This window comes from Phyllobacterium sp. MT110 (genome assembly GCF_058792715.1).
In genome coordinates, this window is record NZ_JBXAFE010000006.1 from 57,304 (window position 1) to 287,989 (window position 230,686).

217 protein-coding genes (2 of these 217 running past the window's edge) are annotated in these 230,686 nt (G+C 57.3%); 90 read left to right on the forward strand and 127 right to left on the reverse strand.

Features of this window, described 5'->3' with window-relative positions; all coding sequences use genetic code 11:
• On the reverse strand, positions 1-427 hold the beginning of the coding sequence (locus tag AC1Q5O_RS21970; RefSeq protein WP_463012448.1) for a DHA2 family efflux MFS transporter permease subunit. 1,151 nt of this gene lie to the left of the window's left edge; the window shows 427 of its 1,578 coding nt (coding positions 1-427); its start codon is at positions 425-427; its stop codon lies beyond the left edge, outside the window.
• Positions 428-450: 23 nt separating this feature from the next.
• Entirely contained in the window at positions 451-1,644 is a 1,194-nt protein-coding gene (locus AC1Q5O_RS21975) for an HlyD family secretion protein (protein ID WP_492565917.1), read from the reverse strand.
• Between the two features lie 166 nt (positions 1,645-1,810).
• Between AC1Q5O_RS21975 and AC1Q5O_RS21980 the strand changes: the two genes are divergently transcribed.
• Complete coding sequence (locus AC1Q5O_RS21980; RefSeq protein ID WP_492565919.1) at positions 1,811-2,539, forward strand: TetR/AcrR family transcriptional regulator; 729 nt, start codon at positions 1,811-1,813, stop codon at positions 2,537-2,539.
• A 1-nt stretch (position 2,540) separates the two neighbouring features.
• On the opposite strand, the gene AC1Q5O_RS21985 is transcribed toward AC1Q5O_RS21980, so the two are convergent.
• Both AC1Q5O_RS21985 and AC1Q5O_RS21990 read right to left on the reverse strand, forming a co-directional pair.
• The gene (locus AC1Q5O_RS21985) at positions 2,541-3,692 is read right to left on the reverse strand and encodes an NAD(P)-binding domain-containing protein (RefSeq protein ID WP_492565921.1); all 1,152 of its coding nucleotides are present in this window, start codon (positions 3,690-3,692) and stop codon (positions 2,541-2,543) included.
• Between the two features lie 50 nt (positions 3,693-3,742).
• Positions 3,743-4,675: a LysR family transcriptional regulator gene (locus AC1Q5O_RS21990; RefSeq protein WP_492565922.1), complete on the reverse strand. Its 933-nt coding sequence runs from the start codon at positions 4,673-4,675 to the stop codon at positions 3,743-3,745.
• A gap of 77 nt (positions 4,676-4,752) precedes the next feature.
• On the opposite strand from AC1Q5O_RS21990, the gene AC1Q5O_RS21995 reads away from it, so the two are divergent.
• On the forward strand, positions 4,753-5,502 hold the full coding sequence (locus tag AC1Q5O_RS21995) for a sulfite exporter TauE/SafE family protein (RefSeq protein WP_492565924.1): 750 nt from the start codon (positions 4,753-4,755) through the stop codon (positions 5,500-5,502).
• Between the two features lie 167 nt (positions 5,503-5,669).
• On the opposite strand, the gene AC1Q5O_RS22000 is transcribed toward AC1Q5O_RS21995, so the two are convergent.
• The 8 genes from AC1Q5O_RS22000 to AC1Q5O_RS22035 all read right to left on the reverse strand — a co-directional run bounded on the left by AC1Q5O_RS22000 (position 5,670) and on the right by AC1Q5O_RS22035 (position 12,764).
• Positions 5,670-6,389 carry a Bax inhibitor-1/YccA family protein gene (locus tag AC1Q5O_RS22000; RefSeq protein WP_223614215.1) on the reverse strand — a complete coding sequence of 240 codons (720 nt, stop codon included), beginning with the start codon at positions 6,387-6,389 and terminating at the stop codon, positions 5,670-5,672.
• Positions 6,390-6,416: 27 nt separating this feature from the next.
• Positions 6,417-7,190: an anti-sigma factor family protein gene (locus tag AC1Q5O_RS22005; protein ID WP_288191363.1), complete on the reverse strand. Its 774-nt coding sequence runs from the start codon at positions 7,188-7,190 to the stop codon at positions 6,417-6,419.
• Complete coding sequence (locus AC1Q5O_RS22010) at positions 7,183-7,719, reverse strand: sigma-70 family RNA polymerase sigma factor (protein WP_288191364.1); 537 nt, start codon at positions 7,717-7,719, stop codon at positions 7,183-7,185. The genes AC1Q5O_RS22005 and AC1Q5O_RS22010 overlap by 8 nt, the downstream gene beginning before the upstream one ends.
• 69 nt (positions 7,720-7,788) lie before the next feature.
• Positions 7,789-8,529 carry an aspartate/glutamate racemase family protein gene (locus AC1Q5O_RS22015; RefSeq protein ID WP_492565926.1) on the reverse strand — a complete coding sequence of 247 codons (741 nt, stop codon included), beginning with the start codon at positions 8,527-8,529 and terminating at the stop codon, positions 7,789-7,791.
• Positions 8,530-8,536: 7 nt separating this feature from the next.
• Positions 8,537-9,358, reverse strand: coding sequence for an ABC transporter permease (locus AC1Q5O_RS22020; RefSeq protein WP_492565928.1), 822 nt, complete (start codon positions 9,356-9,358; stop codon positions 8,537-8,539).
• A gap of 1 nt (position 9,359) precedes the next feature.
• Positions 9,360-10,289, reverse strand: a complete 930-nt coding sequence (locus AC1Q5O_RS22025; protein WP_492565930.1) for an ABC transporter permease — start codon at positions 10,287-10,289, stop codon at positions 9,360-9,362.
• Positions 10,290-10,353: 64 nt separating this feature from the next.
• Complete coding sequence (locus AC1Q5O_RS22030; protein WP_492565932.1) at positions 10,354-11,649, reverse strand: ABC transporter substrate-binding protein; 1,296 nt, start codon at positions 11,647-11,649, stop codon at positions 10,354-10,356.
• Between the two features lie 29 nt (positions 11,650-11,678).
• Positions 11,679-12,764, reverse strand: a complete 1,086-nt coding sequence (locus AC1Q5O_RS22035; RefSeq protein WP_492565933.1) for an ABC transporter ATP-binding protein — start codon at positions 12,762-12,764, stop codon at positions 11,679-11,681.
• 263 nt (positions 12,765-13,027) lie between these two features.
• Between AC1Q5O_RS22035 and AC1Q5O_RS22040 the strand changes: the two genes are divergently transcribed.
• The gene (locus AC1Q5O_RS22040) at positions 13,028-13,741 is read left to right on the forward strand and encodes a GntR family transcriptional regulator (protein ID WP_492566327.1); all 714 of its coding nucleotides are present in this window, start codon (positions 13,028-13,030) and stop codon (positions 13,739-13,741) included.
• 24 nt (positions 13,742-13,765) lie between these two features.
• On the opposite strand, the gene AC1Q5O_RS22045 is transcribed toward AC1Q5O_RS22040, so the two are convergent.
• The 6 genes from AC1Q5O_RS22045 to AC1Q5O_RS22070 all read right to left on the reverse strand — a co-directional run bounded on the left by AC1Q5O_RS22045 (position 13,766) and on the right by AC1Q5O_RS22070 (position 17,960).
• Positions 13,766-14,065, reverse strand: a complete 300-nt coding sequence (locus AC1Q5O_RS22045) for a hypothetical protein (RefSeq protein WP_346306784.1) — start codon at positions 14,063-14,065, stop codon at positions 13,766-13,768.
• Between the two features lie 147 nt (positions 14,066-14,212).
• Entirely contained in the window at positions 14,213-15,580 is a 1,368-nt protein-coding gene (locus tag AC1Q5O_RS22050) for a sensor histidine kinase (RefSeq protein WP_492565935.1), read from the reverse strand.
• Positions 15,577-16,251, reverse strand: coding sequence for a response regulator transcription factor (locus AC1Q5O_RS22055; protein ID WP_492565937.1), 675 nt, complete (start codon positions 16,249-16,251; stop codon positions 15,577-15,579). The genes AC1Q5O_RS22050 and AC1Q5O_RS22055 overlap by 4 nt, the downstream gene beginning before the upstream one ends.
• Positions 16,252-16,315: 64 nt before the next feature.
• The gene (locus AC1Q5O_RS22060; protein ID WP_464663898.1) at positions 16,316-16,906 is read right to left on the reverse strand and encodes a DedA family protein; all 591 of its coding nucleotides are present in this window, start codon (positions 16,904-16,906) and stop codon (positions 16,316-16,318) included.
• Positions 16,906-17,499 carry a class I SAM-dependent methyltransferase gene (locus AC1Q5O_RS22065; RefSeq protein WP_472460232.1) on the reverse strand — a complete coding sequence of 198 codons (594 nt, stop codon included), beginning with the start codon at positions 17,497-17,499 and terminating at the stop codon, positions 16,906-16,908. The genes AC1Q5O_RS22060 and AC1Q5O_RS22065 overlap by 1 nt, the downstream gene beginning before the upstream one ends.
• Before the next feature lie 125 nt (positions 17,500-17,624).
• Positions 17,625-17,960 carry a GIY-YIG nuclease family protein gene (locus tag AC1Q5O_RS22070; RefSeq protein ID WP_492565940.1) on the reverse strand — a complete coding sequence of 112 codons (336 nt, stop codon included), beginning with the start codon at positions 17,958-17,960 and terminating at the stop codon, positions 17,625-17,627.
• A 139-nt stretch (positions 17,961-18,099) separates the two neighbouring features.
• On the opposite strand from AC1Q5O_RS22070, the gene AC1Q5O_RS22075 reads away from it, so the two are divergent.
• Together AC1Q5O_RS22075 and AC1Q5O_RS22080 are read left to right on the forward strand one after the other, a co-directional pair.
• Entirely contained in the window at positions 18,100-18,732 is a 633-nt protein-coding gene (locus AC1Q5O_RS22075; RefSeq protein ID WP_492565942.1) for a DUF2239 family protein, read from the forward strand.
• Between the two features lie 188 nt (positions 18,733-18,920).
• Positions 18,921-20,219 (forward strand): MATE family efflux transporter, encoded by a 1,299-nt coding sequence (locus AC1Q5O_RS22080; protein ID WP_492565944.1) that lies wholly within the window; start codon positions 18,921-18,923, stop codon positions 20,217-20,219.
• A gap of 10 nt (positions 20,220-20,229) precedes the next feature.
• On the opposite strand, the gene pepT is transcribed toward AC1Q5O_RS22080, so the two are convergent.
• Positions 20,230-21,468, reverse strand: a complete 1,239-nt coding sequence (gene pepT, locus AC1Q5O_RS22085; RefSeq protein ID WP_492565946.1) for a peptidase T — start codon at positions 21,466-21,468, stop codon at positions 20,230-20,232.
• A gap of 159 nt (positions 21,469-21,627) precedes the next feature.
• Between pepT and AC1Q5O_RS22090 the strand changes: the two genes are divergently transcribed.
• Both AC1Q5O_RS22090 and AC1Q5O_RS22095 read left to right on the forward strand, forming a co-directional pair.
• A complete protein-coding gene (locus AC1Q5O_RS22090; protein WP_223614231.1) occupies positions 21,628-23,226 on the forward strand; it encodes an ABC transporter substrate-binding protein in 1,599 nt (532 codons plus the stop codon).
• Positions 23,227-23,553: 327 nt separating this feature from the next.
• Positions 23,554-25,266 (forward strand): sensor histidine kinase, encoded by a 1,713-nt coding sequence (locus tag AC1Q5O_RS22095; RefSeq protein ID WP_492565949.1) that lies wholly within the window; start codon positions 23,554-23,556, stop codon positions 25,264-25,266.
• Between the two features lie 20 nt (positions 25,267-25,286).
• Here the strand turns inward: AC1Q5O_RS22095 and AC1Q5O_RS22100 are convergent, their stop codons facing one another.
• Both AC1Q5O_RS22100 and AC1Q5O_RS22105 read right to left on the reverse strand, forming a co-directional pair.
• Complete coding sequence (locus AC1Q5O_RS22100) at positions 25,287-25,913, reverse strand: response regulator transcription factor (RefSeq protein ID WP_492565951.1); 627 nt, start codon at positions 25,911-25,913, stop codon at positions 25,287-25,289.
• Positions 25,914-26,018: 105 nt separating this feature from the next.
• Complete coding sequence (locus AC1Q5O_RS22105) at positions 26,019-26,204, reverse strand: hypothetical protein (RefSeq protein ID WP_464663883.1); 186 nt, start codon at positions 26,202-26,204, stop codon at positions 26,019-26,021.
• Between the two features lie 315 nt (positions 26,205-26,519).
• Between AC1Q5O_RS22105 and dapA the strand changes: the two genes are divergently transcribed.
• Positions 26,520-27,587, forward strand: a complete 1,068-nt coding sequence (gene dapA / locus AC1Q5O_RS22110; RefSeq protein WP_492565954.1) for a 4-hydroxy-tetrahydrodipicolinate synthase — start codon at positions 26,520-26,522, stop codon at positions 27,585-27,587.
• A 41-nt stretch (positions 27,588-27,628) separates the two neighbouring features.
• Positions 27,629-27,931 carry a hypothetical protein gene (locus tag AC1Q5O_RS22115; RefSeq protein ID WP_492565956.1) on the forward strand — a complete coding sequence of 101 codons (303 nt, stop codon included), beginning with the start codon at positions 27,629-27,631 and terminating at the stop codon, positions 27,929-27,931.
• A gap of 46 nt (positions 27,932-27,977) precedes the next feature.
• On the opposite strand, the gene AC1Q5O_RS22120 is transcribed toward AC1Q5O_RS22115, so the two are convergent.
• From AC1Q5O_RS22120 to AC1Q5O_RS22205, 18 genes are all read right to left on the reverse strand, one after another.
• The gene (locus tag AC1Q5O_RS22120; RefSeq protein WP_492565958.1) at positions 27,978-28,427 is read right to left on the reverse strand and encodes a PTS sugar transporter subunit IIA; all 450 of its coding nucleotides are present in this window, start codon (positions 28,425-28,427) and stop codon (positions 27,978-27,980) included.
• A 45-nt stretch (positions 28,428-28,472) separates the two neighbouring features.
• Entirely contained in the window at positions 28,473-29,165 is a 693-nt protein-coding gene (locus AC1Q5O_RS22125) for a response regulator transcription factor (RefSeq protein ID WP_492565960.1), read from the reverse strand.
• Entirely contained in the window at positions 29,162-31,867 is a 2,706-nt protein-coding gene (locus tag AC1Q5O_RS22130; RefSeq protein WP_492565962.1) for a DUF4118 domain-containing protein, read from the reverse strand. Before AC1Q5O_RS22130 ends, AC1Q5O_RS22125 begins: the two co-directional genes overlap by 4 nt.
• A gap of 68 nt (positions 31,868-31,935) precedes the next feature.
• Positions 31,936-32,499, reverse strand: a complete 564-nt coding sequence (gene kdpC / locus AC1Q5O_RS22135; protein WP_492565964.1) for a potassium-transporting ATPase subunit KdpC — start codon at positions 32,497-32,499, stop codon at positions 31,936-31,938.
• A 12-nt stretch (positions 32,500-32,511) separates the two neighbouring features.
• A complete protein-coding gene (gene kdpB, locus AC1Q5O_RS22140) occupies positions 32,512-34,584 on the reverse strand; it encodes a potassium-transporting ATPase subunit KdpB (RefSeq protein WP_492565966.1) in 2,073 nt (690 codons plus the stop codon).
• 43 nt (positions 34,585-34,627) lie between these two features.
• On the reverse strand, positions 34,628-34,795 hold the full coding sequence (locus AC1Q5O_RS22145; protein ID WP_223614240.1) for a hypothetical protein: 168 nt from the start codon (positions 34,793-34,795) through the stop codon (positions 34,628-34,630).
• An 11-nt stretch (positions 34,796-34,806) separates the two neighbouring features.
• Positions 34,807-36,510: a potassium-transporting ATPase subunit KdpA gene (kdpA, locus tag AC1Q5O_RS22150; protein ID WP_492565968.1), complete on the reverse strand. Its 1,704-nt coding sequence runs from the start codon at positions 36,508-36,510 to the stop codon at positions 34,807-34,809.
• Between the two features lie 34 nt (positions 36,511-36,544).
• Positions 36,545-36,634, reverse strand: a complete 90-nt coding sequence (locus AC1Q5O_RS22155; protein ID WP_163593559.1) for a K(+)-transporting ATPase subunit F — start codon at positions 36,632-36,634, stop codon at positions 36,545-36,547.
• Between the two features lie 828 nt (positions 36,635-37,462).
• A complete protein-coding gene (locus tag AC1Q5O_RS22160; protein ID WP_492565970.1) occupies positions 37,463-38,353 on the reverse strand; it encodes a class I SAM-dependent methyltransferase in 891 nt (296 codons plus the stop codon).
• Between the two features lie 262 nt (positions 38,354-38,615).
• Positions 38,616-41,603 carry a glycosyltransferase gene (locus tag AC1Q5O_RS22165; protein WP_492565972.1) on the reverse strand — a complete coding sequence of 996 codons (2,988 nt, stop codon included), beginning with the start codon at positions 41,601-41,603 and terminating at the stop codon, positions 38,616-38,618.
• Between the two features lie 404 nt (positions 41,604-42,007).
• Complete coding sequence (locus AC1Q5O_RS22170) at positions 42,008-43,843, reverse strand: hypothetical protein (protein WP_492565974.1); 1,836 nt, start codon at positions 43,841-43,843, stop codon at positions 42,008-42,010.
• A 30-nt stretch (positions 43,844-43,873) separates the two neighbouring features.
• The gene (locus AC1Q5O_RS22175; RefSeq protein ID WP_492565976.1) at positions 43,874-44,299 is read right to left on the reverse strand and encodes a GtrA family protein; all 426 of its coding nucleotides are present in this window, start codon (positions 44,297-44,299) and stop codon (positions 43,874-43,876) included.
• Positions 44,299-45,579: an NAD(P)/FAD-dependent oxidoreductase gene (locus AC1Q5O_RS22180; RefSeq protein WP_492565978.1), complete on the reverse strand. Its 1,281-nt coding sequence runs from the start codon at positions 45,577-45,579 to the stop codon at positions 44,299-44,301. Before AC1Q5O_RS22180 ends, AC1Q5O_RS22175 begins: the two co-directional genes overlap by 1 nt.
• Before the next feature lie 9 nt (positions 45,580-45,588).
• On the reverse strand, positions 45,589-46,524 hold the full coding sequence (locus tag AC1Q5O_RS22185) for an NAD-dependent epimerase/dehydratase family protein (RefSeq protein ID WP_492565980.1): 936 nt from the start codon (positions 46,522-46,524) through the stop codon (positions 45,589-45,591).
• Positions 46,521-47,258 (reverse strand): SDR family NAD(P)-dependent oxidoreductase, encoded by a 738-nt coding sequence (locus AC1Q5O_RS22190; RefSeq protein ID WP_472460253.1) that lies wholly within the window; start codon positions 47,256-47,258, stop codon positions 46,521-46,523. Before AC1Q5O_RS22190 ends, AC1Q5O_RS22185 begins: the two co-directional genes overlap by 4 nt.
• A gap of 17 nt (positions 47,259-47,275) precedes the next feature.
• Positions 47,276-48,610: an FAD-binding protein gene (locus tag AC1Q5O_RS22195; RefSeq protein WP_492565983.1), complete on the reverse strand. Its 1,335-nt coding sequence runs from the start codon at positions 48,608-48,610 to the stop codon at positions 47,276-47,278.
• The gene (locus tag AC1Q5O_RS22200) at positions 48,607-50,085 is read right to left on the reverse strand and encodes a UbiA family prenyltransferase (protein WP_492565985.1); all 1,479 of its coding nucleotides are present in this window, start codon (positions 50,083-50,085) and stop codon (positions 48,607-48,609) included. The genes AC1Q5O_RS22195 and AC1Q5O_RS22200 overlap by 4 nt, the downstream gene beginning before the upstream one ends.
• 224 nt (positions 50,086-50,309) lie before the next feature.
• Positions 50,310-50,762, reverse strand: a complete 453-nt coding sequence (locus AC1Q5O_RS22205) for an Rrf2 family transcriptional regulator (protein ID WP_492565987.1) — start codon at positions 50,760-50,762, stop codon at positions 50,310-50,312.
• Between the two features lie 167 nt (positions 50,763-50,929).
• Here AC1Q5O_RS22205 and AC1Q5O_RS22210 point away from each other — a divergent pair, with 167 nt between their 5' ends.
• On the forward strand, positions 50,930-51,829 hold the full coding sequence (locus AC1Q5O_RS22210; RefSeq protein WP_492565989.1) for an NAD(P)/FAD-dependent oxidoreductase: 900 nt from the start codon (positions 50,930-50,932) through the stop codon (positions 51,827-51,829).
• Between the two features lie 106 nt (positions 51,830-51,935).
• The gene (locus AC1Q5O_RS22215) at positions 51,936-52,139 is read left to right on the forward strand and encodes a hypothetical protein (protein ID WP_492565991.1); all 204 of its coding nucleotides are present in this window, start codon (positions 51,936-51,938) and stop codon (positions 52,137-52,139) included.
• Positions 52,140-52,183: 44 nt separating this feature from the next.
• On the opposite strand, the gene AC1Q5O_RS22220 is transcribed toward AC1Q5O_RS22215, so the two are convergent.
• A complete protein-coding gene (locus tag AC1Q5O_RS22220) occupies positions 52,184-53,383 on the reverse strand; it encodes a cytochrome-c peroxidase (protein WP_492565993.1) in 1,200 nt (399 codons plus the stop codon).
• 181 nt (positions 53,384-53,564) lie between these two features.
• Between AC1Q5O_RS22220 and AC1Q5O_RS22225 the strand changes: the two genes are divergently transcribed.
• A complete protein-coding gene (locus AC1Q5O_RS22225) occupies positions 53,565-55,121 on the forward strand; it encodes an acid phosphatase (RefSeq protein ID WP_492566329.1) in 1,557 nt (518 codons plus the stop codon).
• Between the two features lie 16 nt (positions 55,122-55,137).
• Here AC1Q5O_RS22225 and AC1Q5O_RS22230 read toward each other — a convergent pair whose 3' ends face one another.
• The 3 genes from AC1Q5O_RS22230 to mtnK are packed head-to-tail and all read right to left on the reverse strand — an operon-like array spanning position 55,138 to position 58,198.
• On the reverse strand, positions 55,138-55,800 hold the full coding sequence (locus AC1Q5O_RS22230; protein WP_464663855.1) for a class II aldolase/adducin family protein: 663 nt from the start codon (positions 55,798-55,800) through the stop codon (positions 55,138-55,140).
• A 41-nt stretch (positions 55,801-55,841) separates the two neighbouring features.
• Positions 55,842-56,939, reverse strand: coding sequence for an S-methyl-5-thioribose-1-phosphate isomerase (gene mtnA, locus AC1Q5O_RS22235; RefSeq protein ID WP_464663854.1), 1,098 nt, complete (start codon positions 56,937-56,939; stop codon positions 55,842-55,844).
• Positions 56,936-58,198: an S-methyl-5-thioribose kinase gene (gene mtnK / locus AC1Q5O_RS22240; protein WP_492565996.1), complete on the reverse strand. Its 1,263-nt coding sequence runs from the start codon at positions 58,196-58,198 to the stop codon at positions 56,936-56,938. The genes mtnA and mtnK overlap by 4 nt, the downstream gene beginning before the upstream one ends.
• A 146-nt stretch (positions 58,199-58,344) precedes the next feature.
• On the opposite strand from mtnK, the gene AC1Q5O_RS22245 reads away from it, so the two are divergent.
• The 3 genes from AC1Q5O_RS22245 to AC1Q5O_RS22255 all read left to right on the forward strand — a co-directional run bounded on the left by AC1Q5O_RS22245 (position 58,345) and on the right by AC1Q5O_RS22255 (position 62,032).
• On the forward strand, positions 58,345-59,853 hold the full coding sequence (locus AC1Q5O_RS22245; protein WP_492565998.1) for a sugar ABC transporter ATP-binding protein: 1,509 nt from the start codon (positions 58,345-58,347) through the stop codon (positions 59,851-59,853).
• 69 nt (positions 59,854-59,922) lie between these two features.
• The gene (locus AC1Q5O_RS22250; protein ID WP_165401922.1) at positions 59,923-60,918 is read left to right on the forward strand and encodes an ABC transporter permease; all 996 of its coding nucleotides are present in this window, start codon (positions 59,923-59,925) and stop codon (positions 60,916-60,918) included.
• A 61-nt stretch (positions 60,919-60,979) separates the two neighbouring features.
• Complete coding sequence (locus tag AC1Q5O_RS22255) at positions 60,980-62,032, forward strand: substrate-binding domain-containing protein (RefSeq protein WP_464663852.1); 1,053 nt, start codon at positions 60,980-60,982, stop codon at positions 62,030-62,032.
• A gap of 57 nt (positions 62,033-62,089) precedes the next feature.
• Here AC1Q5O_RS22255 and AC1Q5O_RS22260 read toward each other — a convergent pair whose 3' ends face one another.
• The 6 genes from AC1Q5O_RS22260 to AC1Q5O_RS22285 all read right to left on the reverse strand — a co-directional run bounded on the left by AC1Q5O_RS22260 (position 62,090) and on the right by AC1Q5O_RS22285 (position 69,685).
• The gene (locus AC1Q5O_RS22260) at positions 62,090-64,144 is read right to left on the reverse strand and encodes a bifunctional aldolase/short-chain dehydrogenase (RefSeq protein ID WP_492566000.1); all 2,055 of its coding nucleotides are present in this window, start codon (positions 64,142-64,144) and stop codon (positions 62,090-62,092) included.
• A 77-nt stretch (positions 64,145-64,221) separates the two neighbouring features.
• Positions 64,222-65,187, reverse strand: coding sequence for a sugar-binding transcriptional regulator (locus AC1Q5O_RS22265; RefSeq protein ID WP_492566002.1), 966 nt, complete (start codon positions 65,185-65,187; stop codon positions 64,222-64,224).
• A gap of 166 nt (positions 65,188-65,353) precedes the next feature.
• Positions 65,354-67,036, reverse strand: a complete 1,683-nt coding sequence (locus AC1Q5O_RS22270) for a dipeptide ABC transporter ATP-binding protein (RefSeq protein ID WP_492566004.1) — start codon at positions 67,034-67,036, stop codon at positions 65,354-65,356.
• Positions 67,033-67,923, reverse strand: coding sequence for an ABC transporter permease (locus tag AC1Q5O_RS22275; protein WP_472460266.1), 891 nt, complete (start codon positions 67,921-67,923; stop codon positions 67,033-67,035). The genes AC1Q5O_RS22270 and AC1Q5O_RS22275 overlap by 4 nt, the downstream gene beginning before the upstream one ends.
• Positions 67,920-68,894, reverse strand: coding sequence for an ABC transporter permease (locus AC1Q5O_RS22280; RefSeq protein ID WP_288191405.1), 975 nt, complete (start codon positions 68,892-68,894; stop codon positions 67,920-67,922). The genes AC1Q5O_RS22275 and AC1Q5O_RS22280 overlap by 4 nt, the downstream gene beginning before the upstream one ends.
• A gap of 83 nt (positions 68,895-68,977) precedes the next feature.
• Positions 68,978-69,685: a creatininase family protein gene (locus tag AC1Q5O_RS22285; protein WP_492566007.1), complete on the reverse strand. Its 708-nt coding sequence runs from the start codon at positions 69,683-69,685 to the stop codon at positions 68,978-68,980.
• 145 nt (positions 69,686-69,830) lie between these two features.
• Here AC1Q5O_RS22285 and AC1Q5O_RS22290 point away from each other — a divergent pair, with 145 nt between their 5' ends.
• From AC1Q5O_RS22290 to AC1Q5O_RS22310, 5 genes are all read left to right on the forward strand, one after another.
• The gene (locus AC1Q5O_RS22290) at positions 69,831-70,400 is read left to right on the forward strand and encodes a MarR family winged helix-turn-helix transcriptional regulator (protein ID WP_346308230.1); all 570 of its coding nucleotides are present in this window, start codon (positions 69,831-69,833) and stop codon (positions 70,398-70,400) included.
• 55 nt (positions 70,401-70,455) lie between these two features.
• Entirely contained in the window at positions 70,456-72,009 is a 1,554-nt protein-coding gene (locus AC1Q5O_RS22295) for an ABC transporter substrate-binding protein (protein WP_492566010.1), read from the forward strand.
• A 67-nt stretch (positions 72,010-72,076) separates the two neighbouring features.
• A complete protein-coding gene (locus tag AC1Q5O_RS22300; protein ID WP_492566012.1) occupies positions 72,077-73,036 on the forward strand; it encodes an isoaspartyl peptidase/L-asparaginase family protein in 960 nt (319 codons plus the stop codon).
• A 141-nt stretch (positions 73,037-73,177) separates the two neighbouring features.
• Positions 73,178-74,212: a glycoside hydrolase family 25 protein gene (locus tag AC1Q5O_RS22305; RefSeq protein ID WP_492566014.1), complete on the forward strand. Its 1,035-nt coding sequence runs from the start codon at positions 73,178-73,180 to the stop codon at positions 74,210-74,212.
• A gap of 107 nt (positions 74,213-74,319) precedes the next feature.
• Entirely contained in the window at positions 74,320-74,832 is a 513-nt protein-coding gene (locus AC1Q5O_RS22310; protein ID WP_492566016.1) for a cupin domain-containing protein, read from the forward strand.
• Between the two features lie 30 nt (positions 74,833-74,862).
• On the opposite strand, the gene AC1Q5O_RS22315 is transcribed toward AC1Q5O_RS22310, so the two are convergent.
• Complete coding sequence (locus AC1Q5O_RS22315) at positions 74,863-76,008, reverse strand: alpha-hydroxy acid oxidase (RefSeq protein ID WP_492566331.1); 1,146 nt, start codon at positions 76,006-76,008, stop codon at positions 74,863-74,865.
• Positions 76,009-76,735: 727 nt separating this feature from the next.
• Here AC1Q5O_RS22315 and AC1Q5O_RS22320 point away from each other — a divergent pair.
• The 3 genes from AC1Q5O_RS22320 to AC1Q5O_RS22330 all read left to right on the forward strand — a co-directional run bounded on the left by AC1Q5O_RS22320 (position 76,736) and on the right by AC1Q5O_RS22330 (position 82,114).
• Positions 76,736-80,869 carry a Pls/PosA family non-ribosomal peptide synthetase gene (locus AC1Q5O_RS22320; RefSeq protein WP_492566018.1) on the forward strand — a complete coding sequence of 1,378 codons (4,134 nt, stop codon included), beginning with the start codon at positions 76,736-76,738 and terminating at the stop codon, positions 80,867-80,869.
• Between the two features lie 85 nt (positions 80,870-80,954).
• Entirely contained in the window at positions 80,955-81,437 is a 483-nt protein-coding gene (locus tag AC1Q5O_RS22325; RefSeq protein WP_464663832.1) for a GNAT family N-acetyltransferase, read from the forward strand.
• Between the two features lie 56 nt (positions 81,438-81,493).
• Positions 81,494-82,114: a 4'-phosphopantetheinyl transferase superfamily protein gene (locus AC1Q5O_RS22330; protein WP_492566021.1), complete on the forward strand. Its 621-nt coding sequence runs from the start codon at positions 81,494-81,496 to the stop codon at positions 82,112-82,114.
• 75 nt (positions 82,115-82,189) lie between these two features.
• On the opposite strand, the gene AC1Q5O_RS22335 is transcribed toward AC1Q5O_RS22330, so the two are convergent.
• Positions 82,190-83,272, reverse strand: coding sequence for an acyltransferase family protein (locus AC1Q5O_RS22335; RefSeq protein WP_492566023.1), 1,083 nt, complete (start codon positions 83,270-83,272; stop codon positions 82,190-82,192).
• A gap of 469 nt (positions 83,273-83,741) precedes the next feature.
• Positions 83,742-84,551, reverse strand: a complete 810-nt coding sequence (locus AC1Q5O_RS22340) for an IclR family transcriptional regulator (RefSeq protein ID WP_492566024.1) — start codon at positions 84,549-84,551, stop codon at positions 83,742-83,744.
• A 173-nt stretch (positions 84,552-84,724) separates the two neighbouring features.
• Between AC1Q5O_RS22340 and AC1Q5O_RS22345 the strand changes: the two genes are divergently transcribed.
• From AC1Q5O_RS22345 to AC1Q5O_RS22375, 7 genes are read left to right on the forward strand one after another with little or no spacing between them, the layout of a single operon-like run.
• Positions 84,725-85,798 carry an ABC transporter ATP-binding protein gene (locus tag AC1Q5O_RS22345; RefSeq protein WP_492566026.1) on the forward strand — a complete coding sequence of 358 codons (1,074 nt, stop codon included), beginning with the start codon at positions 84,725-84,727 and terminating at the stop codon, positions 85,796-85,798.
• The gene (locus tag AC1Q5O_RS22350) at positions 85,795-86,667 is read left to right on the forward strand and encodes an ABC transporter permease (protein ID WP_492566028.1); all 873 of its coding nucleotides are present in this window, start codon (positions 85,795-85,797) and stop codon (positions 86,665-86,667) included. Before AC1Q5O_RS22345 ends, AC1Q5O_RS22350 begins: the two co-directional genes overlap by 4 nt.
• A gap of 4 nt (positions 86,668-86,671) precedes the next feature.
• On the forward strand, positions 86,672-87,466 hold the full coding sequence (locus AC1Q5O_RS22355) for an ABC transporter permease (protein WP_492566030.1): 795 nt from the start codon (positions 86,672-86,674) through the stop codon (positions 87,464-87,466).
• Entirely contained in the window at positions 87,466-87,774 is a 309-nt protein-coding gene (locus tag AC1Q5O_RS22360) for a (2Fe-2S)-binding protein (RefSeq protein WP_492566032.1), read from the forward strand. Before AC1Q5O_RS22355 ends, AC1Q5O_RS22360 begins: the two co-directional genes overlap by 1 nt.
• A complete protein-coding gene (locus tag AC1Q5O_RS22365) occupies positions 87,767-89,137 on the forward strand; it encodes an FAD/NAD(P)-dependent oxidoreductase (RefSeq protein WP_492566034.1) in 1,371 nt (456 codons plus the stop codon). Before AC1Q5O_RS22360 ends, AC1Q5O_RS22365 begins: the two co-directional genes overlap by 8 nt.
• The gene (locus AC1Q5O_RS22370; protein WP_492566036.1) at positions 89,134-90,300 is read left to right on the forward strand and encodes an NAD(P)/FAD-dependent oxidoreductase; all 1,167 of its coding nucleotides are present in this window, start codon (positions 89,134-89,136) and stop codon (positions 90,298-90,300) included. Before AC1Q5O_RS22365 ends, AC1Q5O_RS22370 begins: the two co-directional genes overlap by 4 nt.
• A complete protein-coding gene (locus AC1Q5O_RS22375) occupies positions 90,284-91,339 on the forward strand; it encodes an ABC transporter substrate-binding protein (RefSeq protein ID WP_492566037.1) in 1,056 nt (351 codons plus the stop codon). Before AC1Q5O_RS22370 ends, AC1Q5O_RS22375 begins: the two co-directional genes overlap by 17 nt.
• 70 nt (positions 91,340-91,409) lie before the next feature.
• Here AC1Q5O_RS22375 and AC1Q5O_RS22380 read toward each other — a convergent pair whose 3' ends face one another.
• Positions 91,410-92,333: a LysR family transcriptional regulator gene (locus AC1Q5O_RS22380; RefSeq protein ID WP_472460283.1), complete on the reverse strand. Its 924-nt coding sequence runs from the start codon at positions 92,331-92,333 to the stop codon at positions 91,410-91,412.
• 207 nt (positions 92,334-92,540) lie between these two features.
• On the opposite strand from AC1Q5O_RS22380, the gene AC1Q5O_RS22385 reads away from it, so the two are divergent.
• The 13 genes from AC1Q5O_RS22385 (at position 92,541) to AC1Q5O_RS22445 (ending at position 105,949) form a co-directional block, all read left to right on the forward strand.
• Positions 92,541-93,830, forward strand: a complete 1,290-nt coding sequence (locus AC1Q5O_RS22385) for an ABC transporter substrate-binding protein (RefSeq protein ID WP_492566039.1) — start codon at positions 92,541-92,543, stop codon at positions 93,828-93,830.
• Between the two features lie 2 nt (positions 93,831-93,832).
• Positions 93,833-94,777 carry a carbohydrate ABC transporter permease gene (locus tag AC1Q5O_RS22390; RefSeq protein WP_440966028.1) on the forward strand — a complete coding sequence of 315 codons (945 nt, stop codon included), beginning with the start codon at positions 93,833-93,835 and terminating at the stop codon, positions 94,775-94,777.
• Entirely contained in the window at positions 94,770-95,654 is an 885-nt protein-coding gene (locus tag AC1Q5O_RS22395; RefSeq protein ID WP_492566041.1) for a carbohydrate ABC transporter permease, read from the forward strand. Before AC1Q5O_RS22390 ends, AC1Q5O_RS22395 begins: the two co-directional genes overlap by 8 nt.
• 3 nt (positions 95,655-95,657) lie before the next feature.
• Positions 95,658-96,677 (forward strand): Gfo/Idh/MocA family protein, encoded by a 1,020-nt coding sequence (locus AC1Q5O_RS22400; protein WP_492566043.1) that lies wholly within the window; start codon positions 95,658-95,660, stop codon positions 96,675-96,677.
• Entirely contained in the window at positions 96,674-97,786 is a 1,113-nt protein-coding gene (locus AC1Q5O_RS22405) for a Gfo/Idh/MocA family protein (protein ID WP_492566045.1), read from the forward strand. The genes AC1Q5O_RS22400 and AC1Q5O_RS22405 overlap by 4 nt, the downstream gene beginning before the upstream one ends.
• Positions 97,770-98,852, forward strand: coding sequence for an ABC transporter ATP-binding protein (locus tag AC1Q5O_RS22410; protein ID WP_492566046.1), 1,083 nt, complete (start codon positions 97,770-97,772; stop codon positions 98,850-98,852). The genes AC1Q5O_RS22405 and AC1Q5O_RS22410 overlap by 17 nt, the downstream gene beginning before the upstream one ends.
• An 82-nt stretch (positions 98,853-98,934) precedes the next feature.
• Positions 98,935-99,843, forward strand: a complete 909-nt coding sequence (locus AC1Q5O_RS22415; RefSeq protein WP_223614295.1) for a LysR family transcriptional regulator — start codon at positions 98,935-98,937, stop codon at positions 99,841-99,843.
• A gap of 119 nt (positions 99,844-99,962) precedes the next feature.
• Positions 99,963-101,123 (forward strand): ABC transporter substrate-binding protein, encoded by a 1,161-nt coding sequence (locus AC1Q5O_RS22420; protein ID WP_346308254.1) that lies wholly within the window; start codon positions 99,963-99,965, stop codon positions 101,121-101,123.
• Positions 101,124-101,187: 64 nt separating this feature from the next.
• Positions 101,188-102,186 (forward strand): ABC transporter ATP-binding protein, encoded by a 999-nt coding sequence (locus AC1Q5O_RS22425; protein WP_223614297.1) that lies wholly within the window; start codon positions 101,188-101,190, stop codon positions 102,184-102,186.
• Entirely contained in the window at positions 102,186-103,139 is a 954-nt protein-coding gene (locus tag AC1Q5O_RS22430) for an ABC transporter permease (RefSeq protein WP_492566050.1), read from the forward strand. Before AC1Q5O_RS22425 ends, AC1Q5O_RS22430 begins: the two co-directional genes overlap by 1 nt.
• Positions 103,129-103,944: an ABC transporter permease gene (locus AC1Q5O_RS22435; RefSeq protein WP_492566052.1), complete on the forward strand. Its 816-nt coding sequence runs from the start codon at positions 103,129-103,131 to the stop codon at positions 103,942-103,944. Before AC1Q5O_RS22430 ends, AC1Q5O_RS22435 begins: the two co-directional genes overlap by 11 nt.
• A 25-nt stretch (positions 103,945-103,969) precedes the next feature.
• Complete coding sequence (locus AC1Q5O_RS22440; protein ID WP_492566054.1) at positions 103,970-105,397, forward strand: gamma-aminobutyraldehyde dehydrogenase; 1,428 nt, start codon at positions 103,970-103,972, stop codon at positions 105,395-105,397.
• Positions 105,398-105,529: 132 nt separating this feature from the next.
• Positions 105,530-105,949, forward strand: coding sequence for a GNAT family N-acetyltransferase (locus AC1Q5O_RS22445; RefSeq protein ID WP_464663793.1), 420 nt, complete (start codon positions 105,530-105,532; stop codon positions 105,947-105,949).
• Between the two features lie 70 nt (positions 105,950-106,019).
• On the opposite strand, the gene AC1Q5O_RS22450 is transcribed toward AC1Q5O_RS22445, so the two are convergent.
• The 9 genes from AC1Q5O_RS22450 to murA form a co-directional block, all read right to left on the reverse strand.
• Positions 106,020-107,135, reverse strand: coding sequence for an anhydro-N-acetylmuramic acid kinase (locus AC1Q5O_RS22450; protein WP_492566056.1), 1,116 nt, complete (start codon positions 107,133-107,135; stop codon positions 106,020-106,022).
• A gap of 10 nt (positions 107,136-107,145) precedes the next feature.
• A complete protein-coding gene (locus AC1Q5O_RS22455; RefSeq protein ID WP_492566058.1) occupies positions 107,146-108,183 on the reverse strand; it encodes a serine hydrolase domain-containing protein in 1,038 nt (345 codons plus the stop codon).
• Positions 108,184-108,186: 3 nt separating this feature from the next.
• Positions 108,187-109,959 carry an ABC transporter ATP-binding protein gene (locus AC1Q5O_RS22460; protein WP_492566060.1) on the reverse strand — a complete coding sequence of 591 codons (1,773 nt, stop codon included), beginning with the start codon at positions 109,957-109,959 and terminating at the stop codon, positions 108,187-108,189.
• A complete protein-coding gene (locus tag AC1Q5O_RS22465) occupies positions 109,956-110,795 on the reverse strand; it encodes an ABC transporter permease (protein ID WP_464663786.1) in 840 nt (279 codons plus the stop codon). Before AC1Q5O_RS22465 ends, AC1Q5O_RS22460 begins: the two co-directional genes overlap by 4 nt.
• Entirely contained in the window at positions 110,795-111,754 is a 960-nt protein-coding gene (locus AC1Q5O_RS22470; protein WP_346308264.1) for an ABC transporter permease, read from the reverse strand. The genes AC1Q5O_RS22465 and AC1Q5O_RS22470 overlap by 1 nt, the downstream gene beginning before the upstream one ends.
• A gap of 45 nt (positions 111,755-111,799) precedes the next feature.
• A complete protein-coding gene (locus AC1Q5O_RS22475) occupies positions 111,800-113,323 on the reverse strand; it encodes an ABC transporter substrate-binding protein (protein WP_492566062.1) in 1,524 nt (507 codons plus the stop codon).
• A gap of 81 nt (positions 113,324-113,404) precedes the next feature.
• Positions 113,405-114,328, reverse strand: a complete 924-nt coding sequence (gene murQ, locus AC1Q5O_RS22480) for an N-acetylmuramic acid 6-phosphate etherase (protein ID WP_492566064.1) — start codon at positions 114,326-114,328, stop codon at positions 113,405-113,407.
• Positions 114,329-114,666: 338 nt separating this feature from the next.
• Entirely contained in the window at positions 114,667-115,548 is an 882-nt protein-coding gene (locus AC1Q5O_RS22485) for a glucosamine kinase nucleotide-binding domain-containing protein (RefSeq protein ID WP_464663780.1), read from the reverse strand.
• A complete protein-coding gene (murA, locus tag AC1Q5O_RS22490; protein WP_464663778.1) occupies positions 115,545-116,801 on the reverse strand; it encodes a UDP-N-acetylglucosamine 1-carboxyvinyltransferase in 1,257 nt (418 codons plus the stop codon). Before murA ends, AC1Q5O_RS22485 begins: the two co-directional genes overlap by 4 nt.
• 346 nt (positions 116,802-117,147) lie before the next feature.
• On the opposite strand from murA, the gene AC1Q5O_RS22495 reads away from it, so the two are divergent.
• Positions 117,148-118,005, forward strand: a complete 858-nt coding sequence (locus AC1Q5O_RS22495) for a MurR/RpiR family transcriptional regulator (RefSeq protein ID WP_288191445.1) — start codon at positions 117,148-117,150, stop codon at positions 118,003-118,005.
• A gap of 46 nt (positions 118,006-118,051) precedes the next feature.
• On the opposite strand, the gene AC1Q5O_RS22500 is transcribed toward AC1Q5O_RS22495, so the two are convergent.
• Both AC1Q5O_RS22500 and AC1Q5O_RS22505 read right to left on the reverse strand, forming a co-directional pair.
• Positions 118,052-118,795, reverse strand: a complete 744-nt coding sequence (locus AC1Q5O_RS22500; protein WP_492566067.1) for an aspartate/glutamate racemase family protein — start codon at positions 118,793-118,795, stop codon at positions 118,052-118,054.
• 22 nt (positions 118,796-118,817) lie between these two features.
• A complete protein-coding gene (locus AC1Q5O_RS22505) occupies positions 118,818-119,447 on the reverse strand; it encodes a flavin reductase family protein (RefSeq protein WP_464663773.1) in 630 nt (209 codons plus the stop codon).
• 126 nt (positions 119,448-119,573) lie between these two features.
• On the opposite strand from AC1Q5O_RS22505, the gene AC1Q5O_RS22510 reads away from it, so the two are divergent.
• Positions 119,574-120,251: a GntR family transcriptional regulator gene (locus tag AC1Q5O_RS22510; RefSeq protein ID WP_223614320.1), complete on the forward strand. Its 678-nt coding sequence runs from the start codon at positions 119,574-119,576 to the stop codon at positions 120,249-120,251.
• An 11-nt stretch (positions 120,252-120,262) separates the two neighbouring features.
• Here AC1Q5O_RS22510 and AC1Q5O_RS22515 read toward each other — a convergent pair whose 3' ends face one another.
• The 13 genes from AC1Q5O_RS22515 to AC1Q5O_RS22575 form a co-directional block, all read right to left on the reverse strand.
• Positions 120,263-121,258: an ABC transporter ATP-binding protein gene (locus tag AC1Q5O_RS22515; protein WP_492566069.1), complete on the reverse strand. Its 996-nt coding sequence runs from the start codon at positions 121,256-121,258 to the stop codon at positions 120,263-120,265.
• Positions 121,255-122,229, reverse strand: a complete 975-nt coding sequence (locus AC1Q5O_RS22520; protein ID WP_492566071.1) for an ABC transporter ATP-binding protein — start codon at positions 122,227-122,229, stop codon at positions 121,255-121,257. The genes AC1Q5O_RS22515 and AC1Q5O_RS22520 overlap by 4 nt, the downstream gene beginning before the upstream one ends.
• A 4-nt stretch (positions 122,230-122,233) precedes the next feature.
• The gene (locus AC1Q5O_RS22525) at positions 122,234-123,730 is read right to left on the reverse strand and encodes an amidohydrolase family protein (protein WP_492566073.1); all 1,497 of its coding nucleotides are present in this window, start codon (positions 123,728-123,730) and stop codon (positions 122,234-122,236) included.
• Positions 123,727-124,920, reverse strand: a complete 1,194-nt coding sequence (locus AC1Q5O_RS22530; protein ID WP_492566075.1) for an amidohydrolase family protein — start codon at positions 124,918-124,920, stop codon at positions 123,727-123,729. The genes AC1Q5O_RS22525 and AC1Q5O_RS22530 overlap by 4 nt, the downstream gene beginning before the upstream one ends.
• 7 nt (positions 124,921-124,927) lie before the next feature.
• On the reverse strand, positions 124,928-125,887 hold the full coding sequence (locus tag AC1Q5O_RS22535) for an ABC transporter permease (RefSeq protein WP_464663764.1): 960 nt from the start codon (positions 125,885-125,887) through the stop codon (positions 124,928-124,930).
• 23 nt (positions 125,888-125,910) lie between these two features.
• Complete coding sequence (locus AC1Q5O_RS22540; protein ID WP_464663762.1) at positions 125,911-126,879, reverse strand: ABC transporter permease; 969 nt, start codon at positions 126,877-126,879, stop codon at positions 125,911-125,913.
• A gap of 55 nt (positions 126,880-126,934) precedes the next feature.
• Positions 126,935-128,494 carry an ABC transporter substrate-binding protein gene (locus AC1Q5O_RS22545; protein WP_492566078.1) on the reverse strand — a complete coding sequence of 520 codons (1,560 nt, stop codon included), beginning with the start codon at positions 128,492-128,494 and terminating at the stop codon, positions 126,935-126,937.
• Between the two features lie 87 nt (positions 128,495-128,581).
• The gene (locus AC1Q5O_RS22550; protein ID WP_472460308.1) at positions 128,582-130,150 is read right to left on the reverse strand and encodes an ABC transporter substrate-binding protein; all 1,569 of its coding nucleotides are present in this window, start codon (positions 130,148-130,150) and stop codon (positions 128,582-128,584) included.
• 174 nt (positions 130,151-130,324) lie between these two features.
• Positions 130,325-131,143, reverse strand: a complete 819-nt coding sequence (locus AC1Q5O_RS22555; protein ID WP_492566080.1) for a formylmethanofuran dehydrogenase subunit C — start codon at positions 131,141-131,143, stop codon at positions 130,325-130,327.
• Complete coding sequence (gene fhcD, locus AC1Q5O_RS22560) at positions 131,140-132,048, reverse strand: formylmethanofuran--tetrahydromethanopterin N-formyltransferase (RefSeq protein ID WP_492566081.1); 909 nt, start codon at positions 132,046-132,048, stop codon at positions 131,140-131,142. Before fhcD ends, AC1Q5O_RS22555 begins: the two co-directional genes overlap by 4 nt.
• Complete coding sequence (locus AC1Q5O_RS22565) at positions 132,036-133,670, reverse strand: formylmethanofuran dehydrogenase subunit A (protein WP_492566083.1); 1,635 nt, start codon at positions 133,668-133,670, stop codon at positions 132,036-132,038. The genes fhcD and AC1Q5O_RS22565 overlap by 13 nt, the downstream gene beginning before the upstream one ends.
• Positions 133,664-134,761 (reverse strand): tungsten formylmethanofuran dehydrogenase, encoded by a 1,098-nt coding sequence (locus tag AC1Q5O_RS22570; RefSeq protein ID WP_492566085.1) that lies wholly within the window; start codon positions 134,759-134,761, stop codon positions 133,664-133,666. The genes AC1Q5O_RS22565 and AC1Q5O_RS22570 overlap by 7 nt, the downstream gene beginning before the upstream one ends.
• An 83-nt stretch (positions 134,762-134,844) precedes the next feature.
• Positions 134,845-135,243, reverse strand: a complete 399-nt coding sequence (locus tag AC1Q5O_RS22575; protein ID WP_464663753.1) for a 4a-hydroxytetrahydrobiopterin dehydratase — start codon at positions 135,241-135,243, stop codon at positions 134,845-134,847.
• A gap of 101 nt (positions 135,244-135,344) precedes the next feature.
• On the opposite strand from AC1Q5O_RS22575, the gene AC1Q5O_RS22580 reads away from it, so the two are divergent.
• The 7 genes from AC1Q5O_RS22580 to fae all read left to right on the forward strand — a co-directional run bounded on the left by AC1Q5O_RS22580 (position 135,345) and on the right by fae (position 141,749).
• On the forward strand, positions 135,345-136,361 hold the full coding sequence (locus AC1Q5O_RS22580; protein WP_492566087.1) for a beta-ribofuranosylaminobenzene 5'-phosphate synthase family protein: 1,017 nt from the start codon (positions 135,345-135,347) through the stop codon (positions 136,359-136,361).
• A complete protein-coding gene (locus AC1Q5O_RS22585) occupies positions 136,358-137,254 on the forward strand; it encodes an NAD(P)-dependent methylenetetrahydromethanopterin dehydrogenase (protein WP_288191463.1) in 897 nt (298 codons plus the stop codon). Before AC1Q5O_RS22580 ends, AC1Q5O_RS22585 begins: the two co-directional genes overlap by 4 nt.
• Before the next feature lie 70 nt (positions 137,255-137,324).
• Entirely contained in the window at positions 137,325-138,356 is a 1,032-nt protein-coding gene (locus AC1Q5O_RS22590) for an ATP-grasp domain-containing protein (RefSeq protein WP_492566089.1), read from the forward strand.
• Positions 138,353-139,306 carry a methenyltetrahydromethanopterin cyclohydrolase gene (gene mch, locus AC1Q5O_RS22595; protein ID WP_464663747.1) on the forward strand — a complete coding sequence of 318 codons (954 nt, stop codon included), beginning with the start codon at positions 138,353-138,355 and terminating at the stop codon, positions 139,304-139,306. The genes AC1Q5O_RS22590 and mch overlap by 4 nt, the downstream gene beginning before the upstream one ends.
• A gap of 8 nt (positions 139,307-139,314) precedes the next feature.
• On the forward strand, positions 139,315-140,229 hold the full coding sequence (locus tag AC1Q5O_RS22600) for an ATP-grasp domain-containing protein (RefSeq protein ID WP_464663745.1): 915 nt from the start codon (positions 139,315-139,317) through the stop codon (positions 140,227-140,229).
• Positions 140,226-141,089: a triphosphoribosyl-dephospho-CoA synthase gene (locus AC1Q5O_RS22605; protein ID WP_492566092.1), complete on the forward strand. Its 864-nt coding sequence runs from the start codon at positions 140,226-140,228 to the stop codon at positions 141,087-141,089. The genes AC1Q5O_RS22600 and AC1Q5O_RS22605 overlap by 4 nt, the downstream gene beginning before the upstream one ends.
• Positions 141,090-141,242: 153 nt before the next feature.
• Positions 141,243-141,749, forward strand: coding sequence for a formaldehyde-activating enzyme (gene fae, locus AC1Q5O_RS22610; protein WP_105734854.1), 507 nt, complete (start codon positions 141,243-141,245; stop codon positions 141,747-141,749).
• Positions 141,750-141,868: 119 nt separating this feature from the next.
• Here the strand turns inward: fae and AC1Q5O_RS22615 are convergent, their stop codons facing one another.
• The gene (locus AC1Q5O_RS22615) at positions 141,869-142,585 is read right to left on the reverse strand and encodes a HisA/HisF-related TIM barrel protein (protein ID WP_492566094.1); all 717 of its coding nucleotides are present in this window, start codon (positions 142,583-142,585) and stop codon (positions 141,869-141,871) included.
• Positions 142,586-142,612: 27 nt separating this feature from the next.
• Between AC1Q5O_RS22615 and AC1Q5O_RS22620 the strand changes: the two genes are divergently transcribed.
• Positions 142,613-143,677, forward strand: a complete 1,065-nt coding sequence (locus AC1Q5O_RS22620) for a hydantoinase/oxoprolinase family protein (protein WP_492566096.1) — start codon at positions 142,613-142,615, stop codon at positions 143,675-143,677.
• A 1-nt stretch (position 143,678) separates the two neighbouring features.
• Here the strand turns inward: AC1Q5O_RS22620 and AC1Q5O_RS22625 are convergent, their stop codons facing one another.
• Genes AC1Q5O_RS22625 through AC1Q5O_RS22645 form a run of 5 tightly spaced genes read right to left on the reverse strand, consistent with a single transcriptional unit; the run spans position 143,679 to position 148,023 of the window.
• Positions 143,679-144,284, reverse strand: coding sequence for a DUF447 domain-containing protein (locus tag AC1Q5O_RS22625; protein ID WP_492566098.1), 606 nt, complete (start codon positions 144,282-144,284; stop codon positions 143,679-143,681).
• Complete coding sequence (locus AC1Q5O_RS22630; protein ID WP_492566100.1) at positions 144,281-145,681, reverse strand: DUF6513 domain-containing protein; 1,401 nt, start codon at positions 145,679-145,681, stop codon at positions 144,281-144,283. Before AC1Q5O_RS22630 ends, AC1Q5O_RS22625 begins: the two co-directional genes overlap by 4 nt.
• A gap of 1 nt (position 145,682) precedes the next feature.
• Entirely contained in the window at positions 145,683-146,225 is a 543-nt protein-coding gene (locus tag AC1Q5O_RS22635; protein ID WP_492566102.1) for a flavoprotein, read from the reverse strand.
• On the reverse strand, positions 146,222-146,857 hold the full coding sequence (locus AC1Q5O_RS22640) for an amino acid kinase family protein (RefSeq protein WP_492566104.1): 636 nt from the start codon (positions 146,855-146,857) through the stop codon (positions 146,222-146,224). The genes AC1Q5O_RS22635 and AC1Q5O_RS22640 overlap by 4 nt, the downstream gene beginning before the upstream one ends.
• The gene (locus tag AC1Q5O_RS22645; protein ID WP_492566106.1) at positions 146,854-148,023 is read right to left on the reverse strand and encodes a (5-formylfuran-3-yl)methyl phosphate synthase; all 1,170 of its coding nucleotides are present in this window, start codon (positions 148,021-148,023) and stop codon (positions 146,854-146,856) included. The genes AC1Q5O_RS22640 and AC1Q5O_RS22645 overlap by 4 nt, the downstream gene beginning before the upstream one ends.
• Before the next feature lie 160 nt (positions 148,024-148,183).
• Between AC1Q5O_RS22645 and AC1Q5O_RS22650 the strand changes: the two genes are divergently transcribed.
• Genes AC1Q5O_RS22650 through AC1Q5O_RS22675 form a run of 6 tightly spaced genes read left to right on the forward strand, consistent with a single transcriptional unit; the run spans position 148,184 to position 153,285 of the window.
• Positions 148,184-149,416: an ABC transporter substrate-binding protein gene (locus tag AC1Q5O_RS22650; RefSeq protein WP_492566108.1), complete on the forward strand. Its 1,233-nt coding sequence runs from the start codon at positions 148,184-148,186 to the stop codon at positions 149,414-149,416.
• Positions 149,417-149,452: 36 nt separating this feature from the next.
• A complete protein-coding gene (locus AC1Q5O_RS22655) occupies positions 149,453-150,415 on the forward strand; it encodes a YVTN family beta-propeller repeat protein (protein ID WP_464663730.1) in 963 nt (320 codons plus the stop codon).
• Positions 150,416-150,445: 30 nt separating this feature from the next.
• Positions 150,446-150,940: a cupredoxin domain-containing protein gene (locus AC1Q5O_RS22660; RefSeq protein WP_492566111.1), complete on the forward strand. Its 495-nt coding sequence runs from the start codon at positions 150,446-150,448 to the stop codon at positions 150,938-150,940.
• Positions 150,941-150,995: 55 nt separating this feature from the next.
• A complete protein-coding gene (locus AC1Q5O_RS22665; RefSeq protein ID WP_492566113.1) occupies positions 150,996-151,802 on the forward strand; it encodes an ATP-binding cassette domain-containing protein in 807 nt (268 codons plus the stop codon).
• A gap of 56 nt (positions 151,803-151,858) precedes the next feature.
• The gene (locus tag AC1Q5O_RS22670) at positions 151,859-152,662 is read left to right on the forward strand and encodes an ABC transporter permease (protein WP_223614585.1); all 804 of its coding nucleotides are present in this window, start codon (positions 151,859-151,861) and stop codon (positions 152,660-152,662) included.
• Positions 152,659-153,285, forward strand: a complete 627-nt coding sequence (locus AC1Q5O_RS22675) for a hypothetical protein (protein ID WP_492566115.1) — start codon at positions 152,659-152,661, stop codon at positions 153,283-153,285. Before AC1Q5O_RS22670 ends, AC1Q5O_RS22675 begins: the two co-directional genes overlap by 4 nt.
• 3 nt (positions 153,286-153,288) lie before the next feature.
• Here AC1Q5O_RS22675 and pqqE read toward each other — a convergent pair whose 3' ends face one another.
• The 9 genes from pqqE to xoxF5 form a co-directional block, all read right to left on the reverse strand.
• Positions 153,289-154,413 carry a pyrroloquinoline quinone biosynthesis protein PqqE gene (gene pqqE / locus AC1Q5O_RS22680; protein ID WP_464663724.1) on the reverse strand — a complete coding sequence of 375 codons (1,125 nt, stop codon included), beginning with the start codon at positions 154,411-154,413 and terminating at the stop codon, positions 153,289-153,291.
• Positions 154,410-154,709 (reverse strand): pyrroloquinoline quinone biosynthesis peptide chaperone PqqD, encoded by a 300-nt coding sequence (gene pqqD / locus AC1Q5O_RS22685; RefSeq protein WP_464663722.1) that lies wholly within the window; start codon positions 154,707-154,709, stop codon positions 154,410-154,412. The genes pqqE and pqqD overlap by 4 nt, the downstream gene beginning before the upstream one ends.
• Positions 154,706-155,461, reverse strand: coding sequence for a pyrroloquinoline-quinone synthase PqqC (gene pqqC / locus AC1Q5O_RS22690; RefSeq protein WP_492566118.1), 756 nt, complete (start codon positions 155,459-155,461; stop codon positions 154,706-154,708). The genes pqqD and pqqC overlap by 4 nt, the downstream gene beginning before the upstream one ends.
• Entirely contained in the window at positions 155,458-156,396 is a 939-nt protein-coding gene (gene pqqB, locus AC1Q5O_RS22695) for a pyrroloquinoline quinone biosynthesis protein PqqB (RefSeq protein WP_492566120.1), read from the reverse strand. The genes pqqC and pqqB overlap by 4 nt, the downstream gene beginning before the upstream one ends.
• 69 nt (positions 156,397-156,465) lie before the next feature.
• On the reverse strand, positions 156,466-156,561 hold the full coding sequence (locus AC1Q5O_RS22700; RefSeq protein WP_223614361.1) for a pyrroloquinoline quinone precursor peptide PqqA: 96 nt from the start codon (positions 156,559-156,561) through the stop codon (positions 156,466-156,468).
• Between the two features lie 79 nt (positions 156,562-156,640).
• On the reverse strand, positions 156,641-157,195 hold the full coding sequence (locus AC1Q5O_RS22705; protein WP_492566122.1) for a PQQ-dependent catabolism-associated CXXCW motif protein: 555 nt from the start codon (positions 157,193-157,195) through the stop codon (positions 156,641-156,643).
• A 4-nt stretch (positions 157,196-157,199) separates the two neighbouring features.
• Complete coding sequence (locus AC1Q5O_RS22710) at positions 157,200-158,060, reverse strand: substrate-binding domain-containing protein (RefSeq protein ID WP_492566124.1); 861 nt, start codon at positions 158,058-158,060, stop codon at positions 157,200-157,202.
• A gap of 1 nt (position 158,061) precedes the next feature.
• Complete coding sequence (locus tag AC1Q5O_RS22715; protein ID WP_464663717.1) at positions 158,062-158,586, reverse strand: c-type cytochrome, methanol metabolism-related; 525 nt, start codon at positions 158,584-158,586, stop codon at positions 158,062-158,064.
• A gap of 146 nt (positions 158,587-158,732) precedes the next feature.
• The gene (gene xoxF5, locus AC1Q5O_RS22720) at positions 158,733-160,538 is read right to left on the reverse strand and encodes a lanthanide-dependent methanol dehydrogenase XoxF5 (RefSeq protein WP_464664020.1); all 1,806 of its coding nucleotides are present in this window, start codon (positions 160,536-160,538) and stop codon (positions 158,733-158,735) included.
• A 473-nt stretch (positions 160,539-161,011) separates the two neighbouring features.
• On the opposite strand from xoxF5, the gene AC1Q5O_RS22725 reads away from it, so the two are divergent.
• Positions 161,012-161,362, forward strand: a complete 351-nt coding sequence (locus AC1Q5O_RS22725; RefSeq protein ID WP_464663715.1) for a hypothetical protein — start codon at positions 161,012-161,014, stop codon at positions 161,360-161,362.
• A 17-nt stretch (positions 161,363-161,379) separates the two neighbouring features.
• Here the strand turns inward: AC1Q5O_RS22725 and AC1Q5O_RS22730 are convergent, their stop codons facing one another.
• The 5 genes from AC1Q5O_RS22730 to AC1Q5O_RS22750 all read right to left on the reverse strand — a co-directional run bounded on the left by AC1Q5O_RS22730 (position 161,380) and on the right by AC1Q5O_RS22750 (position 165,771).
• Positions 161,380-162,231 (reverse strand): quinoprotein dehydrogenase-associated SoxYZ-like carrier, encoded by an 852-nt coding sequence (locus AC1Q5O_RS22730; RefSeq protein ID WP_464663713.1) that lies wholly within the window; start codon positions 162,229-162,231, stop codon positions 161,380-161,382.
• A 96-nt stretch (positions 162,232-162,327) separates the two neighbouring features.
• Positions 162,328-163,287, reverse strand: coding sequence for a quinoprotein relay system zinc metallohydrolase 2 (locus AC1Q5O_RS22735; protein ID WP_464663712.1), 960 nt, complete (start codon positions 163,285-163,287; stop codon positions 162,328-162,330).
• Complete coding sequence (locus AC1Q5O_RS22740) at positions 163,284-164,042, reverse strand: ABC transporter ATP-binding protein (protein ID WP_492566127.1); 759 nt, start codon at positions 164,040-164,042, stop codon at positions 163,284-163,286. Before AC1Q5O_RS22740 ends, AC1Q5O_RS22735 begins: the two co-directional genes overlap by 4 nt.
• The gene (locus AC1Q5O_RS22745) at positions 164,002-164,736 is read right to left on the reverse strand and encodes an ABC transporter permease (protein WP_492566129.1); all 735 of its coding nucleotides are present in this window, start codon (positions 164,734-164,736) and stop codon (positions 164,002-164,004) included. Before AC1Q5O_RS22745 ends, AC1Q5O_RS22740 begins: the two co-directional genes overlap by 41 nt.
• A gap of 81 nt (positions 164,737-164,817) precedes the next feature.
• Positions 164,818-165,771, reverse strand: coding sequence for an ABC transporter substrate-binding protein (locus AC1Q5O_RS22750; protein ID WP_492566130.1), 954 nt, complete (start codon positions 165,769-165,771; stop codon positions 164,818-164,820).
• Between the two features lie 635 nt (positions 165,772-166,406).
• Between AC1Q5O_RS22750 and AC1Q5O_RS22755 the strand changes: the two genes are divergently transcribed.
• Positions 166,407-166,796, forward strand: a complete 390-nt coding sequence (locus tag AC1Q5O_RS22755) for a c-type cytochrome (RefSeq protein WP_464663706.1) — start codon at positions 166,407-166,409, stop codon at positions 166,794-166,796.
• Between the two features lie 39 nt (positions 166,797-166,835).
• On the opposite strand, the gene AC1Q5O_RS22760 is transcribed toward AC1Q5O_RS22755, so the two are convergent.
• From AC1Q5O_RS22760 to AC1Q5O_RS22800, 9 genes are read right to left on the reverse strand one after another with little or no spacing between them, the layout of a single operon-like run.
• Positions 166,836-167,393, reverse strand: coding sequence for a thioredoxin family protein (locus tag AC1Q5O_RS22760; RefSeq protein ID WP_464663704.1), 558 nt, complete (start codon positions 167,391-167,393; stop codon positions 166,836-166,838).
• A 15-nt stretch (positions 167,394-167,408) separates the two neighbouring features.
• Entirely contained in the window at positions 167,409-168,098 is a 690-nt protein-coding gene (rpe, locus tag AC1Q5O_RS22765; protein ID WP_492566133.1) for a ribulose-phosphate 3-epimerase, read from the reverse strand.
• Positions 168,095-169,033 carry a CbbX protein gene (cbbX, locus tag AC1Q5O_RS22770; protein ID WP_492566135.1) on the reverse strand — a complete coding sequence of 313 codons (939 nt, stop codon included), beginning with the start codon at positions 169,031-169,033 and terminating at the stop codon, positions 168,095-168,097. Before cbbX ends, rpe begins: the two co-directional genes overlap by 4 nt.
• Positions 169,026-169,445, reverse strand: a complete 420-nt coding sequence (locus tag AC1Q5O_RS22775) for a ribulose bisphosphate carboxylase small subunit (RefSeq protein WP_492566137.1) — start codon at positions 169,443-169,445, stop codon at positions 169,026-169,028. The genes cbbX and AC1Q5O_RS22775 overlap by 8 nt, the downstream gene beginning before the upstream one ends.
• A gap of 10 nt (positions 169,446-169,455) precedes the next feature.
• On the reverse strand, positions 169,456-170,916 hold the full coding sequence (locus AC1Q5O_RS22780; RefSeq protein WP_223614375.1) for a form I ribulose bisphosphate carboxylase large subunit: 1,461 nt from the start codon (positions 170,914-170,916) through the stop codon (positions 169,456-169,458).
• A 29-nt stretch (positions 170,917-170,945) separates the two neighbouring features.
• The gene (gene fba, locus AC1Q5O_RS22785; protein ID WP_223614377.1) at positions 170,946-172,025 is read right to left on the reverse strand and encodes a class II fructose-bisphosphate aldolase; all 1,080 of its coding nucleotides are present in this window, start codon (positions 172,023-172,025) and stop codon (positions 170,946-170,948) included.
• 2 nt (positions 172,026-172,027) lie between these two features.
• Entirely contained in the window at positions 172,028-174,052 is a 2,025-nt protein-coding gene (gene tkt / locus AC1Q5O_RS22790) for a transketolase (protein ID WP_492566140.1), read from the reverse strand.
• 10 nt (positions 174,053-174,062) lie between these two features.
• Positions 174,063-174,935 carry a phosphoribulokinase gene (locus tag AC1Q5O_RS22795; RefSeq protein ID WP_492566142.1) on the reverse strand — a complete coding sequence of 291 codons (873 nt, stop codon included), beginning with the start codon at positions 174,933-174,935 and terminating at the stop codon, positions 174,063-174,065.
• Positions 174,936-174,952: 17 nt separating this feature from the next.
• Positions 174,953-176,002 carry a class 1 fructose-bisphosphatase gene (locus AC1Q5O_RS22800; protein ID WP_492566144.1) on the reverse strand — a complete coding sequence of 350 codons (1,050 nt, stop codon included), beginning with the start codon at positions 176,000-176,002 and terminating at the stop codon, positions 174,953-174,955.
• 122 nt (positions 176,003-176,124) lie between these two features.
• On the opposite strand from AC1Q5O_RS22800, the gene AC1Q5O_RS22805 reads away from it, so the two are divergent.
• From AC1Q5O_RS22805 to AC1Q5O_RS22845, 9 genes are all read left to right on the forward strand, one after another.
• Complete coding sequence (locus AC1Q5O_RS22805; RefSeq protein WP_464663691.1) at positions 176,125-177,072, forward strand: LysR family transcriptional regulator; 948 nt, start codon at positions 176,125-176,127, stop codon at positions 177,070-177,072.
• Positions 177,073-177,097: 25 nt separating this feature from the next.
• A complete protein-coding gene (locus AC1Q5O_RS22810) occupies positions 177,098-177,466 on the forward strand; it encodes a hypothetical protein (RefSeq protein WP_492566146.1) in 369 nt (122 codons plus the stop codon).
• Between the two features lie 106 nt (positions 177,467-177,572).
• Positions 177,573-178,451, forward strand: a complete 879-nt coding sequence (locus AC1Q5O_RS22815; protein WP_492566147.1) for a hypothetical protein — start codon at positions 177,573-177,575, stop codon at positions 178,449-178,451.
• Positions 178,452-178,603: 152 nt separating this feature from the next.
• Positions 178,604-178,990 carry a c-type cytochrome gene (locus AC1Q5O_RS22820; protein ID WP_464663687.1) on the forward strand — a complete coding sequence of 129 codons (387 nt, stop codon included), beginning with the start codon at positions 178,604-178,606 and terminating at the stop codon, positions 178,988-178,990.
• A 179-nt stretch (positions 178,991-179,169) separates the two neighbouring features.
• On the forward strand, positions 179,170-179,988 hold the full coding sequence (locus tag AC1Q5O_RS22825; protein ID WP_492566150.1) for a cytochrome c oxidase subunit II: 819 nt from the start codon (positions 179,170-179,172) through the stop codon (positions 179,986-179,988).
• A 50-nt stretch (positions 179,989-180,038) separates the two neighbouring features.
• Complete coding sequence (ctaD, locus tag AC1Q5O_RS22830; protein WP_464663683.1) at positions 180,039-181,817, forward strand: cytochrome c oxidase subunit I; 1,779 nt, start codon at positions 180,039-180,041, stop codon at positions 181,815-181,817.
• On the forward strand, positions 181,814-182,518 hold the full coding sequence (locus tag AC1Q5O_RS22835) for a cytochrome c oxidase subunit 3 (RefSeq protein WP_492566152.1): 705 nt from the start codon (positions 181,814-181,816) through the stop codon (positions 182,516-182,518). Before ctaD ends, AC1Q5O_RS22835 begins: the two co-directional genes overlap by 4 nt.
• 11 nt (positions 182,519-182,529) lie before the next feature.
• Complete coding sequence (locus AC1Q5O_RS22840; RefSeq protein WP_464663679.1) at positions 182,530-183,252, forward strand: heme-copper oxidase subunit III family protein; 723 nt, start codon at positions 182,530-182,532, stop codon at positions 183,250-183,252.
• Positions 183,253-183,257: 5 nt separating this feature from the next.
• Positions 183,258-183,617, forward strand: a complete 360-nt coding sequence (locus tag AC1Q5O_RS22845) for a cytochrome C oxidase subunit IV family protein (protein ID WP_492566153.1) — start codon at positions 183,258-183,260, stop codon at positions 183,615-183,617.
• 48 nt (positions 183,618-183,665) lie between these two features.
• On the opposite strand, the gene AC1Q5O_RS22850 is transcribed toward AC1Q5O_RS22845, so the two are convergent.
• Positions 183,666-184,502 (reverse strand): DUF2189 domain-containing protein, encoded by an 837-nt coding sequence (locus AC1Q5O_RS22850; protein ID WP_492566154.1) that lies wholly within the window; start codon positions 184,500-184,502, stop codon positions 183,666-183,668.
• Positions 184,503-184,717: 215 nt separating this feature from the next.
• Positions 184,718-185,476: an alpha/beta fold hydrolase gene (locus AC1Q5O_RS22855; RefSeq protein ID WP_492566156.1), complete on the reverse strand. Its 759-nt coding sequence runs from the start codon at positions 185,474-185,476 to the stop codon at positions 184,718-184,720.
• 149 nt (positions 185,477-185,625) lie between these two features.
• Between AC1Q5O_RS22855 and AC1Q5O_RS22860 the strand changes: the two genes are divergently transcribed.
• Entirely contained in the window at positions 185,626-186,069 is a 444-nt protein-coding gene (locus AC1Q5O_RS22860; RefSeq protein ID WP_492566157.1) for a MarR family winged helix-turn-helix transcriptional regulator, read from the forward strand.
• Between the two features lie 107 nt (positions 186,070-186,176).
• Here the strand turns inward: AC1Q5O_RS22860 and AC1Q5O_RS22865 are convergent, their stop codons facing one another.
• From AC1Q5O_RS22865 to AC1Q5O_RS22895, 7 genes are read right to left on the reverse strand one after another with little or no spacing between them, the layout of a single operon-like run.
• On the reverse strand, positions 186,177-187,172 hold the full coding sequence (locus AC1Q5O_RS22865; protein ID WP_492566159.1) for a Gfo/Idh/MocA family protein: 996 nt from the start codon (positions 187,170-187,172) through the stop codon (positions 186,177-186,179).
• Positions 187,169-188,050 carry a sugar phosphate isomerase/epimerase family protein gene (locus tag AC1Q5O_RS22870; RefSeq protein ID WP_308526335.1) on the reverse strand — a complete coding sequence of 294 codons (882 nt, stop codon included), beginning with the start codon at positions 188,048-188,050 and terminating at the stop codon, positions 187,169-187,171. The genes AC1Q5O_RS22865 and AC1Q5O_RS22870 overlap by 4 nt, the downstream gene beginning before the upstream one ends.
• A 26-nt stretch (positions 188,051-188,076) precedes the next feature.
• Positions 188,077-188,910 carry a carbohydrate ABC transporter permease gene (locus tag AC1Q5O_RS22875; protein WP_223614397.1) on the reverse strand — a complete coding sequence of 278 codons (834 nt, stop codon included), beginning with the start codon at positions 188,908-188,910 and terminating at the stop codon, positions 188,077-188,079.
• A complete protein-coding gene (locus AC1Q5O_RS22880; RefSeq protein WP_472460354.1) occupies positions 188,907-189,830 on the reverse strand; it encodes a carbohydrate ABC transporter permease in 924 nt (307 codons plus the stop codon). Before AC1Q5O_RS22880 ends, AC1Q5O_RS22875 begins: the two co-directional genes overlap by 4 nt.
• Before the next feature lie 43 nt (positions 189,831-189,873).
• Entirely contained in the window at positions 189,874-191,076 is a 1,203-nt protein-coding gene (locus AC1Q5O_RS22885) for an ABC transporter substrate-binding protein (protein WP_492566162.1), read from the reverse strand.
• Positions 191,077-191,101: 25 nt separating this feature from the next.
• The gene (locus AC1Q5O_RS22890; RefSeq protein ID WP_492566164.1) at positions 191,102-192,088 is read right to left on the reverse strand and encodes an alpha/beta hydrolase; all 987 of its coding nucleotides are present in this window, start codon (positions 192,086-192,088) and stop codon (positions 191,102-191,104) included.
• Positions 192,085-192,777 carry a GntR family transcriptional regulator gene (locus tag AC1Q5O_RS22895; protein WP_492566166.1) on the reverse strand — a complete coding sequence of 231 codons (693 nt, stop codon included), beginning with the start codon at positions 192,775-192,777 and terminating at the stop codon, positions 192,085-192,087. Before AC1Q5O_RS22895 ends, AC1Q5O_RS22890 begins: the two co-directional genes overlap by 4 nt.
• 101 nt (positions 192,778-192,878) lie before the next feature.
• Between AC1Q5O_RS22895 and AC1Q5O_RS22900 the strand changes: the two genes are divergently transcribed.
• The 3 genes from AC1Q5O_RS22900 to AC1Q5O_RS22910 all read left to right on the forward strand — a co-directional run bounded on the left by AC1Q5O_RS22900 (position 192,879) and on the right by AC1Q5O_RS22910 (position 197,898).
• Positions 192,879-193,961: an ABC transporter ATP-binding protein gene (locus tag AC1Q5O_RS22900; RefSeq protein ID WP_492566168.1), complete on the forward strand. Its 1,083-nt coding sequence runs from the start codon at positions 192,879-192,881 to the stop codon at positions 193,959-193,961.
• Between the two features lie 167 nt (positions 193,962-194,128).
• On the forward strand, positions 194,129-196,003 hold the full coding sequence (locus tag AC1Q5O_RS22905) for an ABC transporter ATP-binding protein (protein WP_492566169.1): 1,875 nt from the start codon (positions 194,129-194,131) through the stop codon (positions 196,001-196,003).
• Positions 196,000-197,898 (forward strand): ABC transporter ATP-binding protein, encoded by a 1,899-nt coding sequence (locus AC1Q5O_RS22910; RefSeq protein WP_492566171.1) that lies wholly within the window; start codon positions 196,000-196,002, stop codon positions 197,896-197,898. The genes AC1Q5O_RS22905 and AC1Q5O_RS22910 overlap by 4 nt, the downstream gene beginning before the upstream one ends.
• A 38-nt stretch (positions 197,899-197,936) precedes the next feature.
• Here AC1Q5O_RS22910 and AC1Q5O_RS22915 read toward each other — a convergent pair whose 3' ends face one another.
• The 5 genes from AC1Q5O_RS22915 to AC1Q5O_RS22935 all read right to left on the reverse strand — a co-directional run bounded on the left by AC1Q5O_RS22915 (position 197,937) and on the right by AC1Q5O_RS22935 (position 203,795).
• A complete protein-coding gene (locus AC1Q5O_RS22915) occupies positions 197,937-200,792 on the reverse strand; it encodes a S10 family serine carboxypeptidase-like protein (protein ID WP_492566173.1) in 2,856 nt (951 codons plus the stop codon).
• A 201-nt stretch (positions 200,793-200,993) separates the two neighbouring features.
• A complete protein-coding gene (locus tag AC1Q5O_RS22920) occupies positions 200,994-201,458 on the reverse strand; it encodes an SRPBCC domain-containing protein (protein WP_492566175.1) in 465 nt (154 codons plus the stop codon).
• Entirely contained in the window at positions 201,455-201,808 is a 354-nt protein-coding gene (locus AC1Q5O_RS22925; protein WP_492566177.1) for an ArsR/SmtB family transcription factor, read from the reverse strand. The genes AC1Q5O_RS22920 and AC1Q5O_RS22925 overlap by 4 nt, the downstream gene beginning before the upstream one ends.
• Positions 201,809-201,895: 87 nt before the next feature.
• On the reverse strand, positions 201,896-202,813 hold the full coding sequence (locus tag AC1Q5O_RS22930) for a cation diffusion facilitator family transporter (RefSeq protein ID WP_492566179.1): 918 nt from the start codon (positions 202,811-202,813) through the stop codon (positions 201,896-201,898).
• Positions 202,814-202,988: 175 nt separating this feature from the next.
• Positions 202,989-203,795 (reverse strand): helix-turn-helix transcriptional regulator, encoded by an 807-nt coding sequence (locus AC1Q5O_RS22935; protein ID WP_346308096.1) that lies wholly within the window; start codon positions 203,793-203,795, stop codon positions 202,989-202,991.
• 183 nt (positions 203,796-203,978) lie between these two features.
• Between AC1Q5O_RS22935 and AC1Q5O_RS22940 the strand changes: the two genes are divergently transcribed.
• The 9 genes from AC1Q5O_RS22940 to AC1Q5O_RS22980 all read left to right on the forward strand — a co-directional run bounded on the left by AC1Q5O_RS22940 (position 203,979) and on the right by AC1Q5O_RS22980 (position 214,637).
• Entirely contained in the window at positions 203,979-205,067 is a 1,089-nt protein-coding gene (locus AC1Q5O_RS22940) for an ABC transporter ATP-binding protein (RefSeq protein ID WP_492566182.1), read from the forward strand.
• A 26-nt stretch (positions 205,068-205,093) separates the two neighbouring features.
• Positions 205,094-206,254, forward strand: a complete 1,161-nt coding sequence (locus AC1Q5O_RS22945; protein ID WP_223614414.1) for a polyamine ABC transporter substrate-binding protein — start codon at positions 205,094-205,096, stop codon at positions 206,252-206,254.
• Between the two features lie 76 nt (positions 206,255-206,330).
• Positions 206,331-207,197 carry an ABC transporter permease gene (locus AC1Q5O_RS22950; RefSeq protein WP_403183122.1) on the forward strand — a complete coding sequence of 289 codons (867 nt, stop codon included), beginning with the start codon at positions 206,331-206,333 and terminating at the stop codon, positions 207,195-207,197.
• On the forward strand, positions 207,197-208,009 hold the full coding sequence (locus AC1Q5O_RS22955; RefSeq protein WP_223614416.1) for an ABC transporter permease: 813 nt from the start codon (positions 207,197-207,199) through the stop codon (positions 208,007-208,009). Before AC1Q5O_RS22950 ends, AC1Q5O_RS22955 begins: the two co-directional genes overlap by 1 nt.
• A 15-nt stretch (positions 208,010-208,024) precedes the next feature.
• A complete protein-coding gene (locus AC1Q5O_RS22960; protein ID WP_464663648.1) occupies positions 208,025-208,786 on the forward strand; it encodes an SDR family NAD(P)-dependent oxidoreductase in 762 nt (253 codons plus the stop codon).
• 315 nt (positions 208,787-209,101) lie between these two features.
• Positions 209,102-212,371, forward strand: a complete 3,270-nt coding sequence (locus tag AC1Q5O_RS22965) for an adenylate/guanylate cyclase domain-containing protein (protein ID WP_492566184.1) — start codon at positions 209,102-209,104, stop codon at positions 212,369-212,371.
• 23 nt (positions 212,372-212,394) lie between these two features.
• Entirely contained in the window at positions 212,395-213,075 is a 681-nt protein-coding gene (locus AC1Q5O_RS22970; protein WP_492566333.1) for a peroxiredoxin-like family protein, read from the forward strand.
• Between the two features lie 102 nt (positions 213,076-213,177).
• Positions 213,178-213,813 carry a DUF1326 domain-containing protein gene (locus tag AC1Q5O_RS22975; protein WP_223614422.1) on the forward strand — a complete coding sequence of 212 codons (636 nt, stop codon included), beginning with the start codon at positions 213,178-213,180 and terminating at the stop codon, positions 213,811-213,813.
• A complete protein-coding gene (locus tag AC1Q5O_RS22980; protein ID WP_492566186.1) occupies positions 213,810-214,637 on the forward strand; it encodes a DUF2182 domain-containing protein in 828 nt (275 codons plus the stop codon). Before AC1Q5O_RS22975 ends, AC1Q5O_RS22980 begins: the two co-directional genes overlap by 4 nt.
• A 53-nt stretch (positions 214,638-214,690) precedes the next feature.
• On the opposite strand, the gene AC1Q5O_RS22985 is transcribed toward AC1Q5O_RS22980, so the two are convergent.
• Entirely contained in the window at positions 214,691-215,554 is an 864-nt protein-coding gene (locus AC1Q5O_RS22985; protein WP_492566188.1) for a protein-L-isoaspartate O-methyltransferase family protein, read from the reverse strand.
• Positions 215,555-215,806: 252 nt separating this feature from the next.
• Here AC1Q5O_RS22985 and AC1Q5O_RS22990 point away from each other — a divergent pair, with 252 nt between their 5' ends.
• From AC1Q5O_RS22990 to AC1Q5O_RS23015, 6 genes are all read left to right on the forward strand, one after another.
• Positions 215,807-217,438, forward strand: coding sequence for an amidohydrolase (locus AC1Q5O_RS22990; protein ID WP_492566190.1), 1,632 nt, complete (start codon positions 215,807-215,809; stop codon positions 217,436-217,438).
• 44 nt (positions 217,439-217,482) lie between these two features.
• The gene (locus tag AC1Q5O_RS22995) at positions 217,483-219,084 is read left to right on the forward strand and encodes an ABC transporter substrate-binding protein (RefSeq protein WP_492566192.1); all 1,602 of its coding nucleotides are present in this window, start codon (positions 217,483-217,485) and stop codon (positions 219,082-219,084) included.
• Between the two features lie 178 nt (positions 219,085-219,262).
• Positions 219,263-220,198, forward strand: coding sequence for an ABC transporter permease (locus AC1Q5O_RS23000; RefSeq protein WP_492566335.1), 936 nt, complete (start codon positions 219,263-219,265; stop codon positions 220,196-220,198).
• 5 nt (positions 220,199-220,203) lie between these two features.
• Positions 220,204-221,025 (forward strand): ABC transporter permease, encoded by an 822-nt coding sequence (locus tag AC1Q5O_RS23005; RefSeq protein ID WP_464663635.1) that lies wholly within the window; start codon positions 220,204-220,206, stop codon positions 221,023-221,025.
• Complete coding sequence (locus AC1Q5O_RS23010) at positions 221,022-222,002, forward strand: ABC transporter ATP-binding protein (protein WP_492566194.1); 981 nt, start codon at positions 221,022-221,024, stop codon at positions 222,000-222,002. The genes AC1Q5O_RS23005 and AC1Q5O_RS23010 overlap by 4 nt, the downstream gene beginning before the upstream one ends.
• Entirely contained in the window at positions 221,995-222,963 is a 969-nt protein-coding gene (locus AC1Q5O_RS23015) for an ABC transporter ATP-binding protein (protein WP_492566196.1), read from the forward strand. The genes AC1Q5O_RS23010 and AC1Q5O_RS23015 overlap by 8 nt, the downstream gene beginning before the upstream one ends.
• 157 nt (positions 222,964-223,120) lie before the next feature.
• On the opposite strand, the gene ssuE is transcribed toward AC1Q5O_RS23015, so the two are convergent.
• Positions 223,121-223,702 carry an NADPH-dependent FMN reductase gene (ssuE, locus tag AC1Q5O_RS23020; protein ID WP_492566198.1) on the reverse strand — a complete coding sequence of 194 codons (582 nt, stop codon included), beginning with the start codon at positions 223,700-223,702 and terminating at the stop codon, positions 223,121-223,123.
• Positions 223,699-225,093 carry an LLM class flavin-dependent oxidoreductase gene (locus AC1Q5O_RS23025; RefSeq protein ID WP_492566200.1) on the reverse strand — a complete coding sequence of 465 codons (1,395 nt, stop codon included), beginning with the start codon at positions 225,091-225,093 and terminating at the stop codon, positions 223,699-223,701. The genes ssuE and AC1Q5O_RS23025 overlap by 4 nt, the downstream gene beginning before the upstream one ends.
• 156 nt (positions 225,094-225,249) lie before the next feature.
• Here AC1Q5O_RS23025 and AC1Q5O_RS23030 point away from each other — a divergent pair, with 156 nt between their 5' ends.
• Positions 225,250-226,194 (forward strand): LysR substrate-binding domain-containing protein, encoded by a 945-nt coding sequence (locus AC1Q5O_RS23030; RefSeq protein WP_492566202.1) that lies wholly within the window; start codon positions 225,250-225,252, stop codon positions 226,192-226,194.
• A 26-nt stretch (positions 226,195-226,220) separates the two neighbouring features.
• Here the strand turns inward: AC1Q5O_RS23030 and AC1Q5O_RS23035 are convergent, their stop codons facing one another.
• The 4 genes in view from AC1Q5O_RS23035 to AC1Q5O_RS23050 are tightly spaced (at most 14 nt apart) and all read right to left on the reverse strand, a layout consistent with a single transcriptional unit that may run on beyond the window.
• On the reverse strand, positions 226,221-227,699 hold the full coding sequence (locus AC1Q5O_RS23035; RefSeq protein ID WP_492566204.1) for an HAL/PAL/TAL family ammonia-lyase: 1,479 nt from the start codon (positions 227,697-227,699) through the stop codon (positions 226,221-226,223).
• Positions 227,696-228,697 (reverse strand): ornithine cyclodeaminase family protein, encoded by a 1,002-nt coding sequence (locus AC1Q5O_RS23040; protein ID WP_492566206.1) that lies wholly within the window; start codon positions 228,695-228,697, stop codon positions 227,696-227,698. Before AC1Q5O_RS23040 ends, AC1Q5O_RS23035 begins: the two co-directional genes overlap by 4 nt.
• A gap of 14 nt (positions 228,698-228,711) precedes the next feature.
• On the reverse strand, positions 228,712-230,034 hold the full coding sequence (locus tag AC1Q5O_RS23045) for an LLM class flavin-dependent oxidoreductase (protein ID WP_492566207.1): 1,323 nt from the start codon (positions 230,032-230,034) through the stop codon (positions 228,712-228,714).
• Positions 230,031-230,686, reverse strand: the 3' portion of a protein-coding gene (locus AC1Q5O_RS23050; protein WP_464663617.1) for an LLM class flavin-dependent oxidoreductase. It continues 322 nt past the right edge of the window; 656 of the gene's 978 nt are visible here — the last part of the coding sequence; the start codon falls outside the window, past its right edge — the gene reads right to left on this strand; it ends in the stop codon at positions 230,031-230,033. The genes AC1Q5O_RS23045 and AC1Q5O_RS23050 overlap by 4 nt, the downstream gene beginning before the upstream one ends.

The window sequence follows — 230,686 nt, forward strand, 5'->3', positions numbered from 1 at the left end:
GCTGTGACCGCGGCAGCTTGGTCAGGATCAGCGTGAACGCCATCGGAATGAGCACGCCGCCGGTAAAACCCTGAATGGCCCGCAGAATGATCATCTCTTCGAGATTGCGCGCAAAGGCACAGGCCACCGAGAACGCCAGGAACAGCAGGGCATTGACCAGCAGGAAACGCCGGAAGGAAAACACCCGGCTGAGATAGTCGGTCAACGGGATGACAATGATTTCGCCGATGAGATAGGCCGTCGAAATCCACGCGCCATTGTCGACACCAGTGCCGATACCGCCCTCGATATTGAGGAGCGAGGCATTGGTGATCTGGATATTCAGCACAGCCATGAAGGCGCCGATCAGGCCGGCAAAGACGGTAATCCACGTCTTGAGGCTTGCGGGGCGTTCCTGATCGGCAACGGGTGTGGCAGCAACGGACATTTTCTTCGTCCTATCCGGATTTGCTAATTGGCGGCCTTGAAGCAGGCAGTCTCGCCGCACTTGGCCGCGCCGTCGGAATCCTTGAGATTGATGGTCGGGGTCACCGACATGCCGGGACGCAACAGGCCGGTGAGCTTGCTGTCATTGTCCAGGACAACCTTGACCGGGATACGCTGCACGATCTTGGTGAAATTACCGGTTGCATTGTCCGGCGGCAGCAGAGCAAATTCCTGGCCGCTGGCCGGTGCAATGCTGTCGACACGCCCCGTCAGGGCGACATCCGGGAAGGTGTCGACGGCGATATCGACAGGCTGGCCTTTTTTCACATCCGTAAGCTGGGTCTCCTTGAAGTTGGCGATAACGTAGACATCGTCAACCGGAACGACCGCCATCAGCTGGGTTCCGGACTGGACATACTGGCCGACGCGCAGGGTGCGGTTACCGACCACGCCATCCACCGGCGAGACGATCGTCGTGTAACCCAGATTGAGTTCGGCCTGATCCTGAACAGCCTTGTCGCGCGCAAGGGCGGCATTCATCTTGGCCAATTGGGCTTGCAGCACGCCCATCTGTTTCTGCGCCGAAACAACGGCGCCTTCATCACGCTGGAGTGTCGCTTTGGCGATATCCAGCTTGGAAACGGCCTGCTGGGCGTTCTGCACGCTTCCTGCCCCTTGTGTTGCGAGGGCGCCGTAACGGTCATTGTCCTGCTGGGCAAATTTCAAGCTGGCCTGATCGACCGATACGGTCGACTGCGCCTGGGCAATCGCTGCCTGCTGCTGGTCGAGACTCGCCACGATGTTCTCTATGTCAGCCTGTGCCGCGGCGACATCAGCCTTCGCCTGCTCAAGCGCAACCACGTAATCGCGGTCATCTATTTTTGCGAGGGGCTGATTGGCACGGACGGGTTGATTGTCCGCCACAAGCACTTCGCGCACATAGCCGGAAACCTTCGGGGCAACGATGGTGGAATCGGCCTTCACATAGGCATCGTCGGTTGATTCCTGGAACCGTCCGACGGTCCAGTAGTGCCAGCCGAACTTCGCTCCCAGTCCCACAACGATCACAGCTGCGCCAATCAGCAGCAACTTTCGAACATTGCGCGGCGGCTGCTTGTGCGGCGGCTCCATCTTGCCTTCCTGCGGTGCCGACATGGCTTCGTCGGCACTCAGTGTCTTTTCAACCTTGAGATCGAGGGGTTGCGTGTTTTTGGTCATGGCGAATGCCCTTAGTTGAGGAACTAGATCGGCACGGTTCATTGGGAGAACTCGGGTCGGGGATAAATAAGGAACCCAGCAGTTCCCTAATTATGTCTGGACAATTCCGTTTGCAAGACAGAAAATGCGCAAGCAACTATTTTTGAAGACCGAAAGCAGAAGACTGGTGACAAAACCAACGGATACAATCGAGATCGAGCGGGACAATCAGGACGAAAACACACCAGAGATCAAACGTCCGCGCGGACGGCCGCAAAACCGGTCCGACGCGGAGACGAAACACCTGATCCTGCAGACCGCCACCCATGTGCTGCTGGAAAACGGCTACACCGCGACCCGGATGGAGACGGTTGCCCGGGAGGCGGGTGTTGCGAAACGGACCATTTACCGCTTCTGGACAACGAAATCCGAACTGCTTGCGGCCATCGTGGCAGAACGCGGCGAGCAGATAGCCAGCAGGGTCGACGCTTTCCTGCAGACGATTCATACGGAATCACTGGACCATTTGGGACTGAAACACGCGCTCGAACATATCCTGAGCGAATTTGCGCACCTCGTCCTATCCGACCAGACCGTCGCATTCTATCGTCTGGTGACGGCCGAAGCCCTGAACTTTCCGGAAGTCGCCAGAGCCTTCTACAGGGAAGGTCCGTCGCGAAGCTCGGCCATGGTCGCCCGTTTTTTGGAACAGCAGGAAAAGCGCGGACTGATCAAGCTCGATAATTCCAGGATTGCCGCAACGATGCTGCTCGGCATGGTCACCGCAGAACCCTTCCGCATCGCGACACTGGGGCTGGACAGCGTTCCCGAAGACCGCGAGATCGAAGAACGCGTGGCTATGGCAGCGGCATTGTTCCTCGAGGGATGCAGCATCAGGCCAGCCAGTTCCGGATAGTTTACTCTTTCTGCAGCCCGAGATAATCCGTGAGTTCGCGTGCGGCCGCGCCGCCGGCACGATTGGCACCTATGGTGGACGCCGAAGGACCGTAACCGACCAGATGAATGCGCGGATCCTTGGCAACCTGTGTCGCCAGCCTGCCCGACATGATAATGCCGCCATTCTCCTCGCGGATCTGCAGCGGGGCAAGATGATCGAGCGAACTGCGGAACCCCGTGCACCACAAAATGACGTCGGCGCGCTGTTCCCGGCCATCGGACCAGCGTATGCCATTCCGGGTGATCCCGGTAAACATGGGCAGCCGTTTGAGCACACCACGCGCCTGCGCTGCGCGCAGCGCCGGCGTCCACGGAATCCCGGTGACTGAGACCACCGAGCCCGGTACCAAACCGCGTCGCACCCGGTCTTCCACAATCGCCACCGCCGCCCGCCCATCTTCTGGCGTAAACGGTGTATCGCGAAACTGCGGTTCCTGCCGCGTCACCCAGGTCGTCGACGTGACCCGGGAAATTTCGTCCAGCAATTGCAGCGCGGAAATGCCACCACCGACAACAACGACATGCTTTCCGGTAAACTCATCCGCTGTCTTGTAGTCATGGGTATGCAGTTGCCGGCCCTCAAAATTTTCTGCGCCTGGATAGGCTGGAATATAGGGCGTCTCCCACGTTCCCGTTGCATTGATGATGCCGCGCGCGGAAAAACCACCCTCTTCGGTCTCGATACGAAAGCGGCCGTTGCGCTCGCACACGACCTTGACCGTCTGCGGCCGATAGACCGGCAATTCGAACTTCCGTTCATAGGCGGCGTAGTATTGCGGCACCGCCACCGATGCCTTGACTTCGTCACCAGCATCAACCGCCTCGACAAACCGCAGCCCCGGCAGATCGTGAACGCGATTGACCGTCGTCAAAGTCAGGGATGGCCACCGGTACTGCCAAGCGCCACCGGCACCGGGCGATTTGTCCAGAACCAGGTAATTCTTCCAGGATTTCAGGCCAAGCTGTTGCAGGTGATAGGCGGAGGAAAGACCCGCCTGCCCGGCCCCGATCACGACAATATCCGCCTTCAACAGCGCGCGCGCATCGTGCTGTCCCGAGGGAGCATCCGCGCCGTGTACAAGTATGGGAGGGGCCGCTTGATCTGAAGGCATAGCTGATCATAAATTCGATCCGCGCAAATTCAAGGTCCGGCGATTGGCTTTTACACCCGACCGCCACGGCGCGTCGGCGGGGGCTTCGTCAGTTGCTCGATTAGTTCGCGCGCATGAGGAAGCAAATCCTCAAATCTGCGCGCGCAGACGGCCAGATGCCGCGTGGCCCAAGTATCCGTCAGACGAACTGAACGAATGGGCATCGAGCGGCGATATCTCCTCGCTGCAGTCTCCGGGACTATCCCCAACCCGACATCCCGAGCAACCATACGGCAAATGCCTTCAAAGGTCCGCAGACGAATACGGAAGGCAAGAGCATGGCCGGCACGTGCTGCGTGATCACCGAGATAATCCTGCAGCGGACTGCCGGCACTCAATCCGACAAATTCCTGCCCGGCGACATCGGCAAAGGCGATATGGCGACGTTCCGCCCATTGGCTCGAGCGGGCAACAACAAGCACCAGGCGGTCAATGGCAAAGGGCCGTAATTCCAGACTGCCGTGATCCACGGCATCCGTGATCACACCGATATCGGCAGAGCCGCCTGCCACCGCCTTGACGATCTCGGTGCTGAGACGTTCCTTCAAATCGATATCGACATTGGGCCGGACGGCGAGAAAGGCCGCAAGCCTTTCCGGCAGGAATTCCGTCATGGCCGCGGTATTCGCCATCAGGCGAATATGACTTTTCAGACCCTTCGAGAATTCGCCCAGCTCCCCGCGCATCTGCTCGATCTGCTGCAGGACAATACGGGCATGATGGGCAACCGCATCGCCAGCCGGTGTGGTTGCGACGCCGCGCCGGCCGCGTTCGAGCAGCGGGAGACCGATGACGTCTTCCATGCCGCGCAGGCGGGCACTGGCCGATGGCAACGTCATGTTGGCCTGCGTGGCACCATGGGTGATGCTTCCGGCTTCTACAACCAGAAGAAAGAGACGCAGATCAGTCAGGTCGAAACGCATGCATAGGGGTGTAGCACTCAATCTGCCTTCGGCATAGCCTTAGGCAGAGTTCGGTTCTTCCGCATTGTGAACAGTACCATCCCGCGCAATGCTGGGGCATGTTTGACCTGTCCGCAGCTTCCCTTCTCATGATTGCCCTGACGTTCTTCCTTGCCGGTATGGTCAAGGGTGTGACCGGAATGGGGCTGCCGACCGTCGCCATGGGTATTCTCGGCACCATCATGCCTCCGGCAGGCGCAGCGGCGTTGCTGCTCGTTCCCTCTTTCGTCACCAATGTCCTGCAATTGCTTTCCGGGCCAAGCTTTGCGGTCCTCGCATTGCGGTTGTGGGCCATGATGCTCACCATCCTTCTGGGAACCATTGCAGGCGCCTGGCTTATGGCCAATGATACGGCTGGATGGACCACGATGGGTCTCGGCGCTGCCTTGATGCTCTATGCGGGGTTCAGTCTTGCCGCCCGCCAGCTGTCCGTTCCGCGCAGCCTGGAACCCATTCTGTCGCCGCTCGTTGGCATCGTCACGGGCGTCGTAACCGGCGCAACAGGCGTTTTTGTCATACCGGCCGTTCCCTACCTGCAGGCGCTGGGTCTGACCAAGGACGATTTGATCCAGGCGCTTGGCCTGTCCTTTACCGTGTCCACCGTCGCGCTCGCAATCGGGCTGACATCAGGCGGAGCATTGCAGTTCGACAATATGAGCACGTCAGCTCTCGCATTGGCACCTGCGCTGTTCGGCATGTGGTGTGGTCAGAAGGTGCGCGATGCCATCAGCCCTGCAACTTTCCGCCGCTGGTTCCTGGTCTGTCTCCTGCTGCTTGGACTGGAGCTGGTTGTGAAGCCGTTGTTCTGACATCCGCCGATGCCGATCTTCTGGGCCTCGGCTGTAAACCCCATGAACACCTGCGCACCCCGAATGCGCCCCATCTGATCGCTGCCAGGGACGGCTGAAAGCAAAAACCCGTGCTGCGTTCTTCAGCACGGGTTTGAATGTATTGCCTACGGTTCGTCCCGGTACGGCTACTCCTGGCGCTGACCAGTCAGGCTGAGCAGCAACTGGAAGATGTTGACGAAATTCAGGTAGAGCGAGAAAGCGCCGAAGACCGCGAGCTTCTGTTGTGATTCGGAATCATGGCTCTCGGCATACTGCTCCTTGATCGACTGTGTGTCCCAGGCGGTCAACCCGATGAACACAAGCACACCGGCTACGGATACGACGAACTGCAGCATCGACGAGCCGAGGAAAAGATTGACGAGACTCGCGATGACCACGCCGATCAGGCCCATCATCAGGAAGGAGCTGAACTGCGACAGGTCACGCTTGGTCGTGTATCCGTAGAGGCTGGTTGCGCCAAACATCGTTGCCGCGATGAAGAAGGTACGGGCAATGCTGGTTCCGGTGAAGACAAGGAATACGGATGCCAGGGACAGGCCCATGACAGCGCAGAATGCCCAGAACATGGCCTGTGCCGACGATGCCGACATGGACTGCATCTTGAACGAGAAAAACATGACAAAGGCCAGCGGGGCCAGCATCACGACCCACTTCAACGGCGTCGAAAAGATCGGCACATAGAGAGCCGGTGTTGAGGCAACGACAAAGGCTACAAGACCGGTAACAACCAGACCAAGGCCCATGTAGTTGTAGATGCGCAGCATATGCTGGCGCAGGCCTTCATCAAAGACCGCGGATGACTGGCCGCGTGCCGTATCCATCCCATAACGCAGAGGTGTATTCATAAACTCGGTTCCTTTCGGTTCGTTGGATCAGTAAAGGGTTTTGGCAAGGCCCAGCGCAGCCTTTTCCAGATCTGCCGTTGCAGCATCCGAAACGAGCGCATAAGCGACATCGCCAATTTGAAAATAAGCTGCAGACGTGCCGTTCACGCGGAGAGCGCGCGGTTTGACGACATCAAATGTGCCGGGACGCACGGCAAAAAGCGAAACCGGACCAAGGCTGTCGGACCGGACTTCCATTTCGACACTCGGTCCAAAATTGGACGGAAACAGTTGAACGTCATGCACCGTCCATTTCTCAGGCATTGCAGGTATGACGATTCCGGTCGACGCGCGTATCTCCGCAGGGTCGTAGCTGCGGGTTTCCGGCTGCGATACCATTTCGGCACGGAGCGATGATGTCTTGTGCGCCATGATGGCGTCTGAAACGTAGGCTGGCGGCGGCGTTGCGGCGACAACTTTGGAGACGGTCAAAGGACCGAACCCCGCATGGGCCATCCAGCCCAGGGCCAGCAGCACCCCAACCGCCGCAATGCGTTGCAAACCGCCAAACAGCCGATCCCGTCCGAGACCCCGTTCAAGCCGGTGCGCGAGTTCTGACGTTTCCGGAGACCCGGCCGTATGCCCCTGCGCCAGCGCAAGCCGAAGTTCGTCGCGCGACTGCAGATCGGACATGACACGGGCGGCCTGTTCCGGATGCTGCGACAGGTAACGTGCAATCTCAATCCGGCGAAGGGTATCGAGCTGGTCGTCTATATAGGCGTCCAGATCCGCTTCGACGACGGGATCGATCGTTTCAGTCATCTCGGCCTCCTACAATTTTCAAATGACCGGCCTTTCCCAATTGCCGGTCGTTTTCGTGGGAACGAAGGGTTGCGCGGGCCCGGCTGATCCGCGACATCAGGGTACCGACCGGGATGTTCAATGTGTTCGCCGCCTCTTCATAGGAAAGACCTTCCAGCGCGACGAGATGAAGTGCGGACCTCTGCTCTTCAGGAAGAGCGAAAAATGCTTCCCGCACCTGGCCAAGCCGGACGGAATGTTCCTGTGGTGCATCGATGGCCACATCGGCAAGGGAATAGGCAGCCTCCAACGTTCGGGCCTCTGCCGCGTTTGAACGCTTGACGTCGATGAACCGGTTGTGAAGGATCGAAAGCAACCACCCCCGAAGCGTATTGCCATGACGAAACCCGCTTCGCCGCTCATAGGCGCGCAAAAGCGTATCCTGGACGAGGTCCTCTGCATCCGCGTCGTTCCGGGTCAGGGAACGGGCATAACGGCGAAGAGAACCAAGCTGTCCAACAACATCAAAACGTGGTTTCGGCGTTTTCATATGGTGTATACGGAGCCCATGCGGTTTTATTCCCGTTACACGAAATTATTTCATTGTAGCACAAATGGATTATCTGGTTTGGGCCGGCGCGAACGGAGCCATCATGCCAAGATACGGCTTGACCAGCGGCGAAGCGTAGCCGCCGCGCTTGCTTGTCGTCAGCCCCAGCGTCACCAGACCTTCTGCGAGCTTGACCGCAGCGCCAACGCCGTCGACAACCGGGACGCCATATTCCTGTTGCAACCGGCGGGCAAGGTCAGCCATCCCTGCACAACCCAGGACAATGGCTTCAGCCTGATCGTCCCGCAGCGCTTTTTCGATTTCAGCGCGGAGCTTTGTCGTGGCGCCGGATGATGGATCATCGAGGGACAATACGGGAATGGCCGCAGCTCTTACGGTGGCGCGGTCCGACATTCCATAGCGATGAACCAGACCCTTCACCGGCATGATCGAACGCTCGAGGGTTGTTACGATAGAAAAACGCTGCGCGATGAGCGCTGCGGTTGCGACGGCCGCCTCGCAAATGCCGAGCACGGGAATGGATGCCATGGCCCGTGCAGCATCGAGGCCCGTATCATCGAAACAGGCGATGATCGCCGCATCGGCCCCGCTTCTTTCGCCCTCGGCGATCTCCGTGAGCAAGCCGGGGACTGCAAATGCCTCGTCATAGTAGCCCTCGATCGACACCGGCCCCATGCGCGAGGTCCGAGCGCTGATCTCGGTTGCGGGACCAGCCACAGAACGGGCCGCACTCTCGATCGAGTTGGTCATGCTGACGGTGGTATTGGGATTGACGAGCAGAACACGCATTCGCTGTTTATCCGACATGTGCACGGCGGCGGCCAAGGACGATGATCGCCGTCAGGGCAGCGATGATAACCAGGAATGAGAAGACCGATGTAACGGTACCCAGCGCGTAAAGCACAGGCGTCGTCACATTCGTCGTCATTCCGTAGATCTCGAGCGGCAAAGTGTTGAATGTGCCGGCGGCCATCAACGTACGGGCAAATTCGTCATAGGAAAGCGTAAAGCCAAAGAGCCCGACACCAATCAGGCTCGGGGCAATCATTGGCAGAAGCACGTGGCGAAAGGTCTGCCAGGCATTGGCGCCAAGATCACGCGCCGCCTCTTCATAGACCGGTGAAAAGCGATTGAACACGGCGAACATGATGAGCACACCGAAGGGCAGCGTCCAGGTCAGATGCGCACCGAGCCCGGATGACCACCATGCGGGCCTTATGCCGAGCACCTGAAAGAACAAGCCAATGCCAAGGCTGATCAGAATGGAAGGCACGACAAGACTGGAAATCGCGAGATAGAAGAGCAGTGTCGATCCCCTGAACTTGCGCCGGAATGCCAGACCAGCCAACAGCGAAACCACCACCGTGATGACCGTGGTCATGAGCCCGAGGATCATGGATCGGCGCAATGACCCGCCAAAATCACCGACGGCCTGCTGTTCGAAGAGATTGCTGAACCAATGCAGCGACATTCCATTCATCGGAAAGGTCAAACCTCCGGACGGCCCCTGAAATGACAGAATGAAGATTGTCGTGAGCGGCCCATAGAGGAAGAGCACGAACAGTGTGAAGAAGAAGGCGAGAATATAGAATTCGCGGGATCTGGTCTCCGAATGCATGTCAGAGTTCCTTGCGAATATCGACGACACGCAGGATCGCGGCAACGATCAACAGCACGACAATCAGGAGAATGACCGCATTGGCGGCGGCGGCGGGATATTGCAGGAGCGAAATCTGGTTTGCCATCATCAGGCCGACCGAGGCGCTTTGTCCGCCCGACATGAAGCGTACGGTAATGAAATCACCCATCACCAGCGTGACAACAAAAATCGAGCCAATGGCAATGCCGGGCTTGGCCAGCGGTATGATCACATTCGTCAATATCTGAAATCCGGAGGCGCCGGCATCGCGTGCGGCCTCGATGAGCGAGCGATCGATACGCATCAACGTGTTGAAGATGGGCGTGACCATGAAGAGCGTATAAAGATGCACCATCGCCAGAACGACCGCAAACTCTGAAAACAGCAGAAATTCAAGTGGCTTGGAAACAATGCCAAGCTGGATCAGCGATGAATTGATCAGGCCATTGCGCCCCAGGAACGGCACCCATGAAATCATCCGGATGATGTTCGAGGTAAGGAACGGCACGGTGCAGACAAGAAACAGCACCATCTGCATGGTGGTTGAACGGATATGGAAGGCAAGGAAATAGGCCACCCAGAAACCGATAAGCAAGGTGAGACCCCAGACGATCAGCGTGAACTTGAAGGTGTTCAGATAAATCTTCCACGTGACCCATGAGCCCAGTGTTTCGGTATAATTGAAGGTGACGAAATCCGGATAGATCCGCACGGAGTCATAGTCCCAGAAGCTGACCATGACGATTGTGAGGATCGGCAACAGCAGAAACAGACCGAGTATAAGCGCTAGCGGCATCGCCTGGAGATAGGAGAGCAACGGGAGGATCGACTTGGGCCACATCCTGCGAAATGGCCTGGCGAACTTGCCCGGCTCGTTGGTTGTATCAGCGGAAGGATCTGTTGTTGTCATGGAACGTTCCTCTGGAAGGACAGGCCGCCCTTCCCCCCGGGGGAAAAGGCGGCCAAGCTGTACATCAGGCGGCGATGAACTCGTTCCATTTGCGGACCATGTAACGATCCTCGTCCATGACGGAGTTCCAGCATGCAACAGCACCCATGCGGGCTTCGAATGCCCCGCCATCGCGAACTGCCCCCGCCTTCTCCATGACCTTGCCATCGGGAGCAACGATGTCGCCCGCAGCCGGCTTGCCTTCCATCCAATACCCCCATTCATCCGCTGTCATGAAGTTCTTCGCGGTTTCAGGCGCTGCGGAATAATAGCCCTGCCGATTGAGATAGGCGCCCACCCAGCCGGAGAGATACCAGTTGATATATTCATAGGCGGCATCAAGCTCGATGCCGCTCAGGTGCTTGGCGAGACCGAGCCCGCCTCCCCAGGCGCGATAGCCCTCTTTTAGCGGCTGATACTTGCAGGCAATGCCCTTGGAGCGGACGGCAGCGACGGCCGGCGACCACATGGACTGGATAACCACCTCACCGGAAGCCATGAGATTTACGCTTTCGTCGAATGTCTTCCAGAAGGAGCGGAACTGGCCGTCGGTCTTTGCCTTGATGAGGAAGGCAACCGTCTGGTCGATTTCCGCCTTCGTCATATTGCCCTTGTCGCCATACTTGATGGTGCCCATGGATTCGCAGATCATGGCGGCGTCCATGATGCCAATGGACGGAATATTGATGATCGACGCCTTGCCCTTGAAGGCAGGGTCCATGATATCCGCCCAGCTGGTGATGTCGCGGCCGACCAGATCCGGCCGGATACCAAGGGTATCGGCATTGTAGATCGTCGGGATCAGGGTCATCCATTTGGTCGGTTCGGAGGCAAATTTCGTTGAGTCCGCGCTTTCGACAAAGCCCACCGTATGGGGCGCTGTTCCCTGCGCGATCTTGCTTTCCGGTGTCAGTTTGCCGGTTACGAAGAGCGGGGCGATCTTGTCGAAATACTTCATCTTCGACACATCCATCGGCTGCATGACACCTGCCGGAAAGACCTTCTTGGCGATCCAATATTCGATATCGGCAATGTCATAGCTGTCCGGCTGCGTGACCGCGCGCTGGGTCACCGCGTCGGAATCGAGTGCCGTCATCTGCAGCGTAAAGCCGAGATCCTCCTTCACCTTGTTGGCAACGTCATTGAGATTGGAAACGCCTGTTCCGAACTGGCGCAGGGTAACATTCTTGATGTTCTGCGCCCAGATGGTCGGAAAGCCGGTAATGGCGCCGGACCCGGCGACCAGACCTGCCGCGGCGGCGCCCGTTTTCAGAAACGCGCGTCTGTTCAATCCTGCCTTGTGTTTGATTGTATCTGTCATGTTCAGTTCCCCTTTTTTGGTTGTTTCATTCAGGAGTTCAGACGCCCGAGAATGATGGCGTCATTGCTGTCCCAGGCGAGCGGGATGGCTTCACCCACGAAAACAGGCTTTTCATCGAAGGCCTGGTCGCTGACGATGACCGTGAAATCATCGATACCGGCACCGGCTACCGAGAGCTTTATCGACGCCCCGCGGTATTCGATGTTGGAAACCACGCCGGTAAACCCGAAACCCGCCGCCGGCGCGCCGCTGATACGGACGCGATCGGTGCGGATGGCGATATCGATGGCCGCTCCGGCCTCGGCATGACCTGCGGCAGCGAGCGAAATACCGCCCGGAATATCAAAATGGACAAAGCCCTTCGAACTGTTCGCAACCCGTCCGGAAACCACGTTGTGGTCGCCCATGAAACGCGCCACAAAAGCTGTCGCGGGCCGCTCGAACACGGTTCGCGGATGCGCCGCCTGTTCGATCCTGCCATCGTTCATGACAACGATGAGATCCGCCAGCGCCATCGCTTCTTCCTGGCTGTGCGTGACATGGACGAAGGTTATGCCCAGGCTGGTCTGCAGTTTTTTGAGCTCAGCGCGCATGCGTATCTTGAGAAACGGATCGAGAGCGGAAAGCGGTTCGTCAAGCAGGAGCGCTTCCGGGTCAGTGATCAGGGCGCGTGCAAGCGCGACCCGCTGCTGCTGCCCGCCGGAGAGTTGTGCCGGCCGGCGGGTCGCATAGGCGTCCATCTGCATCAGTTTGAGCATGGCCATTGCCTTGACGCGCCGCTCTTCCTTGCCGACGCCCTTCATCTTCAGGCTGAAGGCAACGTTGTCGATGAGATCGAGATGCGGAAACAGGGCATAGGACTGAAACATCATTGCCGTGCCGCGCCTGGCCGGAGGAAAATCCGTCACCACAGTGTTGCCCAGTCGGATATCACCGCTTGAAATCACTTCGTGGCCCGCGATCATCCGTAATGTCGACGTCTTGCCGCAACCGGATGGCCCCAGAAGACAGCAATATGTCCCGGCGGGAATCTTCAGGCTGATCGCGTCCACGGCCGTTGCGGTACCGTAGACTTTCGAAACCGATACGATGTCAATTTCAGCGGCTTTGCTCATGCAGCATTCCCTTTTCTGCCCACTGGAGCTCTGCATATACCGTGCCAATTCCGAGACTTTTTCCTAAGCCTCTGGAATCCTTGCGCCAATTTTCGCAGGATCAGCTTCCTCGCGCATACCACAATGCTGCAATGCACAATTTATGTTCAATGTTTTCAATCCTCGGTGAAATTGTATGCAATTTATATTTCCACAGCGTGCAATCTTGGATGCTGGTCTTAGTTGGAAATCGCGCTAAAAAGAGACTTGGAAGGCAGGAACCGATGAAGCCAGCAACTGAGACAGTCCCGTTACGCGATGACGCGCAAGATGACCGATCGCAACTCATTCGTGAGGCGCTCTACAATGCTATCGTCGAGCGAAGGCTGGCCCCGGGCACAAAGCTGATCGAGACCGAGGTGGGCGAGCTGTTCGACGTCAGCCGCACGGTCGTGCGCGCCGCATTGCAGATGCTGGCGTTTGAGGGACTGGTCAAGATCGAGCGCAATCGGGGCGCGTTCATCGCCTATCCCTCACCAGACGAAGCCCGGCAAATCTTTGAATCCCGCCGGGTCATCGAGCCGGAGATTGCCATGCGTGCGGCTGAGCGCATGGCAATGGCTGACATCGACATGTTTCGGAGCCATCTGAGAGAAGAAGAACGGTTGCTTGCAGAGCGGGGACCAAATGCGCGGCGCGCGGCGATCAAGGCTTCGGGCGATTTTCACCTGATGCTCGCTGCGGTTGCCGGAAATCAGATTCTTGAGCGTTTCATGCGGGAACTGATCGCCCGATCATCCCTCGTCATCGCATTATACGGACAATCCGGGGCTTCTAGCTGCGCCAGATCGGAGCATGCGGATATTCTCGGCGCACTTATCGCACGGGACGGAAAAAAAGCCGCCAGCACGATCCTCCACCATATCGATCATATCGAAGAAGATCTTGACTACAGGGCTGCTGGCAATGCGCCGCTGCGTCAAGCGCTGCGGTTGTAGGTTTCATCCCTAAAGGGAAGGATTTCATATTCCTTCAGTCCTATGCCTTTTGGTTTCGGTACAGACGCGTTTGATGACGAGCGCAGCCGCAAAACCCAACCCCACCACGCCAAGCACGAGTATGACAGGCATCTGCGCGCCGACAAACCAATAGAAAACGGCGAACAGACCCAGCAACGCGAGAAGCGCGACGAGCGCTGAACGCTCCGTACTCACCTTAAATCGGCAACTGCCTATCATGGCCACAATGCCAATCAGGACCGCTCCCATCCCCACGATGAGTGGCAGTGCAGCCATGAGCACAGGCTCGGTTGTTCCGTCCATGCGTATTCCCGTTTCTTGAATTTCTGCTTACTGACACCACAATCATAATCACCTTTCATTGCAACGAAATTACGGTTGCGTCCCGGCACGCAATCTATCGTTGAAGAGCGCCGGAAAAGCGCACAATTCAGCGCAATCTCCTGCCAGTCATTCTGCTGGCTGGCCGGAATCCGTGGTGGAAGGCGCAAATTCGACACGGAAGCAGGCGCCAAGCGGTCTCTGCACAATGGTAATATTTCCGCCATGCAGTTCCATGATCTCCTGGACGAGTTTGAGACCGAGACCGGAGCCTTTGGTGCCCTGATGCCGTTTGAAAAACGGCTCGAACACACGCTCGCGAAGTTCAGCGGGAACGCCCTGCCCTTCATCCGCAACCTCGATCCAGTTTTGCCCGACAATCACCGCGATGGTGCCTGTTCGGCCGCCGTGATCGATGGCGTTCTGCACGAGATTGGTCATCACTCTTTCCAAGGCAACGGGATCGCCCTGCACGACCGCATTGGCGGCGGCGGCTTCAAAACCGACTTCATACCCCGCGGTAAATGCCAAAGGCCCCATATCGAGAACGACGCGCTGCGCGAGCTGGATGAGATCAACATCGGTGAAATGGCGCACGTCCTGCTTCAGCCGCTGCAGGTCAAGCATTTGTTCCGCCAGAACCGCCAGTCTTGCGGTATCCTCTGTCAAAAGAGATTTGGTCATGCCTTGTGGCAACGATGCGACCCTCGTCTTGAGGATCGCAATGGGCGTGCGCAGTTCGTGGGCGGCATCGGCGAGAAAACGCTCCTGGCGGTCATAGCCTTCGTCCAGACGGCCCAGCGCTCCATTGACCGCACGCACAAAAGGCGTGACTTCCGAGGGCATGCCGGTCGACGTCAATCGTACCCCGCGTTTTTCGATGTCTATCGAATCCGCTTGTGCGGCAGCCTGTTCCAATCCCCGCAGCGATCGCCGCACGACGATGGGCGTTGCCACGAAAGCACCGAGCGCAATGATCCCGAGTATCGGAACGACAAGTTTCAGCAGGATCAGTGAGATTCCCAGGAACACCATGAAGAACGGCGCAAGCGCGGATGATCCCGTCAGTATCTGTACACGGCCAGCGTCGGTCTCGACCCAGCGCATTCGGGCCGTCGGCCTCTCCCGGTCACCGATATTCCAACCGAAGCGGGCCTGGCCAATCCGGTCCAGAGCATTTCCTACGCCGGCATATTCCTCCGGGATATCGCCTTCCGTCAGTTGATGCCCCTGCCCATCCCGAATGATGTACCAGAGGTCCGGCACATCTTTTCGCAACGCCCTTATTGCATCCGTATCCTTCAGCATCAGACCACCGTGCGGGTCTCTTCCAATGCCCGCTTCGAGAATTTCAACGGTATTTTCCGTCGAACGGAAGTCGAACAACTGCCCGGAACCGAAAAGCACTGCGATGACAAGAATGAGCACAACGGACTGAACCGCCAGCAACCGCCAGAACAATCGCCGCCTGAGGGATTGCGGGCGCTGCTCCGTCATGACTCTTCCCGCAGGAGATAACCCACGCCGCGAATGACATTGATCACGACTCCGGCCTTCGCATCGGCCAGTTTGCGGCGAAGTCTGGAGACGTGGGAATCGAGGGCGTTCGACTGAATCTCATCGTCAAAGCCGAAGACAGCTTCCATCAGCGCGGGCCGCGGAACCATGCGGCCGACGCGGCGCACCAGGCTTTCAAGTACCAGCATTTCGCGCCGCGGCATCTCAAGCCGGCAATTGCCGACGAGAACATCGCGATAGGCCATGTCGAAGCTCAATCGCCCGACGGTGATGATTTGCGACTGCGCCAGCCCCGGACGGCGCAGAACCGCCCGCAACCGGGCCAGAAGCTCGTCGAAGTCGAATGGTTTGGCCATGTAATCATCGGCACCGGTCTCGAGGCCACTGATACGCTCTGGTACCCGCCCCTTCGCCGTCAACACAATAATCGGCAGGGTAAAGCCATTGCTGCGCAATTTTGGAATGAGGCTCAACCCGTCACCATCCGGCAGTTGGCGATCGAGCAGCACCGCGTCGTAGACTCCGTCATTGAGAATGAGCTCGGCATCAAAGAGACTGCCGACATGGTCCATCACCAGATTGTGGCGCGCAAATGCCGCTCTCAGCGCCACGACCAGTTGCGGTTCGTCCTCAACCAGCAATATGCGCATCTGCCACTCCGCCTCCGATTCACCCGACTTTATCGCCACGTCCTTGCATGCGGAAGGTGCCCACTCATCCACGCACACGGCGAAAGATCAATCCAACGGCCAGTTCACCCAGAAGAATAGCGCCAACAACAGCTATTCCCATCTGCAGCGGATCACGTTCCGATTGACGCAACAGGAAGCCGAGACCGACCAAGGGCGTATTCCAGACAAAGATGCCGAGAATGGTTGCCGGCAGAAAGCCTTGCAGTTTCAATCGCAAGACACCAGCTGGCATTGCCAGGAATATCCGGATGGTCGGAATGGTCTGGGCGACGAGCGTAACCCAGAACTGATTTGTCTCGTAGGCGTTGGCCATGGCGCGGTACCGGGTGACCGGCAGGAAAATATAGCGGCCGAAACGGGCGACAAGCGCATCCGTTCGTTTCTTTCCCGCCAACCGGCCAATGCCATACCAGAACAGGGCACCCAGCGTGGACCCGCAAACGGTGGCGAGCACGAGCACAATCAGGTCCGGGACGCCCGACACATATGTCGCACCGAGAAACACCAGCATGAGATAAGACGGAAGAACCGGGATCAGCTTCTCCGCGAAGGCAAGAGCGACAATGCCAAGCAATCCCATGTCCAGCAGCGATGCATAAAGTGGAGAATCCATCAGCGCGCATTCCCGAGCAAGGGAACCTGATGGCGGGTAATGCGGTAGACCGAAGCCGGCGGGAAATTGCGGAACGTCCAGCCAGTCTTCTCTGCCTTGAGGTCGAGCTTGTGCAGGAGCAAGGAGGACACCGGGCATTTGGGGCCGTAGGTAAACTGGTAAAATCCTCCATCCCGGCGCAACCGGGAAAAACATCCCGCGAGGATCGCCAGAACGATAGCGGGTTTCATCGACAGAAGCGGCAATCCGCTGATGACATTGCCGAAAACCGCGTCTTCAAAGAGGCCGCGCTCCCCGATATGCCGCGCATCCATCTGGTAGAGTTTGGTATCGGGAAATCTCACCTTGAGGAGAGGCACGAACTCCGGCCCATACTCGATCAGCGTGATGTCGCGCTCTGCAATGCCGCGTTTCAGCAGGGCCGACGTGAACACGCCCGTCCCGGGGCCAAGCTCCAGAACAGGGCCGTGAGACGGCGATATGTGCTCGGTCATCAGAGCCGACAGACTGTTGCTGGATGGTGTTACCGATGCGACGCGTAGGGGTGCGCGCAGCCAGGCACTGAAGAACCGAAGAATATCTGTTTGAGCCATTCAAAATCTCACATGAGGAACGTTGCGGGTTCCACCATGTGCGAGCGCAAACATTGTGACAGTCTGGCATGCCCGGCAAGAATTCACACGTTTGGTTTGGCGATTCCGGCAGGCCCTGCCGCTGGTCAAATAGCCGTGCCGCCAAGCGAAGAACGCCAATATGCAACACGCTCCTTGAGACGGGCCTGACGGACATAGGCCAGTTTCTCGTCCTCCATTCGCTCGAGTTCCTCGAACACGAAATCGTCCGATGTCCCATGGTTCCAGGCCTGCTGCAGGTCCCGGCACGGATGATTGCCAAGACGAAGCGTAAACCACAGGCGGTTCTGGATCGTATCAAGGTTGGTGCTTTGGCCAATCCAGATCTTGCCCGACGCGAGGCAGCGAACGGCATAAATTCCAACGATTGCTTTTCTTTCCTTATAGGCCGCGATCGCCGCCTTTTTGTCCTCGGTCTTCATCCGTCATTCCGTTCACAAGAGTTTTCAAGTCAAAGCCCCCATAGCAGTCAATCCGAATTTCGTCAATTTATTACCCGGATGATATTGACTTTTCATTTTATAACCCGGATATAAATCAAATATCAATCGAGTACCCGTCATGACCGACCATCTTTCCCGACCCTGCACCGCTTTCGACGGCACACACCTTCTCTTGTCCGGTCCCCTGGTCGAAGTGGCCTTGGTCGTAAAGAACACTTCCGAAGAAAGCGACACTTCCGGACCTCTCCTCGTCTTTGACGACATGACTGGCCGCGTCGTGGATCTCGATCTGCGCGGTACAAAGACCGACATCATCGCACGGTTGTTGCAGTCGTCGAAGGATGATGACGGTTGGCAAAATGCAAGCCAAGCGTCGCGGGAACCCGAGGGCGGCCTGCCCGCACCTGCACCGCGTGGGCGAGGACGGCCAAAACTCGGCGTCATTGCCCGGGAAGTCACACTTCTGCCGCGGCATTGGGAGTGGCTTGCCGAGCAAAGCGGGGGGGCATCCGTTGCGCTCAGGCGATTGATCGACGAAGCCAGAAAGGCGGGCGGCAGTGAAACCAAAACCCGTGCCGCCCAGGAAGCAGCCTACCACTTCGCATTGGCGATGGCGGGCAATATGCCCGGCTTTGAAGACGCAATCCGGGCGTTGTTTGCCGGCAACCAGACCGCTTTTGTCGAACGGGTCAGCGAGTGGCCAACCGACGTGCGCCAGTATGCGATAAAGCTGGCATACGGCAGACAGTAAGCACCTCTTTCCGGGCGGGAAGGCGCACTTCGACAAAATATACGACGATCCAACCTATCAGAACTGGAGCGAAATGCCGCTCCGGAAGGGCAGGCTTGTGCCTGACACTTGACATCATGACCCAACAGAGTATCGCGCCAAGAGCTGCACGGCCCCTATGGCGCACATTCCTTGCCATCCTCCTGCCGATGATGCTGACCAATGTATTGCAGGCGGCGTCAGGCACGATTGACGGAATCTTTCTGGGCCAATTTCTCGGCGTCAAAGCGATTGCAGCTGCATCGGCATTCTTTCCGATCATCCTGTTGTTGTTCTCAATCGTTATCGGCCTGAGCAGTGGTGCGACAGTTCTCATCGGTCAAGCCTGGGGTAGCGGCGACCGCGGGAAGGTCCGGACTGTGGCCGGCACGGCTTTGGGAATGATGATCCTTGCGGGTTTCATCGTCAGCATGGTCGGAAGCTTGTTTGCGCAAAAAATCATAGCGATGCTTGGGACACCCGCAGACATCCAAGCCGATGCCACGATTTATGCGCGCACAATGCTTGCAGGGATGCCGATCATCTTTACGCTCTGGCTGACAACGTCGATGAGCCGTGGCGTATCCGATGCAGTGACACCGTTATTAGCTCTCTCAATCGCCACAGTCGCTTCTCTTGTCTGCACGCCGGCATTCATTCGTGGCTGGTTTGGCATACCGTCCCTTGGTGTAGCCAGCGCACCCATCTCAGCGTTTGTCGGCGCCATCATTGCGATGCTGTGGCTTGCCAGGCATTGGCGACGCAAGAATCACCCTCTTGCGCCGGATTTCCGAAAACTTTTCCAGATGCGGATCAATCTCCATCTTGCCAAAGCCATCTTGCGCATAGGCCTTCCAATGGCTGTGCAGATGCTGACGATGGCGGTGGCTGAGATGGTCCTGCTTGGATTGGTAAACCGGCATGGCGCCAATGCAACAGCAGCCTACGGGGCAATCAATCAGGTGATGCACTGGGTACAGCTTCCAGTCATGTCGCTTGGCATCACAACGTCGATTTTGACCGCCCACGCCATCGGTGCAGGCCGGGCAGACAGGATCGGCAAAATCCTGCACACCGGCCTATGGCTGAATGTCGTCACAACGGGTGGCTTCGTCATCTTCGCTTATGCGTTTGCCAACCCGATTATCGGCTTGTTCATAACCGATAGTGAGGTCGTTGCTGCAGCAATACAGCTTCTGCACATTGTGCTCTGGAGTCTTCTGGCGGCCGGAGCGACCAGTGTCCTGACCGGCGCGATGCGTGGCAGCGGTACTGTGCTCAATCCGACGGGCCTGTCAATTCTCGCCATCCTGGCAGTGGAAATACCGCTGGCCTACTTCATGAATGCCAAGATCGGGCTGACTGGAATATGGATTGCCTATGCCACGACCTTCGTCACAACACTGCTCTTTCAGATGCTGTACTTTCGTTTTTCATGGCGACGTCACCACATCACACGCCTGGTCTGAATGACCAGGGTTAATCCTGCGGCGCACGCGCTGCGCGTTGCAGGATTTCAACCACCATCTCGGAGGCCTTTTCGAGCGAACGCACCGGCAGAAATTCGTAGATCGAATGAAAATTATGGGCGCCGCAAAACAGATTGGGGCAAGGCAGGCCCTTTTCCGACAGAACCGCGCCGTCATAGCCGCCGCGCATGGGGATCGACTTCGGTGATACGCCAATCGCCCGCATCGCCTCCAACGCCAGCTGTACCGGATAATGATTGGAGCCCTGCAAACTGTCGGCGACGTTGCGATACATTGGCTGATATGCTGCCGTCACAGTCTGGGCACCGTGGAGTTGATTAAAACTCTCGACGACGGTCTCGACAAAGTGGCGCCGGTGGTCGAATCCAGCCTGGGTAAAATCGCGGATGTCGAGAACGATCCGCGTCTCGGCAACCGTGCCATGGATGGATTTGACCCAGTAGTAGCCTTCGCGGTTTTCCGTATATTCCGGTCTTTCACCCGCCGGCAGCATGGCGATGAATTGCTGGGCAAAGAGCACGGCATTGCGCAGCTTGCCCTTGGCCGACATCGGGTGCGCGGTCTGCCCGTGGAAGGTGATGTGGAACTCACCCGCATTCCAGTTCTCGTGCACGATCTCGCCAATCTCACAGCAATCCAGCGTGTAGGCGAAATCGGCATTGAGGGTTTTGACATCCAGCGCTTTGGCTCCCAGAAGGCCAATTTCCTCATCCGGGACAAACACGACCTTCACCTCGCCGTGTTCAATCCCGGGGTTCGACTGAAGCGTCTGCATCGCATGCATGATCTCGGCTATGGCTGACTTGTTATCCGCACCGAGCAAGCTTGTTCCATCAGTAACGATGATCCGGTCACCGGCATAACGCGTCAGCTCGGGAAAATCGCTCGGACGCATAACGACCTGAAGCTGTTCGTTCAAGACGATATCGCCGCCTTCATACTGCACGATCTGGGCTTTGGTATCCGTATTGTACTCGCTGCTGGTGTCGAGATGGGCGACCCATGCCACGGTTGGAATCGTGCGATTCTTGTCGGTTGCATTGCTCGGCAGTGTTCCCACCACGATCGAATGCTCCCGTTCCTCGACATCCAGCCCCAGGTCACGCAACTCTCCGGCCAGCAAGCGCGCCAATACTGATTGACCGGCACTCGAAGGCAAATGATCTGCGCCGGGGACCGTTGTGGTATTGATGCGTGTGTAGTTGAGAAATCGTTCAACAATGTCCATTGCGTTCTCTGCCTCTGATCAAAGATGCTGGTTTCGATGATTCCACTTTTCAGGACAAGCGTTTAGGTGACATATTTATATTGCATTGCCGTGAGCCCTCGCCGATAAATTCCGATCCCATCCATGTGATACGTTGATTCCCAGAAAAGACAGGACGACATGAAACTTCCCGAGAAAATTCTTTCAGCGACTATTCTTGCCCTCGGATTGAGCGGAACAACCATGGCTGTCGCTTCCGCAAAGACATTGATCTATTGCTCGGAAGCCGCGCCAGACGGCTTTGACGCGGCGAGCACCACATCGGGTGCGACATATGACGCCTCCGCACGCAATGTTTCCAATGGCCTCATCAAGATCAAACGCGGTTCGACCGAACTGGAGCCGGGCCTCGCCGAAAGCTGGGATATTTCCGCCGACGGGAAAGAATATACGTTTCACCTGCGCAAGGGCGTGAAATTCCAGACAACGAGCTATTTTACCCCGACGCGCGATTTCAATGCGGATGACGTCATCTTTACGTTCGACCGTCAGGGGAACAAGGCCAATCCCTACAATGGTAAGGGAGTCTGGCCGCAATACAATTCCTATTCGTTCCCGAGCCTTATCGGCAAAATCGAAAAAATCGACGAGCATACCGTCAAATTCGTCCTTACCCGTCCGGAAGCGACGATGCTCGCTTCCCTTTCCCTCACATTCGCAGTCATTCAATCCAAGGAATATGCGGACAAGCTTCTGGCTGAGGGCAAGCAGGACGAATTTGGCCTGTTACCTATCGGAACCGGTCCCTACCAGTTTGTCGATTATCAGCCGGATACGGCCGTTCGCTATACGGCCAATCCCGATTACTGGGGCGGGAAGCAGAAGATCGATAATCTGATCATCGCCGTAACCCCGGATGCCTCTGTTCGCTACCAGAAGCTCAAGGCTGGCGAATGCCATGTCATGGCTTACCCGAACCCGGCCGATCTGGCTGAGATGAAAACCGACCCGGCGATCAACCTCCTGCAAAAGGAAGGCTTGAACATTGCGTTCATGGCCTACAACACGCTGGTCGCGCCTTTCAACGATGTGCGCGTGCGCAAGGCCATCAACATGGCCGTCAACAAGCAGGCGATCATCGATGCGGTCTACGGCTCGACCGGCATGGTTGCCGTCAACGCCATTCCGCCGGGTGTCTGGTCATACAATGCCGCGGTCAAAGACGATGCCTATGATCCCGCGCAGTCGCAGAAACTGCTCGCAGAGGCTGGCGTCAAAGATCTTTCGATGAAGATCTGGGCCATGCCCGTTCAGCGTCCCTACATGCCCAACGCGCGCCGGACCGCCGAAATGATGCAGTCTGACCTGGCAAAAGTTGGCATCAAGGCTGAAATCGTTTCCTATGACTGGACCGAGTACCTGAAGCGGTCACTGGAAAAGGACCGGGACGGCGCGGTTATTCTCGGATGGACGGGCGGCATTGCCGATCCGGACAATTTTCTTGCGGCCCTTCTGGGCTGCCAGGCCATTGGCAGCGGCAATCGCGCCAACTGGTGCAACGAGGACTTTGAAAAACTGATCCAGGCCGCCAAACTGACCACGGACCAGGCTGAGAGAACAAAGCTGTATGAACAGGCTCAGGTCGTGTTCAAGGAGCAGGCACCCTGGCTGACGATTGCCCATCAGATCGTCCAGCAACCGATTAGTGCCAAGGTGAAGGATTTCCGCGTTGATCCATTCGGCGGCAATCTGTTTGAAGATGTCGACATCGACGAATAAGATCGTTAAGCGCAGGGGCCTGGACAACGCTCGGCCCCTGCGCAATTCTTTACAGTATCCGAGCATTGTTCATGCCGGTGTTGATGTGGCCAATACTGCGGCTCGGCAACATCATTGAAATACGTCTAGAGATAAGTTACGTTATTACGAAGCCGCGCTTTCACGATGGGGAAGCACCTAATATCGGCAGGCAATATTATTTAGGCTAATGGCGGTTTTATCCTCTGAAAAACGCATGAACCGTATTTTCGTTCTGGGCTTCTGAGATAACCAGAAATCCGCACGCAATATATTTCATACATAAACAAATTTATAAGTTGCAGAGACATGCAGAAAGACCTGAAGCCTTCCCTGATCATTGCGATATCCATCTGGTGCATTGCCCTGCTGGTGTATGTTTCCGTGTCGGCCGTCACGATTTTTCAGGACAAGTCGGACATGTTCGCGGCAAAGGCCAATGAGATCACAACCAGTGTTGATCGCCGCATTGCCCAGAATTTTGCTTTCGTCAAATCCCTGGAGGTTTTTTCAACCGTATCCGGTGTTGAGTCCATGAAGGTATTCAGCTCGCTGGTTCAGCATATAATGGACGCTTGCCCTCGCATACACCTGATCCATTTGTACGAGCTCCCCAAAGGCGATCACCCCTCTCACGCGACCCTCATGGCCAGTTTTCCGCCCACCACTGACGTTGCGGCAATACCTGCAGTGCTCCCTACAGTCATTAGCCAGCCCCGTGGTATGATCCGCGGATTCGCTGATCCACGCTTTCCCGGTCGTTATTTCACGACGGCACATATAGACAATGGCAATGCCCATTATGCCATTGTCATGCTTCTGGATGTAGCACAAATGATCAAGCCACTCCTGCTGTCCGGCTCACCGGAGGTCGAGTGGATCATTGGCGGTGTCCCTGCCATCTTACTGAATGACGAACAGGATTCGTTTTTCTCCCCCTGGCTTCGGCTCGAAAAAACAATCGTTTCCAGTCTGCACAAAACCGCATCGGAGGACCTCACCAACTTCCCCGAAGGAACGGTGTTTCGCATAAGCGAAACTGTTGATCTGAGTGAATTGTTCAATCCGTTGGGACTTACGGCATATTGCAGTCTTTCCGCCGCAGCGGTCGCGGCAGCCTATCATACCCTGCACCAACGCCGGCTCTCCCAGCGCCTGCGGCAATCGGAGGAAGAAGCACTGGGGCGTGCCGCGAGACTGGAAAAGGAGAACCGGCTGGAGCATGCGGCACGGGTCAATGCCATCGGCGAGCTTGCAGCCGGCATTATCCATGAACTGGCGCAACCCCTCACATCACTGCTCAGCCAAAGCCAGGCGAGCCTCAAAGTACTCGAGGAAAAAGCCCCCCGCACCGGCCTCCTGAAACAGGCAATGGATGCCAACGTCCGGGATGCAAGAAGAGCCGGCCGAATACTCGGAAAGATCCGTGATTACATTGCAAATACAGCCGCAGCCCCCGAAATCACGACGCTTAACAGCGCGATCCTGGAGATTGTCGAGATTCTCAATTTGGAGATCAAACAACGGAACGTTTCGTTGGTGCTTTGTCTTGCAGAGCCTTCGCCCGTTGCAAACATCAATCGGGTAGAGCTTGAACAAGTCGTCCACAATCTGGTCCGCAACTCGATTGAAGCACTCGGCACATCGGAGCAGCCGCAAAAGCGTATAACCATCCAGACCATTGCAGATCACACCGTGAATATCATCCAAGTGTCAGACAACGGTCCCGGTTTGAGCCCGGATGCGCTTGCACAGCTCTTTCAGCCCTTCTTCACAACCAAGAGCAGCGGAATGGGATTGGGTCTCTCGTTGTCCCAAAGAATAGTGCAACGCGTCGGCGGCCTGCTCACTGCTTCGAACAAAGATGGCGCGGTCTTCACGATTACCCTGCCAAAAGCCGAGACTCGTCCAGCAATAGCACCTTGCATACCGCTAGTCGCTTTCAACGCAACCAACGGAATGCAACGGGAACACGACATCAAGCATGTCGCCGCCCACGCCAACAAGCGATATGCCGGATAAAGAGCAAACGCGTCGATACCCTACTGAACCCTCACTTTCATCTGCACAAATTCAGCCACGGATGTCGTGCCCAGTTTCTCGGAAATATTGGCCCGGTGAGCATCGACCGTCCGCAACGAGATGTTCAATGACGTTGCAATCTCCTTCGAACCCCATCCCCGGCAGACGAGATTGATGATTTCACTTTCGCGCGGGGTCAATGACGCGAACAACGCTTCAGCCTCTCGCTTTTCCAAAACAATCTCGAGAAGCACTTCAGCTTTCCCAAGCGCTTCAAAAAGCTGCTCCGGATCGACAGGCTTGGCCAGGAAATCAACGACACGCGATTGAAACGCCGTGCGGCAACTCCTCAGATCTCCATACCCGGTAATAATGATGATAGGCCAGTCAATGCCTTTGCCGATCAGTTCCTTCTGCAATTCCAGCCCGTTCAACTCCGGCATCTGCAAATCCAGAAGCAGGTATCCGGGCGGCAACAGGCTGATCTCACGAAGAAAGGTCAATGGGCCATCAAAAGCAATGACATTGATCCTGTAGGCCTCGAAGAGCAGACAGAGCCCCTCCCGGACGGCAGCATCATCGTCGACGAGGTAGACTGGATAGCGCATCAAAACGTGACCTTGTCTGGCGGCAGCAGTAATGGGCAAACCGAAACCCTGCCGTCGAGCAGGCGGAGAATACCCCGCCACACGATCACAGACTCACATGACAATGTATCCGTACTTATACCTATACAGGGATCTGCCAGGCGATCAGATTGAAACAGCCATGGCAACGATGAGGACGGCCAGGGCGAGCGTGAAAACGAGAACCGCCACATCCGCGTCGCTGAGTCTGACCTTTGCCGTCCGAAGCGGTGATATTCCAGACCTCGGTTTGGCCTGACACGCAAGAAGCATGATGGCAATGATAGCCAGAACGTAGGTAAGATCGCGCATTCTATTCAACTATATCTGGTTCATGTCCCTGTTTAAAATAATGAATTCAACATATGAAATCCATGGCAACACCAGAGCCAGAATATAAAAATCTCATATAAGTTTTAATGCCTTGGAAATTTCTATGCTCGACTGGGTACAGCCTCGCGCCCCTGATCCTTATACTTCTTTGATATGATTGCCACGAACACGCAATGGAATTCCTATCGGAAGCGTTGATACGTATCAGCCGTACTCAACACGAGAATTGCGTGACATGACAGCGACACGGAACAAGATGCCGGCAGAGCCTGCCTCCAGGGGTACGCGCTTTCAATGCCGTCGCGTCCGTTTGCCGCCCGGCAGAGCCAGTTCCTGTCCATGCGCGGATGGAATGCAGAAGAGGACATCATGAACAGCGACAGTCAAGTTGAACGATCACGGCTAACCGGCGCGATGACAGCGCTCGTCACCCCGTTCAAAGGCGGGAATGTCGACTACGACGCGATCGGCGAACTGGCGGAGTGGCACATCCAGTCCGGCATAAGCGCTCTGGTTGCGTGCGGAACCACGGGAGAAGCGTCCACGCTCACCTGGGATGAACGGCTGAGGATCATCAGAACGTGCCTGAAGGTATCGAACGGCCGTGTACCCATCATTGCCGGGACCGGCACGAGCAGTACCGAACTGACCATTGCCCATACATCCGCTGCCCTTTCCTGCGGCGCGGATGCGGCCTTGATCGTCACGCCTTTTTACAACAGGCCCAATCAGGATGGCATTGTTCGTCATTTCGAAGCGATTGCCGCACGCGTTCCGATACCGGTCATTGTCTATAACGTACCGTCCCGGACCGGCGTCGATATCTCCTTGCAGGCCCTCGACCGGTTGTCGCAGATGCCTTCAATCCTTGGCATCAAGGATGCAACCGGCGACGTGAGACGGGTCGAAGAGATGCGCAACGCATTCGGAGATCGCTTCATTCTCCTGTCGGGGCACGATGCTTCAGCCCACGCCTTCAACCTTTTGGGCGGCGACGGAATGATTTCGGTCATGGCCAATGTCCTGCCCCACGTTTTTGTCGCCCTGCAAAATGCCTGCATCAAAGGTGATTGGCCAACAGCGAGGTATATTCACCAGAGGCTGAAACCTGTCCTCGAGGCTTTCGAGCTGGATACGAACCCCTGCCCCATCAAGGCCGCACTGAAACACCGGCGCGGCATGCGCGACGAGGTCCGCCTGCCCCTCATCACCGTTGCCGATGATGTCGCCGCACAGATTGCATCCGCCCTGGATCACCTTGGAGGTGTTACCGCTCCTGATCATGGCGCCGCGGATGATGCAGCGTTCAATCTCCGGGAAAAATCCCCGGTTCATCCTGCTCCACTCGCTTGGCGCGTTTAGAGTCTTTTCCCAATGAAATCACACCAGCCCGGAAGCAGGACATGACGGAAAGCAGCATGCAATATCCCGGCAACTCCAATACCCGCTGCCGTTTCATCGTCGGCCGCAATCTGGATGGCTGCTGGGTCGTTTGCGACAGGCAACGCCTTGTCGGCGGCCTCTTCGCCGACAGGGAGTCCGCCATCCACTTCGCCGTGAGTGAAAGTGAACATGAAGCTGGGGCCGTCTGGTGCGCACAGGACGGCGATTGTCTCATCGCCGATCCCTGGACCGATCTTTCAGTCCATGTCACACCCTTTGACGACTCGTCGCATCGACAGGGCCGCTATCGCAGATCAGCCTAGATCGATTTTTCTGGATAGGATGGACAGGCGGTCTCTTGGCTGCCTGTCACGCTATATCTGTCAGACACGCACAAAGCGTCCTTGCGTCCCCGGCGGCTCGCATTTGTTGGAGCACCCCGGGAACTCTCAGTTTTCGCGTAAAATGCGCCAACACATTCAAGTGCCTGTTTGCTTCAACGTCCGGCGTGATCAACATGAGAATGACATCCACCGGCAGATCATCAATGGCATCGAACTCGACGGCCTTCTTCAGCCTTGCCAGGCAGGCTCTTGGCTTATCGATCCCTTCCATCCGCGTATGCGGAATCGCAACGCCCTGTCCGATGCCGGTGGAACCGAGGCGTTCGCGCTTTTGCAGCGCAGCCAAGAGAGCCGCCGCCGGAACTCCCGCATCCCTGCTCACAACATCCGCCATGGCACGCAGTGCCTGCGTCTTGGATGACACCTCCAGATCATACATCACATCATCAAGATTGAGATAATCAGCCAATTTCATTCTCATTTCCAATTGCAAATCCCGGCGTACATGCACGCGGCAACCCTAGTCAGCTTCTTTCAGGCGATACCCCACGCCGGTCTCCGTCACGATGTATCGCGGCTGATCCGGCAGTTGCTCGATTTTCTGCCGGAGCTGCCGGACGTAGACACGCAGATACTGGACATCCGCAGAGCTGCCCCACACCTGTAACAGGAGAAAGCGGTGCGTGAGCACCTTGCCGGCGTGCTGCACCAGAACGCGGAGGATATCGTATTCCTTCGGCGACAGCTTCACTTCATTGCCGTCGACCTTCACAATCCGTTTCACCAGATCGACGGACAGACCGCCGGTTTCGAAAACCGGCAACTCCCCCTGCTGCTGCAGACGATGCCGCAGGGCAACCCGAATGCGTGCGACCAGCTCGTTCATTCCAAACGGCTTGACGACATAATCATCGGCTCCAAGCTCCAGCGCCTCCACTATGCCCCGCTCATCGGTGCGGCTTGACAGTATGACCACCGGAATATCCCAGCCCTCCTCGCGCCACCGGCGCAGAAGATCGAGACCGGAAACACCGGGAAGACCGAGATCAAGCAAAATCAGGTCAGGCTGATGCGCTTCCGCCTGCTCGGTGGCGCTGGTGGCATTCCCCGCCTCCAGGATATTGTAGCCCTGCGTACCAAGGCCGACCCGCAACAGTTTCCGAATGGGTTGCTCATCGTCCACGACAAGGATCCTGACGCTGGAATTTGTCACGGCCTGGCATCCATGCTGGGAACGGTCCGGGAAGCCGGCATTCTGATGGTGAAAACTGCTCCTGACCGATCGGTTCTTTGTTCCGCGGTGATTGTGCCGCCCATTGCCTCAATGAATCCGCGGGAAATGGAAAGCCCCAATCCGGTTCCCGCCTTGACCTGATCGCCCTTGCTCACCCGATAGAAACTGTCAAAGACCCGTTCGAGATCCTCAACGGGAATTCCCGGACCTTCGTCCATCACCTGAAGGACGACCGATCCGTCATCCGACCAGGCTTGTATCCGCAGAGCCGAACCGTCGGGGGCATATTTCGCGGCATTGTCCAGCAGGTTGAAAAGCACCTGCTCAAACAGGACCGGATCAATCCTCAACATCGGCAAGTCATCCGGTATCGAGATCTCGGTCTTATGGGTTCCGATGATCTTCCCTGCCCGGCTCAGAGCCGAACCGACGATATCCCCGGCATAGTGATAGGCAAAGTTCGGTTCCATTGCCCCGGACTCAATCCGGGTCATGTCGAGCAGATTGGCAATAAAGCGATTGAGACGCTCGGATTCGTCGATGACTGTCGAGAGAAGATCGGAACGTTCAGCAGCAGCAAGCACGGGAGAGAATTCCTTCAAGGTGCCGGCGGCACCCATGATTGCAGCCAACGGGGTCTTCAGATCATGCGAAATGGACGTCAGCAGGGCTGAGCGGAGACGGTCCGCTTCCGCCGCCAGCTTTGCCTTGTCCACATCGGCCGCCAGTTGTGTTCGCTCAATGCCAACCGCCGCCTGGTCGGCCAGGGCGTCAAGCAGGCGCTGCTGTTCAGGCGTCAACAAAGGCCCCTTCTTGTCGCTGTCGAGACCGATGACACCAACGGCCATGCGTCCCGTTCGCAAGGGCAGATAGAGCCGTTTTGCGCCCGGCAAGGTATCGGCTCCCCTGCCCGCGGCCCGGTTGTTTTCCCACGCCCATCGCGCGGCCGCGATGTCGGCGTCATCCAATGTGTCGTCGGGCGGATAGCCGGCCTTCACTTCAATCGAACCCTTCTCCGGCAGAAGGAGCACGACCCGCAGTTTCAACATGGATGCGATCTGAAAGGCTGTGGCCCACAGGACATCATCGAGCGTGCTCGTTCCCGCCAGCTTCTTGCTGAAGAGATAGAGATCTTCCGTTGTTCTGGCCCGTTGCCGCGCTGCCGCGGCCTGCCGCTGCACCCTCGCCGTCAAATTACTGGCAATCACAGCGACACCGAAAAAGAAGCCAAGCGCAATCACACTTTCCGGGTCGCTGATGACCAGGGTGTAAAGGGGATCGAGGAAGAAGAAGTTCAGGACAACGGCGCTCAGCACCGACGCAAACAGGGCCGGCCAAAGTCCAACCGTCACTGCCGAAGCAAGCACGGCCATCAGGAAGACCAGGGCGATATTGCGTACATCCAGCACGCGCGAGATCAGCAGCCCCACCGCCAGCGCTCCGGCGACATATGCCGTACTCAGAAGATAGGCCTTGAGCTGGAAACGTCCCTCCGGAATTTCCGGCGCTTTCTGACGGGCCGGTTCGCCGTTCTGCTCGTTCCCGGAAATCACATGCACACTGATATTCCCGGCGTGCCGGATAAGATCATGCGACACCGACCCTTCGAAGAACTCGCGCCAGCGCGGCTTTGTCGGCTTGCCCGTCACAATGTGCGTGACGTTGTTCTCCCGCGCATAGCGGGCAATCTCCTCCGCGGGATCGCGTCCCGGCGTCGTGATCGCATCTCCCCCCAATTGGCTTGCCAGCCGCAAGGTGGAGGCAATGCGATCCTTGTCGTCTTCCGAGAGCCGGGTTGATCCGGGCGTTTCCACATAGAGTGCCGTCCACGGCGCACGCAACCGGTCAGCGAGACGCCGTGCATAGCGGACAAGGGCGGTTCCTCCCTGATGATCATCGATGCACACGACGACGCGATCGCCGGCAGCCCAGGGTCCCGATATCGCGTTCGCCTGCATGTGCGAGAGAAGCTGGTCGTCGACCCGCTGCGCCGTGCGGCGCAGGGCGAGCTCGCGCAGTGCTGTCAGGTTCCCGGGAGAAAAATAGTTCTCTATCGCCCGTTTGGCGGTGTCGGGAACATATACTTTGCCTTCATGCAGGCGCTTGATAAGATCTGCCGGCGTGAGATCGATGATTTCAACATCGTCCGCCTCGTCGATGACGGAATCAGGCACGGTTTCCCGCACACGCACATGGGTGATCTGGGCCACGACGTCATTCAGACTTTCCACATGCTGAATGTTGAGGGTGGAGTAAACATCAATGTCGTGTCTTAAAATCTCCTGGACATCCAGGTAGCGCTTCGGATGACGCGAACCAGGCGCATTCGTGTGTGCCAGTTCGTCCACGAGGACGAGAGCCGGACGGCGCGCCAGGATCGCGTCAATGTCCATCTCTTCAAGCTGGTGGTCCTTGTAGTTGATACCGGCTTTGGGGAGAACTTCAAAACCTTTGACAAGGGCTTCCGTTTCCTTGCGCCCGTGTGTCTCGACCACACCGATAACAACATCTATGCCCTCGGCAATCGCCGCCCGTCCGGACATCAGCATCTCGTAGGTCTTTCCGACCCCGGGCGCTGCCCCCAAAAAAACTTTCAATCGACCGCGGGTCTCTCGCTCGGCGTTTTCCAGCAGCGCCTCGGGCGATGGTCTTCGTTCAGTGTCGCGGCCGTCATCAGGCATGTGTCATGACCCCTTCGAAAATACCGAGAACCCGCATCGCACGTTCCCGGTATTTCAGGCTAACCGGCTTATTTCAGACCGTCGAGTGCCTGATTCAACGCCAGCACATTGATAACCGGCTCACCCATGAATCCAAGCTCGCGCGCCTGTATGTTCTGATCCACCAGCTGGCGAATGCGTGCCTCATCGACACCTCTTGCCTTCGCCACGCGCGGTATCTGGAAATAGGCGGCGGCCGGAGAAAGATGCGGGTCCAGGCCGCTGCCCGACGCCGTAACCAGATCAATGGGGACCGGAGCAGCGCTATTCGTTTCCTTCAGTGCCGCTGCATCTGTCTTGATGCGGTCGATCAGTTTCGGATTAGTCGGTCCGAGATTGGAGCCACCGGAAGAACTCGCATTGTATCCATCACCGGCGACCGAAGGCCTGCCGTGAAAGTACTTGTCGGCTGCAAACGCCTGGCCGATCAGTTCGGACCCGATGACAGTGCCGTTCTTCTCGATCAGACTGCCATTGGCCTGGTGCGGGAACAGCAGTTGCGAGAGCCCAGTCATCCCCAGGGGATAGATGAGACCCGTGATCACCGTAAGGGCGATAACCATGACAATCGCGGGTTTGAGTTGTTTTAACATTGGAATGATCCTTTATGCGAGTCCAAGGCTGGTGATGACCATGTCGATCGCTTTGATGCCGATGAATGGCACGATGACACCGCCCAGGCCGTAAATCAGAAGGTTGCGGCTCAAGAGAGCCCCTGCACCGACTGCCCGGTACTTGACGCCTCTAAGCGACAGCGGAATGAGCGCAACGATGATCAGGGCATTGAAGATGATTGCCGACAGAATGGCGCTTTGCGGCGTCTGCAAGCCCATGATGTTGAGCGCGGCGAGCTGCGGATAGAACGCCAGAAACATTGCAGGAATAATGGCGAAGTATTTGGCGATATCGTTGGCGATCGAGAACGTCGTCAGCGCACCGCGCGTCATCAGCAGCTGCTTGCCGATGCCGACGATTTCAATGAGCTTGGTCGGATCACTGTCGAGATCGACCATGTTGCCCGCTTCACGCGCGGCCACCGTGCCGGTGTTCATGGCAACACCGACGTCGGCCTGCGCAAGCGCCGGCGCGTCGTTGGTCCCGTCGCCGCACATTGCCACGAGTTTCCCCTTGGCCTGTTCGTCGCGGATAAGCGAGAGCTTGTTCTCAGGTGTAGCCTGAGCGAGGAAATCGTCAACGCCGGCTTCCGCCGCAATTGCGGCTGCTGTCAGCGGGTTATCACCCGTGATCATCACGGTCTTGATGCCCATGCGGCGCAGTTCAGAGAAGCGTTCACGAATCCCGCCCTTGACGATGTCCTTCAGGTGAATGACGCCGAGCAGCTTGCCATCGCGTACCACCGCAAGCGGCGTCCCGCCTGCCTTGGCTATCTGATCGGCGATGGACTGCAGCTCACGCACCAGCTCGGCGCTTGCCCGGACGGCGCCCGTCGCAACGGTTGTGGAATTGACATAGGCAAGAACCGCATCGACAGCTCCCTTGCGGATGGACGAGCCATCGATATCCACGCCGCTCATGCGGCTTTGTGCGGTGAACGGCACGAACGTGGCATGCAATGTCGCCATGTCACGCGCACGAATGCCATATTTTTCCTTTGCCAATACGACGATCGAGCGGCCTTCCGGCGTTTCATCGGCCAGGGAGGCAAGCTGCGCCGCATCGGCCAGTTCCTGCTCGGTCACGCCGGTCACGGGACTGAATTCCGTAGCCTGGCGATTGCCGAATGTGATCGTCCCAGTCTTGTCGAGAAGCAGCGTGTCGACATCACCGGCGGCCTCGACGGCGCGTCCGGACATGGCAAGAACATTGAACTGGATCAACCGGTCCATGCCCGCAATGCCGATTGCCGACAGAAGCGCGCCGATCGTGGTCGGGATAAGCGTGACAAACAGAGCGACCAGGACAACCACGGGAATGGCGCCGCCTGCATAGGTTGCAAAGCTTGGGATCGTTGCCGTTGCCAGCACGAAGATCAGGGTCATGCCGGCAAGAAGAATGTTGAGCGCAATTTCGTTTGGCGTCTTCTGCCGTTCCGCGCCTTCGACAAGCGCAATCATCCGGTCGATGAATGTGGAGCCGGCAGCGGCAGTAATACGCACGCGCAGCCAGTCCGACAGGACCTGGGTCCCGCCGGTGACAGCCGAGCGGTCACCGCCGGACTCGCGGATGACCGGAGCGGATTCGCCGGTGATAGCAGATTCATTGACCGAGGCGATGCCTTCGATGACTTCACCGTCCGAGGGGATGATATCACCTGCCTCGACCAGCACGATATCGCCAACTTTCAGCTTGGTGCCGGGCACCAGTTTGAAGCTGGTGCGGTCGTCGCCGGTAAGAAGCTTGGCCTGCGTTTCCGTGCGCGCCTTACGCAGTGAATCCGCCTGTGCCTTGCCGCGGCCTTCGGCGACGGCTTCGGCAAAATTGGCGAAAAGCACGGTGAACCAGAGCCAGATGATGATCTGGAATGAAAATCCGAGATCGCGGCCGCCGGTCGCCAGGTCCTTGAGGAACAGCACCGTCGTCAGGAACGAGACCACAGCAACCACGAACATGACGGGGTTTTTGATGAGGCTGCGCGGATCAAGCTTTTTGAAAGCTCCACCGATGGCCGGTATGAGTATGCGAGAGTCCATGAGGCTCGCGGATTTGGACTGGCTCATTTGAGACTCCAGTTTTGAAATTCTTGTAACGGCACAGCGGCGATCATGACGCTGTGACTGTGTGAAGACAGGCGTATGCCGCAAGCCAGACGATCAGCATCACCAGGGTCATGCCAAGGATGATGTCGGAGGCGCGCACGCGCTTGGCTGCTCCTCGCGCCAGCTTGCCGGCGCGAGGATGGACGTTGAATTGCAGGTAACCGTGACGCATGACAGGCTCCATCAGAAGGTCTGGCCGAGACCGATGGCGAGGTGCTCGACAATCGGTCCGACAGCCAGGGCCGGGAAGAATGTGAGACCGCCGACGATCAGGATGACGCCAATGAGAAGTCCGACAAACAAACCGCCATGGGTTGGGAAGGTGCCTGCGGATTCCGGAACGGTCTTCTTGACGACCAGCGACCCGGCAATTGCCATGACCGGAATGATCACGAAGAAGCGGCCCATGAGCATGCCGATGGCGAGCGTCAGGTTATACCAGGTGGTGTTCCCGCTGAGACCGCCGAATGCCGAGCCGTTGTTGGCGGCAGCTGACGTATAGGCATACAGGATTTCGGAGAAGCCGTGCGGGCCGGAATTGCCGGTCGCGGCGACAGCCGATGGCAGCACGCATGCAATCGCCGTGAACCCAAGCATGGCAAGCGGCAAGCAAAGCACGCCGAGCATGGCCATCTTCACTTCCTTGGCTTCGATCTTCTTGCCGAGATATTCCGGCGTGCGGCCGACCATCAGTCCGGCAACGAAAACCGCGATCACCACATAGAGCAGAATGCCATAGAGACCGGCACCAACACCGCCGATGATGACCTCACCCAGCATCATGTTGATCATGGGCAGCATGCCGCCAATGGCCATGAAACTGTCATGCATGGCATTGACCGCGCCGCAGGATGCGGCCGTTGTGATCACGGCGAAGAGCGCCGACAAAGCGATGCCGAAGCGGGTCTCCTTGCCTTCAATATTGCCGCCATCAATCCCAAGCGCATGCACCAGCGGATTGCCGGCGGCTTCCGACCAGTAGCAGGCGATAACGCCGGCCAGGAAAAGAACACCCATGGCGGCAAAGAGAGCCCAGCCTTGACGTTGGTTTCCAACCATCCGGCCGAAAACATTGGTCAGCGCGGCACCGATCGCAAAGATCGAGACCATCTGGATGAAGTTCGAGATGGCGTCCGGGTTTTCAAAGGGATGGGCCGAGTTGGCATTGAAGAAACCGCCGCCATTCGTGCCGAGCATCTTGATCGCCAGCTGGGATGCGACGGGGCCGACGGCAATGGTCTGCTTTGCGCCTTCGAGCGTTGTGGCATCCACATAGGTCCCGAGTGTCTGTGGAACACCGAGATACACATAGACGAGCGTCAGAACGATGCAGATGGGGAGCAGTATGTAGAGCGTGCTTCGCGTCAGATCGACCCAGAAATTGCCGACGGACTTGCCTGACGTGCGGGCAAACCCGCGAATGAGGGCGATGGCAATCGCAATGCCTGTGGCTGCCGATACGAAGTTCTGAACCGTGAAACCGGCCATTTGAACAAGATAGGACATGGAGCTTTCGCCGCCATAGTTCTGCCAGTTGGTGTTGGTGACAAAGCTGACAGCGCTGTTGAAGGCAAGACCGGGTTCCGTTGCCGTCATGCCGGCGGGATTATAGGGAAGGATTCCCTGGAACCTCTGCAAGACATAAAGCACAATGAGGCCGCCCAAGCTGAAGAGCAGCAATGCAGCCGTATAGGTGGTCCAGTGTTGTTCGTCGCGCTCGCTTGTTCCGGCAACACGATAAAGGCCACGCTCCACCGGAACGAGGACAGGCGAAAGGAATGTGCGCTCGCCGTTAAAAACACGCGTCATGTAACCGCCAAGCGGTTTCACAAGTAAGATGATGATCCCGCAGTAAACGAGAATCTGTATCCAGCCGTTGAGAGTCATAGGTGTAGCTTTCCAAGCCTGGTGTCAGAGGCGATCAGAAGCGCTCTGGGCGAACCAGCGCGTAAGTGAGATAGGCAAGAAGGAACAAGGTCACTCCACCTCCGAGAATGTAATCGATGGTCATTATCTGATCCTTCCGATCACAAATTTTCGCAGGCTTTTGTATAAGCCAGAGAAATGAGAAAGAAAAAAACACCTATTCCAAGAACAATAAAGTCCATCTGGAGAACTCCTTATATAGACAGCATCGATGTTGCCGATCATTACTCAAAAGTATTTTCAGACAAATTGCTGAGCAAAGGAGTTATGCCGCCTCGGACATAAGAATTCGAGACGGGACACAGAGAGGAGGTATAAGGAAACTATAAGGATTTGCGGGGGAATTGGCTGAATCCCGAGCAACAACAGAACGCACGCCAAGCCGATGGAATAATTTCATAAAGAGCCATAAGCGCCCCAAGACGGAGGCATCTCGGTCAGGAAATCATTTCAATCCCAGAACTGCTCACCGGCCAACTACTCAGCAACATGACGGCGATACCAGCGAGAATGACAAGCCATTACCGCAGGAAAATGCCCAGTTCCTCACGATAGTCAGCAAGCGCAGATTTTGGACCAATCACCATCACCGCCTTCGGCGGTAATTCAGCACGCATACCATCATGTATGTGCAGGGCTTGACGACAGATTCTGGAACGTGTGAATGTTCCACGTGTCCTTTTCAACGATGCGGCCCGTTCGGGAGAACCAGACTGTTGTTAAGACTTTGATCCGCGCCTAAAGGACGCGGATATTTTTCAATTGGATGCGCAGGACAAAGAAATAAACAGCCCATAAGCCATGAAGAGAGCAGCCCAAACAGTCATTGCTGTGATTTGTATTACCCCAAATATCTCTGATATATTTTCAGACGACGAATACTGAATGGTCTAAAGCTGTCCTCAATCAAGGCTCAGACGGCTTTCAAAATCGCGATGAATTCATTACGAGGAAACGGCGTTTCAAAAACTGTCTCAAGTTGCAATTTTATCATGTCCAATTGGGCTAAAGTGTTGACAATCGATTTGAAGCTTAAAGGCGTAAATTGCCAAGCGTGCACGTCAACATACGAACCATTGCTTGAACGCCACTCGACAATCGACGACCGGATTCTTTCGATGTAAGCACTATCCAAGCCAGCATCATCATTGTCATTCTGCCAATGCCTCAAAGGATCGTTGTGCGTCGTCAAAGCCCGATGTTCAATAACACTTTGAGGTGAATGAACTTTTCGTTTCTCAAGATGCGCAGATATGATTTGAGCAATGCTAGATTCTGGTATCTTGTTATCGAAACAATATCTCTTGTCTGGAATAATCGCGTAGTATCTGCCGCCCGGATTAAGCAAGCTTCCCACCTTGTTCAGATGGTCAACAAAATCCGGCTGATGTTCAATGCAATGTGCGCTCAGAACAGCATCGAATTTCTCATCAACGACGGACAAATCGCCAATAGGGGATACATAGTCGACAGTTGGAATAGCTTCTGTAGAGTATCCCTCCAGTTCTGCTCGCTCCGTAAGTTCGGCGCTGGTTCGAACGTCAAAATAGGAAACATTGTTTCCGACCAAGACAGGTCGAAAATATGGGCCAATCTCCAGGACAAGGCCAACATTCAACACCACTTCTTTTAATGTTTCTCTGTAGGCCAACGTAGAATTAGCTACGCCCATGAGGTCCATTGGCTGAGGGCGAGAAATATCAGGGATTGGTTCGGGTTGAGTGATAGCTGTCGATGGATTCCAAATAACTCTTAACTGCCGCTTGATGCGACCGGGTATTCTTGCAGCCAGTGTTTTAATCATATGCCCCCCATTGCTCGCACGTACACGTATGTACACACTCCTGCAATATCAAATGAATGAACTATTCTCAAAATTGAAGAACGCATCACCTCAGGACGACCATCACGCGATAGGGTAAGACTTGCTCCAAATATCTCAAACGCTGTTACTTTGACATCACTGCCACTGCGGTAATCCTCAATAGAGATACGAGAGAACACTACCGCGAGGCGCAATCCCCCGATTTCAGGCATTCAAGGTGTCGGAGCAATACCACCACGTATTATAGGGCGTTCCTATCTTCTGCGACGTTCGCCTTGACCCTTGGCGGCCAGCCAAGAGAAAAATCTTCCCGCTCGACCGTCAGATTTGGACTGTATGCGGGATCTTCTTGAAGAACTTTACCCCAACGCTGCTGGATGAAATTCACTTCACTTGTGAATCGTAGCTGCTTTTCTGGTGTATCTTCTTCGCCACGTGATGCGGACTCATGATGATAAAGCTCTGCATAGGGCGTCCACACATTGCGATACCCTGCCTCGCGAACACGAATGCAAAAGTCAACATCGTTGAATGCCACCTTGAGATTCTCTTCATCCAAACCGCCGACTTCCTGGAAGATATCTTTTCTTATGATCAAACAGGCCGCCGTTACGGCACTTAGGGTTTGAATGAGCTGTGCACGTCCGAAGTATCCCGGCGCGCCACGTGACAAACCTTTGTGAGAATGGCCGGCGACTCCACCGATTCCCAATATGACCCCGCCATGCTGAAGTGTATCATCGGGATACCACAAGCGTGCACCAACAGCCCCCACCCCAGGCTGACTGGCTATGCTGATCATTTCACCAAGCCAATTAGCGGAGATGACTTCGATATCATTGTTGATCAGACCGACAAACTCTCCCTTTGCTTCCAGCACGGCGCCATTATTCAAAGCGGAATAATTGAATGGTCTCGTATCACGGATAACACGAATCCGATCCTTGTCAGAAACAGCATCAAGATACTTTAAAGTATCCTCATCATCCGAGTTGTTGTCGATGATGATTATCTCATAGTTAGGGTATTCTGTTTTTTCAACTATGCTATCTATACATTGTCGCAACAGTTTTAACCCATTGCGTGTTGGAATTATCAGGCTTACCAGAGGAAGTGGATCTGGCAATTTATAACGGGCGCGATACATGCCAAAATCAAGCAATTCCGCCGTGGCATCTATTCCCATCCGTTGGAAGTGCTCATTGAGAACCTGCTGGCCAACACGAAGTGCATATCCCTTGTTATCGCCCGATTGAGCGGTGCTGTCCGCATGGCTGCGCCAATGATAAAGAACACGCGGGACGTGAATGATTTGATCGGGCTTCAATAGTTCGATAAAGCGCAAGGCAAGATCATAATCTTGAGAGCCTTCTCTGCCTTCTCTGAATCCACCAAGCTGCTTAACCATATCCGCTCGATAAACCCCCAAATGACAAATCATATTGTGTGAGAGGAATAAGTCTGGATTCCAGTCGGACTTGAAATACGGACTAAAACGTTTTCCCACTTCATCAATTTTGTCTTCATCCGAGTAGATCAGTTTTGCAGTCGGGTTGCGCTCAAGTGCTTCAAAAATATGGTAAAGGGCCTCGGGCGCCAACACATCGTCTTGGTCCATTAACGCAATCCACTCGCCAGTCGCGAGTTCAAGTGCGCTATTGGAGGCTGCGGAGATGTGGCCATTGGCTTCACGAAAAGTGACCAGTATCCGCTTATCCAGCGCCGAATATTTGAGAAGTTCTTCGCGAACTTTTGGATTTGTAGACTTATCATCCGCGATGCAAAGTTGCCAATTTGGATAAACTTGGTCACGAACCGATTGAACAGCCTCCCGCAGCCATGTCAAGTTAGGATTATAGACCGGCATCACAACGGATATTTGAGGTAGTTGCTTCGGCCCTTTCAGAAGCGCGTTGACTTGCGCGGGTTCTAACTGATTAAGAGATCCGTAATTATGGAGCCATTCCGAATAATCATTTCCGAATAAAAGACCTCTGGAGCTTGCAATGGAAGCTTCCCTGGTTCTTCGTATCAAACCTGATATACCATCACGCCGAATTATTCTGATAGCGCGCTCTACCGCTGGTTTGAGACCACCGCTGCGACGTATCATTCTCGGAAAAGTACCAAAAATTCTTACAGTGCTACGGATCCGATTGCCAAAAAATCGATAAGGCGCGGTTAATCTCCAGCTCATTGAACGTTGGTACGCGAGCAGTTCATTAGCTTTCCGCGAGAGCTGATTTTCAAGCTCACTTCCAAGCTGGCTCGTTTCTGAGAACCTAGATTTTAGCTCAGAAATCTCCCTTCTAAGGGTATCAACGCGATGGTTCAGTTCATCGTTCTCTCGCGTCAGTCTGTCATTCAGACGATGCTTGTCTTCTATTTCAATTTCTAAACTCTGGATATGTCGAGAACACTCATCTAACTCCTTTACTTTTGCGCCCAGCGCATCTTGTTTGAGAAGAACAGTGGATTCCGCCTGAACCGCAGCACCAAGCCGTGCATAGACTTCTCTAACGGCGCTCGCTCCAGCTTCAGATTTTGTGAGATCAAACATCGCGCGTATGGCGGTTGGCAACTCCTTGCCAACGCCCAGAACGCCAAGCCCATGCCCGTGAAAAAATTCAAAAGATGGATAGGATGTGCACAACGTTTCCCATAATTTATAGACGCCAAAGCCCCGTTCCCTGACATTCGTATCGTGGAAAATCACGACTGCGCGATCTGAAAGCTTCGGCCTCCAAGTTTCGAAGTCGTGCTCCACATCCTCGAGAAAGTGGCGTCCGTCGATGTGAAGCAAATCTACCATCCCGTCTCTGAAATGCGTAGAGGCCTCATCAAATGTTGATCGTACAAGGTTGGAAAAGGCAGAATAATTTTTGTCGTTGTAGGTCCTTACCGATTCGAATACGGCTTCCGAGTATTGGCCGGAATGCTCGTCCCCTTTCCATGTGTCCACCGCGTAGCATCGCGTTTCAATTTCGAGCCTTTGCACCGCTTGGCAGAATGCGAAGTAAGAGAAGCCGCTATGAGTTCCGAGCTCGACAAAAGTTTGCGGTCTGAGCGCATCAATGAGCCAGAATGCAAAAGGGCCGTGCTCCAGCCAAGCAGAGTCTGTCAAGACATTGTTTATCGGCCAGAATGAAGCCCGGGAAAATGCCTTGTCCAAGCCTTGCAACGTACCTGCGATCAAGGCCTCAGCTTTTTGGTTAGAACCACGATTCATGAACCTTGTTTCCTTCTCAAGACGATCGTCCAGTGCCCATTATCTCAACCAATTTCGTTTGGCTGACTACTTTACCAGAGTCGAGTTCAACATATATGACTGCTAAGGTTGAAAAGCCGGAGTTGCCATGGCACACTACGCTCCCCATCCCCGTCCATTGTCTTCCAGCGTTGTATTCAGGTTCAATTTTTCGCCTTCGTTGCACGTGTCAAATGCATTTATCTGCAAATATTGCCATAAATGGGGTGGGCGCGAATCCAACTGCTTTGTATCGGCAAAAACCGGCCTGCCGTTGGATTTTACAACAAGACTTAATCCCTCGGCTGAAGGCCGGTGCAAGATTGGTACAATAAGGTTATGGCACACCGCATCGAGAACATTGTACATCACACCCACTAATGTTCTCATCGGAAGAAACCCCAAGTACCACTAATCTCAGCTCCCTTGTAACGTGTGCTGATTAAAAGCGTTGGCGGCATTCCCGGACTGGCTGCAGCCCCCGAATGTATGACCTCTGTTCGAAGCGGTGCGAACTCACCCGGTTGGATCAGAAAAGGCTCCTTGGGTAAGGGCGGTAAATTCAAGCGGCAGGGCGATTCGTCTTCACCAAAAATAGCCAATAGAGATATGGGAAAAGCCGCGTCGGCAGAAGCCATGTTTATGGGCACGGCAAAACCGCGATAGCTGCCGCTTAGACCAACAGCTTTGGCAATATCGGAATAAGGTTGAAGTGGGACCGTGTATCCCAGAACATTTTGACTTGAGTCGATGGCAACTATCCAACTTGGAGTTTGCCGTGCAGCGTTTGTCACCCAGCCAACGGCCTGCCACGCCGAAGCAGAAAGGCGTTGGACTTTTTCGACGGACCCAAGTTCACAAGCCTGGGCTGGTTTATCAGTCCACTGTTTCCAACTCGATCCCGATAGTCCAGGGTTATCAGCGAATAGATTGAGTTTGGCGTCTCGGAGAAAATCAATAGTCGGCCTTATGCGGTCTGGTAAGGGGTACAATTTCAGCAGTTGCTCATCAGGAAACAACCCCGAAGACAGAAAATATCCAGCCTGGTTGACTTCATTCGTGTGGCTGGCACCGGCAACATTACCCGGCCTCAAACTGGTCCATGCCGCAACACTTAAGGCAAGAAGAATCCATGATCCCGATCGTGCCTGACGAAGCGACGGTCGATAATCGGCTATCACTGTCACTCGAAACAGTATGGCGAAAAGTGTCATCCACAGAACAAGCATAGGCGTAGAGTAGCGCGACGCCAATGCTGCGCCTGGGCCCAGCGAAAACCGTCCCCACGCCGCACCAACGGCCGTTGCAAAAAGAAAACTCGCTAGCGCAAAGAGGCCCGCCAAAGCATCGTCAAGCCGACGCCCGCGCAGAAACGGTATTAGAACATAGGATAAAAACAAGATACAATAGGCTCCGAACAAGAGCAGACCAAATATTGCGGCAATAACCCCTTTGCTGGTGATCGGGCTTCCGAGCATACCGAAGAAGAAAGATATAAAATTGCCAAATGTCTTTAATGCCGGATCTCCAACGGCAGTCGCACCCTTTGTCAGGACGATAAAAGCACCAATGAACAATGCCGCGACGAATGCATAAAGCATCGTTTTAATCGGCCGGTAGCGCCGCAGAACAAGCAGGATGAGAATGGAAACAGGCAATGCGATGCCGTTGCCCATTGAAAACACGCCCAAACCCGTTGTGATGATCAATCCAGCAAACCACCAAGGGGATGTGACTTGCTCACGATCGCTGATTTTCAATCCGATGAGACAGCTTATCAGCGTGAAGATCAGCACGAGATAAAACTGAGGTTGGAAGCCCCACAGCAAGTTCTCCCATTGGGCCAGCGAAAATCCCGATGCAGAGAAAAGCAGAAAGAAGGGATAGAAATACTTGCTCTCTCTGTCATTGATGAACAACAACTTGGCCAAAAGCCACGCAATACAAAATGTTGCGATACCGATTGAAACGATCAGGGGGCCATTGGTTAAGCTGAAAAAATAATAATCGAGAAAGAAAATCAACTTTGTCGTCGCAATGACATGCTCGTTATGCGCAGCAAAAAGATACTGAAGCGAGAGTGTGTCTTGCTTTGATCTCGCAAGCTCAGTCGCAAATTCCCACTGATCCCAATAAAGGGGGACCATATAGTTCGCCCGCACGAATAAAATCGAGTAAACTATGAGAACCAAGGAGATCAAGCAGACCAGCGCCAGGAACATCGCGTTCCTTGTGACCATTCTAAGCATTGATTATTGTCTATCCTTACGGGCGAAAGTGAATGATTTATGCGCGAGGTAGCTGGTGATAACGGGGCTCAGGACGCCGATGATATGAGCTGTCGTGTCCGCGTTCCACGTGTAATTGATCAAGGGGAAAAACCAGCGGGCCAGACCGACGCTGACGAGCCAGACCTGCAGGAGCGACACCAGATTGACCAGGCCGAACCGAATGTATTCCTGGCGCACGGAACTGCCCGACTGATCGAAGACGAACAGCTTCATCAGGATATAGGCTGTTGTCATTCCAGCCAGGTAAGCCAGCACGATTGCCGCGCTGAACGGCATGATCTGCGACAGGGCAATGCGCGAGGCAATGTTCACCGCAGCTGCGATACCACCCGAAATGACAAAACGCAGAAATGGCGAGGCGACGATTGCAGTCGCTCGTTCACGCATCAGACGACCGCCTCGGCCATGGACCTGCCAAAGCGGATGCTCTCCGACACACCCCGGTCTTCGGGATAGTAAAAGCATGTGTCGGCAATCTGCAGGCCAGAGATCGGTGTCTGGACCGCTGGCAATTTCTCGTAAAAATTGGGCTCACAGACCGGCTGGGCATACCGAAGACGGCCCACCGTTGCGTCGATGAGATCGCTTCTGCTAATGGCCGGATTGATGCGCTGGATGTAGCCGAACGCCTCATCGACGAACTGCTGATCCGTCCACTGCCATTTCGGCTGGCTGGTCGGCATATAATAGGGCACGTAAACAATCGTATTGTCCACCGGACGCAGGTTGGAAAACTCGATGATACCGGGAATATCAATGTTTTCATCGACAATATTGAGCCAGAAATTCTTCGTGACCGACCGCTTGAGCTTGAACAGCAGGCAGACAACGCCGATATTGCGGATCGCGTCGTATCGATCCCGCCAGGACTGCGGAAGATCCGGAGCAAGTTTGGACACCAATGGCGTCGGCACCGTGGAAATCACCGCATCGCCGGAGAAAAACCTCCCGCCTGCCGTAACACCAATGACCTTTCCGTTCTCAGTTTCTATTTTTTCGGCCGGGGCTGCGAGATGTAGCCGCCCGCCTTTTGCTTCAAACGCAGATACCAGTGCCTTGACGAGGGTCTCGCTTCCTCCCTCGATATAGCCCAGTTCCTCCTGAAATATCGAACGGCGGGAATTGCCAATGCGCTTGATGCGCGTGGCGATCCAGGATGCGGAGATATCGTCCGACAGTTCGTAGAACTTGAGCTGCATCAGCCGGCGCCAAAGCGTCTCATAGACTTCCTTGCCGGACCCGCGCTCGATCCATTGTCTGGCAGTCAATTTTTCAATGCTGCTGAAGACCTTTGCCTTCGTCGTCAAAAACATCTGCACGCCAGTGCGCAACTTCGCAATGAAGCTCAGATGCGGGAACATCAGCAGTGAAATGGGGCTTCCCCAAGGATGGACCTTGTCTTTCATGTAATAGGCCATGGAGGTTGGCGTCCAGCGCATCTTGTCGCCGATACCGAGCTCGTCCATCAAGGCGAAGGTCGGCTTGTCGGTTTTGCAGACAAAGTGATAGTACCGCTCGATCGACAATCCACCGAAGTCAAAGTGGGCAGCCATGCCGCCCGGTTTGCTGTCTGCCTCGATCAAATCAACTTCATGACCAAGCGTTACGGCCCGGTGCGCTGCGGCAAGCCCCATCGGGCCAGCACCTATGACGATGATCCTGCTCATGTAAAATCCTCAGAAATCCAGAACGATGCCGGAATAGCGGGCATCAAGATATGTTTCTTCCAGCGCAGTGCGCAGCGGCGTTGCTTTGATGCCGAATATTTCCGGCCAATCGATCACCGGAAATGTTTCCGGTATGACCAGCGCTTCGAGCTGCCGGGTGGTGAACGGCGGATTGCTGTTGAACTTGCCGTACACGAACAACAGCGCCCAGAACAGGTGATAGGGCAAATGAACGATCCTGGCTTTCGGCTTAACCGTGTCATGTATCAGTTGGATGAGATCGCCATAATGAATCTGCTCCAGCCCCGATATGTCATAAGTTCCTGTTGCGCGGCTGGCCAAACCGGACGCGATGATCGCGGCGAAATCGCCGACATAAAGCGGTTGACGGATAAACTTGCCGTCACCGGGAATGGGAAAGATGGCGGTCCGGTCCATAAACCTGCGCAACCAGCCCAGATGTTTGCGATCGAACCAGCCAAACATCAGCGTCGGGCGCAATATCAGATGCGGAATGTCGCCGACGGTATCGATGAATTTCTCTTGGGCCGTCTTGGAGCGTGTGTAGAAATCATCGGCCTGCGAGTGCACGACCGAAGAAGAAATCTGCACGAAATAGGGTATGCTGTGCTTTCGCATAGCCGCGACAATGTTTTCAGTGGCCGTGACATTGTTGTCGGTGAACTCCTGTTCGTGGAGACCGCCAATCTGCGCTTGATTGAGCACCAGGGCATCGGCGCCGGCCAGGGCATCCATCCATGGGCCCGGCTTGGCGAGATCGGTTTCGATTGTCTCGATTTCCGGATGCATCCGCCGCAGCAAAGCGGTGTTTGTCGGGTGCTTATCGATCCCCACGATCTTGATATCCGGGTTCGTTTTCAGCCTGGCGATCAGGTTTTGACCAACAAGTCCTGCTGCGCCAGTTATGATAATCCGTCGTGTCATATGCTCATCCGATTGAAGATCACAGTCGGCAGATTGCGGATGATCAGCATGATCAAACGCCAGCGGCCGGGGGCGTAGAAAACTGGGCCGGTGCGATCCGCGGCGCGCCGTGCCACTCGCGCAATCTGTTCGGGCGTTGCCCACAAGGCGCCTTTGCGGTTCATACCCTCCGTCATGGGCGTGATGGTTGGCCCCGGTTTGACGATGGCAGCGCGCGGACCGTTGCTGGCAAAGCGATGGGAGATACCTTCAACGAGTGTGGCAAGCCCGGCCTTGGCCGCGCCATAGACATAATTGGCCCGTCGCCCCCGATCGCCAGCCACGGATCCCAGAACGACAAGCGAACCCCTCGCCTGCCCTTCAAATACATCGGCGACAGCGAGGCACCATGCGGCAACCGAGTTGAAATTGACCTGCAATATCTCCTCGGCAACGTCCGTGGACTGCTCCGCCTCATCCTGCTCGCCCAGCACGCCATAGGCGATAAGCACATGGTCCACGCCGCCGAGCGTTGCACAGAATTGCGCAAGCGCAGAGCGCACATCCTTTGGCACTGCCAGATCATAAACGGCAGTCTCGGCGCGGATGGCGCCCCTTACCTTCAAGTCAGCGGCGATCGCGTCGAGCTTGGCTTGTTGCCGCCCGACCAGCAACAGGTCGGCACCTTCGCTTGCGTAGAGGCGAGCCGTCGCTTCGGCAATCGCCGACGTTGCTCCCAATATGATGACACGCACGAAATTATTCCTCTTCTTTACTCGCTTATCCGGCGCCAAAAGGCGGACGAGAATGCTGGATCGACATGCTGTGCAAACGTTTCCCAAGCGGGATAACCAGCGCGAAACATTGCCGCGGAAATACGCCCGTCCTTCGCAGGGTATAGCCGTCCGCCAGCTTCGCGCACGATGTCATCGAGACGGCTCAATAAATCAAGGGTCAACTGGCCACGGTTGGGGAAATCAAGGGCAAGCGTTGTACCAGCCTGTGGAAAGGACAAAAGGCCGGGCGATACCTTCTCACCGAACGTCTTGAGCACCGCAAGGAACGAGCCTTCGCCAGCCCTTGAGATGGCCTTGAGCATTTCCGTGGTCGCATCCCTTGCCACAATGGGCGGCACAACCGACTGGTATTGGTACATTCCCCGGCGGCCGTATATCCGGTTCCAATGCCCGATGCTATCCAGCGGATAGAAATACGGTAGATAAGGGGTGGTAGCCTTGCCAGCCGCACGGCTGCCCTTGTAAAAGTATAGGCTGTTGAACAGCCCGATCGACAGATTGTTCAGGACAAACGACGGCATCGAGAAGGGCACCGTTAACTTCGGCTTTTCCACCCTTGCCATCTTTGTTCCTCTGGGTGCATGCCGTGCACGGGTGAACAAGCCTCTTCCGAGAGCGTTTCCCTTTGCCAGACAGTCCACCCACGCCACCGTGTAATCGGCACTGCCTTCGCTCTCAGCAGCCACGGCAAAGAATTCATCCACATTGGCAAAGGGAAGCGTCTCAACGTCCATGAGTGCGCTGGGAATGCGCATCAGCTCAATTTCAGCCCATGTGATCAGTCCCGTCAGCCCAAGCCCCCCGATCGTCGCAGCGAACAATCCGGTTTGATCATCGTCTCTCAGCTCGATCTCGGTACCATCCGACCGAAGCAGCCCGATGCGGCGCACCCATCTGCCGATCGTTCCGGCAAGATGGTGGTTCTTGCCATGAACATCATTTGCAATGGCCCCGCCCAGGGTTACAAAACGCGTTCCAGGCGTGACCGGCAAAAAAAATCCGCGACGAACGAACAGATCGAGTATATCGGCAAAGGAGATGCCGGCTTCCGCACGCAACAATCCTGTTGCCGGATCAAATGAAATAATCCGATCAAGCGCAGTCATGTCGACAAGCGCCCCGCCGGGATTCAGTCCGCTGTCACCGTAAGAGCGGCCAAGGCCCATGGCGAGAAGACTGTGATCGGCATCACGTGCCTCTGCAATACTGCGAGGCAACTGATCCCGCCAATTCGGCCGGCTGACAAAATGCTGCCCCTGCAGGATTCCACCCCACGAGCGGATATCGTCTGTCGAGACAAATGATCTCATAGAGCAGCCACGAAGAGCATCGCGACCAAAAGACCGAGCACGACACTGGGCTTGTCACGCAAAGCAAAACTGACGGGATCGTCATTCATGCGCCCCCGATGCGCCAGCAGCCAAATCCGACCGACCCAGATCGCAAGAAAAACGGGAATTCCACCGAGCAGATTCGGATGGGAATAGACCGACCCCGGAAGCATCTCCTCAACGATGAACAGGACCATGACCAGCAGGGACGCCACGGCGGACGCTATGCCAAACGCGAGGGTTAGTGGTGCATCCTCGAGCATATAGCCCCGGCTGGCGAGGCTGTGAGACCCTGTGGAGGTGGCACGAATAATTTCCGTATGACGCTTGGCGACCGCCAGAGAGAAGAAGAAGAACACTGAAAAGGTCAAAAGCCAGGCAGATGCAGGCAGCCGAAGCAGCGTGATCCCCATGATGAGACGCGTTGTAAACAAAATGCCGATGACCAGCGTATCAAGAATAGGCACGCGCTTGAGGCCAAAGGAGTACGCAAGCGTCAGCACGAGATAGCTTGCCAATGCGAGGGAAAAATAAGGCGTTAGCAGGAGAGAACCGACAAACGCCACGACGAGACCGATGCAGGCCATCGCCAGGCCCGTGGCGATCGGAAGCCGTCCGCTGGCCAGCGCGCGATTGCGCTTCGACCAATGCTGCCGATCAGCACTGAGATCGGCCAAATCATTCAGAAGATAGGTCGAGGATGTGACAATCAAGAGACAGAAAAGACCCAGAACCGTATCGCGAATAACGGTGAAATCGCCCCAGGCATGCGCCAGAATAAGCGGAACGAAAATTAGAGCGTTCTTCGACCAGTGATGCACCCGCAAGGCTTTGAGACTATCCTTCAAAGTCAGAGGATGATTGCTGAATTCTGCTTCAATCGGCTTGCCCAGATCACGCGCTGCCTTTGCGACGCCGGTGGAAACGCCTGCTAGGACTATTCCCGCGGCCAATTTCCACACCGGCAAGTCTGCCCTGCTGTCGCCGACATAGACAAAGCCATCAGGAAAAGTACGCGCTAGATGTTCTGCCTTCACACGTCCCTTCAGATTTGCGGTATCGGAGCCGATGGCGCTCGCAAAAATGCCGATACGCCGCGAAATATTGTCAACCACTGCCTGATTTGCTGCAGAACAGAGATGAATCTCCCGGCCGGCAGCAGCTTGCTCACGCAACCACTTCACAAGGTCCTCGCGAAGCGGCAGGACCGTTGATGCCAGGTCAACCTTTGACGCCAAAGCGGCCTTCAAGGCAGCGCGGCCCCGCAGCATGCTGGGAGCAGCGCGAATAAGCGTCGCGGGTTGGGTGAAAAGAGCTGCAACCACTTGTTCGTGCAGCGTGTCAGTCAGGATAAGTGTCTTATCCAGATCAACGACGATGGGGTACCGCGTCAACTGGACACCGGCGTTCTCTGGAGTGACCTCTCCATTCAATTCGCGATATGCCAATTCCATAACGGGCTATAACTTTCCAAGGTGACGCTGAACTCATAGCCTTCTGGCACAAATGGCTTATCGCCACAAGTCCAGCTTCCTCATGCAGTCTGCATCAGGCCAAGCCGATATTGGGCAAACCATTGCCTCCATCAGACACGGGCAGCAGGTGCCTTCTGCGTTATTCTTATCATGATGCAAGGCCGGCCGCGGCTCCGTTGCGCGCCCTGAAGCCGCCTGATCAATCAAACCGTTTGTGCCGGCCTTTCGGTCAAATTCCGGAATCGAAAATCAAAATCACGCGCGATATCGGAAAGCTTCACCTCGGCAAAACGCGACAGGAGCATTTGTTCCGCCGCGTCGAAAGCGTCAGTCAAGGCTGCATTGACCGATTGCTCCACGAGACAATCCGGGTGGTCGATGGCTATACCGATCGCAAACATTTCCGGTCGCCCCAATGCCTGGTGCACGTCAAGCAGCGATATTTCCTCAAGCGGACGCGCCAGTATCCAGCCCCCGCCATGCCCCTTATCGGAACGGACATAACCGGTATTTCTCAAGCCCGCCATGGTTCGCCGCACCACCACCGGATTGGTGTTCAGCATCTTCGCAATATTGTCGGACGTGATCGAACCGTCGTGCCGATCCATATGGATCAGGACATGGAGCATTCTCGACAGTCGGCTGTCATGTCTCATACTGGTTATTCTCCTTCTGCATGCATAGCACACGCGAACGATACGTAATAGAATAAGTTACATGACTATTGACGGAAATTTTCATGTAACTTATGTTGTTATATAATTCAAACTCCGATGCGATCCGGCATTGGAAATATCTTGCCTCCCGCAATGAAGGAGCTTCCATGACCTATGATGCCATTGTTATCGGCGGCAGTTTTGCCGGTCTTTCCGCCGCCATTCAGATTGCCCGTGCTCGCCGGCGCGTGCTCCTGATTGACGCTGGGCTGCCCCGCAACCGCTTCGTCGAAGCGTCCCACGGCTTTCTGGGTCAGGACGGCAGGCGGCCCCGCGATATCATTGGCGATGCGCGGCGGCAGCTTTCCATCTACCCGACAGTGGAGTTTATCGATAGCGTGGCTGTATCGGCCGGCAAAGCCGACGACCATTTTGCCGTTGCGTTGGCCGACGGCACCGAAAAACGGGCCATGCGTCTCATTCTGGCAACCGGCGTGAAAGATGATCTGCCGGTAATCCCTGGCCTACCGGAGCGATGGGGCGTGTCGGTTCTTCACTGCCCATATTGCCACGGCTATGAAGTTGGCGGCCAAGCACTGGGCGTTTTGGCCAATACACCCCTGTCGGCACATCAGGCACTGCTGATATCGGATTGGGGACCGGCCACATACTTCACTCAAAATACGTTTGAGCCGGATGCGGAGCACCTATCCGATCTGGCGGCGAGGAATGTACCGATCGAACGGACACCGGTTGTCGAGCTACTGGGCAATGCACCCCGGCTTGAAGCGGTCAGACTCAGTGATGGCAGGGTTGTACCTGTCGATGCTATTTTCACCGCGCCGAAAACCAACATGGCCAGCCCGCTGGCGGAACAGCTTGGCTGTGCTTTCGACGATGGTCCGCTTGGGGCATTCATTCGTGTGGACGACTGGATGCAGACAACGGTCAAGGGCGTTTATGCGGCCGGCGATGCAGCCAGTCCCATGGCCAATGCAACAATGGCCGCAGCGGCTGGTGTCAAAGCCGGGGTTGGCGCGCATCAATCGCTCGTCTTCGCAAGATAGACCATGCGCCCCTACTGCACGTTACCATGGCGACGGTTTCCGCTTGACTCAGCTGCGTGCGAAGACTCAACTAAGACAAGGAAACCGCTAAGATGGAGCGACGATCATGGATGCCGATGAAGCCATTGCACTGATCTCCGCGTCTGGCATCGAACTCACCGACCGCCGCCGAAATGCCAGCAATGACGGCTGGTCTTTGAGCTTTGCCAACGGGTCCGTTGTCGATGTGAAGGACAGCGGTGCGCTGTCTGCATCCGGCAACGGAGTTGCAGAGGTGGCAAGGCTGCTTGACCTGCCCGGACAATCCTAGAGCTTTGCTGTTTGAACAAAGAAGTCTCTGACGGCTCGGCAGCGCTATTGTTCGGGCGGAGTGTAACCATCGGTCAGCGTATTGAGAAAACTGATGACGTCCTGGATCTCGTCCGGTGTGAGAGCCGGCGCTTCCCCGGCCTGCCGGTCGAAGGGCGGATCCATGTTCACATTGGCTTTGGCGTCCACTGGCAGATCGTCATATTTGTCAACGCTGCCATCAGACTTGCGTGGATACCAACGCTCTGGCCTGGTTTCGCGCTCGACATAGAACTCCACGGCTTGCTGCAAGGAGTGAAAGACGCCGTTGTGAAAGAATGTCTTGCGAAGCGCCACATTGCGCAGTGTGGGCGTGCGGAAAAGACCGCAATAGTCCATGCGGTTCAAGAAATCCGTCCGGAGCGGACCACAAAGGCCCAGATCAAAATAATGAAGGTCCCTGTTTGCGGGAATCTCGGGATTGCGCGGCGCACCCAAAGCAATCAAACCGTAATCGGTAAATTGCGGCGGCGTCCCGTCATTGCCGCGCTGACTCACATGGCATGACGCGCAATTGCCTTTCGCGGGCGCATTGAACAGATCCAAGCCTCGGGCTTCCTGCGGGTTCAGCACGGCTTTTCCGGCGAGCACCGCATCGTACTTGCTCGTGTAAGGGTAAAAGGTACGGTAGTCCTGTTCGAACACCTCCAGTGCCTTGAGGGCGGTATTGACCAGAACAGATGTGTCCGGCGTGCTTGGCAGACCGGTGACTGCTGCAATCCTGGCGCCGTAATCTGCCGCGATCAGCCGCCGGGCAATGTCCTCATCGCTTTTGTTGCCCATTTCGAAATCGGAAAGCAGCGGGATCCTCGCTTGTTGCTGGCCGCGGTCAATCCGGCCATCCCAAGTCAGCCCGCCCGTCGGGCCATTGTCGATGCTTTCGTCCGCATCATCTTCCGATTCAAAAAAATGTTCGGTGAACGGCGGGACAGCTTGCAAATATTTGAGCGATGGCACCGCCCTCACCCCAGGCTGCCGCAGATCGCCGCCGCCCAGCTGAACCGCAAGGCCATTGGCGGCGGCAAAGCCGTGGGCCGGATCATGGCAGGACGCACAGGAGAGCTTGCCGGAGCCTGACAAGGCAGGATCGAAAAACAAGGCCTGACCGAGCGCGCCAAGTGCTTTCACCTGCTCGCGCACCTGCGCGCGCGATGGTTCCGGCGCGGCTTTGCCTGAACTTTCCGTGACCGCACTGTGCGCTGCCACCGCAGCGCTGATCGTCGCGACGATGCAAAGGATCACCGCCCGGTGCTTTGTGCTTGTGTATCCAAGAGGCTTTATGATTAGCTTCCTCCGTCAGATCCCCGGGCACGTTTGGACGGCTTGTGGGTATGGTGGAGTAAACTTGAAAAGTTATCAACATATAGCCGACAAGGAGACTGCCAGCATGCGGATAAATATGATTGCGACCGCTTCGGTGATCAGTGCCGCCATGGGTGGGCTCTCTTCCGCATCGGCGGCCGGATACAATGACGGTCATTCCAACACTCTGAACCTGATCGACACCGTGGTGGTGATCTACGCAGAAAACCGCAGTTTTGATAATCTTTATGGCAGTTTCCCCGGAGCAGACGGCCTGCAGGGGGGTTCGGACGCAGCGCTCACCCAGCTTGACCGCGACAACACTCCGCTACGCGAATTACCGCCTGTTTGGGGCGGATTGACCGCAAAGGGCGTTACCCCACCGGTCACGCAGGCGGAGACCGAGCACCTTGCCAATCACCCCTATCGGGTCGACGATCCTCAGGGGTTCAATCTCCCCCTCGGCACAATCACCCACGATTTGTGGCACCGGTTCTATCAAAACCAGATGCAGATCAATGGCGGCAAGAACGATAAGTTCGTCGCCTATGCCGATTCCGGCGCAATGGTCATGGGGCTTTGGGACGGCTCGAAGACGGCGATGTGGAAGGTCGCGCAAAAATACACCCTTGCCGATGAATTTTTCATGGGCGGCTTTGGCGGCTCGTTCTTCAATCACCAATGGCTGATATGCGCGTGCGCGCCCCAATACGCCCATGCCGACACCAGCCCGGCCAAGCCTTCTGTCGCCGTGGTGGAACCGGATGGCGTCTCGTTGACGCTCGCTGCCAATTCACCCAAATCGGCAATCGATGGCATCCCAAAATTTGCCGGCGATGGCAATCTCACCCCGGACTTTTACGCCGTCAACACCATGCAGCCACCCTATCAGCCGAGCGGCAACACGCCCGCAAAGAACGCCGACGCGGCGACCGCGGACCCTGCAAACCCGACAACCCTCCCGCCGCAGACCGAACCGACGATCGGCGATATGCTCAGCCTGAAGCATATCAGCTGGGCCTGGTATGGCGGTGCGTGGCAGGATGTGCTGGACCACGGCAACAAAACGCCGGTTCCCAATTTTCAGTACCATCATCAGCCGTTCAACTATTATGCGAATTTTGCGCCGGGAACAGCGGCACGCACCGAGCATCTGCTCGATGGCGGCTTGGCTGGATCGCAATTCATCAAGGCAATCGACACTGGCACACTGCCGCAAGTTGCCTTCTACAAACCGCAGGGTGATCTGAACGAGCATTCCGGCTATGCGGATATCGAGGCGGGCGATGCGCATATTGCCGACCTTATCGGGCATCTGGAAAAAAGCCCGCAATGGCCGCATATGCTGGTCATCGTCACTTATGATGAAAATGGCGGTATATGGGACCACGCCGCACCGCCGAAAGGCGACCGTTGGGGACCTGGCAGCCGTATCCCAGCCATCATTGTCTCGCCGTTCGCCCGCCGCGGTTTCGTTGATCACACGCCGATGGACACAACCTCGATTCTACGCTTCCTGACCAGGCGTTTCGAATTGCCGACATTGCATGGGATCACGGTCCGTGATGATGCGGTGGCCTCCCACAATCAGCCGCCATTGGGCGACCTGACCAGTGCTCTCGACATGACAAACAGCCAGTAAGCGCCTGGAAAGAGGCTCAGCCCTGCTGGCTCATGCTGTATTTTATCTGGCGCATCTGGGTGATGACACGCTCCATTTCCTCGTCTGACAGGATCGGCGGTTCGCCCAAAGTGAGTGCCTGGACATAGATGCGCGACAAGGTTTCGACTTCGATTGCAAGCCAAAGGGCGGATTCAAGCGTCACCCCCAGGGATATCTGACCATGCTGGCTGAGCAGGCATGCCAGCCTGTTCTCCAGTGCGACGATCGCATTGTCGGACAGTGCCTGCGTTCCAAAGGTGGCATAGGGCGCGCAACGGATCGTCGTTCCTCCGGCAATCCCGGTCATGTAGTGGAAACTCGGGATTGTCTTGTTGTGGCACGCAAGCGTTGTCGCATAGACCGAGTGGCAATGCAGAACCACATTGATATCGGAACGCTTCTGCAGGATATCGCGGTGAAAGCGCCATTCGGACGATGGCGGCCGCCCCACATAACTGCCATCGAAGTGCATCTCGACGAGATCGTCCGGCTGCATGGTCTCATAAGGCAGGGACGACGGTGTCACAAGAAATCCGCGATCCGTGCGCACGGAGAGATTTCCCGACGTTCCCTGGTTGACGCCGCTCGAGTTCATCAACCGGCACGTCGTCACCATTTCCCGGCGAAGATCGATGGAATCTTGTACTGATGTGGTCATTCAGGCATCTTCCCGCTGCTCATGGCATCCCGACGGATTTATCACCGCTTACTTTGCGGAAACAAGGCGCTCAAACCCTCCGCCGAGGCTTGGGCAACGCCACGTTCGGTAATCAGCCCGGTTATGAGACGCGCGGGGGTCACATCGAAAGCCGGATTGGCGGTGGGGCTGCCCGTCGGGGAAATCTGCACGGAGGCGATTTTACCGTCGGCTGCCAGTCCCTGCACATGAGACACTTCCGCACCGGCGCGTTCTTCAATCGGAATCTCGCTGATCCCGTCATGGACAGTCCAATCGATCGTCGGGGAAGGCAAGGCCACATAGAAGGGAACGTTGTTGTCCTTGGCCGCCAGGGCTTTCAGATAGGTGCCGATCTTGTTGCACACGTCGCCGTTGGCCGTCGTCCGGTCGGTACCGACAATAACCATGTCCACCTGACCATGCTGCATCAAATGTCCGCCCGCATTGTCGACGATCAGCGTATGCGGCACACCGTGTCCGTTCAACTCCCATGCCGTCAGTTGCGCGCCCTGGTTGCGCGGACGTGTCTCATCAACATAGACATGAACGTTGATCCCCTCCTCCGCCGCAACGTAGATGGGAGCGGTTGCTGTGCCGTAATCGACGGTTGCGAGCCAGCCTGCATTGCAATGGGTGAGAATATTGACCGGCTCGCCCGGCTTTTTCCTTGCGGCAATATCGCGAATGATTTCGAGGCCGTGCAGGCCGATCTGACGATTGAGCTGTACGTCTTCCTCGGCAATGTCAGCCGCCCGGCGATAGGCGGCCGCCATGCGGTCCTTTTCCGGTAGCGGCAGCAGATACTGGCGCATCGTATCGAGCGCCCAGCGGAGATTGATGGCCGTTGGCCGGGTTTCATGCAGCTTGTCCCACACATCGTGCAGTGCGGCATCGGAGGGATCATCCGCCATGGCGATCGCAACGCCATAGGCCGCCGTCACCCCGATCAACGGTGCGCCGCGCACCCACATATCGCGGATGGCAATGGCGACATCATCGACCGTTTTCAGTGTCACCACCTTGAATTCGTGGGGTAGCCAGCGCTGATCGATAATATCGACGGAGCGACCATCATTGTTGAGCCAGATGGTGTGATAGTGACGGTCTGCGACTTTCACAGGGTAATCTCCTTTTCAAGCCGCTCAACCAAACCGTTGATTTCAGCCAAACTATGGATATGGCGCCGGTTGCAGGCCAGATGACGGCCGAATTTAAGCGCCTTGGATTCGCATCGCGCTCTCAGGTCCGGATCCTCGATCAGTTCAAAATCGGCGTTGTGGGCAAGGCCGAGAATGCGCCGGTGTATTTCAATCCCGGCGAACCCCAGCATGTCCTGCCAGATGTCATGCAGCACTTCGTTGAGCGCCTGTTCGGCACCGAGGCTGTCATCCTGATCCTCGAACAAGGCGCGTTGATACAAGATGCCGTTGCGTTCGGTACGCCAGAGATGAGAAAACTCGGAACGGAACGTTTCCCAAATCGTCTCAATGGCTTCAAGCAGGGAACGGCGCATGTCGCGACGGTTGTCATCCTGCTCGTGACCGCGCTGCGCCAGATAATTCATCCAGAAATTGGCGAGCAGCATGCCGACATCAAAGGCGATGGGCCCGTAAAACGCAAATTCCGGATCGATGACCCGCGTCTCGCCGGGTGTGACCATCACCGACCCGGTGTGCAGATCGCCGTGCAGCAAGGTCTCGGCCTTCGTGGCGAACAGATGCTTGAGCCGCTGCGCTTCCACCTTGAGGTCACGGTCGGCACGCAATGCAGCGACAAGCCCGTCCAGTTGCGGCGCGGTATGCCTGTTCAGCGGGGCGTTGAAATAGGGATCCGAAAAAACCAGGCTCTCGGTGATGTCGCAGAGTTCGACATTGTCGGCAAAGAGCGCGACATCAGCCTTGCGCGTCGCCGCTTTCATTGAAAAATCTGAGCCACGGAACAGGGTACGGGCGAGAAACAGGCCGAGATCACGGGCCGCATTGGGATACTGATTGCCTTCAATCAGCCCTCGCCGCAAAATGATATGGGGTGACAGGAATTCCATAACGATAATGGCCTGCTCACCGTCGAAATGGAAAACTTCAGGCACCCTGCCCGGATCACGGGCCGCCTGTCGTGTCAATGCATGGTACTCGAAGAATGAACGTTTCAACGGCAATGGCCAGCTCTCGCCGACCAGCCGCACATAGGGCAGTGCCTGTTTGACAATTGCACTGCCCGCGCTGCCTTCGACAATGAAGACCAGGTTTAAATTGCCGTCGCCGACTTCGCGGACCTTCCAACTCCTCCAGTCTTCACCGAGCCGTTGCAGCAGCATGGTATTTTGACCGAGACGAAGCGGCAGCGTTTCCACATTCAGGGCCTCAAACATTGGCATTTCGATATTCCTCCCTGCAGACATGGACCGTTTCTCAGCTTTTTGTGCCCTTGCCCTCCATTTGTTAAGGCAGCAAACTGGCAAATGTCAATGGCCTTGACATTTGATGATCCGGCGTCCTAGCATGCTCGCAAGGGGAGGAGCAGATGGTCGAGGAAACCGTCTTCCGTATTGAAAAATTGCGCAAATCATTTGGTTCAATCCAGGTACTGGATGGGATCGATCTGGAATTGCGTGCGGGAACTGTCACAATCCTGATGGGTGCCAACGGCGCTGGAAAATCCACGCTTGTCCGGGTTATCAGCGGTGTATATGCGCGAACGTCGGGAGCAATCAGCCTCGATGGCAGGGAGTTTTCGCCGGCCTCGCCCATGGAAGCCATTCGTGCAGGCGTTGTAACGGTTCACCAGAATATCAATGATGGCGTCGTAGCCGATCTGGACGTTGCAACGAACCTGACACTGGATCGATTGAACGGGCGTGGGGTGCGGGCAATTTTCAACCCGCGTCGCGTACGGCGGGAGGCTGCTGTCGTCGCCGAGCGCATGGGGCTGCATATCGATCTTGGTGCGATTGTTGCCGATCTGCCACTGGCAGAGCGGCAGATGGTCGCCATTGCCCGGGCCATGGCGCATGAGCCGAAGGTGCTCATTCTCGATGAGCCGACATCGTCCCTGTCGAGCGTGGAAGCAGAACGGCTGTTTCAGGTGATCGATCGTTTGCGCGCCCGCGGTGTGGCGATCCTGTACATATCCCACCGCATGTCCGATATACGCCGGCTGGCAGACATTATTGTGACGTTGCGCGACGGCCGGATCAGCGGTGTTTTTGATGGCCCCGAGCTGGACTACGGCGGCGCAGTCAACGCCATGCTCGGTCAAAAGATCAGCCTCGGCAACGTCGTCACCAGAGATGCCAGCGCACCGGTTCTGCAGATCGAAAATCTGTGCATCGCTCCGGGAAGCCGGCCATTCTCGCTCACGCTGGGCGACGGCGAGATCGTGGCCGTCACCGGCCTCGTCGGCGTGGGCAAAACGGCCCTTGCCGAGACGCTTTTCGGCGTCCGAAGGCCGATATCGGGCAGCATGCGCCTCGACGGCCGGCCCTATGAGCCCCGCACAACCAGACAAGCCATCAATCAGGGTGTTTTCCTTGTCGCCAAGGACCGCGCAGACAGCGGTATCGTGCCGGATTTCAACATATACGAGAATATCAGCTTGCCGTTTCTTAAACGCAGCAGCTTCTTTTCGGTTTCCAACCGGCGGCGGGAAAGGAACAGGGCACGCGAGCAGATCGCGTCGCTTGGTGTCGTCTGCCGCACCGAGCGGGACGAAATGGACACCTTGTCCGGTGGCAACCAGCAGAAAGTCATGGTTGCCCGCTGGTTGAGCGAGGCATCGCGCATGCTCATTCTCGATGAACCGTTTCAGGGCGTCGATATCGCCGCAAGACGGGATATCGGCTCGAAACTTCGCGCCTCGGCCGATGGGCGTGCGACCCTGGTCTTCCTGACCGAGATCGACGAAGCCTTCGAAATTGCGGACCGGATTGTCGTCATGTCGGAACACACACTCGTCGGCGAGCATCGCAACGCCGATGTCAACATCGATAAGCTGCTGGCAGAAATCGCCGGCCAGCACAGAATGGTCATTTGAATGAATACCAATACACCACCGACCTCCGCTATTGCCCCCGCTTCAAAGCACGGGACGAAAAGCAGCGCCGTGCCTGTCCGCGATCTGGCAATCAAATACGGCTTTCTGTCTCTGCTTGCCGGTCTGATCATCTATTTCTGTATCGTGACCAACGGGTTTGCCTCGCCGCAAAGCGCGGTGTTCATTCTCCAGTCCGTCTCTATCACCGGTATATTGGCGCTAGGCGTTACGGCAACGCTGGTCGTTGGTGGTTTCGACCTTTCAATCGGATCCGTGGCGACCACCGCCATGATGGCATCGTCCTACGTCATGGTGGTGATGGGCGGAGACGCCCTGACCGCGACCCTCGTCTGTCTTGCCATCGGCATCATCGTCGGGCTGATCAATGGAATATTGATTGTCTATATGCGGGTCCCCGATCTCCTCGCGACCCTGGGCATGATGTTCCTGCTGGTCGGGCTTCAGCGCATTCCGACCGAAGGACGCTCGATCGCCACGGGAATGACCTTGCCGGACGGCAGCGTCGCCAATGGTACGTTCAGCCCGGTTTTCCTCGCCTTGGGCCGTCACCGCTTCGACTTCATCCTGCCAAACCTCCTGCCGGTATCCGTTGTCGTGTTGATCGTCCTGGCCGTGCTGATCTGGTTTTTCCTCGAATACACCCGCTTCGGACGCATGATGTATGCCGTTGGCTCGAACGAGCGCGCGGCCGAACTCGCCGGCGCTCCGGTTAAAGCATACAAGATCAGCGCTTATATCATATCGGGCGTTTTTGCCTCCGTTGGCGGCATATTGCTCGCTGCGCGTCTTGGCCGCGGCGACATCGCCTCGGGCAACAATCTGCTGCTCGATTCCGTCGCTGCGGCATTGATCGGCTTTGCCGTGCTGGGCGCGGCAAAACCCAATGCTTTCGGCACCGGTATCGGTGCGCTGTTTGTCGGCGTGCTGCTGCAGGGGCTGACCATGATGAACGCCCCCTACTACACGCAGGATTTCGTCAAGGGCGCGGTGCTGGTGGTCGCACTGGTGTTTACATTTGCACTCTCCAAAAGAGGCAAACGCTGAGCGGGCGGATGCCCCGAGGCAATTGGGACAAGTATAAAAAATCGAAAATGGAGGAAATGAAATGAAGGTGACGCGGAGATTTTTTGCCAAGCTCGGGTTCGGCTTGCTTGGTGCGACCATGTTGGGCGGTGCTGCATTTGCCGATGGCATGCCCGCTCCGTTTGACAATCCCGGCAAGGTCAAGATTGCCCTGGTGCGATACCTTTCGACGGGTGACTTCTTCCAGTCCTATCTTTCCGGCGTCGAGGCGCAGGCAAAGGCGCTTGGCGTCGATCTTCGCGTGCTGGACAGCCGGCAGGATGCTGCCTTGCAGTCTGACATGGTCGATCAGGCGATTGCCCTCGGTGTCAATGGGATCATCATCCAGCACGGCTTGACGGAGTCCATGAAGGATGCCGCGCAACGCGCCGTGGACGCCGGGATCAAAGTCGTTGCGTTCGACGTGAATGTCGGCAACGACAAGATACCGCAAATCGAACAGTCCGATCGCGACCTTGCCCGGCTGGCCCTGGAGCAGGCCGTCAAGGACAATGGCGACAGCTGGAAAGCCGGTTATGTCTATGTCGCAGGGATCGCGCCTCTCGACCGGCGCGACGAGACCTGGAAGGAATTCAAGAAGAAATATTCCGGCATTCACGAAGCCGCCATGTTCGGAACGATGGACAATCCGATCGCCAATTCGGTAGCCAATCAGGCGCGCTCGGTCATCTCCGCCAATCCGGACATTACCGTGATGTTTGCGCCCTATGACGAGTTCGCCAAGGGCGTAAAAATTGCCGTTGACGAGGCCGGGCTTTCCTCCAGTGTCAAAATCTATTCGGCGGATATTTCGACATCAGACATCGCGGCAATGCGTGAGCCAGCCAGTGCCTGGACCGCGACCGCTGCGACCAATCCGGCCGTTGTCGGCCAGGTTTCGGTGCGCGCGCTGGCCATGCTGCTTGCCGGTCAGGATCCGGGTCACAACGTCATTGTGCCTCCGACACTGATCACACAAAGCCAGCTCAACAGCGCCGATATCAAGAACATGGAAGAACTGGCGGCCAAACTGCCGCAATTCGCCCATGCTGATGTCGCGGTGCCCGCATGGATGCCGCTTCCCAAGGGCAAATGACAAACGAAAAAGGCGGCCCGAAAGGCCGCCTTTTTGTTGTGTACCACCACGCCCCGATCAGCGCAGAGCCGCCGCGATGTTCCCGCCATCAACAGTCGTCACATCGGCTGTTGTCCGCTCCGCCAGTGCATGGTGCAAAAACGCCTGGGCCACATCATCGGCCGTGACTTCCAGCCCGAGCAAATTGCCCGCCATATATTCGCTGGTCGAAAGCCCGCGGGATGCCGAACGGTTTGCAATCATCTCGTCGTTCAACAGACCGGACCGGATGCGGTCTGCGTTGACCGCGTTGGAGCGTATGCCGTCCGCACCATGTTCCAGGGCATACTGGCGCGACAAGAAAAGGGTCGCGGCCTTGGGCAGGCCATAGGCACCAAATTTGGCACCCGGATTGACCGCCTGCTTGCTGGCATTGAACAGAAGAGCGCCGCCGGTCCGCTGTTGTTTCATGATGCGTACGGCACATTGCGCCACGGTCTGGTGTGCAAAAAAGTTGAGTTCGAAACTCTTGCGCAGCAAATCGTCGTCAAGGGTTGCAATCGGGCTTTCCCATGCGGCCCCCGCATTGGAAATAACGATATCGACACCGCCATAGGCGGCAACGACAGCCTCGAACGCCGCACGGACGGACGCGGGATCGGTCACATCGCAGGCCAGGCCGATGGAATCATTGCCAGCCGACCGGGCGACGGCCTCCGCCTTTGCCGCGTCGAGATCCAGCACGGCAACGTGAGCGCCCTGCTGGGCGAACAGCCTGGCCGTTGCGGCCCCGATGGCGCCCGCCCCACCCGTCACCAAGGCCACCTGGCCCGTGAGCGGCTTTGCCTTCGCGCTGGCAAGCTTGGCCTGCTCCAGCGACCAGTATTCCAGATCAAACAGATCGGGCCGGCTCACCGGTTCGAACCGCCCGATGGACTCCGCATCCCGCGCCGCTTCGATCCACATCTCACCGACATCCGCGGCAATTCTGGCGTCCTTGAGCGTACGGCCGTGTCCGAACATGCCCAGGCCTGGTACCAGCGTCAGCCGCGGCATCGGATCGAGCATGATCCGCTTTCCGCTGCTGCGCTGGTCATTCGTTGTGAAATAGTCGGTATAATCCGCCACATAAGCCGCAACGGCGCGTTCCACCGCCACCTTGAACGCATCGAGATCACTGCCATCAGGCGCTGGCAGCACCATCGGACCAGTCTTGATCCGTATGGACAAGTCAGGGGTCGACACGCCGCGCTGCGCCATCTCGTGAACGGTAGTCGCATTGACAAACTCGAGGATCGCCGGCGACGAGCGGAATTCGCTGACCATGCGATCAAACTTGCCTTCGCCCCGATTGACGGCGACGGCGCCGCGCACGATAGCAGCGAGATCACCGGGTTTGGCGAGCATTTTCGGCAACGCCGCCGGTGTGAACGGGTTCCGCCCCTTGTCGCGGACATAGGTCTCGGCGAGCGAGACATAATGAATCATGCGGTCGTAGGCTTCCCGAGCCGTCGCGCCAAACGTAAAAATGCCGTGCTTGTCGAGAATGAGACCGTCAACGGTGGGATCCGCATCAAAAACCTCGGCCGCTCGCTTTGCCAGATCAAAACCGGGCATCACATAGGGCACGAAGCCCATCTTGCTGCCAAAGATTTTCTCACTGAGGGCCCGGCTCTCCGCCTGGTCAGCGATGGCAAGAATTGCGGTCGAGTGGGTGTGATCGACAAATTTATGCGGGATGAAGGCATGCAGCAGCGCTTCCACTGACGGGTTTGGCGAAGCCGGATCAATCAGGTTTGCCCGTTGCAGGGTGACCATATCCTCGTCCGACAATTTGCTCAGCTTGCGAGCCTTGAGCAGGGGGGCGATCTTGACGGCCGGCAGGCCGGTGGGCTCGATGATACCCATGTCCCAGCCGCTCCCCTTCACGCAGAGCACATCCCACTCGTCACCAATCAGATCCTTGACCGTGGTTTTGACGGAGGTGTTTCCGCCGCCATGCAACACCAGCTGCGGCACGCTTCCGAGAAGCCGCGTGGTGTAAGTTCTCAAAGCGAGATCGCGGTTGATACCCTTGGCGGCATAGACCGCCACCATGTCTTCCGCCTCTTTGTCATTCCACAAATTTTTCATGCGAACTCCTCCCGTCCGGCAAATGGTCTCACGGCCTGGCAACGGGCCAGGCGATCCGCCAATGTTTCCAACTGTTGCTATGTTTGTTTGAGCCCGGCGCCCTTGGCGCGTTTGAGCAGGCGTTTCGCCATGGATGCCGTGACCATGAGATGGGACGCGAACCCGCCCTTGATGGCTGCCACAAGCGGTTCGTACTTGCTGTCCTCCTGAACCACCAGCATCCTCTTTGGGATTTTCCGGATGGAATCGAGGTCTGCAGAAATACAGCGCCGGTTATGGGCGCAGTCCAGCCACTGCCCGTCCGCGTCGATCAGTTGCCCGGCAATCACGCCCGCAGCGCCGGCCTGCCCGAGTGCATGCATTTCTGCCGCGGTGATCGCGCCGCATTTCACCAGATGGCTGTCATCTTCGATGCCGCCCACGGAATAAAGCGCCAGCTGACAGTCGGTGATTGCCAATAACTGCTCCCGGATGACCGGCTCCCGGCGCAGCTCCTCCGCCAGACGTTCAGAGCTGAGCACGAGCGGTGCGTAAAGGTTGATGCCCTCCGCGTTCAACCGGCGGGCAATTTCAGTCGTGCATTGATCCGGGCGATAGGAATACGGCGCCCCGAGATTGCCGCAGAGCTGCACGACCGCCACGCCCTGCAGGTCTGCGTAAGGCATGACGTCGGCGATATGATAGACCGTCCGCCCCCAGGCCACGCCGACACGATCGCCCTTGTTGATCAGCTCAATGAATGCAGCCGCTGCAACAACGGGCATTTCGACCGATGGATTGAAAGCCTGCCGGTCTTCAGGAATGATCCAAACGGTTTCAAGGCCAAGGGCATCCTCGGTTTCGCGCGCAAGAACGTCATCGGAAAACAATTCCGTCGATGTGGAGATGGTGACAATGCCGATTTCGCGCGCACGGCGCAGATACATCGCCACGGACGCGCGGGAAATATCGAGATGCTTGGCCACTTCGTCTTGCCGCAAACCATGGGTATAATAGAGCCAGGCGGCCTTATGGATTATCTGATCGGCGGACCGGACAGGCATTGAAGTTCCTCACAAAATATCGCTGATTAGACAATATTCATGTGATCTGACAAAAGTCAAATAGCGATTATCTGCTGTCTGCGTTGCGCGCTTTTCTCTTCGCAGTTTTATGGGAAAGTCGCATTGCCACCCCCGCCCCCGGGTGGCAAATCGATGCGTGAGCGCCTCAGGCGAGCTTTGGTATGGCGTCGAGGAGCGCGCGCGTATAGGACTCCCGCGGCGCGTCGAATATTTCCTCCGCCGTCCCCACTTCGATGATCTTGCCGCGATACATCACGGCAACCCGGTCGCAGAGATGACGCACGACGGAAAGGTCATGACTGATGAACAGCAGCGTCAGTCCCAGTTCCTTGCGCAATTGCAAAAGAAGATTGAGAATCTGCGCCTGAATGGAAACGTCGAGCGATGCCACCGGTTCGTCGCAGACAATGACCTCGGGGCGCATGGCCAAGGCGCGGGCGATGGCGATACGCTGGCGCTGACCGCCTGAGAACTGATGCGGATAGCGGTCCGCAAATGCTGGGTCGAGCGAGACAGCCTTCAGCCACTCCGCCACATATGAACGGGCTTCGGCCTTGCTGGTCAGACCATGCGCTATCGGTCCTTCCGCGATGGACTGTCCAATCGTGCGGCGCGGGTCAAGTGATGCAAAGGGATCCTGAAAGATCATCTGGACATTGGTGATCAGCTTTCTCGGCTGCGGGCCGGCAGACATCACCGGGCTGTTGTTCAGCGTTACCCTGCCTTCGGTCGGCTGATAGATGCCGCAAACAATCCGCCCGAGCGTCGATTTGCCCGAACCGGATTCCCCGACCAATCCAAGCGCCTCTCCCTTTGCGATGGTCAGATCAACGTTTTCAACGGCAAGCACCGGCGTCTTTGATTTGAGCAGGCCGGTCCGCTCGCCCAGCCGCGCCCAGAAACCACGTTTCTGTTCAAACACTTTGACGAGCCCATCCATCGCCACGAAGGACGGATCGGCCATCGTCGCGGCAATGGGATGCGCAGCGCTTTCGCTGTCATTGTCATTGGCGCCAGCACCCAACCGCCGACCGGGCTTTGACCGCGATGGCAATGCATCGAGCAGAGATTGCGTATAGGGATGGCTTGGCGTGCGCAGGACCTCCGTGGCAAGGCCCGTTTCCACGATCTTGCCCGCCTTCATCACGGCGATGCGCTTCGAGATGGAAGCCACGGTTGCCAGATCATGGCTGATCCAAATCATTGAAATGCCAAGCTCGGCAACCAGCGACTTTACTTCAACGAGAATTTCCGCCTGGACCGACACGTCAAGCGCCGTGGTTGGTTCGTCGGCAATGACAATTTTGGGCCGGTGCAGCAATGCGATGGCTATGGCAACGCGCTGGCGCATGCCGCCGGAGAACTGGTGCGGATAAAAATCCACCTTCTGTTCAGGATCGACAATGCGAACCTTTCGCAGCGCCTCGACGGCACGCAGGCGCGCATCGGCGTCCGAGATCCGTTCATGCGCCTGCAGCGCCAGGGTCATCTGATCCAATACGGTCAGGACCGGATTGAGCGTCATCATCGGGTCCTGGAAGACCATGGCAATGTCCCGGCCACGGATCTTGCGCAATTCCGGCTCGCTGAGGCCAACAAGCTCGCGGCCGTCAAGTTTGATCGAACCGCTGACAATGCGCCCTGGCTTGTCGATGAGACCGATCAGGGAAAAGCCGGTAATGGACTTGCCCGAGCCTGACTCGCCCACCAGTCCCAATATCTCGCCCTTTTCCAGATGGAGCGAGATGCCGTCGACTGATTTCACGGTTCCCGTCCGCGCCTCGAAATAGGTGCAAAGATCCGTCACTTCGAGAAGGGGAGCGGTCATCGTTTCAACCTCGGATTGAGCTGACTCCGCACCTGATCACCGACAAGATTGATCGCCATGATAAGAATGATGAGAGCCACGCCCGGATAGATGGAAATCCAGTATCGGCCGGAAAGAAGATACTGGAAGCCTCCGGAAATCAGCATGCCAAGCGATGGTTCGGTGGGCGGCAGGCCGACCCCGAGAAATGACAGGGTTGCTTCTAGCGAAATGGCGCTCGCCACCTGTACGGTCGCCACGACGATAAGCGGCGGCAGCGCGTTGGGCAGAATATGCCGTGTCACCACAAACCAGCCGCTCATGGGTACGGACAGAGCCGCCTCCACATAATCCTTGTTCCGTTCAACGGCCGCCGCGCCATGGGCAGTGCGCACGAAATAGGCATATTGCGAAAAGACAAGTGCGACGATCAGCTGCCCCTTGCCCTGCCCGAGGAGTGCCGCCACCACGAAAGCGAGCAGGATCGCCGGGAACGAAAGCTGCAGATCCACCAGCCGCATCACGAGGGCTTCAAAACGGCCGCCCACATAGGCGGCCGTACAGCCGACCAGCGCGCCGATCGAAAAGGCTATCGCTCCCGCGAGAAGGCCCATCTCCAGCGAAATGCGCAGGCCGTAGAGGATGGCGGAAAAGAGATCACGGCCCTGGCTGTCGGTTCCCAGAATGTGGGTATATCCGCCGGTGCCGATATATCCCGGTGCCCTGCGTGCATCACGCATCACAAGGCTTGAAAGATCGTAGGGGTCCTGCGGCGCAATCAGCGGCGCGAAAACAGCCAGCACAATGACAACGAGCAGTATGATGGCAGCGATGACAGCAACGGGATGGCGTGCAAACTCTGCCCAGAAATCGGATGAGGTACGGGCTTTTTCGACGGATAGGGTCATTTGCCGCCCCCATGGCGCATGCGCGGATCGAGGACGGCATAGGCCAGATCGACAACCAGGTTGATCGTAATGAACATGAGCGAAACCAGCATGAGATAGGCCACCATCACCGGCCGGTCCAGCGACGTGATGCTGTCAATGATCAGCTTTCCGAGGCCCGGCCACGAATAGATCGTCTCGGTCACGACGGCGAACGCAATGGTCGAGCCCAATTCCAGTCCGAATACGGTCACGAGCGGAATGGAAATCAACCGCAGCACATGCCGGCGCAGGATCGTCCACTCATGGATACCTGCCGCCCGGGCAAACTTGATCGTATCGGTCAGCATGACTTCCCGCGTGCCAGAGGCCGCCAGCCGTATCATCATCGACATCTTGAAGAGGGACAGGTTGACGGCCGGCAGGATGAGGTGGCGCATGCCATCGAACGTCAGAAAACTGAGGGGAACGCCGAAAACAGAAACCGTCTCGCCGCGGCCGCCTGCCGGCATGATGCCCAGTTGCACGGCAAAGACCATGATGAGCATGAGCCCGATCCAGAAGGTGGGAACCGAAAAGCCGAGAATGGACAGCGCCATGATCACCTTCGCGGTCCAGCTTTCCGGTTTGTACCCCGCATATATTCCAAGCGGTATGCCGATAAGGCTTGCCAGGAGAACAGCGATAACCGCGAGCTCCATTGTCGCGGGGAAGCGCGAGGCAATCAGCTGGGAAACCGGCATGTTGTAGACGAATGAACGACCCAGATCGCCATGCAGAAGGTTGCTTGCGAAGTGCAGATACTGCTGCCAGATGGGCAGATCGAGGCCATACTGCGCAATGACGCGATTGCGGATATCCTGGGTTGCATCCGGAGAAATCAGCACGTCGACCGGGTTTCCGATGACGAAGACACCCAGAAAAACCAACAATGACATGACGAGCATGACCAGTGCCGCTTGCCATAATCGCCTGACAATGAACGCAACCATTCGCTCAACCTTCCCCTGCACATTCGTGCTTGTTTGAATTGGCTGTCACCGGCGGGTTTTCCTGCCTCCCCCGGTGACAACAATCAATGCCAGCCGTTTTCCAGCTCTTCCCGTGTTTCCCCGACGGCAACATCCCAGATCGCCAGCATGTCCGCATCGGGTCGTTCGAACAGTCCGTGGTAGTTGCCCTCGCCCTGAGAAAGCTGTGCCCGCTTGCCGCCGGCGCCGACGCGGGCTAGCGCGCCAAAATCAACGCGTTCCTGTGCATGGTCTGGCTGGGCGACACCCGGAAGGCGCGTCCAGGGGAAATTTTCCATCCAGGAGGCGTGCGATGCGCGATTGTCGATTTCGAGAACCTTGCCCATGGTCTTGGGTGCACGCCACCAATCGTGCATTTTCACACTGGCATCGCGATTGCGATTGAGCCATTCGGAAACAACCGTTGCCGCCGGCGTGTTGCCCCCATGGCCGTTGACAATGAGGATACGGCGGAAACCGCCATGATAGAGGCTATCAAGGACGTCCTCGATCACGCCGACATAGGTGCGCAGGCCCAGCGATACGGTTCCCGGAAAATCGGCAAAACTTGAAGCAAGCCCATAGGGCAAGACCGGGAAAACCGGAACGCCGAGCGGCTCGGCTGCATCGACCGATACTTTTTCCGCCAGGATCATGTCGGTGGCGAGACTCAGCCGCGCGTGTTGCTCCACGCTGCCAATGGGCAGGATGCACCGGTCATCCCTGCGGACGCGTTCCTCAACCTGACTCCAGTTCATCGCACTTATGCGCATGCCTCTTACCTCTGCTGATTTCGTCCCCAAGCATAAACACAAGGATCGTGCGCATACAAGTTCCAAATGGTACAAAAATTACGTTTGACATACAGCAATAGCAAGATATTTTGTCCCTAATGGAACTTAATGGTGAGGAGCGCGCATGCAGAACCTGATCGATCTCGCGCTGCTGGAGGGCCGTGCCGGACGCACGACAGCGCCGAATGAGAGTATTGCGGAAAGCGATATTCTTTATGCAAAGCTGTGGTCGAACCCCTGTTGGCTTTCCTTCCGCATCAACTATCTGGCACTGCACTACAACAACCCCGTATATGGCACGATCAATGCGGATCATGACCTGCTGCGCCCCGAATTCGTCGTGCTCTATTCGCTGTTTCTGCGGGACCGCACCACGCTTTCGGAAGTGGTGGCCGGTTCCGGTTTTCCAAAGAACACGTTGAGCCGCGCAACCAAGAAGCTCGACCGCCTCAAGCTGGTCCGGCGCGAGGAGGATCTGGGAGATCTTCGCCGCGTCGTCCTGTGCCTGACGCAGGAAGGCCGGGCGATTGTCGAAGCCAAGATGGCGCCCATGATCGACCGGGAACGCATGATGCTGGAGGCACTCAGCCCCGCCGAACGCATGATGCTGTCCGACATCCTCGCCAAAATGGTCATCGCTTCGCGCGGCTGGCCCGACACGATTTCTTCCGACGCAACCGCATTCGAAGAATAAGAAGCAACCTCTGGAATAGGGAACAACAATGCAAAGAAGACTGAGAGCCCTCTTATTGGGAACTGCACTCCTGCTGGGCACAGGCCAAGCCATCGCCGCAGACCTTATCATGGCGATCAAGGCCGGGCCGGCTTCGATGGATCCGCATTTCACTGCCACCGCAGCCAACGCGGAAGCAACCAAGCATATTTTCGATACACTCATCCGCTCGGGCAGCAATCTCGAGCTGGAGCCATCGCTTGCGCTCAGCTGGACAGTCATCGACCAGACGACCTGGGAATTCAAGCTGCGTCAGGGCGTCAAGTTTCACGATGGATCAGATTTCACGGCGGAAGATGTGAAATTCTCCATTGAACGCATTCCTCATGTCACCGGCCCCAACCCCGCGACAATCTTTGTGCGCCGGGTCAAATCGGTGGAGGTGGTCGATCCATTCACCGTGCGTGTCAAGACAGAAGGCCCCGCGCCCACTCTGCCGAATGATTTTGTGCGTCTGTTCATCACCTCGCATACGGCAGCCGCCAATTACTCAACGCAGGAAACAGCGGCCGAAGGCTTCAATTCAGGCAAGGCAACCATCGGCACCGGCCCTTACAAGTTCGTTTCCTGGGCTCCGACACAGGATCTGGTTCTCCAGCGCTTCGACGGCTATTGGGGCGGAGCACAGCCCTGGGATCGCGTCATTCGCAAGGAAATACCCAATGATGCAGCACGCGTTGCACAGTTGAAGGCAGGACAGGTCGATGTGATTTCGAAAGTGCCCGCCGCGGATGTGCCGGTGCTTGAACGGGATGCGTCGCTTGCCGTGGTCAAGAACGAGAGCATCTATATCAGCTATCTCGAGTTCGATTTCCGTGAGAAAAGCCCACAGGTCTTTGATAAGAGCGGCGCGAAGCTCGACAAGAATCCCCTGCTCGACCCGCGTGTGCGCGAAGCTATCGATCTCGCACTCGACCGCCAAACCATCGTCGAATTCGCCCTGGAAGGGATGGCTGTCGTGCCGACCCAATTGGTCACATCGAATATCTTCGGCTATGACAAGTCGCTCCAGGCACCGGCCTTCGATCTGAAGCGCGCCAAGGAACTGCTGAAGGATGCGGGTTATCCCAACGGCTTCAAGATCACGCTCAGCTATGCCAATGATCGCATGCCAAACGAGCTTGGGCCGACAGTCGCGCAGATGCTGGCCGCAATCGGCATCACAGCCGATGTTAATGGCGTGCCTGCGACTGTGTTCAATCCGGCAAAGACCCGGGGCGAGTATTCACTCTACATGGCCAGTTGGGGCACGTTGACGGGCGAAGCAAATTACATGCTCTCGTCGCTGATGCACGCCCATGACACCGCAAAATCGCTGGGCGCATTCAATGTCCGCGGTTATGCCAATCCGCAGATGGACAAGCTGATTGAAGACGCCGGAGCCGAGATGGATACGGACAAGCGCCGCGTCCTTCTGGAAAAGGCCAACAATCTCGTCGCAACGGACCGCCCCGACCTGCCTCTCGCAACGCAGCTCAGCGCCTGGGCCGTGAAGAAGGCCAAAGTCGTCCTGACACCCCGGGCGGACGAAGACACGCTGGCGATGAATATCCGTCCGGCGCAGCAATAAGCATCGACGTGAAAGGGCCGGATACTGATCCGGCCCTTTTGTTGTTTCACACGCAGGAAAGACAGACATGACGAACATAGCTCTGGCCATTCACGGCGGTTGCGGCGTGATGGCCAAACTTGATCTGAGCGAGGCTGAGTGGGCCGGCGCCCGCGCCGATCTGGCATCGGCACTGAAAGCCGGTTGGGCAATTCTGAGTTCCGGCGGCTCCTCGCTCGATGCGGTGGAAGCTGCGGTGGTGGTGATGGAGGACAGCCCGCATTTCAATGCAGGATACGGCGCCGCGCTTAACGAACACGGTATCCATGAACTGGATGCATCCATCATGGACGGCTCCAGCCTGGCTGCCGGTGCGGTCTGCGCCAGCAGGGCTATCCGCAATCCCATAAGGGCAGCACGCGCAGTCATGGAAAAGGGAGATGCGGTTCTCTTGAATGGAACGGCGGCCGATCGTTTCGCTGAAGTGGCTGGACTGGCCACGGAACCGCAAGCCTATTTCACGACCGAACGCCGCCTCATCGCTCTTGCCGCCATGAAAGCCCATGAGGCCCGGGGCACGTCCGCGCTGGCGAAGGAGGCTGAGAAACACGGCACGGTCGGCGCGGTTGCGCTTGATGCCGCCGGTCATCTCGCAGCTGCGACCTCAACGGGCGGCTACAACAACAAGCCCGATGGCCGTATCGGCGATTCCCCGATCATTGGTGCAGGCACCTATGCGCGGGATGGCATCTGTGCCGTATCCGGTACCGGCAAGGGTGAAGTATTCATCCGCCATGTCGTCGGTCACGAGATCGCAAGCCGGATGGCCTATCTCGGAGAAGACCTCAAGACAGCTTCGGACAAGGTCATCCACGAAGACCTCAAACGGCACAATGCAGGTGCCGGGCTGGTTGCCGTAGGTGCCGACGGCTCCATCGTCGCGCCGTATAATACCGATGGCATGTTCCGCGGCTGGGTCACCAGCAACGGTGATGTCTTTGTCGGCACGCACGACAAAGTTTTCCAACTCCCGGATCTTCCACGCTAAGACCTGGGCGGCATGGTTGACGGCACCTTATGGTTAAAATCGGGATTCAGTCTTTCTTGGTAATTTCCTGTTAGCAATTGCAGCAGTGAAACCGATTGGCCTCGTTCGCGCCATCGACAGTTATTTCGAGTACGGGTGCCTATGCGTGTTTCGTGTGTGCTGACAATCATGTTTTCGTGCCTCGTGCTGACGAACTGTCAATCCAGTTCGGGCGTGGACGATGTGCTGGCGCAACGGCCTTCGCAGGAAATGACCAGTTCGGTAGTCCGGCCAAGCCGTTCGGTGAAGCGTATCGCCATGGCAACCGTCCCCCCCTCACCGGTACCCCAGCAGGAAATTCTGGCATGGGCCGGACCGGTCCCGGAATCGGCAGCGATCCTGCCTCCGGCACCATCCCCTGTCATGGCCGCCCCAACGGAAAGGCCGGTCCCCCCGCCTACCTCCACGGATCCCATGGTCAAGCCTGCGCCGCAGGCCCGAATGCAGATCTACAGCCGCCGTTTCCGCGATGCCAAACCCATTAATTTCGGGCCGGCATCGCCGAAGAAACTCGCCGTGCACGGGGTTGACGTGTCGCGCTGGCAGGGTGACGTGGATTGGGCGAACCTGCGTACGCAAGGCGCCAATTTCGCCTATATCAAAGCTACCGACGGCGGCGATCATATCGACCCGATGTTCAAGACCAACTGGCGCAAGGCCAAGGAAGCCGGTCTGAAGCGGGGCGCTTATCACTTCTTCTACTGGTGCCGCACGGCGGGCGAGCAGGCTGACTGGTTCATCCGCAATGTTCCCCGGGAACCCGGTGCGCTTCCCCCTGCGATAGATGTGGAATGGAATGGCGAATCGAGCTGCAAGCGGCGCCCTTCCCGCGCGCAGGTGCTGGAAAAGATGCAGGTCTTCATGGACAAGCTGGAGAAACATTATGGCCAGCGGCCGATCATCTACACCGCCCCGGATTTCTATCGGGACAATCTGAGGGGCGAGCTTGCCGACTATCCCTTCTGGTTGCGCGCGGTCGCCGCTCATCCCTCCAAGGTTTATCCCGGCCGGCGCTGGCTGTTCTGGCAGTATTCCGGTTCGGGCCTTTCCCATGGCGTCAGTGGCCGAATTGACCTCAACGTATTCCATGGCAGTGAGGAGGAATGGCACAACTGGGTGACGGCGCGGGCAGGTTAAGCGCCACGCAAGCGTGGCGCCAATTACATGCAATTTGCGTCCCGGGTTTAACCTAATTCTGACGAATGGCCGCTATTCAAGGTGTTCCATTCTGAAGGGGGAAAACAATGGCGTGGAGACTTATGCTGGCAAGTGCCGTACTTGCCATGACACGGACGGTGCCGAACGTTTTCACCGGGCCGCGCAGTTCTGGTCTCGTATCGGACAACGCCCTCGAAATGCAGTTGAATCCCGCTCCCATCAATCCCGACTGGATATTGGACGGTAACCCGCAGGCGCGCGCACGCCAACAATCCGCGAGCCGCGACCGGGCGGCCTACACCGCGATATGGGATTGCACGGCCGGAACCTTCCGCTGGTATTTCGGTTGGGACGAAACCGTCTGCATTCTCGAAGGTGAAGTGCACGTCACAGACGCGGAAGGGCTTACCCGTACCTTGCGTGCGGGAGATGTTGCCTACTTTACCGGCGGAACATGGGCAACCTGGAAGATAGACCGCTATCTGAAGAAGGTCGCGTTCATGCGCCGTACCCTGCCTGCACCGGCATCATTCATCTATCGCGCCAGTGATGCCGCCCGCAGGCGTTGGGGCCGCACCAAAGGCGGCGCGCTGCAATAGGGCAGCCCCTTCCAGCCAAGATTTCCCGATCTATCGCAGCTTGAGATTCTCCCGGGTCAGCTGATCAACGGAGGTGCAGCCCATGAGCTTCATTCCCCGCTCTATCTCGATCTTGAGCTGATCCAGCGCGCGGTCGACGCCAGCCTGACCGGCCGCGGCAAGGGGATAAAGATAATAACGTCCGATCCCGACCGCCTTGGCGCCCATGGACAAGGCCTTGAGCACATGCGTCCCGCGCTGGATTCCGCCGTCCATGATCACATCGATTTTGTCGCCCACGGCGTCAACGATCTCAGCCAGTTGGTCGAATGCGGCGCGCGATCCGTCGAGTTGCCTGCCGCCGTGATTGGAGAGAATGATACCCGTGCAGCCGATATCGACTGCGCGCCTTGCATCCGCCACCGACATGATGCCCTTCAGGCAGAACTGCCCTGACCAGTGCTGCACCATTTCGGCAACATCATCCCAAGCCATCGAGGGATCCAGCATCTCCGTGAAATACCGGCTGATCGACATGGCGCCGTTGCCCATGTCCACGTGTTCTTCCAGTTGCGGCAGGCTGAAGCGTTCATGGGTGAGATAGTTCAGTGCCCATTGCGGCTTGATGGCAAATTGCAGCATGCCGGCAAGATTGAGCCTGAACGGAATGGAAAAGCCGGTGCGCAAATCACGCTCGCGGTTACCCCCGGTAATGCTGTCGACTGTCAGCATCATCACCTCGACGCCAGCGTCCTTGGCCCTCTGCATCATCGCCCGGTTCAGGCCGCGGTCCTTGTGAAAGTAGAACTGATAGACCTGCGGGCCGCTATAGGATTTGCGCAGTTTCTCAAGGCTGACTGTACCCAGCGATGAAACACCGAACATCGTGCCGTGCCTTGCCGCTGCGGCTGCAACAGCATGCTCTCCCTGATGGTGAAACAGCCGCTGCAGGGCCGTCGGGGAGCAGTAGAAGGGCACGGCAAGCTTTTGTCCCATGACGACAACGGATGTATCGACACTCTTTACCCCGCGCAGCACATTGGGAATGAGATCGCAACGGTCGAAACTTTCCGTATTCCGGCGATAGGTGACTTCATCATCCGCTGCCCCGTCGATATAGTCGAAGATTGGCCCCGGCAGCCGCCGTTTGGCCAAAGTCCTGAAATCGTGGAAATTGTGGCAATCGCTCAGACGCATCATTCAACCCTTGTTTGATTCACGCCTCAGAATAGGCGGGAATTGCTGCGGATGCACTAAGTGTGGCGACAAGACATCATTTTCCAACAGGTATGAGGCTGAGCCTCGGTTATATTGCCCATGCGTCATTTGTGGCGGCAATATCACTCAGCGTAAAATCTTATGCCTGCCCGGTCGCACTTAACGTCACCGCGAAGACGCCCGAAAAAGCTCGAACCCGAATAATATTCTTCATCTGAATGATCTCTTCTGCTGTCTTCGTCCTTCTGCCAGCAATAGTCGGACTTGCAATCTGTCGAAAAATGGGCTGCCTATACTGAAAATGGAATAAGGAGCGGTCCCTTGCAGCGCACTTTTCTCCGGTTGGTCGGTTCCTGCTTGCGGTCGGCACTTCTTTCCACGGAGACAAGGGGAAATTACTTCCGGTTCACGATTTTTCAAAAGATTTATCTGTCAGTTATATTATCAATAAAGTTCTTGATCTTGGCGTTATATGATATCGTCACACGTGTGATGGGCAGAGGACGGGGGTTCAAAGCAAAAGCAAGTTAGAGTTGCGGGCTTTTCTTTTATGGAAGCTTAGGCTATTCCGCCCTCCATGACTGAAAGGTCAATTGCAGCTACCGCGCACAATCAGCCGATAGACAGTGCTCGCTGAAGAGGCAGCACGGTGTTTTCTGCGGGCATAAGCCCGGCGATGCTCGACCTACGACGAGAGAGTTTGGAAATGGACCATGGTGTTGACGGTGCCGGACGCGACAGGGGCGCGGCGGAAAATTCAAGTAACCAGCCTGTAGCAAGGACTGGCTTCGGAAGTATTGATGCGATTGTAAAAAACGCCTCCGACTCCGGAACGATTGCACGCCCGCAGATTTTGACGGGTGCTGACTTTGCTCAGGAAGGGCGCCCGGGTGAACGGCTCGACCGCTTCTTCGAGGAGCTTGCACAAACCTATGATGCGTCACCGGCGGTTATCTCCGAAGGACGCGTCTGGACCTATCGCGAGCTGAACAGGCGCGCCAATCAGTTCGCCCGTCTCCTGGCGGATCGGGGCGTGCAGCCCGGCGACCGGGTCGGACTCCTGCTCGACCGTTCCGCCGAGACCTACGTTGCATTGCTGGCCGTGATGAAGGCCGGTGCGGCGTTTGTTCCGCTCGCCACCGCCTTTCCCGAAGAGCGGATGAAGCTCATCATCGAAGATGCCAATGTCGGACTGATCATCACCATTGCGGCCTATTCTTCCCGGGTCGAGCAGTTGCCTGTTCCCCATGTGCTGATCGACGGGGCTGCAGCCGAAATCACCGCCAAGCCCGACAAGCCTTTGCCGTTGAATCCAGCAGCCCCCGCGGCCGAGGACATCTGCTATATCCTCTATACCTCGGGCACCACCGGCAGGCCCAAGGGCGTGGCCATCACGCATCAGAGCATCTGCAACTTCGTCCGGGTCGCCGCCGCATCCTACGGCTATCGGCCGGGCGACCGCGTCTATCAGGGCATGACCATCGCCTTCGACTTCTCTGCGGAAGAGATCTGGGTGCCTTTCGCCGCCGGTGCAACGGTAGTGCCTGCGCCGGGACCGCTGACACTGGTTGGCGAGGAACTGGCTGATTTTCTCCGGGCGAATGACGTGACATGCATGGCCTGCAGCCCGACCCTGCTTTCCTCCATCGAGAGCGATGTGCCCAGTCTGCGGGCGCTGCTGGTGGGCGGCGAGGCATGCTCGCACAACCTTGTGGTGCGCTGGTCGAAACCCGGACGGCAAATCCTCAACACCTATGGCCCCACCGAAGCCACCGTTACCGCCACGATGGGCCTGCTTACACCCGACAGGCCCGTGACCATCGGCGCGCCGCTGCCCACTTACTCCATTGTCGTGATCGATCCTTCCGTGTCGGCACTGACTGAGCCAGGTGAGCTTGGCGAAATCGGCATTGCCGGCATCGGTCTTGCGGTGGGCTATCTCAACCGGCCGGACCTGACGGAACAGAAATTCATTCCCGATTTTCTCGACCTGCCGAACAATCCTTCAAAGCGCATCTACCGGACGGGTGATCTTGGCCGGATCAATGACGATGGCGAGATTGAGTATCACGGGCGCATCGACACCCAGGTCAAAATCCGCGGCTACCGCATCGAACTCGGAGAAATCGAAACCGTGCTGCTGGAGCAGCCCGCAATCGCACAGGCCGCCGTCACGACGTGGGAAATTGAACCCGGCCGTGTCGAACTCGTTGCCTATTATGCTCCCAAGAGCGGCATGCCGCCGATCTCCCGCGCCGACATTGCCGGAGAGCTGAAACGGCGCCTGCCCGACTACATGGTGCCATCCTATCTGGAAGAGCTGGCCGCCATCCCGATGACCGTCTCGAACAAGGTGGACTTGCGCCAGCTTCCCAAGCCGACAAGCGTGCGTTTGTCGGCCGAACGAACCATCACCCCGCCCAGCAATGATGACGAACGCTTTTTGACCGACGTGCTGGCCGAAGTGCTGAAGTTCGACGAGGTGTCCGTGGAGGACAACTTCTTCGACGATCTCGGCGCCAATTCTCTGCTGATGGCCCGTTTCTGCGCGCGCGTCCGCACCCGGAAAGAATGGGCGACGACGTCCATGCGGGATATCTATCTCTATCCCACCGTCGCCCGCCTTGCGCAGCATCTGCGCATACCCGAGGAGATGGCGACCGCCGTCAACGAGCGCGTTCTTACGCACCGGGCGTCGAACATTGCCTATTGGACCTGCGGAGCGGCGCAGCTGCTTTTCTACGGTCTCTATAGCTACTTTGGACTGTGGGCACTGGACCGCGGACTCAACTGGACCTACGACAAGCTCGACGAGCCGCTGCAGCTCTATCTGCGTTGTGTGCTGCTTTCGGGTGGCATCTTCTTTGGAATGTCAGGCGTTGCCATTGTTGCAAAATGGGTGCTTGTCGGGCGCTGGAAGCCGGAAGTCTTCCCAATCTGGGGCTGGCGCTATTATCGTTTCTGGGTTCTGCAGACGTTGATCCGCACAGCCCCTGTTGTGCTGTTCCGCGGCAGCCCGCTCTATAATCTGTATCTGCGGCTCCTCGGAGCCAAGCTCGGACGAAACGCAGTCATTGAGTGCCGCACCGTTCCAGTGTGCACAGACCTCATATCCATTGGCGACAATGCGATACTGCGCAAGGAATCGATGATCCTTGGCTATCGAGCCCAAGCCGGCTATATCCAGACGGGATCGCTGACCATCGGTCACGATGCGTTTGTCGGCGTGGGCTGCACGCTCGACATCGACACCAAGATGGGCGACCGCTCCCAGCTTGGCCATTCTTCCTCGCTTCAGCGCGGACAGAGCATCCCAGACGGTATCCGCTGGCATGGATCGCCGGCAGTGCCGACGACGGCTGACTATTGCAAGGTTCGCAACGTCAATCCGTCCAATATCCGGCGCTTCCTCTTTGAAGCCGTTCAACTGGTGGGCTTGTTTACTCTCGTCACCCCGATCCCGCTGCTGTTCCACAGCTATTGGCAGAATGTCAGCGACGACTACCAGGAAACCATCGGCATCGTGGCGATCGGCACCACCGTCACGTTGTTCGGATATATTGTCGTGGCTTTTTTGGCAGCAACAATCGTGCCTCGCCTGCTCAGTCTGATTTTGAAATCCGGCCGCACCTACACGCTTTACGGGTTCCGTTACTGGTTGCAGACTGTGGTCGAATTCACCAGTAATTCGCGCGTTCTCAATCTCATGTTCGGCGACAGCTCGGCAATCGTCCACTACATGCGCGCCATCGGCTGGAACCTCAACAAGGTGGTGCAGACCGGTTCCAATTTTGGCAGCAACCAGCAGCACGAAAATCCGCTCCTTTGCGAAATCGGCAGCCAAACCATGGTGTCGGATGGGCTTTTCATGATCAACATGCACAAGTCCGCCTCCTCCTTCCGGCTTGAGCATACGAAGATTGGCGACCGCAATTATTTGGGCAACAACATCTACTATCCGCCGGACGGACAGACGGGCGACAACTGCCTGCTTGGCACGAAAGTGATGATCCCCATTGACGGACCGGTCCGTGAGAATGTCGGCCTTCTCGGCTCGCCGTCCTTTGAAATCCCTCGCATGGTCAACCGCGACAAGGAACTTATCGCCGGCATCAGCGAAGAGGACCGGCGCCATCGCCTCAAGTTCAAGAACCGTTACAATGCGATGACAGCGCTGCTGTTTCTGGCGGCGCAATGGGTCATGCTGTTTGTCACGTTGGTGATCTGGGACCGCGCGCTCAACTACTACACCGAATGGGCGCAGACCGCGCTCTTCGTCGCCGTGCTCCTGACGTCGGTCATCACCATTCCATTCTATATTCTGGTGGAGCGGGCAAGCCTCGGTTTCGGCAAGCTGAAGCCGCAGATGACGACGATCTATGACGTTACTTTCTGGCATCACGAACGCCACTGGAAGCTGGCGGATTCGCCCATCATCCGCTTGTTCGCCGGCACGCCATTCCGGCCGATGATCCTGCGCCTGCTGGGCGTCAAGATGGGCCGGAGGGTTTATGACGGCGGCAGCAATCTGACCGAACGTTCGCTGGTGGAAATCGGCGATGATGCCACCCTCAATGAAGGTAGCGTCATTCAGGCCCATTCGCTCGAAGAAGGTGCATTCAAGTCCGATTTCATCCGCATCGGCCGCGGCTGCACGCTCGGACCTGCTGCCTTTATCCATTACGGTGTCGTGATGGGCAACGGGTCGGTGGTGGATGCGGATTCATTCGTGATGAAAGGCGAAGTGCTGGAGCCCAACTCCATATGGCGGGGTAACCCGGCCAAGCTTCATCGCTTTGTCACGCCTGTTCTGAACGGTGGTGTGAAGACAACCGCTTGACCCTCGTCTTCGCGATGTGGATTGTTGAACTGCAAAACGCTCCTGGGATGCTTGCATCCCAGGAGATTGTGTCGGAGATCGCATATTGACAGACCGCCAGGGGAAGACTGTTGACGTCGAGCTCGCACCCGTCACCGAGGCCGTCAGGGCCCTGGTGATATCGCTTGAACTTGCCCCGGAGCAGTTGGATTTTGTTGCAAGCAATACGGAATCCCTGGATGAGGCCGCTCTTGATACGGATGCACGGCCCCGCGTCGTGATGGCCGGGGACCGCGTCGTCGGATTCCTGATGTACGAGGCGCCCGCAGACGATGACGAGGCGACGATCTACCGTTTTATGATCGATCGCGCCCATCAGGGCAAAGGCTATGGCAAAGCTGCCTTGCGCAAGGTGCTGGACGAAATCAGTGGCCTTGGACATGTGCGGCACGTTTCGATCTGCTATGAACCGGAAAACGAAGGTGCGCGGCACCTCTATCGCGCCGCAGGCTTCGTGGAAGAAGGATTGGACGAAGACGGAGAAATGATCGCCGATCTGGTTCTGCCGGTGCAAACGGTTGATCCGTGACACATCCACCCCGCATCTCCGCAAATCCGTCAGCAGAATTAACCCTCCTGGAAGCCATGAATGACATTGCGCCGGAGGGCGTCCGGGTCGGATGCCGAAGTATCCGTGACGGAGATGAGGCCTGCCTGCTGCCCCGGGAAGCGCATTCCATTCCGTCACGCCACCCGGCCAGGCGCCGGGCCAGTGGCGCGGCGCGGCGGGTCGCACGGGGATTGCTGGCGGAACATGGCTTGAACGACGTTGCGATCCTGCGCGCGTCATCCGGTGCGCCGGTATGGCCCATGGGCATGACCGGTTCTCTCGCCCATGACGAGGAAATGGCCGTAGCCGCGATTGCAGCTCTTTCAGCCAAGATCGGCTCAATCGGCATCGATGTCGAACCTGCCACAGCGCTCCCCGATGATATTTTTGCGCTCGTTGCAACCCGGGACGATGTGACAGACGCGGTGGAGCCGAGCCTTGCCGGCCGTGTCCTGTTCGCAGCCAAGGAGGCCGTCTACAAGGCTGTGTATCCGCTCGACCATGACATGCTGGACTATGACGATATCGCGGTGGATTTGAACGCAGGCCACGCGATGACCAGCACGGGACGCAGGGTGAGTCTCACATACTGCATTGCGCCAAGAGTGGTCGCCCTCGCCCTTGTTCGCGGCAGTGGTCCGGTCGGATTCGCCTGACCCGCCCGCCCAAGCGACCGGACGATTTAGTCGGGTGAACCGGATATCCGTTGGAATTTGACTGCAATCCCCACGTCAAATCACCATCTCGGGGCGCAGTGGCTTGCTGCCGGCGGTCAACCATTTTGCAAAATTGATCATCCGCTTCTCCACGACCACAAATACGGCCCATGAGACCAAAATCGTAAGAAGTACACACAAACTCATAACAAGCAGATCGCTCCATTGCCCAGTCAATGGAAAAACCCGGTAGACAAGCGTGCAGACGATCCAATGGAACAGGTATATCGAATAACTGATCTGACCAATAAACGAGAGGAACGCAAAGTTTGGTCGCGCGCTCCGGACCGCAGCAATGAAAACAACCGCCGCGAGCCCATAGGCTCCCAGCACCGGTTGCAATCCAGTGATGACAAAACCATCGTCACGCCCAAGTGAAAAATCTGATATTGCCGCTATTGAAGCAAACTGCACACAAAGCAGGCCGATCGCTGCAAGCCCGGCATATCTAACCTTTTCCATGATGGCGAGACGCAGCAGCAATCCACAGAACAAGAATGACAGATGCAACCCGATATATTGGACGGGAATATTTGCAGAGAAAGAAAGCCGGGCCAAAATCGGCAGAACTGTCGACGCCACGAGGAGAAGTCCAAACGCAAAGATCGCACGAAAATCAAAGAGGAATCCGGTTGCAAACAATGCAGCAGCCAGGAAATAGAACACAAGCTCGATGAACAATGTCCAGTAAATACTGGAAAGCCAGGCTTTCCCGAACAGGGCCGGTGCCATCGTCAAGTTCGCTGTGATCGTCGCAAGGCTCGGCGTGTTCCCGTCACTCCAGTACAACGCTGTCAGCGCGGCAATCGCAACCCATAGCGCCGGATACAGCCGGAACAGGCGCGATATCGCAAATCTCTTGAGAGGCCGATCACCGCGAATGCTGAACGGGACAACGAAACCACTGATCAGAAAGAATAGAACGACGCCGAACCGTCCAAGGTCGATATTATCAATCGACTGGCCAGCGAAGCTGAACAAAGCTCCTGGTCCAGCAGCACTGCTGCGCAGCATGTCGCCGAACATATGTTGAACCAAAACGGAGAGTGCAGCGATAGCCCGCAGGCCATCGATATGTGATAGTCGGTTTAAAGACATGGTTCATCATTCAGCAGTTAGAGAAAATTGTCAGCCTAAAGCAACGAACCGTTACCCGACCCCCCAGCCAACACCGCGCATTCCCCTGAAATTTCGCGTCATGTTGTAGTCTTTGAATATTCTTGTTTCACCCTACCAGTCAGTTGTTACCTATTGCGCCGATAGTTCGGTCAAATTGTCTTAACCTGCTGTAACGAATTTGATAGTGGAGCGCTGAGCATTTGCAGCGGGCTTTTCAAGCGGTGTCAAGCGGTATTGAGCATGATAGCTTATTACGACCGGGTTCTGTTCTTGTCGCTGAAACAATAGATCAAGTTCAAATCGCAAAAGCGACCGATAAGTCTCCCGCTCCGGCGCGAGCCAAGCACATCGCCGAAATAATGCAGTGGGTTGCTCCAAAGCCCATCTCATCTCTCTTCATCGCTTTCACGGCCAACGGTCCGCTTTCAGCGAAACTGTACGCGCGCGCCTAACGCGAGAGCGCCTGGCTTGGATAACGCAATGCCGGATCAAAAGGATTGAGTTTCGCACTGATCGCAGCGGCTTCTGACTTCAAAAGCTCTGTCATCGTAGCGCGGCGCGCATCAGTCAAACGATCGGACAGCGTGCCGATACTGAGAGCGGCGACTGCGCAGCCCCTGTTATCAATGATAGGCACGCCGAGCCCCGCCATGCCTGCTATCATGTCAAAATTGATGTGCGCAGCCCCCAGACGCCGCACTTCCTCTATCTTGATACGCAGATCAACTTCATCAATCTGCGAGCGATCCAGAATGCGTGGCATATTGAACTGAATGATTGCGTCACGCTCCGGTTCCGGCAGAAAAGCCAGGATAGCAATACTTCCCTGGCCGATTCCAAGGGGCACCCTCCCGCCGATATCACCTGTGAAAGACCGTATTGGAAATGGCCCTTCCACGCGATCCAGGCAGACAGCGTCAAAGTTGCTGCGAACGAGAAGAAACACCGTGTCATTCAGGGTTGCCGAGAGCCGAAGGAGCGATGGCCTTGCGATCTCCAGAATACCGTCGCGGCGGCGTGCCTGAGCAGCCATTGAAAAGAACTCGAGGGACAGGCGGTATAGTTTGCTGCCTGGCAATTGCTCGACCAGGCTCTCGGCAACCAGTGATTTCAGCAAGCGGTGGGCCGATGGTTGATTCAACCCGACAGTCAGGGCCAGCTCTTTCAGCCGCATGCCTTCTGCTGGCCCGTGCGAAAGCGCCTTCATGAGGTTTACGGCCTTGTTCAGGCTCGTGCTTGTTTCGACCTGCTGTTTCATTTCCACAACCATTTTTCTGCAAACTAGTACAACAATTTCGTATTTCAGAATTTTTATTAATTTTATTCCAAAATACAAGATTCCATTTGATGAACCCTCCGGATTTGGGTCACTAATAGTGAAACTGCCACAAAGCAACCACGATGGCGGATCTGAATTCAGGGGATTACGGTATGGGATTCTTACACCTCGAACGGGTTTCCAAACTTTACGGAGAGTTTGCTGCCGTTCGTGATTTTGATCTTGAAATCGAACAAGGCGAGTTCATTTCGCTGCTGGGGCCGTCCGGTTGCGGCAAGACAACAACCCTTCAGATGATCGCCGGACTGGTGGCGCCGACAAACGGCAGAATTGCCCTCGACGGCCGGGATATCACGCGGGAGAAACCGGCCAGACGCGGACTTGGCGTTGTTTTCCAGAGCTATGCGCTCTTTCCGCACATGACCGTCGCGCAGAATGTCGCCTTCGGGCTGGAAATGCGGAAAATTGCAAAGGCCGAGCGTGACAGACAGGTTGCGGAAATCCTTTCGCTGGTTCAACTGACCGCCCTCGCCGATCGTTATCCGCGCGAAATGTCCGGTGGCCAGCGCCAGCGGGTGGCAATTGCCAGGGCGCTCGTGATCAAGCCGCCCGTACTGCTTCTCGATGAACCTCTCTCAAATCTCGACGCCAAACTGCGCGAAGAAATGCAATTCGAATTGCGCCGCATTCAACGCGTCGTCGGCATTACCACGATCATGGTGACCCACGATCAGGCGGAAGCCCTGTCGATCAGCGATCGCGTCGTGGTGATGGAAGGTGGCAGGATCACACAGGTCGATCATCCCTACAGCCTGTACGAACACCCGAAGAACAATTTTATTTCCTCGTTCGTCGGAAAGTCGAATTTTCTGGCCGCCCGCGCGGTGAAAGAAACTGCTGGTGTATCGCTGCTCGTTGACAACACGGATCTGAAAATACCGGCAACGGGAAACTATCCGGGCGGCGAACTTTGCCTGTCGGTCAGGCCGGAAAAGATCCGCTTGACGGATCCCGCCGGCGGTATGCTGTGCGGATCAATATCGAGCCGTTATTTTCTCGGAAACCAGTGGCTTCTCAGTGTTGCAACGCCAGCGGGCGAAATATCCGTCTCGGTGGCCAATCTGGGCGCTCCGCCGCCATCTGAAGGAGAGGTCACGGGGCTCGCATGGAACATGGAAGAATGCCGGATACTGGCCGCTGAGCAGGAAGGGATTCTGCAATCATGACAGGCGCAGCGATTAGACCCTCGCCGCGCCTGCCGGCACCATTCATTCTCGCGGCACCGGCCACATTGCTGTTCATCGGGCTTATTCTCTTACCCCTCGCATTGACGGCCGTTCTGTCATTCAATGTCTATGACTACAGCAGCGGCGTGCAGAACCGGTACACAACGGCAAACTATCTGACCGTTCTCCAGGATCCCTATTACCTCGCCATATTCTGGCGGACGTTGCGTCTTGCCTTGCTCACCACGGTGATCACGGTCCTCTTGGGAACACCGGAGGCCTATATTCTCACGCGCATGGGCAAGCCGTGGCGTTCGATCTTCCTGCTTGTCATCATCGGGCCGCTTTTGGTGTCCGTCGTTGTCAGGACCTTTGGCTGGAGTATGCTGCTTGGCCGCGATGGCCTCGTCAATCACGCGCTGGCCATGCTCGGCCTCGAGCCGGTACAGCTGCTTTATACGGAAACGGCCATCGTCATTGCGCTCGTTCACATCATGCTACCCTTCATGGTCATTCCCGTGTGGACGGCTTTACAGAAGCTTGATCCGACGGTTGAAGCCGCCGCACTATCGCTGGGCGCTTCGCGGTTTACCGCCTTGCGCCGGATTGTTTTTCCTCAGGCAACACTCGGTATTCTCTCCGGCAGTCTGATCGTTTTCGGACTTTCGGCCAGTGCCTTCGCCATCCCTGGCCTCCTTGGCGGTCGGCGGCTCAAAATGGCGGCAACGGTGGTCTACGATGAATATCTGATCGAGCTGAACTGGCCGCTCGGAGCGGCGATTGCGATCATCGTGCTGTTGGCAAATCTTGCGATCATGCTGGCCTACAACCGCATGGTGGAGCGTCAGGCAAAGCGGAGGCTCGGATAACGCCATGCAGAAGAATGGTCTCTTTGCCCTCGCGTTTCACAGCCTGATTGTCCTCTTCGTGCTGGCACCCCTGATTGTGGTCTGCCTCGTCGCCTTCACGCCCCAGAACACGCTTTCCCTGCCATGGGATGGCGTGTCCCTGCGGTGGTTTTCGGCGGTCTTCCATCATCCCGACTTCGTCGCTTCATTTTGGAATAGCGCGCGTCTGGCTTTATTCTCGGCAACCATCTCCACGACACTCGCCGTACCGTCAGCGCTCGCCATCACCCGGTATTCATTCAGAGGCAGGGACGCGCTCAATGCCCTGTTTCTGTCGCCGCTCATCATTCCGCATCTGGTGATCGGCGTGGCCTTCCTGCGGCTCTTCTCGTTCATCGGCGCGACCGGTTCTTTCGGCTGGCTCGTGGCTGCCCATGTGATGGTGATCATGCCCTATGCCCTCCGCCTGATATTGGCCGCCCTGAACGGCATGGACCTCAGCGCTGAAATGGCGGCGCGTACACTTGGCGCGGGTGAATGGATCGTGTTCCGGCGGATTACCTTTCCGATGCTTCTGCCCGGCATCAGCGGCGGATGGTTGCTTGCCTTCATCAATAGCTTTGACGAATTGACCATGTCGATTTTCGTGACTGCACCATCAACCATCACCCTGCCGGTGCGCATGTACATGTATGCGAGCGAGTCGATCGATCCAATGATGGCTGCCGTCTCAACCCTGATGATCGCTTTGACGGGCATCACCATGATCATACTCGACAGATTGTTCGGGCTTGATCAACTGCTGGTTGGAAAAGGTTGATGGCCGCACATCATTCCCGGTCGCAGTTTCAGCGTCACTTCAGACGCGATGAAGCGCCCATCCCATTCACGATCGATGGCATTGTATATTCCGGACGGCGCGGCGACACGGTACTCGTGGCCATCATGTCCGTAACAGACCGCCTGCGCCAGAGCGAGTTCACCAGTGAGCCGCGTGCAGGGTTCTGTCTTATCGGAGCGTGTCAGGATTGCTTCGTGACCCTTGCCTGCGGAGCACGGGTGCGGGCGTGCACCACGCCTCTCGAGGCGCAGATGGCATTCATAACAAGAGAATCCGGCAATGAATGATACGTCACCCCCGGTGGTTGTTGGAGCCGGGCCTGCAGGCATCTGCGCCGCAAAAACGCTTGTCGCTGCGGGGTTGCGCCCGATCGTGATCGACGAAGGTTTCCGTGCCGGTGGTCAGATCTATCGCCGTCCCTACCTCGATGACGGCCGCAGCACCACAGATCTTTATGGCTCGGAAGCAGCCAAGGCCACCAGACTGCACCGTGAATTCGATGCCCTGCTCCCGTCCATCGATTACCGGCCGCAGACACTGGTCTGGAATATTGCGGACAATCAGCTCCACCTCATGGTCAATGGAGATCATCAGCAGATCGGCTTTCAAAATCTGATCCTGTCGACCGGCGCCACCGACCGTGTGCTGCCTTTTCCCGGCTGGACTTTGCCGGGCGTCTATACGTTGGGCGCAGCCCAGACCGCACTGAAAGCACAGGGCTGCACCATCGGCAAAAAGGTCGTTTTCCTCGGATCAGGCCCGCTTCTCTACCTTGTCGCCTGGCAATATCTGAAGGCCGGCGCCAGCGTGGCCGCTGTACTCGACACAGCTCCGTTCACCGCCAAGCTCAATCTTCTCTCCGCATTCCGGTTCGATCCGCGTCTCGTGCTCATCGGCATGTCCTATGCGGCAAGGCTCGTTCGCCGCGGCGTAAAGATTCGCTACAACGTTCGCCCAACGGGTGTGGACGGCTCTCAACATGTCGAGGGGCTGAGTTTTAAATCCGGCGCAAAGACATATTCCATAGCGTGTGACGCAGTTGCATACGGTTTCGCGCTTCGTCCCGAAACACAATTGGCAGACCTTGCGGGCTGTTCATTCCGCTTTGATGGCCGGGATCGTACGTGGTTGCCGGTAACGGATGAGACTGGCCGCACGAACCGCAAGGGCGTTTACCTCGCCGGTGATGGCAGCGGCATTGCCGGTGCCGATGCTGCGGAGATTTCAGGCGAACTTGCCGCCCTCGCCCTGATCCAGGATTCCGGAGCGGTGGCTGATCGCGGGCGAATGTCTGTGCTTGCGAAAGCACGCCGACGGAAAGCCAAACTGAGGGATGTTCTTGAAAAGGCATTCCCATTCCCGGAAAACTGGTTTGAACAGGTTCCGGGCGAGACAAAACTCTGCCGCTGTGAGGAAATCACCGTTTCCTCCGTTGTTGACACGGTGCATGGAAACGACCTTCGTGAGCTCAACCGGCTGAAAGCGCTGAGCCGCGCGGGTATGGGGCGCTGTCAGGGCCGCATGTGCAGCGCGGCTTTGGCGGAAGTTCTTTCATCCACGCAAAAGCTCACACTAACGGAAATCGGACGCTTGCGGGCGCAGGCGCCGGTCAAGCCACTACCGCTGTCTTTGCATGAGGGCGGCGCATGACCCGGCGTTTCTCTGCAGATATTGCTATCGTTGGTGGCGGCCTTGTCGGCAGCTCTGCCGCACTTGCACTGCGCTTGGCTGGCCTCTCGGTCATTCTCATCGACAAAGGCTTTTGCGGGGCGCAGGCAAGCGGCGTCAACTATGGTGGCGTGCGGCGTCAAGGCCGCTCCGTAGCTCAGATCCCGCTCTCACAACGCGCCCACCAGATCTGGCCGAGATTGAAGGAGTTGATCGGGATCGATGGAGAATACCAGCGTAGCGGGCATCTGAAACTCGCACGCACGCCGGAGGACTTCGCAAAGCTCGAACACTATGCCGAAACCGTAAAATCCTTTGGTCTTGATCTCGAGCTGTACACCGGCGCGATGGCAAAAGCCCGGTTTCCATGGCTGTCCGGAAACATTGCCGGCGCTTCGCTGTGTCCGGACGACGGACAGGCCAATCCCCGGCTGGTATCGCCGGCCTTCGCCAAGGCAGCACGGGATGCCGGGGCGATTGTCCTTGAACAGACCGCTGTCCATGCGGCGGGGCGCGCAAATGACGGGTTTGCCCTTCAGGCGGGCGCGGACTGTGAAATAACCTGTCGCTTCCTCATCAACAGTGCCGGGGCATGGGCCAACAAAATTGCCGCCGACTTCGCCGAGCACGTGCCGCTCTCCCGCATCTATCCCTCGATGGTCGTGACCGAGCCTCTGGCACCGCGATTGCCCGTCAGCCTCGGCGAGGAAGGCGGCGGTTTCTACTGCCGGCAGGTGACGCGCGGGAACTACATCATGGGTGGCGGGCGTGGTTATGCCCTTGCCGATCCTGATTTTTCCCGTCCATCCACCACGGCCGCGCAATCCGTCATGAAACGAGCCACCACACTTTTCCCGCATCTTGCCGGCGCGCACGTGATCCGTTTCTGGTCGGGTACGGAAGGCCAACTTCCCGACAACAATCCTGTCATTGGCCCAAGCGGCACGACACCGGGCCTTTTCCATGCGTTCGGTTTTTGCGGCGCCGGTTTTCAGGTGGCACCGGCAGTTGGTGCCGTCCTGTGTGACCTCGTCACATCAGGCGAAACAGCAACGCCGATCGAGGCTTTCTCGATCGAACGCTTCAGAAACATGTCTCCACAACACAACGAGAAAAAGGGAACTCACAATGAAACAGTTGAATAATTGCCTGGTATCCACGATCGCTCTGACGGTCGCAGGACTAACCGCCTCGCACGCTCAGGCTGAAACGAAAACGCTCTACGTTGGAATGAATGGCGGAAATTACGAACGCACATTCACACAGGACGTTTTTCCTGAATTCGAAAAGGCCAATGACGTCAAGATCGTCGTCGTGCCCGGAACATCCGCCGATATTCTCGCCAAGGCGACGGCGGCGAAAGATAACCCGCAGATGCATGTCATGTTCCTGGACGACGGCGTCATGGTTCGGGCAATCGGTACCGGACTTTGCCAGAAACTGCGGCCTTCACCGGTTCTTGACGACATCACGCCCGGTGCACGGCTGAAAGATGACATGGCTGTCGGCATCGACATGGGCATGACGGGCCTTGCCTACAACAAGCAGATGTTTGACCAGAATGGCTGGAGTGCACCCACATCATGGATGGATCTTGCCGATCCAAAATTCAAGGGCAAGGTGGTCTTCCAGTCGGCTTCCGTCTCGACGTTTGGTCTCCATGCGTTTCTGATGTTCAACCGCATCCAGGGCGGCGATGAGAACAATGTCGAACCGGGATTCGAGAAATTCGCGGATACGGTTGGCAAGAATGTCCTGGAGTATATCTCCAGTTCGGCAAAAATTTCGGAAATGGTCCAGACCGGCGATGCAGCGATCTTTCCGCTCACGCCGACTGCCGTCAACAATCTGAAGGAGAAGGGCATTCCGGTTGAGTATGCCCAGCCAAAGGAGGGATCTGTTGTGCTGACGGTCTCCGAATGTGTGATCGCAAACAACAGCGAGCCGGAACTCAGCCAGAAACTGGCCCAATATCTTCTTTCTGCCGAGGCGCAAGCCAAGGCGCTGGACAAGGGTAACATCGTCCCTTCAAACGTCAAAACCCACGCAGGAACGGCTGGAGGCGAAGAAAAGCTGACTGCCTTTCAGACCTATATGAGCAATGCTAGGGTTGTGGATTGGGACGCAATCAACAAGAACCGGCCCGAATGGAACAACCGCTGGAACCGCAAGATCGAACGGTAATCCATGGTGGTGGAGCGCAGCACCGATCAAGGCTGCGCTCACCGCTTTGATGGACGAAGGCGCTGTACCGTCAACCCGCAGGCACCACCCGAGCGGCTGCAACTTTAATATCGTCGATCAACCGGCTGACAAACATGTCCTCCATCCGCTCGTGAAGGACATAAATTCCCACATTGAACCGCTCAAGCACATTCTCGTCTTCGATAATGACGGGATAGACGTCCCGTTGCCTGAACGTGTGCGACATCACTGCCGAGTGACAGAAGACGGCATCGGTCTCCTTGATGTAATCAAGGCAAGCCGCCAGTGAGTTGGAGGCGAACGCAAACTTGTAGGCATTCGAAGCGATGTCCGCCCGTTCCCTGACATTGTAGCCAAAAAGCCTCAGGTGCCTTGTTTCCGGAGAGTTGCTCACCACCGCCGGATATTCCTCCAATTCGGCCAGTTTTCGCGGTTTGCCGAGCAAAGGATGACCCGCCCGGACAAAATAGCCATTGTGCACCTGTGTCAGCGGGAGGAAGGTCGTCCCCGTATCCCGCGCCATGCCCTTCACCTCATGGCCGATGAAGAGTGAGGTATCGCCGGAGAGCAGTTGATCCATGCAGCGCAATTGATTGCCGATGCTCACGTAAATCGGCGCATTTGGATTTTTCTGGCGATAATCGAGGATGAGATCCTTGAGAAAAAGTGACCACCAGGAATAGCCGGTGCCGATATTCAGACCTTGCTCGCGGCGTGCGCGCTGCTCCTCGATGGATGCGATCGTATTGTCGTAGAGGCGGCGCATGACGCGGGTGTTCTCGTACAACGTCTCGCCATAGCTGGTGAGGGTAATGCCGCGTGATGTGCGCACGAACAGCGGCACGCCAAGGCTATCTTCCAGCTTTTTCATGTTGAACGTCAGCGTGGGCTGGGTCACGAACAATGTGGTTGCCGCCCCGCTGATGGTGCCGGCTTCCGCAATAGCAAGAAACTGCTGGAGTACCTTGTCCATGACATTTGCTCCCCTACAAAGACTGGCAGATGGCTGCCGGTTCGTTTGCTTTCGGCCTCAACACGGCGATGACTCTACTTCACGATATAGATTTTATCTATAATACGATGCTCATTTCGTATTTTTCCATAGTCTGGTGAACTGTTACAGTTGCATGCCGTCATCCGGTGAGGAGACCGATGCCGGCTCGTTTCAGTGGGAGGCACTATGAACGGACAAATCGACAGGCGTCATTTTCTCAAGGCGACAAGCGCATTGCTGGCAATGGGAGCCATGGGAAGCCGGATGGCCTTTGCAGAAGGCAGCAATCTGCGTCTCATATTCTGGGGAAGTCAGACGCGAGCCCAAGTCACCAACGCAGCCGCCGACCTTTACGGAAAGAGAGAGGGGGGCAGCATTCAAAGCGAGTTCCTGTCATGGAACGACTACTGGCCAAAACTGGCCACGCAAACCGCCGGCGGCAACGCGCCGGATGTGCTGCAGATGGATTACCGCTACATCGTCGAGTACGCCGCGCGTCAAGCGATTGCACCGCTTGACGAGTTCATCGGCAACGAACTCAATCTCGGTCAATTCGACAAGGATCAGCTTGCGGGCGGCTCGGTCGGCGGAAAACTGTATGGCATCAGTCTGGGTGCCAATTCATGCGCCACAATGATCAATACGGATGCTTTCAAGGAAGCAGGCATTGCAGTCCCGACAAACGCCCTCACCTATGACAGTCTTCGCGACATTGGCGCGGCGTTCAAGAAAGCCAATATACGCGGCGGTATCAGGGCGATTGCGGATACATCCGGACTGGAACCAGTTCTCGAGAATTGGCTGCGGCAGCGTGGCAAGGCGCTCTACACGGCAGACGGTAAACTTGCATTCGATGCCGACGATATCGTTCAGTGGTTCAAACTGTGGACCGACCTGCGCGCGGCCGGAATCTGCGTGACCGCGGAAGACCAGGCGCTCGACACGGGCTCGCTCGAGACCTCGATGCTTGTGACCGGCAAGGCTGCGATGTTCCCTGCAAATTCCAACCAGCTTGTCGCCCTGCAGGCGCTCGTCAAAGACAAGCTCGCTCTGTGCGGTTATCCGCGCGTCGCGGCAACCACGGGCGGCGGCCACTACCGCAAGCCCGCCATGCTGTTCTCCGTCGCCGGGTCATCCAAGCAAAAGGCGGCAGCGGCCAAGTTCATCAGCTTTTTCGTCAGCGACCCCGATGCCGCCAAGCTGCTCGGTACAGAGCGCGGCATCCCCTGTTCGGCTGCCGCACGCGAAGCCATTGCGGCAACCCTCAACGAAAATAGCCGGATGGCACTCGACTTCGTGACCAATCTCGGCGACCTGCTTGGACCAATTCCTCCGTCACCACCCAAAGCTGCGGGGGAGATCGAACTCTCGGTCCTCAGAACCCTCAGCCAGGAAGTCGCGTTCGGGACCAAGACACCCGAAAATGCAGGACCCGAATTTGTCGCACTTGCCAATGATCTGCTGAGCAGGGGCTGATCATGGATATCACCGCCTCTAATCCAGCTGCCCGCACAAACCGGCGGGCAGCGACAGGAGAACTTTCACGCGGTTTTGGCTCCAGGGAACGCTACGGTTATCTGTTCCTGGCTCCCTGGTTCATCGGTTTCTTCGGCCTGTCGGTCGGGCCAATGATCTGGTCCTTCTATCTGTCATTCACAAACTTCGACCTGTTGACCGATCCCAAATGGGTCGGCGCCAGCAATTACATCCGCATGTTCACGACCGATCCGAAATTCATGACGTCCATGCGTGTGACGCTGTTCTTCGTTGTCCTGTCCGTGCCCTTGAAACTGATCGCGGCTTTGACCGTCGCCCTGCTGCTCAACCGCGGCATGAAAGGCTTGCCGATCTACCGCGCCCTGTTCTACCTGCCGTCGCTTTTGGGAGCCAGCGTGGCAATCGCCATACTGTGGCGGCAGATTTTTGCGGGGAACGGGCTGGTCAACAAGTTTCTGGCGCTGTTCGGAATCGCCGGGCCAAGCTGGATATCCAATCCCTCCTATTCGCTCTGGACGCTCATCATCCTGTCGGTTTGGCAGTTTGGCTCACCGATGATCATTTTTCTCGCCGGCCTGCGGCAAATTCCAGCGGATGTGTATGAGGCTGCCAGCCTTGATGGTGCCGGACGCTGGCGGCAGTTCATCAAGATCACCCTGCCCCTGCTGTCCCCGGTGGTTTTCTTCAACGCGATCATTCAGACCATAGAAGCATTCAAGAACTTCACTCCGGCCTTCATTATCTCCGGCGGCACCGGCAATCCGATCAACTCGACCCTGTTCTATACGCTTTACCTCTATCAGGAGGCATTCGGTTTCTTCCGCATGGGCTATGCCTCGGCGCTTGCCTGGGTTCTTCTTGCGCTCGTGGCGATCTTCACCGCCTTTGCCTTCCTCACAGCGAAGTATTGGGTGCACTATGACTGACACCGCAAAACAACCGTCTGTATCGGCAGAAGCGTCAGAGAACGCGCGAAAATATCTGGCATTGGGCGCAACGCATATCGTCCTGATCATCGCCTGCGTGGTGATGCTCTATCCGCTGTTGTGGATGCTGTCTGCCTCGTGCCGTCCGGAAGAGGAGATCTTCACATCGGTCGGCATCTGGCCGTCATCCTGTCATTTTGATGCCTATGTCCGCGGATGGAACGGACTGAAGGTCGGTTTCGAAACCTTCTTCAAGAACTCGCTCGTCATTGCGCTCTTGTCGGTGGCGGGCAATGTGCTCAGTTGCTCCATGGCGGCTTATGCCTTTGCCCGGTTGGAATTCCGGGGGCGCAGCTTCTGGTTCGCCCTCATGCTGATGACCATGATGCTGCCCTATCAGGTCACGCTCATTCCGCAATATGTGCTGTTCCGGCACCTCGACTGGGTGAATACCATCCTGCCGCTGGTTGTCCCGAAGTTTCTCGCGGCCGACGCATTCTTCATCTTCCTGATGGTGCAGTTCTTCCGCGGGCTGCCGAAGGAGTTGGACGAGGCGGCCATGATGGATGGCTGTTCGCCCTGGCGGATTTACTGGAAGATTATCCTGCCGCTTTCAACGCCGGTGCTGGCGACCGCGGCAATCTTCACCTTCATCTGGACCTGGGACGATTTCGTCGGCCCCCTGATCTATCTCAGCGATATGCGGCAATACACCGTGATGCTGGGACTTCGCACCTTCACGGACTCAACCGGCGTTTCCGACTACGGCAGCCTCTTTGCCATGTCGGTTCTGTCCCTTGTGCCGATCTTCGCCTTTTTCCTCTTCTTCCAGCGCCTTCTGATCGAAGGCATAGCAACCACAGGAATGAAACGATAAGCCATGTCCCATCTGAATTTTGCAGCCATTGGCATCAATCACAGCCATATCTATGGCCAGGTCGAGTGCCTGAAACGAGCAGGCGCGCGGCTCGTCTCCTTCCACGCACGGGAAGACGATCTTGCCGCCGCATTTTCCGGCAAATTTCCGGAAGCCATACGCGTTGCCGATCCGCGCGCGATTTTCGACGACCCGTCCATCCAGATCATAACGACAGCCGCAATTCCCGCCGAGCGCGCCGCGATATCGATTGCCGCCATGCAGCACGGCAAGGATGTCCTGTCCGACAAGCCGGGAATGACAAGTTTTGAACAGCTGTCGGACATTCGCGCGGTCCAGAAGGCGACCGGGCGAATATACAGCGTCCTGTATTCCGAGCATTTTGAGGTGCCGGCCACGGTCAAGGCGGGCAGCCTTGTCGCTCAAGGAGCGATTGGCGAGGTTATCAACACCGTCGGTCTCGGGCCCCACGCCATCCGCAACAACCACCGGCCTGACTGGTTCTTTGACAGAGCACAATACGGTGGAATTCTCTGCGATATCGCCAGCCACCAGTTTGAACAGTTTCTGTTCTTTTCCAATGCGATCGACGGGGAAATCATTTCGGCCACCGTTGCCAACCGGGCCAATGCCGGTCGGCCCGGCCTGCAGGACATCGGCGATGTCCACATGAAGACAGAACGCACATCCGGCTATGTCCGCGTTGACTGGTTCACGCCGCAGGGACTTCCCACCTGGGGCGACGGCCGCCTGACCATCCTCGGCACGGACGGATATATCGAGCTTCGCAAATATATCGACATCAATGGACGTCCTGGAACAGACCACCTTTTCCTGGTCAATGCGGATGGTATCCAGCACCTGGACTGTACGGCCGTCGACCTGCCCTTTGGGCGGCAATTCCTCGAAGACGTGCGCAACCGGACCGAAACGGCCATGCCGCAGGAACGATGCTTCAACGCCATGAAACTTGCCTTGACCGCTCAGCAACTGGCCGAGCACGGTACGGAGTGGAAACAATGACACGCCTCAGAACAGTCGCCGTCGTCGGATGCGGTATCGGCAGAAGCCATATTGTCGAGGGCTATGTCCCCAATGCCGACAAATTCAGGCTCCTCGCCATCTGCGACATCGACGAGGAAAAAATGCACGCGCTTGCGGATGAATTCGCCGTCGAGCGCCGGATCGCTGATTTCGACGACCTGCTGACCATGGACGATCTGGATATCATCGATATCTGCACGCCGCCCAAACTGCACTTCCCCATGGTCATGAAGGCGCTGAAGGCAGGAAAACACGTCATCTGCGAGAAGCCACTCGTCGGGTCGCTGTCCGAGGTGGATCAGGTTATCGCCCAGGAGAAATTGTCCAAGGGCCGCCTGATGCCGGTGTTCCAGTACCGTTTTGGTGACGGGATCGAGCAGGCAAAGGCCATTATCGACGCCGGCATCGCCGGAAAACCCTTTATCGGTTCGGTCGAAACATTCTGGACGCGCGGACCGGACTACTACGAGGTGCCATGGCGCGGCAAATGGGCAACGGAACTCGGCGGTGTGTTGATGACACACGCCATTCACCAGCACGATCTGTTCAATTATCTGATGGGGGATATCAAACGTCTGTTTGGCCGGGTCGCCACCCGGGTCAACAAGATCGAGGTGGAAGACTGCGTCACCGCCTCGATCGAACTGACCAACGGCGCGCTTGCCAGCTTCACCGCCACCCTGGGCTCGGCCGATGAAATCACCCGTATCCGTCTCACCTTCGAGCACGTGACGTTCGAAAGCGACCACGAGGCCTATAACCCCGGCGCAAAACCCTGGGTTATCCTGCCACGGGATCAGGCAACGAAGGACAAGATCGACGCCCTGCTCAAAGACTGGAAACATGTTCCGTCGCGCTTCCAGACGCAAATGGCACGGTTCTTCGATGCGCTTGAAAATAATAGCGCGCTTCCGGTGACAAGCGCCGATTCACGCAGGGCACTCGAACTGGTCACCGCATTCTACTATTCATCACTGACGCACCAGGATGTGGAGTTGCCAATTCCGAACGACCACCCGAACTATGAAAGCTGGGTCCCCGCCGCATTCCGTCAGACTGATGAGGTGCCGCATGGCAACCGCAGTTGAGCTTCAGAATGTTGTAAAGAGCTACGGTAATCTTCAGGTCATCCACGGCGTCAACCTGACGATCGATCCCGGCGAATTCACCGTCTTCGTCGGTCCGTCCGGTTGCGGCAAGTCAACATTGCTGCGGATGATTGCAGGTCTTGAAGCCATCAGCGACGGGGACCTGCTGATTGACGGCGAGCGCATGAATGCTGTCACGCCGTCAGAGCGGGGAATTGCGATGGTTTTCCAGTCATACGCGCTCTACCCCCATATGAGCGTCTATAAGAACCTTGCTTTTGGTCTCGAAACCGCGCGGCTGCCGCGGGCTGAAATAGCAAAACGGGTTCAGCGGGCCGCGGAGATTCTGCAAATTGAACCGCTGTTGAACCGCAAGCCGAAGCAGCTCTCCGGCGGGCAGCGTCAGCGTGTTGCCATTGGCCGCGCCATTGTGCGCGAACCGAAAATCTTCCTGTTCGACGAACCTCTCTCAAACCTCGACGCGGAACTGCGGGTTCAGATGCGCGTGGAGATCGCCAAACTCCAGCAGCGACTGGGTAACACGACGATCTACGTCACCCATGACCAGGTCGAGGCAATGACCATGGCGGACAAGATCGTTGTCTTGCGCGATGGCAGGATCGAACAGGTCGGTGCGCCCCTTGATCTGTACAATCATCCGCGCAACCTGTTTGTCGCCGGCTTTATCGGCTCGCCGAAAATGAACTTCCTGCAGATCTCCACCGCGGAGATCAAGGCCGATGCTGACGCAACTGGATCAACAGCGGGCGGACGGCCGGACGTCCCGATGACACTGGGGATCCGTCCTGAACATATCACCATCGACCCCAATACCGGTGCCTCCCTCGGTCCGTTGAAAGTCGTGCTCGTCGAGAGCCTGGGCGGTCAAACCGTGGTCTACGCGACCGCGGCGAACGGACAAACGATTACGGTTGTTCTCGATGGACAGGTGGCCGTTGGAGAAACACTGGAGGCCTTTCTTGATCCGGCCAAGGCCCATCTTTTTGCGGCCGATGGCAATGTGGTGACGGGCGCCCGACTGCCACACATCATAAAGCTCGTTTGACAGAAACGGGCGGTCTGGCACGGATGGGCCGTCCCGCGTCAGACCGCTTGCCATGCTCTGCTTTGCCGGTATTAATCCGTGCATGGCATTCACACTCCGGCAGTTGCAATATTTCGTCGCGGTCGCGGAACAGGGCTCGATCACCCGCGCCGCGCAGAACCTGTCGATTTCGCAGTCGTCCATCACCGAAGCCATCAAGGAGCTTGAAACCGATCTGGGCGTCGAGCTGTTCGAACGCCACCCGCGCGGCTTGCACATCACCTATAACGGCCATCAGTTCCTGCGCCATGCCACCAAGATACTGGCCGACGTTTCCGATGCACGCCGCTCCTTCTCCGAGGACAGGCCAACCGATGCCGGCAAGCTGCAATTGGGTGTCACCTCGCTCGTCGCCGGTTATGTCCTGTCCGATCTGCTCGCCCGCTATCGCCGTGCGTGCCCGGGAGTGGAAGTCAGCGCCATCGAGGACAATGGCTCTTATCTCGAACACCTGCTGATCGGCGGCGAGCTGGATGTCGCCGTCATGGTCATTTCCAACCTGCGCGACCGCATGGCCCTGCAGGCGGAAATCATCGAGACCTCGCCCTACCGGCTGTGGCTGCCGCTTGGCCATCCCCTGGTCAGCGCCGATATCATTTCCATCAATGATATCGCCAAGGAACCGCTGATCATGCTGACGGTCGACGAAATCGAGGAGAACACCGGCAAGCTGCTGACAGCATTGGGCGCCCGCCCGCATGTCGCTTTCCGTACCCGGTCCGTCGAAGCGGTCCGCAGCCTCGTGGCGACTGGCGCAGGCATCGCGCTATTGCCTGATCTGGTCTACCGCCCCTGGTCGCTGGAAGGCGACCGCATCGAAAGCCGTGACGTTTCCGGCGCGCTCCCGGTGGTGCAGGTAGGCATGGTCTGGCGCAAGGGATCCAGCCTGCCGCAGGCGGCGCGTGACTTTGTCGGCATCGCCGAAGCGCTGCGCAGCGGTCGTACGCGATGATATCGGAAAAACCGATAGCGCCCTTCTGATTAATGAATTTGCGAAAGCGGCAAAAGAGAGGCACTTTTTCTCCCGGGAACACACGCCGCAAAGGCGGCACCACAATCGGGAGACTCAAGATGAAGCAGTTTCTGAAATCCTGCACGGCGCTGACCCTTTCGCTTGCCTTCTGCACGCAGGTCATGGCTCAGGAGGCCTTGAAGCAATTGGGCAAGGGCGAAGGCGAACTCTCCATCGTTGCCTGGGCCGGCTATATCGAGCGCGGCGACACCGACAAGGCCTATGACTGGGTTACCGGCTTCGAAAAGGAAACCGGCTGCAAGGTCAGCGTCAAGACGGCTGCCACGTCGGACGAGATGGTGGCGCTGATGAACGAAGGCGGCTTCGATCTCGTAACCGCTTCCGGTGACGCCTCGCTGCGCCTCGTGGCCGGCAAACGCGTCCAGCCCATCAACACTGATCTTATCCCGAGCTGGAAGACAATCGACAAACGCCTGCAGGATGCTCCTTGGTACACGGTCAAGGGCGTCCATTATGGCGTGCCCTATGTCTGGGGTCCGAACGTCCTGATGTACAATACCGAGGTCTTCAAAGGTAAACCGCCAAAGAGCTGGAACGTTGTCTTTGAGGAAATGACCCTGCCGGACGGCAAGTCCAACAAGGGCCGCGTGCAGGCCTATGACGGTCCGATCCATATAGCCGACGCCGCCAACTACCTGATGTTCCACAAGCCGGAACTTGGCATCAAAAGCCCCTATGAGTTGAACGAAGACCAGTACAAGGCAGCGCTCGAGCTGTTGCGCGGGCAACGCAAACTCGCCGGCCGTTACTGGCACGATGCAATGATCCAGGTCGATGACTTCAAGAATGAAGGCGTTGTCGCTTCCGGTTCGTGGCCTTTTCAGGTCAATTTGCTGAAGTCGGAAAAGCAACCCGTTGCCTCGAATTTCCCGGAAGAAGGCACGACCGGCTGGGCTGATACGACCATGCTGCATGCGGAGAGCACCCATCCGAACTGCGCCTATATGTGGATGGAACACAGCCTTTCCACAAAGGTGCAAGGCGATGTTTCCGCGTGGTTCGGCGCCAACCCATCCGTCGGTGCAGCCTGCAAAGGCAATGAACTCCTCACGGACGAAGGCTGCGCGACCAACGGCTACAATGATTTTGACAAGATCAAATTCTGGAGGACGCCGGTTGCCAAGTGCGAAAGCCAGAGCGAATGCGTGCCGTATCACCGCTGGGTGTCCGATTATATCGGTGTCATTGGCGGCCGCTGATCCCCGGTATCACGCTGCGGTGTGTGGTTCGCCCGGCAAGCATGCCTGAAACATGGAGTGAGACATGACAGCTGCTGTCCTGTTTGAAAACGTATCGCGCCATTTCGGAGCGGTTCGCGCCGTCGATGCGGTTGATCTTGCCGTTGCCGAAGGGGAATTCTTTGCCATGCTTGGCCCCTCCGGCTCGGGCAAGACCACCTGCCTGCGCCTGATGGCGGGGTTCGAACAGCCAACCGGCGGCCATATCGAGATTTTCGGCGAGACGGCGGAGGGCGTGCCGCCGTACCGGCGCAACGTCAATACGGTGTTTCAGGATTATGCATTGTTTCCGCATCTGAGTATCCTCGACAATGTCGCCTATGGCCTGATGGTCAAGGGCGTGGCGCGAGAAGAACGGCGCAAGGCGGCGGAAGATGCGCTTGCCATGGTCAAGCTGCCTGGGTACGGCACGCGGCGGCCCGGTCAGCTTTCCGGCGGCCAGCGCCAGCGCGTTGCGCTTGCGCGTGCCCTCGTGAACAAGCCTAAAGTCCTTCTGCTAGACGAGCCATTGGGTGCGCTTGATCTCAAGCTGCGTGAACAGATGCAGGAGGAATTGAAGACCCTGCAGAAATCGCTCGGTATCACCTTTGTCTTTGTCACCCATGACCAAGGCGAAGCCCTGTCCATGGCCGACCGCATCGCCGTGTTCAACGAAGGCAGGATCCAGCAACTTGGTACGCCGGAAGATGTCTACAAGCGGCCGAAGACGCGGTTTGTCGCCGATTTCGTCGGCTCGTCCAACATTCTGCAACCGGAATTTGTCACCCAGCTCGGCGCAGGCCGGCAACTCGCCAGCCTGCGTCCCGAAGCCATAGAGCTTACCGGCAAAAAGGACGGCCAGCTTTCGCTGTCCGGCATTGTCCTGTCGCGCAGCTTCCTTGGTGCATCGAACCGTATCACCGTCGATGTCAGTGGGACCAAACTTCATGTGACCAGCCCGGCGGCAAGTCCTGTTCCGGAAGAAGGCAGCAAGGTCACATTGAGTTTTGCCCCAGCCGATCTTCATCTCATGGAGGCGGTGTGATGAGCGCCATCACCGGCGAACAGGCCATATCAACGCAAAGGTCCGGTCTTGCCGGCCGCATATCGGATTTCTTCTGGAAACATCCGCATGTTTTCCTGGCAGTGATGCTGGCTCCGCCGCTGCTGTGGCTCGGCATCATCTATTTGGGTTCGTTGCTCGTACTCCTGTTGCAGAGCTTCTTTTCCATCGATGATTATTCGGGCCTGGTGAATTACGAGTTCACGCTTGCCACCTACGGGCAGCTGCTGAACGAGACCAATCTCGACATCATCATCCGCACCGTGTGCATGGCGGCGATCGTGACCCTGTTTTCCGCACTGATCGCCTTTCCGATCGCCTACTATGCGGCGCGCTATGCCAGGGGAAAATGGAAGGCGCTGTTCTATCTCGGGGTAATGCTGCCGCTGTGGTCGAGCTATCTCGTCAAGATTTACGCGTGGAAACTGATCCTTGCCAAGGAAGGTATTCTGACCTGGCTCCTGACCAAGCTGAACCTGCTCTGGCTGCTGGATGCGTGGCTGTCACTTCCCGTGATCGGCGGCAATTCCCTCTCGGTCAGCTATACCGGCACCTTCATCGTGTTTGTCTATGTCTGGATGCCCTTCATGATCCTGCCGATCCAGGCATCGCTGGAACGCGTACCGGTCAATCTGATCGAGGCCTCCTCCGATCTTGGCAGCACCCCGCAGCAGACATTCCGCCACGTACTGTTTCCACTGGCTCTGCCCGGCATCGTTGCCGGATCGATCTTCACATTCTCGCTGACGCTGGGTGACTACATCATTCCGCAGATCATCGGCTCATCGCGTCTGTTCATCGGCCAGGCCGTCTATGCGCAGCAGGGCACGGCAGGCAACATCCCGCTTGCTGCCGCCTTTACCGTCGTGCCGATCGTCATCATGGGGCTCTATCTCTGGGCCGCCCGCAGAATGGGGGCTTTCGATGCGCTCTGACCGTTCCGCCTCTGCTCCGCTGGCTCTGAAGATTGCCGCCGCCGGCGGGCTGCTCTTCCTGCATCTGCCGATCCTGCTGATTTTCCTCTATGCCTTCACCACGGAAGAAAAGAGCTACCAATTCCCCCCGCCCGGCCTGACACTGCAATGGTTCGCGGTGACCTGGAACCGGCCGGATGTGTGGCAGGCGCTGAGCCTCTCGGTCCGCGTCGCCTCGATCGCCACGGCCATCGCATTGCTGCTTGGCACGCTCTGCGCCGCCGCTGTCAGCCAGACCCGGTTTTTCGGGCGCGAGACGATTTCACTGCTGGTCATCCTGCCGATTGCGCTGCCCGGCATCATCACCGGCATTGCCCTGCGGTCAGCCTTCAGCATGGCGGACATTCCCTTCTCGATCTGGACGATCGTGCTTGGTCACGCCACGTTCTGCGTCGTGGTTGTCTATAACAATGCGGTCGCCCGCTTCCGCCGTGTTTCGGGCTCACTGGTCGAAGCGTCGATGGATCTCGGTGCCAACGGCTTCCAGACATTTCGGTATGTCATCCTGCCGAACATCAGCACGGCGCTGCTGGCAGGCGGCATGCTCGCCTTTGCCCTGTCCTTCGACGAAGTCATCGTCACCACATTCACCGGCGGCCAGCAATCCACCCTGCCGATCTGGATGCTGCAGGAACTCATCCGGCCGCGCCAGCGGCCCGTCACCAACGTGGTCGCGATGGTCGTGGTGCTGCTGACATTCCTGCCGATCCTTGCCGCCTATTACCTCACACGCGACGGCGACCAGATCGCTGGTTCCGGCAAATAATGCAAAGACTATGGGAGAACGACACATGGATACGCAACTGCTGATCGGGTCGACATTCGTCGCCGGAACCGAGGCCGAGGAACATATCCTCAATCCGAAGACCGGCGCGACAATCATTGATCTTGCCGAAGCCTCCCACAGTCAGATTGATGCAGCTGTCGACGCGGCCGAACGGGCCTTTACGACGTGGTCGCTGACGACACCTGCCGAGCGCTCCGGTTATCTCCTGCGGATTGCCGATGCCATTGAAAAACAGGCGGATGATTTCGCCGCGCTTGAAGCGCTCAACTGCGGCAAGCCGATCAATGCCGTGCGCAATGACGAACTTCCCGCCATCATCGATTGTTGGCGGTTCTTCGCCGGAGCCATCCGTTCCATGCATGCGCCCGTCGCGGGCGAATATCTGCCCGGCCACACCTCAATGGTTCGCCGCGATGCCGTCGGCATTGTCGGATCGATTGCGCCGTGGAATTACCCGCTGATGATGATGGCGTGGAAACTTGCGCCAGCCATTGCAGGTGGCAATACGGTGGTGTTCAAGCCGTCAGAACAAACACCGCTGACAGCGCTGAAAATGGCGCGGCTTCTGGCGGATATTCTCCCCGAAGGAGTGGTCAACGTCATTCTTGGCCGCGGCGACACGGTCGGCAACGCGCTGATCAACCACCCCAAGATTGGCATGGTGTCCATCACCGGCGATATCGCCACGGGCAAGAAGGTGCTGCAGGCCGCCGCCAAGACGGTCAAGCGGACTCATCTGGAACTGGGCGGCAAGGCGCCTGTCATCGTCTATGACGATGCGGACCTTGACGCGGTGGTCAACGGTATCCGTACCTTCGGTTATTACAATGCCGGCCAGGATTGTACGGCCGCCTGCCGCATCTATGCGCAGGATGGCATCTACGAGAAACTGGTGGCTGACCTCACCTCGGCCGTTTCCACCATCCGCTTCAACGACGCCGACGATACGGTCAACGAGATCGGGCCACTTATCTCCAGCCGCCAGCGCGACCGTGTGGCGAGTTTTGTGGAGCGCGCCACGGAACAGAAGCACATCGAGATCACCACTGGCGGCCATGCGGGCAGCGCCAATGGCTTCTTCTTTCAGCCCACCGTCGTTGCCGGTGCGACGCAGGAGGACGAGATTGTCCGCCGCGAGGTGTTCGGTCCGGTGGTTTCCGTGACGCGTTTCCGTGCCGATGATGAGGCGGTAAGATGGGCCAATGACAGCGATTACGGCCTCGCATCTTCGGTCTGGACGAAAGATATTTCCAAGGCGATGAGAACCGCATCGCGGCTGCAATATGGCTGCACCTGGATCAACACCCACTTCATGCTGACCAACGAAATGCCGCATGGCGGCGTGAAGCAGTCAGGCTATGGCAAGGACATGTCGATCTACGCGTTGGAGGATTATACGGCCGTTCGCCATATCATGATCAACCACGGCTGAAGGCCGCATTGGGCAAAGTGGGATCAGCATCAACGCTCTTTGCAGAAAGGAATAAAATATCCATAAAACATTGAAATCGGGAATTTATTATTCTAGCCTGATTTTACTGACCTGACTTGTCCATGCGGTAGAATGAACATCCATCTCGAAGTCACAGAAGCCCCCTCGCCAACCGATCTCAAATTCCTGGGAGATCAGCTGACGGCATTCAATGATGGCGACGTCGGGCCGAGCCAAAGAGTGGCCCTTGCGGTCTTTGTGCGCGATGAAGCGGATAGGGTTGTCAGTGGAATATCGGGCTACACCGCGTGGGGATGGCTCTACATTCAATGGTTGTGGGTGGATGAGAGTTTTCGCGGACAGCACATGGCAGCCAGAATGTTGGATGCCGCAGAACGGGAAGCGGCGAAACGCGGATGCCATGGCGCATATATTGATACGTTCAATCCGAAAGCCGCGAAGACCTACCAGAAGCAGGGATACCAGACCTTTGCGACCCTGCCCGATTTTCCGATGGGGCGTGACCGCATCTTCCTGCAGAAACGGCTCTGACTAGTGGTCCGATTCTGATATTTGCCTCAATGGCCTGTATAAGAGGGATGCAAATGTCAAATTCGTTCCACTAGCCTGCAATGCGTCCGCCGCGCGTGGGCTCGCGAACGCCTGTCGTCGTCGGGAAACTGATCGGCAGGTTCCTGAGAACACGCACCGCAAGAAAACCAAAGCATTCCGCCTCGACCGCGTCCCCGCGCAAACCCAAGGTTTCGGCGGACAGGACCTCGACGCCGGCGCGATCCGAAAGCATGGCCATGATCGCCGGATTGCGGCGGCCGCCTCCGCAAACCACCAGCCTGCTGGGCCGCTGCGGCAAAAGATCGAGCGCTTTCCCCACGGCAGATGCGGTAAATGCCGACAGAAGTGCCGCCCCATCCCATGCATTGAGGCCATCGGCCATTTCCGCACCAAAATCGAAGCGGTCCAATGATTTTGGATAAGGTGCTGTCAGATAAGGATGCTGCAGGAGCCTGGAGAGGCGTTCTTCATCAACCGTTCCGACCAAAGCCAGGGCGCCGTCCCGATCCATTTCACCCAACCCTTTCGCCTTGACAAAATCATTGAGCGGCGCGTTGGCAGGCCCGGTATCGAACGCGACAAAGCCACCATCGCCATCCCACCAGGTAATGTTCGCAACACCGCCCAGGTTCAGCATGGCGGTGTCCTTTCCCACTCCGGCAGCCTGTAGCAGTGCAGCATGATACGCGGCTGACAAAGGAGCACCCTGCCCGCCCAAGCGCATATCAGCCGAGCGAAAATCATAGGCGACTTTCGTTCCAAGAATGGCGCTCATCAGTTCGCCATCGCCGAGCTGGCGGGTCGCGCCAAGACGGCCGCCCTGGGGAGCGCGGTGCAGAACGGTCTGGCCATGAAAACCGACGATGCCGATGTCGGCCATTGTCAGGCCGGCACCGTTGACCAGGTCCTGGACTGCCGCGGATTGCGCGCGCGTCAGTGCCTCTTCGGCTTGCCGGAAGATCACCGGTTCGGGACCGTTGAAATTCCAGACACGGGCCTGGCTCAACGTCTCCTCCAGCAGGCTTCGAACCGATGCGTCATAGGGGGTCAGCGCGTAAGCGCCGAACGCCTCTATGCGTTCGCCGTCGGTTTTGATCAGGGCAACGTCAATGTTGCCGTCAAGTACGGTACCGGTCATCAGGCCAACGGCCCACATTGGTTCCATGGTTGAATTCCTACTGTCCGTTGACGAGATTGCCGACTTCCTGTCGAAGCAACGTTATTCCACTGTCGAAATGGCGTGTCGGATGAATGCGGTTGGTGAGCAGTGTCCATGCCCTGCCCTTGTCGAAATCAATCCAAAGACCAGTGCCGGTGAAGCCCGTGTGACCGATCGTGTTCGCAGAACACAATGCACCACCTGACCAGTCCTCATAGGGCCGCTCCCACCCATGGGTGCGTTTGGCGGACAGAGGTTTCTTCATGAGCGCAACCGCATGCTCGGACGCTCCTGTTCCATCCAGCAGACCTTGCGCGAAATCCAGGACGGAATGGGCCGTTCCAAACAGCCCGGCGTGACCGGCTCCCTGCAAGGCAGCACAATTGTCGTCGTGTACCTCACCCGACAGCACCCGGTGCCGCCAGGTGCAGTCCTCGGTGGCCGCCGCAGCATCAGATGCAGCAGAGAACGCAAAACCTGGTCCTGGGTCCATGTCACGGATGGAGCACTTGGATAGGCGCTCCAGCACAAAACCCAGAAGAATGAAATTGATATCTGAATAGACCGGTTCCCCGGCCTGCCATTCACGCTGCAGGATGAAGCTGCGCAGCAAATCCGAATCGCGGCCATAGGTGTATATCGGGGCAACGGCCGGCAAGGGCGTCTGATGGCCGAGACATTGCCTAAAGGTGATTTTCCGCTCCCAGGCGTTTGCGTCATATTGGCGTAGATCCGGCAGCACGGAGATGAGCGGTGCGTCGAGATCAATGATGCCCGCTTCCGCCAAAGCAAGGATGCGCGGTGTCGTAAAGATGACCTTGGTCAGCGATGCAAGGTCGAACCACGTGTCGATCCGCATCGGCCTGATATTCGGAATGAGTTGAGCTGAGCCAATCGCCTGGATGATCCGGCGCTGGTCCCGATCAACGATGCCGAACACGCCCCCGGGAACGCGGCCGGTTGCTACGGCATTGGCAAGTGGTGCAAAAGCGCGATTGAACAACCGGGAAAGCGCGGCATTGGCGAACTGTTCCGAACGATCAGATGCACTCATGATCTATCCCGCCGCTTGTGAATATGGTGGAGCTTCGGTACGTGCCTTGTGATCGGCACCAAAATGCGTCCAGTCGGCCGGGGCGGGTTCAAAACCCGGCTGGCGCACCAGGGACGGAACCTGCCGCGTATCCAGTTCAAAGTGCTCCTTGCGGCGGCTGACCGTCGGAACGGCGGCAATGAGCCTTTGCGTATAGGAATGCTGCGGATTTGCCAGCACTGCTGCAGCACGACCGATTTCAACAATCTGTCCGGCATACATGACGGCAATCCTGTGGGCGATCCGCTCGACAACGGCCATGTCATGCGAGATGAACAGATAGGCCAGATTGAATTCCCGTTGCAGGTCGACAAGCAAATCCAATACCTTGGCCTGCACGGACACATCCAATGCCGAAACCGCTTCATCCAGAACCACAACGGAAGGGTTCAGCATCAGCGCCCGGGCAATGCACAAGCGCTGGCGTTGACCGCCGGAAAATTCATGCGGATAGCGGTCAAGGCTGTTGGACGGCAGGCCGACGCGCTCGATCAGCATGGACATTCTCTCGCGCGTCTGGACATCGAGCCGCCCGCCTGCAGCAATCGCCGGCTCCGCAAGAATGCTCGCAATGGAGAGCCGCGGATTGAGCGAAGCATAGGGGTTCTGAAAAACCATCTGCACCGGCCGCTGGCTTTGCCGCGCGGAGGCTTCCTGCCTGACGGCAGAAAAGGTGCCGCGCGTGGATTTTGTCAGACCCAGAATGGCGCGCGCCGTTGTCGATTTCCCCGAGCCGCTTTCACCGACAATCGCCAGTGTTTCCCCTGGCATCAGGTCAAAATCCACGCCCTCCACCGCGTGAACCGCACCGGCGGGACGGCGAAAAATGCCTGTCGTAACCGGAAACCGCACCGTAAGCCCGTCAACCCTGAGTGCTGGGTCGACCGATGTCTCACCGTTGCGTTTGCCGTCGGTACGCGCTGCCTGCCCGCTGGCGAAATGCGGGACGGCATGCAGGAGATGTTGCGTATAGGGATGTTGCGGATGATCGAGTATCTGGTTCAACTCCCCTTGTTCCACCGCCTGCCCGTTCTGCATCACCATGACCCTGTCGGCAATTCCCGCGACCAAGCCGATGTCATGCGTGATGAAAATCATCGACATCCCGGTTTCCCGCTTCAATTCTGCGAGAAGCGCCATGATCTGTGCCTGCACGGTGACGTCCAGTGCCGTGGTGGGCTCATCGGCAATCAGCAGACGGGAGTTGCACGCCAAAGCCGTTGCTATCATGACGCGCTGGAGCATGCCGCCCGATAGCTGGTTCGGATAATAGTTCAAGCGCCGTAGAGCGTCGGGAATCCGCACGCGATCGAGCGCGTTCTTGGCAGCCGCACGCGCCTGCTTTCCGGTCAGACCCCGATGGAGCCGAAAGGATTCTTCAATCTGCGTGCCTATGGAAAGCACGGGATTGAGCGATGTCATCGGCTCCTGAAAAATCATGGCAATTTCAGCGCCGCGCACTTTTGTCAGTTGCGGTTCCGTCGCGGCCGTCAGGTCCAGAATGCTGTTATCGGCCCGTTTCAGCTTTATGGAACCGGAGACGATGCGGCCCCCGCCAAAATCAACGAGCCGATTGATTGAGAGCGCCGTGACGGATTTTCCGGAGCCGCTTTCACCGACGATCGCCAGTGTTTCTCCGGCGGCCACATCAAAGCTTACGCCGCGCACAACCTGATTGACCTCGGGATCGTGGCCGAAGCCGACGCGCAAATCACGGACAGAGAGCAGCGGGCTCATGGGTTTGACCTCCGCATTCTCGGATCAAGGATATCGCGCAGCGCATCACCGAGCAGGTTGAAACCAAGGATGCTCACCATGATTGCAAGGCCGGGGAAGACCAGCAGCCATGGGGCGGTTTCCATCAGATTGCGGCTGTCGCTCAGCATCAGACCGAGCGACGATGCGGGCGGCTGTGTGCCAAGGCCAAGGAAACTGAGGCCCGCTTCCGTCAGGAGAGCCCATGCCAGCGCCAGGGTGATCTGAACCGTCAGCGGCGCCACCAGATTGAGCAGGAGATGCCGCGTCAGGATATAGGTGCGGCTGCTGCCGAACGTGCGCGCCGCGTCAACGAAATCGCGTGCCTTCAGTGACAGCGCCGGCCCGCGCACGACGCGGGTGAATATGGGCGTGTAGACAATCCCGATCGCCACAACGCTGGTCCAGGTTCCCGGCCCGACAATTGCCACGACCAAAAGGGCGAGAAGAATGGCTGGAAATGCCAGCAACACATCCATCAGGCGCATGATAATGCCATCCAGCCGATGGCCGAACCATGCCGCGGCCAGGCCAAGGACAGTTCCCGCAAGCGATGCAAAGGCAACCGACAGGAAGGCGACGGTAAAGGACTGCCCTACCCCACGCATGAGACGGCTGGTGACATCGCGACCAAACAGGTCAGTGCCCATCCAATAGGTGATGGTGGGAGAGTGCAGGCGGTCCAGACGGTTCTGCATCAACGGGTCATGCGGTGTGAAACCCATAAGGCCGAGCAAGGCGATCACGAGGTAGAGCAGGACGATGGCCCCGCCAATTCTGCCACTTGTATGTCCAAAAATCGCGCGGAGGATGCGCATCAGCGTTCTCCCAAACGAATGCGGGGATCAAGCGCCGAATAAGCGAGGTCGACCAGAAGATTGACGACCATGAAGTTGAAGGCAATGAACAGCACGCTTCCCTGCAACAGGGCATAATCCCGCTGCAATATCGCGTCGAGAACCACGCGCCCCAATCCTGGCAGCGCATAGATCTTCTCGACGAGAACGGCACCGCCCAGCAGATAACCGAATTCCATACCGCTGAGAGTGACGACCGGGATGAGTGCATTCGGCAGCGCATGCCGCCAGATGACACTGCGCGCCGACGCCCCCTTGCTGCGTGCGGTCCTCACATAATCATCGCTCAGGACATCGAGCATGGCCGACCGGGATATGCGGGTGACGGAAGCGGCAAATGCCAATCCAAGCGTGATGGCCGGAAAGATCAATTGGCTAAGGTTACGCAGCGGGTCCTTCCAGAAGGGCGAAAACTCTCCCATCGTCGGCAGCGCACCGAAGCCGACGGACAGCATGTAGATAATCAGAAGGCCGACAACGAAGCTCGGTGTTGACTGGCCGACCATGGCAAAGATGCGCACTGTCAGGTCGGATGGCCTGCCATTATGGGTTGCGGCGAACACCCCTGCCGGAAGACCGATGGCAAGCGCAATGATCATGGAAAGAAAGGCCAGCTCCAAAGTCAGGGGAAAGCGATCAAATATTACGTCGAGCACCGGTTTTCCGTAGGCGACCGAGATACCCAGATCGCCACGGAAAAGCCCGAGCAGCCAGTGCCAGTATTGAACGAGCCAATTCTGGTCGAGGCCGAAATAGGCCGTCAACGCCACGCGTTGTTGCGGCGTCAACAGCCCGGCCTCTGTCCCCAGCATCGCCGTGATGGCATCGCCGGGAACGAGACGGATTGCAACGAACACAAGTATTGAGACGCCGATCAAAACCAGCGGAAACGTCACCAGACGCCGTGTAACATAACCCATCCAGAAACGTCTCCGGGTAAGAAGTGATCGGCAATCCCAGTCCAGCTATTGCTGGACGGTCACCTTACTGAGACCGAAAAGCGAACCGATGGGCGTTGCAGTGAAGCCCTGGACGCTCTTTTGCTGTGCCGTATAGCTGTAGGAGGTATAGAGCCAGATCCAGGGAGACATCTCTGCGAGATGTTTTTCGAAATCACTGAAAATGACCTTGCGCGCTGCGGGATCGGTCTCGGCGCGGCCCTTCTGCATGAGACTGTCCAGGGTATCGTCAATGTAATTTGCGACCCTTTGCAGGTTTCCGGTCTTGGTCCAGTACCGGCTGTACATCGAATAGGGATCCGCACTGCCGCCGTTCAGGGCGACAGCCATGTCGAAATCGCCTTTCAGCCATGTATCGACATAGACGTTCAGTTCCATGACCTTGATATCGAGTTTGACGCCGATTTCGGCCAGTTGGGATTGGATGACCTGAGCCTCTGCGGCGGCTGTTGGCGGTTCGCCGGTTGCCGCGATGACCGTGGCCGAGAAACCCTTCGCATATCCCGCATCGGCCATGAGTTTCTTGGCCTTCTCGACATCCCGCTTGTAACAGAACAGGCTGTTGGGATCGGTTGCAAAGGATGGTGTTGTTATCGGGCCTGTCACCTTGCCTTCTCCCAGGGAAGCCGTATCGAGAACTTCCTTCCGGTCGATGGCGCAGGAAATGGCCTGCCGTACCGCAAGCTCGGTCATTGGCTTGCGCGACGGATTAAGCTGCAGCACGTGATAGGCAAGCACAGGCGCACGGTTCAGGACCAGTCGCTCTTCCCGTGGAATGAGTGTTGCAATCAGAGGGTCGTTCAGCAACGCAAAATCGACCTGGCCGGTGCGCATGGCCGCCAGGATCGCAGTTTCGTCGGGAAGAACGCTGATATTGATGGCCTCGACACCTGTTGCACCTCCGGCCCACGCCTTGTTGGCAACCAGTATCTCGCGGGAATTCGGATCCCACTTCTCAAGCTTGAAAGGCCCCGAGCCTACAGGCGTTGTGCTGATCGCTCCTTTTTCAATTTCACGCGCGGAAATGATCGCCGCGTTCAGATTTGTCATCGCCGTCAGAAGCGGCACATCCGGCTGGGACAGATGAAAAACCACCGTGTGAGGGTCAACGGCTTCGATATTGGCAATCGACAGGAAGTTGGCCCGCGCCACCGCACCGGTCGCCTCGTTGAGTATACGCTCAAATGACGCCTTCACATCCGCTGAGGTGACCGGGTCCCCATTCTGGAATTTTGCATTCGGGTCGAGTTTGAAGGTCAATTCCGTACCATTGGACGAAAACTGCCAGGAATCGGCAAGAGCCGGAACGATCTGCAGATTGGCATCCAGACGCACGAGCGGCTCATAAATGAGCTCAAGCAGCCTTATGGAAGAGAATGCGGTCTGCTTGTGCGGATCGAGACCCGTCGCGTCCTGCGACCAGGCCATGCGCAGCGTTGCCGCACTTGCTGGCGAACCCGCCATCACCACGCCAAGGGCTGCAGCTATTGCAAGACAAGAAACCAGTTTCGCTGTTGAACGCCTTTTCATTTTTCTTTTTCCCTCTGGAGCTATTTTGAGCGGCCTTATGGACGCTTGATTCGTTTTACTTCCTGCTAAACCGGCATGGTCTTACAACGGTTTTGCATTTATCGCCTTTCGCAGAAAACCTCCTGCATCTTTTAGCGCCATCCGCGCTTTTTCCACGTCCATTCCCGTTTTGACCATCAATATCGCCAGCTTCACATCATTGCTTGTCTGATCGAGAGCTTGGCGCGCCTGCTCGGTGGTACAACCGGTTGCCTGCATGACAATACGCGACGCCCTGGCCACGAGTTTTTTGTTGCTCGCGTGCACGTCCACCATGAGATTCTGATAGCTCTTACCGATCCGTATCATACTGGCCGTCGTCAGCATGTTAAGAATGAGCTTTTGTGCTGTGCCCGATTTCAAGCGGGTTGACCCGGTAAGAACCTCCGGACCGACAACGGGGGAAATCGCGATATCGGCAATTCCGGCAATGATTGAATCCGGGTTGCAGGACAAGGCGATGGTCGAAGCCCCTACCAGTTTGGCGTAATTCAGCCCGCCGATCACGTAGGGCGTGCGCCCGCTGACCGCGATCCCCACAACCACATCCTGTGCCGTCAGCCCAATGTCCCGCAGCGCTTGCTCACCCCTATGAGGATCATCTTCAGCACCTTCAATTGCTCTGACCATCGCCTCGGGACCGCCCGCGATCAGCCCCACGACTACACCTTCGGGTACACCGAAGGTTGGCGGACATTCCGAAGCATCCAGAACCCCCAAACGGCCGCTGGTTCCCGCTCCCATATAGATCAGCCTCCCCCCGGCTTGGAAGGCAGTGACGACCCGGTCAACCGCCGCTGCGATATGCGGAATAACCTTCTCGACAGCCGATGGCACGCCTTTGTCTTCATCATTGATCTTCTGCAAAATATCGGCAGTCGGCAGAAGATCGATCTGCATGGTCTGCGGATTTCTGCCCTCGGAGACCAGTTTTTCCAACTCGGATATCAACGCTTGCTCAGTCATCGGCCAACTTTCGGGAGAACTGCCTCTAATGAAAATGCGATACCGGCGAAAAGCGATGAGATCGCATCTCACCGGGGTCGTCCGCGTATTGCTGAATTGTCTATTCCGCATCCGGAATCCGGCCGCTCGCTCCCTGCTGCAACAGTTCTCATTCTTTTTATGTTAACTTTTTATGATTTATTATTCCTTATGTCAATATAAATTTGGAATTATATATTCCTAACCGGACGCTTTTATCCATCGGCTGAAACTGGCAGTTCACTTGCCGTCCGCAAACGGAAGGCCGTGATTGAGCGCCGCTTACCGACAATGATGATGGGCCGTTGCGGTCTGAAATCTCAGCACGATTTTCTCGCCAGAATGATCGCACCTGAAACCGCATCACCGTCGGCTGGTTTCAGGCGGCGGCGAATGTCGGGAGCCAGCCAAGGTTCCAGTGGCGTCGACAGCCCTCCGAGAAGCGTGACGCGGGGCGCACCTTTTTCGATCAGCGCGCGGACGATGGAGTCAATCTGTTCGGCCGCTCCCTGAACCAGACGCCGCCCCACCATGTCACCCTGATCGGCATGGCGCATCACCATGGGCGCAAGGACGGCATAATCGGTCGCTGTCGCCCGATCCATCCACGCAACCACCTCCACAGGGTCGTTCTGGAACCGCTGCATCACTTCGCCCAGCAATGCGCTCTGTTCGTGGCGGCCATCGAAAGCCCGCAACGCGAGTTGAACGGCCTTCAATCCGAGATCCGCGCCACTGCCCTCATCAGATATTGGAAAGCCATACCCGCCAACCCGCAGATCGCGCCCTTCGGCAAAACCGAGGCCGATGGAACCCGTTCCGGCAATGACGATCGCGCCATCCGCGCCGGAGTGTGCCCCCAGACAGGCAGCAACGCCATCGCTCGTGAAAGCGATGCTGGCAAACGGATGAGGGATAGCCCGAAGCGCCTCGAGCGCGCCTTTGCGGCCGATGCCGGCAAGACCGATACCGGCATGTATGCGTGCGGTTTCCCGCTCCGTGAAACCGGCTTCCGCTATTGCCGAGGTAAAGGCGCTGGCAACGGACGCCCAGGCCGCGTCCACGCCAAGACGGGTTGTCGCAGGTCCGGAGAGCCCTTGGCCGAGGACCGCACCAAAGCCGTCTTCGATGCGGGCGCGGCAGCCCGTGCCGCCGCCATCGACGCCAAGAAAAAACGGCTTCTCATGCTTCGCGTCGCTCATGAGCTGATCCGCTCGATATCCGCGCCGCAGAGCCGAAGCTTGCGATCCAGTTGCTCATAGCCGCGATCAAGGTGATACACCCGGTTGATGATCGTCTCACCTTCGCAAACGAGCCCCGCCAGAACGAGCGAGACGGAAGCCCGCAAGTCCGTCGCCATGACCTGCGCACCGTGCAGCGGTTCCCCGCCGCGCACCAGCGCGGTCGTTCCCTGCAGCGTTATGTTCGCCCCCAGACGCATGAGCTCCGGGACGTGCATGAAGCGGTTTTCGAATATGGTTTCGCGCAGCAGCGATGCGCCCTGGCTCTGGCACGTCAATGCCATGAACTGGGCCTGGAGATCCGTGGGGAACCCCGGATAGGGCTCCGTGGTGATGTCCACGGCCTTCAGCGGCCCCTCCCGAGACACAATCAGGCCCCGGTCGCTGGGCCAGACGCTGACACCTGCCGTTTCAAGCGCCTGCACGACGGAAGCCAGATGCTCCAGGCGGGCATGGGTCAGCTCGAGCTGGCCGCCGGTAATGGCCGCAGCGATTGCATAGGTGCCCGCCTCTATCCGGTCAGGGATGATAGCATGCCGGGCGGAGCGCCATGTCGTATCACCTTCCACAAGGATGCGATGCGTCCCGGCCCCTTCAATGCGGGCTCCCATCGCATTGAGGCAGGCGGCGAGGTCAACCACTTCCGGTTCGCGTGCAGCATTGAGGATTTCGGTTTCACCTATTGCTGCGGTGGCCGCCATCATGGCCGTTTCAGTCGCCCCCACAGAGGGAGAGCTAAGAACAATACGGGTTCCCTTCAACGAACCCTGCGCAGATGCAACGATGACGCCGTTCTCGATGGCAATATCGGCGCCAAGCGCGGCAAGTGCACTGACATGCATGTTGACGGGCCGGGCACCAATTGCACACCCGCCCGGCAGCGAAACCCTGGCATGCCCGAAGCGGGCGAGCAGCGGCCCAAGAACCAGTATGGTCGCACGCATTCGCCTGACAGTGTCATAGGATGTTTCCTTCGACACAACGGCGCTTGTATCGATGGTTGCCGCATGCGGCGACCGGTCAATGCGCGCGCCGTGGAGTTGCACCACGCCCAGCATGTTCTCGACATCGTTGACAGCCGGCAGATTGGTCAGTTCCAGCGGATAGGGACTCAGCAGCGCAGCGGCGATTTGCGGGAGTGCCGCATTTTTCGCGCCGGAAATCGTCACCGCGCCTTCCAGCCTGTTTCCCCCGATGATCCGTAATCTATCCATGATAACCACTGCCTGATCTGAGGAGCATGAAAACAGGGTGGGTTTCGTTCGACACCCTCTTCACCCGCAGGCTGCGTCCGGTATAGACGGTGCAACCATCATGGCGATGCACAAAAACTAATTGATCATTCCACGGTGTCAATTGATTTAGGAATATATTATTCTACGTCAGATTGTTTGCGGCGCGGTGCTTTTATCGGGAACGCTTCTGACGCCATTGCGAGGAGTAGCCAGTGCTTTGAATTGACGGTAGGTATGTCATTTCGGCGCGCTTGAAGGCTCCGATTATTCCATAGGTCCGCGCTTTGGCGCGAGCAGCCTGAACTGCCAACGCGCAAAGGAACGCATGTCTATACTGCAGAAAATCAATGCACAGTTGGACTCCATGGCGCCTGCCGATCGCCAGATCGGGCAGTTCATCATCGACAATCCGGATCAGATGCTGCGGCTGTCATCGGCTGCTCTGGCCGTGGAGACGGGCCGAAGCCAGTCCAGTGTGGTGAAGTTCAGCCAGAAGCTCGGCTACGCCGGCTATATGGAGCTGAAGCTCGCGGTCAGCGAAGCCAAGGCACAGGAATGGACAGCTCCGGCGGGAATGATCCACGGCACGATCGAAATAGGCGACAGCTATCTCGTGATCCTGCAGAAACTGATCGGCAGCAAACAATTGTCGATGCAGCAGACGGTTGCCGTCAACAATGAAAAAGACATCGGCATCGCTTTGGAAATCCTGCGCAAGGCCCGGCGCATTCATATGGCAGGCGTCGGCGCATCCTCGCTGGTGGCACGGGATTTTGCCTATAAGCTGATGAAGCTCGGGCGCAATGTGCTGCACGACAGTGACAGCCATGTCCAGATGGCCAACGCATCCACGCTTGGAGCTGATGACGTCTTGTTCGCCCTCTCCTATTCGGGTGACAGTATCGAGACGTTGCGCATTGCCGAGCTTGCCAGCCAGCGCGGCGCGACCGTCATTGCCGTGACCGGGCTGAAGGACAATCCATTGAGCCGCGTGGCGGACATCCGGCTTTACACCTTTGCCGATGAAGAACGCGTTCGCTCTTCATCCATCACCGCAAGGGATGCGCAACTGACGCTGACCGATCTATTGTTCATCCTGCTTATTCAAGGGCAACCGGATGCCCATGAATATATTCACAACAGCGAAGTTGCAGTCTCCGTTCTGAAGGCTGAACACCTCTAGAAACCCGGGCCGGCAACCCATACCGGCCGCTACCTTGACGGGTTGATCACGCCAAATTGCCCACCTGCTCCACGTTCGATGCGGGGGACGGCGATTTGATCCGGGGGAAATCATAGCCATTCACCTTGGATGTCTTGTATCCGGCCCCGACCAGCGCTTCGGCAACCTTGACGGCCGCCGTGACGCCGTCAATGACGGGAATACCGGTCGCGGCACTGAGCCGGTCGCACAACAACGACATGCCCGCACAACCAAGAACGATCGCTTCCGCGCGGTCTTCCAGTTTCGCCTTGCCGATTTCAAGCACGAGAAGACGCTCTGCCTCGACCGGGTCTTCATCCAGTCCCAGCACCGGCAGATTGATGGCGCGCACGTTGCGGCAATGATGGTTCGCGCCGTAAGCACTGACCAGATCTTCGATGATCGGAATGGAGCGGGGCAATGTCGTGATCACCGTGAAGCGCCGGCTGATCGTCATCGCGACCTGTATGGCGGCCTGGCAGATGCCGATCACGGGGCCGCGTGCAATCTCGCGAGCCGCATGCAGGCCGGGATCATCGAAGCAGGCGATGACATAGGCATCCACGCCTTGCGCCTGCCCTTTGCGTATTTCGGAAAGCATGGCCGGAACAGCCATGGCCTCGTCGGCCCCGCCCTCGATGCTCACCGGCGTATCCACGGGATTGACTGCGGTGATCCTCGTTGTCGGATAGGCCACCCGGACGGCACTTTCCAGAACCTGGGAAGTCATGGACGCAGTGGAGTTTGGATTGATGAGAAGAATATGCACGGTCGAGTTCCTTCAGCGCCACTTAATCGCGGCGGGATTTGGTAAAATCGGCAATTGGCGGAGCCGCCAGAACGAACTGTCGATCGGAGGTGATGTAATTATCAGCGTGGAGACGGGCGATGGGCTGATAAACGTCGGGATTGACGTAGCGCCCCTCCGCGTCAAGGCAATCGCGGCGCACATGCATGTGGACGACTTCGCCAAGGACAAGCACCCGCTTTGGAAATTCGATCAGGCGCTCGACGCGGCATTCCAGGGCGCAGGGAGCCGTGGCAGCATACGTTGCATCGATTTGATTGCATGCGGCTGCCTCAAGACCAGCCATCTCCAGTTCATCGACCTCGCTGTCGAAACCCAGCCCGCAAATGAGCATCTGCTGCGCCATGCTCATATCCACCATGTTGACGGCAAATTCACCCGTCCGGCGGATATTGGCGATCGTGTCTTTCTCTTCCCCCGACGGCCGTGGTTGTACACCGAGGATCAGGATCGGCGGATCATGCGAGAACACGTTGAAGAAGCTCATGGGCGCCGCGTTGCTGTGACCGGCGCTTGAACGGGTCGTTACCAGGGCGATCGGCCGCGGGCCGATAAAATTCGTCAGCAGACGATATCGGCTCTCCGGTTCAAGCTCTGTAAAATCAAACTGCATGCCGACTCTCCCGTTTCGCTATATAGTATACAATTATTGGGCATTATTGTCTACAATCATGCAGACAAAACGAGTTGACATTTTCCATTTGATCGCGATTGTCTGTCACAATCGGGAGACAGGTACATGACTGAACAAGCAGGGGCTTCAACACAGCAGATTGTTGAACGGGTATGGCTTTCCATTGCCGAGCGCAGGCTTCGGCCCGGCGTGCAACTTAAGGAAGGGCAACTGGCAGCGATCTTCGACGTCAGTCGTGCCCGCATCCGCCAGGCATTGGTTGCACTTGAACGGGATGGGCTCGTCACGATCATCCCGAACCGCGGCGCATTTGTCTGCCAACCTTCGGTGGATGAAGCACGGGATGTCTTCTTTGTCCGCCGTGCGGTCGAACGCTGTATTGTCGAGCGGCTTTGCAAATCAATCTCCAAGGTAAACGTCACGCGGCTGCGAACCCATGTTTCCAAGGAACGAACCGCCAATGCACAGGATAGCACGACCGATATCATCAAGCTGTCAGGCGGCTTCCATCTCTTGCTTGCGGAGGTCGCGAACTCGGACTTTCTTTTCGCCACGATGCGCGATCTGATCGCAAGAAGTTCCCTCATCACTGCGGTCTACCGCAACACCAATCGCTTCAACTGCGGGCCGGACGAACACGCCGAAATTGTCGACGCAATCGCAAATGGCGATCTTTCCAAGGCAACAGGGCTCATGGAGCACCACCTTGAACATGTGGAGGCCGAGCTCGATCTGAGCGAAATCCGCGATCTTCCGCACGATTTGCGTTCCGCGCTGGCCTGAACCGCCGACCGTCATTCTGCGGCAGTTGCCATCTTCTCCTCGACCAGATGGCATGCCACGCGCGTGCCGCCCTGGAGAGTACGAACCTCTGGCACTTCGGCCGAGCAGCGTCCAATGGCAACCGGACACCGCGGGTGGAAAGTACAGCCGGATGGCGGCTTGAGCGGGCTCGGCACCTCGCCGCCGCCAACGACCCGGTCCCTGTTCGGCTGCTGCACATTGGGGATCGTCTGCAGGAGAAGCCGCGTGTAGGGATGCCGCGGATTGGCAAACAGCTCTTCCGTATCCCCCTCTTCGACGATACGCCCGAGATACATGACCGCTATGCGGTCCGACATATGCCTGACAACGCTCATGTCATGGCTGATGAACAGATAGGTAAGGCCAAGTTCGTCCTGCAGCTTGCGCATAAGGTTGAGAACCTGTGCCTGCACCGACACATCGAGCGCAGATGTCGGCTCGTCGCATACGAGGAATTCGGGTTCGCTGGCCAGCGCCCGTGCGATTGAAATACGCTGGCGTTGACCGCCCGAAAACTCATGCGGATATTTTTCGCCATCCGAAGCCGATAGCCCGACGGTCTCGAGCAGTTCCTCAACGCGATCAGCGATTTCATTCGACGTTTTGAGCAACTTCATCTCGCGCAGCGGCTCGGCAACGATGTTCTTCACACGCCACCGGGGATTGAGCGAGGCATAGGGATCCTGGAAGATCATCTGCACCGAAAGTGGCGCCCCATTGCGTCCCGGTGCAAAGCGAAGTTCGCCACTGCTGGGTTTGTGCAACCCGGTTACAAGACGCGCAACCGTTGATTTGCCGCAGCCGCTTTCTCCGACGATGCTGAGGCATCCGCCTGTGGGCACGGTGAAGCTGATGTCATTGACGGCTTGCAGAAGCTGACGCGGCTTGCGCTCGATAACCCGGCTCAGCCACGGTGCCGAGACATCGAATGTCTTGACGAGACGTTCGGCGGTAAAAGCCGGCATTTTTTGTCCGGTCCCGGTCATGCTGTTCCTCCCGCATTGAGCCAGCAGGCGCTTGCGCCATCGCCCGCCAGCATGAGTTCAGGTTGCTCTCGAATACAGCGCGGTCCGACCGATTTGCAGCGCGGATTGAAAGCACACCCATCCGGAATCGCGTCAAGCCGGGGCATGGATCCGTCGATCTGGTTGAGGCGCTCCACGCGGGCAGCAAGTGCCGGAATGGAAGCCATAAGGCCGCGCGTGTAGGGATGCGCCGACGCGTGCAACACCTGATTGACCGAACCAACCTCGATCAACCGGCCCGCATACATGACCGCCACCCTGTCGGCTGCTTCTGCGATGACACCCATATCATGGGTGACCAGCATGACAGCCGTGCGCTTCTCCTTGCAAAGTTTACGCAGCAGCGAAATGATCTGCGCCTGAATGGATACGTCCAGCGCCGTGGTTGGCTCATCGGCGATCACCAGCTTGGGCGAGGCCGCGAGTGCCAGGGCGATGACCACTCTCTGCCGCATCCCGCCCGAGAACTGGTGCGGATAATGGTTCACCCGCTCATCCGGAGAAGGAATGCCGACCTCTCCGAGTAATTCGATCGCCCGGGCTTTCGCCTGCGATTTGCTCATGTTGAGATGCTGGCGGATTGTCTCGCTCAGTTGGGCACCCACCGTGAACAGCGGGTTCAGCGAGGTCAGCGGATCCTGAAAGATCGCACCGATTTTGCGGCCGCGGATTTTTTCCATCTCATAGTCGTCAAGCGTATCAATCCGGCGATTTTCGAGCCAGATTTCGCCGCCGCTGATATGGCCGGGGCGCTCAAGCAGACCTTGAATGGCCAGACCGGTCATCGACTTGCCGGCTCCGGATTCGCCGACCACGCCAAGAATCTCGCCTGCCCGGATGTCGAGACTCACATCCGAAAGCGCGGCCACTGTTCCGTGGCGTCCGGGGAATTCCACCGTGAGATTGCGAACCTCAAGGATGGGCTGATCCATTGTTTCACCCATGTGCGCTGCTCTCTATTGGATAACTCGGAGGGAATATTTCGGCGACCGATGGATGCGCCCAACTTCGCTCGGGATATTTGGCAATCAGTCCGTCAAACTGTTTCTGTATGCGTTCCCGGGCAGACATTATGTCGATGCCTGCAATCTCACCGAACAGCATGGAAGGACGCCCATCGACAAAGGCCGCCCGTGTCACCTTGCCAGACCCGCCGGTAACAAGCGTCGTGATCGGATCGATCGATGGCGCCATGATCGCATCGTCAAGGCCGAACACCGCAATATCCGCGCGCGCGCCCTGCGAAAGATGGCCGAGGTCCGTTCTGCCGAGCGCCCGCGCACCGCCAAGCGTTGCGGCGTCGAAAAGATCAGCGCTGCGCACCCGGTCCGGTACCCCGTCATTGATACGCGATGTGATCAAGCCGATGAGCAGATTCATCAACATGTCGGCCGGTGCCGTGTCGGTACCCATCGCAATATTGATCCCGCGGTTGCGGCATGCGGAAAACGAGTTCAGCGTATTGCCGCCACGGGCAGACACCAGCGGACAATGCACAATTGAAACACCGTTGGCCGCATAAAGGCGAAGATCTTCGTCCGTTGCGTTGGTTGCGTGCGGCGCAATCAGCCGCTCGCTCAAAAGTCCCGATTGCGCGAGCCAGACCGGCGCTGTCGAGCCATGCAGCGCACGGACCGTATCGACCTCCATGGCGCCCTGCGCCATATGCAGGCGAATCCTGCAACCGAGTTCGCGTGCGGCAGCATCGGTGCGTTGCAGCAATCCGGCCGTGCATGTCTCGACGCGGTCGGGTGCAAGCATACCCCGCACGAGATCTCCGTGACGGCCGGTCTGCCGTTCGATGAAGCGCACGGCATCTTCCAGGCCACGCAAGCCGCGCTGCTCATCGAACACCGGGCGTATCTGGCCCGGACTTTCAAGGACCATGCCGCCCGAGCGGTAGGCGGGACTGAGATAGACCCGCAAGCCGAGGTCTCCAGCCGCATCCGCAGCGGCATCGAACTCGGCAACGGTCTCACCCCACTCGCGATAGAACAGCGACGCGATCGGCGCGGCGGTGGTTATGCCGTTCAGCAGAAGCTGACCGAAGGCAAACCGCTTCTGGAAGGCCAGCTCTTCCGGCGTATACATCTCGTAGGGCCCCGCCTCGACATAAGAGCGTGGCCAGACCCGCCCCTTGGCCCAACCCGGATGGTTGTCGATGCCGAGGATCGTCGTGTCGAGATCGGAAAGTGCGTCGAGGTCGATGAAACCCGGACTGATCAGCGATCTCCCGAAATCGACACGGCGTGCCACCTCCCCCGAAAAGTGATGCCCGACGAACAGAATTTCGCCGTGCTCGAACACAACTTCCCCATTATGGACAAGCCTATGGGCACCATCCCGATGGCCAAGCACCCAATCGGCAGTCAACAGGGTCCGCCCTTCGGGCCTGCGGCCAAGCGTCAGCGTCTCGAATCCGGCTTTTGTCATGGCATGTCCACAATGGCTTGGCCTTGCCGTGCCGTGACACGTCCGCCCTTGATGACCAGCGGACGCGGGGCAATGTCGACAACCGCATGCGCCAGGGTTTCACCCGTCAAAAGGGTCAGATCGGCCGTACACCCGACTTGCAGACCATAACCCTCGATCTGCATCACGTCAGCGCCGCCCTGCGAAACGATATGCAGAACATGTTCAAGTTCGCGGTCTTTCCGCAGCCCGTTTTTCATACCGATGATCTTGGCACGGTCGAGCATGTCGGGCTGGCCCCACGGCCCCCAGGTGTCGCGAATGCCATCGCAGCCGCCGCCGACGCGTATGCCGGCTTCCTTCAGTCGCATGACCGATGGAACCGAAGCAGACGGCGCGCCCGTGGTGAGGATCGCCACATCGAGTGCTGCGAGTTCATCCATCAGCTTTCCGACCCGCAGATAGTCGTTCATCCCGAGTGCGAACGCATGGCTAATGGCAACTTTACCCTGCATGCCGTTTGCGCGGATACGCTCAAAAATGAGCTCCATGGTGAATGCGCCGAGATCCCCGACCTCGTGCAGATGAATATCGATCGGCCGTTGATGTTTGACGGCAAGCGCGAATATCGTGTCGAGCTGGCCCTTCGGGTCGCGATCGATACCGCAGGGATCGATACCTCCCAGCACCTCGCAGCCTTGCCGTAGCGCCTCGTCAAGCAGTTCGGCGGTGCCGGGCATGACCATGACACCGGACTGGGGGAAGGCAACGATTTCGATATCGATGATACCGCGCAATTTCTCGCGGGTTTCCCAAACGCCTTCCACGATGGACAGGCCGTGGGTCGGGTCGATATCGACATGGCTGCGGATATGGGTTGCACCATGCGCGGCCAGCCCGATCGCATGCCGCATGGACTGCCGGTGCGGATCAATGCCGATCGCACTGCGGTTCTCGCGCTCAAAATCAATGCGCTCGCGCAGCACGGCCGCCCGGTTGTTTTCGTGCCACGGCATGCCCCATGTCGTCTTGTCGAGGTGGGTGTGGGCATCGATGAGGCCCGGAATGACGATGGAGTTGCCTCCATCCTCGACCGGTACGCCCGGCTCCGGTGCGAATTGACCGAAACCGGCTATTTTCCCATCCTTGATCAGGACATCACAGCTGTCGCCGGCCATGGGCCGTACATTACGGAGCAATAGATTGGTCATGTGTCATCTACCTCAATTTCGGGTTTAGAGCGTCGCGCAACCAGTCGCCCAGCAGGTTCACCGCAACGACGAGAAGGCAAAGCTGGAGCACGGGAAACAGCACGATCCACCACGAACCGGAAAACAGGAACTGGTTGCCGATGCGGATCAAGGTTCCCAGCGACGGCTGGCTGGGTGGCATGCCTATGCCGAGGAAAGACAGCGTCGCCTCAGTCAGAATCGCCATGCCGAAGTTCAATGTCGCTGCCACAAGGACCGGTGTGAGCGTGTTTGGCAGGATATGGTTGGCCATGATCCGGCGAGCCGGTACCTTGATCAGCCTGGCTGCGTGCACATAGTCCTTGCCGCTCTCCACAATCGTCTGGGCGCGCACGGTGCGCGCATACTGAACCCATGCCGACAGCGCGATAGCAAACACCAGCACGGCCGAAGCCCCCATTTCCCGAAGATCCGCGGGAAGCATTTGCCGAACGACCGTCGAAACCAGTATGGCGACGAGAATGGTAGGGATCGAAAGCGTGACATCGCCGATGCGCATCAGAAGGTTATCGACAAAGCCGCCGAAATAACCCGCCACGAGGCCGGCACTCATGCCGATCACCAGGGACAGGGCGACCGACGCTATGCCGATGAAAATCGAAATGCGTGTCCCGTAAAGGATGGCCGAGAGCATATCGCGGCCTTGCGTATCGGTTCCAAGCAAGTAGGGCCATTCACCGTTTTGCTCCCAGATCGGCGGCAGCTCCGCCTTCCACATGTCCAGCTGTGCCCCGTCATAGGGGTTTTGAGCCGCGATCAGCGGCGCAAACAGGGCCGTCAAGATCAGGATTGCCAGAATGATGGCACCCGCAATTGCTACCTTGCTATGCGTGAATGACCACCAGAGGTCGCTGTTGCGCATGCGCCTGAGTAGGGGCGCTCGTGCAGGCCTTGGCGCTTTCGGTGTCTTCGATACGTCTGTTGTCATCGGACAGGTCCCTGACTCTGGGGCTAGCGTGTGCTGCGCAAACGCGGATCGATGACCGCATAAGCGATATCCACGAGCATATTCAGAACAACGAAAATGAAAGAGATGATGCACAGATAGGCCGCCATTACGGGGATATCGATGAATGTTACAGCCTGGATGAACAGCATACCCATACCCGGCCACTGGAACACGGTTTCCGTGATGAGTGCGAAAGCGATCAATGAGCCCACATTCATTGCCGTCATCGTGACAACCGGCATGAGGCAGTTTCTCAGCGCGTGGCGGAAATAGATGCGCCAGCGGGGAATGCCCCTCGCCCGGGCGAATTTAATGTAGTCGGACCGGAGCACCTCCAGCATTTCGGCCCGCACCAGCCGCATGATCAGCGTGATCTGGTAAAGCGACAGCGCGATTGACGGCAGGATGAGGGCGGCCCGTCCAGACGATGTCAGCAACCCGGTCGACCACCAGCCAAGTCTGACGACGTCGCCGCGTCCGAATGCCGGCAGCCACCCCATGCTGACCGAGAACACCAGGATCAGCAGGATACCGACGACGAAACTGGGCAACGACACACCGACGATGGAGAGGAACTGAAGCCCTTCGGTGTACCATTTGCCGCGCTTGATCGCGGTAAGAACGCCAAGAGGAATGCCGAACACCAGAGAAATCAGTGTTGCCACCAGCACCAGTTCCAGGGTTGCGGGAAACCGGTCAGCGATCAGCGTCAGAACATCCTGGCCATTGCGATAGGAGATACCGAAATTGCCCTCAGCCGCATGGATGACAAAGCGGATATACTGGGTGGGCAGGTTATCGTTGAGACCCAGGCGTTCACGCAGATTGTCGCGATCGGCCTGCGTCATCTGTTCATTCGCCATAAGCTCAACCGGATCGCCGGCGAGCCGGAAAATCAGGAAGGCGAGCATAGCCACTGCGAGCATCACCAGGATTGCGTTTGCCAAGCGCCTCACAATAAAAACCAGCATCTGTCGCCTCCCTTAATTCTGTCTGCCTTGAACCCGTCAAGGCAGAGCGCCACGTCTACTTGGCAAAATGCGTCAACCAGTGACGGGGCTTGTTGTCGGGCAGTTGAACGATATTATCGATCTTGTCCGTCATCACCCAAGCCATGGGCTGCTGGTGCAAGGGAAGCATGATGATCTCATCCTTGACCATCTGCAGGGCCTTGGTCTGCAGCGCCAGCCGCTTGTTCCTGTCCATCTCCGTCGAGGCCTGTATGACCAGCTTGTCGATTTCGGGATAGCTCCAGCCGCCCCAATTGAAGACACCGGCATTGTCCGACTTCGTCTCAATCATCTGCAGCAGAATGGAGTAGCTGTCGAGCATCGGCTCATTGGCCCAACCGATCAGATAGACATCAGCCTTGCCATTGGTCCGTTTGGGCGTTTGTGCCGCCACCGGTGCAATGTCAAGCTGCGGCTTGAACCCGGCACGGCTCAGCATGTTGACCATGCCCTGGCAGAGCTCCTCCTCGTTGACATAGGCGTCTGTCGTGCACACAAGCGTGAAAGCGAAATCCTTTGCCCCAGCCTCTGCCAACAGCTTCTTGGACAGTTCCGGATCGTAGGAAACCGGCTTGTCGAGCGCCTCGGTATAGCCCGGAATTTCCGGTGCAATAATCGCACCGGCCGTACGCGATTTACCGCGCATGATCCGCTTCTGGATCAGTTGCGGGTCCAGCGCATGGGCGAATGCCTGCCGGACACGCAGATCATTGAACTTATTATCATCGCCGTTGGTGAGCTTCGGCTTGCGATTGAACCCCATCATGACCGTCCGCAGATCGGTCCGTTCCATGACCTTAAGTTCGGGTTGGGCCGAGAGGCGGGGCAGGTCCTGGGAGGGCGCGTTATCCGTAAAATTGATCTCCCCCGACAGGAGAGCCGCAACGCGGGTGGCTGCCGACGTTATCGGGGTGAACTCGATACGGTCTATATTGGTTTCAGACTTGTCCCACCAATTCGGATTCTTGATGAGAACCGTCTTGCTGTCCGGCACCCGGCTTTCAATGGTGAAGGGGCCTGTGCCATTGGCATGGTAGGTCGCATAGCCCTCGAGCTTTGCGCCGACGTCGGTCGGCTTCAACGAATTGTTCTCCGCAAGCCAAGCGGCGTTGAAAATGTGAATGTTGGTCAGATCGTTGAGCAGAAGCGGGTACGGACCCGTCAACTCGATGTCGATCGTGTAGTCATCGACCTTTTTTGCAGATTTGTAGGCGGGCAGATTTCCACGCAAGGGCGAGGTCTTGTCACTCACGCGGGTGAGCGACGCCAAGACGTCATCGGCGGTAAAACCCGCGCCGTTGTGGAATTTCACGCCCTTGCGCAGATGAAACCGCCAGACCGTGTCCGACACCGTCTCCCACGATGTGGCAAGGGCTGGCTCAATCTTCAGCTTGGCGTCGTACCGGACCAGGCCTTCATAGACGTGGTTCAGGAAAGCAAGCGTATAGCTGTCACCGTAGGAATAGGGATCGAGCGAGTATATGTCATGGGGCGCGCCCCATTTGAGTGTTGCGGCTTGGCCTGGAAAAATCAGACTCATTGCCACCGTGGCCGCGAGGCCTAGTTGCTTCAACATTGTGGTTTGCTCCGCTTCTGGACGTTTGCCGCCTCCTTGAACGGAGGTCTTGCCTTGGTTATCAGACAGCGCCAAAGGCGCTGCAGATCAGTCTGTCATGCGTGTCAGCCAATGCCGCGGCTTGTTGTCGGCCCGGATCACGACGTTCTCGATTTTGCTGGTCATGGCCCATGCCATCGGCTGCTGGTGCAGCGGGATCATGATCGCCTGATCCTTCGCAAATTTCAGCGCGGCGGTTTCAATCGCCAGGCGCTTGTCGCGATCCTGCTCCGTGGCGGCCTCTTTGACCATCTTGTCGAGTTCGGGATAGGACCAGCCGCCATAGTTTGCGACACCGTCGGCACCGTGACGGGTGGAAAGCACCTGAACAAGGATCGAATAGGCATCGAGCGTGGGCTCGTTGGCCCAGCCCACCATGTACACGTCGGATTTACCGCTCGAGCGTTTTGGCGTCTGCACGGCACGCGGGCCGATATCGAGCGTCGGCTTGAAGCCGGCGCGCGTCAGCATGTTGACGACACCAGAGCAAACGTCCTCCTCGTTCACACTTTCATCGCTCATGCAAAGATAGGTAAAGGCAAGATCGCTCTTTCCAGCCTCGGCCAGAAGCTTGCGCGACAATTGCGGATCATAGGTTGCAGGCTTGTCCAGCTCGGCGCTGTAGCCCGGTATCTCCGGCGCAACCAAAGCACCGGCGGGATGCGCCAGTCCGCGCATCACCTTCTTGTTGATCAGGTCCCGGTCAATTGCATGATCGAACGCCTGCCGCACCCGCAGATCGTTGAATGGATTGTCACGCCCGTCCGTCAGCTTTTCCCGGCGATTGAATGCGATGGAAATGGTTCGCAGATCCGAGCGCTTATCGACCTTGATGCCCGGCGTCGATTCAAGGCGGCCGATATCCTGGATGGGCGCCGCGTCAACCAGATCGACTTCGCCGGACAACAGAGCGGCGACCCGCGTTGCCGCGGATGTAATCGGTGTAAACTCGATGCGATCGATATTGTGCTTCTTCTCGTCCCACCAGCCGTCGTTCACGACAAGGATTGTCTTGCTGTCTGGAACGCGGCTTTCAAGCTTGAAAGGCCCGGTCCCGTTGGTGTGGTAGGTTGTGTAGCCTTCGACTTGCGCGCCCACGTCGGTGGGCTTTTCGCTCTTGTTGTCGATCAGCCATTGCGCATTGAACATGAAGATGTTCGTCAGATCGTTGAGAAAGAGCGGCGACGGTGCCGAGACTTCAATATCGACCGTATAATTGTCGACCTTTTTCGACCCGACGTAGAGAGGAATGTTGCCCCTGAGCGGCGAGCTCGGATCACTCACACGCTTGAGCGATGCAATGACATCATCAGCATTGAAATCCGCGCCATTATGGAACTTCACGCCCTGGCGGAGCTTGAAACGCCAGTATTTGTTGTCGATCAGCTGCCATTCCGTGGCCAGCGCCGGAACAACCTTGAACTCAGGCGTGTAACGGACCAGGCCTTCATAGATATGATTAAGAAATGCCAGGTTGGATGTCGAACCGTAGGAATAGGGATCGAGGGAGAATATATCCCGTTGTCCGGCCCACCGCAGTGTCGCAGCCTCTGCCGCTGTTCCAAACAATAGCAATGATGTCATTGCCACCAAGACGGATTTTCGCAGTCGCGTCATCGGCATTTCCTCCTCATGTGTGCCCCGTCGTCAGGCTTGCCCGCGACTTTTATTTCCCTCCATAGGCCACAAGGATTTTGCTTTGTCAACGATATTGTCGACAATTTTCTCTGTTATTGGCACCAATAAAGTATACAGTTCATGTGCAGCCATCGCTGAATTCAGCGCAGGCCTTCAACGATGCTGTTGTCGAAATAACACTTCCCCTTTGCCAGACACCGCAGTATCGCCGCCATACTTTCCCGGCTTTGGACCGAGAAGCGGCTTGTCCAAGATTTTCTCATCCATAAGAAAGCGATCGAACAGCCGGGAGAAAGCAATATCAGGCTCGCCGCACGGCATGAAAGTTGGCGACAAATTCTCCGGCGGGCGATCAAGCAGCAATGAACCGCGCTTCATGAGATAACCAGCCATGGCGCCGGTGTGGCCGGTAATGACAATTGTTCCGGCGATCATGCGATAGCCGGCATAATCGCCACAACCTTTGAGTATCGCGATGGTTCCGCGGCGAAGGCGGTCCCCCGCATAATTTGCGGCCTTCCCGCGGACGATCAACAGGCCGCCCTCCATGCCGGTGATTTCTCCGGCAAGCGGCCCACCGAGATAGTCTCCGGCATTGCCTTTGATCTCGAGCCGTCCATTGATCATGCCCGAACCGGCATGGGTTCCGGCACTCCCGTCCACATACAGCGCGCCGCCGGACTGCCTTCTGCCCGCCTGGTTGCCGACATCCCCCATCACTCGGACTGATCCGGCACTCAACCCTGCCCCCACCTTGTCAAACCGTGAACTGCCGCCCTCGAACACGATATGGTTCACGTCTTTACCGGTGATCCTGAACACATCGCCGACCAGGGCCGGATTACGGCTCGTCCCGATGCGCAATTTGGCAATCTGGACATCCGTCAGTCCGGCCAAAGCCGCAGGCGTCAGGCATGATAGATCCAGACGTTCGACCGGTTGGGCCAACAGCGAGAAGGTCAACGCTTTCATGGCAGCAGATCCTTCAGATGATAATGGAATTTGCCAAGCTTGCCGCCGTAATTGCCAGCGCTTATTCGCAACGCGCCCTTTTCCGGACCAAGATCAATGGCCGCCTTCAACCCCGCGCGCATGGCAGCTGCAACCGCATCACTGGTTTCCCCATCAATGACGATTTCAAGCACCGCGTTGACCCCGGGCGTCAAGGCGCTGTCAACAACGCCGCGCAATGTCGGTGCAAAGGCGTCATTGGTAGAAGCCATCATCCCCTTGTATTTTCCGCCCACTTTCGAACCGGAACGAACGATCCCGCCGGGAAATGGCATGATCACTCCCGCTACTTTCTCGATGGCGGAAACCGCGTATTCCGCCGCATTCAAGGCTTTGGTGTTATCAGCCGCGAGAAACAGCAGATTGCCACCGCCAACCGCAAGCTTGGTCAGCCCCGTTGTTGCTTCACACAGGAATTCGCCATCCATGACGGGAACGCGCCAATAATGCTTTCCGCCAAATTTCTTTGATATCTGCCAGCCGTCGCCGAAGTAGCGCAGCGAATTGCCGAGGTCGAGCGGAGCCGTCCCTTCGAGACCGGCAAAGCAGGCACTTCCCGGCGAAGTCAGCACACATTGGCCAAGCCTGCTTTTCAATTGCTTCTGCAGATCGTCGGTTCCCATGGCAAAAATCATCACGCGGCATCCCGGCCGCCCGTCCGGCGTCTTGGATGCGGGCAAATCGACATCAATCGCGGCCTCGCAACCGCAGCCAATAACCGAGGTCGCATAGCCTGTCATGGTGATGGCGGCCTGCCGCGCCCATTTCAGGGTCGGCGCGGTGATGATGATGGCCGTCGCACGCATGCCGAAAGCTTCGGCGAAGGTATCGTCAATAAGAACGCCATTGCGGCTCAGCTGTTGCATGGCACCTCGGCAAACGGTTCGTCGCGCTGGATGGCAGAATCCGGAAATGTGAACCAGTCCAGTGACAGTCCATAACGCTCTTCGTGATAGGTCTTCATGCGCTTGATTATCGCCTTGTCGGGCGGCGGATTGAGCCGAAGCGTTTTGCCCCAACGATATCGACTGACCTTGCCATTTTTAACGACCAGATCGCCATTCTTGAAAACCAATGCGGCCTCGCGGAACATTTTGGCGATATCCCTGCCCTTCCGGTATACGGCGATATCGGCAATCGCCCCTGCTCCCAGATGACCGCGATCCTTGAGACCAAGCAATTTGGCGGGCGCCGCCCGGGTCATGATCGCGATCTCTTCCAGGGTATATTCGCGACGAACCGACGCGAGCGTCGTCAGTTCAAGCGCCGCAGCATTGAGTTCCGCCGATTTCGTGTCGCGGGACGCACTGCTCATCAGCAGTTCGAACAATTCCGGATAGGCCGTGAATGGCGCGCCATTGGGATGATCGGTCGTGAAGAACACCCGCCATGGATCGGTGATCAGCAAGAAGAGCTCAAGCCCGATAGCCCATTGCAGCGAACCGTAGTAATCCTGTTTGTAGCGATAGGGCACGATTCCGCCACCGCCATTGCCGTCACCATCAAAGATGATTGTCTTTTTCGGACTGGCGTTGCCGATGGCGGAAAACTGCCGCATCACGTCCGAGGAAATTGTCACGGTCTGGCCGAACATGACCTGACCGACATCGATTGTGACATCAGGATTGGCATTGACGGCTTCCGCCAGCCGCGCTGCCTCCGACGAGAACTTCCGCTTGCCTCCGGTGCCATAGCCATAGAATTGCAGATGGGCCAGATGCAGGGGCACACCCTCCGTTGCCGCGATGGTTGCAGCCGCCGTATCGGCGCTGCCGGCAATGCCGAGATTGTTGGCGTGGACATGCAGCGGATGCGGGATGCCAAGCCGGGTCACGGAGGACTGAAGCGACTTGACGATCTTGCGCGAGCTGACGCCATATTCCGGAACCACGTCATCCAGCGCGAAGGAGCGGACATTGTCCTTGAACGCCGCAGCTGCGCCGGCATTGATGACTTTGACACCAAGAGCGCGTGTTGAACCGACCACCCACGCCACATAGTCGTCGATCATTGCCGACGATTTGCCGTCACGCAGCAACGACAGGGTAAAATCGTCATTGCCGAGTATCGCCAATGTCGCCCTGTCAATAATCGGAATATCGGCCAGCTCCAGGTGCGTATGCAACGCGGTGTAGGGCGCCATGGCCGGCTCCACCACCGTCGTGAAACCCATTTGCGCATAGAGGCAGCCGGTCTGGAAAGTCGACCAGCCTGCATTCAACAGTGGCGTATTGGCAGGCCTTGGCATGTGTGCCGCGTGATGCTCCGGCAGGAGCAGGCGCGCGGTATTCACATTGCCGCCACCGATATGGGAATGAATATCGATAGCGCCAGCCATGACGATACAACCCGAAACATCGTGGGTTTGATCTGCCGTTTCATCCGTTGGCGCATCGATGAGCACCTCATCCCTGATCCAAACGTCACGCTGGCTGGTTTTGCCGTTGACGGGATCGACGACGTCACCGCCTGACAACCGGATCAGCATGCGAATTCCCTTCTTCCAGGCAATGCATCAGCCAATTGGCCTATGACCTTTGAAACACTGGGCAGATGCGACGGTGTGGCGGCCTGTACCGCTCTGAACGTGCCGATCCGGCTCGAATAGGCAACACCATCATGATCCACCCCAGCCTGACCAACGGCAATCGTTACCGCCGCGCCAGCTGTTGGCACTTCGGTCCGGCTCAACGAAATCAAGGCGACCTCCCCCCCCCTGGGGGGACTTTGACCGCCACGCCCCGACACCCAGACATGAAGATCCGCTTCCTTCGCATGAATCATGCGCTGGACGTCCCATTGCACCGGGTCATAGCTTGGGAGGCTATTGATAAAACCTGTCCGGAGTGGAAATCCGGTCATCCACAGCGAGGCAAGAGCAGAACCCCATGCATCGTCGTCAGCCGGCAGGAATACACTGCTGGCACGCCCCATTCTGTTCAGGTCGGCGATCAACCCCTGCAACATGACGAGACCCGCAGTTTCAACTGAACTGCCGGAAAACACGAAAACCGGGAATTGCGCGGTCGCCAGGGCCTTTTCAAAAGAATCGATATTGCTCAGCGAGGACAATGCAGGACGGCCCTGCAATCGAGCCCGCAGAACCGCCAGCGTCGTTTCCAGCGAAAGGCCCTCGCCGCGCAGCGGTTTAGCCTTCAACTGCCGCAGAAGTTTGCCATGCAATGAACTTGTTTCATCGCTCGCGATGTGAAACCAGCGACGGCTGTGTTTGTCACCAAGATCGGGTTGCGAGGCCGCCCAGGCCTGCAAAAGGTCGTGGTGCAGGGGCGGGATTTCACCGACCAGAATGATCAGGCTGGAGCGACGGCGCGCTTCTCCCGGCGTCGTGAACATGCCGCCATGATTTGTGAACAATGCAACTTCATTTGCAAGCACCTGACCTTTGGCGTGATCGTAAGCGCCGCCCAACATGGTCGCCAGCGCGATGGTGCTGCGCGTGCCATGCACATCCGTATCGAGAGTGAAAACTGGGCAGCGGCATGATGCCAGAAGCTTCGCAGCATTCCGAATTGCATCCGTCAAAGGTACCGGCTGGCTGCCAATCCATGCAACCGACATATTCCGCAACTTTCTGGTGCCAACCTGAGCTTAGCTATTTTTTTTCGAATGTGAACCCTATGGAGATGCAAAAGTTTACGGGATCAATTGTCGTACTTGATATAGGCAAAGCGCTGGTCAGTTTGCGGCGTCCCTTCAAGCGATCCCGCCTCCTGGCCCGGCTGCCACTGGACAACGCTTTCAATCTTCGCTGCAAGATCGAAGTCCTTGTCGGTAACGCCTTTGGCAGCATGGTTCATCAACAGCACCTCCACCCAGGCATACGATGCCTTAAGATCCGGATGATGCCAGGCCGCCTCCGCCAGATGACCGATGGTATTGATGACCATCAGGGTCGATTTCCAGCCATGCGTCTTGTATTTCCGGCGAATCCAACCGTTCTCATAGCGCCAGTGCGGCAGATCTTTCTCAAGTCTCGCAATAATTTCAGGTTCTGAATACACCTTTTCAGCGGGCCTCGTCCCTTTCGCTTCTTCAACCATTTGACCAATCCTCCACTTCTTTGCTCATGGTGCTTGCGCCTCGCCCGAAAGACGATATCATACTGCAGGGCCCGATTTCTGAGATTGTGTAAATTAAGCAAATGTCGGAATCCGTCACGATCGAAGTCCCGGCCCGTCTTCACCTTGGCTTCCTTGATATACCACGCAACGTACCCGAACCTGGTCAGGACCGGTTCGGCAGTATTGGCTTACCCATTCAGGACATTTCGACCGTTCTGACGATCTCCCGCGCGGCAAAAGCCCATATCGAAGGAGACGAGCGGGAACGCGTTGCGCAGCACGTTGCAACCCTTTCCCGTCAGCTTGGGATCGCGGCGCACCACAGGGTTGTCGTGCATCGAACCATTCCCCGACATATCGGCCTTGGCTCCGGCACCCAGATTGCCCTTGCCGTTGCAGCGGCGCTGCGCACCCTGCATGCGATACCGCTTGATATCGTGAACGATGCCCATCTGCTGGGACGCGGGACGCGGTCCGGCATCGGCATAGCTGCTTTCGACGCGGGGGGTGTCATTATCGATGCCGGAAAAGCCACCCACGGCGCTGCACCCACCATTATCTCGCGGATTGCATTTCCCGAGGAATGGCGAATCATTCTTGTCTTCGACACGTCAACCCAAGGTATTCACGGCAATGCCGAGGTCGAAGCTTTCAAGGCGTTACCTCCGTTCCCTGTGGCGACATCGGCAGCGATCAGCCGTCTTGTGCTGATGAGCGCCATGCCCGGCCTGATCGAACGGAACCTTGCCTTGTTTGGCCGGGCGATCGCCGCCATCCAGACCGAGATCGGCAATTATTTTGCACCCGCGCAGGGTGGAATTTTTACCAGCAAACACGTTGAAACCACTATCACGCAGCTTGCAGAGGCTGGCGCAGTCGGTATTGGCCAGAGTTCATGGGGACCGACGGGCTTCGCCTTCGCCGCGTCACAGGCGGAAGCCGAGCGGATCGTCAATACCATCCACAGCAACCCGCATGGCACGGCCATTCAAATCGTCGCAGGAAGAAATGCCGGGGCTGATATCACGCATACCGCTCTGAATCTTGCCAGAGCTTGTACCATGGGCGCCGTCATCAAGAAGGAGCGGATACCGTGAGCCGCAAAACGATCCTGCATATGCTAACCCCGCTTCGGCAAATGAGCCCTTTCGACGTCAACATGGCGCTCGACGCAGGTTATGACGCCGTTGTTCCCTACACCGACGTCACTCTTTCGGATGTCGGAAATCTTGTTCAAGACGCCATATTCTCGCGGCCACCGGATGCGGGTGTGGCCACGGGCATTTTCCTTGCTGGCAAGGACGCGCCCGCAGCGCTCGACATGCTGGATGCAGCAAGGAATGCCATGGTTCCGCCCTTCGAAATCTCGGTGTTTGCCGACCCGGCGGGATCATTCACGACCGCCGCCGCCATGGTAGCCAAAGTCGAAAAGGCTCTCGCCAAAATTCACGGCCGCAAGCTGGAAGGAACCAGCGTGGCAGTCTTCGGCGCGACAGGCGTGGTCGGCTATTGCACCGCGGTGATTACAGCCCAACAGGGGGCAAACGTGACGGTCATCGGCCATGACGGCATTGAGCGGGTGAAGGCGATCGCCGCTTCGATCAAGCAAAGGTTCAATCTGACTGTTGAACCAGCTGATGGGTCAACAGAAGCAAAAAAAATGGAGGTCCTGCGAACCGCAGAGGTCGTGCTGGCCGCCGCAAAAGCGGGTGTGCAGGTCATATCGGCCGCACAACTCGGCAAGGCCGGCAAGCTTCTGATCGCTGCCGACGTCAACGCCGTTCCGCCAGCTGGTATCGAGGGACTGAAGGTCAACGCCAATGCTGATCCGCTCGATGCGACAGAAGCTGTCGGCATTGGCCCGCTTTCCATCGGTAATGTCAAATACAAGACTCAAGCCGGTTTGTTCGAACAGATGATCAAGGCGAAGAAGCCGGTTATCTTTGATTTTCGGGACGCATTTGCCCTTGCTCGCGAACTCGCCAAATAATGCGGTTCTGATAGCCGCTGTCTCTGGACGCTCGCTTGCCGCGGCGGCGCGGCGGGCTGGCTTGCGGCCGTTGGTTGCCGACCTCTTCAACGATGCTGACACGCTGGCATTGGCGGAACGCGCCGTGAAGCTTTCGGGGAGCCTGCAGAACGGTATAGACCGAAAACATCTTGTTGAAACGCTGCAGAAACTGGCCGGCGATGAGGACCCGGTGGCCGTGATCTACGGCTCCGGTTTCGAGCGCGATCCGCAGATGATAGAGGCGATTTCACAACACTTTGCCGTTGCAGGAAACAGCGCCGGGACGGTTCGTCTCGTCAAGGACCCCGTCTCTCTGTCGCAGCTGTGCACCGAGTTAGCCATACCGCATCCCGATATATGTTTCGACACTCCCGACAATCCTCGGGATTGGCTGAGTAAGTTGACCGGTGGTGCGGGCGGTTCACATGTGAGGCCCGCGCATCGCGGAACATCGGGACAAGAATACTATTTTCAGCGGTTTGTCCGAGGCAGGAATCTCTCTGCCCTGTTTCTGGCCAATGGGGACAAGGCGCACCTAATTGGCTTGAGCCGGCAATGGTTTTCTCCGTCGGAAAACAGCCCCTTTCGCTATGGAGGCGCGGTCCGGCTACTCCGCTACAACCCGCGCAGAGCACAGCAGATAGGCGATTGGCTGACGGCTTTGACCCGACGGACCGGTTTGACCGGATTATGCAGCGCCGATTTCATCGTTGGCGCAGAGGGTCTGCATCTCATCGAAATCAATCCACGACCAGGTGCCACGCTCGATATTTTCGATACGGAAGAAACGCCTCTTCTGCGCCAGCATTTGCATGCGGTCACCGGATCGAATTTCTCGATACCCAGCTACAAAATCTCGGCGGCCTCGGCAATCGCCTATACCGCAAAAGCCATCAGTGCATTTCCGGATGTTGTTTGGCCGACGCTCACCGCAGACCACCAAACAGCAGGCACCTCCCTTCAAGCCGGTGATCCTGTTTGTACCGTTTTCGCCACGGCTCCCTCTGCCTCCGCAGCGATGAAAGCCGTGAAGGGCCGCGTCAAACAACTCGCGGTTAATTGGAGGGAGGAGTTTTCATGAGAGACGGTCACGCCTATCTCAACAGAAGCGCTCAACATCTGGCAGATAAGATGATCGAGCAAGCGGGACGGCTTGGCATCAATCACAGTCGTGGCAAGCTTGGCGAGCATGTGATTGACGCAGGGGCAAGTTGTCCGGGCGGCGTCGAAGCCGGACTGCGGATTGTCGAAATCTGCATGGGTGGTCTTGGCGTGGTTTCGGCAACACTCGATACAGGCAAATGGCCCTACAGCGTGCATGTCAGATCTTCACAACCGGTTTTGGCCTGCCTTGCCAGCCAGTATGCCGGCTGGAACCTCTCGCATGAGAAATACTTCGCCATGGGATCGGGGCCAGCCCGGACACTGGCGCGGGTCGAACCACTCTTTGATGAAATTGCCTATCGTGAACCTGAGGCAAAATCGTCGGTCATCGTCCTTGAAACCACGACGCCGCCGCCTGTGGCCATTGTTGAGAAAGTGTCCAAGGCAACAGGATTTGCACCCGAGAACCTGACATTCATCTATGCACCGACGCAAAGTCTGACGGGTGCGGTACAGATTGTCGGGCGTGTTCTTGAAGTCGCAATGCACAAGGCACACGATCTGAAATTTCCGCTGGGTGACATCGTGGACGGCGCGGGCCGCGCGCCCATCCCTGCTCCGCATCCGGACTTTCTGAAGGCGATGGGCAGAACCAACGACGCGATCATCTATGGCGGCACCGTCCAGCTTTTCGTGCGCGGCACCTCAGAAGCCGCACGCACACTCGCGGAACAGCTTCCCAGCCATACATCACGCGACCACGGCCAGCCTTTCGCCGACATATTCAAGAAATTCAAAGGCGATTTCTACGCGATCGATCCGCATCTGTTCAGCCCCGCCGAGGTCATTGTTACCGCGATTGAAACCGGCGATACTTTCCGCAGCGGTGGAATCCATGAAGCAATGCTCAAACAATCCCTGGACTGACGGACACAATGACAGAAACAATACTGATCCTTTCCGACCGGCCCGACGGTCAGGTGAAACAACTGCGCACCGCACTGCGATCGCATGGATTCAATGTCCAGACATTGCCGCTGGCAGATATCGGTTTTGATACCCGGTACCCCTCCGGCATTGCCGTCCCGCGCATGAACGGCGCCTTACCCGCTGCCGTCATCGTACGGTCGATTTCATCAGGGACATTCGAGGCGATCACGCGCCGTCTCGGGATCCTGCACGCCCTTGCTCATCTTGGCGTTCCCGTTTGGAATTCTGCCAAGGCGATCGAGCGGTGCGTCGACAAATCCACGACGACATTCTTTCTGGCACAGGCAGGGTTGCCGACACCGGAGACTTTTGCAGTTGAAAGTCTGGCCAATGCCAAGATCATTGCGGAGCGGGAACTCACGCACGGACCACTGGTGCTCAAACCGCTTTTCGGTTCGCAAGGCCGGGGGATCAGGCTGATCCGCAGCATTGAGGACCTGCCGCAGCCGGAGGAAATGGATGATGTTTATTATTTGCAGCGTTTCGTGGCGCGGCCAGGGCCACCTTACTGCGATTACCGGGTCTTCACCTGCGCGGGAGAAGTGCTGGGTATGATGGCACGCCGGGCCGAAGGATGGATCACCAATATTGCCAAGGGCGCGAAGGCGGAGCCGGTCATTGGCCCGTTGAGGAGCAAGCTGGAAGAACTTGCGCTCGCCGCGTCGGCCGCCATCGGCACGGATTTTGCCGGGATCGACATCATCCCTGCAGCTGATGGCAAACTTCTTGTTCTCGAAGTCAACAGCATGCCGGCCTGGTCCGGGCTTCAATCGGTCGTGCCGGTCCGCATTGCAGACTGTATTGCCGGCGCACTTGTCACCCGGATTGAACCTGACATCGGTGAGAGGCCAGCAGCGTGAGCCTGACACGCGAACACATCCGCCGCGCCTATATCGACGCCTGCTATCAGGAGATCGAGGCACTGAAACCAGGCAACGTGCATGTCTTCGCGGATGGTCATCGCATGAATGCGCAGCAGTTTTTCGACAGCGCGCAGGTTTCATCCGGCCCGTTGAGCGATCCCGTCAATTCTGTCGGCCAGCGTATTCTTGCGGCCGTTGCCGCGACGCGGCTGAAGGTTCAGACCAATACCAATCTGGGCATTCTTCTCCTGTGCGCCCCGCTTGCGCGGGCTGCTGCCAGTGAGACATCAGACCTGCAGCTCAGCCTCGCAGCGACACTCGCCCAACTCGACATGAACGATGCGCGCGACGTATTCGCGGCGATCACATTGGCACAGCCAGGCGGCCTCGGATCGGCGCCGGAACATGATGTTGCCAATGAACCGGATGTGCCGCTTCTGGAAGCCATGCGTGCCGCATCCGAGCGGGACATGATTGCCCGGCAATATGCGACGAACTTCTCCGACATCTTCACCGGCGGTTTGTCAGCCCATGGCGCAGCCATCGAGCGGAATGAACCTGCGATGTGGCCGAGCGTATTGGTTTATCTGTATTTTCTCTCGAATTTTCCCGATAGCCATATCATCCGCAAACACGGCACGCCAATTGCCGAAGAAACGCGACAGGCCGCAGAGAAAATCCTTGCGCGGATGACGGAGATGCACGACGGCCGCGAGCGAGAAAAACTGCTCCTTGCTTTCGATGCCCAACTTAAAGCTCGAGATATCAATCCAGGCACCTCGGCTGATCTTACAGTTGCGACCCTTTTTGCATCCAGACTTATCTGGCTCTTGCATAATGGCGAGGTAAATGCTTGAATTTCTCCAGCGGATTTTGTCCGCTGCTATCTGGCCAACCGACCCCGTTCTGGGGGTGCTGTGAACAAGGATAGCTGTCCATCGAGAGTCGTGTCTCGAGGTACGGCGTCTTTGGACAAACCACTTGGAAACAGTTTAGGGAGGAATTTGGCTGTGGCTAAAATCAATAAGGTTATGGTTGGCGAGTCGCTTGTGGGCGATGGGAATGAAGTTGCGCATATCGATCTTCTGATCGGACCGCGCGGCAGTGCTGTTGAAACAGCATTCTGCAATGCATTGACGAACAACAAGGATGGCTTCACATCCCTGCTTGCAGTCATCGCGCCGAATTTGGCGTGCAAGCCAAACACCATTCTGTTCAACAAGGTTACCATCAAGGGAGCCAAGCAGGCGGTCCAGATGTTTGGCCCGGCACAGCATGCGGTGGCTAAAGCGGTCCAGGACAGCGTTGCAGACGGCACGATTCCGGCAGATGAAGCAGACGATCTGTTTATCTGCGTCGGTGTTTTCATCCATTGGGAGGCTGAAGACGACGCCAAGATTCAGGACTTCAATTATCGTGCAACCAAGGAAGCTCTTGAGCGCGCAGTAACGGGCAAGCCGACTGCCGCCGAAGCAACCGCGCAGCGCGATTCCGTGAAACACCCCTTCAGCGCTTAGACAAGACACAACCTCGCACAGAGTATGCCCTCTGTCGCACCGGATGGCCTGTTGCGCCGGTTGGCAAAAAGTTTGGGCTTCTGAACCCGGACAAGGGGAAGAGCAATCATTCCCCTTGTTCACCCCGTCCTGGAATCGTTCCCGTTCATCAGCGATGAGATCGCCTCCGGGGAAAGGGAGCCGCTGTGCAGAGAGGTCGCCACAAGTGCTGCTGAAATGCCAAGCGCTTCCAGTTGTTCAAGATCGGCGGCATGTCGAATGCCCCCGGCGGCAATGACGGCGCGATCACCGGCGCGGCGCTTGATCTCGGTCAATCGTTCGAAATCCGGCCCCGCATTGCTGCCAACGCGGCGAAGCGTCATCACGATAACCCGGGAAGGCCAAAGATCCGCATTCTCGAAAAGCGCGGGAGGTCCAAGAAACTGATCCCCGCGAAAATCCAGGGAGAGAACCAGTCGCGGATTTCCGCTCAAATGCCCAAGAACGGAGGTATCGGCCTGGGACTCCGAACCCAATACCGGCCAGACACCGTCCATCGTCAAGACGTCTTCCAATTGGCGCAGGCTTGCGAAGCCGGCATCCAGCCAGACATCAGCCACGGCAATCAATGGTTTCAGACGCTCCAGCGCACCGGCGGCAAGACCTTGCTGTATGGCATCCAGTTCAGCGACATAAAATGCAGGAAAGGGGTAGAGCTGGCGTAGGCCTTGCGCGACATCGAGGATATCGGCCGTTGGGCTGAGTGGTGTTTCGATGGGCCGATAGGCCGCGCGATTGCCCACATGAGCACGGACAACGAGACCATCTTTTATGTCGAGTACCGGAATGATATGCACGAGCAGAATCCAAGGAATGATACAGCCATGAAATCCCGATTTGCCAGCAAAGGAAAGCCCCTGATCACAGGTTGGGATGTGGGCGGTGCCCATCTCAAAATGGCACAATGCCGAAATGGCGAGATTGTCTCGGCAAAAATCTTCAAGACACCGCTTTGGCTTGGTGTCGATCAGGTGCATGAGGCTCTGCGTGAACTGGGGCCTTTGCAGGCAGACGGCACTTTCAATGTATTCACCATGACCGGCGAACTCTCGGATACATTCACGTCCCGCGATGCGGGAGTTGCCGGCCTCCTCGATTTCATCGAAGAAAAATTCGGCAACGAGAATACGCTCATCTATGCGGGTCGCGGAGGTTTCTGCGACATTGCCGCCGCCCGCGGCTTGGGGAGCGATATCGCCTCGGCCAATTGGCACGCAACGGCATCATTGAGTGCAAAGCTGGCCGATACCGGTCTTTTTGTCGATATGGGGTCAACAACGACGGATATTCTTGCCTTCATGAACGGCGACCTGATCCATCGCGGCTATTCCGATGCGGAGCGACTGTTGACGGGTGAACTGGTCTATACGGGGTTCGCCCGCTCGGCGCTGATCGGCATCGCGGCGCTCGTCCCGGTAGGGGGGCATATGACCCCGCTCATGAACGAATATTTCGCCAACACCGCCGATCTCGGCCGCATTCTCGGCACGCTGGATGAAGCTGATGATAAATATCCATCCGCCGACCGCCAGCCGAAAACACTCGCCGGATCGATCCAGAGACTGGCGCGCATGGTCGGGCGCGATACCAGTGACCTTAAAGAGGCGGAATGGATCGATATTGCCCGGTGGTTCAGCGAGCACCAGTTGCGAATGATCCATGATGGCGCATTTCGCGTCGCACGCGATCTTGCGCGAGCTGCCGATGCGCCGATTGTCGGTGCCGGTATTGGCAGACCGCAGATCAGACAGCTCGCCAAGCGCATGGACCGGCCCTATGTCGATTTCGGAACGTTGATACCGGCAGCGCCAGGTGCCCGCGACGACGCCAGCAAGGCTGCGCCAGCGGCGGCGGTCGCGCTGCTCGCTTCAATGTACTTGCAGGGATAACCTAGGCTGTGCCGGAAGGATGGGCCGCGCTCTTGCCTTTGGAATCGGCCGTCTCCTGATATTCTTTTACCCGCTGCAGCAGCCATGACCAGGCCAGCAGCTCATCCGGTCCAGCAGTCTTGTCAATTGCAATCGTAAGATAGGCGATTTCAGCTTCGATCTTGTCCTGCGGCAGCATGTGCAGCCGGCTGACCAGAATAGCCAGTTCGAGCACGGCAGCCTTGGCACGGTTGAGCCCGGTAAAAGGGGCATGCGTCGCCTCGGAAACCACTTTGCAGAAATGGCGCGGTCGCAGCCCGTCATCGTCGACAGACACCACCTCAAGCACGGAATGGCTCAGCGCGGATTGGAGACGCGGGACCGGACAATTCGCGACGGCAACGGTCGGCCAGTCCTTGCGTCCCGTCAGGCAACCGGCAAACACCAGCATATCGTCGGTATAGTTGGCAATGGCGAAGGGGACAGCCGCCAGGTTCTCCAGTGTCTTTGAAGGACGAAACGGAGCGATGATCCAACCATGATCCTGCTCGATGATACCAAGCGGTGCAATGTGAACAATACCGGCGGCATCGACCGTGGTGACGATGGTTTCCCTGATATAGGTCAAGTCGCCCTATCCTTCTTCGCTCGCAACGTGTGGCCCGCTTCCTTTAACCTGAGACGGTCCGCCTGCTCTTCCGGCGCACCCGCTCCCCAGGAAAGTGGTTCGTCCTGCGCATAACGCTTGCTCAGTTTCCAGGCTATTTCAGCCTTGGTCAGTTCCGCGCCCAGATAAAATGCATGAGCGCCATCCGATTCAACGTCGAGACGCGGAAAAAGTTCAAATGCATCCTGCGCAGTCGCGTGACCACTGGCGTTGAAAACATGGATGCCATCCGGCGCGGTCATAATGCGGAAATTGGCATCCCGCACATCACCGGCCAGCGCGGCGATATCCTCAACGCTGTTCGGATAGGGTTTGCGATCATGAACCTGCAACAGGCCCGCGTCATAGCCACGCGGCAGGGCATGATCCTGTTTGGCTGCAAACATCATGCGGCGGGCGTGGTCATGCTCCTCGACCGTGCGAACGGTGTGGGGGCTGACATTGACGACCAGAACATTGTCTATCGACAGTTCCGAGCAGATACCCGAGAGCAGCGCCGTTACACCGGAGGAATCCGCATCGGTGAGCTCGGTCAGATTGCCCGTACCCATCATCATCGGGATATCCGGCCAGCGGCGGCGTGCCTCCATGAACCGGCCGAGCGAAGCGGTAAAACCGAAATGGATGGGATCGAGCACCGGATCAGCGATGAAAGAAATCTCGGCTGTCTGTGCCTTGTGAATCGCACGGCCAAGCGAATCGAGATCACCGGCAATCGAAGGAATGAGGATTGGAGTAACACTGTATCTTACCGCCAGATCAACGGTTTCCTCAGTCAGACTTAGTAGATAATCCGCACCGGCCGCGGCGCCGGTTTCAAGTTCCCCGGGGTTGGCGGAATCCACGCTGACGGAGAGGCCTTGCGCCTTTAAACGGCGAATGGCGTCGGCAAGATGCGGAAACGGCGTTTCAGGCAGGCAGCCGAGATCGATGACATCGGCACCTGCCGCGGCAAGTTTCAAAGCGCGCTGCGTCAATGCCTCCAGCGACAATGCCGACGCATCGACGATTTCTGCAAAGATACGCATATTGTGCATGGAGAGATCAACGGGCTTGCCCACCCGGCCGAGAAAAACAGGCAGATCGGCAACTTCATCGGGGCCCCGGACGAAGGGAACGCCAAAGCGCTGGCCCAGACGATCAAGATCACCACGATATCGCCCGGGCAGAATGACACGGTCGGCGGTCACCGGCAATTTCAACCGACGCGCGATAATCTCTTCGCTCATAAGCGCCGCAACCTTCACGCCGATGTCGACGATTTCATAGGTGAACGCTACGTCGTTGAGGCCGGCAAGGATGCGCTCCAGCCGTGAACGGGCCAAATGCCCGGTCAGGAACAGAAGATGCTCCGCCATATCAAGCGACCTCATTGGCACGGCGCGCGATGGCTGCCTTCAACTCTGCCAGAGACTCGACGACCTCGGTCCGCTCATAGGTCTTGAGACGTGCCGTGTTTTCAAGATCAATCGGCCTGGGATAGACCTTGACCATGCCGCCGGGTGCCATCGTCTCAAGCTCAGGTGCCGTATCACAGGCAAAGACAATGGACGGCACCCGGCATTTGCCGGCTTGCGCATAAACATTGGTCGGAAGGGAATCCGAAATGCCGGCGACGCATTTGGCAACGGTATTCGACGTCGCCGGGGCAACAACCGCAGTATGATAAACCCCGTTGTAGAAGCCGCCAACCGGCACGGAACTTGCGGTCTTGTCATGCAAAACCCGTGTAGTCTCGGGAAAATCGAGCTTCACCTTATACATGCGCAGGACTTCATTGGCGGCTTTGGAGACGAACACGTCACAATGTTCGAGTGTTCTTATGAGCTCGAAACTCTCCACGAAGAAATGGCCGGAGCCGGTCAGCGCCCAAGCCCATCGCGGCGTATGCAGTCGTGTCATTGCTCACCCGTTGCTTCGAAATAACTGTTGCGCATCATCACGCGTCCGGGAAAGCCTGCCAAGGGTAAATCCAATGCATCCAACATCGCCGGCCCGGCAATATGAAGAGTCATGCCGTCTCCAAGCATATCCCGAAGCATATTGTCGACGATGCCCGCAGCGGCAACATCTTCTACCGATGAATAGTATTGGTGTTCATCGGTCTGCTTGATGAGCAGCACTGCGTCAGCTTGCAATTGTTCGGCAAGCCACGCGCTCAAACTATCCGAAGTGATATCCCATGACATGGGAATGTCCGGTGCTCCGGCTGTCATCACAGATGGCAGCCAGACGGGTATGAGCCCCGCTTCAAGTGCGTCAGCGATCTCCACGATGGACCGTGCTGTTTGGAAACGTTCATGACGCTCAGCAACAGCAATGCCAAACTGATCCATCGCCAGGATTGCCATCGCATGCGCTGCTTCGTCCGAATAGCCAAGACGCTTTTGCGAGACCCGCACCTGATCGGCAAAAGGCCCGCCTCCGGGAACAATCACCAGCGGAAACGTTGCGCTTGCCAGCGCCTCGATCCAGCGCCGCATTTCCACATGGCCCGCCGTGCTTCCTCCAAGCTTCACGACAAGCAGCCTCATGAGGACTTCCGTCCCCCATGCACCTGCGCAAACCGCAGCTTGGCTGAATTTTTCACATCGCGCGTACGCTCGATCTCGACACCGACACCGCCGGGTCCAATTTCGAGTTTTTCCGCGCGGACAAAGACCCGCGTCACCCGTGGATTTCTAAGCACCAGTGCGGCCACCTGTTCCGCCAATGTCTCGGCAAGCTCAACGTGGCCCTCGGCAACAATGGCACGAATTCCGTCCATGATGAGATCGTAGGAAACCACGTGCCGCATATCCTCGGGATTGCGCGTGACCCGCAAAACCTCGGCCGTCACGTCGAACCGTACCTTCTGTGATTTCCCATGCTCGAAACGATAGGCACCGATATGCACAGGCAAAACAAAATCACGAACGAAAATCTTGTCCGTGCCGAGCCCCGCCTCTTCCGGTTCAGGAAAATACCCCCGCGCAGCAAGCAGTTTGTAGTCGACGCTGGCAGGCATTCCCTGCTCGAGCACTTCGGGGATCAGACCACGTATCTTCACGGTCGCCAGCGCATCAATGGATGCCTTGCGGTCAAGGTCAGCGCAGAGCGCCCCGCGAAACCCCATAAAATCCGGATCGTAGGTTAACAGCCGCGAGATATCCGGTGCTTCGAGTGATCCCGCGACGCCGACCATCAATCCGTTCGACTGGCCATTCCTGACGAATTTGCCGATCTGGTCTGGAGACAGATGATTGAGCAAGCGGCCCTTGGATTTGTCGGCGGTGTCGATCATCACGCCATGAAATCCGCCACCTGCCAAGGTTTCAAACAAGTTTTGACTGTAACCGCTCCAATTGTCGGCAAAGACGACGGCAATCAATTTATTGTGTAAGGCAAGAGGCTGCAGCGCCGTCACGCAGGCCTCAAGCGGCCCGGACGGAAACAAACCTATCTTGATATAGTCCAGACCTGCTGCTGCAAATTCTTTCACCGTCCGCCCGATCGTTTCCGGATGCATGGGAAGATCGCCGCACGCTGCACTGATGGGCCGCCTGCCTGATATAAAGTCCTTCACTTCCAGGACCTTGCTCAGGTCGACCGCGCCAAGTGCGCCGTTGGCCGGATCTTTCATATCGATGATATCCACACCGCTTTGAAAGACAATTTCAGCTTCCTGACGGTTCTGCACACTGGCCAACATTTTTGTCATCGGCTTGCTCCCGCATGAAACCGAGAAACTTTGCCTCGCATGCAAGAAAAGCTGACTCGAAGGGTTGAGATTGTGGTGGGGTTGTTTAAAAACACTATGGGCACCTCTGTTCTTAACCCACCGCCATTACTTGAATGGCGGCAGTATGAATGGTTTGGTCATGAAGAGTACGGTGCCAATTACTCTCACGTTTTTATTCGGCTTTTTTTTGCTGTTCGTCAACGTGTCTGAGTTATCGGCGCAGCAGCCGGCAGCAAATCAGTCAGCAAAGCCGGGTGTGGACGCACGCATTGGCTATCTTCGCGCCTACGAACCGCAATTGGCCCTCTCGGTTCTGGATATACCGCCGCGCGACGAAGGTGTTGCCGGTGCGAATGTCGCGATTAGCGACAACAACACGACAGGCAAATTTCTCGGCCAACAATTCACGCTCGATGTCACGGAAACAAAATTCAACGCCGATGTGATTCCGGCTTTCAAGGAAATGGTTGCGCGCGGCGATCGCTTCGTCCTTGCGGATGTTTCCGCCAAGCAATTGTTGTCCATAGCGGATATCGCAAAGGATGCCGGCGTACTGCTTTTCAACATCGGCGCGACCGATGACATTTTGCGCGAGGAGGAGTGCCGGCCAAATGTCTTCCACACTGCACCGACACGCAGCATGCTTGCAGACGGGCTGGCGCAATATCTTGTCTGGAAGCAATGGCGCAAATGGGTGCTGCTTTATGGCTCGCACGAGAATGACAAGCTCTATGCTGACGCCATCCGGCGTGCCGCGAGCCGCTTCGGTGCAACAATCGTTGAGGAACGCCTGTACGAAGACCGGGGTACGGCACGAAGAACTGACAGTGGCGTCGTCCTTGTGCAGCAACAGATGCCGGTTTTCACACAAAACCTGCCCGAGCATGACGTCGTCATCGTTGCCGATGAAAGCGAAGTCTTCGGCAGCTACGTTCCTTACAGGACATGGACGCCGCGGCCGGTGGCGGGAACCGCTGGCCTCGTGGCCTCAAGCTGGCATCCGGCAAGCGAACAATGGGGCGGCGTTCAGATCCAGAGCCGTTTCGCCAAGATGACCGGACGGCGCATGTTGTCGAAAGACATGCAGGCATGGACGGCTGCGCGCATTCTGGGGGAAGCAATAACACGCACGAAAAGCGCCGGGACCAAACAGGTCGAGGACTACATCAAATCCGATGAATTCTCCATCGCGGCTTTCAAAGGCCAGAAGCTCACATTCCGCAATTGGAACTGGCAATTGCGGCAGCCGATCCTGATCGGCGATGGACACGGCGTCGTTTCGACGTCACCGCAAGCGGGCTTCCTGCACCAGTTCTCGGAGCTGGATACGCTGGGTGTCGACAGGCCGGAAACCAAGTGCAGGCTCAAATAAACGACAAACCTATGGGAGGACTGGATGCGACATCACATGTGCCTACTTGCTGCGGCAGCAGCGCTGCCGTTTCTTGCGCAACCCGGCTGGGCGAATATGGTTTATGTTTCCAACGAGAAGGGCAATTCGATTACCGTCGTCGATTCCACATCAATGGAAGTGGTGAAGACCATCGACGTCGGGCAACGCCCGCGCGGCATCACGATCTCGCCGGACGGGAAAATAGTCTATGTCTGTGCCAGTGACGACGACACCGTGCAAATGATTGATACGAGCACAGGCAAGATTGTAGGCACTTTGCCTTCCGGTCCGGATCCCGAACTCTTTATCCTGTCCCCGGATGGCAAGACGCTCTATGTGGCCAATGAGAACGATAATCTCGTCACCGTCATCAATGTGGAAACACGGGCGGTTGTTGCGGAAATTCCCGTTGGGGTGGAACCGGAAGGCATGGGCGTGAGTCCCGACGGCAAGACCATCGTCAATACGTCGGAAACGACCAACATGGCGCATTTCATCGATACTTCCACGCACGAGATCACCGATAACGTGCTTGTCGATTCACGCCCGCGTTACGCGCAATTCAAGCCAGACGGTTCGGAAGTGTGGGTATCGGCAGAGATTGGCGGCACCGTATCTGTCATTGACAACAAGACACGCGCGGTAAAGCACAAGATTACCTTCGACATTCAGGGATTGCGCTCAGAACAAATCCAGCCGGTCGGTATACGTATCAGCGCGGACGGCAAGAAAGCCTACGTGGCGCTTGGCCCCGCCAACCGGGTTGCCGTCATCAACGCCGAGACTTACGAGGTGGAAAAATATGTCCTGGTGGGGCAGCGGGTCTGGCAGCTTGCTTTCATGCCGGACGGCAAAACCATCATAAGCACCAACGGCCTGTCCAACGATATCACATTCATCGACACCGCGACGGATGAGCCGATCAAATCGGTCACCGTAGGCCAATTGCCGTGGGGTGTTGCGGTTGCGCCGAACTAGACAAAATCATCGACCAAAGGGAGGAACCATATGTCGACTTTCAGACGATTTGCACTGGCCGGATTTCTTGGGATAGTGCTTGCCCCGTCCTTTGCCTTGGCTCAGGCAGATGACGACGACGACAAAACAGCACCTGAGCCAAAGGCAGCAACCGAAGCCAAGACACCTGCGGTCACCCGCTCCAGCAAGAACCTGCCGGAACTCATCCTTGGCTCCAAAGACAGTGAATTCACGGTCAACCAAAAGGATTTTGAGCTGGTGGCCGGACAGGGCTATCGCTGGAAGATTACGTCGGCCGCAGGCCTCGAGTACAAATTCGTCACCGACCTCTTTCGCAATGTCTGGATGAATCAAATCGTCATCAATAACCTCGAAGTGCATATGAACGGCGCTCCCGCCTGGCTTGAATTCGACTCCCCCGGTACAATGAGTGTTCAATTCACGACAGTGCGTCCAGGCAAATACACCTGGTCGGTGCCTGATCTTGCTGAGAAGGGAATGAAGGGGACAATTACCATCAAATAAGCGCTAACATCGGCAAGCGCGGCAACTGCAGTGGGTAACCAAGGGGTGGAGCTTGATGAGTCCGGATGTTGAGTTGAAGACTATTCATGACAAGCCGGCTACGGATACGAGTGTACCGGCGCTGGAACTTGCCTCGGTAAGTTATTCCTATGGCAGGCGACAGGCGCTGGACAATATCTCATTCTCAATTGCACCCGGTCGTTTTGCCGTGCTCCTGGGTTTGAACGGCGCAGGCAAGACAACGTTGTTTTCCCTGATCAGCCATCTGTTTGCCACCCGCAATGGCCGCATCCGCGTCTTCGGCAACGACATCGATCGCAGATCCGGCGAAGCATTGCGGCGTCTTGGAATCGTCTTTCAGGCCCGCACACTCGATCTCGACCTGACGATCCACCAGAATCTGGCCTATCACGCTTCTCTGCACGGGATCGGGTCACGCGAAACCGATCGGCGTATTCATGAGCTGATGCAATCAATCGACATGAGCGAACGGTTGCATGAAAAAGCCCGCAGTCTTTCCGGCGGCCAGATCAGACGTGTCGAAATCATTCGCGCCTTGTTGCATCAGCCGTCCCTGTTGCTGCTCGATGAGGCAACCGTCGGACTTGATATCAAATCGCGGGCGACGATCCTTGCCGATATTCGCAGGCTGGTAGCGGAAAAGGGTATCAGCGTCTTGTGGGCAACCCATCTGATCGACGAGGTCAGTCACGCCGATCAGATCATTGTTCTCAATCAGGGTAAGCTGGTCGCCAATGGCACGACGCACGATGTCATCAAGGATACGGGCGCGGACACCATGAACGAGGCGTTCTCACGCCTTACCGGTATCATCTCTTTGAACGCCGGAGGTCGTCTATGACCGATATCCCCGGCAACGTTTCCATCAGGAGCATTGGACACAACCGCTTTGGCCCCATGCAATATCTGGTGTGCCTCAAAGGTATTCTCGTGCGGGAAGGACTTCGCTATCTGCATCAGCGCGAGCGCTTCATTTCATCGCTTGTCCGGCCTCTGCTCTGGCTGTTCATTTTTGCAGCGGGCTTCCGCCAGGTTCTCGGCGTCTCAATCATCCCGCCTTATCAAACCTACGTACTTTATGAGGTCTATATCACGCCGGGCTTATGCGGGATGATCCTGCTGTTCAGCGGGATGCAGTCCTCGCTGTCCATGGTCTATGACAGGGAGATGGGCAATATGCGCACCCTGCTGGTCAGCCCGTTTCCCCGCTGGTTCCTGCTCATGTCCAAGCTGCTCGCCGGTGTCGCCGTCTCGATTGTGCAAGTCTATGCGTTCCTGTTCATTGCCTGGTTCTGGGGCGTCAAGGCGCCGGCGTCCGGCTACATCCTGACGCTGCCGGCACTCTTCATCGCAGGTATGATGCTGGGTGCGCTCGGCATGCTGCTCTCATCCATGATCAAACAGTTGGAAAACTTTGCGGGGATCATGAACTTCGTGATCTTTCCGATGTATTTCGCCTCCTCCGCGCTCTATCCGCTCTGGCGCGTGCAGGAGGCCAGCCCCCTGCTTTACAAGATATGCCTGCTCAATCCCTTTACCTATGCCGTCGAACTGGTGCGGTTCGCCTTCTATGGGAAGATCGAATGGATATCTCTTGCCGTCGTCTGCGGATTCACGCTCGTGTTCATTGCCGGCGCCATCATCGCCTATGATCCCTCGAGGGGCCTCGTCATCAAGAAACAAGAGGGAGGAAACAATTGAGACAGTGTCGCATTATCGCAACCAGTCTTCTCATCTGCACCGCTTCGGCCGGAGGGTCTTTTGGCGCGGCGCAGAATGATCCGACCTGGCCCTGCGTGCAACGCAAGGTGCCCGAATTGTCTGTTGGTCAGGTTTGGAATGGTCCGGATATTCCCGACTCCGCGAAGGGCTGGGACAACGATGCCGCAATCCATGCTCTGGTCGATGATTTGGCGGCGCGCCGCAATCCGCTCGATACGGCCCGGACCAGAATCGTCGAATTTGCCAACGGCCTGCCGAGAGACCAGGTGAATGACAAGATGTTGCTGCTGTTCCAGGGTCTGTTCGACACCCTGAACCGCGAGCGAATACAGGTCATCTCCGGCATTTCACGCTATGCCGGCAAACAGCGCGAAATGGCGGATGATCTGCGCAAGGAAGCGGCCAGGGTCGATGCCATGCGCGGCAAAGCTGATACGGACCCGGATGATCTCGACCGGGCCAATGAGCGATTGACCTGGGAAACACGGATATTCCAAGAACGCGTGCAGTCCTTAACCTATGTTTGTGAGGTGCCGACAATCATCGAACAGCGGCTTTACAGCCTGTCCAAGACCATCGGCCAATCCATGCTCAGGCAATAGCCTTCAGGCAATGGGCCCGGCAGTTTTGCCAATACGGCGATAGATGAAGCCATCCGGCGTCGCGTCCGGGGATTTTGCTGTCACGGCCTCGTCGATCAGCGCGGCCATCCGCGCGTGCAATGGTGATTTGATGCAGGCCGGGTCAGTCGCGGCGGCATCCCCCGCGATCGCCATGGCCTGACAGCGGCAGCCGCCCCAATCTATTTCCTGCCGTTCGCAGCTGCGGCACGGCTCCCGCATCCAGTCTGTCCCGCGAAACGCATTGAACGCCGGGGATTCATGCCAGATGCGACTGAGGCTCCACGCGCCGAAGCGTTCGAAATGCAGTGATTTGATCGATGCGGCCGCGTGGCACGGCAATACGGTTCCATCCGGTGCAACCATGAAGGCATCCCGCGCCCATCCCCCCATGCAGGGCTTGGGATAAACGGCGAAATAATCGGGTGTGACGAAGTCAATCGTCATGATACCGCGAAGCCGTTCCTGTGCTTCCTCGACGATCTGCACCTGCCGCTCGACTGCTTCCCGCTCGGGCATCAGCACCTTGCGATTGACGAGTGCCCAGCCCGCATATTGCACATTGGCAATCTCCAGCCGCTCCGCGCCAAGCTCAAGCGCCAGATCAATGAAATCCGGCACCTCTTCCATATTGTGGCGGTGTATCGGGGCATTGATGGTCAGTGGAAGACCGGCAGCACGAACGCGACGGGCCGTTTCGAGCTTCTTTTCGTGCGCGCCGCGAGCGTTGCCTATCTTCTCGGTCGTTGCAGCAAAAGCGCCCTGAAAACTCAATTGGATATGATCGAGCCCGGCATCAGCGAGGGCCTCGATACGCCCCTCGGCAATCCCAACACCGGCCGTGATCAGATTGGTGTAAACACCGCGTTTGGCCAGACCGGCGACGAGTTCGGCAAGATCAGTGCGCAGCGTCGGTTCGCCGCCGGATAGATGCACCTGGAGAACCCCGAGATCCGCTGCCTGTTCGAACAGGGCAAGCCAGCCGGCCGTATCCATCTCGCGGTTGGCTTTGAGCAGTTCAACCGGGTTGGAGCAGTAGGCACATTGCAAGGGACAGCGGTGGGTCAGCTCCGCCAGCATGCCAATCGGCGGCAGCACAGGGCTCATCATAACGACACCAGGAACTTGTCGGACCACTCCTGCAGAAAGGCGCTGATATCAGGCGCGATGTCTTCCTGCTCCGCGGTGTACTGATCGGCAAGAAGCGCAATCATCTGTGCCACATTGTGCCGGCCATCGCACAGCTGCAAAATGTCGAGGCTGACTTCATTCGGCCAAAATATTTTCTCCGGCGACAGTAGCGCCCAAGCTTCGCGCACGCCATCATATTGCAGCCGCACATGACGCCTCAAAGCGGGCCGTGACTGCATCGACACGATAGCACGGGAGCGAACGGCCGCGTTCATGCTGCCTCCGGAACAAAGGCACCGGGCGGTATATTGCCCTTCTCGCCATAAGCATGCGCCAACGCGTCCAGCATCGCCCAGAGGACATCACATTTGAAGACAAGCGCATTGATCACCGACTGCTGCTTCTCGGCATTGTCGGCATGTTTCATTACATAGGCGAGTGCAAAATCGGAATCGCGCGAGGCAAGCGCCGGACGCTTGTCGAAATAGGCGAGAATGTCCGCGGTGATATAGTCATATTTCGCCAGCATCGCTGGAACGCGCTCGCCGATGATGATCGGCGAGAACAGTTCCGTCAGCGACGACGCGACGGCTTCTAGCATGGTCCGGTTCGTGCAGTAGGACAGATAGGCACCGACGGCAAAGCGTGTGCCCGGCAATACGAATTTCTCGCTTTTGACCATATCGGCATCAAGTCCGAGACCCGTTGCGAGCTTCAACCAGCGGGCAATACCGCCGCTCCAGCCGTCACCGCCATCATGGTCTTCAATCCGTTTGCGCCATTCGGCGCGGAACGCGGGATCGTCCGACCGCATGATGATGGCGGCATCTTTGCGCGGAATGACCGATTGGTAGGAATAGCGGTTGAGAGCCCAGGCCTGCATCTGCCCCTTGTTCAGAGCACCGCTGGTCATCTGATGATGGAACGGATGCCGGTTGTGGTAGCGCGCAGCACCCACGTCACGCAGAACGTTTTCAAGCTGGGCCGGAGATAATCCACCACGTGCCGCATCGCCAAATTCGCTCAAAGTCTGACCTCCATGCCATCGAATGCTATTTTCCAGCCTGCATCGACAGCCGCGGCGTGCGCGGCCGATGCGGTGTCAAGGACGGGATTGGTGTTGTTGATGTGAACGTAAATCCTGTTGCTGATGCCAAGTTCTGCCAGCGCAGCCAATGACCCGTTTTCGCCCGAAATGGCGACATGCCCCATCCGTGCGCCGGTCTTTGAACCGACGCCCGCGGCAACCATTTCGTCGTCGGTGTACAGAGTGCCATCAAAGAGCAGGCAATCGGCCCGGTGTAATCTCGACTTGAGTGCCGCATCGATGCGGGCACAACCCGGGACATAGAATGCTGCCTGTTCGCCATCGGTCGAGGAAATGCGAAGGCCGATCGTATCGCCCTCCTGCGTACCGAAACCTTCACCTGCCTTGCTGTGATCCTCAAGAAACAGCGCCACCTTGCCGGGGACGGGAAAAGCTTCAACAGTAATTCCCGTCGGAGTTTTCGCGACATCAAGAATATCGATTTTTCCGCCGATCTTTAGCTCACGCCGGTCAACAAGCGCCCGATCAAGCACATTGAAGATGGAATTGGCCTCGAGCACATCGAGCACACGGCGCGTCGCATAAATCACGAATGGCTCGCGCTCGCGCAAGCTGAGCAGTCCGGCAATGTGATCGACATCGGCATTGGTCAGGACCACCGCGCGTATCGGCGTCGAGCGCAAGCGCCCGTTCTCCTGTGGCTGAAGTTCCGGTGTTGCCGCGATCTGCTGGCGAATATCAGGCGACGCGTTGAAGAGAACCCAGTCCGTTCCATTCGAGCTGACGGCAAGACTGGATTGCGTGCGGGACCGCACGCTTTCATCGCCGTTCCATGCGCGGCGGCTCAATTGATAATTGCAATTCCATTGGGGAAACCCGCCGCCAGCCGCCGAGCCGATTATTTTCAATCGCATTGCGCGCAATACCCCAACAGGCCGGAATCCGCCCCGCGTGATTGGCTCACGCAGGGCGAAGACTGGAGATTACTTCTTCGTCTTCAATTCAGCAGGCATGTAACGCGTCAGTTCCATACCAGCAGCAACCTGACACATGGTCGGCTTTGTCCAAATTTTCTTCATGCTAGAGCCTCCTTCTATCCAAAGATCACCGCAGTGATCTTTCTCCGCCACCATACGCCATCATGGCGCAGGATCTAAATTAATAGGGTTCATTTTTTTGTGTGGCTTGCCCTGCCGCGATCCAGCCGTCCGTGCCGAGCGGGTACCAGAAGACGGAACGATATCCCCATTCGACCGCTCTTTTGGCGGCATTCCACGACATCCAGCAATTCTCCATACAATAGAACAACACCCTTCGATTCTTCTCATGCCCGAGCCGCGATTCCAGTCCCTTGCGGAAATAGGCTTCCGTCTCCTTGTTCAAAATTCCGTAGCCTGTGTTTGCAAGCCAGATGCTCCCGGGAATATCCTCCCGCACCTTGTCTCGCCATATGGTTCCCGCCGGAAGGTTTGCCGGTTTAGAATCGTGCGGCAGCACATCAATGAAAACGGTTTCCTTGTCTTTCCACAAAGCGATGGCCTCATCCGTCGTTACCGCTTTCGCTCCCTTGAGCGTCGCAGGAACGGGAGCCCGGTACATCTCTGTCCGGTATCCCTTCGGTTCAGGCGCATTTCCTTCCGCATCGGCCAGATTGACACCCGTATTCATCAAAAGGACGGTAGCGACAAAGCAGATCGGCGCCGCGTCGCCCAACAGACTATTGCGTGATCGGCTTGTCATTTTCGTCTATCAGCGGCACATGGTATTCGCCCAGAATCCGATTGATCTCAGGCTGGTTCTCCTTGATGACCTTGTTCAATGTCCGCTTCCATTCCTGATCGGACGGACGCACACCCATGGTGATCCGGTAAGCCATATGTCCGGACTTTTCCTTTGCCAGCGAGACAACCGCCAGATCCGGATTGATCTCATGCGCATAATAGCCCGCCATTGGGCCCCAAAGGACTGCCACATCTATGGTGCCCTTCATAAGGTCCTTGATCATCACGTCAGCCATGGACGGCGCAAGGCGCGTGTCCACCATCAAGGGATAGGGAACAACGCTGCGCATGTAACCGGCCTTGGCAAGATTGGCAGCCGGCGGTGTTCCCGCGACAACACCGATCTTCTTGCCTTCCAGCGTCTTGTCCTCGATCGACACCACATCGTCGAGACCGGCTCCCTTTCTGTAGACCATGACATAGGTAGAGCGATAATAGGCGTTGGTATTCTGTACGAGATCATCGCCTTGGGCATATCCCATGATGATATCGCAATGGTTGGACCGCAGTGTATTGCGAACGAAGCCGGTCGCCATGGGATACCAGGTGTAGGCCACCGATTTTCGTCCGGTTTTGGCCGCGACCAGTTCCGCCAGCTTGTTTTCAAATCCTTTGCCGCTTTGGTCCGAAAACGGCATATTTGACGGGTCTGCGCACACACGCAGTATATCCGGATCGACAAGCTCACCGGCAGCTCCCAGGCCGGCGCTCTGCGCCAAGGCAGCCGACGGCACAGCGAGTATCGCTGCAATCAAGGCTGCGATTCGGTATTGGCGGGATTTCGCGCGCTGCATCATCTCATCCACCCATGCATGAATCTTCCGCCTGTTTGGCGGCTGCCGACTTGTCTTCATGCTTTGCAGGACGCCCTCGCGGAAGGTCCCCGACAGCACGGGCGCGCAGATAGACGTAGAGATCGTCCATGTAGCAATAAACATTCTTGTTGTCGCCGAAGGCCGGCATCACCTTGTCGTTGCCGTTCGACAGATTCTTACGGCCTCCCGCCACTGTCGACAGGAAATCGGCGTAGGACATTGTCTTGAGCGAATCGGCGAGAACCGGCGCAAAGGACGACCCCGCACCGTCTGCTCCATGACAGACATTGCATTCCGAATTGAACCGCCGGTAACCACTATAGGTATGCCAATCAACAGTTCCATCCGGTTGTATCTTGAATGTCGGATTTCCGTCCTTGTCGGCGTATTTGCCATTGTCGTCGGAAACAACCGCAGCTGCGGCCTTGTCATCGGCACGGCTGCTGCCTTGCCCTATCAGGAGAGCAAGAGTGGCAGTGACGGCCAGAAGGATTGTTCGAATCGGCATTCGGTAACCTCGCATTCGCGCGTCGGGCAACACCTGTTGGCGCCAGCTCAACGGTTATGATTGATCATCAGGTATCGGTCAGGTGACACGAGGGGCCCGGCCTGATTGAAACCGGGCGCCCTGTTCAAGTGTCTGCTCGCCCCGGTTTATTCGGGGACGGCGAAAACGGTCAGCTGACCGCCCAAAGCCGTATAGTCGGAGAGACCGGCATAACCGCCGACCGCGCCCAGACCATCCGTACCTTTTGTCAGACCGGCAGCAAGACCAATGCCTGCCCAGCCACCAACACCGGACAGAACGGCAACATATTGTTTGCCCTTGTGTTCGTAGGTGGTGACGTTGCCGATAATGCCGGAAGGAGTCTTGAACTTGTACAGTTCCTTGCCGTTCTTATCGACTGCCTTCAGATAACCTTCAAGCGTACCGTAGAACACCACGTCGCCATCGGTTGCCAGCGCACCGGACCAGACCGAGAACTGCTCGGGTTTGGACCAGACGATTTCACCCTTTGCCGCATCCCAGGCAATGAAGTTGCCCATGCCGCCATGGCTGTTCGGAGCGGGATACATGGAAAGCGTTGCGCCGATGTAAGGTTGACCGGCGGTATAGCTGACCTTGTAGGGCTCGTAATCCATGCAGACATGGTTTGTCGGGACATAGAAGAGTTTCGTCTTCGGTGAATAGCTGGCGGGCTGCTGATCCTTGGTACCAAGTGCAGCAGGGCAAATACCCGTCGTGTTGACGTCTTCCCCCTGTTTTGCCGTCGAATATTTGTCGACGACGACAGGACGCCCATAGTCCTTGCTGTTCTTGTCCATCACGACTTCTGTTGCCCAGTTCACAGCCGGATCGTATTTCTTGGCTACCAGAAGTTCGCCGGTTGCACGGTCCAGAGTGTAGGCAAAGCCGTTGCGATCAAAATGCACCAGCACATTGCGATCCTTGCCGTCTATTTTGATATCATCCGCAAGGATCATCTCGTTGACGCCGTCATAATCCCACTCGTCATGCGGGGTCATCTGGTACAGCCATTTCGCCATACCTGTGTCGGCATCGCGGGCCATGATTGTCATGGACCACTTGTTGTCGCCGGGACGCTGGCTGGGATTCCATGTGGATGGGTTACCCGTGCCATAATAGATAAGGTTCAATTTGGGATCATAAGAATACCAACCCCACGTTGTTCCACCACCGATCTTCCACTGATCGCCTTCCCACGTCTTCGTGCTGGAATCTGCGCCAACCGGCTTACCGAGTTGGGTCGTCTTTTCCGGATCGATCAATGTGTCCTTGTCTGGACCAATTGACCATGCCCGCCACGCCTGCTTGCCATCTTTGATATTATAGGCAGTCAAAGCACCGCGAACGCCGAACTCACCACCGGAAATACCGACGATGACTTTGTCCTTGACGACCATCGGAGCAGATGTACCGGATTCGCCTTTACTGCCATCAGCAGCTTCACCATTCTTCACAGACCATTCGGGCTTGCCGGTTTTTGCATCGAGAGCCACGAGGGTTGTATCGGCCTGGTACAGGAAAATCTTGCCATCGCCATAAGCTACGCCGCGATTAACGGTATCGCAGCACATGATTGGAATAACATTGGGGTCCTGTTTGGGTTCATATTTCCACAGGATCTTGCCGTCATTGTTCAGGTCAAGCGCATAGACTGTATTCGGATAGGGCGCATGGACATACATGACATCCCCTATGATGAGCGGGCCACCTTCGTGACCGCGCAGCACGCCTGTCGAAAACGTCCAGGCGACCTGAAGGTTCTTGACGTTGTCCTTGTTGATCTTATTGAGTTTTGAATATCGGGTGTTGGCATAATCGCCGGTCTGGATCGCCCAGTCCTTCGAATTGGAAATCAAGGCTTGCAGATCGTCATTGGCTAAAGCTCCTCCCGCCAATGAAAACGACAGACTAAAGGTGGCCAACGCTCGCATTAAATTCTTGTGTACACGCATTATGAGTCCTCCCTAAGTTCACATTTATGAACCATCGGGCGGAGCCGTTTATCACAGCGGTCCGCTCCATTAGCTCACGCAAATGGGGAAGTATTTCCGGCAGCGTGTCACGACCTAAGCCAGGCGCGCAGAGGGCACCGTTACTGCCCACCCCGCTTGGCCTACGAAGACTGTCACCACTCCCTTGACGGTAACGTCCTTGAAGCCGGAAACAAGGTGACGATAGGAGAAAGATTTGCATTAGGCAAGCATGTTTATCAATTTATATTTTCTGCGCTGCAATATATATATCTTGCACCGCAGCATATATCGCGTTTTCCTATTTTATTCTACGATATATAGGATCATCACGATTTGATACTTTAATACTGGACAACTCTTGCCAATCAATATTATTATTTTCTATCCATTTGAAAACCGCGGCACCTCACCAGCGCGAAGGCAACGGCCCGATGTCCATATCAAAAGCCCTGCAATTATGCCTGTTAGCAACCGCAGCAATTGCATATTCTTCGCCGGCAAAATCAGCCGCGGATTATCCCACGCCAGCCCTTGCCGAGTACGTTTACGGCTGTATGAAGGCCAACGGAGAGAACCGGGATTCGCTGCAACGCTGTTCCTGTTCGATCGATGTCATTGCCTCTGTCATCTCCTACGATCACTATGTTGCCGCTGAAACATACAAATCAATGGGAATGGTTCCCGGCGAAAACGGCGCGCTCTTTCGCGAAAGCGCTCCGGCGAAAGCTTCCATCACGGAACTGAAACGCGCGCAGGCCGAAGCGGACATACGCTGCTTCTAAATCCTCAGTTCACTTCATCACAAACTTGATGATTCAAGCGGCCATTCATCCTTGAATTGCTTGCCTTCGGTGTCGGCCGCTTCAACCTTGATATCCTCTCCCGGCTTTGCATCAAATTCGAAGCGGAAGTTCGGATCTTCCGAAATCGAAATTCCGCCTTCCATCGACATGATCAGGCGATTGCCCTGTGACACCGTCAACCCCTGAATGAAGTGCGCGGGGATGTAGTACCGGGTTATCTGGTCCATCTGCAGCCCGGAATTGTTGGGATGGCGGATCATGAGCTGCATTTCCGTTGCACGGGTCATTGGCTCCATACCGGATGCTTTCGACGAAAACACGCGCAGCTTCATTTTGCCCAGGTTGGCGAGTGCTTCGTCGGCGTTCTTCATGGCCGGCGCCGAGCATCCTCCCGATGCCTTGACGAAGGTCTCCGTCATATGAAGTTTGCCGTCCTCGGTTTCCGCGATGGCTCTTACATAGGAATAGGCATTCACGCGCAATCGCGTTGCCAGATGGGTCACCCCGGCATCGGGACCGAACTTGAACACCGCCGCAACCGGCGATGGATTTTCATCCACGATCAAGGTCACCGTCTTGACGCGGCCAGTCCCGGCATCGGTTTTGAAATGCAGGTCAACCGGCACAATGGCAGCATCTTCGGCGCGCTTCGGCGCATCGATGCTCACAATGCCGTTTGCCGGTTCAATGGGATTCTGTCCAAAGACATCGCCCTTCAAACCGTTCCAGGTCGTGCTTTCGGGAGGCCCCGCATTTTGCGCCCATACGGGAAATGAAATAACCGCACCAACCAACACAAAAAGCGCAGTGGCAACCATCCGGTTGCGCGGCTGTACTATCGTAAACATCGTGTTCTGCCTCCACCAAGGATAATTTGGCGGTGCCCGGCTGTTATTACCTATACCACCCATCCGAGCGGTCTGGCAAATGCCAACACCGCCCAATCATTCCCACTCGAGTTCAGCGAAAGCCGCGGTGGCATTGCGCTGATTGTATTCGTCAAAGAGCATCCAGTTTGCGCGTTCGCGTTGCGCCGCCGACTTGACGGCATCCGACATCGGCACACCATCGGCAATGGCTTTGCGCATATCGCTCGCAAGCACATCGAAGTAACGACGCTCCGCTTCCAGTGCCTGCGGCCATGGTGATGGTATGGGTCCATGCCCGGGGACAGCAGATTTCGCCTTGATCCCGTTCAGGATGTCCAGTTGCGCGATCCATCCAAGCAGCGATCCATCCATCGTTGGCAGATGGCCGATAAAGCAGAGATCGCCGGTAAAAAAAGTATCGGTTTTGTGGTCAAAAACGGAAAGATCATTGTCCGTATGCGCTGGTTTCCATGCCTTCAAGGTGAGTTTGCGATTGCCAAGATCGAGCTCTTCCTCGTCGGTTACGAGCTTGGTTGGCGGAACGATCCTGATGTCCGCCATCAGATCATCGCCCATCGCATCCCTGTAACTCTGCAGATAATAAGCCCCACGGCTTTCCAAAGCGCGCGGCAAATTGCGGTGACCGACAATGATTGCGCCGGTAGACTCGAACGCTGCGTTGCCGAAGAGGTGATCCGGATGCATATGGGTGTTGATCAGATAGCGGATCGGCCTGTCGGTTCTGGCGCGAATGGCCCCGATCAAAGCCTTGCCTTCAACCGCGCTGCCGCCACTGTCGATAACAGCGACCGCCTCGTCACCGATGATGAAACTCACATTGCAGATCTCGCCATCATTCTGATTGTTCATCATCGCTGGGATGCCGGCAAAGGCAAACACCCCGTCGGCAATCTGTTTCACTGGCAACGGATCACCTGGCCGTGACTGGGCCAGCGCCAGACGCGCATGCGACATGCCGCAACAGGCAAAGACCAGGCCTGTTTTGAGGACACTGCGCCGGGTCGTGCCGCTCATGGACCCACGCCTCTGTCCGAGAATTTTGCGTGGAACGAACGCAAGAGATCCGCCATGACCTGTGCATTGCGGCTGTGTCGCGGCACCCTGATGTCGAAAGTTCCGACGACGTGGGCAGGACGATCCGAGAAGACGATGATCCGGTCCGATAGCATGATCGCTTCCTGCACATTGTGGGTCACCATGAGCGCCGTCGTCGGACGTTCGGACCAGACCGACAGGAGCAGGTGACGCAGCTGATCCGCCGTTGCTTCATCCAGTGAAACAAAGGGTTCATCGAGCAGCAGAATGTCTGGTTCGATTGCCAATGCCCGCGCGATTGCCACGCGCCGCGCAAGGCCGAGAGACAATTCACCGGGATAGAACGTTCGCATTGCGGTCAGACCCAAGATACGGAACAGGGCATCGAGATTCGCGCCCCTCGACCGTTTCGGCAATGCAAGCCGCACGTTTTGCTCCACTGAACACCACGGCAACAATACCGGTTCTTGAAACACTGCCCCGACGCGTGGTTCGGCCAGCCCCGGCAACTGAACGGAGCCGCCATAGCTCCCTTCGAGCCCGAGCAATATGCGCAGTGTTGTCGTCTTGCCGCACCCGGAAGGACCAAGGATACAGGCAAATTCGTTCTGCTCCACTTCGAAACGCAGGTCGCGCAGGACATCGATCGCTTCGCCATTGGATGAGCGAAACGATTTTTCCTGGATATCGACCTTAAGCCGGGCGGCGACGCCAACGCGTTGATGTGTGTTCAAGGGGCTGTACCAATACAAGTTCGATGAAAAGCATCACGGCAACGAACGCCAGAGTGTAGGCGAGAATTGCAGCAACATCGAAGAGTTGAAAAAACAGGTTGATCTGGAAGCCGATACCATTCGACCGGCCCATGAGTTCGACAACAAGCACAATCTTCCAGATCAGCGAAACGCCGGAACGCGACGTTGCAGCGATGTAGGGTTGCAGCTGCGGTAACAGGATATGTCGCAAACGGTCGATTGCCCCGAACTGGTACACCCGCGCCATCTCCGCATAACGCCCGTCGAGTGCCCGGGTCCCTTCGCGCATTGTCACGACCACATTGGGGATTTTGTTCAGCGCAACCGCACCAATCGCTGCGGCTTCGTTCAAGCCAAACCAGATATAGGCCAGGACGATGATGACGAGCGCCGGGATGTTCAGGAAAAGAATGAGCCAGGGATTGAAGAACTGGTCTGCTCGCCGATGGCTGCCCAGGAAAACGCCGATTACGGATCCGATGAGCATGGCAAGGAAGAACGAGGCCGCCACGCGCCATAGCGTGATTGCCAAATGATAGGGTAAATCACCGCTCACGGTCTCGCTTATGAATTTTTGCAGGACGAGCAGCGGTGCCGGAAAGGATCGGCTTGGCCAAAACGTGGCCCCGATATGCCAGAGGATCACGAGTGCCGCAAAGGACAGAAAAACCATGACGGATGAGGTCCAGCGCCGTGACCGCGGCAACGGTACTACCTCACGTGCTCCTCGCCGTTCGGTGGAGACCACAGACATCTATTGGGCCCTCCAGAACGTACCGGGAGCCAGCGTGACCGCCGGACCGACCAGCCGCGGGCCACCGAGTTCCGCGAGAAGCGCATAGAGCTTTTCTGCGTCGGCCTGTTCGGCGTCGACGGATCGGGAAGGAATGCCTTCGCGATAACGATCCCGCAAGATATCGAGTTCGCGCCCTTCTGCCTTCACCACCGGCGCGAGTCGCTGCCATTCCGCGTCGGAGCTGCCAAGAAGCGCCTTGGCGTCTCGGCTGGCCTTGATGAATCCCGCAATGGCCGCGGGATGGGCGTTTGCCCATTTGTCGTGGAATATATAGCCAAGCGCCGATGCGGTGCCGGTGGCGCCGAGCGCCTTGGCGGCTTCGCTCGTACTGATAACCCTGCGAAAGCCATTGGCCTCCAACCGCGCACAAAAATTCCAGAAGTTCAGAACGGCATCGAGCTCATTCTGTTGCGCTTTCTCAGCGAGCAATGGCGGAGCACCAAAGACAATGTCATTTTGCGCCGCCAGATCGAGCGACTGGCGTTTGGCAAGCCCCTGAATGAGCAGCCAGCTCTTGTCGAGAGGCCCGCCGGCAATGCCGATTTTCTTGCCTTTGAGATCCGTGAGACTTTTGATCGGCGAGCCATCTCGCACCATGAGTGCGCCGACAGAACTGGAATAGGGCACGAAAGCCAAGTCTTCGCCCGAGGCGCGTTGACGCGATACCCAAAGCCAATCGCTGACGATTATATCAACATCCCCGGCCAACATCGCGACATTGGTCGCCTCCTCACCGGCGAAGAACCGGACATCGACATGCACACCATATTTCTCATCAAGCTTGTTGTGCTTGATCGTGTCGAGTTCCCAATTCACCGTGCCGAATTTGAGAACACCGACGCGAACTGTTTCCGATGCCAGACCGTTCGCCGTGCCGCTGCACACAATCGACAATATGAAAAGCAACACCATGAAAAATCGATATTGATATTTGCCCGTCACAAAACCTCCCTGACAGATCGCGGCCGGATTATCCGGTCATAAAGTCAACTCGTTGGTTGGATAGGCGCACTTCCAGCGCGCAACACGCAGTTTCGGATGTTCTCCGGCCCACTTTGCAATTTCGGCCGGAGCAAGGAACATGCAATTGAGAAGGTTACCCTTGTTCTCGAAATGCAGGCGTTCCTCCCGGCAATTTGACGGGTTGGATATAAGACAGACTGTCAGGATAAGATCGATAACGTCCATTCAGCACCTTCAATCCGCTACCCCTTCCCCCCAATACCTCGAATACACAAGGTGGATTGACTGGATCAGAAGCCGTTCGACGGATTTCTCAAGGTGCCCGATGAGAAATATCGTTGCATCCAAATTACGTTTCCCGCCCGCTGCCGTCAATCATGCGTTCAGCGGAAAACGCAATCGTGATGCTGCGGCGTTATTTCCGCAGCCCGGCGATTGACTTATGCAATGTCGCGGGTAACGTTTTGGAACGCTATGATCAGCCGTTCTTCAACAAAAAGATCAAGCTAAAATGGTGGTGCCAATGCATGGAAATTGGTGCCAGTCTTCGTCTAGGGCACCCTTGGCGAAAATGAGGAAATGCCATGCGATACCCTGTACTACTGATTGGTATGTCAGTTGTAGTTCTGTCAGTTGCCAGTGCCCGCGCTCAAGATGCGGGTGATGCAACAGCAGGTGCAACGGTTTTCAAGAAATGTATGGCCTGCCACGTGGCAGACACCGACAAGAACAAGGTCGGGCCGTCTCTGTTCGGACTGTTTGGGAGAACGGCCGGTACACATCCGGGATTCGGCTATTCTCCTGCGATGAAGGCAGCCGGTGCGGGCGGTCTCGTGTGGGACATTGCCAGCTTGCGCGACTATTTGCACGATCCGAAGGCCAAGGTTCCAGGCACCAAGATGGCCTTTCCCGGCCTGAAGGATGAGACGGAAATTACCAACCTCGAGGCCTATCTCAAACAATACTCGAAGTAACAGATTGCCGCCGGCCGGATCGCCGGCGGCATCACTCTGTCAGGGCGAATCACGCCATTTGATGGAGCAGCCCACCGAGGCAATCTGTTCGCGTGGTCCAGCGCCCGATCGCGCAATCTGGCGCATTGCCTCGAACAAATCCCGCCGCAGGTCCGCGATAGCTTCCTGTTTGCGCGAGCCGTCCAGGCGTCCGCGGTATTGCAATTCACCCCTTGCATTGAACCCGAAGAAATCCGGCGTGCAGACTGCACCATAGGCGTGTGCAACCGCTTGGTCTGCATCGTGCAAATAGGGAAAGGGAAATGCATTCTCTTGGGAGAACCGTTGCATATTTTCATAGGAATCGGCGGGGTAAGCTGCTGCATCATTGGCATTGACGGCAACAAAGCCAACATCCAGTGCTGCGAGATCATGCGCGTCACGCACGATACGCCCGATGACGGCCTTCACATAGGGACAGTGGTTGCAAATGAACGCGATGACAAGTCCTTGCCGTCCGGCTTGAGCCAGGAGGGAGTGCCGTTGGCCGTCGGTCCCGATCAAGCTTGCATCGACAGCTTGCCAGCCGAAATCACAAAGGGGTGGGACTGCTGCCATCGTTGTTCCCTTCTCTCAGGCTGCCTTCTGGTGCCTGGCGCCATCGGCAGCACGGCGGATGGCGGCAATATTGGCGGCGTAAGCAGCCTTGCTGCCTCCCTTGAAAATCGCTGATCCGGCAACAAGAACATCAGCGCCGGCAGCAGCCACCAGAGGCGCCGTCTCCGGCGTGACACCGCCATCGATTTCGATATGAATCGGACGATCGCCGATCAGTGCTTTCAGACGCCGTGTCTTTTCGACAACCGACGGGATGAATGCCTGTCCGCCGAATCCTGGATTGACCGTCATCAACAATACGAGGTCGAGGCGATCCAGCACATATTCTATTGCCGTTTCAGGCGTAGACGGGTTGAGGGACACGCCTGCTTTCCTGCCGAGATTGCGAATGGTCTGCAGCGAGCGGTCCAGATGCGGCCCTGCTTCCGCATGAACGGTGATGAAGTCGCACCCGGCATCGGCAAAGGCCGCGAGATAGGCGTCTGCCGGTGCGATCATGAGATGGCAATCGAACACCGCTGCTGTCCGGCCGCGGATCGATTTTATGACTTGAGGACCAAAGGTGATGTTGGGAACGAAATGCCCATCCATCACATCAAGGTGCACCCAGTCCGCTCCGGCCTCGATGATATCCTCCACCTCTTCACCCAGCCTGGAAAAATCCGCGGACAGAATGGACGGCGCGATGATCGTCTTGCAGTTCATGGCGTTTGCCCCTCCACAGACGGCATTGAAAAGACACGGCTATTGCCGATATCGGCTGCTGTGATTGTCGACAAGGCATCAGCATCCAGCGGCCCCTTGGATGTCTCGAACAGGCGGTTGGCCTGCCGCAGACGGGCCCGATCGAGTGCATTGCGGATGGAACGGGCATTGGCAAAATGCGGCTGTTGCCGGCGGCGCTCAATATAGTCAGCCATGATCGCACGGCCTTCCGCGTCGAAGCCATAATTCTGCTTCGACAACATCGTTTCCGCAATGCGAAGCAATTCGTCGGAGCTGTAATCCGGAAAATCGATATGGTGAGCGATACGCGAGCGAAAACCCGGATTGCTTTCGAAGAATTTGTCCATGCGATCCGTATAGCCGGCCAGTATAACCACCAGATCTTCGCGCTGATTTTCCATCACCTGAAGCAGAATCTCAATGGCTTCCTGACCATAATCGCGCTCGTTCTCCTGCCGGTGCAGATAATAGGCTTCGTCGATGAACAGTACGCCGCCCAACGCCTTCTTCAATATCTCCTTGGTCTTCGGCGCGGTGTGGCCGATATACTGCCCGACCAGATCGTCGCGCGTTACCGAAACAAGATGACCTTTGCGGATGTAGCCAAGCCGGTGCAGGAGATCGGCCATACGCAGCGCCACCGTGGTCTTGCCGGTGCCCGGATTACCACTGAAACTCATGTGCAGCGTCGGCGTCTCATGGGCAAGACCCATCCGCCGACGCGCCCGTTCCACCAGCAGCAGGGCAGCAGTTTCCTTGATCCGCAGTTTAACCGGCTTCAGGCCGATCAAATCGCGGTCGAGTTCGTCGAGCACGTCTTTCACGCCGGATTCAACATATTCGGCGTGCAGATCAATCGCGGCTGGAATGTCCTCGCTGGCACGCGCGAGCTCTTCGATCCTGATGTCAGCCATAACGTTGCCCCGCCGGCTTGTCCGTTGCGTAGGATCTCGTCGTATAGCGGACGACACGGCCTTCGCCTTCCTGACGCGCGAGATGGAAGCCGGGCTCTTCCTGCGGACGATTGACGAGGAAGGACAATTTCACCGACTCCCAGCCATGCGAATTGTCGAACGCAACAAAGCGAATATAGCCATCGCCATAGACCTTGCGGCATTCCTTCAGTTCCATGATCAATGCGGCGGCATCCGGATTGTCGAACATCGGATGCCCCCACATCTCCCAATAGGTATTGCGCGGGTGCGGATCGTCGGTGAATTCGAGACTGACAGCCCAGCCTTTGTCGATGCAATACTGTGCTTGCCCGGCAATCTGCTCGTCCGTCAGGTCGGGCAGGAACGAGAATGCTCCTTGGGTAATACGCATGTCGTTTCTCCTATTCGGCTGCTGTTGCCGTCGGAACGAAGTCCGGCGAGTCGGTTGAGGTGTAGTTGAAGGAAACATCCTTCCAGACTTCCAGCGCCTGCTGCAGAGGCTGACAGTTGCGGGCCGCCATCCGCAGGATGTCCGGCCCCTCGCGCAGGATATCCCGGCCTTCATTGCGTGCGAGCACCATGCATTCGAGAGCAACACGGTTGGCAGTGGCTCCGGCCGCGATGCCGAGAGGGTGGCCGATAGTACCGCCGCCGAATTGCAGAACGACATCCTCGCCGAGAAGATCCAGCAGCTGATGCATTTGACCGGCGTGGATACCGCCAGACGCAACCGGCATCATCTTGTTGAGAGAAGCCCAGTGCTGATCGAAGAACACACCGTTTTCGAGCCGCATCGGGTTGAAATCCTCGCGGCAAATATCGTAGTAGCCGCGCGTGGTTGCCGGATCACCTTCAAGTTTACCGACCACCGTTCCGGCGTGAATGTGATCCACACCGGCGAGACGCATCCACTTGGCGATCACGCGGAACGAGACACCGTGTGACTTCTGCCGTGTATAGGTGGAATGGCCGGCGCGATGCAGATGCAGGATCATGTCATTGCGACGCGCCCATTTGGCCATTGATTGGATTGCCGTATAGCCGATCACCAGATCGATCATGACGATGTTGGAACCCAGTTCTTTGGCAAAATCGGCGCGTTCGTACATGTCCTCCATCGTCGCCGCCGTGACGTTGAGGTAGCTGCCCTTGATTTCGCCGGTGGCAGCCTGGGCCTTGTTGACGGCCTCCATGCAGTAAAGGAACCGTTCGCGCCAATGCATGAAGGGCTGCGAGTTGATGTTCTCGTCATCCTTGGTGAAATCCAGACCGCCTTTCAGCGCTTCATATACAACACGCCCGTAATTGCGGCCGGACAGTCCAAGCTTCGGCTTCACGGTCGCGCCAAGCAGCGGCCGGCCGAACTTGTCGAGGCGTTCGCGTTCAACGACAATACCTGTCGGCGGCCCCTGGAAGGTTTTGACATAGGCGACCGGCAGGCGCATGTCCTCCAGCCGCAAAGCCTTGAGCGGTTTGAATCCGAAGACATTGCCGATGATCGATGCCGTCAGATTGGAGATGGAGCCCGGTTCGAACAAATCCAGATCATAGGCGATGTAAGCGAAATATTGACCTTCGCCATTGGGAACGGGATCAACGCGATAGGCCTTGGCGCGATATTTTTCGGTTGCTGTCAGCCGATCTGTCCACACCACCGTCCAGGTTGCGGTTGATGATTCACCGGCAACGGCGGCAGCCGCCTCGATCGGATCAACGCCGTCCTGCGGCGTAATGCGGAAGAGCGCAATGATATCGGTGTCTTTCGGTTCATAATCGGGCTCCCAATAGCCCATCTTCTTGTATTCCATGACACCGGACCTGTAGCGGTCCTTCCCTGTGACCGTTTCCGACTTGTTTGACATGATAAGGTCCTTTCCGTTTCATTCGGGACTCAAGCAGCCTGTGCTGCGGCGATTTGTGGATCGAGCTTGCCAGCCGCATAGCGTTTGGCCATGTCATCGAGACCGATGACCTTGATTTTCAGAGCATGGCCTGCCGTGCCGAACCGCTCGAAGCGGTCCCGGCAGAGATCACGCATCGCATCCATGGCGGGTTTCAGGAACTTGCGTGGGTCAAACTCAGCCGGATTTTCGGCGGCAATCTTGCGGAACTGTCCGCTCATCGCCATCCGGCAATCCGTATCGATGTTCACCTTGCGCACACCGTGGCGAATGCCCCGCTCGATTTCCTCCACGGGCACGCCATAGGTTTGCGGCATCTCGCCGCCAAACCGGTTGATGATGTCCTGCAAGGGTTGCGGGACGGATGAGGACCCATGCATGACCAGATGCGTGTTCGGCAGTTTGCGGTGGATCTCCTCGATCACGCCCATCGCCAGAATGTCACCATCGGGCGCACGGGTGAATTTGTAGGCGCCATGCGATGTGCCACAGGCTATTGCGAGTGCATCCACTTTCGTACGAAGCACAAAATCGACTGCCTGGTCCGGATCAGTCAGCAGTTGATCATGGCTCAGCACGCCGCTTGCGCCGTGCCCGTCCTCGGCCTCAGCCTCGCCGCTCTCAAGCGATCCCAGCACGCCGAGTTCGCCTTCCACCGAGACGCCAAGCCAGTGGGCAATGGATGCGACCCGCTTGGTGATCCCGACATTGTATTCGTAGGATGCGGGTGTCGCCGCATCCGCTTCGAGCGAACCGTCCATCATCACCGACGTGAATCCATGCCGGATCGCCGTCATGCAGGTGGCTTCGTCATTGCCGTGATCCTGATGCAGGCAGACAGGAATGGCTGGGTACAATTCCACCAGCGCGTCGATCATCCGCGCCAGCATGATGTCCTTGGCGTAGGAGCGCGCGCCACGGGATGCCTGCAGAATAACCGGCGCCTCGCAGGCTGCCGCGGCTTCCATCACGGCAAGCCCCTGCTCCATATTGTTGATGTTGAAGGCAGGAACGCCGTAGCCATGCTCAGCCGCGTGATCGAGCAGTTGTCGCAGTGTAATACGGGCCATCATCAATACTCCTTCTCGCTGATGAGCTTGCGTGCAGTGGCAACAATCTTTTCGGGCGTGATGCCGAAATGACGATAGAGGTCCGGCGCCGGCGCGCTGGCGCCAAAACCGTGCATGCCGATGAATGCACCCTTGTCACCGATCCAGCGGTCCCAGCCGAGACGTGCCGCCGCCTCGATGCCGATGCGCGGTGCTGCAGCAAGAACCGACCGGCGATAGGCCGGAGTCTGCGCCTCAAACAGTTCCCAGGAGGGCATGGAAACAACAGCCGCTGCGATCTTGTGTTGCGCCCGCAGCATATCGGCAGCGGTACATGCAATCTCGACCTCCGAGCCCGTGGCCAGCAGAGTGACCGCGCGCGGCTCGGCTGTTTCACGCAGCACGTAAGCGCCACGAGCGGACCGGTTTTCCTCGGTATACCCTGGACGCAGCATTGCGAGGTTCTGGCGGGACAATACGATGACGCTCGGACGGTCACTGTATTTCAACGCCAGTTCCCAGCATTCCGCCGTCTCGATAATATCTGCCGGCCGGAATACAGTGATACCCGGTGTGGCACGCAGCATGGCAAGGTGTTCAACCGGCTGATGTGTCGGGCCGTCCTCACCAAGACCAATCGAGTCATGAGTCATGACATAGACGACCTGCTGGCCCATCAAGGCGGAAAGGCGTATGGCGCCCCGCGCATAATCGGCGAAAGCCAGGAACGTACCGCCATACGGGATGAAACCACCATGCAGCGCGAGGCCATTCATCGCGGCGGCCATACCGTGCTCGCGGATCCCATAGTGAATGTACCGGCCGGAAAAATCACCGGATGCAACACTGCGCATGCCGGGCGTTACGGTGAGGTTCGAGTGCGTAAGATCGGCGGATCCGCCGATCGTGAGATCGGTAGCGGTATTGACGATGCCGAGCACCATTTCCGAAGCCTTGCGCGTCGCGACCTTGGTGGCCTTCTCGATATGGTCGCGGCGAAACGCGGCAAGTTCTTCAAACACCCTTGCCGGCACCTGTTTCTGCACCGCCAGCTTGAAATCCTCCCCAAGCGGCGATTTTGATACCCGTATCGACCAGTCGCGCCGTTCATCCGCACCCCGGCGTGCAACATCGCGCCATGTCTCAAGGATATCCTCCGGAACGGTGAATGGCTCATACGGCCAGTCCAATGCCAGACGCGCAGCAGCAATTTCCGCAGCACCCAATGGGGCGCCATGGGTCTTTTCGGTGCCTTGCAGGTTGGGCGCGCCCTTGCCGATGATGGTGCGGCACGAGATCAGCGAAGGCCGTCCGGAGGCCTTGGCATGGGAAATCGCCCCGGCAATTTCATCGAAGTCATGACCGTCAATGTCCTGAACGTCGAAGCCAGCGGCCTTGAAACGCGCCAGCTGATCCGTCGACGTCGAGAGCGATGTCGGCCCGTCGATGGAGATGGCATTGTTGTCCCAGAACACGATAAGCTTCGATAGGTTCAAATGACCCGCAAGGTCGATAGCCTCCTGGCTGATACCTTCCTGCAGGCAACCATCTCCGGCCATGACATAGGTATGATGATCAACGATATCCGCTCCAAATCGCGCGGCCTGCATGCGCTCGGCCAGCGCCATGCCGACAGCAGTGGCGATACCCTGCCCAAGCGGCCCGGTGGTCATCTCGATGCCCTGTGCATGACCGTATTCCGGATGACCCGCGGTTTTTGCACCGATCTGGCGAAAGCGTTGCAGTTCTTCAATGGGCATGTCGGGGTAGCCGACAAGATAGTGCAGGGCATATTGCAGCATGGAACCATGTCCCGCCGACAGGACAAACCGGTCACGGTCGGGCCATTGCGGGTGCAGCGGATCAAGTTTGATGAAACGCCTGAACAGCACGGTTGCGACATCCGCCATCCCCATCGGCATGCCTGGATGTCCGGAATTCGCCTTCTGGACGCTATCCATGACCAGAGCGCGGATCGCATTCGCCATGTCCCGTTCCGAAAGGATTTCGGTATCCGGCTTGTCTTGAAGCAGAGCTTGCGTGTTCATCATCTTCTCCTCACGAGGCTCGGTTTTTGCGCTCGATCAACTGCATGATCAGCGGCGTCAGGATGAGTTGCATGGCCAGGTCGAGTTTGTTGCCAGGCACGACGATCGAATTGGCGCGCGACATGAACGAGTCGTGAATCATCGAAAGCAGGTACGGAAAATCAATTCCGCGCGGCCGGGCAAACCGGATCACCAGCATTGACTCGTCGGGCGTCGGTATCCACCTGGCGATGAACGGATTGGACGTGTCGACAATGGGTACGCGCTGGAAGTTGATATCCGTCAGCGTAAACTGCGGCGTGATATAGCGGACATAGTCCGGCATACGGCGCAGGATGACATCCATCACCGCTTCGGTGGAGTATCCGCGGGTCGAGCGGTCGCGATGGATTTTCTGTATCCACTCGAGATTGATGACGGGCACCACGCCGATCTTGAGATCCGCATGGCGAGCAAGATTGATGCCTTCCGTGACGGCGCAGCCGTGCAGTCCCTCGTAGAAGAGAAGGGTGCTGGGCGGAAAATCACGCCATTCGGTAAATGTACCGGCTGGCGTATTGTACTGCTCGGCTTCGGCATCATCATGGATGTAGGTCCGTGTCTGGCCGGTTCCCTTGCGACCATATTCTTCAAACACCGCGTCGAGCTTGACGAGTTCATTGGCATCGACATGGAAATGCGTAAAGTTGGGATTGCCCTTCTTTTCTTCTTCCGCGACCTTCACCTTCATGGTGTTGCGGTCATATTTGTGAAAGGCATCGCCTTCGATGAAGGCGGCTTCGATGTGCTCGCGGCGAAAAATCTGTTCGAAGATGCGCTTGACCGACGTGGTGCCGGCACCAGACGAACCGGTGATGGAGATGATCGGATGCTTTGCTGACATGATTGATCTCGCTCCCCTCAAGCCCTGAACAGGCCACGGTTGCTGAAGAGCGGCGCCCGCTCGCCAATATTGCTGGGTTCGGCATGGTAGCGGCCGATCCGGGCCACTTCCCGTGCTGAACCGAAAACGAACGGAACCCGCTGATGCATGGTGTGGGGTATCAGATCGAGGATACGGTTCGCCGTATCCGTTGCACCTCCGCCCGCTTGCTCGACGAGAAAAGCAATGGGATTCGCCTCGTAGATCAGCCGTATCCGGCCCTCGCCGTAGCCTTTGCGCTTATCACCGGGATAGAGAAACACGCCACTGCGCATAAGAATGCGGTACGTCTCGGCGACCAGCGACGCGATCCATCGCATGTTGAAATCACGCTCGCGCGGCCCCTCGCTGCCCTTCAGGCAATCATCGACATAGAGCTGTACTGCCTCGTCCCAATGCCGATAATTGGCCGTGTTGATGGCAAACTCATGTGACTGGCTTGCTATGACGATGCTTTCATAGGCCTGCACGAAGGTTCCAAGCCGGCTTGAAAAGACAAAAACGTGCGTACCGCTGCCAAGTGTCACCACAAGAGCAAGCTGCGGGCCGTAAATGAAAAAGCCCGCAGCGAGCTGGCGGTCGCCCTTCTGGAAGAACGATGCGCCAGGCTCGCTGCTCGGATCACCGGCCACCGGGAGGACGGAGAAGATTGTTCCGATCGAAACATTGGTATCGATATTGGACGAGCCGTCGAGCGGATCGATTGCAAGTGCCAGCGGCGCACGCGGATCCAGCACGGCCGGATGCGTCAGCTCCTCCGAGCCGTAGAGGGCAACAGGAGCCTGCCGTGCCGCTTCGAGAAACATGTCGTCAGCAAATATGTCGAGTGCCTTCTGCGGATCGCCGTCGGCATTCCTGTTGCCAGTCCCCCCGGAAAAGGCCTTTCCAAGGGCTCCCTGATTGATGACGCTGCGAATCTTGACCGCCGTCAAAGCCAGTTGGCGCAGAAGCGCGGATACCGATACACGCAAGGGATCGTCATGTTCCGCATAGGATCCAAGAAAGGCGTCTAATGTCGCCGTGGTCATGGTCGTCCTCCCGTGCCTGATCGTCTTTCTGCGTCAGACTTCGGTGCTAGGGGACCATTGATGGACACCTAAGTAAAATTTAATATATTTACGTCTTAGATAAAATTTATTAACCTCGCACAATGCGCAATCTGAATCTCAAGCAGCTACGGGCGATACAGGCAATCAAGCGGCATGGGACAATCGTCGCTGCTGCCAATGCGTTGGGACTGACACCCCCTGCCGTGACCATTCAGCTCAAGCTGGTGGAGGAAGACGCGAATATTATCCTGTTCGATCGCACCAATGAGGGACTTCGCCCCACCGCCGCCGGCCTTGCGTTTCTCGATGCCGCGCAGATGATCGAGGAACGGCTACGGGTTCTTCACGATGAAATCGATGCAATCAAAGGTTTACGGGTGGGCACCCTGTCCTTGGGGGTCGTGTCGACAGCCAAATACTTTGCGCCGCAACTCATGGCGATTTTCGCAAAGGAACATCCCGACATCGTCGTCAAACTGGCAATCGGCAACCGCGCGGAAATCATCGACAGTTTGAAAAGCCATGCAGTGGACCTTGCTCTGATGGGCCGGCCGCCAAAGGATATCCCGTTGCGTTCGGCCGTTTTTGGCGATCATCCGCTGGTGATGATCGCCGCACCGGATCACCCCCTGGCCAAATGCCGGGACATAACGAAAGAGCGTATCGCGCAGGAGCATTTTCTGATCCGCGAACCCGGGTCCGGCACACGCATTTCGCTGGAGATTTTCCTGAGTGAACTGCCGGGGCGTATCGATGATCTCGGCACCGAAATGTCCTCGAACGAAACAATCAAACAGGCTGTCATGGCGGGGCTCGGCGTAGCCTTCATTTCAGCCCACACGATCGCGCTCGAACTGGAAGTCGGCAAGCTCGTGATGCTGGATGTCACTGGTATGCCCATCCGCCGTCAATGGTTTTCGGTCATGCGGACCGACCGGACATTGTCGCCGGCAATGCGGGCCTTCCAGGATTTTCTCAACCGCAAAGGCGCGCAATGTCTGCCCTCCATCGATCGGCTCTATCCCATGGCCGGCGCGCAAATTTCGTAAAGTCGACGAACTTGGACAAGTAGGAATGGCGTTGCTGGCCCATATGACGTTTAATGAGTGCGGGATGTCCGGGGGTACCATGATTGAACAAAAGCCGTTGAGCCTGGCGTCGCGGATCGCCTATTTTGCCTCCAGCCTCATGTTCGCGATCTTGATAACCATTGGGTTATCGGTTGTATATCTTGCAGCACTATCCAACCCCGCGGTGAGCAGGATTGATGTTGGTGGCTTTATGGTCGGGATGTTGTTTGTATGCACGCTGCTCATTGCGGCATGCTGGCTCGCCTATCTTCCGCTTCGCCGGCACCATGGACTTATCCGAATTGTCACAACTGCCTTCTGTCTTTTGATCGCTGTATCCGTCGTTCTCATCGTGTTCATTGACTGGGGTTAAAAATCAAGTTGCAAACGGACGGACCGTCCGCGTTATGGCTCGCGCTTCGGACATGGCGCTGCTAAAACGCTCACGCTCATTGATTGACAACCGTAGGGACACTGGAATGAATTCAATGCGTCGCGGTGTGCTTGCGTTTTTGGGTGGCCTCATGATGGGCAAGCCTTCTCTCAGCACGGCGTCCAGCAAGCTTCCGGCATACGCTGCATCGCGTTCCAGCTACACGCCGCGCCATGTGCTTTGTTTTCTTGGCGGCGAGCATGGCCTTCCAGCCCTGGTCGAAAATGCCCGCGCCGCCATAGAGAAACTGGCGGATGGTTTTACCACCGATGAAGATGGCTCCCGGAATGAACCTGATGACCGGATGGAGCGATCGTTCAACGTATGCTGGGATCGTGTCGATCCCGAGGCCTATCAGGACACTGACGAAAAAGCCGTCGCCGGGCACGGGTCTGTCCTCTACGTGCTCGGCCCGTCGATGACGGCGGAAACAACCGTAACGACATCCGCAAAAGCCTTGCAGCTTGTGCAATACATGCTTGATCACGGGGCCATTGCCGTAAAGGGTGAAAGCGCAGGGGTCGCCCATGGCGTGCGACGATGGAAGGAACTGGCTGAACAGGCCCGCAGCGCATCGGCATCCGGTGATGTCATGGCACTCGCAAGAACCTGCCGTCTGGCCTTTGCGCGCCGGCCCATCGGTGACGACGTCGATGGCATGGCCAGCGTCGGGTTCCATTTGGTTGGGTTGCCCGATGTCCTGGTAACCACCGTTCGTCCGGCAGATCAACGGCCGTCAACCAACGCCGAGCAGCTCAAGATTGCGGCTCTGATCGACGATATCGCCGACGAAATGACCCGGGATGGCGTTGAAACCGCCGTAACGGATCGTCGTGCCGCTCTATCCAGCGACACCCGCTACGAGGAAGACGAGTACAAATTCAATCCGTTCGGGGTTGTGCATATTCAAGTGAACAAGCTTTAGCGAAGCGATATTTGTGAGCCGCCATCGGCACGACCTGATTACCTTCGCCCGGTTGACGGGACATGAGCCTACATCTTTAACGGGAAATTCTTTGCCGGACTGATTGACTTATCACGTGTGCAGGATGACAATTTCAGCCAGGAGGGGGTTTCATGAAATATTGTGTCCTTCTTATCGGCTTTTCAGTCGCTGTCCTTTCCGCTGGCGGAGCGCACTCCCAGGAGGGAAACGCCACGGCGGGTGCAGCCGTTTTCAAAAAATGCGGCATCTGCCATGTGGCGGAAACAGATACGAACAAAGTGGGGCCTTCGTTGAATGGTCTGTTCGGCAGAACAGCCGGAACGCATGCAGGCTTCAGTTATTCACCCTCGATGACGGATGCAGGCAAGGCTGGTCTTGTGTGGAATGAGAGTTCGCTGCGAGACTATCTGCATGACCCCAAGGCCAAGGTAAAAGGCACGAAAATGGCCTTCCCCGGATTGAAGGACGATGGCGATATCTCCAATCTGATCGCCTATCTGAAACAGTTTTCCAAGTAATTCTTCCTCCCGTTGAGAATGAACGGGTATCAATATCTGGTGAACACTTGAGGAAACACAGCTCATGCGCGCGTCTTTTCTGGCCTGATTGCCTGTCTTATCCGTTCATGAGATAATAGATTTGTCTTTCCCAAGATGCGACCCATGTCCACACCCAGTAAAGGCCGGGAGGGCGGAAAATGGCAGTCGTGGTAATTCTGATCGTCATAGCCGTCGGCTCGGTATTGTTTCACCTGCTGAGCCCATGGTGGTGGACGCCTATAGCGTCGAACTGGGACTATATCGACAACACCATTATCATAACGTTCTGGATCACCGGGGTCGTTTTCGTCGCCGTGGTTCTGTTCATCGCATTTTGCGTCTACCGTTTCCGGCACAATCCCGGCAAACGCGCCGCATATGAGCCGGAAAACAGGATACTGGAGTTCTGGCTGGCTACCGTGACTGCCATTGGTGTCGCTGCGATGCTGGCGCCGGGCCTGTTTGTCTGGAATCAATTCATTACGGTCCCGAACGATGCCACGGAAGTTGAAGTGGTTGGGCAGCAGTGGTTGTGGAGCTTTCGACTTCCGGGAAAAGATGGGCGGCTGGGAACTTCCGAGACCAGCGATGTCAGTTCGGATAACCCTTTGGGGATCAATAAGAAGGACCCCGCGAGCCTTGATGATATCATCATACAAGGCGGTGAATTGCATCTGCCCGTCGGCAAACCCGTCAAGATGTTGCTGCGCTCCCTCGATGTGGTGCACGATTTTTACGTCCCCGAGTTCCGGGCCAAGATGGATATGATCCCAGGATCAGTCAGCTATTACTGGTTTATCCCGACACGAACGGGAACTTTTGAGGTTCTTTGCGCAGAACTCTGCGGCGTTGGTCACCCGCAGATGCGCGGGACAGTCGTCGTTGACACCGAGGCAGACTATCAGGCGTGGCTGCAGCAGCAGCAGACTTTTTCCCAGATGATGGCATCGGCAGGAGACGTGCAGACGGCAAAATGAGAATGGTCGCCCTGCGGGAGAAGGGGCATTAGAGGTCGGGAGTACAGGGAATGGTCAATATTCCAGCTGGTATCGATGACACGGTTCCGTTAGCGGAAGTCGCCGATGTCGAACTTTACCACCCGAAGAGCTGGTGGACGACCTATGTCTTCAGTCAGGACGCCAAGGTCATCGCCATCCAGTACTCCATAACCGCCATATCGATCGGTTTCGTGGCCCTGGTCCTGTCATGGCTCATGCGGATACAACTCGCCTTTCCCGGCGCGCTTTCCTTCATCGATGCGGAACACTACTACCAGTTCATCACGATGCACGGCATGATCATGGTGATCTATCTCTTGACCGCATTGTTTCTCGGCGGCTTCGGCAATTACCTCATCCCGCTGATGCTGGGTGCCCGGGACATGGTGTTCCCCTATGCAAACATGTTGAGCTACTGGCTTTATCTGCTCGCTGTGCTCGTGCTTGTGGCTGGCTTCTTTGTGCCCGGCGGGCCGACGGGCGCGGGGTGGACGCTTTATCCGCCCCAATCCATTCTTTCCGGCACCCCCGGAGGGAAAGACTGGGGCATCATCCTGATGCTGACCTCGCTCATCCTCTTCATCATTGGCTTCACGATGGGCGGGCTGAATTATGTGGTCACGGTCTTGCAGGGGCGCGCAAGAGGCATGACCCTGATGCGCATGCCTCTGACAATCTGGGGCATATTCACCGCGACCGTGATGGCCTTGCTGGCGTTTCCGGCCCTCTTCGTTGCCTCGGTCATGATGTTGTTCGACCGGGTTCTTGGAACCAGCTTCTTCATGCCGGCCATCGTCGAAATGGGTGAGCATCTGAAAAATGGCGGCGGCAGTCCCATCCTCTTCCAGCACCTGTTCTGGTTTTTCGGTCACCCGGAAGTCTACATCGTCGCTCTGCCGGCCTTCGGCATCGTATCGGACCTCATCAGCACGCATGCGCGCAAGAATATATTCGGCTACCGCATGATGGTGTGGGCAATCGTGGGGATCGGCGCGCTCAGTTTCGTGGTTTGGGCACACCACATGTATGTCAGCGGGATGAACCCCAAATTCGGGTTCTTCTTCGCCACGACCACGCTGATTATTGCCGTGCCCACCGCTATCAAGGTCTATAACTGGGTGCTTACTTTATGGCGGGGTGACATCCATCTGACCCTGCCAATGCTGTTCGCTCTCGGGTTCATGGTCACATTCGTCAATGGCGGGCTGACAGGACTTTTTCTTGGCAATGTCGTCGTCGATGTTCCACTGGCCAAGACGCTGTTTGTCGTTGCGCATTTTCACATGGTCATGGGCGTTGCCCCCATTATGGTGGTCTTCGGGGCGATCTATCATTGGTATCCCAAGGTCACCGGCCGAATGCTCGACGAAACACTGGGCAGAGTGCACTTTTTTGTCACCTTCCTTGGGGCCTACGCCATCTTCTTTCCCATGCATTATCTCGGACTGCTGGGCGTGCCACGCCGCTATTCCGAATTGGGCGATACGGCATTCATTCCGCCATCCGTGCAGGCCCTGAATGAATTCATCACGATCATGGCGCTGATCGTCGGGGCAGCACAGATCCTCTTCCTGTTCAACCTGGCCTGGAGCGTGCGCAGGGGCAAGGAGGCTGGCGGCAATCCCTGGCGGGCAACGACGCTCGAATGGCAGACGCCGCAGACACCGCCGGCCCATGGCAATTGGGGCAAGGAACTGCCCGTGGTCTACCGCTGGGCCTATGATTACAGCGTTCCAGGCGCAGCCCAGGATTTCATTCCGCAGAACCAGCCCAATGGCGACCGAATTTCCAGGGAGCCCGCATCGTGAGCACCATTCTGGTTTTCCTGGCCGGCCTCGCCGTCATCATCACGTGGTGGATGGCGCAGCAGCGCCTGACGTCCAAACCTTGGCTTGAAGTCAATGCAACCAGTGATATTCCCGCATGGACCAGGTCTGCCATCGCCACCGAGAAAATCGGTCTGGGCGTATTCCTGGCTGTCGTCGGTGCCTTGTTCACTCTGTTCATCAGCGCTTACTTCATGCGGATGGGACTGCAGGATTGGTGGGCTATTCCGCTTCCGCGGATACTTTGGCTCAACACGGGCATACTGGTGATAAGCAGCGTCGCACTGCAACGGGCCAAGGCTGAAGCCGCACGCAGCAACGACAGTGCCTTGAGGCTTGCCCTTGTGACGGCTCTTGCCGCCACCACCGGATTCCTGATCGGACAGTTGTTCGCATGGAAGGAGCTCGTCACCGCCGGCTACGTCATAGCAGACAATCCCGCGAACAGTTTTTTCTACCTGATTACCGGAATGCATGGCCTGCATATTCTTGGCGGACTCTTCGTGCTCAGCCGTACGACGTCCCGGGTATGGCAGGGCGCTCCGCTCCCCAAGGTGCGGCTGAGCATCGAGCTATGCACCATGTACTGGCATTTCATGCTGGTGGTGTGGCTGGTTCTGTTTGCCCTGTTTGCCGGTTGGGCCAATGATTTCATCGCCATCTGCCGCCAAGTGCTCAACTAGGACGTTTGACCATGTCTCAATCCGCACAAGCAAAACCCGAGATCGCCCTTCCCCGGCCTGCGGGCCTGCGCGGCTTCGCATCTGACTGGGCCTCCGATCAGCGCGCGTTTAAAAACGTCTCCTGGGGCAAGGCCATGATGTGGATCTTTCTGCTCAGCGACACGTTCATCTTCGGGTGTTTTCTGGTCGCCTACATGACGGCACGGGTGTCCACCGCCATTGCCTGGCCAAACCCCAGCACGGTCTTCGCGCTCAATATCGGCGGCAAGGAAATCCCGCTGATCCTGATCGCCATCATGACCTTTGTCCTCATCAGCAGTTCAGGGACAATGGCTATGGCCGTCAATTATGGTTATCGACGTGATCGCCGCAAAGCTGCGATCCTCATGCTGATCACAGCATTGTTCGGTGCGATCTTCGTCGGCATGCAGGCTTTCGAATGGACCAAACTGATCACCGAGGGCGTCCGCCCATGGGGGAATCCGTGGGGCGCGGCGCAGTTCGGGTCGACGTTTTTCATGATCACCGGCTTTCACGGCACACACGTCAGCATCGGCGTCATTTTCCTTATCATCATCGCGCGCAAGGTCTGGCGGGGCGATTTTGATACGGAAAGACGCGGCTTTTTCACGAGCCGCAAAGGCAATTACGAGATCGTCGAAATCATGGGCCTGTACTGGCACTTCGTCGATCTCGTCTGGGTTTTCATCTTCGCATTTTTCTATTTGTGGTGAGGATCATGGAACAACCGGTGACACATTCGCAAACACAGGTGCTGACGCACACCGACCATCAACAGCATCCCATCAAGCTTTATCTCGTCGTCTGGGGATTGCTGTTTTTTCTGAGCGTCTGTTCCTACATGGTCGACTATCTCGGGTTCCAGCACTACCTGCGCTGGGGCCTGATCCTGCTCTTCATGATTTTGAAAGCCGGGTTGATCGTCGCCATCTTCATGCATATGGCATGGGAAAGACTGGCCCTCGTCTATGCCGTGATAGTTCCACCGATACTGGTGCTTGTCTTTGTCGCCCTGATGACATCGGAAGCGCATTACACCTTGTTCACACGCATGACGTTCTTTGGCATTGCGCAATAGAACACGGTTTGCGTGGGTGCATCGCGCTTCACGATGCCGCGAGAAAACTTACCGGCGGACCGGACGTTTCTTCGCCTCTGCAAGGATGGGCTGGGGTTCCACCACCTTGCGGTAGAGGTGCCAGGTGGCATGGCCGAGCACCGGTATAATGATCGCCAGACCAACAAAGAGCGTCAAAAAGCCGACCACCAGCAGGGCCGCAACGATCAATCCCCACGATGCCATCGTCACCGGATTGGCAGCGACTGCCTTTATCGAGGTCACAATAGCGGCGAATGCGCCGACATCCCGGTCAAGCAGGAGCGGGAACGTCACGACGCTCGTGCACAGCACAACCACGGCAAAGACAAAACCGATCGCATTGCCAAGAAGGATCATTCGCTGGCCTTCCGGCGTGTTGAAAACCTGATCGAGGAATGCGCGCATGGAGACCGGTGCTTCGGAACCGAAAAGGCTGGTGTAGAGAGATTGCGCCGTCAGCAGCCAGGCGATGAAAATTGCAAACAGCATGACGCCGACGGCAATGATGGACGGAATGGCCGGCGAATGCCGAACCTCAAATGCGTGACGCCAGGACGTATCGAGATTGAGTTCGCGCCTGCGGCTGATCTCGTAGAGACCCAAAGCGGCAAGGGGACCGATCAGCGCAAAGCCGGACATCAGCGGAAAGACAAGCGGTAATGTGTTGGCGCCCGAGGACCACCGCATAAGGACCACACCGACAATCGGATAGATCAGGCAGAGAAAAACATAATGGGATGGTTTGTCCCAAAAATCATCCAACCCCTCGCGGAGAGCCGCAACGATATCGGATACGCCAATTCGGCGAACATGGGGGTAGACAGGGACCTCGTTTGCACCAGCAATCACATGAAATTGCGCCATGACCAGTTCTCCCAATTCAGTTATGGGCGGCAACGATATACCGATAAGCCTGGCATTGGCGGGGCTACCGGATCGAACCTGAACCCTCGTTCAATATACGCCCATCAACCTCGTTTTGCCAGAGTCCGATCTTTACCCGGTCCGGCCACGACAGATGAAAGACGCGGATAACCGGGGCGCCTGGGACGCCCCGGTTATCCGGCGAACGTGGATGCTTACTTGGCGGCGGCTGCCTGTTCGATGAGAGCAGCGACGGCTTCAGGCTTGGAAACATAGACGGCATGGCTGCCGGCCGTTTCGACAACGGTGGCATTCGCGCGCTTGGCCATCATGCGCTGGGCCGGCGGCGGGATCATGTGATCGTCCGAGGCAACCAGGTAGAAGCTCGGCTTGCTCTTCCAGGCCGGTTCGGTCACGGCACCGGCCAGGGCTTCGACACCCCAGGGAACCTGCGAGTCAGCCATGAATGCAGCCGTTCCCGCATCGACATCGGCAGCGAAGGCGGCGGCAAACTTGGCTTTGTCAAGGAACAGGTAGCCATCAACGGGCGGTAGGATCGGCGGCACGGGAGCGCCAGCAGGCGGATTGGCGATCAGGGACGAGACGGATTCGCCTTTGTCGGGTGCAAACGCTGCGATATAAACGACGGCCTTCACCTTTTCATCCGTACCGGCTTCGCTGACAACGACGCCGCCATAGGAATGGCCGACCAGGATTACGGGACCGTCCTGTTGCGCGATGACCCGCTTGGTCACGGCCACGTCATCGGCCAGCGAGGCGGTCGGATTCTGCACGATGCTGACGGTGTAGCCATCCTTTTTCAGGATGTTGTAGACGCCCTGCCAACCGGAGCCATCGACGAAGCCGCCGTGGACAAGGACGATGTTCTTGGCACCGGCGGGTGCAGCGTGAACGGGGTTCAAAGTGGTTGCGGCCATGGCGAGGGTGGCGGCTGCGGTCAGGATCTTGCTCATGTGCGTATCTCCTTTTGTTTGGTTCGCAATAATCATTATCGCGATAATTAATACATAATCGACAATCCAAACCTTGTAAAGCATTTTCTTTATCGCGATATCATTATTGTGATAAAGGTTATAAACACCGTCGAATCAAGGAGACCACAATGGACAACGCACCCACCCTGCCGCTTGACAGCCAGCTCTGCTTTTCAATCTATTCGGCGTCGATCGCCATCCACCGGGTCTACAAGCCGATGCTCGATGAGCTTGGGGTTACCTATACGCAGTATCTTGTCCTGAGCACCCTGTGGGAACAGGACGGCCTGACCATCAGCGCCATTGGCGATCGGCTGGCGCTGGAGCCAAGCACGATCACGCCCGCCGTCAAGCGGCTGGAAAGCGCCGGCTTTCTCGCACGACGCCGTAGCGTTATCGATGAGCGTCAGGTTGAGGTGCATCTCAGCCCGAAAGGCACTGAGCTTCACGCCAGGACAGGTTGCCTCACGGAGACGCTGTTGCGCCGCTCCGGCTTCACCATACCGGAGATGATCGATCTCAACCGCAAGGTCCAGTTGTTGCGCGACGGAATGACAAAGGCATCGGTCTAATGGCCGCATTTGTTGAACGGGAGTGGCTGGATTGTCCGCAAGTTGATCAACCCGGTTGACGCCGGTAATGCCACAGACACTGCGGCACCACCGGGCATCCGCCGATTCTACAACGAGAGTTCACGCCGCAACGCTTCGAGCCATTCCATCGCAGTCACTCCGTCGTGAATCGTCGGAGCGGGTGTCGAAGCGCCGCCAAGCGCCGATACGACGTCGGCGAGGAGTGAGTGATAGCCTTTCGGATCCTCGTTCGCCGCTGCGGTGAAATTTGGCTTCCATGTCAGCGTATCCAGATCGTCGGCGAGCGTCGCATGGGGATCATCGACCTTGAACGGGGGATTGCGGTTCCAGCGCACCTCGATCACGTCATCCACCTCCAGCCGCTGATGATCACTCATCAGTTCGATGCGTTCGACCGGTGTGCCACGCGACTGGATCGTCCCCATCGCAATATTGCCGATGGCTCCGCATTCAAACTCGAAACCCACATGAAAGAGTACCCTGCCCGGCGTCTTTTCCACCTTCCGGGCGGAAATCGTCCGTATCGGCGACACGAAGAACGATACAAGATCCATGTAGTGCACACAGTGGTGCAAGAAGAAGCCGGTGTAGTCGACATTCCCGGTGAAATAGCCCGGGGCTGTCATGTAATACCCCGTAAGGCCGAGTACAGGCCCGAAACGTCCGGACTGGATGATGTTGTGGGCAATCTTGTTGCCGACTGAATAGCGCTTCATGAAGCCGACCAGCAGCGGCTTTCCGGAGCGTTCGGACGCTGCACGCAATTCACGCGCGCCCTGCGCCGCGCCTGAGGGCGGCTTTTCCATGAACACAGGCAATCCTCGCTCGAGAGCCATTTTGCCGAAGTGCAGGTGCTGCTCAGGGCCCACAGCCATGCCGACGGCATCGATGCCGGGTGTGCGGATCAACTCCTCGGCATCGCTGGTCAGGCGGGACACGCCGAATTGCCGCCCTGCATCCGCCAGGCGTTTGCCGTCGATATCGCACAGTGCAACGATCTCGACATCGTGGCGAACAAGTTGTGGAAGAAGCATCTGGGTTGCGTGAATACCGCAACCGATCCAGCCGATTTTCAATGTCATCGCCGATATTCCGTTAGTGTGAGGTGGGATTTGATAAAGGCTGCACTCGCCGCCAGACGCTCGCTTTCATCCTCATGGGGCGGGCGCCACTGCGCGAAAGGAACGCCGAAACGGTCGTCATTGCGCCGGAACGGTTCCAACGACACCGGCCCGTTATAACCGATCTCGTGCAGCGCCCGACCGACGGAAACCCAGTCTGTCGATCCGGTCCCCGGAAACCCGCGATGGTTTTCGTTCGCCTGGAAATGCACGAGGTGTGCTCCGCCCAGCCGGATGGCTTCGGCAATCGAGGCTTCTTCCATATGCATATGGAAGGTATCGAGCATCAGCTTGATGGCTGGATGATCGACCGCTTCAAGAAGTTCGATGGCTTGTTGTGTCGTGCACAGCACATCGCTTTCAAACCGGTTGAGCGGTTCAATCGCAAGCAGGACACCTGCGCTTGCAGCATGGTTGCCTGCTTCCACCAGACCTTTGACACAGCGCTCCTTGCGCGCCAGGCGCTCATCTTCCGGCACGGGCAGAGGAGCGCGTCCGGCAAAGACCAGCGGATTGCCTGTCAACGGCCCGCCGACCACGCGCGCACCGAGCGCTGCCGCGCAGTCCGCCGTGTAGCGCAGATAATCGATCCCGGCGCGATGCGCATTCTGATCGTCTGACGAGAGGTTGCGCTGAAGATTGACGCGCGCCGCGAGCACGACATCGAGTCCTGCATCGTCCAGCGCACGCCTAGCCTCGGCAAGATCGATTTCGCCCGGTTCCGGTACCAGCAGTTCGACGAAGTCGAAGCCGAGGTCGCGCATCTTCTTGAACAGGGGAAAATGCGCGGCGGTAAACGGCCTTGCATATTGCATGGAGATCAATCCGATGGGATTCATCATAGGTCCTCTTTGATAAGCATGGGTCATCCCTTCACCGCACCTTGGGTAAGGCCACCGATGAGACGGCGTTGGACGAGAAGGAAAAGGAGGGTGGCAGGCAGCGCACCGACAACGCCACCCGCGGCAAGCAAACCCCACTCGATCTGGTACTCGCCGATCAGGGTCTGGATCGCTACGGTAACCGGCCGGACATTGCGGCCTCCCAGCGTCAAGGCATAGAGGTACTCGTTCCAGGCGGTGATGAAGATGTAGATACCGGTCGAAATGATGCCGGGCATCGCCAGGGGCAGAACGATGCGCCGCAGGGCCTGCAGCCGCGAACAGCCATCAATCATGGCCGCCTCGTCAAGGCTGCGCGGAATGGCGCCGACATAGCTGGTCAGCATCCAGACGGCGAAGGGAATGGCAACCGTCGAATTGGCAAGGATCAGCCCGATATGGGTATCGAGGATGCCGATCTTCCGCATGAGGACGAAGAGCGGCAGGATCAGGAGCACGATCGGGAACATGTTGACCAGCAGGAACTGCAGCATGATCAGCTTGCGTCCGGCAAACCGGAAGCGCGACAGTGCATAGGCTGCGGTAACCGAAACGACGAGCCCGAGGACAACGGTGCCGCCGGCGATGATTAGGCTGTCCAGCATGTTGTGAAGAAACGAGGTTTGCCGGAGAAGCCGGGCATAATTGTCGATGCTCCATCCTGATGGTGACAAGGATACACCGGACGCGGACAGCTGCGCGGTCGGCGTGAGCGAGGTGAGGATCATCCAGACGAATGGCCCTATGGCGAGAAGGATGATCAGGACAACAGGAATGTCGGTTGTGAGAATGCGCCGGAGTGTCGAGGGCTTGTTCATCTTTCCACCTCGCGCAGCGTGCGGACGATGTAGACCGCAACGATCGCCCCGAGCAGAAGTGTGAAGGTCACGGCGATCGCGGTCCCGTAACCGAAGTCGAGATTTTGACGCGCCTTGATGAAGGCGTAGAGCGGCAGCGTGTGCGTTGCATAGCCCGGGCCGCCGCCGGTCATTACAAAAATCACGTCCATGGAATTGGCAACCCAGATAATGCGCAGCAATCCTGCGGTTGCCAGCACGGGCGCAATTCCCGGCAGCGTTATATGGACGAACTGCCGCCAAGGGCTAGCGCCGTCGATAGAGGCGGCTTCATACTGACTTTGCGGAATGCCTTGCAGGCCAGCCAGGATCATCACTGCGAAAAATGGAAAACCCTGCCAGGTCAGCGTCGCGATTACCGCATAGAGCGCGAGGTGGGGATCGGCGAGCCAGGGCACCGTCGAATGAATGATGGAGAGATAAAGCAGGATATCGTTGAGCACCCCTGTGGTCGGGTCATAAATCCAGCGCCACATCAAAGCGATGACCACACTTGGCAATGCCCAGGGAATGATGACCAGCGCCCGCGCCAGGCCGCGCCAGGGAAATTCCCGGTTGAGCAGAAGTGCCGTGACAAGACCAAGCCCCATCTGCAACGGAACCGTCAGGCCGATCCAGATTGCCGTGTGGCCCAGCGACGTCCAGAACACAGGATCACGCAGAAGCTTGACATAGTTGCCAAAGCCAACGAAGCGATTGGCGTTCGGCTTCCACAGGATGACATCATAGAAGCTGGTGACAACCGCCTGGACCATCGGAAAAAATACGATGAACAATGTCACCAGCACAGCAGGCGCCAGCAAAGCATAGGGCATCAGCCTGCTGCGGAGCGGGCGCGCCTGCGTGAAATCGTCCGGTGCGGATGGTGCGAGCGTGGACATGGGCTGACTTTCTGGCGGTGCCAATGACGGGAACCTGCACGCGCTATTGCGCGAACAGATTCTCGAGTTGCTCCATCATCTGCTGCGAGGTGATCTGGCCGGTCAGCGCCTGCTGCATTGACGTCTGCCATGCGGTGTTGACGAACTCTGCCGTGGCGGTGCTCTGCGGCAAGACGTGTGCAAAGGGCAAGGACTGGACCGTGGCGTCAACAAACCGGCGTTCGTGCAGAGTCCAATGTTCCGCTCCGCTCTTGGTCACGGTCATCTGCCCGGTTGCCTTGTTGAAGGCCACATTGTTTTCAGCTTCCGCCAGGAAGGAAATCCACTTCCACGCAGCGTCCTTCACCTGTGACGACGAAAAGATCGCCAGCGATTCGTCGCCATAGGAGGTCCACTGCTTGCCGCCGCATTTGGGGACGGGAACTGCGGAGACCTTGTCGCCGAGCGCTTTGACCAGGTCATTCGACGAGCCGATATGGTGAATGGTCATGGCTGTCTTGCCGGCCTTGAATGCCGCGACAATTTCCTGGAAGCCGTCATTGGGGGCCGATGGCGGGATGACTTTGTCCTTTTGGAACAGATCGATCAACCACTGGTTGGCGGCAATAGCCGCTGGCGTGGTCAAACCGCCCGGCTTGAGTTCCGCTCCTTGCGAAAAGACAAATGCTCCCCACTGATCCCAGCCGCCCTTGCCGCCACGCAGGCCAAAGCCATAGGTGTCAGGTGCCTTGGTCAGCTTTTGCGCTGCCGTGCGAAACTCCTCGCAGGTGGCGGGTGGATTGAGGTTCGCGTCCTTGAACAGATCGGCACGATAATAGAGATAAAGCACGACATACTGGATCGGCAGATAATATTGCTGCCCGTCCGGCCCCTTGTTCAACTCCAGCAGATTGTCCAGCAGGTCGGCTTTGCCTGGCCACGCATTGATACGGTCGCCGAGTGGCTCGAGTGCACCCATTTCCGCCAGTCTTGGCTGCGCGAAAAGCTTGACCATTCCGGCGTCCGGCGCGTTGCCGCCGACCAGCGACGTGTAGAGATTATCGTAATAACTGTTCCATGGAACGTTCTCAGCGTCGATCTTGATATCCGGGTTCTTGGCCTGGAATTTTGCCACAAGTTCCGACATCGGATTTTCCGGATTGTCGAAATGATACCAGAATCGTACCGTTTCAGCCGCGTTGGCAGTACTGATCGCCAAGCCGGTCAGGAATGCGCAGCTGATACCCAGCTTCTTGAGAATGCTCATTGTTTCCTCCACGTTTATTATGCATTTATCGGTTGCCGCCGATCATTCCCCGGGCAGCTTCACCAGCCGACTTAAGCGCCTCCCGCGCTGCCGCCAGTTCGTTGGTGTTTTGCAGAAATCCATGTGTGACCCCCGGCACCACCGACAGGGGATCATCGCGGCCGACCACCTTCAGCCGTTCGGCTAGACGAAGCGTATCGGACAGCAACGGATCGACCCCGGCAGCCATGAGATAGAGCGGCGGCAAGGCGCGCAGCGCGTCATCATCAGCCTGAAGCGGAGCAGCAAATGGATTGCGCCGCGCCTGATGATCCGCACAATACCAGTCCCAGTAACGCTGCATTTTACCAAGCGTCAGCCCCGGACCATCGGCAAAACGCCGATAGGACTCCGTATTGAAATCGGCATCAAACGTGCCGTAAAACAGCAGTGCGCCCGATGGCAGCGGCCGTCCCGCCTTCTGTTCGTGCATGATCGCTGCGAGCGCGAGATTTGCACCGGCTGAATCCCCTGAGATGATCAGCGGCCCCGCCGATACGCCTGCGGGAGATGTTGCAGTGAATGCAGCTCGCAGACAGGCGATAACATCGTGCAAGCCCGCTGGAAACGGATGTTCCGGGGCAAGACGGTAATCGGGAACGAGCACGGGCATCCTGGTCTCATTGGCAAGAACGCGGGCACATCGTTCATGCGTCTCAGGGCTGCAAAAGGCAAAGCCGCCGCCATGAACAAAGAGGATGGCACCGGCACCCGCCCCGTGCGGCACCAGAGCGCGCAGGCGGCAAGCCGAGGAGCCAAGCTCTGCGTCAGCAGCAACAACGACTTCCGTTGCCCCGGCAAGCGGCGGCAGATCGACGTTGTTCCGCTCATTCGCCCGTTCGGATTGCGCTCTGCCCTCGGCGGGCCTCAGCAAGGTGGGATCGGATTGTGGTCCCAACGCGCGTTCTGCGCGAAGCAGCACCTCACGCATATCCGCCGAAAGCTCATCGCTGAAACAGGGTACGACGCTCATTGATCCGCGTCCGGGAATACGGTCGGCCCGAGGTCGACGATTGTCACGATATGGTGACGCAAGGTTTGCGTCGCGACCGAAACATCGCCCTGCTCGATGGCCTCTATTATGACGCGATGGCGCAACGCTGTGGCCATAAGATCGCGCGAACCGATACTTCTGGATATCTTGAACCGGTGATTGTGAACGAGGCAGCGATGAAGGATCGGATCGAGCGCCGGAAGATCGGCATCACGAAAGATTCTCCGATGAAAATCCCGGTCAAATGCCGCCAGTTGCAACTCGTCATCGACCTTCGCCGCGTCGACCATATCGTTTGCGATCTCGTTCAGGTCGACGATCAGCGTGCGGCTCTTGTGGCGCAGAACCCGGATGATGCCGTTGCACTCGATCTGCTGCCTCACGCGGAACATCTCGACCGCTTCATCAACGGTGCAGGCTGACACCAGCGTACCGCGGTGTCCCTGACGCCGCACGAGCCCCTCTTCCTGCAATTGCAACAGTGCTTCCCGAACCTTGCCCTGGCTGCACTGGAAGCGGGCGGCAAGGTCGAGTTCCGTCAGCGACTCTCCGGCACGCAATTCACCAAGCATGATATCGCGCTTGAGCGAGTCGAACACGGCGGATGCCTTGGAGACGGCCGGATTGCGCGACGGACGGATTGGCCGTGGAGCGATGGGGTCGGACACTGCTGGCTCTCCTGTCAAGTTGCGGACTGCACGAAATATCATTATTGATATTGATATCGATAATGGAAGTCAATAACATATTGGCGGAGGAGGAACAACACATGACAGCGATCAGTCTGAAGCAGATCAAAAAGCTCTATGGCACGGTTCCCGTAATCCACGGTGTCGACATTGACATTGCGAGCGGCGAATTTCTGGTTCTCGTTGGTCCATCCGGTTGTGGAAAGTCCACACTACTGCGCATGATCGCCGGACTGGAGGAAATCAGTTCAGGCGAGTTGAAGATTGGTGACACGACGGTCAACACACTGCCGCCATCGGATCGCGACATAGCCATGGTCTTTCAGGATTACGCGCTCTATCCGCATATGAGCGTTGAGGAGAACATGGCATTTGGACTGAAGATGCGCAGTGAACCCGCCACCGAAATTGACAAGCGCGTCGCAGGCGCCGCAGACATCCTCAAACTTCAGGATTATCTCGAACGGCGTCCAGCACAACTTTCGGGCGGACAGCGCCAGCGTGTCGCCATGGGGCGCGCCATCGTCCGCCGGCCAAAGGCCTTCCTGTTTGATGAGCCACTATCGAACCTTGACGCGGCGTTGCGCGTCGAGATGCGGCTGGAGATCGCCAAACTGCATCGCCGGATGCAGGCGACGACGGTCTATGTCACGCACGATCAGGTCGAAGCGATGACATTGGCGGACCGGATCGTGGTGATGAACGCTGGTCATATCGAGCAGATCGGCCAGCCGCTTGACCTTTATCGCAAACCGGCAAGCCTGTTCGTTGCGCGCTTCATCGGCAGCCCGACGATGAATACCTTCCCTGCCCAGGTCATCGAATCCAATGGCAACCGCCTGATCGTGCAGTTGCCGGCAGGCAAGGCCTCGGTCGAAATCTTGAACAGTTCATATGAAACCGCAAAAATGGTTACCTTCGGCATCCGCCCGGAAGATCTTGCGATCTGCGACGCCGCGGAAGCATGGTTCAGCGGCGAACTGGTGGTGGTCGAACGGCTTGGGAGTCAGACCTTCGGTTACCTCGATGCCGGAACGGAGAAGTTGATCACCGTCGAATTTTCGAGAACCGCGGACATTCGCGTTGGCGAACGGATCTCGATCAAGGGTGATGGTTCTCACATCCATCTGTTCGATATCGACAGAGGAAAGCGGATCAATTGACAGGCTGGCGACCCACACTTACTGCGCTTAACGGGGGATGAGGTTCGGGCCAACAATATGGCCCTTGAACCCTGCCTGGGAATCAGCAAAGAATCATAGCCGCACTGTATTGAACAGCCCCGTTTCTGCGGCCTGTATTCATATAATCAAATGGTTTGGAAAACACTGTGAGCAGCAACGCATTCAAGCGGGCGGCGAGTCATTCGGATTCGTTGGCGCACGCAAATGCAGCGGGGTGGGGTCAAGGCTTCTCCACCCTTGTCCGAATTACCCATATGACGCTTCGCCATCCCTGGCAGACGACATTTGCCATCGGAGCCACCGTGATTGCGGCCAGTCTCCAGCTGATGATCCCCAAGCTCCTGGGGCGTGCCATCGACGAGACCCAAACGGCCATGGCTGGAGGAACCGCTGGCACGATTGCGCAGGATGCCCTGCTCGTGACCGCTTTCGTCCTTTTGGCAGTCAGCATTCTGCGCGGCGTCTTCACCATGATTCAGAACTATTATAGCGAGGCCGTGGGCCACCATATGGGCTACGAGCTGCGCTTGGCCTGCTATGAGAAAATCCAGCGGCTCAGTTTCAGTTTTCATGACAGCGTTCACTCAGGCGATCTCATCACGGTCGGCATGCTCGATCTCGAGGGGGTGCGCATGTATTTCTCCACAGCGCTGATACGCACAGTTCTCCTGTCCATTCTGATCGGCATCGGCGCCTATATGCTCTTGTCGACGGATTTCACTTTGGGACTTGTTGCATTGAGCTTTGTACCCTTCGTCGCATGGCGCTCGTCGGTTACACAGTTGCGCTTGCGGGCGACATGGCTCGATCTGCAAGAGCGTTTATCGGTGCTCACAAGGGTCATGGAGGAAAATCTCGGCGGCATTCGCGTGGTGCGCGCGTTTGCGGCGAAGGATCATGAGCTGGCAAAGTTTGACAAAGCTTCGCAAACAGCACTCGATCTTGCGCATGATCGCGTCGGTATCCGCGTCAGAAACACCAGTGCCATGACGCTTTCCTTTTTTGCCGCCATGGGCCTCGTGTTGTGGGTCGGCGGCAACAAGGTCGTTGCAGGTGAAATCACCGTGGGAACACTGACCTCGTTCCTGACATTCATGACGATCCTGCAAATGCCTGTGCGCCAGCTTGGCCTGATGGTCAACTCCTATGCCCGTGCCTCCACATGCGGAACACGTATCTTTGCCCTTCTCGACCTCGATGTAGCGATCAAGGACCCCGCAAATGCCAGGGAGCTTGCCATATCGGATGGGTTGTTGCGTTTTGAAGATGTTGGCTTCTCCTATCCGCAGCTCGGCAACCGGCCGGTCTTGCAGCATCTGAGTTTCGAAGCCCGGCGCGGTGAAACCGTTGGCATTGTCGGCAAGCCAGGCAGCGGAAAAAGCACGTTGGCGCATCTCATTCCACGTTTTTACGACGCAACCAGCGGCAGGATCACCATCGACGGACAGGACATTCGCAGCGTGACGCTGGAATCGCTGCGCCGCGCGGTCGCGGTCATTCAGCAGGACGCATTTCTGTTCACGACGACAATCGAAAATAACATCGCCTATGGTGATCCATGGGCAGAAGAACCGAGGATCGAACGGGCAAGCGAGTCCGCGCAGCTGCATAATTACGTCCTCGGCCTGCCCATGGGCTATGGCACAATCGTCGGTGAACGCGGCGTTTCATTGTCAGGGGGACAGCGGCAGCGCCTTTCCATCGCGCGCACCCTCATGCTCAAGCCGGCGGTCATGGTGTTCGACGATTCAACGGCTGCAATCGATGCCGGTACGGAACAGCGCATCCGCATCGCCATGCGCCGCTACGCCAAGGACCGGGTGACAATCGTTGTGGCGCACCGCCTGAGTTCATTGATGCATGCCGATCAGATTCTGTTCATCGAGGATGGCCAGATCGTCGAACGCGGAACTCATGAAAGCTTGCTCGCGGCAGGCGGCCGCTACAAGGCACTTTACGATTTGCAGGTTCGCCCCGGTGACGGTCTCGCCGCAATGGAAAAAACGGAGATGGGATCGTGAGCGACGAAAATGAGACGGAGCGCAACGACGTTCGCGACGATGGACGCCGCCCGCCCCGCGCCGTTGTGGGATCGCACCGGATCGAAGAGGAAATGTTCGGCAAGGTTTTCGATGGCAACATCGTCAGGCGGATCTGGGCGTTCGTTGCACCGTACAAGACGCAGATGCTTATTGCGGTTGGCGCCGTGCTGACGTTTACGGCCACGCAATTGATGATCCCGCTCATCATTCGCTACGCAATCGACCACGGCATTGCGCCAGGCGGCAATCACGCCGCACTTGCCTATGCGATCGTTGCATTTGCTCTGGCGATACTTGTCAATTTCGTTGCCAGCTATATCCAGGAAACGGTGGTGGGACGTGTCGCGGAAGACGTCCTGTTTGACATTCGCCGGGCGATGTTCTCGCATCTCCAGCGCGTTTCCCTTTCCTTCATGGACAAGACGGAGGTTGGACGGCTGATGTCGCGGCTGCAGGGCGACGTGAACTCGATGCAGGAGTTTCTCGAAACCTCCGTCCTGTCGGTTGGCGATATCACCCTGCTCTTCGGCATTGTCTTCGTCATGCTGTATCTGGATTTTCGCCTGGGTCTTTTGACCCTTGCCGTGCTTCCCATTTTGTTTGTCGTGCGCATTTTCTGGCTGCCCCGTGCCCGGATCGCCTTCATGGCGGCGCATGAAACCAATTCAGTCACCAACGGTGCTCTGGCTGAAACCATCCACGGCGTGCGCGCCGTTCAAAGCATGGGACGCCAGAGGGTCAATTTCATGCTCTACAATGACAAAGCCCATGCCAATCTGATGACGCATCTCAGAGCAGCAAAGTACGCTCAGGTCATGGTGCCGATCGTGGATTCACTCACCGGCGTTGCCATGGCGCTCGTCATCGTCGTCGGCGGCGCGCGCGTGCTCAATCAGGCGCTTGACGTGGGTGTCATGGTCGCGTTCCTGTTTTATATCCAGCGCTTCTTCGATCCGATCCGCTCCCTGACCCTGCAATATTCGGTGATGCAGCGCGCAATGGCGTCGGGACAGCGGCTGACCGAAGTGCTGGATGTGCCGATCAGCATCACCGATGCTCCGGATGCACGGGTTCTCACGCCGGACACCGATGGATCGGTCGAGTTCCGCAACGTCGTTTTCGGCTATAATCCGAAGCATCCGGTTCTGAAAAATGTCAGCTTCAAGGTCAACCCGGGCGAGACCGTGGCGCTTGTTGGCCCCACCGGTTCCGGCAAGTCGAGTGCGATGGCACTCATTCACCGCTTCTATGATGTCCAGCAGGGACAGGTTCTGGTGGGCGGCCATGACGTGCGGAATCTGACCCAGGATTCCCTCGGTCAGCAGATCGCAATGGTCCTGCAGGAGCCGTTTCTGTTCACCGGAACTGTTTTCGAAAACATCCGCTACCACAAGGACAGCGCATCGCTCGACGATGTCATCGAGGCGGCCAAGGCCGTCGGCGCGCACGAGTTCATCATGAATCTTGCCGAGGGATACCAGACTGAACTGGGCGAGCGCGGCGGAAATCTTTCACTTGGCCAGCGCCAGCTGATCAGCTTTGCCCGCGCACTGGTGGCCGATGCCAAGATCCTCGTTCTTGACGAGGCCACGGCAAATATCGACAGCTACACCGAGATGCTCATCCAGAAGGCCCTCGTCAAGCTGCTGGAGAACCGCACCGGGCTTGTGATCGCCCACCGCCTCGCCACCATTCGCGAAGCCGATCGCATCATCGTCCTGCAAAATGGACAGATGATCGAGATGGGAGACCATGATGCCCTTATGGAGAATGGCAAACTCTATGCGCAGCTCTACAATCTCAACTATTCATCCTTCGACGATATTCCAGCCGTCGAGCCCGAATGGGGCCAGGCCAAGGATTCCGGCACGTAGCGAATTCACCGCAGATGGCAGTGCCAGCAATAGCTATTTCACTGGCGCCGTTTGCGGACAGTTCGAGCCTGCGGAACGCGTTTGTCCGGTGACGGTTCCATGCGCGGCTTGCCGGTGAGCTTCCCCTCGACAAAGGTGAGATAAACGGAGCCGCTCCAACCGTCAGGAACGATCCTAGGCAGTGCCGACGGTTCCAGATGGAGCATCCCGGCAGCCGAGGCATCAAACAAGGCGGCGAGTTTCGAACCGATAGGTGAACCGATGCCCGTACAGGGGTCGGGACCGATGCGTGCCCGGTAATAGCCATTGTCACCCACAGTGATATCGTTGAAACACATATGGTTCAGCCAGAGTTTGGGCGTGATAAAACCAAGTTTGCGGCCAAAAGCGGCAAACAGGCCTGCATAGAGAGGTGCCACCGCGCTGGTACCGCCGACGACCATCGTCTGCCCGTGCACCCAAATCTCATAACCGGTGCGCGGATCGGCATGCGCCGCAACATCAGGCACCATCCGGCCCGGCCCGTGTGGCGCGCCGGCCTCCCACGGTTGCGGCGCAAACAATGTCGAGAAGCCGCCGCCCGTCCCATTGCCGTTCGGATTGCCCGGATCTTCATTCCAGACCACTTCACCTGCAGCCGATTTGGAGGTTCCACCGCAGCCAATCACATTCGGGCAGGACGCAGGCATGTCGACATTGGCGGGACTGCTGCCACCATCGCTTGAATTATTGTCGCCAGCTGCCGCGAAAACCACCATGCCCGCTGTTGTCGCCGCCTGCGCTGCGCTTTGCATCTGGGCAACCAGATCCTGGCCAGTGCCCTGTCCGGCCTTGACCCAAAGTGCCTCATCGGCACCCCAGGAAAGCGAGCAGACATCGCAGCCATCCGTTGCCGCCGCCCGCAACGCCGCTGCGATTCCACTGGGCTGAGGCGACGCCCAGTAAACCCGGATCGAGGCGGGCCGGCCGGTTGCCGCATAATAGGACGCGGCCGCGATCTGAATGTCGAGTGCAACCTCGACATCGGCATCCCCGGACCGGCCATTGTTCCTATTGGGACTGTTCCCGGCACCTGCAACCGGCACATCAACGATCTGAGGCACGGGCTGCCCCAGCGCTGCAAAATACGCGTCCATGTCGCTCGCAACCCAGCCGCCGCCAAGCTCAACAATGGCAATCACACCGCCGCCGAGAAGGTCTTGCGGCCAGTCATAGGCCTTGCAAAGATCAGGAACGCTCCAGCTTGCCGGTACCGCCTGGCCACGGCCGGTCTTCTGCGCCTCGACAGGATTTCGAAGTTTGAAATAAGGCCTGCAAATGGCAGACTGTTCGCTGCGTAGCGCCTCGGCAATGAACCGGGCCCTGGTGCTGTCGTAGAAAACACTGAGATCTGCTTTCAATGCGGTCCGGGACTCGCCATCAAGATAAATCATGTGTCCCGACGGATAGTTGCGAATAGTCAGATTGGCGCGCACCGACGGATTGGTGAGCGGCATAGCCGCCAATGTCAGCGCCGTCTGGAAGAATGGCGTGACGGAATCATAATAGCCATTGGCTGAAAACACCTTGAGACTGGGATTGAGCGCCATCACCGCCGCCAGATCACCGGCCGTGTAGAGAACCGGGTTGCCATTGGCATCCTTGCCGCCTCTTTGCGCGCCCGTTGGATCGATGTGGCCGAAATCCCAATTTTGAAATGCCTGATCATTGAGATCGGCAAAGGGTGACAGAGCCGTGAACTTCAACTCATCGTTCAGATAGGTATTCCACATGGCGGTATAGACGCCGCTCACGGCGGTCATCGTCGGGTCATTGCCGCCGGAATTAGGGTCAATCTGACCGGCAATTCCCGTATCGATGGCAGTCACCCTTCCATCATAGGCCCCAAGCGCCAGCCCCCGATCCTGCAGGAGGGTCGTGAGGAAGAGAAGATTGGCACCATTGTTCGCCTCGACATTCAAGCTCCAGGACGTGAGGACGACGGGCGAAATGCCGAGATAATCACTCAGTGTCTGCAATGTCGCCGCGTCAAACTTGGGAAAATCCGTCAAAGCCTTTGCATAAGGACCCTGCGCGAAGGCCTTCACCGTATCCATGAAGGCAGGCAGCGGCGGCCGCACCCCCACATTGACTTTATTATGATACCAGGCGTCTGCCGCCAGTGTCGGCAACAGTCCAACCGGATTGCCGGTTTGCGTATAATCGAGGATCGACGACTGCAGCGTCAGGCCGTTGATATCGACACCGTCTTCATGCAGCATCCATGCCAATACACAGGTGCGGGGCGTGCCATACGATTCGCCAAAGAGGAATTTGGGTGAATTCCATCGATCAAAGGCGGTCAAATAACGCTTGATGAATTGGGCAATCGAGCGCGCATCCTGATCGACGCCCCAAAAATCCCGGTTCCGGTTCGGCGCAATTGCGCTTGAGTAGCCGGTGCCAACGGGATTGATGAACACCAGATCACTGCGATCCAGCAGACTGTCCGGATTGTCCTCGATGGTATAGGGAGCGGGCGGTGTAAAATCGGGCATATTGGTCTTGATGCGCCGCGGCGCAAACGACCCAAGCAGCAAAAACACTGACGAAGAGCCGGGCCCGCCATTATAGAAAAAAGTGACCGGGCGCGTCGACGGATCGACGCCATCAGCGGCAAAACTGACGTAGAAGAACGCCGCTGCCGGCTGCGCACTGGATGGATTAACGGTAACCAGATGGCCGGCACGCGCTGTATAGGGAATTGTCTTGCCGCCAATCACTGCCACGTGGTGAGTAACCGCAGCATTCTCTGCCGCACTTGCAATGGAATCATCAGGCCCTGCACCGTAAGGCGTGGTATCGAGAACGGGTTGGTCTGAGGGAGATTCTTCAACAGATGAAACCTCGGTCATGGATCACACTCCGATACTAGGTAACATTTTCTCTGCTGCTTTGATCCTAGACCTCAAGCTTTGCCCTGTAAATCAGATAGGCGCCGCTTGGAGGCGACGCCATCTTGATCCGGCGCCAACCACCGCAGAGCGGATGGCACCGCATGCCCTGGATTTGCGGGAGGGTGAGCGGCGCTTCTACCACCGCCCTGTAGAAACGGCCTAGATCAATCCCTCCAGCCGAACATAACTCGCTTCCATGCCGTGCTCCATGCCGCTTGCCAGCATCATCGATCGCAATTCAGCGTCGGGCAACGTCATCCGCATGGTCATCAGCGTACCGGACCCGTCCGGATCGAACCGCGTTTCCACATGGTTGTCCGGCGTCGCGTCTGGAAGATGCATCCGCTCGATATGAACAATGCGACTGTAGGGCTCCAATTCCAGATATTCGCCTGTCAGATAAAAGCCACTGCCGTCGGGGCCTTTCCATTCAAATCGGATCTTCCCGCCAGGGCGCGCCTCGTTGGTGCACACGGGCATTGTCCATCCGTCCGGCCCAAGCATCCATCTTTGAATCAGCGTTGGCTCTATGTGTGCACGGTAGACGGCTTGAGGCGGTGCATTGAAATGCCTCGTCACCACAACATGCAGATCGCCCTCGGTCTTGATCGTTAGTTTGCTCATTTCAATTCCTCTCCATTATCAACCATGTCCGCCAGGACTCCATCGAGCCTGTCGTAGTTCTGAGCCAGCGCATCCCTCAGCATCGCAAGCCATCGATCGACGGTTTCGATCCCGGCGCCCGATAACCGGCACGGCCGCTTCGTGCCTTGAATCCGCCGGACAATCAGCCCGGCATTTTCGAGCACCTTCAAATGCCGCGAAATTGCTGGCTGGGTCATCGCGAAGGGTTCCGCCAACTGCATCACCGTCTCCTCGCCATGCGCCAGGCGCGCAAGAATTGCCCGGCGTGTGGGGTCGGCCAGCGCTAAGAATGCAGCATCGAGATTTGTCGCGTCAGTTGAAATATTCATAACATAATTGTTATATAACATATTCGTTATAGTCAATAGGGAGCGCACGTCTTGACACCGGATTGGGCATGATGTCCCAGCCTGCGGTCAGACCGCCCATTCCAGATCAGTGGTGAATGCAATTGTCAGCCACCGGTCTGTGCTTTCGTCGCCTATGGCTTCGCCGATCTCATCCCGGATAGCATCCCATTCCTCAAGACGCCTTGACGGCCACCCCATAGGGACAATGAAGTACAGTTCAATCTGCTTTCCGCGTCCGACCTTTGCCACGTAAGCACGGTAGGAAACGAAGCCATATCGCTCAACAAAATGTTGCGCGACGGTATCGACATGCGATTTCAGCGCCGGGGGCGTGATCAGAAAGATGTCGGCCAGTGCCTGCCTGATCGTACCGATGGGAAGTGGAATGATAACGACGCAGACGAGGGCAAGGACTGCAGGATCAATATAGGGGGTGATCCAGTCGAGCCGCGTTCCCTCTATTGCATAGCCAACGGAAAATGCCACCAATAGTGCAGCGGTAATGCCCCCGGACATAATCCAGGCCTTGGCATCCAAAGCAACAAAGTCGGAATGCAGACGTTTATTCATTTTCATTTCAACGACTGCCATGACCGTGCAGGCAACGAGAGCAACGGCGGCATAGAAAATCGCGAAGCTGAACTCGAGATCGCGGCCGCCGCTCATCAGGCTGCCGATCGCATTGATCAATGCGTAAATCGCAACGCCCGATAGCATAATGCCGTTGAGGCCAAGCACCATGGGTTCAAGATGCCAAAAGCCCATTGTGAACCGTTCCCGGAGTTTTCCGGTCGGAACAGCGGATAATGCGATCAGCCGCGCAACCCCCAGAGCCAGCCCGCTCATCGCGGCATCGGCCAGCATGTAGACACCGTCAAATACGATGGAGAAAGACCCTGCCAGCAAGCCGAATATCACGCCAAAGCCCGCGACACAGATTGTAACAGCTATGGATATGCGAAGAATGCCCTGTTCGCTGTTCAACGGTGGCCTCCGGTCATGAGTGTCGGAATGATATCCGGGCAAACCGTATCATCATCACAAGATGACCGACAGGGATTCCGGGCAAGCAACATATTTGCGGATAAACATTCTGATATAAAATCCGTCTGCGCCCCGCAGGACACCGAGCATCGGCTAATGCTCCGACGCCCCCAATCTAATGCTCGCCCAACTTCTTCAAATAGATGGAAAGAAGCTGGGTCTGGGATGATATGCCGAGCTTGCGGTAAACATTACGCCGGTGAACCTTTACAGTGCCCATGGTGATCGAAAGCCGCAATCCGATAGATTCTGACGAGTGCCCTTGCAGCACAAGTTCGATGATTGCCGCCTCGCGATCCGTCAGGTTGAGATCACGCCACACTGTGTCAGCGGCATTTAACTTGTCCTTGCGACGCCCTTTCCTTTGCTTTGCAACTGCGGCGTCAAAGAGAAGGCCGATATCCTGATAATAGTGTTTCACCAGTCGTGCGATCAGCGGCTCAGCCTTGCGCAATAGCGAAAGATCTTGCGTTGCAAAGGGACCTGTTTCTTCGCGCCGCATCAGCGAGAGCACAATTGTCAGGTCCTGCGCGATGGGAACGAAGAAGCCAATTTCCTCGGCAAGTCCTGTCTGAACGTAATAGGTGCGATAGTACTCGCTGGAAAAAAAGCGGTCGGGCGCAAGCTCGCGCATGCGCCAGATGCCGGACCTCGCCTCGCGGGCGTTGTGATAGAAAGGATCCAGGAGATAGGGACCCATTTGATACAGATTGACGAAAATGACCTGCTCCGCCGGATCAAAAGTGCTGTAGAGATCAATGGGGCGCTCATTCCCGCGATAAGCAAACATCACCACGTGATCGAACTTGACGAGCGAGCGCATCATCTGGCGAAAAAGATCGCCAAACTCATGCGATAGCATTGTCGATCTGCCTACAAACCGGCGAAACACATCGAATAGCGTTTCAATATCGACGCTCATCGTGCCGGCCCCTCATCTTTTCATAACTGCAATTGCATATACACCTTACATTGGTATTTGCCTGATGAAATACCTCTTTTGGGGTATATACCGCACAGTCACGGATTGGCTACTTTGCTGGTCATGACGGTGGCAAAGGCAGCGCAGACTGACCAATGTAACTTAAAGCCGCAGGGGACTAATGTGACATCTCATTCAGTGAACGACATCGAGTTTCGGTCGGTCAGCAAATCCTATGGCGCCGTGACCGCTGTCTCCGATATTAATCTCCAGGTCCCAAAGGGCGCATTCGTCGCTTTGCTCGGCCCTTCCGGCTGCGGCAAGACGACGTGCCTGCGTATGATTGGCGGTTTCGAACAGCCCACGACGGGCAACGTCCTGATCAACGGCAAACCAATGAACGGTGTCCCGGCCCACCAGCGGCCCGTGAACATGGTGTTTCAGCAATACGCACTCTTTCCGCATTTCAATGTCGAACAGAATGTCTCCTACGGGCTAAGGCAGGCCCGCCCGAAGATCAGTGCGTCCGAGATATCCCGCCGCGTCGGCGAGGCGCTGGAAATGGTGCGGCTTGGCGGGTTCGGCAAGCGTCGTATCCATGAAATGTCCGGTGGACAGCAGCAGCGCGTGGCCTTGGCGCGCGCATTGGTCAATAAGCCGTCCGTGCTGCTTCTGGACGAACCCCTTGCGGCACTCGACAAGAAATTGCGCACGGCCATGCAGATCGAACTGCAAACATTGCAGCGCGAACTGGGCATCACCTTCGTTCTGGTAACCCATGACCAGGAAGAGGCCCTCTCCATGAGCGACCTTGTCTGTGTGATGAATGCGGGACGCATCGTACAGCTTGCAGCCCCGCAGGAAGTCTATGACAAACCGCGCGATCTCTTTGTTGCCGACTTTGTCGGCAAGACCAATCGAATAGCTGCAACAGTCGAAGCCGATGGTGCCACGCTGCGCCTTGCAGATGGGAGTGCCCTGTCGATAGGGGAAAGGAGCGCACTGCCCGCTGGCGCCGTGACCCTGGCGCTGCGCCCTGAGGCCATCACCTTGCATCGACAAAACCAATCGATCTCGGGCAGGCTTTCGGGCGTTGTAACCCACCGCATCTTCCTTGGATCATCGGTTGAATATTCGGTTTCCGTCAACGGGCTTGGCAATTTCCTGATCACTGCCGATCGGCATGTTCTCTCGGAGAGCAGCCTGGTTGAGCCCAATGAAAGGGTTGTGCTGAGCTTCAACCCCGACGCTGCGCATATCTTTCCGGCCTGAACAATATCAAAAAAGGGAACATCTTCATGCCTAAACACTATAGAGAGAATGCCCCAATAACAGCTGCACAGTTCATGGATGAGTTGATGCGCCTCAAACGCGGGTCCGTCTCCCGCCGGCACTTCCTGGGCGTTACCGGACTTGGTCTGGCCTCCGCAGTGCTGGCAGGCCAGACCGGCTTGCTCTCGTCTCCGGCCTTCGCCGAGGATCTTGGCAAGCAGATGTCGATCGCCACCTGGCCGAACTATCATGATCCTGCAACGTTTGAAGCTTTCACGGCGAAAACCGGCGTCGCGGTCGAAGTCAATGTTTTTGGTTCGAATGAGGAAATGCTGGCGAAATTGCAGGCCGGAGGCACCGGCTGGGACCTGTTTGTGCCAACCAACTACACCATCTCCACCTATGTAAAGCTTGGCCTGATCGATCCTCTCGATATGTCGAAGCTGACCAACTACAGCCCTGCCACAGAAACTGCGCGCTTCACCGCCGAAGGGACCATCAGCGGCACGACCTATGCGGTGCCAAAAAACTGGGGCACGACCGGAATTGCCCTCAACTCAAAGAAAATCAAAACACCCGTAGCGAGCTGGAAGGATTTTTTCGAGGTCGCACAAAATGAGGCCGACACGCGCACCATCGTGCATGACTATCAGCTCACGACAATCGGCAGTGCTCTGGTTTCGCTCGGCTACTCCTTCAACTCCGTCAAACCTGACGAACTGGCCAAGGCAGAAGCACTTCTGGTGAAGGTCAAACCGCACCTCTATGCCATCAACAGCGATTATCAGCCGGCCATGCGCGCAGGAGATGCATGGATGACCATGTGTTGGACCAATGATGGTGCGCAGCTCAACCGCGATGTGCCGGAAATCAAGTTTGTCCTTGGCAAAGATGGCGGCGAGATCTGGTCGGACTTCTATGCGATCCCCAAAAGCGCCGCGAACAAACCGGCGGGTTACGCTCTGTTGAACTACCTCATGGATCCAGCCAACGCCGTCAAGGAGCATATCGCCAATGGCGCTCCGACAACTGACAGCCGCGTGCTTTCGCTTCTTCCGAAGGAAATTACCTCCAACACCATTGTCTATCCCCCGGATGGTCAACTGACCCCGCTGGAGTTCGGCGCGGCAGTCACGCTCACCGATCCCGCCCGTGCCGAGGTCATGGCGCGCTTCAAGTCAGCCTGACAACACAACTTGTCCTTCTCTCGGCACTCCGTAGTCGAGAGAAGGACGGGCACATCATCCATACAAGAGATATCCGATGGCATTGGCTATAAACACAAAACGAAGGATGGTGACCGCATCGCTTGTCGCACCGGCTGTGGCTTGGCTTTTCATTTTCCTCGTGCTGCCCTTCATTGCCATGCTGGTTTTTTCAGTCGGAGAGCGCGCACCTGAAGGCGGATATCAACCGGCCTTCACATTCGCACAATTTGCCAATCTGCCATCGCGCGCTGCGGCTTTCTGGAATACGCTCTTTCTCGCGCCTGTCGGCGCCTTCATCTGCCTGATTGTCGCTTATCCGGTTGCCTACTACCTCGCAGTCAAGGCCAATCCCCGGTATCGGCTCCTGCTTGTTTCACTGGTCATTGTCCCATTCTGGACCAGCCTTTTGGTGCGCACCTATGCCTGGATGTATCTCCTCGGCTCCCGCGGCATTCCCAACCTTCTGAGCATGGTCGGTTTCGACGACGTGCGCATCCTCAACACCCATGGCGCCGTCCTTCTTGGTATCGTTTACGGCTATCTGCCGCTGATGATCATGCCCATCTATGTCAGTCTGGAAAAGCTTGATCGTCGCCTTCTCGAAGCGTCCGCTGATCTGGGTGCCAAACCGGTCTCCACTTTTTTCAGCATCACACTGCCACTCTCCCTGCCCGGGGTGATGACAGGATTGTCGCTCGTCACGATCCTGCTGCTCGGCGAGTATTTGATCCCGCAGCTTCTTGGCGGCGGCAAGGTGTTTTTCATCGGCAATGCCCTCGTCGATCTCTTCCTGCAGTCGCGCAACTGGCCATTCGGATCGGCAATCGCCGTCACACTGGTGATTTCAGTGGTTTTCGTGCTGCTCATTGCCATGCGTATTGCCTGGAAGATCGCGGGAACCAGACAAGTGGACCTCGTTTGATGCGTGCTTTTATTTCGGCAGTCTATGTGTTCCTCTACGCGCCGATCGCGCTCGTGGTGCTGTTTTCCTTCAATGCCGGTCGCAATGCCAGTGAATTCACCGGCTTCTCAACGATGTGGTATGGCAAGGCTCTGGGCAACACGTTTCTCGTTGCCGCACTGCAGAACAGCCTCATCATCGCCCTGACAAGCGCGACACTGGCCGCCATATTCGGCACAATGGCAGCCATCGGGATGGAGCGGTTGGGCACCCGCACGCGGGCTGTGCTCGACGGTCTGTTTGCAGCTGCCATCGTCGTGCCGGGCGTGGTGATCGGCATTGCGACACTCGTTGCATTGGTGGAAGTTTTCTCCTTTCTCAATCCACTGCTCAACGCCATTTGGCCTGGTGCCAATCCGCCGCAGCTTGGCCTTGGCTACGGATCGATTGTCGCTGCGCACGGGCTCTTTTCGATGGCATTGGTGACCATGATCGTGAAGGCGCGCATCGCCAGTCTCGGCCGCGACATCGTCGAAGCTTCAAGCGATCTCTACGCAACGCCGCTGACCACTTTTCGATTGGTCGTGCTGCCGCAGATCCTGCCGTCGGTGCTGGCGGGCTTTCTGCTCTCGTTCACATTTTCCTTCGACGATTTCATCATCGCCTTTTTCGTCGCCGGTTCCAAAACGACTTTGCCCATCTATGTCTTCGCGTCCATTCGCCGGGGTGTTACCCCGGAGATAAATGCCATTGCCACGCTGGTTCTGGTCGCCTCGCTGATGATGATCCTGATAGCCCGCATTCTGATGCGTGAGAAAAAAACAACAAACTGACACACAGGAAACCCCATGATCCTCAGAGATCGCGTTGCTATAGTCACCGGAGCCGGCTCCGGAATCGGCGAGGCCGGTGCCGCCATTCTGGCGCGCGAAGGCGCCCATGTGGTCGTCATTGATATCAATGCAGAGAATGCGGAAATCGTCGTGGACCGCATTTGCAAGGCGGGCGGACACGCGGAAATTGCTGTTGTCGACGTGACCGATGATGAGGCGCTTGCGGCAAGTATATCTTCAGTGGCCGCCAGGCACGGGCGCATCGATATTTTGCACAACCATGCCGGAGCACAGATTGCCGGCAACCTCGAGCAGGTGCCGGTTGAAGGGTTCGACCGGTCCTGGAGCCTCAATGTTCGGGCGCATTTCATGGCCTCCCGTCTTGTCATGCCGGTGATGAAGGCCGCCGGCAGAGGCGTCATACTCAACACATCATCATCGTCCGGCGTGCTCTATGATCGCGAGATGATTGCATACACGACCACCAAACATGCTGTCATCGCGATGACCCGCCAAATGGCCGGCGATTACGCGCGATTTGGAATCCGTGTAAACGCGCTTTGCCCCGGTTGGGTTGATACCCCCTTCAACGAACCTTTCATCGGCCAAATGGGCGGACGCAGTGCAATAGAAGCCTATGTCCAACAGCAGGTTCCATTGGGGCGCTGGGCAGATGTCGAGGAAATAGCCGAATCGATCCTGTTTCTGGTTTCAGATCGTTCGTCCTACATTACCGGGCAAGCGCTCGTGGTGGATGGTGGAGAAACAGTCTCCTGAGCGCTGGCGGATAACGCGGACATGCAGGCCAGCTCGGACGTCTCTTGAAAAGGGCCGGACCATTGGGTCCGGCCAAGTTGTGAAGGCCCAAGACCTTCTCCCTGGGGTGGGGGATGTCAGCACCCAAGAGGAGTGGTGCCGACATGTCTTCAGTAATGCCCTGCTGAAGCACTTGCAACCCGATTGTCTCCAGCATTCTCACATTATGGGCCGCTTGCCAGTCCCTCGCAGCAGGTTCATTATTTAATGGGGAATCCAGCCCGTGGGATAAAGCGCGGCAGGATCGTACATCCGGGTTCCTGCGAGGTCATATCGATGAACTGCACGGGTTGCGGTTTTGACGTTCAAAGCGGTTTTGCGTTTTGCCCAAAATGTGGCGCGAAACAAGCCAGCGCGTGCCCCAACTGCGAATATCTGTGTCCACCAGACTTCGTGTTCTGCCCAAAATGCGGAGCCCAGATCGCCGATCCCCCGACAATCAGCGGCCTGCAAAGGCCGCAAGAATCGTCCCGTCAAGTCCTCCGGCCCACGCTGGTAAAATCCGAAACTGGTGCGGATCGCCGTACCGTTACCGTGTTGTTTGCCGATCTCTGCGGTTTCACCACATTGAGCGAACAACTCGACCCGGAAGTCATGCAAACGCTCCAAAACGAACTTTTTGAAGAGCTGACGGCGGCGGTGCAGGGCTTCGGGGGCTTTGTCGACAAATTCATCGGTGATGCGCTGCTCGCATTGTTCGGGGCACCGGTCGCACATGAAGACGACCCCGAGCGAGCGCTCCACGCGGCGCTGGACATGGTCAGCCGGGCCGCAATGGTGGGAAAACGCTGGCAAACACGCTCGCATTCGCCCCTGATTCTGCATGTTGGCATCAATACAGGCCCGGTCGTTGCCGGCGGCTTTGGTGCGGGCAACGCCAAATCCTATTCAGTGACGGGCGATACGGTGAACAGCGCACAACGGCTGCAGTCGATGGCGAAACCGGGCGAGATCCTCGTTGGGCCGCTCACCTATCGCCTCACGCGACATGCATTCTCTTATGATTCGCTTGGTGACCAGGCCCTGCGTGGCAAGGTTGGCAGCGTGCTCGTACATCGGCTGGTGGGAGCACTCGAGGAGCCCCGCACCGCACGGGGCCTCGAAACACTTGGCCTGAGTGCGCCACTGGTCGGGCGTGAAAAGGAACTTGCCCGTATGCTTGGCTGTCTTGATCTGGCAGCCGCAGGTCGAGCCCAACTGGTACGGCTGATCGGCGAGGCAGGCATTGGGAAATCACGCCTGACCGAGGAATTCCTGGCAAACACGCGTGATGATCCTCGTTTCACCAATGTCGTGGTTCGGCGAGCCATCTGTTCACCGCTCGGTGAACCGTCATATGGCACACTCGCCGCTGTGTTGCGCAGCGCCTATGAAATCAACGCCAATGATTCACCGGAGAAAACAAAGGATTTGCTCGCCGCAGGCCTGAGCGAACTTGGCCTTGCCGCCGGCGAAGTGAAGCAATTGATGCCGCTCCTGCTTTACGTTATCGGCCTTGGCGAATCCGATGACGTGCTGCATCAGGTTGAACCCGAGCAATTGCGCCGGCAGATCTTCTATGCGATCCGCACTATTTTCGAGCAGCGCCTGGCGCGTTCTCCCCTGCTGCTTGTCGTCGAAGACCTCCATTGGGCTGATACCGCATCGCTCGAGGCATTGCGCTTTTTGATGGACCGTCTGGAGCGCAGCCGCTTCATGCTGCTGACGACCCATCGGCCTGCATTTGACACGGATATGCTGGATTCAAGCCGTATCAGCTTGACGGCGCTGCGCCTCCCCCCTTTGCACGCCAATGACGGTCGAAAAATGCTCAGCGCATTCTTCGGTCACGGCCCCGGCGGATTGCCAGCCGATCTGTGCAACAGCATTGTCGATCGCGCCAACGGCAATCCTCTGTTCATTGAGGAAATTGTGCGTCATTTCATTGAGGTTGGGGCCGTGCAAAGGGACAACCGGCATTGGCAGGTGGCAAACAGGGAGGCAGCTGCCGACATTCCCGTCGGCATACAGGCAATGTTGCTCGCCCGAATGGACAGGCTGCCGCCGGACGTGCGCAGATTGGCCCAGGAGGCCGCAGTTATCGGGCCGCGTTTCGACGCGGAATTATTGAAGACCATTTCGGCGGCCCCGGCAAACGTCGAAGCGGGGCTCGATCTCCTTTGCGATGCTGAAATCATCGAGGAAATTCCCGGTGCAAACCCGGTATCGGCGCCAGGCTACCGCTTCATCCAGACGCTGCTTCACGATGTGATTTACCACAACCTCCTGTTGCAACGGCGCATTGAGATGCATGAACTCATCGGCGATACATTGGAACGATTGTATGGAGACGATCCAGAACGTCTCGAAGATCTGGCAATGTTGGGTCACCATTTCAGCCAAACCGCCGCCACGACGAAAGGTGCGCACTACCTGATGGCAGCGGGCGACCGGGCGCGCAAGACATACGCCAACGATGACGCGGTCCGTCTCTACAGGCAGGCACTGGATGCCCTGTCGAATACTGGCGACCATGGACCGGAATCGCTGCTCTTGCGCGAACGCATTGCCGATCTCTGCGGACCTGCAGGTCAGCGCGATATCGCCGATGAACAATACCAGACCGTCCTTGACATTCATCGCGCCAAGGGTGACCTCGCCGCTACCGCCAGAATATTGCGCAAGCTTGGGCGATTGCTTTGGGACTCCGGCAAACGCGATCAAGCAGAGACACGCTATGCCGAGGCAGCAGCGCTGCTTGAAGGGATAGATCCGCTGATCGAGCATGCGCATCTCGCGCAGGAACGCGGCCGCCTTGCATTTCGCACTGGCGACCACATGGCCGCCGTGCGGTGGGCGGACGAAGCACTGCGTTTTGTTCAAACCATGGCACCTGAAGCCGGCGCCGAAAGTGACATCGAAACTGCTCGGGTTACGGCCGAAGCGCTGAACACCAAAGGGGTGGCGCTTGCACGGCTTGGCCGGAGCCAGGAAGCGGTGAGCGAGGTGGAGCGCAGTGTCAAGGTCGCTGAAGATGCAGGCCTTCTAAGTGCCGCCTGTCGCGGCTACACCAATCTGTCGGTGCTCTATACCATGGTCAATCCGGAACGCGCGATCCGGGTGTGCCAGCGCGGGCTCGGGGTGGCACGCCGCATCGGCGATCTGGGCTTTCAGGCGCGTCTCCTTGCCAATCTTGCCGTGGCCTACTGCACCTTTACCGACCGATGCATCAGCGAGGGCGTGCCCGCGGCCGAAAAGGCAATCGAGATCGATCGGGCACTGGATCAGCGCGACCATCTCTCGGTTCCCCTCATCGTGCTCGGCCAAATTCATCAATGCCACGATCAACCGGAACTGGCGCGTGAATGTTACAATGAGGCCCTCGGCGTGGCACGTGAAATCGGTGAACCACAATTGCTGTTTCCGTGTTATGATGGGCTGGCGACGCTCAATCTCGACCTTGATGATTTGGCCGAGGCGGAGCGATATTTCGCCATGGCGCAAGAGGTCTGCGCACAGCATGGGCTCGACCCCGAAGCGCTTGTCGTATTGCCATTTCTCGATTAGTCGAGTGAAAGGGGATGACGCATATGTCGGAGCCTCATATCAAAGGACCGTTGCAGCCGGGCGACCGGGCACCCAATGTTGTGCTTGACGCGATTACCCGTCAGGGCAAAGTCGCAATCGATGATTTTCGTGGCCGCAAACCGGTATTGGTGGGCCTGTTTCGGGGTTTGCATTGCCCGTTCTGCCGGCGCCAGATCACAGCCATGTCGCAGCTTGAAGGCGCCCTGCGCGAGAAAGGCATTGACAGTCTGACTGTGGTGAATACGCCAATCGACCGCGCTCGGCTCTATTTCAGATATCACCCATTGCCCAACCTGCTGGCTGCATCCGACCCGGAACGGATCTCGCACCGGGCATTCGGCCTGCCCAATGTCGAATTCACCGAGGCTGAAAGTGATTGGCCACGCAAGATCAGCGCAGAGGCCGTCACAAATATGCGCATTGAGATGCCGGGCGAATTACCCGAACCGATGAATGCGATGGCAGCGGTCGAGTTTCTCGACAAATTGGATGGATACGAATTTTCCGAAGCCGACCGCCAGATGATCGCCACCGGTGAAGGTCAGCTTGTGGGAGAGTTTCTGCTCGATCGTGACGGTATCGTACGCTGGAGCTTTACCGAAGTACCCGAAGGTGGCCGTTACATGTTTGGGGTGCCGGCACCGCAGGAACTGATGTCCGCCGCTTCGCAGATCTCGGGGTAGAGCGACGCTGTTCTGCCTGCAAGGCAGGCCCAGCGCCGGATGAACTGTCAAATATCCGTTGGAGAACAAAGAACAAAATAAAACAATAATGAGGAGGAGAAAATGACGGACGTTAAATGGACTCTCGTGGGCCGTGAATTCGTACACTGCAACTGCGCCTATGGTTGCCCCTGTCAGTTCAACGCTTTGCCTACCCAGGGGGATTGCTGCGCGGTTGCAGCCCTTGCAATCGAAGAAGGCCATCACGGAACCACCAAACTGGACGGGTTGAAATGCGCCATGATCGTGGCCTGGCCAGGAGCGATCCATGAGGGCAAGGGCCAAGCCGTGCCGATCGTCGACGAGCGCGCTTCGGCGGAGCAACGGGAAGCGCTGTTGCGCATCATGAGCGGATTGGATACCGATCCCGGCGCGACCTTCTTCCAGGTCTTTTCGACGACGTTCGAGAAAGTCCACGACCCGGTTTTTGCAAAAATAGATTTTGAAGTGGATGTGAATGGCCGTGCGGCGCACCTGAACGTTCCGGGATGGATCGAGGCTCGCGGCGAGCCGATCCTCAACCCCGTCACCGGCCAGACCCATCGGGCACGCATCAATCTGCCAAACGGTTTTGAGTATGACACATGCGAAGTCGGGCGCGGATGGGCCGAGACGCAAGGTCCCCTGAAGCTGTCTATTCCCAACTCTCATGCGCAGTTCGCCAGACTGCACCTGACGCAGAGTGGTGTCGTGCATTGAATGCCACGGGCGCCACAGCGCTCGAAGCGGTACTGCGACGCGATCGATTGATCGTCGCCGCATCCCTTGCCGTGCTCACGATGATCGCCTGGGCCTATATTCTCTGGCTCGCGCGCAGTATGAACAGTGATGGCATGGCAATGCAGGGCATGGATGCCGCTTCCGTCGATGTGATGATGATGTCCGGGTTTCGGTCGTGGAGCACGACCGAATTTGCCGTCACGATGTTGATGTGGGTGGTCATGATGATCGGCATGATGACCCCCTCCGCCGCACCGATGATTTTGCTCTATGCGCGGGTTGGCCGTCACGGCGAGGTGCAGGGCAAGCCATTGGCTGCAACGGGATTTTTCGTTGCCGGCTATTTTCTGGCCTGGACGGCTTTCGCCTGTGCTGCGACCATTGGTCAATGGGCACTGGAGAGCACCTTGCTGCTCACCCCCCTGATGACGAGCGCAAGCGGAATTTTCAGCGGGGTTACGCTCATCGCAGTCGGGCTGTTTCAATGGACGCCCCTGAAGGATGTTTGCCTCCGACAGTGTCAGGCACCCGTCATGTTCATTCATCTGCACGGCGGGTTCCGGCGTGATCCGTTGGGCTCCATCGCCCTTGGATTTCGCCACGGCATCTATTGCATTGGATGCTGCTGGGCGTTGATGGCCTTGCTCTTCATCGGCGGGGTGATGAATGTCCTGTGGATTGCAGCCGTCGCAATCTTTGTCCTTGCCGAAAAGCTTGTGGCAAGGGGACGATGGTTTTCCCGATTATCCGGCGTCGGGTTGTGCCTGGCTGGGTTGTGGTTGCTGGGAGCAACGATCCTCTGACTTGTCCGGCGCAATGGAATATTGGAAAATGCATTCTTGCTCGAAACCGGCTCTCAATCGTAGGTAAGCGACCAGCCTGGAGCCCGCAGCCAGCAGCGTTCAGTTGGTATGTCGTCGGTGCGATAGAGGCGAGCAACCCGCTTATAGTCGCCGCTCTCAAAGGCTCTCGCGAGCGTTTTTTCTGATGCTGCATCGCGCATCCCCTCGCATGGGAAGATCGCCACCGGTGATATCCACCTGGCCCAAAACGTCTCTGCTTGCCGCGTTATCAGAAAGACGGCACCATGGAGTTGTATTTTGCTCCAATCGCTGCTGAAGCCCTTTTCGGTCGTGAGCGGAAGGATCAGCCTTCCGCCTTCCTTGAGGCGGTCGAGCCAGATATCTGCGGGTTTGGTGGCGCCCGCGTTGACATAGATCAGGTCTGCGGATTCGAAGTCAACTTTGCTTCCATCGCCCTGTATCACGCAAACGTTCGAATATCCGGCAAGGTTTGCGCGGGCCCTTTCAGCAAGTTCCGGGTCATATTCAATCGCGGTCACCTTGCCGGATGGACCAACGAGTTGCGCCATAATCGCCGAATAATAGCCAACGCCCGCGCCCACATGCACGATGTGTTCGCCTTCCCGCGTCGCGCTCTGTGAAAGAAGGAAAGCATGCAGCGAGGGTTGCCCGTTGTTGATATGCCGTTCAGGCAGAATTCCAACAAGACTGTCGGTGTAGAGATAAACCGGGTCGGCGGTGGGCGTCGGAGTATAGGCTTCCTGCCAACGCAGGATGGGCCACGGTCCCGGCCCCAGATAATCCTCTCGCGGGACGGTCGCAAATGCGTCCTCTACGGGCTCGTCAGCGATCCCTGCAGCTGCTGCGATCTGCATCGCATAGGCGCGCCGTATTATCTTCAGCTCGTCAGGTGTCATGAGCATAATACCCCGTTGATTGAAAGAGTAATCCTAACGAGCAACATTCCCAAATCCAATGACGTTGCCTGAGTTAGACTTTGGCCTTGATACAACTGTTTCGGCAGATCGCCACCCACGTCGTCGATCTGTTTACCAATCGACAGCCAGCATATCAATTCGATGAAAAATAATGTGGTTTCCGTAGCTTGCAATCCATTTGAGATGATGGAAGTCTTTAAAAAAACACAAGCATGACGGGAACCGTGCTTCATGACTCCACCAAAACTGGTCGCTGCAGACAGCATTTTGCACAATGGTAACATCTGGTGCGGATACGAAGAAGGCGTCGTTGAAGCGCTGGCCATATGGCAAGGCAAGATCCTTGCAACAGGCTCATCCGCTGAAATGCTGGAACTGCAAGGCGCGCATACGAAGCTCGTCGATCTCCGCGGAGCATTCGCAACGCCCGGCCTTAACGATGCGCATCTGCATTTGATTTCGACTGGCTTAACACTCCAATGGATCGATGCAACGCCGGCTAAGCTTCCAACACTTGACGCTCTGCTTGACGCAATCGGAGCCAAAGCTGCCAGCCTTCCCAAGGGCGAATGGATTCTGGCGCGCGGCTATGACCAGACCAAGCTGGATACGGGCCGCCACCCCATGAAATCGGAGCTGGATCAGGTGGCCCCCGACCATCCGGTCATGCTGACGCGGGCCTGTGGTCATGTTTCAATCTTCAATTCCGTAGCTTTCGCCAAGGCAGGTGTCGACGAAGCCTATGCCGCTCCGTCGGGAGGCATGATCGAACAGAAAAATGGCGTCTTGACCGGTATGGTCGCCGAAAATGCCCAAGACGTTCTGCGTGCCGCCATTCCAGACCCCGATGAAAACCAATTGATCGAAGCGATCGAAACAGCCGGGAAAATGCTGCTCTCCTATGGCATCACGTCGGTCATGGATGCTGCGGTCGGGCACGTTGCCGGCTTTAACGAAATTCGCGCCTATCAGATTGCCCGGCGTGATGATCGGCTACCGGTCCGCAGCTGGCTGGTTTTGCTTGGCGACCCCGGCAAATCGATTGTGCCCGACTGTTATCGCGCCGGGCTTGTCTCGGGGGTTGGCGATGACATGCTGACCATTGGCGCCGTCAAGATTTTCCTGGACGGTTCAGCGGGCGGGCGTACGGCCTGGATGTCCAAACCCTATCTCGGGGACGATAACAATACCGGCATTCAGATGCTGCCAGATGCTGAACTGCAGGATCTTGTCATGGATACCCATAACAAGGGCTATCAACTTGCCTGCCACGCCATCGGCGATCAGGCCATAGAACAGCTGATTACAGCTTACGAAAAGGCGCTTGCTGCCACACCTGATCCAAACCGTCGCCACCGGATCGAACATTGCGGATTTTCAACGTCCTCACAGCATCATCGCATGCAGAACGCAGGCATCTATCCCTGCCCCCAGCAGGTTTTCATCTATGATTTCGGTGATGCCTATATTTCGGTTCTGGGCGATGAACGCAGCCGCTCCAGCTATCCGTTGAAGACGTGGGCCGATCTCGGTTTCAAGCCTGCCACAGGCAGCGACAGCCCGGTCTGTCATCCCGACCCGTTTCCGAATTTGTACACGATGCTGACGCGCAAAACCTGGAAAGGGACGGTGATGGATGCCGCGCAATCCGTTTCCATCGAAGATGCGCTGCGCGTTTATACCGAATATGGGGCTTTCTCCCAAAAACAGGAACACATCAAGGGCCGTTTGGTACCCGGACAGGTTGCTGATATCGCGATCTTCTCACGCAATCTGTTGACCGCGACACCGGAAGAAATCCTGCACGAAACCCAGTGCAATATGACCTTGAGAGGCGGGGAAATCGTTTTCACGCGAGATTAGAACCTACCAATACCGTGCATAATCATAACAGGGGGAAACACTCAATGTACAAACGGTTCGTGCTCCAATCAACTCTGGCTGCCGTCCTGCTTGCCGGTGTGGCGACGTCGGCATCCGCGGAAGAGCCACGCAAAGGCGGCACGATTAATTTCGTTGCTCCCTATGGTTCGAGCTTTGGCACGCTTGATAACCAGGCGAGCCCGGCAACACAGGATGAGTTTGTCACCAAGGCCATTCACCGACGACTTTATGCCTGGGACGGCAATGCCAACAAGCCGGTGCTGGATCTGGCAACCGACGTCAGTGCTTCGGCTGATCGTCTGACTTACACGTTCAAGCTGCGTCAGGACGCGTTTTTCCACAATGACAAGAAGATGACTGCCGATGATATCATCGACAGCTACAAGCGCATCATGACGCCCGGCAAGGCCTATACGGGCGCGCGGTACATCGGCGCAATCAAGGGTGCAAGTGACTATTCCGACGGCAAGGCAAAGGATATTGCCGGCTTGAAGAAGATCGACGATTTCACGCTGGAAATCACCTTCAATGAACCCGTCAATCCGGCGTTCCAGCTCATGCAGCCAAGCACGGTGATCTATCCGTCGGGTGAAGCCGACAAGGACAGTTTCAAGAGCCATCCGATCGGCCTTGGACCTTATAAGTTCGCCGAATATATTCCGGGCTCACGTCTGACCGTTGAAAAATGGGACAAGTTCTACGGAGCCGACAAGCCGCATGCCGATAAGATCAACATCATGATCATGGGCGAAGCCTCAGCCCGCGACGTCGCTTTCCGCAACAAGGAGGTCGATGTCTCCGTGCTCGGACCGGCGCAGTATGTTGCCTATAAGAGTGATCCGGAACTGTCGAAGAATATCTTGGAAGTGGCCGAGGTCTATACGCGTCTCGTCGGCTTCAACGTGGATTTCAAGCCGTTTCAGGATAAGCGGGTCCGCCAGGCCATCAACTATGCGATCGATTCCGATCTGATCATCAAGCGTCTGGGTAAGGATAAGGCCTATCGCGCTGTGAGCTGGTTGCCGCTTTCGTCACCCGCCTTCGATAAAGCCGCCAAACCCTATCCTTATGATCCCGAGAAAGCCAAGGCGCTTTTGAAGGAAGCCGGCTATCCCGATGGATTTGAGTTTGAACTGACAGCCACCCAGAACGAAAGCTGGGGTTTGACCATCGTCGAAGCGATTATTCCGATGCTCGACAAAGTCGGCATCAAAGTCAAAGCCAAGCCGGTTGAAGCAGCTGTTTTGTCCGAGGTGGTCCCAGCCGGTGATTTCCAGTCCTTCATGTGGTCCCTGGAAAGCGGTCCTGATCCAATGACGGCGATGCAGTGCTTCTATTCAAGGACCTCGCAGTCAGCCTGCAATTATTACAAGTTCAACAACAAGGACTTTGACAAACTGTATGAGGCAGCATTGAGCGCGCCGACGGAAGAGCAGAAGAATGATCTTTTGCGCCAGGCGAATAATCTGCTGCAGGACGAGGCCCCCGGCTGGTTCTTCAATTACAACAAGGCGGTAATGGCCTATCAGCCCTGGCTGCATGGTTTGCAGCCAAACTCGGCGGAGCTGGCCATCCAGTCTTATGAACAACTCTGGGTAGACGACGGCGCCCCATCGGGCCGCTGAAGCAACGGTGACCTGCCCGCCGTCAACGACATGACGGCGGGCCAGCCTTTTCATCTCGCGTGAAGCGCTGCGCACGTACCCTCATCTCCCAACATCAAGCGGCGTGAGGAGCGTACCGGGGCCATTATACCGGACAAGGCGGACGCGACCGCCATCCGAACGAAAGGACATGGATCCGTTGCTTCGATTTATCACTCGGCGAGTTCTGCAGATGATACCGACCATTCTGGCGGTATCTTTGCTGATCTTTGTGATTTTCAGCGTGATACCGGGCAGCTTCACATCAAGCCTGATCGCTGATGGCAAGGGTCGCAATGATCCGAAAGTCGTCGAACAGATGAACAAGGAATTCGGGCTGGACAAGCCCGTCTACCAGCGGTTCGGTAGCTACGTCGTCAATCTCGCGCAGCTCGATCTCGGACAATCTTTCCGAACACGCCAACCCGTCACGCACATGTTGCTGGAGCGGGCGTGGCCAACCATGAAACTGGCCATCGCTGCAATGGCGATTGCCATCCTCATGGGCGTGCCGCTTGGGTTCGTCGCGGCGCTCAAACCGGGGAGCCTTCTGGACACGGCCACGATGATTGCAGCCGTTTCGGGCCTGTCGCTACCGCAGTTCTGGCTGGGGCTGCTGGCTATGTATGTCTTTGCACTCACACTGGGCTGGCTGCCGAGTTTCGGTTATGGCGATGGCGGAATACGCAATCTGATCCTGCCGGCCGTGACGCTCAGCGTGGCACCCCTGGCGCTGCTTGCCCGCACCACGCGGGCGGCGGTTCTCGACGTGATGAGCGCGGACTTCATTCGCACCGCCCGCTCGAAAGGCATGAATGCCTATCGTCTCGTCACATGGCACCTGATGCGCAATGCGCTCGTGTTGATCATCACCACGGTTGGACTGCAATTCGGCTCTTTGATGGGACAGGCCGTGGTGATCGAGAAGCTTTTCTCATGGCCTGGCCTTGGTTCCCTTCTCGTCGACAGTGTTTCCATGCGGGACATACCGGTGGTGCAGGGCGCCATCCTCATGATTGTATTGTGGTTTTTGATCATCAATACGGTTATCGATGTTCTTTACGCGGTCATCGACCCGCGTATCAGCCACGGGTGACGGATATGCGACTGCGTTTCAACCTCCTCTTCGGTGGCGCCATCTGCCTGATTATCGTGACGCTGGGCGTGTTTGCACCTTTGTTCGTGCATCACGATCCGATCCTTGATGCCAATCTGATGAACGCGGAATTGCCCCCGAATGCCGATTTCTGGTTCGGAACCGACTCGCAAGGCCGCGATGTGTTCAGCAGGGTGCTTTATGGGTCCCGTGTGTCGCTGACGGTCGGTATCGTCTCGCAGCTGATCAACAGCTGCATAGGCCTGCTGTTTGGCATATCAGCTGGCTATATCGGCGGCAGATGGGATGAATTCGTCAGCGGGCTTACCAATGTGATGCTGTCGATCCCCTCACTGATTTTTGCGCTGGCGATTATGGCCATTCTCGGTCCTGGCCTCGGCAGTTTGCTGATCGCACTTGGACTGACCAACTGGTCGTGGACCTGCCGGATTGCACGCTCGTCAGCGTTGTCGCTGAAGAGCCAGGGCTATGTGCAAGCTGCCAAGACGCTTGGCTATAGTGATATCCGCATCATGATCACGCAGATCCTGCCCAATATGATCGGCCCCATCCTCGTGATCGGGACGCTTGGCATGGGTGATGCCATTCTTGCTGAAGCAGCGCTTTCCTATCTGGGACTCGGCATCAGACCACCCTTCCCCAGTTGGGGCAGCATGCTGACGGATGCACGCGAATTGATCGCCGTTGCACCCTGGGCAGCCATATTCCCGGGGATCGCTATATTTCTGACCGTGCTCGGCCTCAATCTGTTTGGAGATGGGCTGCGCGACTACCTCGATCCGCATATGAGGACACGCAAGGCATGAGCGCTTCCCCTTTGCTTGAGGTCAGGAATCTGCATATCGATATGCGTTCTGGACAAGAACGACTGAACGTCGTTGAAAACGTTTCTTTTTCGATCGGTGCCGGCGAGACGTTCGGACTTGTCGGCGAAAGCGGATGTGGCAAGAGTATAACCGCTTTGTCGCTGATAGGTCTTCTCAACAGGCCGCTTGCGGTTGGACAGGGTGAAATCCTGTTCAAGGGCCAGAACCTTCTGAAGATGAACGGCAGCGAGCTGCGCAAACTGCGCGGTAATAGAATCTCCATGATTTTTCAGGAACCGATGACCGCGCTCAATCCGCTGGCGACCGTCGGACGTCAGATTGCCGAAATGTTCGTCTTGCATCAGGGCTCGACCTGGCACGAGGCTGAACGCAAGGCGATCGCCGCACTGGCACAGGTTCAAGTGCCAGCTCCTGACAAGCGCATCAAGAACTATCCGCACCAGATGTCAGGCGGCATGCGCCAGCGCGTGATGATTGCAATCGCTTTGGCCTGTCATCCCGACCTGCTGATTGCCGACGAACCCACGACCGCGCTCGATGTCACCGTTCAGGCGGAAATTCTCAAACTGATGCAGGAACTCTGCGATCAACGCGGTACATCAGTCCTGATGATCAGTCACGACCTGGGCGTTATCGCGAAAATGTGCCAGCGTGTTGGCATCATGTATGCGGGTCATCTCGTTGAAGAACGGGCGGTTGCCGATCTCTTCCGCCATCCGGCTCATCCTTACACGCATGGCCTGCTCGCTTCATTGCCGGTCTTGGGGCAGCGCAAGCTGAATGAGCGCAAACCTTTGCAGGAAATCGAAGGAATCGTGCCATCGATTGCCGCTTTTCCCACCGGTTGCCGTTTTGAACCACGCTGTACGCGCGCCTCACCAATCTGCCGCGACGCAGTGCCGGGCCCATCCGTTCTCGGGGACGATAGCTTTGTGAGGTGTTACCACCATGGCTGATCAAACCCAACCTCTGTTGCATATTGAAAATCTGAGCGTGTGCTTCCCGGTATCGGCGGGTTTGTTCCGTCGTTCGCATCAAGCTGTGCGGGCAATCAATAATCTCAGCCTCAGTCTTCACAAGAACCAATGCCTGTCCATTGTCGGTGAATCGGGCTGTGGCAAATCTACCCTGGCACTGACAATACTGGGTTTGCAGCACCCCACGCAGGGCAGCATTTCCTTTGATGGAAAGCCTATCACCGGCGCTGACCAGCCGGGACGCATGCAACGCGCACGCATGGCTCAAATGGTGTTTCAGGACCCCTATGCGTCGCTCAATCCACGCCAGACAATTCAAGCGGCCCTAGCTGGGCCGCTGAGGCTGCATGGGTTGCGCAACAAAGGTGAAGTCGAAGACCGAATTGCGACGACCCTGAAAATGGTGGGATTGAAACCGGAACAGGCGAAGCGCTATCCGCATGAATTCTCGGGCGGTCAACGTCAGCGCATCGGGATTGCCCGCGCATTGATCCTCGACCCGAAAGTCATTGTTCTGGATGAGCCGGTTTCCGCGCTCGACGTGTCCATCAGGGCGCAGATTATCAATCTGCTTTTGGACCTTAAAGAACGGCTGGACCTGTCTTACATCATGATCAGTCATGACCTGAGTGTTGTTGAACATATGAGTGACCGGGTCGCCGTGATGTATTTTGGCCAGATCGTTGAGGAAGGTCCGTGGCAAAGCATTTTCGCCAATCCGGTCCATCCCTATACGCGACGCCTGCTCGCCGCCATTCCGGATCCGTTCATGATCATCCGCCACGAGGACATGACCCGCAAGGACATGCAGCCGCCGCCCCCGTCAGGCTTTTCCTATTACCCCGAGGAAATCGGCACACATGACATCTATCAGTCACCGCCCCCCACGGAATTCCTCACTGTTGGGGACGATCACAAGGTTCGCTTCATAACCAGATAACCGGACCAAAATCGCTTGGCATGTCAGATTGGTCGAGCCGATGATCGGGACACCTTTCTGTTCGCGCGGCAACATATAGCCGCAAGGCGGCTGGCCGACACGCTGATAGTCAGTTTCGGTATCTTCCCGCGGCAGCGTGGTCTGAATTCTTTGCCAGTTATGCAACGGTGCGGCCGCGCGGATGTCCAAGCATTGCAGCCCTTTCATCATCTGTCAGGGAATAGATGAAGTTATCGCAGGCGTGACGAAGTGCGGCCCAAAGCGGGTCGAGCAGCGATATCATTTCACCGGCTTTGGGAAAATCGCTCTCACACACGTAATGCGACTGGACGACATGGCGCGCGCCCATCGACTGAAACACCGGGCGCAGACCGTAATCAAGCGCCAGGACATGGGCGAGGCTGCCGCCGGTGCCAAGCGGCAGGATAACCTTTCCAGCCAGTGCAAACTGCGGGAGCACGTCCAGGCCTGCTTTCAACAGACCCGAAAACGATGCCTTGTAGATTGGCGTGGCGATGATCAGGCCGTGCGCAGCGGCAACCTTTTCCAGGAAAGACGCCACCGACGGAGCCTGGACGTCGGCTGACAGCAAAGCGCCGGGATCGAGATGCCGCAGAACCACGTGTTCCGCCTCGATTTTCTGTCCGCGCAATTCGTCCAGAACCGCCTCCACGACCCTTGCGGTCTTGGACGTCGCGGAAAGGCTTGCGGATATCGCGAGAACTTTCCGGCTGCTCATGGTCGAACTCCGGTTTTTCCCGCCCGGACGCGATCTGGCTCGCCGGCGATTGCTTCGCAACGAGCAGCAAATGCATTCTGCGGCCGCGCCAGCCCCAGACGGTCGCGCAAGGTGCCGGGCTCGTACTCCGTTCTGAACAAGCCGCGCCTTTGCAATTCCGGCACCACGGTCTGCATGAAATTCAGCCAATCCTCCGGCAGCAGCGGAAACATCAGGTTGTACCCGTCAGCCGCTCCCGAGACGAACCAGGCCTCCAGCTGATCGGCGACTTGCGAAGGGGTCCCCGCAACGAGCGGAACCGAGCCGGTATTGGCGATCTTGCGGGCGAGCTGACGTATGGAAAGGCCCTTGTTCGCGTCGTCCTTGACAAGCGCGAGCCAGGTGCGCCAGCCATTGAACGTGCCTTCGTCAGGCAGATCCGGTACTGGCCCATCGAGCGGATAGAGGGACAAATCTACCCCTGCCCAACTGGAAAGAAGATCGACGGCAACTTCATCGAGCATCAATGTCTCGAGATAGTCCTGTTTTTCCTGCGCCTCGGATGCTGAGGCGCCGACGATCGGCAGGATCCCCGGCAGGAGCTTCAGGCTTTCCGGCGAACGGCCGTGTTTCGCCAGGCGGTTGTTGATGTCGGCTCGATAGCTCAGTCCTTCCGCCTCGCTGCGAATGACGGCAAAATGCACGTCCGCATGCGCCGCGGCTAGGTTCCTGCCCGCGTCGGACGACCCGGCTTGGACGATCACCGGATGCCCCTGCGGCGGTCGCGGCACGTTGAGCGGCCCCTTTACCTTGAAATGCTTTCCCCGATGGTCGAGATAATGGACGTATTCGCGATGGGCAAAGAGGCCGGTTGCCTTGTCGATGACAAGCGCGTCGTCTTCCCAGCTGTCCCACAACGCTTTGACCAGGTCGAGGAACTCGGCCGCGCGCTCGTAGCGGACGGCATGTTCGATATTGGCATCGCGGCCAAAGTTGGCGGCCTCTTCTTCCAGCGCCGATGTCACCACGTTCCATGCGACCCGGCCCTTGCTGATATGATCCATCGAAGCAAACATGCGGGCGGTGTTGAACGGCTCGTTGTAGGAACTCGACGCTGTCACCATGAAACCGATGTCCTTGGTGACAGCCGAAAGAGCCGATACCAGCGATAAAGGTTCCAGTCTGGGATTGGCATAATGTGCCAGCCCGCTGCCATAGGTATCCCAAACACCGAGATGGTCGGCGATGAAGATCGTATCGAGCTTGGCCCGCTCCGCTGCTTCGACCAATCGGCGGTAATAATCCAGATCGAGAAATTCGCGGCCGGGTGCACGCGGGTGTCGCCATGACAGGCGGTGATCTCCCTGGGGATTGAAGAAGAAGGCAGCTAAAATCATCTGTCGGCGCGGCATGACGGGCCTTCCTTTGGCAGGTGTTTCGTTGATCGCGCTTGCCCCGGAATGGCTGTCTTCTGCGCTACTGGTTAAAATAAGCGAGGCTTTCCCTTCCAAAAAGAGATGATTTCTGCTAGAAAGATAAGCTCAACTTATCTTTTCCGGGATGGCAGGATGACAGGTATCCCCTCTTTACGCGGCTTGCAGGCGGTCGAAGCCGCCGCCCGTTGTGGAAGCTTTGTCGCTGCGTCCGAAGAATTGGCGATTTCGGCTGCGGCAGTCAGTCAGCTCATTCGCACGCTCGAGGATCAGGTCGGGCGCAAGCTGTTTCATCGCATCAACCGGCGTGTCGTGCTGACCGAGGCCGGATTGGAGATTTTTCCGCGGCTTGCCAATGCCTTCAATGAACTCCGGAGCGTGTCGCGTGAGCTCGGCAGCGGCAATCCGCGATCCTCCCTGGTGGTGTCGGTGGCACCATCGGTTGCCATGGGCTGGCTTTCCTCACGTCTGCCGGGATTCGTCAATATCCATGGTCCGGTCGACATCTCCCTCAGGGGTGAAGATGATCCGGTGCCATTCGACCGCGACCTCATCGACATGCGCTTGTCCTACGGTGTCTTTCATTATCCGGAACATGTCACCGAAGCGATTGGCACCGATGCGGTCTATCCGGTGTGCTCGCCGCGCTTCCTGGCTGGACATGGCCCGATGGCCTCTCCGGAAAATTTGCTCTCCGTCCCCTTGATCCACACCGATTGGGGTCCTGCTGGAGCTTCCTTTCCGTCATGGCGGAACTGGTTCGCATCCGCCGGCATATCGCCGGGCCGCCATATCCAGCATGGAATGACCGCCAACTCATCCATGGCGGCGCTTGACCTGGCACGCGGCGGACTGGGCATAACACTGGCGCAGGGATTGTTCTGTGCCCGCCAGGTAGAAGCGGGCGAACTGGTCGTAGCCTGCAATCACGTGCTCGAACTAGCCAACCCCTATTGCATCACCACCCCGCGCAGAAGCGCACAACGTTCCGTTGTTGCGGCCTTCAAATCATGGTTCATCGATGAGTGCCTGCGTTGTGTGAACGCGCCAGCGCTGTTGGTTTCCAAGGTTCAGCGGTAACTCGGCAGCCAACAGCTTCAGCTCCCTCACGCGCCGATATCCCGCAGACGCTCCGCAAGGCGGGACACGTCATGTCCGAGCGGTCGGTCTTCGATGAGAGGCCCGGCAATGGATCGCACGATATCATGGGTCTGTTGCGTACCGCGGCCACAGCGATGGCCCGCGCGCAGATCGACGGCCTGCGCCCCGGCCAGCATCTCGCAGGCAACAAGATGCCGCCAGAGATCGAGCATATCGGCGCACTTGGCCACCGCCAGAAGTGTCTGGGTGGCGTGATCTTCAACTCCTTCGGAAACGGGCAGGAAATCCAGCAACACCGGATTGGCCTTATGACGGATGGCACCGACAAGCGCAGTAACCGTCTTCTGCAGCGGAACAAAACCGGCAGATGTCCCACCCACGGGTGAGAGATAGCGCGGCAGGCCATTGCGGCTAGAGCCGGTCAGTTGAATGAACCGGGCCGCGCTGGCCAGCGCCGTCTGGGCAATGGCAAGTCCCAGGGTTTCAAACGCCAGCGCCAAAGACGGTGTGTGGAAATTACCCGTCGAGAGCACCCTGTTCTCATCGACAAGCACCAGCGGATTGTCCGCTGCCGCATTCAGCTCGATCTCCACGGCTTCTCGGGCTGCATCCAGCGCATGCGCCAGCGCCCCGTGGATCGATGCGGCACAGCGCAGGCTGAGCGGGTCCTGAATGGCCGCGCGCGCTTCATGCAGCGACGAGCCTTCGAGACGGGCAAAGAGCCTTTCCGCTTCCAGCACTTGCCCGGCGGCGGAGCGCGCCTGCTGGATGGCGGGGTGGAGGATCAACGGGTTGCCACCAAGCCCCTCGAAACTGAGCGCAGCAGCCTGCCGCTGATAGTCGAGCAAGACCATGGCATCGCTCAAGGCCAGCGCGCCCTTCCCCACCGAGACTGCCGACGCGTTGAGAAGCGACAGCCCGTCCTTCGGACCAAGTGTGGAGGGTCGCAGACCGGCCTTCGACAGGGCTTCGGCGGAGGCAAGCACCGCGCCTTCATATTCGGCCTGCCCCTCGCCGATCAGGGTCTGGGCAATGGCAGACAGCAGAACAAGATCACCCGCACCGATCGACCCGATGGATGGAACAAGCGGATGCACCTTATGATTGATCAGCGCCAGCAGATCGGCAAAGACTTCAGGCGAAAGGCCGGAGCCGCCAACCGCCAGCATGGACAGGCGCGCCGCCATGACAGCACGGGTTTCGTCGCGTGGCAGCACTGGACCGACACCGGCACCCCGTCCGCGCACCAGCTGCTGCTGAAACTCACCCGTTTCATCGACAACCGCTGTCTTGAGATTGGCGCCAAGCCCCGTGTTCAGGCCGTAAATCTGCTGCCCGGAAGCCGCTGCCGCATCAAGCACGGCCCTGGCCCGAACCAACCGGGTCAATACATCGGACGTCGCACTGACGGGAACATCCTGGCGCGCAACGGCAGCAATATCGGCGATGGTGACGCCTGAACCCGTGAGAACGAGCGTGTTCATGCGAACCGCAGCCTCTGGCCGATATTGTTCGCCTTGGCTTTCTCGAGCATGGCATAGCCGAGCGCAATATCGCTGAGCGAGAGCCCCCTGTGCCAGAACAGGATGGTTTCACCGTCGTTCTCGCGTCCCGTCCGGTGACCGGCGACAATCTGGCCAAGCTCCGCATGCAATGTCTGTTCGGAGAGCTTGCCCGCCTCGACATGGGCGCGCAGCGAACCGAATTTGCCGCCTTTGCACTGGCCCCAGTCATCAACCACCAGCTTGTCCATGATGTCGGTGAGCGACAGTTCCACCGCGCTCATCGTGCCATAGGGCACCACGAAGGCACCGGGCTTGATCCATTCGGTCTTGAGCATCGGTTGCGGCTCAGGCAGGCGCGATGCCTCGACCACGATATCGGCACCCTCCACGCAGGCTTGCCAGTTGTCGGTAACGGTTATCGGCTTGCCGAGATCATCCGAGAGTTTTTTCGCGAAGGCGTCGCGGCTTTCCGACCGGCGCGAATGCACACGGATTTCATCGAAATCATAGAGATGGTCGAGCAGCCGCACATTCCAGTAGGCGGTGCCGCGCGCGCCGATATGGCCGAGCACCTTGGAATTCCTGCGCGCCAGATGTTTTGCACCGAGGGCGGTGATCGCACCGGTCCGCATATCGGTAATGACAGTGGCATCCAGGATAGCCTTCGGCGCGCCGGTGCGCGGATCGAACAGATTGAGCACGCCGAATTCGGAGGGATAATTCAGCTTATAATTATCAACGAAGTCGCCGACGATCTTGACGCCTGCCAGATTGAGCGGCGCCACATAGCCACGCAGCACGTTGAAATGGCCATGAAACGTTTCATCGGGCTCCAGATGCACCCGCGGCTCGATCACGGTCTGGCCGTTGCCTTGCGCGGCGAGCGACGTCTCGATCGCCGCGAGAATTTCCGCATCGGTCAGTGCAAGCGCCTCGATGTCGAAGGCATTCAGATAGTCGATATAGATCGGTTTCATGCTGTTCTCTTTGCTCATGACGAACGGGCCGGTGTCTTGACGCCCAGATTTTCCCGCAGCGTGCACCCTTCATATTCCGTGCGAAAGAGGCCCCGGCGCTGCAATTCCGGCACGACCAGTCTCACAAAATCGTCGAGCCCCGTGGGAAAGAGCGGCGGCATGACATTGAACCCGTCGGCTGCCTTGCCGCGAAACCGCTCTTCCAGCGCGTCGGCAATCTGCACGGGCGTGCCGATCAGCTGCCAATGGCCGCGCGCACCGGCGAAATGCCGTGCCAGCTGCCGGATGGACAGATTTTCCCGCCGGCCGAGATCGATGATGAGCTGCTGCCGGCTCTGAATGCCGTCGGTTTGCGGCATATCCGGCAAAGGTCCGTCGAGCGGATAGGCCGACAGGTCCTTGAGGCTGAGATAGCTCGCAAGCAGCGCCACACCGACCTGATCGGGGATCAGTTCCTGCAGCGCATCGTATTTTGCCCGCGCTTCGCTTGCCGTCTCGCCGACGATGGGCGAAACCCCGGGCATGATCTTGAGATCGTCTGCCTGTCGGCCGAATTTCGCCAGCCGGGCTTTCACGTCGGCATAGAAGGCCTGCGCTTCGCCCATGGTCTGGGCTGCGGAAAACACCACGTCGGCAGTGCGGGCGGCAAGGTCCTTGCCGACATCAGACGCCCCGGCCTGCACCATCAGCGGCCTGCCCTGCGGCGATCTCCGGCTGTCCAGTACGCCCGTGACAGTGAAGTGCGTGCCACGATGATCGACCGCGTGAAGTTTTTCCGGGTCGGCATAGACGCCCTGCTCCGCATCGAGGACATAGGCGCCCTCATCCACGCTGTCCCAGACGGCGGTAGCAGCTTCGGCAAACTCCTCTGCCCGTTCATACCGCTGGCCATGCGGCCGCAAGCCGCTCGAGACGAAATTCTCCGCTTCAAGATCACTGGCTGACGTTACCAGATTCCACCCGGCACGGCCGCCGCTGAGCTGATCGAGCGCCGCGAATGTCCGGGCCAGACCATAAGGTTCGTTATAAGTGGTGGAAGCCGTGGCGACGAGACCGATATGGGAGGTATTGACCGCCAGCGCCGCCAGCAGACTGAGCGGCTCGAAACTGGTCGAGCGCGCCGCCTGACTGGCAATCTCCGGGTTGCGCTCGCGAATGGCCGCAGCGTCTTCGATGAAGACCATGTCGAATTTTGCCCGTTCGGCCGTCTGCGCCAGCTGGATGAAGTGGCCGATATCGGCCCCGGCATTGGCAAGGGCATCGGAATGGCGCCAGGCGGCGATATGATGCCCGCCCGCCATGAGAAAGGCACCGAGTTTCATCTGGTCCCCACTCATGATGCACGCTCCAGACGAGCAGGATGCGCAAGACCGAGATGGCCGCGCAGGGTCGTGGCGTCATAAGCATTGCGGAACACACCGCGCCGCCGAAGTTCCGGAACAACCTCATCGACAAAGCTGGCAACACCTTCGGGCGCACTAGGCGGCAGAAGGACAAATCCATCGAGGCCGGCTGCTTTCGCCTGCTCCTGCATCTTATCGGCAATGTAGGAAGCGGTTCCAATGGACGGAACGATGTTCGCAAAAAGCCTGATATCCTCACGCTGTCGTCCACGCGCCACGAGGCGTTCAAGCAGACCGGCGGCAAGCGCTTTCAATGTATCCGGTGTTGTCTCCGGCAGGAAAACCACATCCGCCAGCGCGGCAATATCGAGCGTGTCCGGGGTCAGGGCATGGCTGATGACCGGCCTGCCCTGCGGTGACGGATTGACATTGAGCGGGCCGCGAACAGTGAAATGCGCGCCCTTGTGGTTGAGGACATGCATCTTGTCCGGTTCGAAAAACCGTCCCCGAGCCTTGTCATAGACAAAGGCGTCATCCTCCCAGCTATCCCAAAGCCCCGACACCACGGCAAGATATTCCCGATCACGATCGGGATCACCGGAGCCGATCACGTTCCAGGCGGTACGCCCACCGCCGATCAGATCGA

Coding starts and splice junctions, on each gene's coding strand:
- AC1Q5O_RS21975 (WP_492565917.1), bottom strand. CDS start 1,644: ATGACCAAAAACACGCAACCCCTCGATCTCAAGGTTGAAAAGACACTG.
- AC1Q5O_RS21985 (WP_492565921.1), bottom strand. CDS start 3,692: ATGCCTTCAGATCAAGCGGCCCCTCCCATACTTGTACACGGCGCGGAT.
- AC1Q5O_RS21995 (WP_492565924.1), top strand. CDS start 4,753: ATGTTTGACCTGTCCGCAGCTTCCCTTCTCATGATTGCCCTGACGTTC.
- AC1Q5O_RS22000 (WP_223614215.1), bottom strand. CDS start 6,389: ATGAATACACCTCTGCGTTATGGGATGGATACGGCACGCGGCCAGTCA.
- AC1Q5O_RS22005 (WP_288191363.1), bottom strand. CDS start 7,190: ATGACTGAAACGATCGATCCCGTCGTCGAAGCGGATCTGGACGCCTAT.
- AC1Q5O_RS22010 (WP_288191364.1), bottom strand. CDS start 7,719: ATGAAAACGCCGAAACCACGTTTTGATGTTGTTGGACAGCTTGGTTCT.
- AC1Q5O_RS22015 (WP_492565926.1), bottom strand. CDS start 8,529: ATGCGTGTTCTGCTCGTCAATCCCAATACCACCGTCAGCATGACCAAC.
- AC1Q5O_RS22020 (WP_492565928.1), bottom strand. CDS start 9,358: ATGCATTCGGAGACCAGATCCCGCGAATTCTATATTCTCGCCTTCTTC.
- AC1Q5O_RS22025 (WP_492565930.1), bottom strand. CDS start 10,289: ATGACAACAACAGATCCTTCCGCTGATACAACCAACGAGCCGGGCAAG.
- AC1Q5O_RS22030 (WP_492565932.1), bottom strand. CDS start 11,649: ATGACAGATACAATCAAACACAAGGCAGGATTGAACAGACGCGCGTTT.
- AC1Q5O_RS22035 (WP_492565933.1), bottom strand. CDS start 12,764: ATGAGCAAAGCCGCTGAAATTGACATCGTATCGGTTTCGAAAGTCTAC.
- AC1Q5O_RS22040 (WP_492566327.1), top strand. CDS start 13,028: ATGAAGCCAGCAACTGAGACAGTCCCGTTACGCGATGACGCGCAAGAT.
- AC1Q5O_RS22045 (WP_346306784.1), bottom strand. CDS start 14,065: ATGGACGGAACAACCGAGCCTGTGCTCATGGCTGCACTGCCACTCATC.
- AC1Q5O_RS22050 (WP_492565935.1), bottom strand. CDS start 15,580: ATGACGGAGCAGCGCCCGCAATCCCTCAGGCGGCGATTGTTCTGGCGG.
- AC1Q5O_RS22055 (WP_492565937.1), bottom strand. CDS start 16,251: ATGCGCATATTGCTGGTTGAGGACGAACCGCAACTGGTCGTGGCGCTG.
- AC1Q5O_RS22060 (WP_464663898.1), bottom strand. CDS start 16,906: ATGGATTCTCCACTTTATGCATCGCTGCTGGACATGGGATTGCTTGGC.
- AC1Q5O_RS22065 (WP_472460232.1), bottom strand. CDS start 17,499: ATGGCTCAAACAGATATTCTTCGGTTCTTCAGTGCCTGGCTGCGCGCA.
- AC1Q5O_RS22070 (WP_492565940.1), bottom strand. CDS start 17,960: ATGAAGACCGAGGACAAAAAGGCGGCGATCGCGGCCTATAAGGAAAGA.
- AC1Q5O_RS22075 (WP_492565942.1), top strand. CDS start 18,100: ATGACCGACCATCTTTCCCGACCCTGCACCGCTTTCGACGGCACACAC.
- AC1Q5O_RS22080 (WP_492565944.1), top strand. CDS start 18,921: ATGATGCTGACCAATGTATTGCAGGCGGCGTCAGGCACGATTGACGGA.
- pepT (WP_492565946.1), bottom strand. CDS start 21,468: ATGGACATTGTTGAACGATTTCTCAACTACACACGCATCAATACCACA.
- AC1Q5O_RS22090 (WP_223614231.1), top strand. CDS start 21,628: ATGAAACTTCCCGAGAAAATTCTTTCAGCGACTATTCTTGCCCTCGGA.
- AC1Q5O_RS22095 (WP_492565949.1), top strand. CDS start 23,554: ATGCAGAAAGACCTGAAGCCTTCCCTGATCATTGCGATATCCATCTGG.
- AC1Q5O_RS22105 (WP_464663883.1), bottom strand. CDS start 26,204: ATGCGCGATCTTACCTACGTTCTGGCTATCATTGCCATCATGCTTCTT.
- dapA (WP_492565954.1), top strand. CDS start 26,520: ATGCCGTCGCGTCCGTTTGCCGCCCGGCAGAGCCAGTTCCTGTCCATG.
- AC1Q5O_RS22115 (WP_492565956.1), top strand. CDS start 27,629: ATGACGGAAAGCAGCATGCAATATCCCGGCAACTCCAATACCCGCTGC.
- AC1Q5O_RS22120 (WP_492565958.1), bottom strand. CDS start 28,427: ATGAAATTGGCTGATTATCTCAATCTTGATGATGTGATGTATGATCTG.
- AC1Q5O_RS22130 (WP_492565962.1), bottom strand. CDS start 31,867: ATGCCTGATGACGGCCGCGACACTGAACGAAGACCATCGCCCGAGGCG.
- kdpC (WP_492565964.1), bottom strand. CDS start 32,499: ATGTTAAAACAACTCAAACCCGCGATTGTCATGGTTATCGCCCTTACG.
- kdpB (WP_492565966.1), bottom strand. CDS start 34,584: ATGAGCCAGTCCAAATCCGCGAGCCTCATGGACTCTCGCATACTCATA.
- AC1Q5O_RS22145 (WP_223614240.1), bottom strand. CDS start 34,795: ATGCGTCACGGTTACCTGCAATTCAACGTCCATCCTCGCGCCGGCAAG.
- kdpA (WP_492565968.1), bottom strand. CDS start 36,510: ATGACTCTCAACGGCTGGATACAGATTCTCGTTTACTGCGGGATCATC.
- AC1Q5O_RS22155 (WP_163593559.1), bottom strand. CDS start 36,634: ATGACCATCGATTACATTCTCGGAGGTGGAGTGACCTTGTTCCTTCTT.
- AC1Q5O_RS22160 (WP_492565970.1), bottom strand. CDS start 38,353: ATGATTAAAACACTGGCTGCAAGAATACCCGGTCGCATCAAGCGGCAG.
- AC1Q5O_RS22165 (WP_492565972.1), bottom strand. CDS start 41,603: ATGAATCGTGGTTCTAACCAAAAAGCTGAGGCCTTGATCGCAGGTACG.
- AC1Q5O_RS22170 (WP_492565974.1), bottom strand. CDS start 43,843: ATGTTCCTGGCGCTGGTCTGCTTGATCTCCTTGGTTCTCATAGTTTAC.
- AC1Q5O_RS22175 (WP_492565976.1), bottom strand. CDS start 44,299: ATGCGTGAACGAGCGACTGCAATCGTCGCCTCGCCATTTCTGCGTTTT.
- AC1Q5O_RS22180 (WP_492565978.1), bottom strand. CDS start 45,579: ATGAGCAGGATCATCGTCATAGGTGCTGGCCCGATGGGGCTTGCCGCA.
- AC1Q5O_RS22185 (WP_492565980.1), bottom strand. CDS start 46,524: ATGACACGACGGATTATCATAACTGGCGCAGCAGGACTTGTTGGTCAA.
- AC1Q5O_RS22195 (WP_492565983.1), bottom strand. CDS start 48,610: ATGAGATCATTTGTCTCGACAGACGATATCCGCTCGTGGGGTGGAATC.
- AC1Q5O_RS22200 (WP_492565985.1), bottom strand. CDS start 50,085: ATGGAATTGGCATATCGCGAATTGAATGGAGAGGTCACTCCAGAGAAC.
- AC1Q5O_RS22205 (WP_492565987.1), bottom strand. CDS start 50,762: ATGAGACATGACAGCCGACTGTCGAGAATGCTCCATGTCCTGATCCAT.
- AC1Q5O_RS22210 (WP_492565989.1), top strand. CDS start 50,930: ATGACCTATGATGCCATTGTTATCGGCGGCAGTTTTGCCGGTCTTTCC.
- AC1Q5O_RS22215 (WP_492565991.1), top strand. CDS start 51,936: ATGGATGCCGATGAAGCCATTGCACTGATCTCCGCGTCTGGCATCGAA.
- AC1Q5O_RS22225 (WP_492566329.1), top strand. CDS start 53,565: ATGCGGATAAATATGATTGCGACCGCTTCGGTGATCAGTGCCGCCATG.
- AC1Q5O_RS22230 (WP_464663855.1), bottom strand. CDS start 55,800: ATGACCACATCAGTACAAGATTCCATCGATCTTCGCCGGGAAATGGTG.
- mtnK (WP_492565996.1), bottom strand. CDS start 58,198: ATGCCAATGTTTGAGGCCCTGAATGTGGAAACGCTGCCGCTTCGTCTC.
- AC1Q5O_RS22245 (WP_492565998.1), top strand. CDS start 58,345: ATGGTCGAGGAAACCGTCTTCCGTATTGAAAAATTGCGCAAATCATTT.
- AC1Q5O_RS22255 (WP_464663852.1), top strand. CDS start 60,980: ATGAAGGTGACGCGGAGATTTTTTGCCAAGCTCGGGTTCGGCTTGCTT.
- AC1Q5O_RS22260 (WP_492566000.1), bottom strand. CDS start 64,144: ATGAAAAATTTGTGGAATGACAAAGAGGCGGAAGACATGGTGGCGGTC.
- AC1Q5O_RS22265 (WP_492566002.1), bottom strand. CDS start 65,187: ATGCCTGTCCGGTCCGCCGATCAGATAATCCATAAGGCCGCCTGGCTC.
- AC1Q5O_RS22270 (WP_492566004.1), bottom strand. CDS start 67,036: ATGACCGCTCCCCTTCTCGAAGTGACGGATCTTTGCACCTATTTCGAG.
- AC1Q5O_RS22275 (WP_472460266.1), bottom strand. CDS start 67,923: ATGACCCTATCCGTCGAAAAAGCCCGTACCTCATCCGATTTCTGGGCA.
- AC1Q5O_RS22280 (WP_288191405.1), bottom strand. CDS start 68,894: ATGGTTGCGTTCATTGTCAGGCGATTATGGCAAGCGGCACTGGTCATG.
- AC1Q5O_RS22285 (WP_492566007.1), bottom strand. CDS start 69,685: ATGCGCATAAGTGCGATGAACTGGAGTCAGGTTGAGGAACGCGTCCGC.
- AC1Q5O_RS22290 (WP_346308230.1), top strand. CDS start 69,831: ATGCAGAACCTGATCGATCTCGCGCTGCTGGAGGGCCGTGCCGGACGC.
- AC1Q5O_RS22300 (WP_492566012.1), top strand. CDS start 72,077: ATGACGAACATAGCTCTGGCCATTCACGGCGGTTGCGGCGTGATGGCC.
- AC1Q5O_RS22305 (WP_492566014.1), top strand. CDS start 73,178: ATGCGTGTTTCGTGTGTGCTGACAATCATGTTTTCGTGCCTCGTGCTG.
- AC1Q5O_RS22310 (WP_492566016.1), top strand. CDS start 74,320: ATGGCGTGGAGACTTATGCTGGCAAGTGCCGTACTTGCCATGACACGG.
- AC1Q5O_RS22315 (WP_492566331.1), bottom strand. CDS start 76,008: ATGCGTCTGAGCGATTGCCACAATTTCCACGATTTCAGGACTTTGGCC.
- AC1Q5O_RS22320 (WP_492566018.1), top strand. CDS start 76,736: ATGGACCATGGTGTTGACGGTGCCGGACGCGACAGGGGCGCGGCGGAA.
- AC1Q5O_RS22330 (WP_492566021.1), top strand. CDS start 81,494: ATGAATGACATTGCGCCGGAGGGCGTCCGGGTCGGATGCCGAAGTATC.
- AC1Q5O_RS22335 (WP_492566023.1), bottom strand. CDS start 83,272: ATGTCTTTAAACCGACTATCACATATCGATGGCCTGCGGGCTATCGCT.
- AC1Q5O_RS22340 (WP_492566024.1), bottom strand. CDS start 84,551: ATGAAACAGCAGGTCGAAACAAGCACGAGCCTGAACAAGGCCGTAAAC.
- AC1Q5O_RS22345 (WP_492566026.1), top strand. CDS start 84,725: ATGGGATTCTTACACCTCGAACGGGTTTCCAAACTTTACGGAGAGTTT.
- AC1Q5O_RS22350 (WP_492566028.1), top strand. CDS start 85,795: ATGACAGGCGCAGCGATTAGACCCTCGCCGCGCCTGCCGGCACCATTC.
- AC1Q5O_RS22355 (WP_492566030.1), top strand. CDS start 86,672: ATGCAGAAGAATGGTCTCTTTGCCCTCGCGTTTCACAGCCTGATTGTC.
- AC1Q5O_RS22360 (WP_492566032.1), top strand. CDS start 87,466: ATGGCCGCACATCATTCCCGGTCGCAGTTTCAGCGTCACTTCAGACGC.
- AC1Q5O_RS22365 (WP_492566034.1), top strand. CDS start 87,767: ATGAATGATACGTCACCCCCGGTGGTTGTTGGAGCCGGGCCTGCAGGC.
- AC1Q5O_RS22370 (WP_492566036.1), top strand. CDS start 89,134: ATGACCCGGCGTTTCTCTGCAGATATTGCTATCGTTGGTGGCGGCCTT.
- AC1Q5O_RS22375 (WP_492566037.1), top strand. CDS start 90,284: ATGAAACAGTTGAATAATTGCCTGGTATCCACGATCGCTCTGACGGTC.
- AC1Q5O_RS22380 (WP_472460283.1), bottom strand. CDS start 92,333: ATGGACAAGGTACTCCAGCAGTTTCTTGCTATTGCGGAAGCCGGCACC.
- AC1Q5O_RS22385 (WP_492566039.1), top strand. CDS start 92,541: ATGAACGGACAAATCGACAGGCGTCATTTTCTCAAGGCGACAAGCGCA.
- AC1Q5O_RS22390 (WP_440966028.1), top strand. CDS start 93,833: ATGGATATCACCGCCTCTAATCCAGCTGCCCGCACAAACCGGCGGGCA.
- AC1Q5O_RS22395 (WP_492566041.1), top strand. CDS start 94,770: ATGACTGACACCGCAAAACAACCGTCTGTATCGGCAGAAGCGTCAGAG.
- AC1Q5O_RS22400 (WP_492566043.1), top strand. CDS start 95,658: ATGTCCCATCTGAATTTTGCAGCCATTGGCATCAATCACAGCCATATC.
- AC1Q5O_RS22405 (WP_492566045.1), top strand. CDS start 96,674: ATGACACGCCTCAGAACAGTCGCCGTCGTCGGATGCGGTATCGGCAGA.
- AC1Q5O_RS22410 (WP_492566046.1), top strand. CDS start 97,770: ATGGCAACCGCAGTTGAGCTTCAGAATGTTGTAAAGAGCTACGGTAAT.
- AC1Q5O_RS22415 (WP_223614295.1), top strand. CDS start 98,935: ATGGCATTCACACTCCGGCAGTTGCAATATTTCGTCGCGGTCGCGGAA.
- AC1Q5O_RS22420 (WP_346308254.1), top strand. CDS start 99,963: ATGAAGCAGTTTCTGAAATCCTGCACGGCGCTGACCCTTTCGCTTGCC.
- AC1Q5O_RS22425 (WP_223614297.1), top strand. CDS start 101,188: ATGACAGCTGCTGTCCTGTTTGAAAACGTATCGCGCCATTTCGGAGCG.
- AC1Q5O_RS22430 (WP_492566050.1), top strand. CDS start 102,186: ATGAGCGCCATCACCGGCGAACAGGCCATATCAACGCAAAGGTCCGGT.
- AC1Q5O_RS22435 (WP_492566052.1), top strand. CDS start 103,129: ATGCGCTCTGACCGTTCCGCCTCTGCTCCGCTGGCTCTGAAGATTGCC.
- AC1Q5O_RS22440 (WP_492566054.1), top strand. CDS start 103,970: ATGGATACGCAACTGCTGATCGGGTCGACATTCGTCGCCGGAACCGAG.
- AC1Q5O_RS22445 (WP_464663793.1), top strand. CDS start 105,530: ATGAACATCCATCTCGAAGTCACAGAAGCCCCCTCGCCAACCGATCTC.
- AC1Q5O_RS22450 (WP_492566056.1), bottom strand. CDS start 107,135: ATGGAACCAATGTGGGCCGTTGGCCTGATGACCGGTACCGTACTTGAC.
- AC1Q5O_RS22455 (WP_492566058.1), bottom strand. CDS start 108,183: ATGAGTGCATCTGATCGTTCGGAACAGTTCGCCAATGCCGCGCTTTCC.
- AC1Q5O_RS22460 (WP_492566060.1), bottom strand. CDS start 109,959: ATGAGCCCGCTGCTCTCTGTCCGTGATTTGCGCGTCGGCTTCGGCCAC.
- AC1Q5O_RS22465 (WP_464663786.1), bottom strand. CDS start 110,795: ATGCGCATCCTCCGCGCGATTTTTGGACATACAAGTGGCAGAATTGGC.
- AC1Q5O_RS22470 (WP_346308264.1), bottom strand. CDS start 111,754: ATGGGTTATGTTACACGGCGTCTGGTGACGTTTCCGCTGGTTTTGATC.
- AC1Q5O_RS22475 (WP_492566062.1), bottom strand. CDS start 113,323: ATGAAAAGGCGTTCAACAGCGAAACTGGTTTCTTGTCTTGCAATAGCT.
- murQ (WP_492566064.1), bottom strand. CDS start 114,328: ATGACTGAGCAAGCGTTGATATCCGAGTTGGAAAAACTGGTCTCCGAG.
- AC1Q5O_RS22485 (WP_464663780.1), bottom strand. CDS start 115,548: ATGAGCGACGCGAAGCATGAGAAGCCGTTTTTTCTTGGCGTCGATGGC.
- murA (WP_464663778.1), bottom strand. CDS start 116,801: ATGGATAGATTACGGATCATCGGGGGAAACAGGCTGGAAGGCGCGGTG.
- AC1Q5O_RS22495 (WP_288191445.1), top strand. CDS start 117,148: ATGTCTATACTGCAGAAAATCAATGCACAGTTGGACTCCATGGCGCCT.
- AC1Q5O_RS22505 (WP_464663773.1), bottom strand. CDS start 119,447: ATGCAGTTTGATTTTACAGAGCTTGAACCGGAGAGCCGATATCGTCTG.
- AC1Q5O_RS22510 (WP_223614320.1), top strand. CDS start 119,574: ATGACTGAACAAGCAGGGGCTTCAACACAGCAGATTGTTGAACGGGTA.
- AC1Q5O_RS22515 (WP_492566069.1), bottom strand. CDS start 121,258: ATGACCGGGACCGGACAAAAAATGCCGGCTTTTACCGCCGAACGTCTC.
- AC1Q5O_RS22520 (WP_492566071.1), bottom strand. CDS start 122,229: ATGGATCAGCCCATCCTTGAGGTTCGCAATCTCACGGTGGAATTCCCC.
- AC1Q5O_RS22525 (WP_492566073.1), bottom strand. CDS start 123,730: ATGACAAAAGCCGGATTCGAGACGCTGACGCTTGGCCGCAGGCCCGAA.
- AC1Q5O_RS22530 (WP_492566075.1), bottom strand. CDS start 124,920: ATGACCAATCTATTGCTCCGTAATGTACGGCCCATGGCCGGCGACAGC.
- AC1Q5O_RS22535 (WP_464663764.1), bottom strand. CDS start 125,887: ATGACAACAGACGTATCGAAGACACCGAAAGCGCCAAGGCCTGCACGA.
- AC1Q5O_RS22540 (WP_464663762.1), bottom strand. CDS start 126,879: ATGCTGGTTTTTATTGTGAGGCGCTTGGCAAACGCAATCCTGGTGATG.
- AC1Q5O_RS22545 (WP_492566078.1), bottom strand. CDS start 128,494: ATGTTGAAGCAACTAGGCCTCGCGGCCACGGTGGCAATGAGTCTGATT.
- AC1Q5O_RS22550 (WP_472460308.1), bottom strand. CDS start 130,150: ATGACGCGACTGCGAAAATCCGTCTTGGTGGCAATGACATCATTGCTA.
- AC1Q5O_RS22555 (WP_492566080.1), bottom strand. CDS start 131,143: ATGAAAGCGTTGACCTTCTCGCTGTTGGCCCAACCGGTCGAACGTCTG.
- fhcD (WP_492566081.1), bottom strand. CDS start 132,048: ATGCAACAGCTGAGCCGCAATGGCGTTCTTATTGACGATACCTTCGCC.
- AC1Q5O_RS22565 (WP_492566083.1), bottom strand. CDS start 133,670: ATGCTGATCCGGTTGTCAGGCGGTGACGTCGTCGATCCCGTCAACGGC.
- AC1Q5O_RS22570 (WP_492566085.1), bottom strand. CDS start 134,761: ATGTCGGTTGCATGGATTGGCAGCCAGCCGGTACCTTTGACGGATGCA.
- AC1Q5O_RS22575 (WP_464663753.1), bottom strand. CDS start 135,243: ATGGTTGAAGAAGCGAAAGGGACGAGGCCCGCTGAAAAGGTGTATTCA.
- AC1Q5O_RS22580 (WP_492566087.1), top strand. CDS start 135,345: ATGTCGGAATCCGTCACGATCGAAGTCCCGGCCCGTCTTCACCTTGGC.
- mch (WP_464663747.1), top strand. CDS start 138,353: ATGAGAGACGGTCACGCCTATCTCAACAGAAGCGCTCAACATCTGGCA.
- AC1Q5O_RS22600 (WP_464663745.1), top strand. CDS start 139,315: ATGACAGAAACAATACTGATCCTTTCCGACCGGCCCGACGGTCAGGTG.
- AC1Q5O_RS22620 (WP_492566096.1), top strand. CDS start 142,613: ATGAAATCCCGATTTGCCAGCAAAGGAAAGCCCCTGATCACAGGTTGG.
- AC1Q5O_RS22630 (WP_492566100.1), bottom strand. CDS start 145,681: ATGGCGGAGCATCTTCTGTTCCTGACCGGGCATTTGGCCCGTTCACGG.
- AC1Q5O_RS22635 (WP_492566102.1), bottom strand. CDS start 146,225: ATGACACGACTGCATACGCCGCGATGGGCTTGGGCGCTGACCGGCTCC.
- AC1Q5O_RS22640 (WP_492566104.1), bottom strand. CDS start 146,857: ATGAGGCTGCTTGTCGTGAAGCTTGGAGGAAGCACGGCGGGCCATGTG.
- AC1Q5O_RS22645 (WP_492566106.1), bottom strand. CDS start 148,023: ATGACAAAAATGTTGGCCAGTGTGCAGAACCGTCAGGAAGCTGAAATT.
- AC1Q5O_RS22650 (WP_492566108.1), top strand. CDS start 148,184: ATGAAGAGTACGGTGCCAATTACTCTCACGTTTTTATTCGGCTTTTTT.
- AC1Q5O_RS22655 (WP_464663730.1), top strand. CDS start 149,453: ATGTGCCTACTTGCTGCGGCAGCAGCGCTGCCGTTTCTTGCGCAACCC.
- AC1Q5O_RS22660 (WP_492566111.1), top strand. CDS start 150,446: ATGTCGACTTTCAGACGATTTGCACTGGCCGGATTTCTTGGGATAGTG.
- AC1Q5O_RS22665 (WP_492566113.1), top strand. CDS start 150,996: ATGAGTCCGGATGTTGAGTTGAAGACTATTCATGACAAGCCGGCTACG.
- AC1Q5O_RS22670 (WP_223614585.1), top strand. CDS start 151,859: ATGCAATATCTGGTGTGCCTCAAAGGTATTCTCGTGCGGGAAGGACTT.
- pqqE (WP_464663724.1), bottom strand. CDS start 154,413: ATGATGAGCCCTGTGCTGCCGCCGATTGGCATGCTGGCGGAGCTGACC.
- pqqD (WP_464663722.1), bottom strand. CDS start 154,709: ATGAACGCGGCCGTTCGCTCCCGTGCTATCGTGTCGATGCAGTCACGG.
- pqqB (WP_492566120.1), bottom strand. CDS start 156,396: ATGCGATTGAAAATAATCGGCTCGGCGGCTGGCGGCGGGTTTCCCCAA.
- AC1Q5O_RS22700 (WP_223614361.1), bottom strand. CDS start 156,561: ATGAAGAAAATTTGGACAAAGCCGACCATGTGTCAGGTTGCTGCTGGT.
- AC1Q5O_RS22710 (WP_492566124.1), bottom strand. CDS start 158,060: ATGATGCAGCGCGCGAAATCCCGCCAATACCGAATCGCAGCCTTGATT.
- AC1Q5O_RS22715 (WP_464663717.1), bottom strand. CDS start 158,586: ATGCCGATTCGAACAATCCTTCTGGCCGTCACTGCCACTCTTGCTCTC.
- xoxF5 (WP_464664020.1), bottom strand. CDS start 160,538: ATGCGAGCGTTGGCCACCTTTAGTCTGTCGTTTTCATTGGCGGGAGGA.
- AC1Q5O_RS22725 (WP_464663715.1), top strand. CDS start 161,012: ATGTCCATATCAAAAGCCCTGCAATTATGCCTGTTAGCAACCGCAGCA.
- AC1Q5O_RS22730 (WP_464663713.1), bottom strand. CDS start 162,231: ATGTTTACGATAGTACAGCCGCGCAACCGGATGGTTGCCACTGCGCTT.
- AC1Q5O_RS22735 (WP_464663712.1), bottom strand. CDS start 163,287: ATGAGCGGCACGACCCGGCGCAGTGTCCTCAAAACAGGCCTGGTCTTT.
- AC1Q5O_RS22745 (WP_492566129.1), bottom strand. CDS start 164,736: ATGGTTTTTCTGTCCTTTGCGGCACTCGTGATCCTCTGGCATATCGGG.
- AC1Q5O_RS22750 (WP_492566130.1), bottom strand. CDS start 165,771: ATGGTGTTGCTTTTCATATTGTCGATTGTGTGCAGCGGCACGGCGAAC.
- AC1Q5O_RS22755 (WP_464663706.1), top strand. CDS start 166,407: ATGCGATACCCTGTACTACTGATTGGTATGTCAGTTGTAGTTCTGTCA.
- AC1Q5O_RS22760 (WP_464663704.1), bottom strand. CDS start 167,393: ATGGCAGCAGTCCCACCCCTTTGTGATTTCGGCTGGCAAGCTGTCGAT.
- rpe (WP_492566133.1), bottom strand. CDS start 168,098: ATGAACTGCAAGACGATCATCGCGCCGTCCATTCTGTCCGCGGATTTT.
- cbbX (WP_492566135.1), bottom strand. CDS start 169,033: ATGGCTGACATCAGGATCGAAGAGCTCGCGCGTGCCAGCGAGGACATT.
- AC1Q5O_RS22775 (WP_492566137.1), bottom strand. CDS start 169,445: ATGCGTATTACCCAAGGAGCATTCTCGTTCCTGCCCGACCTGACGGAC.
- AC1Q5O_RS22780 (WP_223614375.1), bottom strand. CDS start 170,916: ATGTCAAACAAGTCGGAAACGGTCACAGGGAAGGACCGCTACAGGTCC.
- fba (WP_223614377.1), bottom strand. CDS start 172,025: ATGGCCCGTATTACACTGCGACAACTGCTCGATCACGCGGCTGAGCAT.
- tkt (WP_492566140.1), bottom strand. CDS start 174,052: ATGAACACGCAAGCTCTGCTTCAAGACAAGCCGGATACCGAAATCCTT.
- AC1Q5O_RS22795 (WP_492566142.1), bottom strand. CDS start 174,935: ATGTCAGCAAAGCATCCGATCATCTCCATCACCGGTTCGTCTGGTGCC.
- AC1Q5O_RS22800 (WP_492566144.1), bottom strand. CDS start 176,002: ATGACCACGGCGACATTAGACGCCTTTCTTGGATCCTATGCGGAACAT.
- AC1Q5O_RS22805 (WP_464663691.1), top strand. CDS start 176,125: ATGCGCAATCTGAATCTCAAGCAGCTACGGGCGATACAGGCAATCAAG.
- AC1Q5O_RS22810 (WP_492566146.1), top strand. CDS start 177,098: ATGGCGTTGCTGGCCCATATGACGTTTAATGAGTGCGGGATGTCCGGG.
- AC1Q5O_RS22815 (WP_492566147.1), top strand. CDS start 177,573: ATGAATTCAATGCGTCGCGGTGTGCTTGCGTTTTTGGGTGGCCTCATG.
- AC1Q5O_RS22820 (WP_464663687.1), top strand. CDS start 178,604: ATGAAATATTGTGTCCTTCTTATCGGCTTTTCAGTCGCTGTCCTTTCC.
- AC1Q5O_RS22825 (WP_492566150.1), top strand. CDS start 179,170: ATGGCAGTCGTGGTAATTCTGATCGTCATAGCCGTCGGCTCGGTATTG.
- ctaD (WP_464663683.1), top strand. CDS start 180,039: ATGGTCAATATTCCAGCTGGTATCGATGACACGGTTCCGTTAGCGGAA.
- AC1Q5O_RS22840 (WP_464663679.1), top strand. CDS start 182,530: ATGTCTCAATCCGCACAAGCAAAACCCGAGATCGCCCTTCCCCGGCCT.
- AC1Q5O_RS22845 (WP_492566153.1), top strand. CDS start 183,258: ATGGAACAACCGGTGACACATTCGCAAACACAGGTGCTGACGCACACC.
- AC1Q5O_RS22850 (WP_492566154.1), bottom strand. CDS start 184,502: ATGGCGCAATTTCATGTGATTGCTGGTGCAAACGAGGTCCCTGTCTAC.
- AC1Q5O_RS22855 (WP_492566156.1), bottom strand. CDS start 185,476: ATGAGCAAGATCCTGACCGCAGCCGCCACCCTCGCCATGGCCGCAACC.
- AC1Q5O_RS22860 (WP_492566157.1), top strand. CDS start 185,626: ATGGACAACGCACCCACCCTGCCGCTTGACAGCCAGCTCTGCTTTTCA.
- AC1Q5O_RS22865 (WP_492566159.1), bottom strand. CDS start 187,172: ATGACATTGAAAATCGGCTGGATCGGTTGCGGTATTCACGCAACCCAG.
- AC1Q5O_RS22870 (WP_308526335.1), bottom strand. CDS start 188,050: ATGAATCCCATCGGATTGATCTCCATGCAATATGCAAGGCCGTTTACC.
- AC1Q5O_RS22875 (WP_223614397.1), bottom strand. CDS start 188,910: ATGAACAAGCCCTCGACACTCCGGCGCATTCTCACAACCGACATTCCT.
- AC1Q5O_RS22880 (WP_472460354.1), bottom strand. CDS start 189,830: ATGTCCACGCTCGCACCATCCGCACCGGACGATTTCACGCAGGCGCGC.
- AC1Q5O_RS22885 (WP_492566162.1), bottom strand. CDS start 191,076: ATGAGCATTCTCAAGAAGCTGGGTATCAGCTGCGCATTCCTGACCGGC.
- AC1Q5O_RS22890 (WP_492566164.1), bottom strand. CDS start 192,088: ATGAGCGTCGTACCCTGTTTCAGCGATGAGCTTTCGGCGGATATGCGT.
- AC1Q5O_RS22900 (WP_492566168.1), top strand. CDS start 192,879: ATGACAGCGATCAGTCTGAAGCAGATCAAAAAGCTCTATGGCACGGTT.
- AC1Q5O_RS22915 (WP_492566173.1), bottom strand. CDS start 200,792: ATGACCGAGGTTTCATCTGTTGAAGAATCTCCCTCAGACCAACCCGTT.
- AC1Q5O_RS22920 (WP_492566175.1), bottom strand. CDS start 201,458: ATGAGCAAACTAACGATCAAGACCGAGGGCGATCTGCATGTTGTGGTG.
- AC1Q5O_RS22925 (WP_492566177.1), bottom strand. CDS start 201,808: ATGAATATTTCAACTGACGCGACAAATCTCGATGCTGCATTCTTAGCG.
- AC1Q5O_RS22935 (WP_346308096.1), bottom strand. CDS start 203,795: ATGAGCGTCGATATTGAAACGCTATTCGATGTGTTTCGCCGGTTTGTA.
- AC1Q5O_RS22945 (WP_223614414.1), top strand. CDS start 205,094: ATGCCTAAACACTATAGAGAGAATGCCCCAATAACAGCTGCACAGTTC.
- AC1Q5O_RS22950 (WP_403183122.1), top strand. CDS start 206,331: ATGGCATTGGCTATAAACACAAAACGAAGGATGGTGACCGCATCGCTT.
- AC1Q5O_RS22955 (WP_223614416.1), top strand. CDS start 207,197: ATGCGTGCTTTTATTTCGGCAGTCTATGTGTTCCTCTACGCGCCGATC.
- AC1Q5O_RS22960 (WP_464663648.1), top strand. CDS start 208,025: ATGATCCTCAGAGATCGCGTTGCTATAGTCACCGGAGCCGGCTCCGGA.
- AC1Q5O_RS22965 (WP_492566184.1), top strand. CDS start 209,102: ATGAACTGCACGGGTTGCGGTTTTGACGTTCAAAGCGGTTTTGCGTTT.
- AC1Q5O_RS22970 (WP_492566333.1), top strand. CDS start 212,395: ATGTCGGAGCCTCATATCAAAGGACCGTTGCAGCCGGGCGACCGGGCA.
- AC1Q5O_RS22975 (WP_223614422.1), top strand. CDS start 213,178: ATGACGGACGTTAAATGGACTCTCGTGGGCCGTGAATTCGTACACTGC.
- AC1Q5O_RS22985 (WP_492566188.1), bottom strand. CDS start 215,554: ATGACACCTGACGAGCTGAAGATAATACGGCGCGCCTATGCGATGCAG.
- AC1Q5O_RS22990 (WP_492566190.1), top strand. CDS start 215,807: ATGACTCCACCAAAACTGGTCGCTGCAGACAGCATTTTGCACAATGGT.
- AC1Q5O_RS22995 (WP_492566192.1), top strand. CDS start 217,483: ATGTACAAACGGTTCGTGCTCCAATCAACTCTGGCTGCCGTCCTGCTT.
- AC1Q5O_RS23005 (WP_464663635.1), top strand. CDS start 220,204: ATGCGACTGCGTTTCAACCTCCTCTTCGGTGGCGCCATCTGCCTGATT.
- AC1Q5O_RS23010 (WP_492566194.1), top strand. CDS start 221,022: ATGAGCGCTTCCCCTTTGCTTGAGGTCAGGAATCTGCATATCGATATG.
- AC1Q5O_RS23015 (WP_492566196.1), top strand. CDS start 221,995: ATGGCTGATCAAACCCAACCTCTGTTGCATATTGAAAATCTGAGCGTG.
- ssuE (WP_492566198.1), bottom strand. CDS start 223,702: ATGAGCAGCCGGAAAGTTCTCGCGATATCCGCAAGCCTTTCCGCGACG.
- AC1Q5O_RS23025 (WP_492566200.1), bottom strand. CDS start 225,093: ATGCCGCGCCGACAGATGATTTTAGCTGCCTTCTTCTTCAATCCCCAG.
- AC1Q5O_RS23030 (WP_492566202.1), top strand. CDS start 225,250: ATGACAGGTATCCCCTCTTTACGCGGCTTGCAGGCGGTCGAAGCCGCC.
- AC1Q5O_RS23035 (WP_492566204.1), bottom strand. CDS start 227,699: ATGAACACGCTCGTTCTCACGGGTTCAGGCGTCACCATCGCCGATATT.
- AC1Q5O_RS23040 (WP_492566206.1), bottom strand. CDS start 228,697: ATGAAACCGATCTATATCGACTATCTGAATGCCTTCGACATCGAGGCG.
- AC1Q5O_RS23045 (WP_492566207.1), bottom strand. CDS start 230,034: ATGAGTGGGGACCAGATGAAACTCGGTGCCTTTCTCATGGCGGGCGGG.